Annotated in this window: 183 protein-coding genes, 2 tRNA genes, 5 pseudogenes, 2 riboswitches and 1 other annotated feature (2 of these 193 only partly in view); of the genes and pseudogenes, 93 read left to right on the forward strand and 97 right to left on the reverse strand. The window is 42.0% G+C overall.

Going from position 1 to position 230,686, the window contains the following annotated elements; all coding sequences use genetic code 11:
- The 3 genes from J5X94_RS06455 to J5X94_RS06465 form a co-directional block, all read left to right on the forward strand.
- Positions 1–851: the 3' portion of a dienelactone hydrolase family protein gene (locus J5X94_RS06455; RefSeq protein WP_210540668.1), read on the forward strand. The gene continues 91 nt to the left of window position 1, outside the view; only the last 851 of its 942 coding nucleotides appear in the window; the start codon falls outside the window, past its left edge; the stop codon is at positions 849–851.
- A 146-nt stretch (positions 852–997) separates the two neighbouring features.
- Positions 998–1,744, forward strand: a complete 747-nt coding sequence (locus J5X94_RS06460; protein WP_210540669.1) for a hypothetical protein — start codon at positions 998–1,000, stop codon at positions 1,742–1,744.
- Between the two features lie 356 nt (positions 1,745–2,100).
- Complete coding sequence (locus J5X94_RS06465) at positions 2,101–2,847, forward strand: hypothetical protein (protein ID WP_210540670.1); 747 nt, start codon at positions 2,101–2,103, stop codon at positions 2,845–2,847.
- Between the two features lie 88 nt (positions 2,848–2,935).
- On the opposite strand, the gene J5X94_RS06470 is transcribed toward J5X94_RS06465, so the two are convergent.
- The 4 genes from J5X94_RS06470 to J5X94_RS06485 form a co-directional block, all read right to left on the reverse strand.
- A complete protein-coding gene (locus J5X94_RS06470; protein WP_210540671.1) occupies positions 2,936–3,448 on the reverse strand; it encodes an Rrf2 family transcriptional regulator in 513 nt (170 codons plus the stop codon).
- Positions 3,449–3,561: 113 nt separating this feature from the next.
- Positions 3,562–4,815, reverse strand: a complete 1,254-nt coding sequence (locus tag J5X94_RS06475; protein ID WP_210540672.1) for an NnrS family protein — start codon at positions 4,813–4,815, stop codon at positions 3,562–3,564.
- A gap of 199 nt (positions 4,816–5,014) precedes the next feature.
- Positions 5,015–5,452 (reverse strand): DUF3429 domain-containing protein, encoded by a 438-nt coding sequence (locus J5X94_RS06480; RefSeq protein ID WP_210540673.1) that lies wholly within the window; start codon positions 5,450–5,452, stop codon positions 5,015–5,017.
- Between the two features lie 69 nt (positions 5,453–5,521).
- Positions 5,522–6,916 carry a DASH family cryptochrome gene (locus J5X94_RS06485; protein ID WP_210540674.1) on the reverse strand — a complete coding sequence of 465 codons (1,395 nt, stop codon included), beginning with the start codon at positions 6,914–6,916 and terminating at the stop codon, positions 5,522–5,524.
- Positions 6,917–7,394: 478 nt separating this feature from the next.
- On the opposite strand from J5X94_RS06485, the gene J5X94_RS06490 reads away from it, so the two are divergent.
- Positions 7,395–7,643, forward strand: coding sequence for a hypothetical protein (locus J5X94_RS06490; protein ID WP_010201084.1), 249 nt, complete (start codon positions 7,395–7,397; stop codon positions 7,641–7,643).
- A gap of 123 nt (positions 7,644–7,766) precedes the next feature.
- Here the strand turns inward: J5X94_RS06490 and J5X94_RS06495 are convergent, their stop codons facing one another.
- The gene (locus tag J5X94_RS06495) at positions 7,767–9,251 is read right to left on the reverse strand and encodes an aldehyde dehydrogenase family protein (RefSeq protein WP_210540675.1); all 1,485 of its coding nucleotides are present in this window, start codon (positions 9,249–9,251) and stop codon (positions 7,767–7,769) included.
- 377 nt (positions 9,252–9,628) lie between these two features.
- On the opposite strand from J5X94_RS06495, the gene J5X94_RS06500 reads away from it, so the two are divergent.
- The 7 genes from J5X94_RS06500 (at position 9,629) to J5X94_RS06530 (ending at position 17,851) form a co-directional block, all read left to right on the forward strand.
- Positions 9,629–10,231 (forward strand): TetR/AcrR family transcriptional regulator, encoded by a 603-nt coding sequence (locus J5X94_RS06500; protein ID WP_189584752.1) that lies wholly within the window; start codon positions 9,629–9,631, stop codon positions 10,229–10,231.
- A gap of 272 nt (positions 10,232–10,503) precedes the next feature.
- Positions 10,504–11,715, forward strand: a complete 1,212-nt coding sequence (locus tag J5X94_RS06505; RefSeq protein WP_189584749.1) for an iron-containing alcohol dehydrogenase — start codon at positions 10,504–10,506, stop codon at positions 11,713–11,715.
- A 319-nt stretch (positions 11,716–12,034) separates the two neighbouring features.
- Entirely contained in the window at positions 12,035–13,084 is a 1,050-nt protein-coding gene (locus J5X94_RS06510) for an NADP-dependent oxidoreductase (RefSeq protein ID WP_210540676.1), read from the forward strand.
- Positions 13,085–13,258: 174 nt separating this feature from the next.
- Entirely contained in the window at positions 13,259–13,936 is a 678-nt protein-coding gene (locus J5X94_RS06515; RefSeq protein ID WP_010201076.1) for a type 1 glutamine amidotransferase domain-containing protein, read from the forward strand.
- A 30-nt stretch (positions 13,937–13,966) separates the two neighbouring features.
- Positions 13,967–14,602, forward strand: coding sequence for a glutathione S-transferase family protein (locus J5X94_RS06520; RefSeq protein ID WP_210540677.1), 636 nt, complete (start codon positions 13,967–13,969; stop codon positions 14,600–14,602).
- A 193-nt stretch (positions 14,603–14,795) separates the two neighbouring features.
- A complete protein-coding gene (locus J5X94_RS06525; protein WP_210540678.1) occupies positions 14,796–16,484 on the forward strand; it encodes an MFS transporter in 1,689 nt (562 codons plus the stop codon).
- An 89-nt stretch (positions 16,485–16,573) separates the two neighbouring features.
- Entirely contained in the window at positions 16,574–17,851 is a 1,278-nt protein-coding gene (locus J5X94_RS06530) for an HlyD family secretion protein (protein WP_210540679.1), read from the forward strand.
- Between the two features lie 144 nt (positions 17,852–17,995).
- Here the strand turns inward: J5X94_RS06530 and pdxH are convergent, their stop codons facing one another.
- The 5 genes from pdxH to cysS form a co-directional block, all read right to left on the reverse strand.
- The gene (gene pdxH, locus J5X94_RS06535; RefSeq protein ID WP_210540831.1) at positions 17,996–18,649 is read right to left on the reverse strand and encodes a pyridoxamine 5'-phosphate oxidase; all 654 of its coding nucleotides are present in this window, start codon (positions 18,647–18,649) and stop codon (positions 17,996–17,998) included.
- Between the two features lie 238 nt (positions 18,650–18,887).
- A complete protein-coding gene (gene glmM, locus J5X94_RS06540; RefSeq protein WP_210540680.1) occupies positions 18,888–20,255 on the reverse strand; it encodes a phosphoglucosamine mutase in 1,368 nt (455 codons plus the stop codon).
- 196 nt (positions 20,256–20,451) lie between these two features.
- Positions 20,452–21,924, reverse strand: a complete 1,473-nt coding sequence (gene guaB, locus J5X94_RS06545) for an IMP dehydrogenase (RefSeq protein WP_210540681.1) — start codon at positions 21,922–21,924, stop codon at positions 20,452–20,454.
- Between the two features lie 407 nt (positions 21,925–22,331).
- Positions 22,332–24,326 carry a mechanosensitive ion channel family protein gene (locus tag J5X94_RS06550; RefSeq protein ID WP_210540682.1) on the reverse strand — a complete coding sequence of 665 codons (1,995 nt, stop codon included), beginning with the start codon at positions 24,324–24,326 and terminating at the stop codon, positions 22,332–22,334.
- Between the two features lie 312 nt (positions 24,327–24,638).
- Positions 24,639–26,099 (reverse strand): cysteine--tRNA ligase, encoded by a 1,461-nt coding sequence (cysS, locus tag J5X94_RS06555; RefSeq protein WP_210540683.1) that lies wholly within the window; start codon positions 26,097–26,099, stop codon positions 24,639–24,641.
- A gap of 239 nt (positions 26,100–26,338) precedes the next feature.
- On the opposite strand from cysS, the gene J5X94_RS06560 reads away from it, so the two are divergent.
- A complete protein-coding gene (locus J5X94_RS06560) occupies positions 26,339–26,980 on the forward strand; it encodes a cob(I)yrinic acid a,c-diamide adenosyltransferase (RefSeq protein ID WP_194619959.1) in 642 nt (213 codons plus the stop codon).
- 147 nt (positions 26,981–27,127) lie between these two features.
- Here the strand turns inward: J5X94_RS06560 and J5X94_RS06565 are convergent, their stop codons facing one another.
- The gene (locus J5X94_RS06565; protein ID WP_210540684.1) at positions 27,128–28,099 is read right to left on the reverse strand and encodes a hypothetical protein; all 972 of its coding nucleotides are present in this window, start codon (positions 28,097–28,099) and stop codon (positions 27,128–27,130) included.
- Positions 28,100–28,525: 426 nt separating this feature from the next.
- Between J5X94_RS06565 and J5X94_RS06570 the strand changes: the two genes are divergently transcribed.
- From J5X94_RS06570 to J5X94_RS06600, 7 genes are all read left to right on the forward strand, one after another.
- Positions 28,526–29,254: a glycerophosphodiester phosphodiesterase gene (locus J5X94_RS06570; RefSeq protein WP_210540685.1), complete on the forward strand. Its 729-nt coding sequence runs from the start codon at positions 28,526–28,528 to the stop codon at positions 29,252–29,254.
- Positions 29,255–29,704: 450 nt separating this feature from the next.
- Positions 29,705–30,883 (forward strand): acyl-CoA desaturase, encoded by a 1,179-nt coding sequence (locus J5X94_RS06575; RefSeq protein WP_189585261.1) that lies wholly within the window; start codon positions 29,705–29,707, stop codon positions 30,881–30,883.
- Between the two features lie 276 nt (positions 30,884–31,159).
- On the forward strand, positions 31,160–32,626 hold the full coding sequence (locus tag J5X94_RS06580; protein ID WP_210540686.1) for a protein adenylyltransferase SelO: 1,467 nt from the start codon (positions 31,160–31,162) through the stop codon (positions 32,624–32,626).
- Positions 32,627–32,978: 352 nt separating this feature from the next.
- On the forward strand, positions 32,979–35,303 hold the full coding sequence (locus J5X94_RS06585; RefSeq protein WP_210540687.1) for an NADP-dependent malic enzyme: 2,325 nt from the start codon (positions 32,979–32,981) through the stop codon (positions 35,301–35,303).
- 163 nt (positions 35,304–35,466) lie between these two features.
- The gene (locus J5X94_RS06590) at positions 35,467–36,669 is read left to right on the forward strand and encodes a tRNA nucleotidyltransferase (protein ID WP_210540688.1); all 1,203 of its coding nucleotides are present in this window, start codon (positions 35,467–35,469) and stop codon (positions 36,667–36,669) included.
- Between the two features lie 33 nt (positions 36,670–36,702).
- A complete protein-coding gene (locus J5X94_RS06595) occupies positions 36,703–37,509 on the forward strand; it encodes a pteridine reductase (protein WP_210540689.1) in 807 nt (268 codons plus the stop codon).
- Positions 37,510–37,592: 83 nt separating this feature from the next.
- A tRNA-Ile gene (locus J5X94_RS06600) sits at positions 37,593–37,669 on the forward strand.
- Positions 37,670–37,785: 116 nt separating this feature from the next.
- Here J5X94_RS06600 and J5X94_RS06605 read toward each other — a convergent pair.
- Positions 37,786–37,947 (reverse strand): annotated as a pseudogene (locus tag J5X94_RS06605) (IS1595 family transposase); the annotation flags it as partial.
- Between the two features lie 80 nt (positions 37,948–38,027).
- Entirely contained in the window at positions 38,028–38,459 is a 432-nt protein-coding gene (locus J5X94_RS06610) for an Lrp/AsnC family transcriptional regulator (protein WP_110923720.1), read from the reverse strand.
- Positions 38,460–38,627: 168 nt separating this feature from the next.
- Here J5X94_RS06610 and J5X94_RS06615 point away from each other — a divergent pair, with 168 nt between their 5' ends.
- The 3 genes from J5X94_RS06615 to J5X94_RS06625 all read left to right on the forward strand — a co-directional run bounded on the left by J5X94_RS06615 (position 38,628) and on the right by J5X94_RS06625 (position 42,443).
- Complete coding sequence (locus J5X94_RS06615; protein WP_210540690.1) at positions 38,628–39,734, forward strand: ornithine cyclodeaminase; 1,107 nt, start codon at positions 38,628–38,630, stop codon at positions 39,732–39,734.
- A 249-nt stretch (positions 39,735–39,983) separates the two neighbouring features.
- The gene (locus tag J5X94_RS06620) at positions 39,984–40,943 is read left to right on the forward strand and encodes an arginase (RefSeq protein WP_149492222.1); all 960 of its coding nucleotides are present in this window, start codon (positions 39,984–39,986) and stop codon (positions 40,941–40,943) included.
- Positions 40,944–41,039: 96 nt separating this feature from the next.
- Complete coding sequence (locus J5X94_RS06625; RefSeq protein WP_210540691.1) at positions 41,040–42,443, forward strand: YjiH family protein; 1,404 nt, start codon at positions 41,040–41,042, stop codon at positions 42,441–42,443.
- A 396-nt stretch (positions 42,444–42,839) separates the two neighbouring features.
- Here the strand turns inward: J5X94_RS06625 and J5X94_RS06630 are convergent, their stop codons facing one another.
- On the reverse strand, positions 42,840–44,522 hold the full coding sequence (locus J5X94_RS06630) for an NAD-dependent malic enzyme (RefSeq protein WP_189584705.1): 1,683 nt from the start codon (positions 44,520–44,522) through the stop codon (positions 42,840–42,842).
- A gap of 160 nt (positions 44,523–44,682) precedes the next feature.
- Between J5X94_RS06630 and J5X94_RS13905 the strand changes: the two are divergent.
- Positions 44,683–44,948, forward strand: a pseudogene (locus tag J5X94_RS13905) (IS3 family transposase); the annotation flags it as partial.
- Positions 44,949–45,209: 261 nt separating this feature from the next.
- On the opposite strand, the gene J5X94_RS06640 reads toward J5X94_RS13905, so the two are convergent.
- The 6 genes from J5X94_RS06640 to J5X94_RS06665 form a co-directional block, all read right to left on the reverse strand.
- The gene (locus tag J5X94_RS06640) at positions 45,210–46,241 is read right to left on the reverse strand and encodes a hypothetical protein (protein ID WP_210540692.1); all 1,032 of its coding nucleotides are present in this window, start codon (positions 46,239–46,241) and stop codon (positions 45,210–45,212) included.
- Positions 46,242–46,375: 134 nt separating this feature from the next.
- A complete protein-coding gene (locus J5X94_RS06645) occupies positions 46,376–46,846 on the reverse strand; it encodes an acyl-CoA thioesterase (RefSeq protein WP_010199738.1) in 471 nt (156 codons plus the stop codon).
- A gap of 121 nt (positions 46,847–46,967) precedes the next feature.
- On the reverse strand, positions 46,968–48,689 hold the full coding sequence (locus tag J5X94_RS06650) for a fatty acid--CoA ligase (protein ID WP_210540693.1): 1,722 nt from the start codon (positions 48,687–48,689) through the stop codon (positions 46,968–46,970).
- Between the two features lie 119 nt (positions 48,690–48,808).
- Positions 48,809–50,011: a 3-oxoadipyl-CoA thiolase gene (locus J5X94_RS06655; protein ID WP_210540694.1), complete on the reverse strand. Its 1,203-nt coding sequence runs from the start codon at positions 50,009–50,011 to the stop codon at positions 48,809–48,811.
- A gap of 69 nt (positions 50,012–50,080) precedes the next feature.
- Positions 50,081–51,694, reverse strand: a complete 1,614-nt coding sequence (locus tag J5X94_RS06660; protein ID WP_210540695.1) for a 3-hydroxyacyl-CoA dehydrogenase — start codon at positions 51,692–51,694, stop codon at positions 50,081–50,083.
- Between the two features lie 143 nt (positions 51,695–51,837).
- Positions 51,838–52,614, reverse strand: coding sequence for an enoyl-CoA hydratase (locus J5X94_RS06665; protein WP_210540696.1), 777 nt, complete (start codon positions 52,612–52,614; stop codon positions 51,838–51,840).
- A 315-nt stretch (positions 52,615–52,929) separates the two neighbouring features.
- On the opposite strand from J5X94_RS06665, the gene J5X94_RS06670 reads away from it, so the two are divergent.
- The 3 genes from J5X94_RS06670 (at position 52,930) to J5X94_RS06680 (ending at position 56,557) form a co-directional block, all read left to right on the forward strand.
- On the forward strand, positions 52,930–54,084 hold the full coding sequence (locus J5X94_RS06670; RefSeq protein WP_210540697.1) for an acyl-CoA dehydrogenase family protein: 1,155 nt from the start codon (positions 52,930–52,932) through the stop codon (positions 54,082–54,084).
- A gap of 147 nt (positions 54,085–54,231) precedes the next feature.
- Positions 54,232–55,497 carry an MFS transporter gene (locus J5X94_RS06675; RefSeq protein ID WP_210540698.1) on the forward strand — a complete coding sequence of 422 codons (1,266 nt, stop codon included), beginning with the start codon at positions 54,232–54,234 and terminating at the stop codon, positions 55,495–55,497.
- A gap of 214 nt (positions 55,498–55,711) precedes the next feature.
- Positions 55,712–56,557, forward strand: a complete 846-nt coding sequence (locus J5X94_RS06680; RefSeq protein WP_010199717.1) for an IclR family transcriptional regulator — start codon at positions 55,712–55,714, stop codon at positions 56,555–56,557.
- A gap of 144 nt (positions 56,558–56,701) precedes the next feature.
- Here J5X94_RS06680 and J5X94_RS06685 read toward each other — a convergent pair whose 3' ends face one another.
- The 8 genes from J5X94_RS06685 to speB form a co-directional block, all read right to left on the reverse strand.
- Positions 56,702–58,213 carry an aldehyde dehydrogenase family protein gene (locus J5X94_RS06685; RefSeq protein ID WP_228293183.1) on the reverse strand — a complete coding sequence of 504 codons (1,512 nt, stop codon included), beginning with the start codon at positions 58,211–58,213 and terminating at the stop codon, positions 56,702–56,704.
- Positions 58,214–58,280: 67 nt separating this feature from the next.
- Positions 58,281–59,687: a YjiH family protein gene (locus tag J5X94_RS06690; protein ID WP_010199713.1), complete on the reverse strand. Its 1,407-nt coding sequence runs from the start codon at positions 59,685–59,687 to the stop codon at positions 58,281–58,283.
- The gene (gene dld / locus J5X94_RS06695; RefSeq protein WP_210540699.1) at positions 59,668–61,482 is read right to left on the reverse strand and encodes a D-lactate dehydrogenase; all 1,815 of its coding nucleotides are present in this window, start codon (positions 61,480–61,482) and stop codon (positions 59,668–59,670) included. The genes J5X94_RS06690 and dld overlap by 20 nt, the downstream gene beginning before the upstream one ends.
- Before the next feature lie 53 nt (positions 61,483–61,535).
- Complete coding sequence (locus J5X94_RS06700; RefSeq protein ID WP_210540700.1) at positions 61,536–63,269, reverse strand: 5-guanidino-2-oxopentanoate decarboxylase; 1,734 nt, start codon at positions 63,267–63,269, stop codon at positions 61,536–61,538.
- 92 nt (positions 63,270–63,361) lie between these two features.
- Positions 63,362–64,105: an MBL fold metallo-hydrolase gene (locus tag J5X94_RS06705; RefSeq protein WP_210540701.1), complete on the reverse strand. Its 744-nt coding sequence runs from the start codon at positions 64,103–64,105 to the stop codon at positions 63,362–63,364.
- Positions 64,102–64,902: a carbon-nitrogen hydrolase family protein gene (locus J5X94_RS06710; protein ID WP_210540702.1), complete on the reverse strand. Its 801-nt coding sequence runs from the start codon at positions 64,900–64,902 to the stop codon at positions 64,102–64,104. Before J5X94_RS06710 ends, J5X94_RS06705 begins: the two co-directional genes overlap by 4 nt.
- Positions 64,899–66,245: a purine-cytosine permease family protein gene (locus J5X94_RS06715; RefSeq protein WP_210540703.1), complete on the reverse strand. Its 1,347-nt coding sequence runs from the start codon at positions 66,243–66,245 to the stop codon at positions 64,899–64,901. Before J5X94_RS06715 ends, J5X94_RS06710 begins: the two co-directional genes overlap by 4 nt.
- 172 nt (positions 66,246–66,417) lie before the next feature.
- On the reverse strand, positions 66,418–67,386 hold the full coding sequence (gene speB, locus J5X94_RS06720) for an agmatinase (RefSeq protein ID WP_010199708.1): 969 nt from the start codon (positions 67,384–67,386) through the stop codon (positions 66,418–66,420).
- A gap of 247 nt (positions 67,387–67,633) precedes the next feature.
- On the opposite strand from speB, the gene J5X94_RS06725 reads away from it, so the two are divergent.
- Positions 67,634–68,554, forward strand: a complete 921-nt coding sequence (locus tag J5X94_RS06725; RefSeq protein WP_210540704.1) for a LysR family transcriptional regulator — start codon at positions 67,634–67,636, stop codon at positions 68,552–68,554.
- Between the two features lie 177 nt (positions 68,555–68,731).
- Here J5X94_RS06725 and J5X94_RS06730 read toward each other — a convergent pair whose 3' ends face one another.
- The 3 genes from J5X94_RS06730 to J5X94_RS06740 form a co-directional block, all read right to left on the reverse strand.
- Positions 68,732–70,516: a potassium/proton antiporter gene (locus J5X94_RS06730; protein ID WP_210540705.1), complete on the reverse strand. Its 1,785-nt coding sequence runs from the start codon at positions 70,514–70,516 to the stop codon at positions 68,732–68,734.
- 286 nt (positions 70,517–70,802) lie between these two features.
- Positions 70,803–71,138: a GlpM family protein gene (locus J5X94_RS06735; protein ID WP_240215896.1), complete on the reverse strand. Its 336-nt coding sequence runs from the start codon at positions 71,136–71,138 to the stop codon at positions 70,803–70,805.
- Between the two features lie 194 nt (positions 71,139–71,332).
- Positions 71,333–73,003: an alpha-keto acid decarboxylase family protein gene (locus J5X94_RS06740; RefSeq protein ID WP_210540706.1), complete on the reverse strand. Its 1,671-nt coding sequence runs from the start codon at positions 73,001–73,003 to the stop codon at positions 71,333–71,335.
- A 252-nt stretch (positions 73,004–73,255) separates the two neighbouring features.
- Between J5X94_RS06740 and J5X94_RS06745 the strand changes: the two genes are divergently transcribed.
- Positions 73,256–73,330 (forward strand) — tRNA-Gly (locus J5X94_RS06745).
- A gap of 474 nt (positions 73,331–73,804) precedes the next feature.
- Here the strand turns inward: J5X94_RS06745 and J5X94_RS06750 are convergent.
- On the reverse strand, positions 73,805–73,972 hold the full coding sequence (locus J5X94_RS06750) for a helix-turn-helix domain-containing protein (protein WP_240990752.1): 168 nt from the start codon (positions 73,970–73,972) through the stop codon (positions 73,805–73,807).
- Positions 73,973–74,160: 188 nt separating this feature from the next.
- On the opposite strand from J5X94_RS06750, the gene J5X94_RS06755 reads away from it, so the two are divergent.
- Genes J5X94_RS06755 through J5X94_RS06770 form a run of 4 tightly spaced genes read left to right on the forward strand, consistent with a single transcriptional unit; the run spans position 74,161 to position 76,268 of the window.
- Positions 74,161–74,376 (forward strand): hypothetical protein, encoded by a 216-nt coding sequence (locus tag J5X94_RS06755; RefSeq protein WP_021815097.1) that lies wholly within the window; start codon positions 74,161–74,163, stop codon positions 74,374–74,376.
- A gap of 26 nt (positions 74,377–74,402) precedes the next feature.
- The gene (locus tag J5X94_RS06760) at positions 74,403–75,647 is read left to right on the forward strand and encodes an Arm DNA-binding domain-containing protein (protein ID WP_210540707.1); all 1,245 of its coding nucleotides are present in this window, start codon (positions 74,403–74,405) and stop codon (positions 75,645–75,647) included.
- Positions 75,644–75,937 (forward strand): hypothetical protein, encoded by a 294-nt coding sequence (locus tag J5X94_RS06765; protein ID WP_198326527.1) that lies wholly within the window; start codon positions 75,644–75,646, stop codon positions 75,935–75,937. Before J5X94_RS06760 ends, J5X94_RS06765 begins: the two co-directional genes overlap by 4 nt.
- A 10-nt stretch (positions 75,938–75,947) precedes the next feature.
- Positions 75,948–76,268: a hypothetical protein gene (locus J5X94_RS06770; protein ID WP_228293184.1), complete on the forward strand. Its 321-nt coding sequence runs from the start codon at positions 75,948–75,950 to the stop codon at positions 76,266–76,268.
- Positions 76,269–76,349: 81 nt separating this feature from the next.
- Here J5X94_RS06770 and J5X94_RS06775 read toward each other — a convergent pair whose 3' ends face one another.
- The 12 genes and pseudogenes from J5X94_RS06775 to J5X94_RS13910 form a co-directional block, all read right to left on the reverse strand.
- On the reverse strand, positions 76,350–76,976 hold the full coding sequence (locus J5X94_RS06775; protein WP_210540708.1) for a hypothetical protein: 627 nt from the start codon (positions 76,974–76,976) through the stop codon (positions 76,350–76,352).
- Between the two features lie 95 nt (positions 76,977–77,071).
- The gene (locus J5X94_RS06780) at positions 77,072–78,103 is read right to left on the reverse strand and encodes a PD-(D/E)XK nuclease family protein (RefSeq protein ID WP_210540709.1); all 1,032 of its coding nucleotides are present in this window, start codon (positions 78,101–78,103) and stop codon (positions 77,072–77,074) included.
- Between the two features lie 634 nt (positions 78,104–78,737).
- Positions 78,738–79,067: a hypothetical protein gene (locus tag J5X94_RS06785; protein WP_210540710.1), complete on the reverse strand. Its 330-nt coding sequence runs from the start codon at positions 79,065–79,067 to the stop codon at positions 78,738–78,740.
- Positions 79,025–80,002, reverse strand: a complete 978-nt coding sequence (locus J5X94_RS06790) for a PD-(D/E)XK nuclease family protein (protein WP_210540711.1) — start codon at positions 80,000–80,002, stop codon at positions 79,025–79,027. Before J5X94_RS06790 ends, J5X94_RS06785 begins: the two co-directional genes overlap by 43 nt.
- Positions 80,003–80,038: 36 nt before the next feature.
- The gene (locus J5X94_RS06795; RefSeq protein WP_210540712.1) at positions 80,039–80,491 is read right to left on the reverse strand and encodes a DUF1810 domain-containing protein; all 453 of its coding nucleotides are present in this window, start codon (positions 80,489–80,491) and stop codon (positions 80,039–80,041) included.
- Positions 80,492–80,582: 91 nt separating this feature from the next.
- Positions 80,583–81,257 (reverse strand): hypothetical protein, encoded by a 675-nt coding sequence (locus J5X94_RS06800; protein WP_210540713.1) that lies wholly within the window; start codon positions 81,255–81,257, stop codon positions 80,583–80,585.
- A 27-nt stretch (positions 81,258–81,284) separates the two neighbouring features.
- Positions 81,285–82,376 (reverse strand): helix-turn-helix transcriptional regulator, encoded by a 1,092-nt coding sequence (locus J5X94_RS06805; protein ID WP_210540714.1) that lies wholly within the window; start codon positions 82,374–82,376, stop codon positions 81,285–81,287.
- 17 nt (positions 82,377–82,393) lie between these two features.
- Positions 82,394–83,560, reverse strand: coding sequence for a PD-(D/E)XK nuclease family protein (locus J5X94_RS06810; protein WP_210540715.1), 1,167 nt, complete (start codon positions 83,558–83,560; stop codon positions 82,394–82,396).
- Positions 83,561–83,655: 95 nt separating this feature from the next.
- Entirely contained in the window at positions 83,656–84,513 is an 858-nt protein-coding gene (locus tag J5X94_RS06815; protein ID WP_210540716.1) for a PP2C family protein-serine/threonine phosphatase, read from the reverse strand.
- A gap of 184 nt (positions 84,514–84,697) precedes the next feature.
- Entirely contained in the window at positions 84,698–85,219 is a 522-nt protein-coding gene (locus J5X94_RS06820) for a hypothetical protein (protein WP_210540717.1), read from the reverse strand.
- A 97-nt stretch (positions 85,220–85,316) separates the two neighbouring features.
- Complete coding sequence (locus tag J5X94_RS06825; RefSeq protein ID WP_210540718.1) at positions 85,317–86,336, reverse strand: WG repeat-containing protein; 1,020 nt, start codon at positions 86,334–86,336, stop codon at positions 85,317–85,319.
- Positions 86,337–86,795: 459 nt separating this feature from the next.
- Positions 86,796–87,322, reverse strand: a pseudogene (locus J5X94_RS13910) (transposase); the annotation flags it as partial.
- Positions 86,931–87,047 (reverse strand) — a sequence feature (AL1L pseudoknot). It overlaps the preceding pseudogene by 117 nt.
- Positions 87,323–87,764: 442 nt before the next feature.
- Between J5X94_RS13910 and J5X94_RS06830 the strand changes: the two are divergent.
- From J5X94_RS06830 to J5X94_RS06850, 5 genes are all read left to right on the forward strand, one after another.
- Positions 87,765–89,927: a DEAD/DEAH box helicase family protein gene (locus J5X94_RS06830; RefSeq protein ID WP_210540719.1), complete on the forward strand. Its 2,163-nt coding sequence runs from the start codon at positions 87,765–87,767 to the stop codon at positions 89,925–89,927.
- Between the two features lie 2 nt (positions 89,928–89,929).
- On the forward strand, positions 89,930–90,139 hold the full coding sequence (locus J5X94_RS06835; protein ID WP_210540720.1) for a hypothetical protein: 210 nt from the start codon (positions 89,930–89,932) through the stop codon (positions 90,137–90,139).
- Positions 90,140–90,152: 13 nt separating this feature from the next.
- The gene (locus J5X94_RS06840) at positions 90,153–92,249 is read left to right on the forward strand and encodes a hypothetical protein (RefSeq protein WP_210540721.1); all 2,097 of its coding nucleotides are present in this window, start codon (positions 90,153–90,155) and stop codon (positions 92,247–92,249) included.
- A gap of 1 nt (position 92,250) precedes the next feature.
- Complete coding sequence (locus J5X94_RS06845; protein ID WP_210540722.1) at positions 92,251–92,682, forward strand: hypothetical protein; 432 nt, start codon at positions 92,251–92,253, stop codon at positions 92,680–92,682.
- A 433-nt stretch (positions 92,683–93,115) separates the two neighbouring features.
- Complete coding sequence (locus J5X94_RS06850; protein ID WP_210540723.1) at positions 93,116–95,527, forward strand: DUF262 domain-containing protein; 2,412 nt, start codon at positions 93,116–93,118, stop codon at positions 95,525–95,527.
- 13 nt (positions 95,528–95,540) lie between these two features.
- On the opposite strand, the gene J5X94_RS06855 is transcribed toward J5X94_RS06850, so the two are convergent.
- From J5X94_RS06855 to J5X94_RS06865, 3 genes are all read right to left on the reverse strand, one after another.
- Positions 95,541–96,377 (reverse strand): phosphoadenosine phosphosulfate reductase family protein, encoded by an 837-nt coding sequence (locus tag J5X94_RS06855; protein ID WP_210540724.1) that lies wholly within the window; start codon positions 96,375–96,377, stop codon positions 95,541–95,543.
- Positions 96,378–99,743, reverse strand: a complete 3,366-nt coding sequence (locus tag J5X94_RS06860; protein ID WP_210540725.1) for an AAA family ATPase — start codon at positions 99,741–99,743, stop codon at positions 96,378–96,380. It abuts the gene before it with no gap.
- A gap of 64 nt (positions 99,744–99,807) precedes the next feature.
- Entirely contained in the window at positions 99,808–100,824 is a 1,017-nt protein-coding gene (locus J5X94_RS06865) for a DUF4007 family protein (RefSeq protein WP_210540726.1), read from the reverse strand.
- A 164-nt stretch (positions 100,825–100,988) separates the two neighbouring features.
- On the opposite strand from J5X94_RS06865, the gene J5X94_RS06870 reads away from it, so the two are divergent.
- Complete coding sequence (locus J5X94_RS06870; RefSeq protein WP_210540727.1) at positions 100,989–102,137, forward strand: cysteine desulfurase family protein; 1,149 nt, start codon at positions 100,989–100,991, stop codon at positions 102,135–102,137.
- A gap of 161 nt (positions 102,138–102,298) precedes the next feature.
- On the opposite strand, the pseudogene J5X94_RS06875 reads toward J5X94_RS06870, so the two are convergent.
- Both J5X94_RS06875 and J5X94_RS06880 read right to left on the reverse strand, forming a co-directional pair.
- Positions 102,299–102,493 (reverse strand): annotated as a pseudogene (locus J5X94_RS06875) (IS256 family transposase); the annotation flags it as partial.
- A gap of 101 nt (positions 102,494–102,594) precedes the next feature.
- Positions 102,595–103,101 carry a DNA/RNA helicase domain-containing protein gene (locus tag J5X94_RS06880; RefSeq protein WP_210540834.1) on the reverse strand — a complete coding sequence of 169 codons (507 nt, stop codon included), beginning with the start codon at positions 103,099–103,101 and terminating at the stop codon, positions 102,595–102,597.
- An 11-nt stretch (positions 103,102–103,112) separates the two neighbouring features.
- Here J5X94_RS06880 and J5X94_RS06885 point away from each other — a divergent pair.
- Positions 103,113–104,278, forward strand: a pseudogene (locus tag J5X94_RS06885) (IS3 family transposase).
- A gap of 209 nt (positions 104,279–104,487) precedes the next feature.
- On the opposite strand, the gene J5X94_RS06890 reads toward J5X94_RS06885, so the two are convergent.
- From J5X94_RS06890 to J5X94_RS06900, 3 genes are all read right to left on the reverse strand, one after another.
- Positions 104,488–105,843, reverse strand: coding sequence for a phospholipase D-like domain-containing protein (locus J5X94_RS06890; RefSeq protein WP_210540728.1), 1,356 nt, complete (start codon positions 105,841–105,843; stop codon positions 104,488–104,490).
- Positions 105,844–105,870: 27 nt separating this feature from the next.
- The gene (locus J5X94_RS06895; protein WP_210540729.1) at positions 105,871–107,505 is read right to left on the reverse strand and encodes a leucine-rich repeat domain-containing protein; all 1,635 of its coding nucleotides are present in this window, start codon (positions 107,503–107,505) and stop codon (positions 105,871–105,873) included.
- Between the two features lie 139 nt (positions 107,506–107,644).
- Positions 107,645–107,839 (reverse strand): type I restriction-modification system subunit M N-terminal domain-containing protein, encoded by a 195-nt coding sequence (locus J5X94_RS06900; RefSeq protein WP_210540730.1) that lies wholly within the window; start codon positions 107,837–107,839, stop codon positions 107,645–107,647.
- Positions 107,840–108,384: 545 nt separating this feature from the next.
- On the opposite strand from J5X94_RS06900, the gene J5X94_RS06905 reads away from it, so the two are divergent.
- The 3 genes from J5X94_RS06905 to J5X94_RS06915 all read left to right on the forward strand — a co-directional run bounded on the left by J5X94_RS06905 (position 108,385) and on the right by J5X94_RS06915 (position 116,117).
- Positions 108,385–109,185 (forward strand): alpha/beta fold hydrolase, encoded by an 801-nt coding sequence (locus tag J5X94_RS06905; protein WP_210540731.1) that lies wholly within the window; start codon positions 108,385–108,387, stop codon positions 109,183–109,185.
- Between the two features lie 1,100 nt (positions 109,186–110,285).
- On the forward strand, positions 110,286–112,661 hold the full coding sequence (locus J5X94_RS06910) for a hypothetical protein (protein ID WP_210540732.1): 2,376 nt from the start codon (positions 110,286–110,288) through the stop codon (positions 112,659–112,661).
- Between the two features lie 6 nt (positions 112,662–112,667).
- The gene (locus J5X94_RS06915) at positions 112,668–116,117 is read left to right on the forward strand and encodes a tyrosine-type recombinase/integrase (RefSeq protein ID WP_194364087.1); all 3,450 of its coding nucleotides are present in this window, start codon (positions 112,668–112,670) and stop codon (positions 116,115–116,117) included.
- A 556-nt stretch (positions 116,118–116,673) separates the two neighbouring features.
- Here J5X94_RS06915 and J5X94_RS06920 read toward each other — a convergent pair.
- Entirely contained in the window at positions 116,674–117,726 is a 1,053-nt protein-coding gene (locus J5X94_RS06920; protein WP_210540733.1) for a TRAP transporter substrate-binding protein, read from the reverse strand.
- Between the two features lie 523 nt (positions 117,727–118,249).
- Here J5X94_RS06920 and J5X94_RS06925 point away from each other — a divergent pair.
- Positions 118,250–118,561: a DUF1244 domain-containing protein gene (locus tag J5X94_RS06925; protein WP_210540734.1), complete on the forward strand. Its 312-nt coding sequence runs from the start codon at positions 118,250–118,252 to the stop codon at positions 118,559–118,561.
- A gap of 75 nt (positions 118,562–118,636) precedes the next feature.
- On the opposite strand, the gene J5X94_RS06930 is transcribed toward J5X94_RS06925, so the two are convergent.
- Complete coding sequence (locus J5X94_RS06930; RefSeq protein WP_210540735.1) at positions 118,637–119,080, reverse strand: SRPBCC family protein; 444 nt, start codon at positions 119,078–119,080, stop codon at positions 118,637–118,639.
- 101 nt (positions 119,081–119,181) lie between these two features.
- A complete protein-coding gene (gene rluF, locus J5X94_RS06935; RefSeq protein ID WP_210540736.1) occupies positions 119,182–120,186 on the reverse strand; it encodes a 23S rRNA pseudouridine(2604) synthase RluF in 1,005 nt (334 codons plus the stop codon).
- 303 nt (positions 120,187–120,489) lie between these two features.
- Here rluF and J5X94_RS06940 point away from each other — a divergent pair, with 303 nt between their 5' ends.
- Both J5X94_RS06940 and J5X94_RS06945 read left to right on the forward strand, forming a co-directional pair.
- Complete coding sequence (locus J5X94_RS06940) at positions 120,490–122,292, forward strand: FMN-binding glutamate synthase family protein (RefSeq protein WP_210540737.1); 1,803 nt, start codon at positions 120,490–120,492, stop codon at positions 122,290–122,292.
- An 83-nt stretch (positions 122,293–122,375) separates the two neighbouring features.
- Positions 122,376–123,197, forward strand: coding sequence for a phosphodiester glycosidase family protein (locus tag J5X94_RS06945; protein WP_189584622.1), 822 nt, complete (start codon positions 122,376–122,378; stop codon positions 123,195–123,197).
- A gap of 275 nt (positions 123,198–123,472) precedes the next feature.
- Here J5X94_RS06945 and J5X94_RS06950 read toward each other — a convergent pair whose 3' ends face one another.
- From J5X94_RS06950 to J5X94_RS06970, 5 genes are all read right to left on the reverse strand, one after another.
- Entirely contained in the window at positions 123,473–124,669 is a 1,197-nt protein-coding gene (locus J5X94_RS06950; protein ID WP_210540738.1) for a globin domain-containing protein, read from the reverse strand.
- A 304-nt stretch (positions 124,670–124,973) separates the two neighbouring features.
- Positions 124,974–126,197 (reverse strand): vWA domain-containing protein, encoded by a 1,224-nt coding sequence (locus J5X94_RS06955; RefSeq protein WP_210540739.1) that lies wholly within the window; start codon positions 126,195–126,197, stop codon positions 124,974–124,976.
- Positions 126,198–126,291: 94 nt separating this feature from the next.
- On the reverse strand, positions 126,292–127,155 hold the full coding sequence (locus J5X94_RS06960) for an AAA family ATPase (protein WP_087813734.1): 864 nt from the start codon (positions 127,153–127,155) through the stop codon (positions 126,292–126,294).
- A gap of 488 nt (positions 127,156–127,643) precedes the next feature.
- Positions 127,644–128,288 carry a hypothetical protein gene (locus tag J5X94_RS06965; RefSeq protein ID WP_210540740.1) on the reverse strand — a complete coding sequence of 215 codons (645 nt, stop codon included), beginning with the start codon at positions 128,286–128,288 and terminating at the stop codon, positions 127,644–127,646.
- Positions 128,289–128,595: 307 nt separating this feature from the next.
- The gene (locus J5X94_RS06970; protein WP_010199666.1) at positions 128,596–128,916 is read right to left on the reverse strand and encodes a YcgL domain-containing protein; all 321 of its coding nucleotides are present in this window, start codon (positions 128,914–128,916) and stop codon (positions 128,596–128,598) included.
- 237 nt (positions 128,917–129,153) lie between these two features.
- A riboswitch (glycine riboswitch) is annotated at positions 129,154–129,325 on the forward strand.
- 54 nt (positions 129,326–129,379) lie between these two features.
- A riboswitch (glycine riboswitch) is annotated at positions 129,380–129,538 on the forward strand.
- A gap of 168 nt (positions 129,539–129,706) precedes the next feature.
- Here J5X94_RS06970 and gcvT point away from each other — a divergent pair.
- The 5 genes from gcvT to J5X94_RS06995 all read left to right on the forward strand — a co-directional run bounded on the left by gcvT (position 129,707) and on the right by J5X94_RS06995 (position 136,254).
- Positions 129,707–130,879, forward strand: a complete 1,173-nt coding sequence (gene gcvT, locus J5X94_RS06975; protein WP_210540741.1) for a glycine cleavage system aminomethyltransferase GcvT — start codon at positions 129,707–129,709, stop codon at positions 130,877–130,879.
- Between the two features lie 69 nt (positions 130,880–130,948).
- Positions 130,949–131,329 carry a glycine cleavage system protein GcvH gene (gene gcvH / locus J5X94_RS06980; protein WP_189584604.1) on the forward strand — a complete coding sequence of 127 codons (381 nt, stop codon included), beginning with the start codon at positions 130,949–130,951 and terminating at the stop codon, positions 131,327–131,329.
- 312 nt (positions 131,330–131,641) lie between these two features.
- Positions 131,642–132,400, forward strand: a complete 759-nt coding sequence (locus tag J5X94_RS06985) for a nitroreductase family protein (RefSeq protein WP_189584601.1) — start codon at positions 131,642–131,644, stop codon at positions 132,398–132,400.
- A 62-nt stretch (positions 132,401–132,462) separates the two neighbouring features.
- A complete protein-coding gene (gene gcvP / locus J5X94_RS06990) occupies positions 132,463–135,360 on the forward strand; it encodes an aminomethyl-transferring glycine dehydrogenase (protein ID WP_210540742.1) in 2,898 nt (965 codons plus the stop codon).
- Positions 135,361–135,564: 204 nt separating this feature from the next.
- The gene (locus J5X94_RS06995) at positions 135,565–136,254 is read left to right on the forward strand and encodes an esterase/lipase family protein (RefSeq protein WP_210540743.1); all 690 of its coding nucleotides are present in this window, start codon (positions 135,565–135,567) and stop codon (positions 136,252–136,254) included.
- Here the strand turns inward: J5X94_RS06995 and J5X94_RS07000 are convergent.
- From J5X94_RS07000 to J5X94_RS07015, 4 genes are all read right to left on the reverse strand, one after another.
- Positions 136,244–137,560: a ribonuclease D gene (locus J5X94_RS07000; RefSeq protein WP_210540744.1), complete on the reverse strand. Its 1,317-nt coding sequence runs from the start codon at positions 137,558–137,560 to the stop codon at positions 136,244–136,246. The two genes, J5X94_RS06995 and J5X94_RS07000, sit on opposite strands and share 11 nt — an antisense overlap.
- A 308-nt stretch (positions 137,561–137,868) precedes the next feature.
- On the reverse strand, positions 137,869–138,462 hold the full coding sequence (gene recR / locus J5X94_RS07005) for a recombination mediator RecR (RefSeq protein ID WP_189584576.1): 594 nt from the start codon (positions 138,460–138,462) through the stop codon (positions 137,869–137,871).
- A 237-nt stretch (positions 138,463–138,699) separates the two neighbouring features.
- A complete protein-coding gene (locus J5X94_RS07010) occupies positions 138,700–139,029 on the reverse strand; it encodes a YbaB/EbfC family nucleoid-associated protein (protein ID WP_189584573.1) in 330 nt (109 codons plus the stop codon).
- 109 nt (positions 139,030–139,138) lie between these two features.
- The gene (locus J5X94_RS07015; protein WP_210540745.1) at positions 139,139–140,413 is read right to left on the reverse strand and encodes an O-succinylhomoserine sulfhydrylase; all 1,275 of its coding nucleotides are present in this window, start codon (positions 140,411–140,413) and stop codon (positions 139,139–139,141) included.
- Between the two features lie 707 nt (positions 140,414–141,120).
- On the opposite strand from J5X94_RS07015, the gene J5X94_RS07020 reads away from it, so the two are divergent.
- The 3 genes from J5X94_RS07020 (at position 141,121) to dusA (ending at position 145,374) form a co-directional block, all read left to right on the forward strand.
- Entirely contained in the window at positions 141,121–142,764 is a 1,644-nt protein-coding gene (locus J5X94_RS07020; RefSeq protein WP_210540746.1) for a phospholipase D family protein, read from the forward strand.
- 225 nt (positions 142,765–142,989) lie between these two features.
- Positions 142,990–144,294, forward strand: a complete 1,305-nt coding sequence (locus J5X94_RS07025; RefSeq protein ID WP_210540747.1) for an MFS transporter — start codon at positions 142,990–142,992, stop codon at positions 144,292–144,294.
- Between the two features lie 108 nt (positions 144,295–144,402).
- Positions 144,403–145,374: a tRNA dihydrouridine(20/20a) synthase DusA gene (gene dusA / locus J5X94_RS07030; protein WP_210540748.1), complete on the forward strand. Its 972-nt coding sequence runs from the start codon at positions 144,403–144,405 to the stop codon at positions 145,372–145,374.
- A gap of 202 nt (positions 145,375–145,576) precedes the next feature.
- On the opposite strand, the gene J5X94_RS07035 is transcribed toward dusA, so the two are convergent.
- From J5X94_RS07035 to J5X94_RS07050, 4 genes are all read right to left on the reverse strand, one after another.
- Positions 145,577–146,368: a CPBP family intramembrane glutamic endopeptidase gene (locus J5X94_RS07035; protein WP_228293185.1), complete on the reverse strand. Its 792-nt coding sequence runs from the start codon at positions 146,366–146,368 to the stop codon at positions 145,577–145,579.
- Between the two features lie 91 nt (positions 146,369–146,459).
- A complete protein-coding gene (locus tag J5X94_RS07040; RefSeq protein WP_010199629.1) occupies positions 146,460–147,350 on the reverse strand; it encodes an alpha/beta fold hydrolase in 891 nt (296 codons plus the stop codon).
- Positions 147,351–147,593: 243 nt separating this feature from the next.
- Positions 147,594–148,649 (reverse strand): signal peptide peptidase SppA, encoded by a 1,056-nt coding sequence (sppA, locus tag J5X94_RS07045; RefSeq protein ID WP_210540749.1) that lies wholly within the window; start codon positions 148,647–148,649, stop codon positions 147,594–147,596.
- 250 nt (positions 148,650–148,899) lie between these two features.
- The gene (locus J5X94_RS07050) at positions 148,900–151,926 is read right to left on the reverse strand and encodes a ComEC/Rec2 family competence protein (RefSeq protein ID WP_210540750.1); all 3,027 of its coding nucleotides are present in this window, start codon (positions 151,924–151,926) and stop codon (positions 148,900–148,902) included.
- A 305-nt stretch (positions 151,927–152,231) separates the two neighbouring features.
- On the opposite strand from J5X94_RS07050, the gene J5X94_RS07055 reads away from it, so the two are divergent.
- Positions 152,232–152,807, forward strand: a complete 576-nt coding sequence (locus J5X94_RS07055; protein ID WP_037033357.1) for a DUF2062 domain-containing protein — start codon at positions 152,232–152,234, stop codon at positions 152,805–152,807.
- A gap of 36 nt (positions 152,808–152,843) precedes the next feature.
- On the opposite strand, the gene J5X94_RS07060 is transcribed toward J5X94_RS07055, so the two are convergent.
- The 3 genes from J5X94_RS07060 to J5X94_RS07070 all read right to left on the reverse strand — a co-directional run bounded on the left by J5X94_RS07060 (position 152,844) and on the right by J5X94_RS07070 (position 155,572).
- Positions 152,844–153,152 carry a hypothetical protein gene (locus J5X94_RS07060; protein WP_010199620.1) on the reverse strand — a complete coding sequence of 103 codons (309 nt, stop codon included), beginning with the start codon at positions 153,150–153,152 and terminating at the stop codon, positions 152,844–152,846.
- A gap of 388 nt (positions 153,153–153,540) precedes the next feature.
- Positions 153,541–154,221: a lipoprotein-releasing ABC transporter ATP-binding protein LolD gene (gene lolD / locus J5X94_RS07065; protein WP_010199619.1), complete on the reverse strand. Its 681-nt coding sequence runs from the start codon at positions 154,219–154,221 to the stop codon at positions 153,541–153,543.
- 115 nt (positions 154,222–154,336) lie between these two features.
- Positions 154,337–155,572, reverse strand: coding sequence for a lipoprotein-releasing ABC transporter permease subunit (locus tag J5X94_RS07070; protein WP_010199617.1), 1,236 nt, complete (start codon positions 155,570–155,572; stop codon positions 154,337–154,339).
- A gap of 447 nt (positions 155,573–156,019) precedes the next feature.
- Here J5X94_RS07070 and J5X94_RS07075 point away from each other — a divergent pair, with 447 nt between their 5' ends.
- Entirely contained in the window at positions 156,020–157,000 is a 981-nt protein-coding gene (locus J5X94_RS07075) for a hypothetical protein (protein WP_201591448.1), read from the forward strand.
- 159 nt (positions 157,001–157,159) lie between these two features.
- On the opposite strand, the gene J5X94_RS07080 is transcribed toward J5X94_RS07075, so the two are convergent.
- Positions 157,160–157,549, reverse strand: coding sequence for a hypothetical protein (locus J5X94_RS07080; protein WP_010199611.1), 390 nt, complete (start codon positions 157,547–157,549; stop codon positions 157,160–157,162).
- 863 nt (positions 157,550–158,412) lie between these two features.
- Between J5X94_RS07080 and ccoN the strand changes: the two genes are divergently transcribed.
- From ccoN to J5X94_RS07110, 6 genes are all read left to right on the forward strand, one after another.
- Positions 158,413–159,882: a cytochrome-c oxidase, cbb3-type subunit I gene (gene ccoN / locus J5X94_RS07085; protein WP_210540751.1), complete on the forward strand. Its 1,470-nt coding sequence runs from the start codon at positions 158,413–158,415 to the stop codon at positions 159,880–159,882.
- Between the two features lie 9 nt (positions 159,883–159,891).
- Complete coding sequence (gene ccoO, locus J5X94_RS07090) at positions 159,892–160,530, forward strand: cytochrome-c oxidase, cbb3-type subunit II (RefSeq protein WP_010199607.1); 639 nt, start codon at positions 159,892–159,894, stop codon at positions 160,528–160,530.
- On the forward strand, positions 160,530–160,712 hold the full coding sequence (locus J5X94_RS07095; RefSeq protein WP_010199605.1) for a CcoQ/FixQ family Cbb3-type cytochrome c oxidase assembly chaperone: 183 nt from the start codon (positions 160,530–160,532) through the stop codon (positions 160,710–160,712). Before ccoO ends, J5X94_RS07095 begins: the two co-directional genes overlap by 1 nt.
- The gene (gene ccoP, locus J5X94_RS07100) at positions 160,709–161,857 is read left to right on the forward strand and encodes a cytochrome-c oxidase, cbb3-type subunit III (RefSeq protein ID WP_010199602.1); all 1,149 of its coding nucleotides are present in this window, start codon (positions 160,709–160,711) and stop codon (positions 161,855–161,857) included. The genes J5X94_RS07095 and ccoP overlap by 4 nt, the downstream gene beginning before the upstream one ends.
- Before the next feature lie 488 nt (positions 161,858–162,345).
- Complete coding sequence (gene ccoG / locus J5X94_RS07105; RefSeq protein ID WP_189584539.1) at positions 162,346–163,755, forward strand: cytochrome c oxidase accessory protein CcoG; 1,410 nt, start codon at positions 162,346–162,348, stop codon at positions 163,753–163,755.
- A gap of 175 nt (positions 163,756–163,930) precedes the next feature.
- A complete protein-coding gene (locus J5X94_RS07110; RefSeq protein ID WP_010199599.1) occupies positions 163,931–164,512 on the forward strand; it encodes a FixH family protein in 582 nt (193 codons plus the stop codon).
- 262 nt (positions 164,513–164,774) lie between these two features.
- On the opposite strand, the gene ttcA is transcribed toward J5X94_RS07110, so the two are convergent.
- Positions 164,775–165,902 (reverse strand): tRNA 2-thiocytidine(32) synthetase TtcA, encoded by a 1,128-nt coding sequence (ttcA, locus tag J5X94_RS07115; protein ID WP_210540752.1) that lies wholly within the window; start codon positions 165,900–165,902, stop codon positions 164,775–164,777.
- A gap of 291 nt (positions 165,903–166,193) precedes the next feature.
- On the opposite strand from ttcA, the gene queC reads away from it, so the two are divergent.
- The 12 genes from queC to J5X94_RS07175 all read left to right on the forward strand — a co-directional run bounded on the left by queC (position 166,194) and on the right by J5X94_RS07175 (position 179,962).
- Entirely contained in the window at positions 166,194–166,910 is a 717-nt protein-coding gene (gene queC, locus J5X94_RS07120) for a 7-cyano-7-deazaguanine synthase QueC (protein ID WP_210540836.1), read from the forward strand.
- 229 nt (positions 166,911–167,139) lie between these two features.
- Positions 167,140–167,469, forward strand: a complete 330-nt coding sequence (locus tag J5X94_RS07125; protein ID WP_010199594.1) for a hypothetical protein — start codon at positions 167,140–167,142, stop codon at positions 167,467–167,469.
- A gap of 158 nt (positions 167,470–167,627) precedes the next feature.
- Positions 167,628–168,125 carry a peroxiredoxin gene (locus J5X94_RS07130; RefSeq protein ID WP_210540753.1) on the forward strand — a complete coding sequence of 166 codons (498 nt, stop codon included), beginning with the start codon at positions 167,628–167,630 and terminating at the stop codon, positions 168,123–168,125.
- A gap of 132 nt (positions 168,126–168,257) precedes the next feature.
- Positions 168,258–169,754 (forward strand): dihydrolipoyl dehydrogenase, encoded by a 1,497-nt coding sequence (locus J5X94_RS07135; protein ID WP_210540754.1) that lies wholly within the window; start codon positions 168,258–168,260, stop codon positions 169,752–169,754.
- A gap of 151 nt (positions 169,755–169,905) precedes the next feature.
- Positions 169,906–171,093 carry a mechanosensitive ion channel family protein gene (locus tag J5X94_RS07140; RefSeq protein ID WP_228293187.1) on the forward strand — a complete coding sequence of 396 codons (1,188 nt, stop codon included), beginning with the start codon at positions 169,906–169,908 and terminating at the stop codon, positions 171,091–171,093.
- A gap of 400 nt (positions 171,094–171,493) precedes the next feature.
- Entirely contained in the window at positions 171,494–172,021 is a 528-nt protein-coding gene (locus J5X94_RS07145; RefSeq protein ID WP_210540756.1) for a peroxiredoxin, read from the forward strand.
- 597 nt (positions 172,022–172,618) lie between these two features.
- On the forward strand, positions 172,619–174,961 hold the full coding sequence (gene rlmKL, locus J5X94_RS07150; protein WP_210540757.1) for a bifunctional 23S rRNA (guanine(2069)-N(7))-methyltransferase RlmK/23S rRNA (guanine(2445)-N(2))-methyltransferase RlmL: 2,343 nt from the start codon (positions 172,619–172,621) through the stop codon (positions 174,959–174,961).
- Between the two features lie 254 nt (positions 174,962–175,215).
- The gene (locus J5X94_RS07155) at positions 175,216–175,791 is read left to right on the forward strand and encodes a TerD family protein (protein ID WP_189584499.1); all 576 of its coding nucleotides are present in this window, start codon (positions 175,216–175,218) and stop codon (positions 175,789–175,791) included.
- Between the two features lie 294 nt (positions 175,792–176,085).
- On the forward strand, positions 176,086–177,153 hold the full coding sequence (locus J5X94_RS07160; protein WP_189584496.1) for a DUF475 domain-containing protein: 1,068 nt from the start codon (positions 176,086–176,088) through the stop codon (positions 177,151–177,153).
- A 480-nt stretch (positions 177,154–177,633) separates the two neighbouring features.
- Positions 177,634–178,209: a TerD family protein gene (locus J5X94_RS07165; RefSeq protein WP_189584493.1), complete on the forward strand. Its 576-nt coding sequence runs from the start codon at positions 177,634–177,636 to the stop codon at positions 178,207–178,209.
- A 222-nt stretch (positions 178,210–178,431) separates the two neighbouring features.
- The gene (locus J5X94_RS07170; RefSeq protein ID WP_189584490.1) at positions 178,432–179,184 is read left to right on the forward strand and encodes a TIGR00266 family protein; all 753 of its coding nucleotides are present in this window, start codon (positions 178,432–178,434) and stop codon (positions 179,182–179,184) included.
- Between the two features lie 169 nt (positions 179,185–179,353).
- Positions 179,354–179,962, forward strand: coding sequence for a TerD family protein (locus J5X94_RS07175; RefSeq protein WP_010199561.1), 609 nt, complete (start codon positions 179,354–179,356; stop codon positions 179,960–179,962).
- A 139-nt stretch (positions 179,963–180,101) separates the two neighbouring features.
- Here J5X94_RS07175 and J5X94_RS07180 read toward each other — a convergent pair whose 3' ends face one another.
- Complete coding sequence (locus J5X94_RS07180) at positions 180,102–181,406, reverse strand: TerD family protein (RefSeq protein WP_210540758.1); 1,305 nt, start codon at positions 181,404–181,406, stop codon at positions 180,102–180,104.
- 804 nt (positions 181,407–182,210) lie between these two features.
- On the opposite strand from J5X94_RS07180, the gene J5X94_RS07185 reads away from it, so the two are divergent.
- On the forward strand, positions 182,211–183,353 hold the full coding sequence (locus J5X94_RS07185; RefSeq protein ID WP_210540759.1) for an ATP-grasp domain-containing protein: 1,143 nt from the start codon (positions 182,211–182,213) through the stop codon (positions 183,351–183,353).
- Positions 183,354–183,589: 236 nt separating this feature from the next.
- Here the strand turns inward: J5X94_RS07185 and J5X94_RS07190 are convergent, their stop codons facing one another.
- Together J5X94_RS07190 and J5X94_RS07195 are read right to left on the reverse strand one after the other, a co-directional pair.
- Positions 183,590–184,330: an MHYT domain-containing protein gene (locus J5X94_RS07190; protein WP_210540760.1), complete on the reverse strand. Its 741-nt coding sequence runs from the start codon at positions 184,328–184,330 to the stop codon at positions 183,590–183,592.
- A 121-nt stretch (positions 184,331–184,451) separates the two neighbouring features.
- On the reverse strand, positions 184,452–185,159 hold the full coding sequence (locus tag J5X94_RS07195; RefSeq protein WP_189584478.1) for a hypothetical protein: 708 nt from the start codon (positions 185,157–185,159) through the stop codon (positions 184,452–184,454).
- 885 nt (positions 185,160–186,044) lie between these two features.
- On the opposite strand from J5X94_RS07195, the gene J5X94_RS07200 reads away from it, so the two are divergent.
- From J5X94_RS07200 to J5X94_RS07220, 5 genes are all read left to right on the forward strand, one after another.
- Positions 186,045–187,277: a S1 family peptidase gene (locus tag J5X94_RS07200; protein WP_210540761.1), complete on the forward strand. Its 1,233-nt coding sequence runs from the start codon at positions 186,045–186,047 to the stop codon at positions 187,275–187,277.
- 65 nt (positions 187,278–187,342) lie between these two features.
- Positions 187,343–188,683 (forward strand): phosphoribosyltransferase domain-containing protein, encoded by a 1,341-nt coding sequence (locus tag J5X94_RS07205; protein WP_210540762.1) that lies wholly within the window; start codon positions 187,343–187,345, stop codon positions 188,681–188,683.
- 42 nt (positions 188,684–188,725) lie between these two features.
- The gene (locus J5X94_RS07210; RefSeq protein ID WP_210540763.1) at positions 188,726–189,550 is read left to right on the forward strand and encodes an HAD hydrolase family protein; all 825 of its coding nucleotides are present in this window, start codon (positions 188,726–188,728) and stop codon (positions 189,548–189,550) included.
- 32 nt (positions 189,551–189,582) lie between these two features.
- A complete protein-coding gene (locus J5X94_RS07215) occupies positions 189,583–190,794 on the forward strand; it encodes a cysteine protease StiP domain-containing protein (RefSeq protein WP_210540764.1) in 1,212 nt (403 codons plus the stop codon).
- 69 nt (positions 190,795–190,863) lie between these two features.
- Entirely contained in the window at positions 190,864–191,955 is a 1,092-nt protein-coding gene (locus J5X94_RS07220) for an HpcH/HpaI aldolase/citrate lyase family protein (RefSeq protein ID WP_210540765.1), read from the forward strand.
- A gap of 112 nt (positions 191,956–192,067) precedes the next feature.
- Here the strand turns inward: J5X94_RS07220 and J5X94_RS07225 are convergent, their stop codons facing one another.
- Positions 192,068–192,880 (reverse strand): alpha/beta fold hydrolase, encoded by an 813-nt coding sequence (locus J5X94_RS07225; RefSeq protein WP_194620091.1) that lies wholly within the window; start codon positions 192,878–192,880, stop codon positions 192,068–192,070.
- Positions 192,881–193,249: 369 nt separating this feature from the next.
- Between J5X94_RS07225 and J5X94_RS07230 the strand changes: the two genes are divergently transcribed.
- Complete coding sequence (locus J5X94_RS07230) at positions 193,250–194,047, forward strand: enoyl-CoA hydratase/isomerase family protein (RefSeq protein WP_210540766.1); 798 nt, start codon at positions 193,250–193,252, stop codon at positions 194,045–194,047.
- Positions 194,048–194,166: 119 nt separating this feature from the next.
- Here J5X94_RS07230 and J5X94_RS07235 read toward each other — a convergent pair whose 3' ends face one another.
- From J5X94_RS07235 to acnB, 3 genes are all read right to left on the reverse strand, one after another.
- On the reverse strand, positions 194,167–194,610 hold the full coding sequence (locus tag J5X94_RS07235) for a PACE efflux transporter (RefSeq protein ID WP_194620095.1): 444 nt from the start codon (positions 194,608–194,610) through the stop codon (positions 194,167–194,169).
- A 230-nt stretch (positions 194,611–194,840) separates the two neighbouring features.
- Positions 194,841–195,596: a hypothetical protein gene (locus J5X94_RS07240; RefSeq protein ID WP_210540767.1), complete on the reverse strand. Its 756-nt coding sequence runs from the start codon at positions 195,594–195,596 to the stop codon at positions 194,841–194,843.
- Between the two features lie 189 nt (positions 195,597–195,785).
- The gene (gene acnB, locus J5X94_RS07245; protein WP_210540768.1) at positions 195,786–198,389 is read right to left on the reverse strand and encodes a bifunctional aconitate hydratase 2/2-methylisocitrate dehydratase; all 2,604 of its coding nucleotides are present in this window, start codon (positions 198,387–198,389) and stop codon (positions 195,786–195,788) included.
- A 368-nt stretch (positions 198,390–198,757) separates the two neighbouring features.
- Between acnB and lipA the strand changes: the two genes are divergently transcribed.
- The gene (gene lipA / locus J5X94_RS07250; RefSeq protein WP_189584448.1) at positions 198,758–199,804 is read left to right on the forward strand and encodes a lipoyl synthase; all 1,047 of its coding nucleotides are present in this window, start codon (positions 198,758–198,760) and stop codon (positions 199,802–199,804) included.
- A gap of 144 nt (positions 199,805–199,948) precedes the next feature.
- Here the strand turns inward: lipA and J5X94_RS07255 are convergent, their stop codons facing one another.
- Genes J5X94_RS07255 through J5X94_RS07265 form a run of 3 tightly spaced genes read right to left on the reverse strand, consistent with a single transcriptional unit; the run spans position 199,949 to position 203,511 of the window.
- A complete protein-coding gene (locus J5X94_RS07255) occupies positions 199,949–201,952 on the reverse strand; it encodes a TRAP transporter permease (RefSeq protein ID WP_210540837.1) in 2,004 nt (667 codons plus the stop codon).
- Between the two features lie 10 nt (positions 201,953–201,962).
- A complete protein-coding gene (locus J5X94_RS07260; protein WP_210540769.1) occupies positions 201,963–202,508 on the reverse strand; it encodes a DUF1850 domain-containing protein in 546 nt (181 codons plus the stop codon).
- On the reverse strand, positions 202,486–203,511 hold the full coding sequence (locus tag J5X94_RS07265; RefSeq protein ID WP_201591607.1) for a TAXI family TRAP transporter solute-binding subunit: 1,026 nt from the start codon (positions 203,509–203,511) through the stop codon (positions 202,486–202,488). Before J5X94_RS07265 ends, J5X94_RS07260 begins: the two co-directional genes overlap by 23 nt.
- A 486-nt stretch (positions 203,512–203,997) precedes the next feature.
- Between J5X94_RS07265 and J5X94_RS07270 the strand changes: the two genes are divergently transcribed.
- Positions 203,998–204,471, forward strand: coding sequence for a GFA family protein (locus J5X94_RS07270; protein ID WP_210540770.1), 474 nt, complete (start codon positions 203,998–204,000; stop codon positions 204,469–204,471).
- A gap of 141 nt (positions 204,472–204,612) precedes the next feature.
- Positions 204,613–205,506: an S-methyl-5'-thioadenosine phosphorylase gene (gene mtnP / locus J5X94_RS07275; protein ID WP_210540771.1), complete on the forward strand. Its 894-nt coding sequence runs from the start codon at positions 204,613–204,615 to the stop codon at positions 205,504–205,506.
- Positions 205,507–205,818: 312 nt separating this feature from the next.
- Here mtnP and J5X94_RS07280 read toward each other — a convergent pair whose 3' ends face one another.
- The 6 genes from J5X94_RS07280 to J5X94_RS07305 form a co-directional block, all read right to left on the reverse strand.
- Positions 205,819–206,862, reverse strand: coding sequence for a methyltransferase domain-containing protein (locus tag J5X94_RS07280; RefSeq protein ID WP_201591626.1), 1,044 nt, complete (start codon positions 206,860–206,862; stop codon positions 205,819–205,821).
- 98 nt (positions 206,863–206,960) lie between these two features.
- Positions 206,961–207,608 (reverse strand): TIGR04282 family arsenosugar biosynthesis glycosyltransferase, encoded by a 648-nt coding sequence (locus tag J5X94_RS07285; protein ID WP_210540772.1) that lies wholly within the window; start codon positions 207,606–207,608, stop codon positions 206,961–206,963.
- A 17-nt stretch (positions 207,609–207,625) separates the two neighbouring features.
- Entirely contained in the window at positions 207,626–208,339 is a 714-nt protein-coding gene (locus J5X94_RS07290; protein ID WP_210540773.1) for a TIGR04283 family arsenosugar biosynthesis glycosyltransferase, read from the reverse strand.
- Between the two features lie 14 nt (positions 208,340–208,353).
- Positions 208,354–209,199, reverse strand: coding sequence for a DUF547 domain-containing protein (locus tag J5X94_RS07295; RefSeq protein ID WP_201591655.1), 846 nt, complete (start codon positions 209,197–209,199; stop codon positions 208,354–208,356).
- Between the two features lie 12 nt (positions 209,200–209,211).
- The gene (arsS, locus tag J5X94_RS07300) at positions 209,212–210,210 is read right to left on the reverse strand and encodes an arsenosugar biosynthesis radical SAM (seleno)protein ArsS (protein WP_201591673.1); all 999 of its coding nucleotides are present in this window, start codon (positions 210,208–210,210) and stop codon (positions 209,212–209,214) included.
- A gap of 270 nt (positions 210,211–210,480) precedes the next feature.
- Positions 210,481–211,596: an FAD-dependent oxidoreductase gene (locus tag J5X94_RS07305; RefSeq protein WP_210540774.1), complete on the reverse strand. Its 1,116-nt coding sequence runs from the start codon at positions 211,594–211,596 to the stop codon at positions 210,481–210,483.
- 302 nt (positions 211,597–211,898) lie between these two features.
- Between J5X94_RS07305 and J5X94_RS07310 the strand changes: the two genes are divergently transcribed.
- From J5X94_RS07310 to J5X94_RS07335, 6 genes are all read left to right on the forward strand, one after another.
- On the forward strand, positions 211,899–212,840 hold the full coding sequence (locus J5X94_RS07310; RefSeq protein WP_201591679.1) for an alpha/beta fold hydrolase: 942 nt from the start codon (positions 211,899–211,901) through the stop codon (positions 212,838–212,840).
- 165 nt (positions 212,841–213,005) lie between these two features.
- Entirely contained in the window at positions 213,006–213,827 is an 822-nt protein-coding gene (dapD, locus tag J5X94_RS07315; RefSeq protein WP_010199491.1) for a 2,3,4,5-tetrahydropyridine-2,6-dicarboxylate N-succinyltransferase, read from the forward strand.
- Positions 213,828–214,053: 226 nt separating this feature from the next.
- On the forward strand, positions 214,054–214,785 hold the full coding sequence (queE, locus tag J5X94_RS07320) for a 7-carboxy-7-deazaguanine synthase QueE (protein ID WP_194620113.1): 732 nt from the start codon (positions 214,054–214,056) through the stop codon (positions 214,783–214,785).
- Between the two features lie 349 nt (positions 214,786–215,134).
- The gene (locus J5X94_RS07325) at positions 215,135–216,271 is read left to right on the forward strand and encodes a multidrug resistance efflux transporter family protein (protein ID WP_210540775.1); all 1,137 of its coding nucleotides are present in this window, start codon (positions 215,135–215,137) and stop codon (positions 216,269–216,271) included.
- Positions 216,272–216,285: 14 nt separating this feature from the next.
- Complete coding sequence (locus J5X94_RS07330) at positions 216,286–216,921, forward strand: trimeric intracellular cation channel family protein (RefSeq protein ID WP_210540776.1); 636 nt, start codon at positions 216,286–216,288, stop codon at positions 216,919–216,921.
- Positions 216,922–217,010: 89 nt separating this feature from the next.
- Positions 217,011–217,676, forward strand: coding sequence for a trimeric intracellular cation channel family protein (locus J5X94_RS07335; RefSeq protein WP_010199481.1), 666 nt, complete (start codon positions 217,011–217,013; stop codon positions 217,674–217,676).
- 265 nt (positions 217,677–217,941) lie between these two features.
- Here J5X94_RS07335 and recJ read toward each other — a convergent pair whose 3' ends face one another.
- Complete coding sequence (recJ, locus tag J5X94_RS07340; RefSeq protein WP_210540777.1) at positions 217,942–219,753, reverse strand: single-stranded-DNA-specific exonuclease RecJ; 1,812 nt, start codon at positions 219,751–219,753, stop codon at positions 217,942–217,944.
- A gap of 324 nt (positions 219,754–220,077) precedes the next feature.
- On the opposite strand from recJ, the gene J5X94_RS07345 reads away from it, so the two are divergent.
- The 4 genes from J5X94_RS07345 (at position 220,078) to J5X94_RS07360 (ending at position 223,523) form a co-directional block, all read left to right on the forward strand.
- Complete coding sequence (locus J5X94_RS07345) at positions 220,078–220,593, forward strand: hypothetical protein (protein WP_010199475.1); 516 nt, start codon at positions 220,078–220,080, stop codon at positions 220,591–220,593.
- Positions 220,594–220,909: 316 nt separating this feature from the next.
- Positions 220,910–221,143 carry a hypothetical protein gene (locus tag J5X94_RS07350; RefSeq protein WP_210540778.1) on the forward strand — a complete coding sequence of 78 codons (234 nt, stop codon included), beginning with the start codon at positions 220,910–220,912 and terminating at the stop codon, positions 221,141–221,143.
- Between the two features lie 180 nt (positions 221,144–221,323).
- The gene (locus tag J5X94_RS07355; RefSeq protein ID WP_201591689.1) at positions 221,324–221,713 is read left to right on the forward strand and encodes a hypothetical protein; all 390 of its coding nucleotides are present in this window, start codon (positions 221,324–221,326) and stop codon (positions 221,711–221,713) included.
- Between the two features lie 148 nt (positions 221,714–221,861).
- Complete coding sequence (locus J5X94_RS07360) at positions 221,862–223,523, forward strand: alkaline phosphatase D family protein (protein WP_210540779.1); 1,662 nt, start codon at positions 221,862–221,864, stop codon at positions 223,521–223,523.
- Between the two features lie 159 nt (positions 223,524–223,682).
- Here J5X94_RS07360 and J5X94_RS07365 read toward each other — a convergent pair whose 3' ends face one another.
- From J5X94_RS07365 to J5X94_RS07395, 7 genes are all read right to left on the reverse strand, one after another.
- Entirely contained in the window at positions 223,683–224,060 is a 378-nt protein-coding gene (locus J5X94_RS07365; protein WP_189584386.1) for a hypothetical protein, read from the reverse strand.
- A gap of 1,004 nt (positions 224,061–225,064) precedes the next feature.
- Positions 225,065–226,093 carry a sialidase family protein gene (locus J5X94_RS07370; RefSeq protein ID WP_210540780.1) on the reverse strand — a complete coding sequence of 343 codons (1,029 nt, stop codon included), beginning with the start codon at positions 226,091–226,093 and terminating at the stop codon, positions 225,065–225,067.
- Positions 226,094–227,180: 1,087 nt separating this feature from the next.
- Positions 227,181–229,352: a DUF927 domain-containing protein gene (locus J5X94_RS07375; RefSeq protein ID WP_210540781.1), complete on the reverse strand. Its 2,172-nt coding sequence runs from the start codon at positions 229,350–229,352 to the stop codon at positions 227,181–227,183.
- 101 nt (positions 229,353–229,453) lie between these two features.
- Positions 229,454–229,690, reverse strand: a complete 237-nt coding sequence (locus J5X94_RS07380; protein ID WP_210540782.1) for a hypothetical protein — start codon at positions 229,688–229,690, stop codon at positions 229,454–229,456.
- Between the two features lie 106 nt (positions 229,691–229,796).
- The gene (locus J5X94_RS07385; RefSeq protein ID WP_210540783.1) at positions 229,797–229,973 is read right to left on the reverse strand and encodes a hypothetical protein; all 177 of its coding nucleotides are present in this window, start codon (positions 229,971–229,973) and stop codon (positions 229,797–229,799) included.
- Positions 229,966–230,502 carry a hypothetical protein gene (locus J5X94_RS07390; RefSeq protein ID WP_210540784.1) on the reverse strand — a complete coding sequence of 179 codons (537 nt, stop codon included), beginning with the start codon at positions 230,500–230,502 and terminating at the stop codon, positions 229,966–229,968. The genes J5X94_RS07385 and J5X94_RS07390 overlap by 8 nt, the downstream gene beginning before the upstream one ends.
- Positions 230,489–230,686 carry the end of a KilA-N domain-containing protein gene (locus J5X94_RS07395; RefSeq protein WP_210540785.1) on the reverse strand. The gene runs 564 nt beyond the window's last position, so the window shows 198 of its 762 coding nt (coding positions 565–762); its start codon lies beyond the right edge, outside the window; its stop codon occupies positions 230,489–230,491. The genes J5X94_RS07390 and J5X94_RS07395 overlap by 14 nt, the downstream gene beginning before the upstream one ends.

The raw sequence follows: 230,686 nt of genomic DNA on the forward strand, positions 1-230,686 counted from the left end.
AAACCACGACTATTTCAGCAAACGAAGCATTACCCACAGTGCCAACATTACCCACAGTGCCATCAGACTGTATTGCTGATAGCGCAATCACGGCAGCTGCTCTGTCAGATACTCGTGATAACGGCCCCTTCTCTGTCAGTACCAAACACGTTGCGCGCCAATCAGCAAAGGGCTTCGGTGGTGGCACGATTCACTACCCGACCGATGCTATCGGTTGCGGCTTGTTAGGTGCTATCGCTGTGGTTCCGGGTTACGTGTCTTACGAGGCTGCTATCAAATGGTGGGGACCGCGTTTGGCTTCTTGGGGATTCGTCGTTATCACTATCGATACCAACTCTATCTATGACGATCCGAATAGTAGAGCGACCCAATTGAATGCCGCACTAGACCACATAATCGCTGATGATACCGTTGGCAATAAGATAGATCCTAAGCGATTGGGCGCTATCGGCTGGTCTATGGGCGGTGGCGGTGCGCTTAAGCTAGCAAAGGAGCGCAGCACAGTACGAGCCATTATGCCACTCGCACCCTATCATGACAAAAGCTATGGCGAGGTAAAGACACCAACTTTAGTCATCGCCTGCGAGCGTGACCGTATTGCCACCAATGAGAAATATACCAATGTTTTTTATCATAATGCCACCGGCCCCAAGATGAAAATTGAGGTGGACAATGGCAGTCATTTTTGTCCAACCTACCGCTTTAACGAGATACTGCTGAGTAAGCCTGGTATCGCGTGGATGCAGCGCTATATCAATAATGACACACGCTTCGATAAATTTTTATGTGCCAACGAAAACTACAGCAAGAACCCTCGTATCTCTGCTTATGATTATAAAGACTGTTCGTAAAGCGGTGTATAGGAATGGTGACATTTGCTTTAATTACTCCTTTATTTGCGTACTATTATGACTTAAGAAAACTTAATATGGCTTAAGAAAATTTAAATTTAGCGATGACTCTTAAATTGGCTATGACTTAAAGGAGACTGTCTACAATGAAAGACCAGATACATGATTTGGGTGCAGGTTTTTGGAATATTCGCGGCTCGTTCGTGAGACAAGGCATGATTGATATAGGCAATCAATCAGCATTGGTAAAATTATCCTCTGGAAAGTTTGTGCTGCTGGACAGTTATACCCTCACTGGGGAGGTCCGCGCGCAGGTAATGGCGCTGACCAACAATGGGCAGGACATAGAAGCGGTACTCAATGTGCATCCTTTTCATACGGTGCACTGTGCGCGAGTAGCAAAAGACTTTCCACATGCTCTATTTTATGGCAGTGCACGTCACCATAAGGAAGTGCCAGAAGTGAATTGGAGTGCAGATTACGTTGAAAGTGCAGCGGTCGCCGAGCGTTATCCTGAGCTTAAATTTTCACTGCCAAAAGGCATTCACTATATTGCTCCTGATGACTCTGTACATTCGAGCTCGCTCTTGGTATTTCATCCTGCCAGCCAAGGTCTATATGTCGACGATACCATCGAGACGCCACCTTCGAAGCGATTTAATGCGGTACAAGCAAGTATAAACTTACATGCTACAACCATAAAAGCACTCAAAGATGAGCCAAATGCTGGCAAAGATTATTGTGATTGGGCCATCAACTTGGCGCATGACTGGCGTGACGTGCGTAACTTTTGTAGTGCACATTCAGGTTTGGTAGTGTTTGAAGAAGGTGAATTTGAAGCAGCGCTATTAGCAACTATTGACAGCGCCCGTCCTGAGCTTGAGAAGGCTTGAATGACTTAAACAAATCCAAGAAACAATAATAAATAACAAGCGTAAAAAAGCTATCAACATCAAAAAATTCTGAAAAAATATGGGTGGTTCATCACAATTTGTCTTGAACTTATGGTGTCGATGGAATATTGCCCTTTCTGACATCCTTTTTATAACAGACTTTACGCCTGTCATACGTCATTATCCATATCTTGGTATTTATAGTTGCTTATATTTAGTGGCTTAAACTTAGTGACTTATATTTAGTGACCTATATTTAATTGCTTACATTTAGTGATCTACTATTTTTATAGTCACCCATAACTACCCTATTAAATTGCTACACCTCATCATTGATCAATTAAGGAACAATATTTATGACAGACAAAATTATAGATTTAGGCTCAGGATTTTGGAACATACGCGGAAGCTTTCGCATAGGTGGAGTGCTAAATATCGGCACTCAGTGCTCACTGGTCAAGCTGGCATCGGGACGCTTTATATTTTTGGACAGTTACGCCTTGACGGGTGACGTTCGAGATGAAGTTATGGCACTCACCAATAATGGTCAAGATGTCGAAGCGATACTTAACGTTCATCCTTTCCACACGGTAAGCTGTGCACAAATGGCAAAAGACTTTCCGCAAGCAACATTCTATGGCAGCAGCCGTCATCATAAGGAAGTGCCAGAGATTAAGTGGGCAGAGGATTTGGTTGAGAGCGAAGCGGTGGCACAGCGCTACCCTGAATTAAAATTTTCGTTATCTGAAGGTGTCCACTATATCTCGCCTAACGAGATGATCCATGCAGGTTCTTTATTGGCTTATCACCCTGCCAGCCAGAGCTTACACGTTGATGACACTTTTATGAGTCCCCCAATGAAATTACTAGAGGCAGTATTACCTGAGCTGATATTGCACCCTACTACCAAAAAAGCACTCAAAGATGAGCCAAATGCTGGTGCACAGTATTGTGACTGGGCGACCAACTTGGCACACGAATGGCGCGAGGTACGCAATTTCTGTGCAGCGCATTCTTATCTGGTTCGATTTAAAGAAGGTGAGTTTGAAAAAACACTGCTAAAAGCCATTGATAAAGCACGTCCAAAGCTAGAAAAAGCATAGCTTGTACCGTATTTTGACCGACGTATTTTGTGAAAAAAAGGGCTGCCATTTTGGTAGCCCTTTTTTAGGTTTTGAGGTGGCTACAACCTTATCTAAATAACAAGGTCGCCAGCTCATCCTCATTATTGATGATATCTGCCAACGTATAACGCTCAAGCACGGTAATAAAAGCAGTGAGCGCTTCAAAAAACACCCCTTTTAATTGGCAGACTGGACTAATTACACAGCTCACAGTAGGCGTCGGTGCTGATTCCGCTATCAAGGTGATGGGTAAGCCTGTTGAATGAGGTTTTGTCTCGGTATTGGGCAACTGCGCGGCAAAACATTCTACCAACGCAAAATCTGGTTCGATTTGTTTGATCAATACGCCCAAATTGATATCTTTAGGCGCACGTGCCAATCGTATGCCACCGTTTTTGCCACGCACACTCTCTATATAACCGAGCTGGCCCAGCTGATGAATAATCTTGGTCAAATGACTTTTGGAAATACCATAACTATCAGCAATATCGCTAATATTAGCCAATAATGATGGATCGGGTCTCACAGCCAAATAAATCAATGAGCGTAGCGCATAATCACTATAATTGGTCAGTCGCATGTACTTGCGCTCCTATTTTTTATAAATTTTATATATTAAGCTCGACAAATTAAGTCGCATTTTTGGTAAAAACATTTAGACATAGCATTTGAAAACAGTATCGTTAGCACGCTTTAACCAAATAAACTATTAGGCCGAGGACGTGCCAGCATTGGCAGATAACTGATGCAAAATAGCACAAAACAAGCAATCCAGGCACTTTGCGCCATCATAATCCATACTAAGTAATGACTCATATCTACCAATGGTAGTAACACACGGCTGATAAATACTAAGACCATCAAACCGTACATAACGCTTACCGTTTTTGGCGGTTGATGAATACTGCGACCTGTATGTCCCAGAGATACTCTAGTCATCATTGCTAACGTCATCATACCAACACCAGCAATCGCCAGTCCATGCATAGCGATGCTGTGCGGATAACCGAGCCAAGGCTGTAGTGCATACAATAAGAAACTCAAACACATACCTAAAAACGCAATATACAGCGACCAAAGTAATGGTTTTTGCCAAATACCATGATGATACCACCCTATCAGACGAACGATATTAATCACTGCTACACCGAGCGCGGTAACCGTCAGCAGATACTTGTTTGGATAAAATACATCACTAATAAAGAAAGCGAAGAAAAACACTAAGCTTGCAATATCTTGTGTCTTACTATTACGTAGTTTAATGGGCTCTGACGTTTCCATATCTATACCCATGTTAAGACCACGTTCGATAAAAAATGGCACTACGCGGCGGCCAATCGTCAGCACCAACCCGATAATCAAATAAAACCCAAAATAAATACCTATTTTGGTTGTGTTCATATCAGCATTAATAATGCCCCAATAGCAAAGTCCGTTGCCAAAGGTCAGCAGTGCCAATTTTGCCAAGATACCTATTTGCTTGTATTGCTTAACTTGCCATACTGCTCGACATATTACATATGCCATCGAGGCGACAAATACCATATCGAAAACGGCTGCTATATATAGCCACGATATACTATCACCTATGAGCGTTATGCCAAGCCCAAAACCCAACCAGCTCAGACGTGCCAGTAACCAACAGATAAAGATACCTAGCAGCTTATGGCCATGCGGCATCATTACTCCTGTCCATGTCTGGACCGCGGTTAGCAAGAACCCGGCTACTACTGTCAAGGCGTAACCATACACCATTTCATGGCCATGCCAATACAGCGGGTTCAAAATCTGTGCATCGATATCGGTGTGACCAGTGAACACAAATGCCCATAGCAGCATCGTTACTACGGCAAATAGCGCAGCAGCACTGAAAAATATGCGAAAGCTTAAATTAAGGATAGGATGCGGAGAGCTTGGTGGTTTGCTAGGTAACTTGATAGAGTGCATAGCCATCTTCTTAGAGGAATATAGATGGCTTTGATTATAACATTCATTTTAAATGAACTTTATAAATCTTTAGTCTAACTATCAAACACTTTACTCACCAAAGTGCGGCGCCTACGGGAATCTCTGAGATCAACATCTCAATTATAAAAACCAAGAAAGCAGAATGGCTGTTCTTTAGCTATGACTTAGTTAATATCACTTACAACTGTAATGCCGCGATGACTAACGATATAACCACTATCGCCGTGACATACTGCCTAACTTTAAAGTAAGCATGACTGATAATCTGCGCTCGATGCAGACTATAATCGATAACTAGCAGGCTTATAAAACCAATCACTAATAGCCAAATAAAACTACTGGTTGATAAGATTAAAAAACCAAGCCAAAGGCCAAGCGCAATGACATTGCTATACAGTGGAAGCCTAACTGCCCACTTATTGTCATCAGCCAAGCTCAAATGATTACCCCAATGCGCGCCTGCCATAAACGATGCAATCACTAGGCCATAAGCACTCAATATATTGGCTACTGAGCCAAGTATAGGCACGGTAACAACGTCTATCATCAGCAAAAATGCACAGGCTATAAATGGAATCGTACCTGCAAAAGTTAAATAAGGACTGGGCTTTTTCATCGTTTAAACCTATCTTATGATTAGTCTAATAATAGTTGTCACCTGTTGAGTGGAAGTTTTCAACATACATTAATTGCTCTTTTGAGTGTTGCCTTGCCACTGGCGAATAAACTCACCGTTTGGATCGTATTGCTGGGTTTGTTTGCCGAGATTAAACTGTCGGCATCCTCTTGGGTCAGTCCCAACACCAGCTAAGTACTGCCAATTTCCCCAATTACTGCCGACATCATAATCAATAAGATGTTGCTCAAAGTAAGTCGCGCCGTAACGCCAATCAAGCCCTAGCTCATGGATAAAGCAGCTAGCAACCAGTTGTCGCCCTCGATTCGACATATAACCTGTCGTACTCAATTGATTCATGCAAGCGTTGACGATAGGATACGGTGTTGTACCGTTTTTCCATTGTGCTAACAGATTTTCGTCCAATTGGATTGAAGGCGCGTGCTGACTGATGCCTTTAAACCAAAATAACTTTCGCTGATGGGTGACAGCATACCAGTAGAAATACTCACGCCACAGCATCTCAAACCATATCCAGTAGGTAGAATCATTTGCGATGATATCGCGCTCATAACTGCGCAGACGATTCAATATCGTGTTTACAGACAGTGAGCCGTTTGCAAGCCAAGCAGAGAACTTCGTAGAATGTGTCCACTCATCTAGCGCGTTTCGTGTGGTTTTATAAGTGCTCGGCGCATCAGAATCAAAATAGGTATGTAAGTGCTTGAGGCCATTTAACTCACCACCTCTAAAACTGGATAGCTGCTGTGATGGCTTATCATGCCCTGCCTCATTAGACAACTGAGATTCAAAAAAGTACTCGTCCCTACTCTGCATATTTTCAGGCAATGGAGCAAGTGATTCTGGCGTTAGATAAATAGCTATATCTTTTTCTGCATGCAGCAAATCATAATCAGTTTCTATTTGTTTACGAAACTGCGTAAAACTTTTGGGCAGGCTCTCTAGCGGTAACTCGTCAAACAAAGTCGCTGTTGTCTGGATATGCCAATGTATCTCGGGATGCTTCACCTGTATAAGGTCATATACTTTGTTTTGATTATAATCTGCCGTCTGACTGATGCAGATATCTGTCACTTGTTGCTGCTCTATTAGATCACTCAACTGAGTAAAGACGTCCAATGCTTCTTCGCCTTTCTGTAAATACAGCAACCTATTACCACGCTGTATCAGTGACGCATTTAAATCAGCCAAGCTCTCATGTAGAAACTGCTGGCGGGCTTGACCAATAGCGTCATAACGATAGGCATCGTAATGGTCTTTACTATCTAATATATCTGTCAACGATGACGCATAAACTAGCAATAATTTGCCTTTAGTGGATATTTCAGACGCTTTTAATAAAGTGGCATTATCCGCCACTCTCAAGTCATTATGAAATAGTACCAATGTGACATTGTTGTTCTCTGAGTTGTTCTCTGAGTTGTTCGCTGATTGATTTGACATACCCTATCCTTCTGGCTGTTTAGCGCTTATTTTAGTCTTTAACCTTGAAATATCGTATACAGTGTAGAACATACTTAGGGCGTGTTGAACATTCGACCATGGCTCTGACAGAGACTATTTTTTAGACAGTTCGACGTTAAAAATAGTAAGTTTAGTCATTCTAAGCGTGTATCTTTAACAATGAAATGGCACAAAATAGTTCTGTCTCTTTGAGCTGATGCTAAAACTGCCCCCCAGATCTATATAAGCAGTGCGTTGTAAACCTAGTTAAGGCATGAGCATTACCGTCGTTTTACGCCTTGTCTGAAACAGTTTTAGCATCAGCAGTGCCTATTTGTGAATGTTCAACACGCCCTGGCATTCAACTTTGATGCTAATCTAATACTTGTAAGGCAATGCGCTCAGCCCCAGAAACCACTTATAAGCATTGACTCTCATATGTCTGACTGCTTAAATGGCTTACCTCTAGGAGAACACCATGACTCAAAATAATACTACGACTGAAGAAAATAAATCAGATGAAAAGCGTAAACTTATTAATCGATTTTTGATGAGACTGACAAAAGAGCAGCCTCAAATGTATTACGCGACCACCTCTGAGATATCGCGGAGTATTCATACGATGATAAAAGAACATACCAATCGCTTGTCGGTAGAAGAACAAGCACTGGTAAGACGCATGACTATTGAAGAGATTGAAGGATTACTGGGCTTTCATGCTAGATAAGAGATTGACTAACTTTCAAATACATCATTCTCAGTAAGCTGCCAAATATCACAAAAAAAGACCGCTATCAAAGCGGTCTTTTTTATTAGCTATAAGCTAGATTTAATAGCTAACTTAAGACAATTAGAACGGATATTCACGTGGCTCATTTTGCATTGAGATCCAATGTGTTCTAGTGAATTCTTCTAGTACCCACTCGCCATTGAAGCGACCGATACCTGAGTTTTTCTCACCACCGAATGGCGTATTGCTTTCATCATTGACCGAGATGTCATTGATGTGGGTCATGCCAGCTCTGATACCGCGAGCGAAACGCAGACCTTTTTGCATATCAGCAGTGAACACCGCACTAGACAGACCGTACATAGAATCATTGGCGATCGATAGTGCATCGTCTTCGTCTTTAGCACGAATGATACCGACCAGTGGTCCAAACACTTCATTACGTGATAGATCCATTTCGCGAGTGACTTCGGTAAAGATGTGCGGTGGTACGACTTGGCCTTCAATCTCGCCACTTAGTATCATTTTTGCGCCTTCTTCCTGCGCTTTAGCGATTTTTTCTTTGAGCGATTTGACTTGTTTTTCGTTGATGATTGGGCCAACAGCGGTGTCTTGCTTATTAGGGTCTCCAACGTTCAATGTTTTGACATGCGCTAAGAAACGCGCTACGAAATCATCATATATCTCGTCTTCTACGATGACTCTGTTAATCGCGATACAGATTTGACCTTGATGCAAGAATTTACCAAAGGCAGCCGCTTTTACTGCTTGTTCGATATCAGCATCTTTTAGTACGACGAACGGACTGTTACCGCCAAGCTCAAGCGCCACTTGTTTAATGTACTCACCGCCGTTCGCTAACTCACCGATATGTTTACCCACTGAGGTCGAACCTGTAAACGACACTAGGCTTGGCGCTTTGTGTTCAACGATTGCATCGCCTATCTCGCTACCTGAGCCGACCACTACGTTTAATAGACCTTTTGGCAGACCTGCTTCTTCAAATACTTTGGCCAATAGCAAACCACCTGTCACTGGCGTATCGCTAGCAGGCTTGAGTACCACTGCGTTACCAAGCGCTAGGGCTGGTGCGATAGAGCGCTGAGTCAAATGTAGCGGAAAGTTCCATGGGCTAATAACTGCTACGACACCGATAGGCTCACGATAAATAAAGTTTTCTTTACCAGGCGTGTTCGATGGACGAATCTCACCATGTACACGGTTAGGGAACGTCGCTGCTTCAAGGGTAATCGCACGCGTCGCACTGAATTCGACCATCGCTTTAATACGTGTGCTGCCCGACTCTTTGATTAGCCAATCAACGATTTCTTCTTGGCGCTGATCCAGTATGTTGACCACTTTATATAACACTGCGGCTCGCGTTGCAGGCGTTTGCTTAGCCCATGCTTCTTGAGTTTGGCTCGCAGCATCGTATGCTTCATTAAGCTGATCCTTGGTCGCTTGCTGAATTTCTACGAGCGTATCGCCATTATAGGGATTGGTATTAGTATTGCTGCTGTCGTCCTTACCTGTTTGCCATTCACCAGCGATGAACTGCAAATGGAAGTCAGTATATGCACTGGTAGTTGTATTGTTGGTTGACATAATTAGCCTTATTTTTGGTTTGTTGTGCTGAATATTTATTTTCGATTATTTGAATAAAATTATTAAGTCGGAGATATCTCAATTAAAAGCATATCTTATAAGTAGTAAGTGTGAAGTTATGGTTAAACAATTAGTTAAAAGCCATCAGTTAGAATAAAGACGCTGTGATAACGGATAACAACAAAACCTACCTTGCTAGACGACTGGTCTAATGCTACCATAGCTATCAATAAAACAAGACTACTTTGTCAGTAAATATTGTTGATAAAACGTAACACCTATAAATATATCCTATTACAATACGCTATCAACATGACGTTCAAATGAACGCTGACTACCTTATATAAATACTGCTATTAAAGGAGAACATCCTACCTATGTCTAACATAACAGACACTACTACACCCGATACCAAAGCTCATTTACTTGCGACTGGCTACCAATTAATAGCCAAAAAAGGCTTTACCGCTGTTGGTATCAAGCAAATATTGGATACCGCAGGGGTGCCCAAAGGCTCGTTTTATCATTATTTTGCCTCAAAGGAAGCCTTTGGTGAGTCGATTATCAGTCACTATTTTGTCAATTATAAGAATCGTCTAGAAGCGATCGGCGGGCAAGATGTGAGTGCGCAGCAAAAACTGTATAACTATTTTCAGAATTGGTACGACACCCAACAGAATGGCTGTGACCACGAGAAATGCTTGGTCGTCAAGCTCAGCGCCGAGGTGGCAGACATGTCAGAGACGATGCGTGAGGCGTTAAATGCTGGCTATCAGCAGACTGTCACTTGGCTAGCCACACAAATAAAAGCGGGCTGGGTCGATGGGTCTGTACCACAGCCTGACAATATCGCTGCTGAGAGTATGGCTAAGCGCTGGTATTTTGCATGGCTCGGAGCCAGCTTAATCGCTAAGACCAGTCAAACCAATACGCCGCTTGCGGAAGTCTGGCAAATGACGACTTCGCAAATGGGGCGCTAACGGCCGTTACCTATTCTCAGTCGCTGGTCTGAATCACCACTCTCAATCCCTAGGTGTTTTCAATGAAAAGCACCTTAAGTGAAAAGTACCTTAATAGTAAATAACAGTTCATTGGATTCATATCATTTGCTTTACGATACTTTTGTAATTATTTACAGAAAACACTAGACGACCGGTCTAATTAATGTACAATGCCTGCAGATGTTTAAAACAAGCATCACGAATTTTAGCTTTTAATTTCAGACATACACTCTACAACTTTTAGGAAAATTATGAATAACTTTCAATATTACAACCCAGTACGTATCGTTTTTGGTGAAGGTCAAATCGAGCAATTATCAGATCTAGTTCCTACTGATGCCCGTGTTCTTATTACTTATGGTGGCGGTTCAGCACAGCGCACTGGTACATTAGACGAAGTAAAAGATGCTTTGTCTGCGAGCGGAAACCGTACTGTCTTTGAGTTTGGTGGTATTGAGCCAAATCCAGAATTTGTCACACTATTAAAAGCTGCTGACATGGTTAACGAGCACAATATTGATTTCTTATTAGCAGTCGGTGGCGGTTCGGTCATTGATGGCAGTAAGTTTGTGGCGCTTGTGGCTTCATTAACAGAAGAAGACGGTACTGTCTCACGCGATCAAGCATGGGATGCCTTGACAAGCTATTGCAGAAATATCGACTCTGCCGTTGATCTAGGTGCAGTCTTAACGATTCCAGCGACTGGTTCAGAGATGAACTCTGGCGGCGTTGTCAACTATAGCGAACGCCAAGCAAAACTACCGTTTGGTAACCCACTTGCCTTCCCTAAGTTCTCAATCTTAGATCCTACTAAGACATTGACTTTGCCTGAGCGTCAGGTAATGAACGGCGTTGCCGATGCTTTCGTCCATGTGATGGAGCAATACTTAACGTATCCAGTCAATGCAAAAGTGCAAGATGCCTTTGCTGAGAGCTTGTTGAAAATTCTGATTGAAGAAGGTCCAGCAGTCAAAAAAGACCCAGAAAACATGGAAACGCGTAAAAACATCATGTGGACAGCGACCATGGCACTGAATGGTCTGATTGGTACTGGTGTGCCACAGGATTGGACGACGCATATGGTTGGTCATGAATTGACTTCATTGCACGCCATCGATCATGCACGTACATTAACCATCGTTTTACCATCAGTGATGCGCGAGCTAAAAGAAAGCAAAAAAGAGAAATTGCTTCAATATGCACGTAACGTATGGAACCTCACCGATACTGACCAAGATGATGACACCATCATTGAGACAGCGATTGTCAACACTGAAAACTTCTTCCGCGAGCTTGGCTTGCCAGTAAGCTTAGAAGATGTTGATTTAGACAATGCTGCCATTGATCCTATTATCAAACAACTTGAAGCTCACAACATGGTCAAGCTGGGTGAGCACGGCAAAAACGATCTTGACGTATCACGTCGTATCTTGGACCGTGCGGTTACTAGCAAGGCTTCGTAACCAACGAATACAGCAAACAAATGCGATGTTAGGTTAAATAGTATTTGTTTGTGATTGTCTTCCTTAAAGTGACACTATCCAAAATGATATTGTCATGAAAACAAAAGTATCGTCAAAATAAAATTATCATGAAAATAACAGTAACTATTCAACAGTGAGTAGTTACTGCCCTCTTAATCAGTAATTATTTTTCAATCAGTAACTAGCCAATAACTATTAAAAAACGGCTATGCAATACCCAATGATTAAACAGTTAACTTTCTAAGTATTAGTCATTAACTGACAATCAACACTCAATAAATAAAAAAGGAGCTTTACTATGAGCTTTGAAAAACAACAAAACCAACAAAAAAATCGTCAAATCAAACTGGCTAGTCGTCCTACTGGTGAGCCAAAAGCTGAAAATTTTGACATGGCTACTAGCGACATCCCAACACCCAATAACAGTGAGATGCTACTGCGTACGGTCTATCTATCATTAGACCCATATATGCGCGGACGTATGAGCGATGCCAAAAGCTACGCTGACCCCTTAGAAGTTGGTGATGTCATTATGGGCGGCACAGTCGCTCAAGTCGTTGAATCCAATGTCGATGGTTTCTCTAAAGGCGATTTAGTGGTCTCAAATTCAGGCTGGCAGGACTACAGTGTCAGCGATGGCGAAGGTGTGCTTAAACTAGACAAAAACATGTCAAACCCTTCTTACGGCTTAGGCGTGTTAGGTATGCCAGGCTTTACTGGTTATATGGGTTTGACCGATATCGGCAAACCACAAAAAGGCGAAACTTTGGTTGTCGCGGCTGCCACTGGACCTGTCGGTGCAACGGTCGGTCAAGTGGGTAATCAATATGGTCTGCGCACTGTCGGTGTCGCAGGCGGCAAAGAAAAATGTGATTTTGCGGTCAACGAGCTTGGCTTTGATGTCTGTATCGATCACAAAGCCGATGACTTCGCTGAGCAACTAAAAGCAGCATGTCCAGATGGTATCGACATCTATTACGAAAACGTTGGCGGTAAAGTGTTCGATGCAGTATTACCACTATTGAACGCGCATGCCCGTATCCCAGTATGTGGTCTAGTATCACAATATAACGCCACTGACTTACCTGACGGCAAAGACCGCTTGAGTATGCTAATGGGTCAAGTATTGGCCAACCGTTTAACCGTCAAAGGCTTCATCATCTTTGAAGAGTATGGCGATCACTTCCCAGAATTTTTAGAAACCATGAGCAAATGGGTAGAATCAGGTGATGTCAAAACCAAAGAGTATATTGCTGATGGCTTGGATGACGCACCGAATGCCTTCGTTGACATGCTCAATGGTGATAACTTTGGTAAGACCGTCGTAAAAGTATCTGATGTCGAATAAATTGGTTAGATAACGAGTTAACAACATAATTTGTTAAGACAACCACTGAAAATGACATCTTAACCATGAATACTATTGGCAGTCATTGCTATTATTGACTAAGTACGATTAGTTAAAGATGGCTGCTAACCATCAATCATTTAAAAACAACGTTAATAATAAATAAGGATAATCATGAATATTTTAATGGTACTAACTTCACACGATAAATTGGGCGATACTGGTAAGAAAACAGGTTTTTGGCTAGAAGAGTTTGCCGCACCTTACTATGCTTTTCTTGATGCTGGCGCCAATGTCACGATCGCCTCTCCTGCTGGTGGTCAGCCACCACTAGATCCTAGTAGCGACACACCAGATGCGCAAACCAAAGATACCACCCGTTTTAAAGATGATAAAGACGCTCAAGAGCATTTAGCCAACACCAAAAAACTGGCTGATATGAAAGCAGAAGACTTTGATTCAGTCTTTTACCCTGGTGGTCACGGCCCATTGTGGGATTTGGCAGTTGATGAAAACTCTATCAATCTGATCGAGACCTTTGTAAAACAAGATAAGCCTGTTGCTTTTGTTTGTCACTCTCCTGCCGCGCTTAAAAACGTCAAAGTTGATGGTGAGTACCTAGTGAAAGGCAAAACCGTTACTGGTTTTACCAATTCAGAAGAAGACGCAGTTGGCCTTACGGATGTAGTGCCTTTCTTAGTAGAAGATGCGCTTAAAGCCAATGGCGGTAATTACGAAAAAGCGGCTGATTGGGAATCGTTTGTGGTAGAAGACGGCTTGTTAATCACAGGTCAAAACCCAGCATCGTCAGAAGAAGCAGCTAAGCGTCTAATGGCAAAGCTTAACGGTTGATCCAATTAACAAAGTAAAAAGGCTACTATTATGATTCGTTTACACCATCTCAACCAATCACGGTCGCTACGTACTTTATGGCTTTTAGAAGAGCTTGGCGTCCCTTATGAGATCGTCAGTCATCAGCGCGATGCTAAAACGCATCTGGCACCTGATAGCTTAAAAGCTGTGCATCCTCTTGGTAAATCACCGGTCATTGAAATGGATGGTGAAATATACTCGGAGTCAGGGGCCATTACTGAGCTATTGATCGAACGCTTTGCGCCAGATCGTCTACGCCCTGCTCCTGATAGCGCCGATTATGGGCATTATCTACAATGGATTGACTTTGCCGAAAGCTCGCTGATGTTGCCATTGATGCTTGAATTGTTTACCAAAAAAGCAGGTATCAACGACAATGAGTTTTTGAACGGTTATATAGAGATAGAAAAAACCAGACTGTTCAAATATCTAGACACCTCAGTTGAGGGTAAGTCGTTTATTGTGGGTGATAAATTGAGCGGTGCTGATTTTATGCTGTCGTTTGACTTGATCATTCTTGCTCAACGTCAAAAACTAGACGCTTATCCACATATTAAACAATATGCGGATAAGCTGGCCCGTCTTGATAGCTATCAACGTGCGATGAATCTTGAAGCTGAGCATGACGAGTCAAAGCAAGCGTAAACACGCTTCATAATAAATGCTCAATAAAAAATATGATAAAATAGCCCAAGTCTATCTTGGGCTATTTTTGTGGTTTTATTCCATTAATAACTGTACTAAGATCAGTTACTGACACGCGCAGCTAACGCCGCCAATCATAGGGGAGCTGTACCATGTCCTTACTCTATTCATTCACACAAATCATCATACGACCATGAGTAACGAATACCAGTTTAAGCCCCACGAACAACCAATGATGGTGGGCTCTCCAGCCAATCCTGACCATCCTGCACGCCGTAAAGTGTTTTATTTGCTGATTGGAATTTTCGTTGGTCTCACAGCCAGCTTCCAAAATGGTCTACTTGTCGCAAATCTCACTCAAATTCAAGGCCAACTGGGATTAACGCCCGCCGAAGGGGGTTGGATATCTGTCAGCTACAATATGACCAATGCCTGTATTACCGTTCTACTGTACAAAATTCGCCAACAATTTGGCATGTCACTGTTTAGTAAAATCACCCTATTTTTTCTGTTAGCCGCCACGAGTCTACAGTGGCTGATCAGTAGTCACTTATTAGATACGCCTAACATTGGCATCGAGCCCTATTACCTAGAGATTGTCGCAAGGGGACTTAGCGGTATGGTGGCCAGTGGCATGACCATATTGGGCTTATTTTATTGCTTGCAAGGTATGCCAACTGTCAAACGTACTAGTGGCCTCATATTGGGCTTTGGCTTGGTACAGTTCGGTATTCCATTATCCCGCATCATCTCGCCCTACCTCACCATCGATGGTCAGCTTGAAAACTTGTTTTTATTCCAATTTGGTTTGGCGCTGATTTGCTTTGGACTGATTAACATCTTAGAGCTACCACCAGGTAATACAGAAAAAGTGTTTGAGAAACTCGATTTTCTCAGCTTTGGGTTTTTTGCGAGCGGTCTGGCTGCATTAGCGGTCATTTTGGTGCAAGGTAGGATTTTATGGTGGACGACGCCTTGGCTTGTCTATCCACTGCTGATTGCCATTGTTGGAATCAGCATCGCCTTATGGATCGAAACGCATCGAAAAAACCCAATGCTGCAAGTTCGCTGGATGCGTAGTCGCAATATTATCGCTTTTATGATTACGGGCGCTGTCATGCGAATTTTGCTATCTGAGCAAAATGTCGGTGCGGCAGGATTACTTGCCAACTTAGGCTATGGTAACGATCAGCTCATTACTTTTTATGCGGTCATATTGGCTGCCAGTGTGTTGGCTTTGGTGATTAGTATTTTTAGCACCAATCCGATGGATTTACGCCGACCCGTTATTTTTGCAGTGGCATTGATTGCATTAGGCTCTTGGATGGATGTGGGTGTGTCTATTAATTCTGCACCCTATATGTTTTATCTCAGCCAATTTTTGATTGCATTTGCTGCGGTGTATTTTATGGGACCTCTGGTTTTTGAAGGATTTTTGCGTGCGATTGCCAGTGGTCCTGCCTATATTATTAGTTTTTCCGTTATTTTTGGTATTTCACAAACGGTGGGCGGCTTGGCAGGTGCAGCGGCAATCCAGGCATTTACAACTATTCGTACGCAAGTGCATTATGCCGATATGGTCAGTTCACTGAATTTGGGGGATCCTGCATTCAGCGCTCAAATTGCCGGTACTCGTAGTGTATTGTCAAACCAAACGACGGACGCAGCGCAAGCGAATGTAGCTGCAATAAGCCAAGTATTACAAGGTATTCAGCGCCAGGCAACGGTCTCCGCTTATGGTGATTTGTTTTTTATCATGGCTATTCTGTCAACTGTGGCTACTGCTATGTTATTACTCAATTATTTTTACTATCGTTATCACAAACGCAATCCTCTGGCCAAAGAGCTTGCTGTTATTGCAAAAATGCGTGAACCAAAATAATGCCTTTTATTGCATGAGTGATTTTTCACTCTATTGATTTAGCGCCACACCATTTAAGTACTTGCTAATTAAACATTTAGGAGCGCGTCATGAGCCAAGAGAAACCCAGTGAACTGAATCAAACACCTCAGACGTCAACTGATGCTCCCATAACAGACGCACGTATTGCGTCAAATACCGATACCAATCAGGCCGAAAATCCTACAATAGAGCAAACGGATACCTCTGAGGCAAATCCAGCTACTGACATACAAAAAGGCTCATGTGATGAGACGCCTATGCCACCAAAAGAACCTATCGCAGCGGCTACTGGCTGGTCGCCAAAGAAAAAATCCTATCTGAATTTAGGATTATTGGTTGTAATGATTGTCATTGGTGTGGCATTGATTTTATATGCATGGAAGCTGCCACCCTTCACGCCTACTGTGCAGCAAACCAACAATGCCTTTGTAAAAGGACAAACCACCATTATTAGCCCGCAAGTATCTGGCTACGTCACCGAAGTAGCCGTACAGGATTTTGCCAACGTAAAAGCGGGTGACTTACTAGTGAAAATTGATGATCGTAGCTTCCGTCAACAGCTTGAGCAAGCGCAGGCCAATATAGAAGTGGCCGTCACTAATCGCTCTAGTAACACTCAAGATACTCAATCAAGCCAAGCACAAATTGAAGCACGTGAAGCCGATTTATATAGTGCCAAAGTAAGTGTTGAAAGTGCTCGTGAAGATGTCAATCGATATCAAGGTTTGGATGCTATCGGCGCAGTATCAAAGGCAGAAGTTGCTCATACAAAAGCACAACTTGCGCAAGCACAGGCAGGCGTCCAGCAAGCTGAAGCTAACTTACAAGCAGCTCGTGAAAACCGCAAAAAAACCAGTGGCAGCCGCTCCTCTTTGGACGCGAACATAAAAAATGCTGAAGCAGGTCTCAAGCAAGCACAAATTAATGTAGACAATACCATCATCACCGCGCCTGAAGCGGGACAGTTGAGTCAGGTCAGTGTCAAAGAAGGTCAATACGTTAGTGCTGGCACCCAGCTGATGTATATCGTTCCTAAAGGCGTTTGGATTATCGCGAATTTTAAGGAAACGCAAGTCGCTAATATGGCAGTTGGTGAACCTGCAATCATCCATGTTGACGCGCTTGGTGGTGCCAAATTCCACGGGCGTGTCAGCAATATCTCACCAGCGACTGGTAGTGAATTTAGCGCAGGCGCGGCAAACCCTGCGACTGGCAACTATATTAAAATTGCCCAGCGTATCCCCGTGCGTATTGACTTAGACCAAAATCAGGCTGAGCTTGCTCAATTACGCCCTGGTATGTCGGTCTCTGTCGATGTAGATACTAATATTAAAGCGAAAAGCTAGATTAAAGCGAAAAACTGGGGCATATTAAGTACGCCTCTGCATAAAAAACCCCTTTAAATACCAGCACAAATGGATTTAAAGGGGTTTTTGTTTGGTGTTAAAACAAGCTGACATCTATCAGCCTTACACCTATTAATTTAACGTCTAAGGTAATAAGCGCTTAGTTGTCCAACCTGCATTGTCCTCGTTGCTATCTTGGGTGTACACAATACGGTCATGCATGCGGTTGGCACGACCTTGCCAAAATTCAATCTCATTGATCGTAATCTCATAGCCACCCCAAAACGCTGGTGTTGGCACTTGGCTGTTTTTGGGATAATCAGCTTGTAGCTGGTCAAAGGTCTGTTCCATAACTTCTCGGTTAGCAACTTCACCGCTTTGTGGTTGGCTGACCCATGCGCCTACTTGACTATCGTGTGGACGCTTTTGGAAGTACGTAGCTGACTTGTTGGCATCTATTTTAGCAATGCTACCGCTGATACGGACTTGCCGCTCAAGCTCATGCCAAAAGAACAGCACTTCTGCATTGGGGTTTTCAGCGATATCTTGACCTTTAGCACTTTCATAGTTGGTATAAAACACCACACCAGTCTCAGTAATCTCACGCATTAATACAATACGCACACTGGGTTTATTATCTGCCCCGCAAGTAGCAAGACTCATCGCATAAGGCTCTTGCACTTTTTGCTCGGTCGCATCGCTAATCCAACCTTTTAATAGTTCAAATGGTGATGTAGGAATCGACTGCTGGTCAAGAGCGCCTTTTTCGTACGATAAACGTTGATCGGTAAAGTCCATGCTCATAACTATTCCTTGATTGCGTTATATTATTAAGCCCTTTTTAATGACCTATTTATCGAGATTATTAAGGCGTGTCTTCATTTCAAAATGGTGATAAAAATGAGATAAATTGCCGTCAAACAAGGAAAATAGCGCAGATAATATCGGGATATTAACCAGCTATTTGACGATGTTTGGCAAGATTTAGCCATTTTTAGCTCATTCAGATGACTATCGAGTGAATTGAAGACACGCCCTAGCCCAATACTGCCTTAATCTGCTCAGCCAAATCATTGGCCATCACATCACACTCTATCTCATCATCTGACTCGACCATCACTCGAATCATCGGCTCAGTGCCCGATTGACGAATCAACAGACGACCACGACCCTCTAGAGTAGCACGTGCTTTATCAAAAGCGGCGACTAACTCTTTATGCTCAAAAGGATCTTGCATGGTAGATAAGCGTACATTGACCAGCTTCTGTGGCAATACTTCAAAGCCTTCTGTAAGGTCACTTAGGGCTTTATTTTGCGCTTGCATAACGGCCAATACTTGTAAACTCGCAATGATCGCATCGCCCGTACGGCTCTTGTCTAAGCATAGTATATGGCCAGATGGTTCGCCACCTAGTATCCAGTCGTGAGCGGCAAGCTCTTGCATGACATAACGATCGCCTACTTTTGCACGAGTAAAGGCAATACCTGCCTCCTTCAATGCCAACTCTAGACCCATGTTAGTCATGAGCGTACCAACCACTCCTACCGCAGGCGTTTTGCCTTGGGTGGCAAGCACGTATAAAATGCCATCGCCATCGACCAGTTTACCCATCTCATCGACCATCACGATACGATCACCGTCACCATCTAAGGCAATACCGACATCCGCTTCGTACTCAAGTACGGCTTTTTGCAAGCTCTCTGGATGGGTCGAGCCGCAGTCAGCATTGATATTGATACCGTCTGGCGTATTATTGATAGCAATCACGTTGGCACCGAGCTCACGCATGACTCTTGGAGCAACGCTATAGCCTGCGCCATTGGCACAATCGACAACGATAGTTAGGTGAGCTAAGTCGTACTGATAAGGGAAGCTGCCTTTACAGAATTCAATATAGCGACCTTTAGCATCATTAATTCGGTTATTTTTACCCAATTGTGCTGGATCAAGAATAGGCATGAGCACATCGCTGCCATTAGAGTCGCTCATAATGGCTTTTAATTTGTCATTAATTGCCGTTTGCATCTCATCGGTCAGCTTTTTACCATCAGCTGAAAAAAACTTAATGCCGTTGTCATAGTATGGATTATGAGATGCTGAGATAACGACGCCTGCATCTGCATGAAAGCTGCGAGTTAAGTGAGCGATAGCTGGCGTTGGTAATGGGCCAAGCATGTTTACATCGACCCCTGCTGCGTTAAAACCGGCCTGTAGCGCCCCTTCGATCACATAGCCTGAGAGACGAGTGTCTTTACCAATAACCACGCTCGGCTTACGGCTAGGATTGTCATTGTTTTCTATGAGCACCAGTCCAGTCACATAACCTAACTTTAGAATAAAATCAGGGGTGATCGGTAACTCACCAAATTTTCCGCGAATACCATCAGTGCCAAAGTAGCTCATTACAAATGTTCCTCAAGTCTAAAAATGAAACGCCAGACGTACGCGCAGGCAAGACAATAGTTATTATAATCTATTGGTGTATTTTACAAAAAAAACAGCCAACAATGACGGGGCATTGTTGACTGTTTGTATCCTGATGTCACTGTCATGCTGTCTGTCAGTGACTATCGACGTTCTTAGGACTACAGTGTTTTAATTAATCCACTCGATAGTTCGGTGCTTCTTTGGTGATTTGCACATCATGCACATGCGACTCTTTCATACCCGCAGACGTCACCTTGATGAACTGTGGTTTGGTACGCATATCTTCGATAGTCGCACAGCCAGTATAGCCCATTGATGAACGTAAACCGCCTACCAATTGATTGACAATACCTGCTACTGGTCCTTTATAAGGAACGCGACCTTCGATGCCTTCTGGAACCAGTTTTTCTACGCCATCTTTGGCATCTTGGAAATAACGATCTGATGAGCCATTCTGACCTGACATCGCACCTAAGCTACCCATACCGCGATATGCTTTATAATAACGACCTTGGAACAGCTCAACTTCGCCTGGGGCTTCTTCAGTACCGGCCATTAATGAGCCGACCATGATACAAGAAGCACCAGCTGCGATGGCTTTTGCCATGTCACCTGAGAAGCGAATACCACCATCAGCAATCAATGGGATACTGTCTTTCAGGGCGCTGGCCACATTATCAATGGCCGAGATTTGTGGTACACCAATACCTGCGATAATACGTGTGGTACAAATAGAGCCAGGACCGATACCTACTTTTACCGCATCAGCGCCCGCATCACGTAACGCTAGAGCTGCATCACCAGTAGCGATGTTGCCACCGATAACTTGCACATGAGGGAAATTTTTCTTGATCCAAGAGACTTTTTCAATCACGCCCTTTGAATGACCATGTGCCGTATCGACCACGATAATATCGACATCAGCTGCAATCAATGCTTCAACGCGCGCTTGCGTATCTGCACCCGTACCGACAGCAGCGCCGACACGTAAGCGGCCTTGCTCATCTTTACAAGCATTTGGGTTGTTTTCAGCTTTGGCAAAATCATTGACCGTAATCAGACCGCGCAGACGAAAGTCTTCATCAATCACGATCACTTTTTCGATACGGTGCTCATGCAGCAATTTTTTGATATTTTCGTTGCTTTCACCTTCTTGCACGGTGACCAGCTGCTCTTTTGGCGTCATGATATAGCTAACTGGTAACGACAGATTGGTCTCAAAACGCCAGTCACGATGTGTGACGATACCGACGACTTTATCCGTGCCCTTTTCTACCACAGGTACACCTGAGATATTGTTGTTTTGGGTCAGTCTTAATAATTCACCAATCGTCATTTCAGGATGCACAGTGATAGGATCGACTACCGTCCCTGCTTCGAATTTTTTGACGCGGCGTACTTGTGTGGCCTGCTTATCGATATCCATGCTCTTATGCAAGATACCCAAACCACCCAGCTGTGCCATGGTGATAGCCATTTCAGATTCGGTGACGGTATCCATAGCAGCCGAGATTAACGGCAGATTCAGTGTGATATTTTTGGTCAAACGCGTGGACAGATCGGCAGATTTTGGCAAGATTTCAGAGTAGGCTGGTAACAATAAAACGTCATCAAAGGTGAAGGCTTCATCGACAATTCGTAACATACAGACCCCTAGTGGTGGTTATTTTGATGGGTGGGATTTTCGCATTAAGACAATCAATCAAGATCACCATTATGACTTTACGACGTTCAACCCTTATTTGTTAAAGGCTTTGAATCATAGAGCTTTAGATAATAAGCAATGTACCAGTCGTTATTTATAATCAAACATTATTCGTCATCAAATAAGAACGCTAGAAAACTGCTATTGATTTATCAGTGGTAAGAAAACGCAAATACTGCGCGGCCTTATCTTTAATCGCTCAGTTATCCCTTAAAAATAACGCCATATTATAACAAATAAGCAAGCAAATCGCATGCTATATTTGTCAGTGGGTTTTACCCAAAGCTGTCTATCGATAGTGACGCTGTACATTCAATTTTTTTAAGCACTAAACGAATAGACATTGACTACTTTTGTCTCAATACAAGGTGCTCAGCTGGTAAATAATGCTTTTGTTCACGGTACAAATAATCAAGCATCTGCTCACGTATCTCACAGGCCAGTGTCCACGCTTCTACAGGGCCTATCGCTGAAACAGCGCCGCGCAGTTGAATGGTCTTTTCAGTCACCTCAACGACAAATATTTCAGGCTCAGTCTTGTTGTCCCAAAGCTTGTTGTCTTTCACCACCGAAATAAACTGCTGCCGAATGGCGTCAATATCTGCGCCATAATCGATATATAAGAACACAGGACAGGTCTGATGCACCTCTGTATGCGACCAGTTCTCTACCATTTCGGTGATCAATTCGCGCATCGGCACGATTAATCGACGTTCATCCCATGTTTTTAGTACCGCATAAGTGTAACGCAGGTCTTCAACGGTACTAAAGTTGCCATCCATTATCACACTGTCGCCAATTCGTACGGGCTGGGTCACTGCTACCTGTACTCCAGCAATGATGTTACCCAGTATTGGTTGAGCAGCGATACCAATGACCACGCCAGCAATGCCAGCCGAAGTCACTAAGGTTTTGCCAAAGCCTTCCATGTTGGCAAACTCACTCAGACCTATCCAAATACTGCCCAACACCATGACAAATACGAAGACGCGGCGAAATATCGATACATAAGTTCGACGACGGCGCACTTTGTCAAACTGCTCCTCTCCTAGGTTTTCAATCTGCATATCTTGATAGCGGTTGGCAAAAAAGTTGATAACACGTATACCTAGCCACATGGCGCTAAAGACCAATCCAATCCAAATAATCGGACGTATAGAGGAAGCGACTGCATCCAGGTAAGGAAAGCCACCCGACACCAAAGTAAATACCGATGAGAAGCTGATGGTAAAGGTTAGCGGTACTGTCAGCTTATTGACCAAATCTTCCACGCTATTATGGTGGAGCGTACTCAGCCGATTGCCGGCTTTATCTTTGACATACCAATTGAGAAGCTTGCCAGCACCTTTACTGAGTAACCAGCCCACTCCCATGGTAAAAGAGAAGAAAACAAGTAATGCTAAAAACTCCCAGATGGCGATACTAAATAACTGTAATTTTGTCCACGCCGGTAAATAACGCTCAAACTTTGCAGGATGATATTGCTCATAGAGGTTATCAATATTACCAACCGTTTGGGCAGAAAATATCCAAAAAGGTGCACTATCATCAATGCGCACACGCTCTAAATGTATGGGTACACGGCGCTCACGATAATCAATGTAACCAAGCTGAATAGAGCGTCTAGGAATGCCTTGAATACTGTTCGTGCTACCAAGCGGTGGCTCAATCAAACCGTCAGGGCGATCTGGCAATTCATCAAAAACATAGAGCTTTTTTTCAATCAACAAAAAATCAAGTTGTTTGGCCAGATCTATCGCCCGACTACGCTGCAATTTACCATCAATCAAATTCATATTGAGCGCATAAGCGGCCAAATCATATTGCTGCTTCATGACGGCTGACTGAAAAAACTCTAAGGTGGCAAGCGGCGTGGATAAATTCGGTGGTTCAGCGAGAGGTGGCAATCCTGCATTTAGTTTGTTTAAAGAATAATAGCTTTCGTTATAATCGCCAGTGAGACCTGTATCTCCTTGCATTACGCCTGCTTGCTGCACTGCATCCTTGTCTAAAGGATTGACAACTTCATCTGCAATCTCCGAGACACTAATGCCTTCTTTTTTGATCTGTTCAATTTTCTGTGCCGTGTAATCCGCCAAGTTGTCTGGCTTCGCAAGCACAGTATTTAGTGCATTACTTTGATTTTCGACGGCCGTATCGTGGTTGGTAGCCGCTGTCGCAGGAAGATAAAACACACTACATACCATGACCAGCATGCTGAGTAAAAGTGTCAGTCTACTATGATGGCGCACAGCACTGCCACCAACATCATAAATAGCGTTAGGTCTATCATTGACGTTGTTAACGTGTGTAGTGTCTAGAGAATGTAGGAAATTTTGCATAAGAAAAATCTTGGCCTCAGTATATTCTTAACCTAATGCAGTCTACAAAAAAAGCCAGCACAATGCTGACTTAATTTATTAGGGCGTGTCCTCATTTTAAAAATGAGGATAAAAGTGAGGTAAATGGCAGTCAAACAAGGAAAATAGCGCAGATAATATCGATATATTACCTAGCTAATTGACGATGTTTGGCAAGATTTAACCACTTTTAGCCCATTTAGATCGCTATCGGTTCAATTGAGGACACGCCCTAGTTAACGTATTTTATGGTTGATAGCATCTATGTTGAGCAAAGCACTATTAAGCACAGCATTAGGCACGGCGCCAAGTCGTACCAGCACGGCTATCTTCAAGCTCAATGCCTGTCGCTTTTAATTGCTCACGCACCTCATCGGCACGCGCAAAATCTTTATTGGCTTTAGCCTCTGCTCGCTCAATGATTAGACCATCAATAACCGCATCAGTTAACCCGTCATCTGCTTGATCACCGACGACTGCTTGTAAGAACTGTGATACTGGTTGCTGTAGTACATTTAATACCTGTGCCAAGGCTTTGAGCTGCTGCGCCCATTGCCAAACACTCGCCACGTCTTCGGCTTTGATGGCTTTATTGATATCACGGGCCAGCCCAAACAACACGCTAATGGCCGTCGAGCTATTAAAATCATCATTCATGGCTTTAATGAAGTCTTGCCCAGCAGCGCTACTGTAAGCGTCATTTATTAAAGCCTCATTGATTACCAATGCTTCACCTTTTTGCTGTTCAGCCAGCTTTAAGGTATTGTATAATCTGCTTAGGCTATTATGAGCTTCTTCTAAGGCACTATCAGAGAAATTCACCTGACTGCGGTAATGGCTGGATAATAAGAAAAAGCGCAACGTTTCAGGATGGAAGTGCGCAATGACATCACGAATGGTGGAAAAGTTATCCAATGACTTAGACATTTTTTCGCCATCGACATTAATAAAACCAACATGCATCCAATTACGTGCATACTCACAGCCAGTCGCTGCTTCAGACTGCGCAATCTCGTTTTCATGATGCGGGAACTGTAAATCATGACCACCGCCATGAATATCAAAAGTATTGCCCAAGCACTTAGTCGACATCGCCGAACATTCAATATGCCAGCCTGGACGCCCTTGACCCCATGGTGACGCCCATTGCGGCTCATCAGGTTTTGCAGCTTTCCATAATACAAAGTCAAACGGATTGCGCTTATCGTTCTCGACATCAACGCGCGAGCCTGCTTGCATATCATCAAGATTGCGCTTGGACAATTTGCCATAGTCAGCAAAACTATCGACGGCATAATAGACATCGCCATTGTCGCCAGCATACGCATAGTCACCAGTGACCAATGTCTCAATCATTTGCTGCATCTCGTCGATGTGGTCAGTTGCCCGTGGCTCGGCATCAGGTGTCAAGCAGCCAAGCGCAGAGAAATCTTCGTGCATCGCTTTAATAAAACGCTCAGTCAATACACCAATCTCTTCGCCATTTTCGGCAGCGCGCGTGATAATTTTGTCGTCGATATCGGTGATATTACGCACATAGTTGACGTCATAGCCCAGTTGCGTCAGCCAGCGTACTGCCATATCAAAGCCAATCATCATGCGTGCATGACCAATATGACAATAATCATAAACAGTCATGCCACATACATACATACCTACTTGCCCGGCTTTGAGTGGTACAAACTGACGTTTACCGCCAGTCAGTGAATCATAAATGGCAAGCTGAGACATCGCATCGGCAAGAGGTGTGGTCATGGTATAAAAGCCTTTTAATTAGAACAAGATAGATAAATTGAGATGACGATAAAATATGAGTACCGTACTATTAGCCACTAACTGCGACTAATGAGATGATAAATTTAAAAGTTACCGCTTTATAAAAAATAATCACTTTATAAAACTTAACCCATTATCTTAGCGAAATCAGCCGGAAAATACTACAATGAGCGCACAACTAACCCTATTCAATGATAAAAACCGTTAAGGATGTAGAAATGGCCAATCGCTTGAGCAAAATATATACACGCACCGGAGATGATGGCAGCACCGGTATGGCAGATGGCAGCCGCGTGAGTAAAGCCGACAACCTATTTAGCGTGATGGGTGATATCGATGAGCTCAACTCACACATCGGTCTGGTACGCGCGCACTTGGCACAAGCTGCCCATAATAATGAAAACGCAAACCAACAGCAGTTGCCTGAACGCTTACAGCAGCAAAAAGAATTAGACTTTGCTCAAGCCTTAGTCATTATTCAGCATTTATTATTTAATATCGGTGGCGAGTTGGCCATGCCAGAATATGAAGGTGTCAATGCCACTCATATCGAATGGTTGGAGCAACAAATTGACGCGATGAACACGACCTTACCACCGTTAAAAGACTTTATTCTACCGACAGGCTCACTATTGGTCAGTCAGCTGCATATAGCGCGTACCGTTTGTCGCCGTGCTGAGCGCCAAGCGGTACTCTTACAGCAACAACGTCCACCAGCCATTCGCGGTACTGCGATTAGCTTTATAAATCGCTTGTCTGATTGGTTATTCGTCGCGGCGCGTTTTTGCACCGATCCTGCCCAAGTCTCTGAAGTGCTGTGGGACAGTCAAGTCTTGCAAAATTTCACCAATGATAAATAATCACTCATAACACAGCACAGCACAGCACAGCGATATGAGGCTATATGCCACTCTATCGATAAGCCAATAGATCATACAGAAAAGCCCGCAGCGTAAAAGTTGCGGGCTTTTTTAAGATGCTATTAGCAACTGCTTCGTCTTGACGACTTAATATGTAGCGCTATCATCTTCGACGATGACCATATCAATGCTGTCATCATTAGGCACTAACTTTGGCGTTGTTTGTGTTGCTGGCTTTTTGGCATCAGAACTTGACGCGGCGGCTTGGTTGTTTTCTGTAGCGCTACTCTGACTGTTGCTGCTTGGATTATTAATGGTCGGCGGCGTAGCAGGCTCTACTGGACGAACAGGGGCGGTTGGCGTCACTATCCTTGGCTGACGGGTTGGCGCTGATTGATCGTTGTTATTGTTCTGTGCAGCGTCACGGCGACTTTCAGCCTGTTGAGCGGCACGTTGGGCGCGCTGCTCATCAACCGCTGACTTAAACACCGAGCCTGCCATCACATCTGCCACGACAGTCAGTAGTGCCGGTTGTCCAGCAATACGGGTACGAACTTGACCACCTTGAATACCGACGACATACGTAAAAGCGTCGTCAACGAGCATATTATTATTGATACGAATATTGTTTTGCGCTAATCGAGACTGCAAGCTTGGTTGGTTACCAGCTGCTTGTACTTGACTTGCTTGATATAAGTCTTCGCTTGGCAAAGTCATACTAACGCTTGCCTGACAAGTCGTCATACCATTGTTATTGGCTTCTTGTAAGATTGCAGCATTTTGCACATCGATAATAATGCCATTGATTTTGTCAGTGACAGCACCACCGTTTAGACTGATTTCTGCCTCATTGGCATAATTGGCAGCCAACGTTTGGGCTTGCTGATTGAGCGTGTTTTTCAGCGTGGATTTCAAGCGATCTTGTACCAGCGGATCATCACAACTGACGGCAGGAGCGATTACGTTATCGTCAGTCACTGGTTGATCTGCCGTTGCTGCTGTCGTTTCAGCGCTATCGTCCTTATCTGAGCGATCACAACCTGTCACGGCCAAACCACATATCAGACTAATACCCGCAACGTGCTGCCATTTGATCCACTTGCTTTTTGCTACGCTCATACTCAATTTACTCCCAATTTACTAATGCTTACCGCCTGCGATGGACGGTATTTGACATTCAGATCGCAACATTTGCCGCGATAGATTTGAAAATCAGATTATTATACGGTGTTTGAATAGGATGGTCATTAGTGTAACTCCCTACTGTACAAATAATGTCCAACATTGTACCCAAAAGCCGCGTTTGGTTGCAAAAACATAACAAATACATACTTATATCATCAGTACAGAATTTTTAATGAGAATTAAGCAGTAGCAAAAGATGATTAAAAACCTTCTTTGCAGTATCTATTAAACACACACTTATTTTTTATATTGCTACTCTCTAAGGCAACGCCTGAGCAAAAACTATTTTGCAAATTTCGTTAGATTCTGTTGGTTGGACGCTATATCATTACTCGTAAAAATAGCCGACAGTTCCTCATTATGATAAATCTTAACAACACGCTTTTGCTCGGTCATCGCGGTGCACGCGGTGAAGAAGTCGAGAACACCTCGGCAGGTTTTGAGCATGCACAGCATTTACAAGCACGAGGTTTAGCGGGGGTTGAGTTTGATGTTCAGCTAAGTGCTGATGGACAATTGGTTGTGTTCCATGACGATAACTTAGAACGCATGTGTGGTCAGCAATCGCATATCGACCAGTTAACGCTCGCTGAGATTAAACGCTATCGGCAGTATGGATATCCAGTCATGACTTTAGCGTGCGGTTATGATGTACTGACCAATTTTCGCTATATCGAGCTTGAGATAAAAACCCATGAGCGCACCAATTACACGCAGTTGGTAAACGCGCTAGCATGCAACCTCATTGACACACCACTTGCCAGCTTACCTATTGTCCTTACTAGCTTTGATGTCGAGCTGCATGCTCGCTTACAACGTCATCCGCTATTGATGCATACCCCACGCGGCTTGCTTATTCGCACACCTGACGCCTTGGCAACGGCGCCCAATACCGCATTGCAACTGGGCTGTAGTCGACTGGGTATCCACTACCCGCTCCTAACCCAGTCTGTCATCAAAAACAGTCATCGTTATGGTTTACCTGTTAGTGCGTGGACGGTTAACGACATCGATACCATTAAATCACTAATAATGTGGCAGGTTGATGTAATTATTACGGATTTTCCAACCCACCTATTGGTACACTAACGGCCCGACACCCCTCTTGAAAAAACCTCACACCCCCTACATATCTATCGTGCTACTTACACTTTTACGCTATGCCTGATAAGTCACCGGTTATTTACAGCAATGAATACTATAATTGATACAAGTTATTGTTATTTAGCAATATTTTTATAGTGTATAAGTGTTCACTTTACTTGGTTTTTAAGGTACTATGGTGTCTTAAATTAATACCGTTAGGGATATTATATGATTGCAAAAAAAGCACTTGGCTTACCGCTTAAAGGCTTACGTTTCGCTATCAAATCTGGCGACACGCTTGTAAAAACTGCCAGCACTCAAGTAACGCGTTTTAAAACTCGTTTTGACGAAAAAAAGGCGCAAGCTGCTTTTGATGAGCAACCTGTAGCAAAACGCAACTATGCGACAGATTCTGCAAAAACTGACGTTTCTACAGAAGAGCAAAGCATTGATATGCGTGAGTTTGAGTTCACAAAAGCGCCGATCAACTGGATTCCAGCGACTATCTTGGTAGCCACACCAATTGCTGCCGCCATTATTACGCCATGGTATTTATTTACGCATGACGTGAGCGCGCCTGTTTGGGGCGTATTTGGTGCCTTTATGGTATGGACGGGTATGAGCATCACAACTGGTTACCATCGTCTATTGGCGCATCGTGCTTATAAAGCGCATCCGATTGTCAAAAACTTCTTGTTGCTTGGCTCAACCCTAGCGGTGCAAGGCTCTGCGTTTGACTGGGTGTCTGGTCATCGTACTCACCATCGCCATGTAGACGATCGTTTGGATGATCCATATTCAGCAAAGCGTGGGTTTTGGTTCAGCCATATTGGTTGGATGCTACGTAACTACCCTAGCGGCAAGTTTGACTATAAGAATATCCCTGACTTGACCAAAGACAGAACGTTGCAGATTCAGCATAAATACTACGGTCTATGGGTCGTTGCCTTGAACGTTGGTATGGTCGCTGCTATTGGTTGGTTATTGGGTGATGTCTGGGGTACGCTGGTTATAGCTGGTTTGCTACGCTTAGTATTGACGCATCACTTTACGTTCTTTATCAACTCGCTATGCCATATGTTTGGTAGCCGTCCTTATACAGATACTAATACGGCCCGTGATAACTTCTTCTTGGCCATATTTACGTGGGGTGAGGGTTATCATAACTATCATCACTTCTTCCAATATGACTATCGTAATGGCGTGAAATGGTGGCAGTATGATCCAACAAAATGGTTGATTGTAGGTTTATCGAAGCTTGGTCTGACAACAGATCTACGTACAGTCGATGACACGACCATCAAGCATGCTGAAGTGCAAATGCAATTTAAGGCAGCACAACAGAAAATTGATACAGCAACCGTTGGCGGCATTGATCTACCTCATGCAATGAAGAGCTTCCAAGATCGTATTAAGTTTGAATTTGATGCGTTTACCCAGACAGTAGAAGAATGGCAGGCACTAAAAGCCAAGACTATTGAGATGAAAAAGACAGAGTTTGCGGATCGCTTGCATGAAGCTGAAGATATACTGAAAAATGACTATGCCAAGATTGAACAAAAAATCCTTGAGCATAATAGCAATTTAAAGACGGCATTTCGCTCTATTGGTCATAACGCCAAAGCGGCTTAAACGTTAACAGTAATCTGACTTTTCTATTTTGACTTTTTTCCTTCCCTTTATCTGTAATAGATAGAGGGATTTTTTTATCTAACGTTTATTCACAGCACTTGTTTATGAGATTTATAAAATCCGACAGGATTCATTAGACAGTCTTGAGAGGCGCAGATTACAAGAGATGGACAGAGTGAAACGCTGCAATGGTAAGGCTATGCTATAGTAAGCAAGTCACTAAAATAAGTCACTTAATTTATAATTCGATTATATCATTCGATGGGAAAGCCTTGCATGCGCTATCAAAACACCTACGTCAATCTAGACACACGTCTTTATCATAAACAGCCTCCTACGCCACTAGACAATCCACGGATTGGTCACTTCAATATGCAGGTGGCACAGCAATTGGGCTGGGCAGACGATGAGGACTTAATGGCACGCTGGGTTGAGATACTCGGTGGTCAATACCTGCCAGCAGATTTTGAACCGTTAGCCATGGCTTATGCGGGTCATCAGTTCGGGCAATGGGCTGGTCAATTGGGTGATGGGCGCGGCTTACTCATGGCACAAGTGCTCGATAATAACGACCAACCACTAGACTTACATCTTAAAGGTATCGGCCTGACGCCTTATTCGCGGATGGGCGATGGACGCGCGGTGTTACGCAGTACCATTCGCGAGTATTTATGTGGTCACGCCCTCACCCAGCTTGGTATTCCTTCGTCCAATGCCTTGGGCTTTGTGGTCTCAGATACTCGGGTACGCCGTGAGCGTATAGAAGCAGGTGCGGCATTGATGCGCGTGGCTGACAGTCATATTCGATTGGGTCATGTCGAGTGGATTGCCAGCTTTGCTCCTGATTTACTTAGTGAGTTCACTGGCTATATGATTGATACTTACTATCCAGAGTGCCGCGATAGCGAAACACCAGTATTGGCGTTTTTGACCGCAGTGGTTGAGCGTACCGCACGGATGATTGCCGACTGGCAGCTGATTGGCTTTGCTCATGGCGTGATGAATACAGATAACTTATCTATCACGGGCAGTACCTTGGACTTTGGGCCGTTTGGCTTTATGGAGCGATTCAATCCGGCATGGATTAACAATCACTCAGACCATACTGGGCGTTACGCTTATCAGAATCAGCCCGCTATCGGACATTGGAATCTAAATACTTGGCTACCACATTTCATGCGCTTAGAAGGAGTAACACGTGAAACGCTGGCTGACTGTCTGGCACCTTACGAGGCGACCTTTATGCAGCACTATCAGCAAGGGCTATGCCGTAAGCTCGGTCTGCCGCATGAAAAAGAAAGCTTAATGCTGGCCTTTGAGTGGCTCACTTTTCTCGAAGATAATTTACTCGACTATACCAATAGCTTTCGGGCGTTATTGGCTCTCGTAGCGCCAAACGATTATCCTTATGAGCAGCAACTACTGTCTACCATGATGGCAGAGCTCAACGACGAAGCAAATAAAGTTTGGCAAGACTGGTCAGCACGTTATCTGGCGCAATTACAGCCCTTGTCTATGGAACAAGCGTTCAATGACATGCAAGCGAACAATCCTGCTTATGTATTGCGTAACAGCATGGCTCAGCGTGCCATTACCGCCGCTGAACAAGGTCAATTCGAGGAAGTTAATCGTGTATTCGAGCTACTTGCCAATCCTTATGATGTCCAAGCTATCGCTACCGATTTAGATAGTGCGCCGCCTGCACCTCACGCACCGCAAATGCCCATTAGCTGCTCGTCTTAATACATCTACTGTTCGATAGTATTTTAAAACATTATAAAATTAAGGTTGATATTTGGCTCTGTTCTTTGGCATTATCAACCAGCTAAATAATGAATATCATTTTATTATACTGTTCGGACAATTCACGGCTATTGACTAGGCGCGAATTGTCAATAGTGCTAGAATAACTATTTTGCAAAATTGCTTTTTTCGCTGCAATCTAAGCGCCAATCATTACCTTTTTATCGATCATTACCTTTTTTAGTGTAACTGTGCCCTCTTCTTATCATATCTTATGGTTTTTTGAGGGTTCGGCGTTAGTTTTTTATCACCATTTAATCTATTCCAATTTATTCCAACCATGGCAATTATTATGAATGACGATATCACTTTGAATACGGATAACCCTAATACGGAAAAAGAGCAGTTTGAACAAGCTGCCCTCCATTACCATGAGTTTCCAAGACCAGGTAAAATCTCAGTTACCCCTATCAAGCAATTGGCCAACCAACGCGACCTAGCACTTGCCTACTCTCCAGGTGTTGCTGTACCGTGTCTTGAAATTCAAAGAGACCCAGCGTTAGCAGCCAAATATACAGCGCGTAGCAACTTGGTCGGTGTCATCACCAATGGTACTGCCGTACTAGGTTTAGGTAATATCGGCCCGTTGGCGTCAAAACCAGTGATGGAAGGTAAAGGGGTTCTGTTCAAAAAGTTTGCGGGTATTGATGTTTTTGATATTGAAATTGCCCAAAACGATCCAGACAAATTCATTGAAGCCGTCGCTTCTCTTGAGCCGACGTTTGGTGGTATCAACCTAGAAGACATCAAAGCACCAGAATGCTTCAAAATCGAACGTGAATTGCGTAAGCGCATGAACATTCCCGTATTCCATGACGATCAACATGGCACCTCAATCATTGTTGCCGCAGCCATGCTAAACGCTCTGTTGATTACTGGCAAAAAAATTGAAGAGATTAAAATTGTTTGTTCAGGCGCAGGCGCAGCAGCCATTTCTTGCTTAGATATCATTTGCGCCCTTGGTGTTAATAAGAACAACATTATTGTTTCAGATTCACGCGGTATTATCAGTACCAGCCGTGAAAACCTTGACGAAACCAAACAGCGCTATGCTCGTGATATCACGGCTACTTCTATCGAAGAAGTCATGGACGATGTCGATATGTTCCTAGGTCTATCAATGCCAGGCACACTATCAGAAGATATGGTACGCCGTATGGCAAAAGACCCTATCGTCTTTGCACTTGCCAACCCAACACCAGAAATTATGCCCGAATTGGCTCATGCGGTACGTCCAGACGTCATCATGGCAACTGGTCGCTCAGACTATCCAAACCAAGTAAATAACGCGCTATGCTTCCCGTACATCTTCCGCGGTGCATTGGATGTTGGTGCGACAACTGTCAACGAAGAGATGAAAGTCGCTTGCGTAAAAGCAATCGCTGCAATGGCACATGTTGAAGCTACTCCAACTACCAGCGCTAGAAACATCGAAAAGATGCAGAGTTTTGGTCGTGACTACTTAATCCCAGGCCCTCTAGAGCCAAATCTAATCATTGAGATCGCCTCTGCTGTTGCAAAAGCAGCAATGGATTCAGGCGTTGCCACACTACCTATCGATGACATGCAAGCATATCGTCAGCGTCTGTCTGAGTTTGTTTATAACTCAGCGTTTGTGATGAAGCCAATTTTTACTCGTGCTAAAGCTGATCCAAAACGTATTGTGTATTGTGAAGGTGAAGACAACAATATCTTGCTCGCTGTACAAGTCGTCGTTGATGAGAAGCTAGCACAACCTATCTTGGTTGGTCGCCCTTCAGTTATCGAAGCCAATATCAAAAAACTGGGTCTACGTCTAAAAGATGGCGAGAATATTACCATCGTCAACGTTGATGACGATCCTCGCTACAAAGACTACTGGCAGGGCTACTACGAGAAGAACAAACGCCGCGGTGTAAGCATTGAGCTTGCTCGTCGTGATGTTCGCCGTAAGACGACTCTGATTGGTTCTTTGCTAGTCGAAAATGGTGCGGCAGATGGCATGGTATGTGGTACATTTGGCCATTATCAATTGCATCTAAAATACGTTGAAAGCGTCATTGGTAAAAAAGAAGGTATGAACGACTTTTATGCGATGAATGCCGTATTGATGCAAGATCGTAATATCTTTATCGCTGATACTTATGTTCATGAAGACCCAACGGCTGAGCAATTGGCTGAAATGACGGTCTTGGCAACTGATCAGTTACGTCGTTTTGGTATCACGCCACGTGTCGCGCTAGTGTCTCATTCTAACTTTGGTGCTTCAAATCGTGCCAGCGCTGTCAAAATGCGTAAGGTTCATGAGCTACTAACCAATATGAATGTCGACTTTGAGTTTGAAGGCGAAATGCAAGGTGACGCCGCGCTGAATGAGCATATCCGTCTAAACGACATGCCATCAAGTCCGTTAAAAGGTGCAGCAAACTTGCTCATCTTGCCAACACTTGATGCATCAAACATCGCTTTCAACCTGCTTAAAACCGCAACTGGCAGTGCTTCTATTGGCCCTATCCTATTAGGTACCAATAAGCCAGTACATATTTTGACGCCATCAGCGACAGCACGTGGTATCGTCAACATGACTGCACTGACCGTTACTGAAGCTCAGGATTTAGAGAACGAAGCTCAGAAATAGCTCAACGATAGTATGAGTGTGTTATTAGCATCATCACTGTAATTTATTTATGGAGATGGTCTGCTATACTAAAACCAGTCAGTGCTTTATTAAAAGCGCTGACTGGTTTTTTTGTCAATCACCCTTTCACTAGTGTCAATTAAGTCGATAAATAGGAACTATTATGCAAGTTTATCTCGTCGGCGGCGCAGTACGTGATCGATTGCTAGATCGTCCTATTAAAGACAAAGACTTCGTCGTCGTTGGCGCTACTGTAGCAGAGATGATTGCTGCTGGATTTCAACAAGTGGGCGCAGATTTCCCTGTGTTTTTGCATCCGACCAGTCATGAAGAGTATGCGCTAGCACGTACCGAACGCAAGCAAGGACGAGGCTATCAGGGCTTTAGTGTCCATGCCAGCCCTGAAGTGACGCTGTTGGAAGATTTGCAACGACGCGACTTAACCGTCAATGCCATGGCAATCGAAGTCACGAGCCTCACTGACGACACTCCTATCAGTGGCGAAGTAGTCGATTATTATGGTGGACTGAGTGACATAAAAAGCAAAACCCTACGCCATGTCGCCAGCGCTTTTAACGAAGATCCATTACGGGTGCTTAGAACGGCGCGCTTTTATGGGCGTTATTATGACTTAGGCTTTACGATTGCTGATGAGACCTTGGCATTAATGCGCCAGTTGGTCAGCTCGGGCGAACTGTCACATTTGAGTAGTGAGCGCATTTGGCAAGAATCGAGCCGCGCAATGATGCAGGTCTCTCCTCAGGTATACTGGCAGCAGCTGTTCGAAATAGATGCTTTAACAGAATACTTTGCGCCCTTACATCAGATGTGGAGCGCTAATGGTCACATACGAGAGACGGTACAGACCGCGCTGTATTTCGCGGGTCAAATGCAATTAAATCTATCACAACGCTGGGCGTTATTACTGTCCAGTCTTAATCCAGCGTTATTTGATTTAACACCCAGTGAAACGATGCCTGCCACAAAAGCTATTACTGAAATAGGCAATGCCGCCAAAGTACCAAAGGCTCAAACTCAGTTTGCGACTTTATTCGTGCAGCAAGGCGAAAAATTAAAGCGTATAAATGGGCTTAGCGCGAGTGAAAAAATAGACCTTATCCAAGCCTGTAGTGCCCATAAAGAGCCTGATAAGCTCTCGCAACTGCTAGTGACCAGCCACGTGTTACAGCTCGCCTCTCAGCACCGTGAGATGATGCTAGCCTTAGGCAGCTTCCATGCTATCGGTGTCAAAGATATCGAATCAGACCTCAAAGGTCCAGCGATTGGTGCGGCATTGCGACAAGCCAGAATTGAACACTTACAAGCGCACGATATGTCTTTAACACCCTCTGAAAAGATGGCTTAAAAATCACTCTCAAATGTCTACTAAAACTTAACTATGAATCAAAAAATTAACACCTCTCTAGCAGAAAACACCGTTGCACCAGTGATGCTCGTGACTGGCAGTGCTAAGCGTATCGGTGCCGCCATTATCACAGCCGCACACCGTCAAGGCTACCGTGTCATTATCCATTGTCATCATAGTGAGCAAGAAGCCAATGCCCTAGCCGATGAGCTCAATGAAAATCGAGCCGATAGTGCCGTGGTAATCGTCGCTGATTTGGCAATCGTTAATGACAGCTCGGCTCTTAGCCAGTTCATCCAAAATATTATAGAAAGTTTTGGTCAGCTCGATGTGCTGGTACATAATGCGTCACGGTTTTATCCAAGTGCGCTTGGTAGTATCGAAAAAGCACAATGGGACGAATTGTTTTTGACCAATGCAAAAGCGCCCTTACTATTAAGCCAAGCGTTATATCCGTATCTGAAAGCACGGCAAGGTTGCATCATTAGCCTACTCGATATCCATGCGCACAATAAACCATTCAGCACTTATACCGTCTACAATATGGCAAAGGCCGCTCACCGGATGATGGTGCAATCTCTCGCACTCGATATGGCACCTGATGTGCGCGTCAATGGTGTTGCCCCTGGGGTAAATATTTTACCTGAGACTGATAGCGACCAAGCGCTTGATAATGAGCAACAACACAGCATTATCGACTCTATTCCTATGCAAAGAATAGGCAAACCAGCTGACATTGCCTATTGCGTGCTCTATTTAGCTGGCGCAAGTTATGTGACTGGCGAGATTATTGCGGTTGATGGCGGGCGTAGTTTGACGTTGGCTGGTGGCAGTTATTAACAAGTCATCAAATACTCTGCGCTACTTGTTAACTTTTACTTGAAAAATTCAAAAAATAAGGTATCATTGTCCGTCTAGCGTTAGGGCCCATAGCTCAGTTGGTTAGAGCAGAGGACTCATAATCCTTTGGTCGTAGGTTCAAGTCCTACTGGGCCCACCAAATTCAAACCCTTACAGTCATTGACTTGTAAGGGTTTTTTATTGTCTAAAATTCAGAAAAATATAATATATAGTCAGTTCAATATAAAATCGATACAGCCCATGTCAGATAACCGTTTATCTAGGGTCTACCCTAGATAAATGGTTCATTTCCTTTTTAACCCACCTTTTTAGCTGATGTAATTGACGTTTTGGATTACTGTCGTTAAAACGCCTCTCACATTCCTTTAAAAATAGATGGAAATGCTCTTTTGGTATGCCATTATATTTACGCATATGTCACTTGGCTTGGTTCCTTCAACAGTGCTGAACGTATTCTTCTAGATAGTTCTGAACATATTTGTCTGAATATAATTACCTTACAAACTCGAAAGCAAAACACTGGTTTCGCTATTGAGAATGCCGTCAATTTCTCTTACTTGACGCAGTACTTCATCAAACTCTCTCAAGCTTGTCGTGTGTATCTCTCCTACCAAGTCCCATGCCCCATTGGTCGTATGTAGCTTAATCAGCTGCGGGATACCCCGCAGTTTCCTAATCACTTGTGACGTAGACTTTCCTGTTACTTCAATCATCATCATCGCTTTGACAGTTTCTTTATCTAGTGCCTCATGCACTCGAATCGTAAATCCTAAAATAGCGCCGTTATGCATCAGTCTATCCAATCTATTTTGGACAGTGGCACGAGAGACTTTGAGTTTTTTAGCAAGGTTTGAGATGGTTGCTCGACCATCTTGTCGAAGTTCAGATATCAGTTCGCTATCTAAAGAATCATAAGTGTAATACGCCATAAAAACGCTTCCTTCATTGAATTTTGACATTATGATAAGTAACACCTAACAATATGTCAAAAATAGGTCCATATTTAATAACTTATTGACATTTTAACTGACAATTATAGTTGGTAGGATATTAATTGTCGGTTCAATAAACAATATTCATGAAAAGGAACAGCATTAATGTCTAAATTTATCGTATCACCCAAGGAAGGCGTGCCATTCGTTAGTGTACAAGCGATGGCTAAAATGATTCATGATTATGGCGTTGAGCAATGTATTACAGATCTAGTGGATGCTTTAGAGCAAGATTTTCTTCGTTGGGATCAATTTGAAAAATCTTCTCGCTTTGCTTCGCATTCCAAAGACGGTGTCATCGAGTTGATGCCAGTAAGCGATGGAGAGATGTTTGCTTGCAAATATGTCAATGGTCATCCAATCAATACCAAACGAAACTTGCAGACCGTAGCGGCGATGGGTATATTGTCTGACGTCGAAAATGGCTATCCTATTTTGCTGACAGAGATGTGTATCCTGACGGCATTGCGTACGGCTGCCACATCAGCTATGTTGGCCAAACATTGCGCGCCAAAAGGCGTTACAAAACTGGCGTTAATAGGAAACGGCGCTCAGTCTGAATTTCAAGCATTGGGTATGAAAGCCATCATGGGTATTTCTGAAGTTCGTTTGTATGATGTTGATCCAGCGGCCTCGCAGAAAACGGCTGATAACCTTTCAGACTCAGGTTTGAAAGTGATTGTTTGTCGCACGTTAGAAGAAGCTGTTTTAGGTGCAGAGATCATTACTACCTGTACGGCTGACAAAACCAATGCCACTATTTTACGAGACGATATAATAAAAAAAGGTGTTTATATCAATGCGATAGGCGGTGATTGTCCTGGTAAGACAGAGCTGGATAAAAATATATTAATGCGCGCAGATCATGTGATTGTGGAGTTTGAGCCTCAGACACGCATTGAGGGGGAAATCCAAAATCTATCAAGCGACTTCCCTGTTACTGAGTTTCATCGCATCCTCAAAGGTGAAGTGCAAGCTCGAACGTCAGATGATGATCTAGTCGTGTTCGATGGCGTTGGGTTTGCATCAGAAGACTTTACAGCTTTGGTATTTTTGCGTGATTTGATCAAAAAGCAGGGAGGGTATGAGATTTTAGATATGATCCCTCAGCAAGCTGACCCTAAAAACCTATATTCAGTAGTGAAAGAACATAGCAAAGATCGCAGCATAGTGACGAATGAAGCTGAATCGGTGGCTGCGGCCATGTCGTAAGTGATTAATACAATCGCTATTGATACAACAGTAATTAGCACAAAAAAATGATAAGCACTTCTCATTTTGTGTAGCGTTTAAAATCTGCATCATTTTTTTAAATTTTATCTATATTTAGCAAGGCTCTTGGATAGTTATGGATATGTTTATTGTTTTAAATATATCTACTAATTTTCAAGAGCTTTAATATATAAAAACGAATTTAATTTAACTGATGTAAAAATTATTTTATTTAATAGAGACAAAATCATGACTGATATGATGAAAAATATAAGAATAGTAGAAGTTTATTCAGATATCGCAGGATATAAAAAAGGCGCCTCTCTAGGCATTGATGCATTAAAAGCGTCATCAAAAGAGCTTAATGCAGATTATTTTGAAAAATTGCAATTCGACAGTATTGAGGATGATAGCAACAGTGAAGGGGAATCACAATTTGCGCATGCAAAATATGCTGATGTGATTGAACCGATTATCTCTAAGTTAGCACATAAGATAAAAGATATAAGAAATGAGAATAAATTCCCAATTGTCTTAGCTGGAGATCATTCTAGCTGCGCAGGAACAATGCATGGCCTAAAAATGGCGCATCCTGATGCTGAAATTGGTGTGGTCTATATAGACGCACACGCTGATTTTCATTCACCATACACCAGTGGATCAGGAAATATGCATGGTATGCCTTTGGCGATGGCTTGTGCCATTGACAATCTAGAATGCCAGCGCAATGAGCTTTCTGAAAAAGAAAAAGAGTATTGGGAAAAATTAAAGTTCATGGCATCAAGCGAACCCTCAATCAAGCCAGAAAATGTGGTCTTTTGTGCCGTTAGAGATTATCAAGAAGAAGAGATGGATTTAATTAGAAGACACAAGATCCCTTTATATAGCGTTGCTGAAATCACTCAAAAAGGCATCAGTTCCACAGTAGAGGAAATTTTCAAAAAATTAGAATACTGTGATCATATTTATGTCTCATTTGATGTTGATAGCGTTGACCCTTTGTATGTGCCAGGAACCGGTACGCCTGCAATGAATGGCCTGTCATACGAACAAGCCATGCAACTTAATATAGAGCTAATCAAGAATAAGAAAGTATGCTGTTGGGAAATGGCAGAAATCAATCCTTTGTATAATAATTCAAAAGATGACTCGACCAGAATATTTAAAATTTTAGAAAAAGTGACGCAGTCCCTTTTAAAGAATTACTAATATTAAATATTAAAATGAGTTAAAGCATCTAGCCTAAATATATTGATTGCGAATATTTTTAGGCTAGTTAAAAAATGGACTGCGAGTAACAATAATATGGACATTATTAAATCTAGTTCTTCAAGTCAAGATGTTAGCAGTATCAATATCAAACAATTTTTAAAATTCTTTATACCCTCTATAATAGGTTTGATGCTCTTTGTATTTCCAATTCCCTATGTAGATGGTAAATTTGTATCATATGCAGAAGGGTTTACCATTCCTATCTCTGTGTTAAAGGATTATATACAAGGGTATATGGGTGACCTTTTGCCATTGTTTGTTGTAATCTCTATTATGATTACACTGTGTTGTACGCTATATACTAAAATCATGAAGCCTTCATTGATTTTGAATAATGCATTTTTAAACAACTTACTGAACGTCACAACCCCTTGGCTTATTATTAGAATGCTTGGTGCGTTTTTTGTTGTCGTTACCTATTTTAAATTTGGGTTTGAGGCAATATATTCAGATAATATTGGCGGCTTAATATTATATGAATTAATGCCAATACTTTTTATTGTATTTTTCTTAGCTGGATTATTGCTGCCACTACTACTTGATTTTGGCTTATTAGAGTTTTTTGGTGTTTTATTAAGTAAAGTAATGAGACCTCTATTTGGTTTACCAGGTAGGTCATCTGTCGATTGTCTAACCTCATGGTTGGGTGATGGCACTATTGGTGTATTATTGACTGATAAACAATTGGAAGGCGGGTTTTATACCAAAAAAGAAGCAGCCGTTATTGCGACAAGCTTTTCAGCAGTATCGATTACATTCTGTTTGGTTGTCATCTCTCAGGTTAAGCTAGAAAGCTACTTTCTCAATATGATTGGAGTGGTTGCTTTATGCGGGATCGTTTGTGCCTTGATAGTACCAAGGTTATTGCCTTTATCTAGAATTGAAGATACGTATGTAGTAGAAAATAGTGATAGAGATCATGAAACTATCCCTGAAGGAAAAACGTTATTTACGCACAGTTTGCATAAAGCCGTTCACAGAGCAGAGAAGAGTCCAAGTTTTTCTACCTTCTTAAAGGATGGATTAAAGAATATTTTAGATATGTGGATCGGAATATTACCCGTCGTTATGGCAATCGGGACTATGGGCTTAATCGTTGCAGAAGAAACCCCTATATTTGATTATCTAGGTATGCCGTTTATCCCATTCTTAGAGTTATTGAATATACCTTTTGCGGTAGAAATGTCAAAAACCATTATGGTAGGTTTTGCCGATATGTTCTTGCCTGCGATTATCGGGTCTTCAATAGAATCAGAGTTAACTCGGTTTGTCATCGCTTGCTTGTCAGTTTCTCAATTGATCTATATGTCTGAAGTAGGCGGATTAATTTTAGGCACAAAAATTCCAGTGAGCTTTTTTCAGTTGTTAATCATCTTTCTATTAAGAACTATTATCTCACTACCGATTATTGCATTATGTGCTCATATGATTTTTTAATAATATTAAATTGCAATTTTTGCTTCGCAAGAGGATTTTCTGAAAGCCTGATACACTGATTCTGAACAAAAGATCAGCAGCAAAAAACCACCTTGACAGGTGGTTTTTTATTGCTGGTATCAATCTACTCACAAGATTGTCGGTTTGCAAAACCAACTACCCTCTCCGACATAATAGGCTCATCAACTGCCTTTTTTCATTTAGTATTTTACTTAGGTGATGTGCTTAATATAGTCAAAATACCCCAAAAACGCTACGATACTGCTGATATCAATTTTTTGTAGCCTCTGTCTGCACAGGCACAGCAAGCAAGAAAAATTGATGTCAGCAGCGCATGATGTATCGATTTTACTTTTCACTGACTATATTAGGATTTGTTATATCTAATTTATAAAACTAAAAAGAAGTACGACGATAGTTGCGGTATTTAGGCAACCAAAAATTGGCTTTTAATTGACGTTCTAAGTTCTCTGCCGTGACAGGTAGTGCCAGTTTATCTTCAATCGCTTGTCGTGCGACTGCATAGGCTATTTTTTCACTGATCTCTCTAATGACTCTAATGGGCGGTAATATTGCACCTGGTGCTTTTTCATACTCCATTGATATATCGGCAAGTGCTTGGCTTGCCGCCATTAGCATATTATCGCTGATACCCGTCGCACGTGATGCTAAGACACCTAGACCAATACCGGGGAAAATATAGCTGTTATTACACTGCGACACTTCGAAAGTCTGTCCTTCAAAAGTAGTATGAGGAAAAGGACTTCCGGTTGCCACGATTGCCTTACCACGACTCCAGTTTGTTACTTCTTGCGGTGTCGCTTCAACACGAGATGTTGGGTTTGAAAGCGGTAATACAATCGGATGCTCAGTATTCACACATAAAGCTTCGATTACCTCTTGGGTGAACAGACCTTTTTGTCCACTGACGCCAAATAGTACCGTTATTTTTGCTTGCTTCACCACTTGCGCCAAACCAAGCTTTTTACTTTTATCCCAACTTGCAATAGCCGATTCTTTTTGTACTAACGGTTCTTGGAATTTTTGTAGCTCTGTCATGCCATCAGTAAGCAAGCCATAACGGTCCACCATAAATACTTGGCTGCGAGCCTGCGCCTCCGTCAACCCTTCACGTTGCATTTGGCGAATAATATGCTCAGCAATACCGCAACCAGCAGATCCTGCGCCTAAAAACGCAATATTCTGTTGGCTAAGCTTTTGACCTTTATTCAAGCACGCTGCAATCAAGGTACCGACTGAAACAGCAGCAGTGCCCTGAATGTCATCATTAAAGCAGCATAATTGGTCACGATATTTATTCAATAATGGTGTCGCATTCTCTTGGGCAAAATCTTCAAATTGTAATAATGCCTCAGGCCAGCGGCGCTTAACGGCTTGAATAAATAAGTCTACAAACTCATTATATTCATCACCCGAGATGCGTGGATTTCTCCAGCCCATATACATAGGGTCGTCAAGCAATTGCTGATTATTGGTGCCGACATCTAACAAAATTGGTAGGCAATAAGCGGGGCTAATACCACCACAAGCCGTATATAACGACAATTTACCAATGGGAATACCCATACCGCCAATGCCTTGATCCCCTAGGCCTAATATACGTTCACCATCAGTGACAACGATTACCTTCACGTTTTGTTTGGTGGCATTTTGCAGCATGTCATCGATTTTATGACGCTCAGGATAAGAGACAAACAAACCACGTTTGCGGCGATAAATCTGAGAGAATTTTTCACATGCTTGGCCAACGGTTGGTGTATATATGAGCGGCATGACTTCTTCAATATGCTGCTCAATCAAATGATGAAATAAAGTTTCATTAGTATCTTGAATATTACGCAGATAAATATGCTTATCCATATCATTAGTGAATGAACGCAGTTGATGATAAGCGCGTAATGACTGCTCTTCAATCGTCTCAATGTTATGAGGCAGTAGGCCTGTTAAATTAAAGCTATCGCGCTCTTCTGATGAAAAAGCGCTACCCTTATTTAGTAAAGGGGTTTCCAATAATGCAGGGCCTGCAAAGGGAATATATAACGGACGTTTGGTTTGCATAATAAAATCTTCTTGTTAGAGGCGTATGAGTGAAAAAATTAATGGGTTAAATATTTTACTTATTCATTAAATTCACAGTCATTATTTACATTTATTGAGCGATGCTGAAAAAATCATGGCAGTAAATTTGGTCAACCAACCACTCGACGATAAGTGTATCATGACCAAGAAAATACAGAGCGATAATACGGAATTCAAAGTAGAATCGGGCAAAAGATAGCAGATAATAATGCTAATTCTATTGCAACTGCTCAGCAATTAGGAAAAGCGATGCAAAAGCTACCTAATTGGCAGAACAAAACCAATCAAGGCAAGCTTGTCGCCACAGAATCCTATTATACTGGAGTTGTGGCAGCTCTTGAAGGAATCAAGCAACTCAAACGCCAATTAAAAATAGCTGAAGAAGAACGAGAGATATTAAATAAAGAAGGATGAAGCGAGGCACGGCTTTGTCTCTACATAAGATGAAAGCTGTGCTCGCATTGGAATTCAGAAGGGTTTGGGCTTTAAAGCACCAAGGCAGAGGTGGTTTGCTTATTATCTCTCAACATATTACAGTCAAAATATCCCAAAAACGCGACGATACTGCTGATATCAATTTTTTGTAGCCTCTGTCTGCACAGCAAGCAAGTAATATTGATATCATCAGTGCGCGATGTATCCATATTACTTTTCACTGACTATAATTTAGAAGTTATATTTGGCCATTACTTCAACTTGCTGACCTTTTTTTACCTGTGATAGCGTTTTGTCGCTACGATCTCTCCACTCGATACCAATGTCTAGATCTGGTAGATACTCATAGACAAGGTTGATACTTTTTACATTTACAGAAGTATCTGCTTCATCATCCACCATAATTTCACCATAGCGCATATTGCTCATCAGTTTTTCTGTGAACTTGTGCCTGTAACCGATCGTGTAGCCCGTCTGCGAGACAAGCTTACCGTCTTCCGCATCGCAATCTAAATCGCCCGTCGTGCCAAGGGCTCTTCCCACACAGACGGTAGAATAGACGCCCATCCCTTTACCGTTATACACGCTCGCATGTAGCGAGTCATTGCCCAGTTTTAGTTTACCTGCCAAAGAGACACCGACGCCTATATCCGAATCGTCTCTATTTTTGGCCTCACGAGCAGTGACCGCCACGTTATAGCTAAGATCAGATATATTATTCTTGTAGCTAGCTACCATATCAGGCAGATTAGCTTCGTCATAAACAGGGTCTTGAGCGGTAAAACGAAATCCTTTATGAGTGTAGTGCACCGTCAAATCTGGACGAATATCAGCGCCGCCACCAGAGATGGTTCCCAGTCCCGTTCCCCGAAAGTCAAGCTGATCAGTCAAAAGTGGATAGACCGCTAAGAACTGACCATTCCACGTCTTACCGACGGTCAAATCATCGACCTGAACATAAGCATGGCGGAGCCGCAAGTCTGAACCACCATTTGCGGCATTACCATAAAAGTCGCCTTCAATAAAACCCGTTAGCTTTTTGTCCTCTACGTTCTTCGTGGTTTTAACATTAATCCGAGATTGTCGTCCACTTCCTTTGAACTCAGACTCCCCTTCATCGGGAGAATAAAATATGCCTTCCGCTTTAACATAACCACCGATGCTTAAAGTGGTATCTCCATTGGTGACAAGGTCTATCGCTTGTGCCTGTACGCATGCTCCAAGAACAGCCAAACCAAAAGACAACTTTTTGATATAAAGCATAACCTACACATTCCTTGTGTTGTTTTAAAATCCATTTAAGTTAATTTAAATTCATTAAAATCTCTGCTGCTACCGTGCTTTTAATACCATAACTATCAGCGCCACCTTTTTGTGTAAAACCCATGCAGCCTATTTTAGTTAAAACTTTCAAAAGCAGTAATCGCGGCTTTTTTAGTGTCATCGATATTTTTCTTTTTTCCACTGGTTTTATCAAGATATACCAGCACGGACTCACCCTTAGCAACGATGGTATTTAACACCGTACTATAATAGGTATATTCATGAATCAGACTGGCATTGCCAATTTTCTTGACTCGAACTCCAATCCATAAGGTATCGGGGTGAGTCACGGGTTTGAAGTATTGACAGGATGATGCTGCCATGACGGAAAAAGTATTTTCATTAAATAGATTCAATTGACTGTTGTAGTAAATACGAGCGTTTTGGGCATAAGTGTAATAGACCACATTATTGACGTGACCAAAAGCATCCATATCGCCCCACGCTACTTGTTGAGAGTAGATAACCGCGAAGCCATGCATGGGATGGTTTTTGTCTTTATCCAGCACCTCTTGGATTTCCGGTAATATCGCTAAAGCTTTCATAGTTTTCTCGTCTCGTCATGCCAGTGAACGTACATGTTATTGACACATACGTTAAAATTTTCAGTAAGCTCAAATGTTTTTTTTGCAATTATCTTTTGCAGTCATCGATGGAATTTTTGGATTAAATGAGTTTTTCTGCGCACATTATCCGCATTCTTTTCTTATCGAGCTTACCCACACTGGTTCTTGGCATTTCTGCTAAAAACTTGATTTCGCTTGGCACGCCATACTTTGGTAAATGGCCTTTCTCTACCGCTTGATGACCTAAGGCTAAAATATCATCCGCTTTGGTATCGACATATTCAGGTTTCAAAACGACTAACGCTAAAGGACATTCGCCCCATCTTTCATGTGGCACGCCAATGACGGCAACATCAGCGACGCTGGGATGGAAGGATAAAATAGTCTCGACCTCAAGCGAAGATACCCACTCACCACCAGACTTAATCACATCCTTAAGCCGATCCGTAATGCTTAGCGTGCCGTCAGCAGTAATACAGGCAATATCTTGGGTATGCATCCAGCCACCACGCCATAACTCATTGCCAGCATCTGGGTTTTTAAAATAACTCTGAGTCAGCCAAGGCGATCGAATGACCAACTCCCCTGTCGACTCGCCATCCATTGGTAAAGCTTTGCCGTTTTCATCCCAAATTTCCATTGAGACGAGCATAATTGGTGAGCCAGATAAACAACGATAATTGAGCTGATCCTTCATTTCCATCGAGTCCGTTTTATCATCGAACACCGCTCTCGATAACACGGGACAAGACTCTGACATCCCAAATCCCGACATAAACTCAATACCGCTTTCAATGGCTGCTTTGGCCAAACCTTCATTCAACTTTGAGCCACCGAGTAACAACTTCAGACCCTCAAACTTACGTCCTCGTGCTGCCATCTCTTTTAATAGCATCTGCAAAATTGCTGGAACGCCATGTGAAAGCGTGACTTTGTGCTGCTCGATTAAATCCACTAACGTGGGAGCTAGATAGCGCCCCGGATACACTTGCTTAAGCCCTATCATGGTTGCCCCATACGGCCAGCACCAAGCATGCACATGGAATAATGGCGTCATTGGCATGTACACATCATTGTAGCGCGCGCCTTGACCTTCGGCATTTAGCGCAGATGCTAACGTACTTGCCAGCGTCTGCAATACAATCTGTCGATGGGTAAAGAAAACCCCCTTTGGATCGCCCGTCGTGCCACTGGTATAAAATGTGGTGGCGATGGTATTTTCATCGAAATCTGGAAAGTCAAACGCATCGCTGGCCGCCGCTAGCATGGCTTCATATTCACCTTCGACATAATCTGGCATGCTAGCTTGCTCAGTTTTTGTATCGTTCTTTGTATCGTCTTCGCCATACTCAGCATCATCAAAGCCAGTATCATCGAGCCAAACAATTTTCTCGATAGAAGGGGCTTCATGACGATAATTTTTAGCCATTGGCTCAAATTCAGCATTTAGTAACAAGGCTTTTGGTTTGGCGTGGTTGATGGTATACAGCACTTTATCTTCAGCTAGGCGTACATTGACCGTTTGCAAAATCATGCCAGACATCGGCACAGCAAAATACGCTTCAAGGTAACGATGACTGTCCCAATCCATAACGGCCACCACATCGCCTGCTTGCAAACCCATGTTTTTAAGTACGTTTGCCAAGCGATTAACGCGCTTAAAAAATTCAGCATAGGTATAAGTGACCTTATCGGCATAACTAATGGTTTGATCCGTAGAGGCAATTTTTGCACGGTTTAGCAGCTGCTTGATAATCAAAGGAAAACCATACGCTTCTTGAGCTTGTTGGTAATCCTCATGTTGGTTAAGTATAGAAGTCATTATTGTCGTCCTTGATAATAAAATAGTATGGCGAGGGCATATAGTTGATTCAATTTAAAAGAAGGGCAAGGCAAGCGAGGTTAACGCTGTCACTCTTTTATAGTGGATTAACGAAAGAATTAAACTCGTTCTATCACCATGGCAAGCCCCTGCCCAATGCCAATGCATAAGCTGACCACTGCGTATTTTTCGCCCGTGCGCTGTAGCTCTCGTGCCGTACTTAATGCAAGTCTTGCCCCTGATGCACCAAGCGGGTGTCCGACGGCAATCGCACCGCCATTGGGGTTAACGCGCTTGTCATCAAAGTCAATTTCTAGACCTTTTAGACAGCCAAGTACTTGTGAGGCAAATGCTTCATTAATCTCAATGATGGACATATCATCAAGGGTCAAATCAGCACGTTTCAATGCCAGTTTGATGGCCTCAACAGGTCCTACGCCCATAATATTTGGCTCAACACCCATGGCGCCAGATGAGAGAATCTTAGCAATAGGCTTAAAACCTAACTTTTCTTCTGCTTGCTTTGAGCCAATAATGAGCGCAGCTGCACCATCATTGATACCTGACGCATTACCTGCTGTGACCACACCTTCACTATTTAAAGGTTTAAGTTTTTGCAGTGCTTCCACAGTAGATGTGGCGCGAGGATGCTCATCTTCTGTTATCGCCTTTTCGGGTAATTTTCTACCTTGCGATACCATAATTGGCGTTATTTCATTGTCAAAGAAACCCGCTTGTTTGGCGGTTTGATATTTAGCTTGTGAGGCTGCTGCGAATTTATCAGCTTGCTCGCGAGTGATACCATATTTGCGAGCGACGTTATCACCCGTTTGCGGCATGCTGTCGCTGCCAAATTCTTTAGTCAAAAGAGGATTCGGGAAACGGCTGCCAATGGTCGTATCAAATACTTTAAATTCACGACTAAAAGGCGTTTCGGTCTTAGCAAACACAAAGGGCGCGCGGGTCATTGACTCAACGCCACCTGCTAAAAATATATCCCCTTCGTTACAAGTGATACTACGAGCGGCATCGATGACGGTAGACAGACCTGAGGCACATAAACGGTTGACAGTTTGACCGGGGGTTTTTACATCTAGTCCTGCTAGCAATGCGGCATTACGGGCGATATTTCGTGAATCTTCACCCGCTTGGTTGGTGTTACCGATTAGCACTTCGTCAAAAATATCGTTAGGCAGTTGGTGCTTTTCGACCAAAGCTTTCATCACTGTCGCAATCATGTCATCAGGACGTACGGTGGCTAGTGCGCCTCCATGGCGACCAAAAGGGCTTCTTAATCCGTCATAAATATAGGCGTCTAACATAACTGTTCCTTGTTGTGTTTTAAGGGTGTATTTGATTGAAATATATGGTTTATTAAATTGGCCTAGCTCTTAGCGTTGATGATTGCTCTGTTGAGTAAATAATGAGATGCCTAACTTGGCACGGCGCTGTAACCATGGGCTTGGACGGTAACGCGGATCACCTGTTAACCCATAAATACGCTCTAAGATAAGTAAAATACGTTCGGCACCAAGCTCGTCCCCCCATGAGATAGGACCATACGGATAACCCAATCCAAGCTTAACGGCATTGTCGATATCTTCAGGAGAAGCAATACCTTGCATCGCAATATCACAGCCTAAATTAATCACCATAGCAACGACTCGCTGCGCCACAAAGCCCGTGCTTTCGGCAATTAGCGTGGCATCGACAGCAACCTCTGAGTCCTCATCTGAGCTTTTACCGAGCTTATTATTTCTACCAAATAGGGCATAAGCTTGCACCACAAAATTATCCTCTGTGACGATACTTGGCATGAGAGTACGATGCTTGGATAAGTCAGTCAGCATATCAATGGCGACCGCTTGTTTAGGATTGACTTGATAGCGAATAGCAGCGTTGGTGGTATCTTCGCCATAAATTGCCAGTAATATTAAACTGTCAGAATTTGGCTGATCATTATCGTCGATAATAATATTGCTAGCGTTTAGATGGTCAATCAGCTGTTTTTTATCTTCTGCTAAATCTGCGCCAATCCAAACTGAGAGGTTTGAGGTATCAGCATCAGCCCCTTTTTGAGAAAACTTATCTTTAGAAACTGATGCTTCAAACGATGATTGTTTAGACGTATTTGATGTCACTTTTTGACCGTTTTTGTACTGGTAGAAGCCTTCGCCAACTTTACGACCAAGCTTGTTACCCGTTAGCATTTGACGAGTTAAAGGATGGGGACGATAGCGAGGCTCAAAGTAATATTGGTTATAAATCGACTCCATAACCGGATGAGAGACATCGATACCAGTAAGATCAAGCAGCTCGAATGGCCCCATGCGAAAGCTAGCGCCTTCACGTAAAATACGGTCGATGTCCTCAAAACTAGCGATCCCTTCGCCTAATATCTTTAATGCCTCTGTACCAAAAGCTCTACCGCCATGATTGACAATAAATCCTGGGGTATCTTTTGCGACGACTCCTAAATGCCCCATACGTTTGGCTAGAGTTGTAAGCGTTTCTACTACTGAAAGTTTGGTAGAAATGCCCGGAATCACTTCAACGATTTTCATTAAGGGTACTGGGTTAAAAAAGTGAAATCCTGCCACGCGCTCTGGGTGCTCGCAATCGGAGGCTATCGCCGTCACCGCTAGCGATGAAGTGTTGGTTGCCAAAATCGTCTCGGCAGGGACAATGCTTTCTAACTGTTTAAAAAGCTGTTTTTTTATGTCTAAATTTTCAATGATTGCTTCAATAACGACATCGACATCGGCAATTTTGGCTATATCTTCAATCACGGTTAGATTCGATAAAGTAGACTGTAGCTGCTCATCAGTAAACTTACCTTTAGCCGCTAGTTTCTGTAACATAGCTTGAAGCGATTGACGTCCCTGCTCAGCAGCGCCTGCTTTGGCATCAAATAACAGCACTTTAATGCCTGCTTGGGCGGCGATTTGAGCAATACCCATACCCATAATACCGGTGCCAACAATGGCCAATGATTTAACAGTCATAATAATCCTTTATATGGTCTTGTTAATTTATATGCTCTTATTGAATAGTCTCGTTTTCAAAGTATATGTGCTGTTTCTTTCTATGCTTTAAGAAATTTACGCTTTGAGAAGTCTATGTTTCGAAAGGTCTATGCTTTGACAAGCTACTGACCTTTATAATTCGCGTCACGTTTTTCTAGAAAGGCTTTCGCGCCTTCTTTTTGATCTTCGGTATCAAATAAAATTTGAAAGGCTTTACGCTCCAAAGCCAACGCAGCTTGTAGCGGCATATCCACCCCAAGATTGGCGACTTCTTTAATTTGGGTTAAAGCAATCGGCGAATAACCTGCGAGTTGTTCAGCAATCTCGATGGCACGATTAATAGTCGCCTCATCCTCGACCACTTCAGAGACCAGCCCCATTTGATCCGCAGTTTCAGCACTTATCATGTCGCCTGTTAGTATCAGCTTCATGGCTTTATGTTTGCCAATCACGCGAAACAAACGCTGCGTACCCCCTGCTCCGGGCATCAGTCCGATTTTGATTTCTGGTTGTCCAAACTTAGCAGACTTGCCAGCAACGATGATGTCGGCATGCATAGCAAGCTCACAGCCACCGCCAAGCGCATAGCCATTTACCGCTGCGATAATCGGCTTGCGACAATTGGTGATGGCATCCCAATAACGCTCGCTGTGGCGTAAATACACATCGACTGTTTTGGCAGTTAAGAAATCATTGATGTCAGCACCGGCCGCAAACACCTTATCACCACCCGTCAGCACGATAGCTTTGGTCTTTGGGTCATCGTTTAATTTGATGAAAATCTCTGCCATTTTTTCGCGTAATTCAGTGTTCAAAGCATTGCGAACCTTGGGACGATTGAGTGTTATCAGGCTCACGCCATTGTCTAACGTTTCACAAATGATGATTTGCTCTTCCATGATGCTGTCCTTTAAGTAATGTCTTTAGGTAAACCGCCACCCTTAAAACAGACTAATAATTATGATTATTAATACCGCATAGCGATATTAAGTACCAATATATACTGTTTATTTTCTTTTGTGAAGAGTAAAAGCCAGTTAAATTGATAAATAAACAGACCGTTAATACCTCGTCTCTTTTATAAATACCGCATTGCGGTTTTTTAAACCAAAAGTATTGTAATCCAATAAATTATCGATTATGCTGTTTATTCAAATTAATTATGAAGCCCTCATCAATCAATATTAGACGTCATCTAAACAAGGAAGAATCACATGATTAGAGATAAGGAAGTACTCGACCATATCGTCCAAACCATTCGTCAATTTGTGAATAACCAACTGATCCCAAAAGAAGACTGGGTGGCAGAAAATGACCGTCTGCCAGAAGATATCATCAGTCAAATGCGTGAGTTGGGTCTATTTGGACTGACCATTCCCGAGGAGTACGGCGGGCTTGGCGTTACGATGGAAGAAGAGGTCACATTGGCATTTGAATTAGGGCGCACCTCACCTGCTTTTCGCTCATTAATAGGCACTAATAACGGTATTGGTTCCTCTGGCCTTGTCATCGATGGTACTGAAGCGCAAAAACAAAAATATCTACCAAGGCTCGCCAGTGGTGAAATCATCGGCTCATTTTGTTTGACCGAACCTGAGTCAGGCTCCGATGCGGCATCGCTGCGAACCACTGCAATCAGAGACGGCGATACTTACGTACTCAACGGCACTAAGCGTTATATCACCAATGCCCCTCAAGCCGGTATCTTTACCGTCATGGCACGCACTGATCCCGAAAACAAAAGGTCTGGTGGTATTTCAGCATTCATCGTTGAGAGCGATACTCCTGGTATTACGCTTGGTAAAATCGACAAAAAAATGGGTCAAAAAGGCGCACATACTTGTGATGTCATTTTTGATAACTGCGTCGTACCTGCTGATGCTTTGATTGGTGGTGTAGAAGGCGTAGGTTTCAAAACTGCCATGAAGGTTCTGGATAAAGGCCGCTTACATATCGCTGCAGCGAGTACAGGCGCAGCCACTCGCATGTTAGATGACGCGCTACGCTATGCCGTCGAGCGTAAACAATTTGGTCAACCCATTGCCAATTTTCAGCTGATTCAAGCGATGCTTGCTGACTCAAAAGCAGAGATTTATGCGGCCAAATCGATGGTATTAGATGCTTCACGCTTGCGCGATGATGGCAAAGATGTCGTTACCGAGTCGTCATGTGCCAAGATGTTTGCCACCGAAATGTGTGGCCGTGTTGCTGATAGAGCCGTGCAAATTCATGGCGGTGCTGGTTATATTGCCGATTATGGCATTGAACGTTTTTATCGTGATGTGCGCTTATATCGTTTGTATGAAGGCACGACCCAAATCCAGCAGATCATTATTGCCCGCAATATGATTAAAGAAGTTAGCGAGTAGTTGTCATTTATTTGAATGCTATTTATTTGATTATTAAAAGGTATTTACATGATCAAAGCATATCGAGGTATTTGCTAGGACGCAGATACCTGGTTTATGTCGCTGTTACCATAAAATTTCTTTCTCACAACAATAAGGATATAAATTGTGAAAAGTGCCGCTATAACGTCAAATCCAAGCTCAAATTCTACCCAAAAGCAACCTTGGAAATTGGCCTTCTTTTTTTGTTTTCTAGTACTGTTATGTGATGGGGCTGATATTGGGATTCTCGCCTTTACTCTGTCAAGTCTCAAGCAAGAATTTGGGTTGACCAATATACAAGCTGGCGCTTTGGGCAGTTGGTCATTATTTGGCATGGCAATCGGTGGATTTTTCGGTGGTTGGGCCTGTGATCGTTTTGGCCGAGTACGTGTTATCGTGATTGCGACAGCGATGTTCTCTGTATTATCTGGTTTCAGTGGCTTTGTACAGAGCTACGAGCAGTTTATAGCATTACGGTTCACTGCTTGTTTGGGTCTTGGCAGTTTATATATTGCCACTAACACCCTGATGTCTGAAATGGTACCTACCAAACATCGAACGACGGTACTCGCAGCGCTAATGACAGGTTTTACCTTGGGGTCTTTAGTGATCACGAGCATTTCAGCTTGGATTATTCCCGTCTATGGTTGGCGCACCTTATATCTCTTAACGTTCCTACCTATCATTCTCTCGATATCGATGTATTTTCTTATCCCTGAACCACAGTCTTGGAAAGAGGCTCGTGCCCTCAAACTTAGCGGCGCGAAAAATTCACTCACAAAACCTGAAAATCCTTATAAAGCCATATTTGAAAACCCCAAACATCGCATTATGTTCATTTTATGGTCGATGAGCTCAGGGCTTCTATTGTTTGGTTATTTTGGCGTAAGCAACTGGCTACCGTCTTATCTAGAAACTGAACTGGGTATCAAATTTAAGGAGATGGCCCTATATATGGCAGGTACTTACTTGACGATGATGTTTGCTAAAGTCGTGGCAGGTTTAGTGGCTGATAGAATTGGTCGAAAAATAGTATTTGCCTTCGGTACTATGGGCACAGCGCTATTCATTCCAGTGTTAGTCTATATGCATACCCCAGAAAACATCGGTTGGTTGATGATAACCTTTGGTTTCTTATATGGCATCCCTTATGCTATTAATGCCACCTACTTGACGGAAAGCTTTCCTACCGCTATTCGAGGTACGGCTATTGGCGGTGCGTTCAATATCGGACGACTGGGCTCAGTTATTGCACCGGTTGCCATTGGTTATATGGCCATGCAAAACTCTATCGGCGCAGGTCTTTTACTTATGGCAGGCGCGTATTTCTTATGTGGCCTTATTCCAACGTTGTTCATCAAAGAACAGCAATATGATCCACAAAAGGCGTGATACTATTAAATACATATATACTGCATAGCGAAATCCTTTATATTTATAATAGCTGATATTTATAATAGCTATGTTAATAGTTTCAATGTACATTAATAGAGTGTTATTAAAAGCAACAAACTACTATCAGCGTACGACTATTGGCTTACAAGGTACTAAAAGTAGTGAATTTTATGCTATTTAAATTAACGTAATTGAGAGCAATAAATCTTATATGACAACTAATATCCTTGATGATGAAGACTCTAATAAATCAACACACATTGAGCTGTTAGAGCCGATTAGTGACATGAGAGATAAAAACGATAGGCAGTTTATTACCGCTTTGGCACGCGGCTTAGAGCTGCTGCGTTGTTTTACGCCGCAGCGCCCTTATTTGGGTAATCAAGACTTAAGTCAATTGACTGGGCTGCCTAAAGGGACGATCACGCGGCTGACTTATACCTTAGTCAAGTTAGGATATCTAAAGCAATCGACCAACAGTAGTAAATATCAGCTTTCTGCCGGTGTGTTGGGGTTTGGCTATACGATGATGGCGAATATCTCTATCAACAATTTAGTCACCCCGTATATGGAAGAACTGGCAGATTATGCCAATAGTGCGGTCGCTATGGCAACCCGTGACCGCCTGAGGATGGTATATCTAAACGTCGTGCAAGGGTCTGGCACGACGACCATGCGACGTAATGTCGGCTCATATCTACCCATTCATTTGAGCTCGATGGGACGCGCATGTTTGGCCAGTATGCCCGCTGCTGAGCAAGAATTTATCCTTGATGCCATCCGTAGCAAGTATAAAGATGATTGGCTGAAAATTAGACGCGGACTGGATAAAGCCTTTAGAGATTATGACGACTATGGGTATTGCTTTTCGATTAGTGAATGGCAAAAAGACGTCAACGCTGTCGCTACCGCCATCATGCATCCGACTGAGGGCTTACTGACTTTTAATTGCGGCGCACCCAGTTTTGTTCTTAGTCGTACTAAACTAGAAGAAGACATTGCCCCTCGGTTACTTCATATGAAGAATAACATCGAGAGTAATATTTATATCAGCTAAGGCGGATGACCCGTTAGCGTGGCAAAAATTGAAAACTCAATCGTACTACTGTCGTTCATTATCCAAAGTTACCCATTAAAAAACCCCTTTAAAATTTAAAGGGGTTTTTATTTGATAGTTGAGAAAATCGAAATTTAGACATATTCAGTCAGATAACAATACATGCTTGCTCTTTTGGTAAGCGGACAGACCGCCCCCACCTAACTCACGGCCGATGCCGCTTTGCTTAAAGCCGCCCCACCCTGACTCAGGCAGCACGATTTGTTGTTCGTTGATCCAAACATGACCCGCTTCAATCTGTAATGCCATCGCCAATGCGACCTTTTCATCAGTACTGACAATGGTCGCTGCCAACGCATATTTGCTGTCGTTAGCCAAACTAATGGCTTCTGCATCGTCTTTGAAGGTTTTGCTAACCAATACTGGTCCGAACACTTCTTCGAGCCACAATTGGCTGGTTACAGGAACATCGATATAAATAGTGGGCGCGGCAAAATACCCTTGACTAGCTGATATTTCTCCACCAGTCAGGCAAGTAAGGTTTTCGGCAGTCGCAATATCACAGTATTTTTTTACTTGCTTAAGCTGCTGCTCGCTGACCATTGGACCCATCTGAGTGCCTGTATCAAAACCATCACCAACTTGCATGCTTGCGGTTTTCACTTTCAACGCTTCAAATAAAGTCGGTGCGATATCTTCATGAACAAGCAATCTAGAGGTCGCTGAACATATTTGACCAGCATTGGTAAATACACCGCCAATGATAAGGTCACAAGCGTAGTCGATATCGGCATCCGCGCGCACCACAATAGCAGACTTGCCACCAAGCTCAAGACTGATGTCTTTGATGCTCTTTGCCGCTTGGGTCATTACCTTTTCACCCACCACATTACTACCAGTAAAAGAGACTTTATCAATCAGCGGATGACTGGTCATGGCAGCACCAACTTGGGCAGCACCGGGCAAAATATTAACCACGCCTTTTGGCAGCTCGATACTAGACAATATATTGCCCAGCATCAATTCTGGCAATAAGGTCACTTCAGAAGGCTTTAATACCACTGTACAGCCTGCTGCTAGCGCTGGCGCCAACTTCCAAGAGGTCGTCACCATTGGAAAATTCCAAGGTACAATCAGTGCACACACGCCAACGGGCGCAAAAGTCTTTAGCAGACGAATGCCTGATTCATTCGTGGGTACTTCCGACCACGTCTCTTGATCTGTTATCAGATTGGCATAATAGCGATAACAAGCGATGGCGTCACCGACGTCTATTTTTGCTTCCTCAACGGGCTTACCATTGTTTAAAACAGACAATCCCACTAACTTATCAAATTGCTGCTCCATAGCGTCAGCAATCGCATGCAAATAATGCGCACGCACGCTTACTGGGGTTTGCGACCAATTTGCATAGGCAGCAGAGGCAGCATTGACCGCTGTTTCTACATGGGCACTGGTACATAAGCGCGTCATTGCTAACACCTCACCAGTGTTTGGGTCATATAAATTCTGCGTATCAGTGTCTTTGCTATCAACCGATGATGCTTCGATAGCAGTCCATTTACCATTAATATAGGCCGCATTTAATACCACTTCATTTTGCATTGTCTCTTTTGCAATTTGTCTGGTTATATCAGTAGTATTTGTCGTTTCCATGATGGTATGTCCTCTCTCATTGTTTATTCGTAGCGTATTTATTGATAATGATTACGGGGTCTTCTGATTAATACAGGAGATGCGCTACTGAGGTAATAATCACTAGGCTAATCAAAGTACGGAGGATGAAAATCATGAACAGCTCTAGAACATTAAGCTTAATGTTTGATTTCAAAATCAGCGCACCCACTTCAGACATATAAATAATCTGCGTAATAGAGCATGCCCCAACGATGAATCGTGTCATTTCGCTCTCAATACTCTTACCGACTAACGCTGGTAAGTACATATCAGCAAAGCCCATAATCATGGCAGGCGCCGCTTCTGCCGCTTCTGGAATTTGTAACAATTCAAGCAAAGGCACGAGGGGCGCAGATATCCAGTTAAATACTGGCGTGTACTCTGCCAGCCCTAGACCAATGGTGCCGATAGCAAAAATAACAGGAATCAGACCAAAGTAAATATCAAATAGATTCTTTAGGCTGTGTTTGAACACACTTGCCAGACTTGGCATAGAATACGCACGCGTCACAGCACGATTTAGCGCCCACTGCGGCATACTATACTGAGTAGGAATCTCTTCATCTAGCATACATTTGCCAGAATGATAGGTGTCCGCTTTCAGTGATAATGGCGGGATACGTGGCATGATAATGGCTGCTATAAAACCAGTCAACGCGATGGTCAGATAAAAGAAGACAAAGTTATTGTCTACGCCAATTGTTTTCGCTACGACATAAGTAAAAGCGATTGAGGTTACCGAAAAAGTTGTAGCAATAACCGCCGCTTCACGCTGGCTATAATAACTTTTGTCATACTCTTGCATGGTCACTAGCAAGCCGATAGAGGCCGCGCCAAACCAAGAAGACATCGCATCTACTGCTGAGCGTCCAGGTAGTTTAAATAGTTTGATAAAGACTTTGCTGGCTAACGTTCCCAAAAACTCCATCAAACCAAAATCCGTTAAGAACGGCAAGGATAAGATAGCGAAGAAAAATAAAGGAATCAAAATCGGAATCAAATCTTCAAAAATAACGCCGCCAGTATTACGGTTAATAATAAACTCGGGGCCTACTTGTAAAAATATCATCCAGATAAATACTGCGCCCAAAAAACGGGCGCCAAACCACAGCCACTCAACATCGAAGAGCTTCTTTATCATAGAGTCTTCGTGCAAGGTAGGTCGTAACAGCTTGACTGCGAGTGCGCCAACAAAAGAGATGGTAACGATCGCCAGTGCCACGTAAGCCACATAACCGCCTATCCAACCTTGTAGTGCATCGGTCAATACGCCCAATAAAATAGTAACCTTGCCATCCCATTGAAAGGGAATGATAAATAGCGCGATACCAAGGGCTGAAAATAAAAGAAATTTCCACAATGACGCTCGCCATTGCTCGCCCTGTGGTGTTTTTGGATCGACAGCATTATTACCTAAGACTGGCTGCTGTGACTTACTGATATGACTCGTCATTTAATTCCTCCATGATAGGCGACGACCGCCAATTTTTCCATTTTGCTGTCTGACCAATACCTGGGTTTAGCGAATTGGTCGGATCTAGTTTTTTATAAAAATTATGTAGTGCAGATTTTGCGGTATAGACATGTCCCACGTTGTGCTCAGCAGGGTACTCTATACGACGTCGATCATAAAACGCCAATAGGTCATCCTTGAATTTTTTTGCATCCACTTCAGGGTATAACAGATAGTCTTGATGCATGACATGACAGAAAAAATGCCCCAAATAAAAGGTTTTACTTACCTGCTTTTGTAAGTTAGTAGGTAGCACCTCATCCCAATCTACGGCATTTCTTGGTAAGGCAATATCAGTCGCTAATAGCTCGCCAAACTTTGTGTGGTTAAGATTGTGATAACGAAACATGGCAGCGGTTGCCGCACTGCGAAACACCAATAATGCTTGGGATTCTTCAGCTGCACAAAGATGTACGACGCCTTGATGCTGCTGCATATGGGACTGTAGAAATGCTTGAGCAGCGGCAATATGCTGATTACTAGCCTTAGCACTGTGATTATCATTATAATCGTCACTATCACTGGCATTCGCGACTTTTATGATCAAATGATAACGGTAAGAGAGCGCTTGCGTGCTTAAAGGCGCAGGCAATGACGGTGGTATGAAGACACCAGTCATTTGTAGCACCCGATCTGGTAAAGTCTGAGGCAGTCGCCATTTATCCAAATAATAGCCAATTCTGGCTTGTAACCGATACAACGCGCCTATCTTACTGGCTGGCAGTTTGCGCATACTTAAACAAGTATCGCGTCCATAGCGCATGGTTATATCGTTATAATTTTTGTGCATGTATTCTGCCAAAACAGGCAGGTTCAGCTCGCTTTTTAACCACTGCTGCCTGAGTGTGGTCAAGGTATCAGCATCATTGGTCGAGATATAAAACGTCTGCTCTTGCGCTGGTTTGGCAAATGTCGCGACTCGAACTGCAAAGACGATGACTTTTCCTGCTGAACCAGAGGCTTCATACAATCCATTAGGGTCATTGTTAAATCTGGCAGGTGTGTCTGCCTCGCAATCACGCACTTTGTGTTGGTAATGCTGGTTTGTACAGGACTTACTGTTGGCACTCTCTGGATTTTTATTGAACGTGCCAGCTTGTAGGTTTCCAAGCATCTCTTCTGGATCGACACCTAAATCAATGCCTAAGTGATTGATTAATTCAAACTCACCCATAGCATTACGTTTGGCAAATAGTGACATCTCGGTATACGCCGGACCACGCTGCACCAACATACCGCCAGAGCTGTTGCAAATGCCACCAATCACCGAAGCACCAACACAACTAGAGCCCAGCACTGAATGCGGCTCACGCCCCAAAGGTGCAAGCTTGTATTCTAATTGCTGAAGGGTCGCCGCTGGCAAGGCAACAAGCTCTGCTGCGTCATTGAGCAGATGAACACCGCCCAATAGTTGCGTAGAAATAACAATGACTGGTCGATCATACTTCCCATACGGCGTGGAGCCTCCGGTCAACCCTGTGTTAGCAGCCTGAGCGATAATGATCACATCAGATGTGGCACAGAGGTTAATGACGCGCCATAGCGCCACAAGAGAATGTGGGGTCACCACTGCCAAGATAGCATCTGTGATAGCAGCAATCGCCCCTTGTATATACGACTGCTGCTGACTCGGCTTGGTCAATACATTGGGCGCGCCAGCAACGGCTGCTAAGTCTGCTAACAAACTCGCCTGCGACGCATTCCAACTATTAGACGAGTGGTTAGCATTTAGCATTGCAGACATTTTTCCTTGAGTGACTAGCCTTTAGTACCGTTAAGTCATTACCATCAGCTAAAACAGATAAAGTCCTTGCCTATCTCAGTCAGAAAATCATCGGCTTCATCAACTTCATAAATGAAAGGCTGCTTGCCGTTGATGTCCTTTTGCAAGGCGTCTAGCAGTTGCTGCTTATCGGTAATTCTGCGATAACCTGCACCAAATCCTGCGGCTAATGGCTCAAAATGTGGCGTCTTAATATTGACCCCAATCAGTGGTAGACCACCCTCCTCCATATAACGACGAATCTCGCCATAGCCTTGGTTGTTCCACAGCAGCACAATTAATGGTAGCTCAAGCTCGGCAGCGCAGATGAGTTCTGCAATGGTAAATTGAATACCGCCATCGCCAATAAGACTAATAACTGGCGATTTTGAGCCAATCATGGCACCTATCGCGGCAGGCAAACCGTAACCTAGCGTGCCAAACCCAGTCGACGAGTTAAACCATTTTCGGGTTGCTAATGCTTCAAAACCAAGATTGCCACTATAGACAGGCTGCGTTGAATCTCCAACAAATATGACGTCTTTTACTTCATCTCGAATCAGCTGAAGTAGCGCATTTTGACCAGCAAAGTCTGGGGTCATTTCTGCTAACAATGCCTGTTTTGCCTCGGCGACTCGTGACACCGCTTTATGATTCAACGCTTGGTTTTCTAAACGTGTGCAAAGGCCACTTATAGCCATTTGCGCATCGGATAATACGGCGATATCCGCTCTAAAAGGACGCTGCAATTGCTGAGCATCGCAATCGATACGAATCAGCTTACCGTTGATTTTAAACTCGCCATTAAAAAACACATCATAATCAGTCTCACCAAGTTCAGTACCAATCGCCAATACCAGATCGGCTTCAGTAATAACGGCTCGACCTGCTGCTAATGATTGATTGCTGCCTAAGCTCAACGGATGAGCGGGTGGTAGCAAACCTTTGGCATTGATGGTCAAAAATGTCGGCGCATCGATCAGCTCTGCCAGTTTTTGCGCATCTTGATTGACATCGACGCAGCCACCACCATAAAGCAATACTGGGTTTTTTGCGGTTTTAAGAGACTCGATAATTAAATCAAGCTGTGCAGGATTGGGCAGCGGTCTCATTACTCGAGGCAGCGTTGAGCTATTCGCATCAGTTTGGCTGGTTGCCGGACTATTCAAGTAAGGCGTTAAATCAGGCGGCTTGGCGACATGGCTGGCATCAGCGGTGATCACATCGATTGGCAGCTGGATATGCACTGGCCCCGGACGTGCACCATTGAACAAGGCAAAAGCTTCTGCGATGACCTTGGGTAGCGACTCAGGCTTCCAGATGGTCTTGCTCGTGAGTGCCACCTTGCTGACCATACCTTGCTGATCATGCAATTCATGCAAGTGCCCTTCACCGCTGCCCGTATCTGCCACTTTATTGACACTAGAGATCACCAGCATCGGTATAGAATCCGCCAATGCTTGTGCCATGGCAGTCATAATATTGGTCATGCCAGGGCCGGTGATGATAAAGCAAACGCCAATCTTGCCCGAAGCGCGGTAATAGCCGTCAGCCATAAACCCAGCGCCTTGTTCATGACGCGGCGTCACATGGCGGATATTGGTGTTTGGCAGACCACGATATAGCTCGACCGTGTGCACACCGGGTATGCCAAATACGGTCTCTACGCCATAGTATTCTAACCACTGTACCAACAGCTCACCGCATGTCAGAGATGGGGTTGCAGGTAATGAAGAAGACGTTTGCGTCAATTGGGTCATGAGTCAGTTATCCTAAAAAATGTAATAAGTATTAAGTTAAGCTTTTTATATTGGCTAGCTGTTTGTTTTAAATAGTTATTAAATGCTACAAATCACAATTTATGGTGCCGTAACCAATCATCAATCATGATATTTAACCGTTTGCCTGAAAAACTGGGAAAATGACCACCGTGTACAACACGTACAGGCAGTGCATTTAGGCGGCGCATACTCTTAGCATAATCAGACATATTGCTATGCCATGTATCTTCGATCAATGGGCCGTCATAAATAAGATCACCAGAAATCAGAGTCTCGCTAGCTGATTCCCACAAGGCAATACCACCTGGGGAGTGACCGGGTGTATGAATCACTTCAAATTGACGATTGCCCAAATCAATCATGTCACCGTCTTCAAGTTGCATTATTTTCGCTGGTGCAGCAATTTTATAGCCGCAATGAGCATAAGGCTCAGGAGGTAACGCATCAAACATCTCATCGTTGACGAACATATCAGCTAAAGTACGTGCGTTATCTGGCTCAGCGAGAATATGGGCTTCAGCAGAATGTACGTGACAGCAGTCAAATTCACTTGCCGCGCCAATATGATCAAAATGAGTATGACTGGCAACACCAACGATATCGCGATCAGCAAGCAAAGCAACGTGGCGGCGCAATGGTACAGCCCCTAATCCAAAATCGACTAATAAATCGCGCTCACTACCCCGTACGTGCCATAGATTACAGCGAAAAAACGGCTTGATCCACGGCTCATCGATGAGCGTAATGCCATCGCTAAGTGTTGTTGTTCGATACCAGTTTTCTGGTTTGATACGTGGTAATGACTGTTCACTCATGAGTTCGCTCCATTAAAGGCATGATTGTCTTTAAGAACACGCAGGTCTTTAAGATAATCTTGGTGCGTGCGACTATCATCAATGCAAGCGAGATCAATATCTACTATCAAGGTGCCAGCCGCTAAGCCAAGTCGGCCGAGCACCTCACCATCCGGACCAGCGACGATACTATTCCCACAGTAATGAAGCGTTTCTTCTACACCTGATCGGTTAATACAAGCAACAAAACATTGATTGTCCATTGCTCGCGCGCGTATTTGTAGTACCTGCCGCTCTGCATTCGGCAACATATTTGCCGTCGGTGACAGTATGATTTCTGCCCCTGCTTGTGCCAGCTCTCTTGCCACTTCTGGAAACTCATTGTCATAGCAAATCATCAATCCTAATTTTCCGAATCGAGTATCAACCACACAAGATTGCTTACCTGCGACAAAGAACTCATTTTCGCGGCCCCATAAATGCCGCTTATGATAAGTGGCAAGGTGCTGACCGTTATCATCTAACAATACGGCAGAGTTGCTAAACTCACCATCAGCACCCTGCTCAGCAAAGCCAAATAGCAAGTGCAAATTATATTTATCAGCAAGCGTGGCTACTTCGGTCACGATTGAGCCATCAGCAGGTTCCGCTAGGCTATCAAGCCGCTCAAAGATGTTGTAGCCTGTGAATGCCAGCTCTGGCAGTGCCAATAAGTCTACTTTGGCCTCTGCTGCTAGGCGACATAATGACTCCAATGCTTTTAAGTTAGCAGCAGGTTCAGCCCATAAAGGATTTGTTTGAGCAATCATCAATCTCATAATGAAGGCTCCTTTTGAGCAGAAGTAATGGCATCACTAGGACGAGTAAATAAAGTAGCACCTAACCAGTAAAGTCCGCCAGTGATGATAAAGACAGGTAACGAGGCACCAAAAGAAGGAGGAGAGATCAAAGTCCAGTAAGCTGCAAGAGCAGCACCAATTAAATAAGCCGCGATAGCAATCTTTGCCGTAGGACGGCCCAATTGTTTAGTAGAATCAAGCAGTTTTGCCGTATAACCTTCTTGACCCACAAGGTAATAATCAACAATCATGACTGAGAATGCTGGGATGAACAATGCACCAACGATTAACAAGAAGTTTTGGAACTGATCTAAAATACCAGGAATCAGTGCACCAAAAATAGTGACTAAGCCAATGATAAGTGCAGGTTTCCAAAAGCTCATGTTAGGCGCTATGTTCATGCATGATAGTGTTGCGCTATAGACTGCCATCACATTGGTTGTCATGACTGAGAAGAAAATAACCAGTGCAGCTGGTAAACCAAAACCGAATTCAGCAAGCAAACGAGTCGGATCGTAAGTCTGCTCCATGCCATTTAGGATAGAAAGCCCTGAAATTGTCGCACCCAAACCCATCGCAACGATAGCAGCCACGATATAACCAAAATAAGTGCCCCATACTGCAATTTTTGAGGTCTTGCAATTGCGATTGTAATCGGCTGCCGAAGACATCCAAGAAAATGCAGTGGCGATGACAATATCAAAAGCGATACCTAACGTAATACCATTACGCGACTCAACTGGCATCTCAAATAGTGTAGAAACATCATAGTGCTGATTTAACTGATATAGCACCACGACCGTAAGACCTGCCATTGCTAATGCTGCCCAGCGCTCGACAAGCTCAATACCAAGGTGACCACGTAATACAATCAATACCACGACTGTCTCACACAGAATGACAAATAGTGGCAGATTGCTATAGCCTGTTGTGGCTTCAACGGCATAGTTAAGGCTCATGCCAGCGAGCAAAGCCTGAATACAGCTCCACGCGATGAGCACGCCCATGTTTACCAATGAAATTAACTGACTACCCAATGGCCCATAAGCTCTACGTGTGAGCGCCATCGATGGTAAACCAGTGCGCTGACCCATTAGACCAACTAAGAGTAACGGAATGGCACCGATCAATGAGCCGATGAGTACCGTCGTTATAGCAGTAGTAAACCGCAAATCAGGTACCAACAGCATCCCAGTTAAAATAGTCGTGACGACTATATTGGCACCAAACCACAGCGCAAACGTACCAATCGAACCTAAACTGTGTCCAGCCTCATTTGGAGAGAGCGTATCTTGACCAAAAAATGAATAGGGTTTGCTCATTGCGGTCTTCCTTAACCAAATTATATTAATACCAGCAACTCAAATACACTGGTGACGATGCCGTTATCCGCTCATATACCGTATTGGGATAGCTACCCTATACGCCAAATTTAGCTAATAAGAGATTGTTAATGATCCATTCTTTTATGATTATTATGATGAGACACAGCTATTAGTAAACAGCTTTGACCTTATCGTCATAGCGCACACCCGGTAGGATACATAGCATCTCAAACAATAAGTTCGCTGCCAGTACTGAGGTGTTACCGAATGGGTCATACGGCGGTGACACTTCTACTAAATCGCCACCGACTACTTCCAGTCCGCGCATACCGCGAATGATTTCTATGGCTTGAGTTGAGGTCAGACCACCGATTTCAGCAGTACCCGTACCCGGTGCAAACGCTGGATCAATACCATCGATATCGAAACTTAAATAGACAGGTCCATCGCCTAGCTTTTCACGCACTTCTGCCATGAGCGGTGTTAGCGACTTGTACCAGCATTCCTCAGCAGGTACAACGCGAAAGCCTTGCTGGGTTGACCAATCAAACTCTTCCGCACTATAACCAGTACCACGCAGACCGATTTGTACTACACGGTTGCCATCGATTAAGTTTTCTTCGACAGCACGGCGAAATGGGGTGCCATGAGCAATTTTTTCGCCAAACATATCATCATTGATATCTGCATGCGCATCGATATGCACCATACCGACAGGGCCATGTTTTTTGGCAAGCGCACGCAAAATAGGCAATGCAATGGTGTGATCGCCGCCTAGTGTTAGTGGAATCGCGCCATGTTTGACGACTTTTTCTGTATAGAATTTTTCGATGATATCAACGCTTTTTAACAGGTTGAAAGTATTGATAGGTACATCGCCAATATCAGCAACTTGTAAAGACTCAAAAGGCGCAGCACGAGTGGCCACATTGTAGGGACGAATCATGCGTGATTCATCGCGTATCTGTCTTGGTCCCAATCTAGCACCACTACGGTTTGATGCACCGATGTCCAAAGGTACACCAACGAAAGCCACATCCAATCCTTCTGCATCAGCCTGAGTCGGCAGGCGCATCATAGAAGCAAAGCCGCCAAATCTTGGCATGTCGTTGCCGCTTAATGGTTGATTGAATTTCATAAATCACATCCTTGTTTTAGTGTGTCGGTATAGCCAATTTGTTATATGTCACTTTTTATATGACTCTGACAATACCTAAATAATTGAATACAAACCATGGTAAAATTTAGAAGTAAACTTCTGATTTTTCGTAGTAAGTTAGATTTAACCGTTATTATCAGAAGTTTGATGTGAATTTTATGCTAAAAAAGTGATGAATAGAAAATTCATTTTGATAAACATCACAAGTGCTGAGGGATAATTACTGATGCTAGATGAATTGATAAAAATAGACATCAAAACCTTGCGTAGCTTTATGGCAATTGTAGAGTGTCAGGGCGTGACAGCCGCCCAGTCGCGCTTGAATGTGACGACCTCTGTCATTAGTGGTCATTTGACCCATTTAGAAGACCGCTTAGGCATGACGCTCTGTCATCGTGGACGCGCGGGTTTTAAGCTCACAGAAGATGGCGCAGCAGTATATGAAGCCTGCTTGAGTTTTACCGAAGCAGTTGCCAGCTTTCAACATCAACTGCACTACATTCGTCAATTAGACTCCGTGCATGGCGGTCATATTCGACTTTGTCTTATTGATCAGATGCCGACGTTTTTTTATGATGCCTTGCGCCAATGCTTAGCTGCTAGCTATCGTGACAATCCCCTTATCCACTTTTCTATCGATGTGCAAAGCCCTGAAAGCATGCTAGAGAAGCTGCTAAGCAACGAGAGTGATATTGGTGTGGGTTATTTTGGCAGTTTTCCACCGCTACTAACGTTCCAGCCAGCATTTATTGAGAAGCAGGTAGTTTGCTGTGGGCGCGAGCATCGATTGTTTTATGAGTCAGAAGGGCTAACTTTTGAGGATTTGGAACAAAACTATCCATGGATAAAACGAGGCTATATTACTGATTTGAGTATCAATCATGTGCGCCCAAAAACTTTGAGTGCCACCACTTACCATATGGAGGCGACCGCGCAGCTGATTTTGGCAGGTCATCATGTTGGTTACCTGCCTAATGACTTAGCCAAACGTTATGAAGAGATGGGACTGATGAAAGTACTACTGCCCACCGAGGCCAGTTACGAGGTCAAGCATCATTGGGCTTACCGAGAAAACTTGCACAAACAGGTCGCTGATTTTTTAAGTCAAATGATGCGTCTATTATCAAAAAGCTCGCCAAAGCTGTAAATGAATAAGGCGTGGCCTAATACGAGCCAGTTTAAATCATGGCTCATCACCAGCAACGATAAATGGCTATATCGCTATAGTCGGTTCAATTTAAAAGTGGTATAAGGCAACCAAGTGTAGATGTATACTTAATACCTCAAGCGAGGTTAACGCTGTAACGCTTTTATAGTGGATTGACTATATTGGTTGCTCCTGACGCTTTAAGCCAATGGTTCTTAGCTTGCCTTTATCATCCATTTCTTTGATGACCAATGACCATTTATCATTAATAGCGACGGTATCTCCTGAGACCAGTGCTGTACCTAGATTTCCTGTCACATATTCAGCGACCGTTTGTTCCCACATGCTTTTTGGGCTGTCATTAGGATCAGACTGTAGGCTGTCTACCAGTGATTCAGATTGCATCATAGCCGTAAAGAAGGGTAAATCTCCAAGCTTGACGCTAGGTGATAGTAGCCAGTCGCCATAAAAATCATCGATGACTTTACGATCCAATGTCGTATCATTGAAAATTTTAGCGATTTTTCTGGCATGATCGCCGCGCATGGCGTACCAAACACTGTCACCAAATTTCAGCTTCGTGTCTTCGTCAACGACCACGATTCTCTGCCTACGTACCAGCGCAAACACACTAATCTCATCAGAGCTAATGCGTTTAGAGATATCCATCGGATGACGACCAATCGCAAATGCCCCTGATTGAACTTCGAATTCATACAAAGTAATACTTGCCTTATCCGATACCCAAACCTCATGCTCCTCTTTTGGATCATCATTGGTCGGAATCCGCACCTTAAACAAATTGGCCATGATAGGAATGGTTGTACCTTGCAAAATCAAGGACAAAACCACGACCCCAAAGGCAATATCAAACAGCATAAAGGCGTTATCTATCCCTGCCATAACAGGCAATATCGCAAGGGTAATAGGCACTGCTCCGCGCAAGCCAACCCAAGAGATAAAGCCTATCTCTCTGTCTTTAAACTTAAAAGGTTTAACGCTGGTATAGACGGCGATAGGACGGGCAACGAAGATCATAAAGGCGGCAATCGCGACTGAATAATGCCAGACATTGATGACGTTTGATGGGGTGACCAATAGTCCTAACACTACGAAAAGCACCGCTTGTGATAACCAAGCAAAGCTGTCCATCACTCGCATCACATGCTCGGTGGAGCGTACCTTGTGATTGCCAATCATCACACCCGTGAGATAAACCGCTAAAAATCCACTACCGCCAATTAGATTGGTCGCGGCAAAGACGGACAAGCCAGCAGATAGTATCAAAATAGCATACATGCCTTCTGCTAAATGTATCTTGGGCAATAATCGGGATAGCAAATAACCGAATAGCAAGCCCATCCCTAGCCCAAAGCTCAACTGCTGGAACAGTAATATCAAAAAGCCAAATACTGTCTGTCCCGCTGGATCAACATTTAGAGCGATAAGACCCGTCACCAATAAAATAGCCAAGGGATCGTTGGCACCAGACTCTAATTCGAGTGTGGCTTGAACGCGATCATTGAGCTTGACACCGCCATTACGCAATAGTGAAAATACCGCTGCCGCATCGGTTGAGCCAACGATAGCTGCCATCAATAGCCCAAAGCGCCAATCGACATCGAGTAGCCAAGTCACGAATACGCCCAGTATCATGACAGTAGCGAGGACACCCCAAGTAGCGAGTGTAACGGCAGGCTTAAGACCAACCCGAAACGATTTAAAAGAGGTGCGCAAACCACCATCTAACAAGATACAGGCTAAGGCTGCTTGCCCAACGAAATTGGCAATACCATATTGAGAAAACTCAATACCTAAAATACCCTGCTCACCTGCCAACATCCCTACCATCAAAAACAACAGCAATAATGGAACGCCCAAACGCGCGGATAACGTACTGGCCATGATACTGGCAAAAATTAGTAATGCCCCTACAAGGTATAGGATATTTAAGGTATCCATCTTTTTTAAGCCCTATTTTTATCAATGGTGATGAATCAAGTTGGTGCGAAAGTATTACAATTTAATTTTTTATCTTTACCAGTAGACGCCACATCTGAATATTAAAAATATCATTAAGAATAACATCTACTATCATTTCTACAAAAACTATCTATAAAGATTTTTACTAATACTTGCTCTCATTTTAGTCATGATGATACAAGTGAGTTTGATGACATGTCCTCAGCCCTATAAATATAGTTGAAACTGTTTGGCATACTATCTTAGATGCTCTTTCCAATACTGACTAAGCCTGAATGTATTGCCAAGTAAGGACTAAAATTGCTGCCGCTATTGTCCAAGCGACAACGCCGAGCAGTAGTGCCTTATATAAACTGATATAGCTGATGCTAAAGAACACCACAAAGGTATAAATAAGGTGCGGAATGACACCAAGCATACTAAATATCAATGCGACCCTTAAATCAGCAGGACTACGCTCAGTACCGACGATGAAGTGACTGATTAATGTAAAAGTGGGGAAAAGTGGCGCAAGTGCCGCCAAATAAAAAAATCGAGTTTGCGCAAATAATTGAATTGCCAGTACCATTAAAGCGCCAATAAGCATTTTTAACCAAATCACGACGGGATCATCTCCTGTTGAATGCTAAGGGCTGAACATAGCCCAATCCACCATGATACTAAAGTCTGCAAAGCGATATAAGAGGAACAATAGCTTAATTGACTTACATCATAAAAAGGCTCAAAAAAACCCCACCTAGCAATGCTGCTAAATGGGGCTATGACTGATAATTGTTGATGCTATTTGCGAACTAATTAATCATTCTTTGGCTTCAGCGCGGCACTGATATCTGCAAGTAATGGCGGGATATCATGCTTGTCCGCGATCACCTCGATCATCACTAATTTATCCGTGGTAGCAGCGGCCTTGTCGAGGGCAGATTTTAGCTCACCTGCCGTTTCTACTTTGAGTATGAGACTGTTCTCTTTGTTGGCACCAAAGGCTTGTGGCATGATCTGCCAATCACATTTAGGAATATCATTGTAGTATTGGTTTTCGCCATGAATCGCACGCTCCACGGTATAGCCATCGTTGTTAATTAAGACGATGACTGGATTGATACGCTCCTGAATCATGACTGCCAGTTCTTGAATAGTCAACAATGCTGAGCCATCACCGATTAATAGAACACTACGCTTGTTTGGCGAGGCAATAGCAGCACCTAAGCTGGCTGGCAATGTGTAGCCAATTGATCCCCACATCGGTTGCCCATAAGAGGTCACCCCTTCCGGCAGACGCACATCACTGATACCAAAATAGGCCGTTCCTTGTTCTGAAAAAACCAAATTATTATGATCTAAGCGCGCAGCGATGATATGCCACAGATCGTCTTGGCGGATAGCCTCATCATCTTTGCCATTTTGTTCATGAGGATTAACCGGCTCACAGAAAGATTTTGGTACGATATTGATGCCAGAGGTCATCACTTCATGTAACGCTTGCAGCGCATCTTTTAGCGCAATCGGTGCAAAGTTTTGACCGCTGATAGAAGCCCGCTCATAATGCAAGTCTACTACGGCATCTTCATTAATATCTTGGCTAAAACCTGCGGTGGTGGTGTCGGTATACTGCACTCCTACTTTGATCAGGCATTCGCAGTTTTCTACCGCGTCTTTGACCACAGGACGCGAAGCAACACCTGCATAGGTGCCTGCCCAGCGATCGCTGTTTTCATCAAGTAGCGTTTTGCCCCAAGACAGCGTGGTATAAGGAATATCGGTATCAGCGATAAGTGCTTTGAGCTGATTTTGCAGACCCAAACGATGCACCATCAAATCTGCCATGAGCGTCGTGGTTTTATTGGGTAAAAATTCTATCAGCGCTTGTTTAAAGTCTGCTAACGCCGCTTGGCTAGTAATGTCTTCCTCACTATCGATAAGTTTGGTCGTTGGCGGATAAATTGGCGTTTTTGCTACATCTGGTGATAGTAATAAATAGCCTGGGCGATGCTTTTTGAGAATCAAGCGAATCACGCGGTCAATCTCTGAGGCAGCATTTTCAGGCGTAATTTGCGCCCGTGCTACCGTAACCGGTTCTACCATTTTAATAAAATGATTGAACACGCCATCACCAAGTGAGTGATGGATGCGACGCTTTGAATCTTGTAATGCTGTACTTGGCGCGCCTACGATATGGAGCACTGGCGCATACTCCGCAAACGAGCCTGCGGTGGCATTGATAGCGGACAGCTCACCCACTCCAAAGGTCGTCACCATCGCCGCAAACCCACGCTCACGTGCATAGCCATCTGCTGCGTAACCAGCATTTAACTCATTGGTATTACCTACCCAGCGTAATTTATCTGAGGCAAGTACATTATCTAAAAACGTGAGATTAAAATCACCCGGTACGCCAAATACCTCTGACGCACCTGCTTCTGCGACACGATCAAACAAATAATCAGCGATGGTATATTGTTGACTCATACTACTTATCCTTAAGTGTTATGTTTATTAATCATAAATATGATGAAAGTAATTATAAAACTGCATTCCAGCCTATTTATAGAAAGCAAAGCTTTTGGAATATAGATTATAACAATCTGTTATAACATAGATAGACGATGCGATAATATGCCAATTTACTATCTTTTGCTTTTTTTCATACTAGCTGTTGACACACCAAAAAAACTGCGTATAATACGCCATCATCAACTGACGATAGTTAATTGATAATTAGCGGGAATAGCTCAGTGGTAGAGCATAACCTTGCCAAGGTTGGGGTCGAGAGTTCGAATCTCTTTTCCCGCTCCAAATATTTAAAAAGCCTCACTTAACAGTGAGGCTTTTTTTTGTCCAATTTTTAAGGCCTGTAGAAGATATTCCGAAATATCTTTTCTAATTCAGTTAAGTCTAGCTACTCAATCAAAAAGCCCATTTTCGGTGCGGTGCCCATTTGGTGCCCAAACCGTGCCCTGCCCTAAAACTGCATATGCGTATCTGACCACAACCTAGCTATTTTTGGTTCAAAAATCATCATGACACCTAACCTAGTAAATTTGGCCCTATGCTAATTTTTGAACCCAACCTCAATTCAGCAAAAAACGTGTTTCTCAGATGCTTAGTTTTTGGAAATACGTTTCAAATTTATAGTATTTATTACTGGTCTTCACTTAAAAAGCGATGACTACAACCTAACAATAAAAAATTTATTAAGCCTCGTAAGCATCTTTTGGCTCTAGTAAACCTTTAGCTAGAAATTTCCTATCAACTATAGCGATAGTTAATTTACTCTTCTAAAGAGTCGTCCTCACCAAGTTCATCTGGAACGTATTTCAAAATATCCCCTGGCGTTACTTCTAATACATTACATAGCTTGCTCAAAGTATCGAACTCAATTCTAGTCGTATCATCGTTATAGATCCTATGCAGCGTCGATTTACTGATATCTGTCATTCTCACTAAATCTGCCACACGCAACCTTCTTTCTGCCAAAAGAACAGGTAAGTTACATGAAATCACAATAAATTCCTTATTGGTAAGTAAAAAGTACTTGCCAATGACTACTTTTCTGATAATATAGTACTCGTTGGCAACAACAAAGTGTTTATTAAAAACTATTTAATACTGACTGGAGAACTATTATGTCACAGACTTATCTCACTACTCAAGAATTAGCCGATCGTATCAAATACGATGCACGTACTATCCGTAACCAACTTAAGGACACTGTTTTGATTGAAAACATCCATTACATTCGTCCTTTTGGCGGTCGCAAGATTTTGTACGTTTGGGAGCGTATCGAAGAGGATATGTGCAAGCCGGTTATGAGTGCCATCAACGGTATGGCTTTACAGTAAGTTTTATTTAAACAAGGAGTCAAATAATGGCGTCAATAAGATCGAGACGTGGCAAGCTATTCGTAGATTTTCGATATATGAATATGCGTTGCCGTGAGACGACTAATCTCACAGACACTCCAGCTAATCGAAAGAAGCTGGCTAAAATTATCGAAAAAATAGAAGCAGAAATTACCCTAGGCATCTTCGACTATGCTGCTTACTTCCCAAAGAGTGAACGAGCGCAGGAGATGACGGCACTGGCTGATAGAGCCGAATCTTGTATCAGTCGCAATCCGACCTTTAAGGAGTTTTCGGAAACGTTTTTTGAGGAGAAAAAGATTGAATGGCGGCCGAGCTACCGGCAAAAGATACAGATTATTTTGGAAAAGTATTTGTTACCTGAATTTGGTGGTAAAGCGGTACATGCCATAAAAAAATCAGACTTGCTGACCTTCCGTAGCTCCCTCGCCAAAGTTCGTTACGGTAAAGATGGTCAGTCAAGTCTGTCAGTAGCACGAATCAATCAGATTATGATACTACTTCGTATGATACTAGAAGAAGCATCAGATCGCCATGAGTTTGAGATGCCTTATAAAAATATTAAGAATCTTAAACAAGCTCGTCCGGATGTGAATCCTTTTACACTTTCTGAGGTATGGCTGATTTTAAAGCATGTCCGTGCTGATTATAGACCCTACTATACTATCCGCTTTTTTACCGGGATGCGTACCAGTGAAATAGACGGGCTGAAATGGGAATGCATTAACTTTGATCGCTGGGAAATCAGTATCAGAGGTGCATTAGTAAACGGTGAGATGGGTCCAACGAAGACATTAGGCTCACAACGTGATATTGCTATGTCACAGTTAGTATATGACGCCCTACTGGAGCAGAAGGTACGCACCTATGGCAAGTCAGAGTTCGTGTTTTGCAATTCACAGGGCAATCCGATGGAGTACCGTAATGTGAATAGACGGGTATGGAAACCCACACTTGCCTTACTCGGTTTGAAACACAGGCGTGCTTATCAGACTCGGCATACAGCAGCGACGCTTTGGCTCGCTGCTGGTGAGAATCCTGAGTGGATAGCTCGTCAGATGGGTCACAGTAGTACGGAGATGCTGTTTCGTGTGTATAGCCGTTATGTGCCTGATATCACCCGTCAAGATGGCTCAGCAATGGATAACTTGCTACTGGCGAGCAAGGAGAAGTTAACCAGCGCATCGAATAGCTCTGACACTGAAGCACTAATCACGAATGCAAAAACTGACAAGGAGACGTCACAATGAAAATTATCAATTATGAGCAGCTGTTTGGTGAGTTTAAACGGGATGGTGCAATCAGTGAAAATGCGAATGAGATTGCTAATGCATTGATGCGTGAGTTGTATGTTTCATCGGGTCATAACCTCGCTCGCTTCTTGGGAGTGAAGCACTGCTTTAATAACGATATGGCGATGCGTGTGTGGGTGCAGAAACGCTTGGATGCTCAAGATGGGTACTTTGTAGAAGATATGACCAGTCAGCTTCAAAGCGAGCTTCATGAGCTACTACCGCACTCTGACTATGGCAGCTACTGAGGAGAGTATTATGAGTGTCAAACTTCAACCCAATATGACGCAGAGTCCATACGATATCAAAATATGTGAGGGTTACTGGGCATATGATAATCAGAGCGGCTTTATTAAACATGTGAAAACGCTTTGTGAGAAGTATGAGGTAAGTCCTCAGGTATTCTTTGAGACAGTTGCTCAGTGTTATGCCTACTTAGACGATGTTGTATGTGAATACTGCGGCTATGCTTGTCCAATTGAAGTACCTGCTGATATTCCTTATATGCGTGCCAAAAATAGTTGGTTATGCACAATATGTGAGCATGCTTTATGGCGGACAGATCAAGCAAATAAATGAGCATTAATCATCCAAAAAGCCAGACAGCTTTGAGCTGTCTGGCTTTTTATTTATAGTCCTTGCTTAAGTAAAGCCGAAGGCTTAGTAATCTTCAGCATATATCGCTCTTAAACGAAAAGATTCATGTTCATCACTAATACTGGTGCAGTAGTACGTATATAATTCATCAGCTATAACGTTTTTTGCAATAAATGCCACTATATAAGAAATAGTATCTAGTGGGGGGCTTTCGCTACTCTCCATACCTAGCAACAGCCCTTTGATATTAAGGTTTTTAGGGAACTGACCAACCAACTCATTAGCTGCATTTTTTATCATATCTGTTTCAAATGCATTTGCTATATGAGTTTGAATAAATTTATATGATTTTTCTCGTTTGAATAAGTTTTTGATATCGTTAACATCTATACCTATTAAGCCACGTGGACTAATATCTAATAATTTAACCACTTGATTTACGTCTTCAGGCTGACATTTAACAATACCCTCTATGATATCTAAGCACTTAAACTCATTATCATCTATTTGCAAACCTACTAGGAAATAAGCCCCTGACTTCTTTTTTAGCTCTTTTAACGCCTTCTCATCCCAGTTATCACTAGTGATAAAACAGCCGATAAAAGACAAAGGGTAGGAATCCATATTTGGTCGATATAAAAGAGCATTAGATATATCATCTATATACGAGTCGTCAAGCTGGTACTTCATAGTCATACTCTCTGGTAACGTATTACTGCATTGACTGTTAGAGGTATAAAATCTAGGCCATCATTTAAATATTATTGACAGCTAATTTATTATAGCTATTGACTTATTTGACTCTGATACTGATTTATCGTATAGCTAATATATTTTTGCAAGTTTTCCATTAGCGTCTCTATCTTTCGAAAATCAACTGAACTATCATTATTAAGGTTGAAAACATCAGTACTTAGTATGGCAAAAGTCATATGCTTGCCTGAACCAAACTTTTTAGGCTTAATAACTTCAAAATCGAAGTTAGGTGCTTGGGCTACAAACAACTTATAAAACTCATTTCTAATCTTTCTACGACCATTTTTACTGGGAACAGAAACTTTAAAGCAAATTTTATCTTGTTCTAGTAGTAAGTAAACATCAACATCATTCACTCTATGTTTGAATGCCCAAAAGCCCATAAAGCCTCCTGACTTATTAGCCACATATTTCCAGTTCCCTTCTCCTAAATATGACTGTAGATATTGAAAAAAACCTATCCATGCACGTTTTCCCCATTCTGCCACTGGTTGGGACTCAAATTTTTGTACTGCACTTTCAATAGACTGAATGTAATCATAAAAATTAGTATATATATCACTGTATTTTAATACTTCATTTTGTTCATTATCGAAGATGTCTAATAAGTCTTTTCTGACAACAGGATAAAAACCATCTTTTATAACTTTTTTATAACTACTCTGATCATGAGTCTGCAAATAAATAGGGATAATATTATCTTCTTCAAATGTTTGAGAGTGTCCGTTAAGTATAAATTTCTTGTATCGAGTCAACTGCTCGGAATGCTGAACACTACCTACTTTATCTTCGATTAATATACAGTAAGTATCATTAAGGACACATAAGATATCGATATTACTCACCTGACGTTGCACTACTATACTGTCAATACTGGTTGGTAGAGTTTTACCAGCTTTATCGAAGAGTAATGCTAAAACACTAATTGCAACTTTATTCAGAGCTTTATGTTTATCATCTCCTGTTTTATAATCTTTCTTCGCCCAAGAAAGAAACCAACATATAAATGCATCTTGTGACAGCTCAGAGGTAGCAAATTTAAACAAATTAGGTGTTGCCATAGTTGTTCCTTAATTACATTACAAAAATATGATTAATATCAATCAGTAACAGTAGTTATTTATTTGGTCATAAATCATCGATAAGCAAAAATACATCCGTCTGCTATCTTTCGTAAACTGCCATCCCATTTTTTAAACGCTCGAGAGTAACTGTCCTTATTTCCAATGGGTCAATAACAACAGACAACTGTGACATAATCACTAACCAACCTTGCAGATGATTAGTATTAGCAACGGTAGCACAGACTTGATTCCAAATTTTGTCGATAGCAATAATCTTCTAATCAACTAATAATTAGTGCTCATATGAATACTGACGGGCAGACTTTTTAATCTTTAAAATCAGCTTTATATGGCTGTCGTTAGTTGGCTATAACTTACCCAATTTGCATAAACTCTCTAATGAAAAAGCATATAGCCCTACCTAATCAAGTATTAGCTTATCTATTGCCCTAACCTCGGTAATATGATTTATCAAAAAATTACGATGAGCTTCTAACTGAACTGACCCAAGATTGTCTTACTCTCTCAGGATTTTGAGACTCCAACAAGCCTGAGGCAGTTCACTCTAGCGTTGTTTCTGACTTTACTACTTAGCTCTAATGTATAAATGACTTCGTTGATTGTTAAAGAATTATTTAGTTAATAATCCATTATCATTTAACACTTTATAGTACCAATCAAGCTCTGCAATAATTTTACATGCCATTTCTTCATTATGGATTTGTTCCCATGGCTCAGTTTTAGACCACCAATCATGTGGTTCAAAATTATACCAAGCACACCAATAACCTCCTTTTTCTTTGTCTTCTTCTGCTTTTATGTTTTCACTAGCAAGACTATGACCATCTTTACACTGAGTTAGGATTTTTTCATAATATTCATAGTCTGGCTTTACATCATCATTAGCTATAAAAATACCTAAATAAGGAAAGTTGAAACCGTACCTCCAAAACCTAAACAAAACTCTAAAGCACTTTCTTTAATATTAAAAATGATTTGCTCTTCTTTCTTGATACCTTTTAGATTGGTTTTAATCATTGAATAAGGTTTGTTTCCTTTTGTAATGATAGTCGTAAGATCGTGTTGTAACTTCTCAATAAGTTGCTTTTTCATGTCATGAGTACTTAAAGCTATTTTTAATGCACTAGCTATATTTTCTTGACTAGATAGCATCGTATTTAATACAGACTTCGCTTCATTCATATCTTCTATTCCCATAAACTGTTTTTGAATAAACTTAGTTGGCTGTGCAATAAATTCACTCACACTATGATTTTGGCATTCTACTTGACACGCTTTGAGCCAACCAATCAGATCGCTAAATCTAAGATGACTATATTGATTACTGGTTTTCCAATCTTCTAAGGTTTTAGTGTCAACACTATATTCACTTGGTACGTCATTATCTTCGTTTAGATAAACAAGATGCCACAGCTTGTGTTTCCTATTTTTAAGTTCAGTAGCATAATCTTTCATCTGGTCAAGTTGATCTGCTGCATAAGGTTTGTTTTCGATACAAATACCGTAGCTGTTATTACCCACCTGACATCTTAAGTAAATATCCATACGACGCTGGGTGTTACTTTTTCCCGTTATTTCTTCAAGAAAAACCTCTGTTTTCTCAAGATTGTTAAGAAAAACCTGCCAGTTATCATTTTTATATATAATAGGCAAACAATGCTCAATAAATAACCTTAAAAAGCTTTCCTGTTGAGCATGACTGCCATTTGGATCAAGTAGAGCTGCCAAAATACGACTAAGCCCTAATTCATCAGTACTGATATAATCAAAAGCACTGAAGTCCGGAGACAGTTGACGGCTATAGAGTGCTTGCGCAGTCTCTAAAGCGTTAATCTTTTGGCTCACATCACTTATCAAACTTTGCACGGTACTCATACTCATCTATCCTCTTAAAATCTCACTCGGTTTTATTTACTTATATTGCTGGTCATTGATTTGCTTTAACATCTTGATAGTGTTTATATCGTAACTGCCCGCATAAAACTGATATAAAAGCTGCTCAAATACACACTTATTACCAGCGGCAAAGGCAAACAACGTTAGCGAAGATTGCAGCTTCAGATTATCTGGTGAACCAAAGATATCTAAAGCACTTTTATCAGGATGCAACAGCAATAATTCAGCGCACTCTATTAACCGTGCTCCAAGCACCTCGTGCTGCAAATACGTTTTTGCTTGCTCCAGACTCTCTATTGCAAAGCGTCGAGCTCTTACACTGTGCCCTAGCCCTTTCACTTGTGGAAAGATAAACCACATCCAATGCGTGCGCTTACGACCTTTGGTCAGCTCTTCAATCACTTGTGGATAGATAGTGTTTTGGGCTTGGATAAAATCATCAAACAAATCTTTATCTATTGTTGTCATTTTTTACACTCCTTGCGATTTAAGTAATGAACGTTTGCCTACCTGCCATATTCAAAACGTAGCTCAAACTATATTTGTATTTAATGCTAGGCTAATCAGCGACATATATCGCTCCCATCCAATAATAGTCAGGTTTATCGATCGTTCTATTACCATAAAACACTTCTGAATCGTCAGCAATTCGGTTTTCAACCGCAGTTGTGATACTAAAAAACTCATAAAGAGATAGCTTATGATCGCTTTCAATATCAAGCATCATATACTGAGTACTAAGACCTTCAGGAATTTGATTGAGCAGATGATTAACGGTACTCTTTATTTGTTCTGAATCTGGTATGTCCGTTGCCCTAGCCTGTATAAAATTGGCAGGCTTTTCAGCCCCGCAAGATTTTTTGATGTCATTAACATCTATACCAACCTTATCACGATCAGATAATACTGATTCAAACACGGTTTTTACCTGCCCGACTTCATCAGCTTTGCAAACAATAATACCGTCTATAACCTCGAACCTATCAATGTGCTTATCCGTGGTTTGTAGCGCAAACAATGTGCAACCGACTTGTTGTTGTAAATCTAGCAATGATTGTTCATCCCAACCATCTTCGATAACAATAAACCCAACCTCAGATAAGAGGTAGTTTTCTACCTGCGGCTTATACAGCGTAGTGAAGACTACTGGACTTGCCTGAAACGCATCATTACCTTCTTTTTTAATGTCGTTTTTTAAAGTCTGTTTATCTTCAAAAATACTATCTGCTGTCATACTCGGTTCCTCGTTAAAGTGAAATCGTTAATTACGGTTATAAAGCTGCATCCCACTTTCTAGACGCTCAAGAATAACTGCCTTTAGCTCTAATGGTTCAATGACGACCGACAATTGCGACATACTTACCAGCCAATCTTGCAAACGAGTCGTATTAGCAACTGTAGCGCTGACTTGATTCCAAGTGTCATCGATAATAGTAATTTGCTGACCTATCGATAAGGGACGCTCATAAAGATGCTGACAGGCATATGTCTGTACTTTTAAAATCAGTTTAATCTGGGTATCGTCGGTCGGCTCTAACCTACCCAGTTCATGCAAACTCTTTAACGAAAAAGCATCTCGCCCTACCCAGTCAGGTATTGGCTTATTTATGACGCTAGCTTGGGTAATACGGTTAACTGCAAAATTGCGATGCGCTTTTAACAACTCCTTATCATCGATATGATCGTTTACTGGATAAAAGCCTGTTAGATACATCATGTTATCGATAAATACCAAACCGCACGGATAGATCAACTTTTCACTAGCATTATCGTCCCACTTTTTTTGATAACGAATATGAAGTTGCCTGTTCTCTAACAAGGCTTTATGAATGCTGGTAAGTACCTCACTATCAAGGGTTGGCGCTTGTACGATGCTTGGCAAAGTTATCAGATGCAGCTGCCACTGTCCTAATGAGCTATTGGCGAAAACGTACTGATCTTGACGTTTAATTTGCGATAGCTTAGCAGATATGATCTGCTGCATAGAGACTGGCAAATAGTTAGCGGTGTAATTACTGAGCATCTCCCAAAAAAATACGGTTTGCTCGCTGACAACATCGATACTAAAGCTTGGCTCAATATAGAAGCGTGCGGTTTGACCGTTGATGTTTTGCTCCCACGCTGGCACTCTGACTAGAGCATCATTATGAAAAATATTATCGAAAATATTTTTTAAGCTGGTCAAATCGTTCTCTAAATTTTTTCGCTCGCTGGCGAAGCAATCAGGATTATCACCATAGGCGCTCATCAGCTCGGTAAGCGAGACAGCTTTAGCTTTATCACGCGGTAGACGTTGATAGAGGATAAACAAGCGTTCTGATTTGGTGTAGCTGGCGATAGGATGATTTGGCATTGTTAAATCGCTTATTTTTAGTTCAATAATTGGTGATTCAACTGATGCTTATCCGCCTCGTAATCGTTTAGAATCGCCATTAATTTAACAATTCTTTCTGATACCTTTTTTATTTCAAAGTCGTTGTACTTCCACATAAACCTCCAAGTATTGCTCCCATCAGATTTGTTCTCGTAGGTCTTAATATTAATTTCGCACTGTTTCAATAAACTATCTACTTGGTCCTTAAAAATTCCATTTTCGTTAAAAAAATCTATATGAATCGTAAAATTCATTTCGTTAGCTTCGTAATTCCTAATACAGAACACCACACATGAAGATGAGTTTTCCCATCTTTCGTTATAGAATCGAATATACGGTTCATAATAATTCCATTTATCAATTTTTGTTTTACCAGAAAAACCTTGCAAACTATTTCTTAAATCAATGTTTATCTTCGCAGCTATTTTAGGAATAATATCCTTATAGAGATATTCACTTAACTTAAAGTAGTCATTTATATTTTTCGTCAAAAACTCAATCTCATCTTCACTTATTTCACCCACGTTATCTAACTCCTTTAAATGTAATAAAAACTCTCTAGCGAACAGACCCCACTTGTTATAGGGGTTATCTAATAACGCCTTTGATAAATGCGGTTCAATAGCTTCTACTAAATTTTGATAAGAAATGCCGTGCCAACCATTATTCTTAATGACATCATCAATTCTACCGTCAAGACAAAGCACTATTTGGACTAAGTTCTTGTCTCGCTCATCTTCTTTTTTATTGTCTGTAATACGTTGCCTACCATAGCTGGTGTAGTCATCAAACGGATTATTTTGCTCATGATAAATCTTACACTCGACTATGATTAAGGCGTCTTTCGTTTCGATTAACAAGTCGATGCGATTGCCTTTGGCGGTTGATACTTCAGTCTCTACATTTTCCAAGCTGCCAAGGGTAGCCATCTTGTTTTTGTTTTCTAATAAATATTTTAGCCCTTTAAAAAAGCAATCTCCTAAATTATGAGCTTTAGCTGTGTCTAGAAAGAAGCTGAGCAGTTCCGTCGTTGGGTTTTCAAAGTGACCACGAGCACCGACATCGAATAGCGTGAGCTCTTTGGTTACAATATCTAGCTGTTTAAACTTATCGATCAGTGCTTTAAAGCTCTTTAGATTAGATACGCTTGCTAAATCAGTCATTTATTTTCCTTAAGATGAATGGGTCTTCAGTAAAGCTAACAGGTTAAATAGCCAAATAAGCGCCGAATTTGTAGAATTAGTACGGTTTAACAATCTCAATCAAAACGAAGTAAAATTGCTGTGCCATTATCATAAGCATTGCCATCGGAGTCATAAACTTGGCTCTTAAGAGTGATAAGCCAATCTTGTAAACCAGTTTCAGCACTGACAAGTTGCCATTCGTGACTCGGTACTAAATCGTGGATACCATCCGTACAAACCAATATACAGTCGCCGCTATTAATATTAACCGTACAAGAGCTGCCTTCTGATGCTTCACTGCTTAGATAACTTTCGTCAGCCGTCAATGCAAAGCACTCAGTAATGCTATACAGACTCCCTGCCATCCCTTCTCTGTTATAGTCAGCGAATTTCCTTTGGCGACCTTGCTCTTTTGCCCGTTGGTCAATAATTTCGTTCAATAGATTATGATCTCGAGTCAGGCACTGCCATTGTGATGCATCTTTAGGCAGTCGATAAACGCGACTTTCACCCACATGCATTATCGTTGCCTTTATGGTTCCATCACCATTTAACTCTCCAATAACCATCGCGAGGGTTGCCGCCGCACCATGACGCTTAGCTGAATGCTTGGTTTGATTAATCAGCTGATGAATATCATCTGAAGTAATACTCTTCTGATTACCCCATAACCGCCTAATTGCTTTTACCACCGCCTTTGAGCAGTGCTGTGAGTGATTGGAGCTTGCCACACCATCAGACACTGCCAAGCAAGATGGTGCTGCAACTGGTGTCACTGCCATTACACCTAAGTCTTCTTGGTACCAATTATCTAAAAAGAAAAAAGCATCCTGCTGTAGGTTATTACTGGCATTACCTTGAAAGGTAATTACGCAAGCTTGTGCGATCGAAGGAGTATCTTTTGAAGAACAATGATTAATAGAAGCAGTCATGATGGTAAGCCTATATGTTTATCATAAAAGCCAGTATAGCGGACAACCTGTAAATTTATTTTCTAGGTTAAGATATAAAATTATCTAAACGGTATATGAGTAGCACAGAGTTGCTTTCTATAAATAAAAAGGTGATGAACGTTTCGCCCATCACCTCTTATGCACTATTTTAGAACAATAAACCTTAGTACTCTCTCATCATGTCTTTTTGAGCTTTATCGTATTTAAAGCAAAAAGGTTGATCTACATAGCTGTCAGACATTCTATAAGCATCGATATCACCAGAAAAACAAAAGCGGTTAGATTTGATACTAAAATCAAAATCAATCGTATCACCTTTCTTGTTAACAATTATTGGCTTACCATTTGATCCAGTTGCCGCTGATAATGAATAACCAAAAGGCACTACTGTCTTCTTAGCAGGGTCAATCACGACTAAGCGATAAGGTTTTTTGTTGACGTACCCTGTGATATTGGTGTCAAAGATATAGATAATCTGATTACCATTGAAGTTAGGCTTACGTTCTTTCATAACGGTTGCATAGCTTTTCAAACGACTGTCTGTGCAAAATTTCTCGTCCTCATAATCAAAATCACACTCAACCACTGTGACACCATATTTCGTTTTAGGTGCTGCATTAGCCGTAGAGGATAGACCTAAGATAATTATCGATGCTGCTAATAGCATGCTTGTCTTTTTGAACATGAGATTTTTCCTATAAATTTAAATAAATTAAGTACTTCTCACATGGCTCACTTTTAGATCTCAGTAAATATGCATCTTTGATGATATATTTTAGAAGTTACTGATCGTTTTGCGGATAGCGTTCTTGATCTATCTCACTCCAATCTGTATAGGTTTTTTTGGAGAGCACTTTGCCTTGGTGGTCTAGCGTATAGCGCGTGATACTGTCATAGCCCTCATCATAAGCATTAGCACCTTTGGTATTTAGGTTATAAACATCGAGCTTTCCATTTTCATAGCGGCCGCCATCGACATCTACCGCATCCCCCATTGGTTCTATATAAGCCATGTCATATTTTGGTGAAACAATGACCTTACCTGTTTTATCGATGACGCCCCATTTACCACTTCTATAATCTCCAATCTTGACAGCAGACAATCCTTCTGAAAACTCCATTGCCTCATCCCATTTGGCTGCTATCACGGTTTTGCCAGTGGTATCCACAAAGCCTGTTTTGCTATATTCATCACCCAATGTAGACGTGTTATATCTGGCCAACCCTTCTGAATAGTCATCTAGCCAATTAAATTTAAATGGCACGACTGTTTTACCTGTTTTATCAATTGCTCCAAATTTATCGTCCTTACTGACCACTGCCAGCCCATCATTGAAATCACCAGCACTCTGATATAAGTAAGGTATGGTCATTTTCCCTGACTTATTCATATAGCCATATTTACCGTCTTTATATGCGGCTACCATACCTTCTTGGAAATCTCGAAAATCAATGTAATATTCACCAGTCATCGGTGCTTGATGCTCAACAGGTATGACTAATTTGCCCGTTTCGTTAATATAGCCTTGCCAGTACAGATAGTCTTCGTAGTCCTCACCGCCGTCATAGCCTTTGACCATACCCATTTTCATGATTGCGACACGAGCCATGCCTTCAGAGAAGCCACCGCAGCTATCATATTTTGCAGGTACGATGACTTTTCCTCTGTCATCTTGGTAGCCACACTGAGGTTGCTCAGTATTCTCCAACTCAAAGGCTTGTAAGCCAGCGGTTGCACTACCTGTGCCAAATGCTGCACATAGACCCAATATCATCGCCGCTTTTCTATTGTTTTTTTTCATTTCAATCTCATCGTAAGGTATAAACACTATTTGTAATCCACAGATATATCTTTAAAAAACAGCCAATAGATATTGCTAAATTTAATAAACAATAGTAGTCAACTTTATTTTAATAATCAATATATATGTTATGCGATATAGTAATTTTAAATAGTCTCGAAGAATCTAAAGGCACAAAAAAGGACACAACGTTATCGTTGTGTCCTTTTTTGTGCCTTGTGAGGATTTACTATGGCTTCACTACGACTTAAGAGAAAACTTTATTTAGATAAATGTCATTTGCGAACCTAAAGTCACCGTATAAATTTTGATGCTTCTCACTATTAGACATTAAATAGGTATTTAGACTGTAGGATTATTCGTAGCTTTATCACTAAAATCATTATTAGCATTTGGCTTAATATAACGCGGCATTTTTTGTCCAGTTTCTTTAGCAACAGCATGTAGCATCTGTTCAATCCAACCGACAATAGCGCAGGCGAATACATCAATGATAAAAGTAGCATAGACCCAGCCGCCAGTCGTTTTGATATAAGTAAAATCTGCAACTCACAGCTGATTAGGACGATGGGCTTTAACATGATAGTACGTTGACGGTGTAATCGGTAGTCTTCGGCAGATAAGCTCGATCCCATAACTACATCTATAGTCATCAATAAACTGAACCATTATCTGGGTAGGCGGTCGAGCTCCGCTTGGGCAAAAAAAGCGGCAGCCTTACGTATAATTTCGTTAGCTTGCTTAAGCTCTTTATTCTTGCATTAAAGCTTTTTGATGCGCTCTTTGTCACTTTGAGCCTGCACTGAGGCGGGAATGGTTTGATCAATATACTTTTTATGCCATGATCGAAGGGTCTCAGGCGTACAGCCAATCTTTGATGCTATGGCTTAAATAGCTAACTATGTGGAGGGTTAGTCGCCTGCCGCTTCTATCAGCATACGAACGGCGCGCTCTCCAATCTCAGGAGTGTAAGTTTGTCTCTTCATTGTCATATTCTCTCAGAATGTTGAATATTCGACAACCCCGGAGCGGTTTAGTTTAATTACTATCGTTAAACTAGACAATTAAAAGCTTTCAAGTTTAGGTCTACGGGATGTACGGCAGGGGGCATTTTTGTGGGTGACACTGTTTACACACTACTAATGAGCGAAATATCATAGTTTATGAGCTGATTAATTCAACTTATGACGACAATTATCTTGATAAACACTGCATTTTAGAGTATAAACTTTTGATTGCTTATAAAATATAAAACTAATTATTGTTAGAGCGTGTATCTGCTTGCATATCAATTATTGCAAGCTCAAATGTTGCTGAAAAATTAAGTGCTAGTGTTATAGTAACTGGGTAACTTTTGATATAAATATAAAACAATAGATTATTTTTGACGAAACAGCTAGTCAGTATATAGTTTATGGAATAGCTTCTATGATATCGCTAAAAACAGCTATTTTTAATCCATTTGAGCATAATTTGGACAAAGAATTATTTTTACCTGTTATAAAGAATGCAGTCGGTTATGATTGTATGATAGGTTATTTTAATAGCTCTTCCTTTCGAGCCATAGCCCGGTCACTTCTTTACTACTTGCAGTCAGATGTTAATCATCAGATGCGCTTAATTGTCAGTCCGAATTTATCGAAAGAAGATATTAATACCCTTATCAATTTGTATGAAGGTAATGTATATCACGAGGATATAACTGAATTTATTTTGAATCAAGATAACTTAAGCCAATCGACCTTTCATGCTCTGGCTTATCTTATTAAGTTAGATAAGATTCAGCTTAAAATTGCCCTACCAGAATCAGGACTGTTTCATGTTAAGTGCTGGTTAATTCCTCAAAGTGACGGTAGTGAAATAATAGTTCAAGGATCAAGTAATCATACTGAAAGTGGCCTAGTCAGAAACTTTGAATATTTAAGCGTTGATTCTACGTTGAAGAGTAAGCAGTCATTGCATATCTGTCAAAAATTGCGCCAAGACTTTGATCTATTGTGGGAGAATAATTATCCCAACATTACTTGTGGCAACTTAAGCTTAGATGTATTGCGAGCTTTATTGCTCCAATTTTCATCTACCCAAGTCTCCGCCAAATATACTATACAACATTTGACAAATGCGTTACGCCAAGCCCTTAAGCAGCAACAGGAATCCGAATGTATGCAAACTGAGGATTATACCTCAAACCTCAAGAGCCTTTTATCAGACTATAGGCCTGATACACTGTCTACTCCTGCTTGGCTAGACTATCGTACAGGTGATTATGCTCATCAAGGAGAAGCAATAGACGCTTGGTTTGCGAATGACAATAAGGGCATACTGTCTATAGCAACGGGCGGGGGCAAAACACTGACCTCATTAACTACCGCTACCCTACTAAGTAAATCCTTAAAAAATCTATTAGTCGTTATTGCTGTTCCTACAAAAGCGTTAATGGCTCAATGGGAAAGTGAAGTGGCATTATTTGGCTCAAAAGCTGTGAACCTTAATAACATTAACGGCTCTAAAAATAAGTTAAGCACAATTGATCGGACTTGCAAGAATCTCAAATTTAACTCATCTCATGTTGAAGTTTTGATTATCAGCCATAATGCTCTTAAATCCGAATTAATGTCTAAAATTGAGAAGTACTCAAGTTCGTTTAGTACATTACTAATTGCAGACGAGGTTCATAACCTTGGTAGTACTGGTTTTATAGAAAATCCGCCAGATTTTTTTGATTTTAAGATCGGTCTTTCAGCAACACCGATACGCCAATATGATGAAGAAGGTTCTGAATTTTTATTACAGTACTTTGGTGATGTGGTTTATGATTTTCCACTTGATAAAGCGATTGGTAAATGCCTTGTTCCATTTGATTATTATGCTCATATTATTAACCTAACGGCAGAAGAAGAAGATAATTTTTACGAGTTAACCCAGAAAATAAGACGGCTGTCTTTTGCAGTCAATGCTAGTAAAGATAGTATCGAATTTCAAAATTGGTCAAGGCTTTGTATCAAACGACGTAAAATTATTGAAACTGCAGAAAACAAGATATTCAGCTTTGAGCGATGTCTTCCCTCTAAAGGCTCTGATATTACAAATACTTTAGTCTTTTGTAGTGATAAACAACCAGAGCAACTTGAACTTATAAACGATATTTTAAATAAAAAACATGTTAATTTTCATCAGATTACCAGTCATGAAACCGCTAATAACACTACTTTAAAGCAAATTATTGATGAATATAATCAAGGTAGAATACAAGTATTAACTTCTAAGCGGGTATTAGATGAGGGGTTTAACGTACCGCAAACGCAGACTGCCTACATTCTTGCTAGCAATACTACTAAAAAACAGTGGACACAACGACTTGGGCGAGTATTAAGAAAAGATAAGGGTAAAAGCGAGGCTAGTATTCATGATTTTATTGTCATGCCCTCTATATCTAATGCTGTTATGGATGATGATTTTAAAAACCTATTAAAATCTGAAGCCACACGTATACAGTTTTTTCTTCAATTTTCAAAAAATGGCACAGAACAAAACGGTGCTGTCGAACTTCTTGGTAAGATTGGAGATTTATTACAAGGAAAAAGGAGATAACTATGTCTATTTCATCACGAAAAATTAATACCATGATAGAAGATGAGTTTTTAGCAAAAGACTATGGGGCTGAAAATAGCAAATTACTTATTAATCTTTCAAAAACTATTTATGCTATGGAAGCAAGTATTGCAGGTCAAAGTAACCAGAAAAAAATTGAAGAAATTCGAGCTAAAATTGATGCAAAATCAGATGACTTTATTGTTAAGTGAGTAAGAGATAGCCATGAAACTGATAAGAGCCGATATTAAAAACTTTCGTTTGTTGAAGGATCTGCAGTTAGATTTTTCAACACAAGCAGACAAGCCATTAACCATCATTCGTGCCGCTAATGAGTCAGGAAAAACAACATGTCAGTACGCTCTTATGTGGGGTATTTGGGGTGAAGAAGGATTGCCCGATAAGTATCAGAACTTCAATATTATTTCCTTTAGCGAACTTGATACGAATCAAGCAGTACCTGAGGTTACCATAGAGTTTGAAACAGAGGCTAAAGAAGATGAGCCCCACAAACGCTATCGTTTAATCAGAAAGTATATCCCTGCATCAAACCCTCCTATTGATGACCTCACCATTTTTGAAATAAAAGCCACTGGCGCTATACCACTATACGACGCTCAGAAAACACAGCTGATTCAAAACATTTTACCTGAAACTCTAAAGGATGTTTATTTCACTGACGGGGACAGAGCATTATCATTTATTGAAGCGAGCTCTAGTGCGGGAGTAAAAAAAAGACGTGTTGAGAATGCGATTAAATCATTATTATCGTTAGACATCTTAACTGATACTATTCGCCATATAAATACAGTTTCCAGTAAATTTGAGTTGGAAGTAGATAATCGCGATTACGCAAAAGAGTTTGAATTAATTAACAATCATATTATATCGTACAATGAAGATATTGCAGAGCAAACCGAACGTTTACAAGGTTTAGAATCAAAGAAAACCAACTTAGAACAAGGCAAAAAAACAGTTAATGCCAAAATAGAAGAAATTATTAGACAAGGTGATAAAAACAAGCTTATTGGAGAAAGAAAAAGCATACAAAGAGAGCTTGAAAATCTTATTAGAACAGAAGCTGAATCGTTAAAGATTATGCGAGATAATGTTCAAAACGAAAATGTTTCGCTTGGTCTATTAAAAGATGATTTTAATAAAGCTAAGTCCTATTTAGCAGATTTAAAAGATAAAAAACAATTACCTAAAGCTAACGTACCCATCTTAGAAGAGTTACTAGATAAACCAAAATGCTTTTGTGGCTCTAGCCTTGATGACCATACAGATGAAGGTAGGATACACCGCCATCATATCCAAGTTGCCATTAAAGATAGTGAAGAAGCTGATAGAAAGACTGAATTAGCAACAAGCTTACACTTTGCGATCTACCGCAGTGATACTAATAAAGCAATTGAACTGTGGAAGGATAAATATAGTTCATCTTCGCAACAATATTATAATCTAAGTAAGCTCATTAATGACAAACAGTTCAAGCTTAATGAAAAAGAAGAAGAGATTGCTCAGGTTCAAGACGATGGATTAGATATCTTTCGTACTCAACTGCGTGAATATGAGAACAAATTGATGGGAACTGTCTCTGATATTAGTGAGGCTAATACAATCATAAGTACAAATCAACAAAGACTAGAAAGTAGCGAGCGAGAAAAGCAAAGAGTTCAGAAAAAACTAAATAAGAATGATAAGTCTACTAATAAAATTGAATTATCTAAAACCTTGAAAAGCGGCTTTGAAAGCATTCTAAATAAATTAAAAGGACAAGAGGTTGAAAAAGTCAGTCAAGAGATGAACCGCATCTTTTTAGATATGGTTGGGTCTTCTGCTGATAGTAATGACTTTTCATCCATTACCAAAGCTGAACTAAGCCCCAATTATGAAATCTTAGTTTATGGTATGAATGGTCAGAAAATCAATCCGGATCAAGATTTGAATGGTGCTTCTAGGCGTGCTATCACACTTGCATTTATTTTGGCACTAACCAAAATTTCACAAGTTGAAGCTCCTAATGTTATTGACACACCGCTTGGCATGATGTCAGGTTATGTAAAACAGTCTGTATTAAGACAAATGGTGAAAGAAGGCGCTCAAGTTATCTTATTTTTGACTCATGATGAGATTCATGGCGTTGAGCCTTTAATTGATAGATATGCTGGCGCTGTTTATACCTTAACTAATCCTGCTCATTATCCTAAAATATTAAAGAATAAACCTCCCACAGGGAATGGCAGTATCTTACGCTGTGATTGTAATCATCATGAGTCATGCTCAGTCTGTGAAAGAAATAACTATTTAGAGGAAGCCTAGTATGTCAATGCGAAACCCTTTTGAAAGCTATCAAATTGCCATACCTAGCAAATACTCAGATAAAGTAAAGCAATTTTGTAAGCAATCTAGCTCACAAACTAGCCCACAATACACACCTTTTAATCGCCAAGTTGATTTTTGGTATTTTGCTTTTCTCTATGCTACTAAAGAAGATTTACCACCTGACCATTTAACAGATACGTCTAATATTACTGCCGCTAGCATTTTAGATGATTATCATATTAATCATATCCAAACCGCCTATTTAGCTAAGAACCTAGATATTGAAAGTCTAACAGACAGTAGAAAGATATTTAATTACGCTGCTGACATGGCAAATGCAGGTATCCCGCATGTCATTCAATTATTGAGTGATGATGAAGACACGCCTTTGGATAATTTGTTTTTCTACTTAGAACAAAATATGAAGTAAACATACATTAGGGCGTGTCTTCAATTCATTCGATAGTCCTCTAAATGGGCTAAAAATAGCTAAGTCTTGCCAAACATCGTCAAATAGCTGATTAATACCCCAATATTATCTGCGCTATTTTTCTTATTTGACGGCAGTTTATCTAATTTTTATCACCATTTTTGAAATGAAGACACACCCTATTAAATGGTGTTTTAAAAAACATGCTAGCGATAAAAGTCAGTAGGGAATCTATGCTAATTTCTCTGATTTTACAGGGCTCTCAAGACTTCAATAATTGTTCAAATTTTAATCAGCATACTTTTCGATACGCCACCGTATATTTAAGTTATATATGAGGCTTGACGGGACAACAACTAAATCTAAGTATAATAATATGTACACTCGCTAATCACAATTATCGATATAAATAAGACCTATATAAGGAACAAGTATGTCAGTAGATCCAAAAAATATATTCGAAGCAATAACCAAACCAGTATCAGAGCTATTATCTGATAGAGGGCTTGGTCTATATATACCCTCTTACCAGCGCCCTTATAGTTGGGACAAAGAAAAAGTAAATAGATTAATTGAAGATATAAGTCATGGCTTTAAATTGCTTTTAAACTCTGAGGATAGTTTCACTTTTTTAGGAACAGTAATTACCATTCATGATCATAAGCATGTGACTGTCCAACCTATTGTTAGACAAGATGTGCCTAGTAAAGTACTTACAGTAATTGATGGTCAGCAGCGTATGACAACACTATTGCTTCTGTGCATGGCACTACATAATGAGCTCTCTGTTGTACATCAAAAATATATAAAATATAAGAATAAAATCGAAAAAATTATTGTTGAAAATCAAGGTAGCTTAGATTTTGGAGAAGAGAAAAATAAGGAGCTTCAAAATTTCCGGAATGCTTTTGAATGGCTTGATGGGCAAACTCGACAAGTAATAGAAGCACTTTCAAGTACATTCTACGAAAAGTATCCCTATGGTGAAACACCACTTTATCCAAGAATGATTAGATCTTTAGACGATCAATGGTCTAAAAGTGCCAAATCTCGCAAATACTACTCTTCGATAGCTAATCTAATAGCAACATATATAGAGCAGATTGAAGGTGAAGAGTACAAACCTATTCACTTTAAGCCTACAAAGCGGTCAGATAAAAATATTGAAGGTGAAGAAGCCTTAGTCGATAGATTTAATCAACTCAAAAGTTTGCTTGGAAAATTAGGCACAAGTAATGATGAAGAGATTCAAGAAGTTCCAACTAATGAAGAAATTTACAATTCAGAAACACTTCAGTTAGGTTTACTAAATCATGTCGCTCCTATTGATAGCATTAAAGATGTAAGTGAGGATTATAGAAAGCAATTTGATGAACTCTCTCTCCTAATGTTTTATGCGAACTATGTTTTAAACCGTGTCGTAGTAACAGTTGTTCAAGGTAAAAATGAAGATTATGCATTCACTATCTTCGAGTCACTTAATACAACTGGAGAGCCTTTAACTGCATTTGAAACATTTAAGCCTCGTGTTGTTGGTTCGGTTGATTTAGAAAACTATGAAAAGTCAGAAGAAAAAGCTTTGATGGATGAAATATCAAACTACCTTAGTCAATACTCTGCTGGCAAAGACCTGCAAAAGGAAACGATGGCTCTATTGATTGATTTCTTTGGTGCTTATGAAGGTATAAAGGTTCCTCGTAGGTTAGCGGATCAACGTTCTGCTCTGAAACTAGGCTTTGAAACAGCTCAGGAAGACGAGAATCCAAAAAAGGAGAAGTTAAGATTTATACAGACTATGCGAGACGCGGCTAATTTTAGACATTATTTTTGGGATGCAACTAGCTTTAATGATATTCATAAATTCATTGGTAATTTAGAGCTCTCTAGTAAGTCAAAACTATGTTTAACCTTTTTGAGTGATCTAAAACACACTATTGTTATTCCTATACTAACTAACTTTTTCACTCAAATTACTGAAGCTAAGACTATAGAAGAAAAACAAGCAAGATTGCATGATTTTGAAGAAGCTCTTCAAGCAATTGTTGCGTTTAGTGTTTTATGGCGTGCTTCAAGAAACGGAACTGGAGGTATTGACAATCAATACCGAGAATTGTTGAATACAACTGGTATGCCATCAGGTCTACCTCCTATATCTAGAAAACATCTAAAAGACGACATTATCAATATTGATTTATTTAAGAAGGAAATGAAGTCACGCTTAATTGATTCAGATCGCAAAGGTTCGTTAGAAAACAAAAAAGGCTTCATTAATAAAGCTATTGAATTACCTGTTTACAATATAAATAAGAAGGTAGCCAAATTCTTACTACTTGCAGCCCATCATAATGCCGTAGAAGACCCTTTAAACCCTGGACTTCTTGTTAAGGGTAAAGAAGCATTAAATTCATGCTTAACATCGGATATGTACAACGATGAGAGAAACTTATCCTTAGAACATGTTGCTCCTCAAACATATACTAATGGATGGGATCAAAATATTTATGCTAGAAACACTCTTGTTCACACTTTAGGTAACTTAATATTAGTATCATCTACGTTAAATTCCTCTTTAAGTAATAGAGTATGGAACGAAAAACGCAACCTTTACCGTGCCGTTGGAGCTAGAACTGAGGAAGAAGCAAAACAAATTCTTATAGATTCACAGAGGAATCAGAATTTCGATTTCCGTAATAGCACGAAAGATGTCATTGAAGCTCAAAGCTACATGCCTAACTTAGTTGCATTAAGTAAAATGGAAGCACCGTGGACTGCAGAATGGATAGAAAAACGTTCACAGCATTTATACTCATTAGTCTGGGAAGAACTGATGCCATGGCTCAGTTAACTGAAACAACTTATTACTTATGACACATCACACACATTTTACCTTGGCCATAGATATCATCCATATCTAATTCAGGCTCACCATCAGGTCTAAGCGGATTAACTTTAATCCGCTTTTTCATCTTTGAAATTCGCTTTTTATGATCAGCTTTAATCTCAGCAATACGCTCAGGACGACTGAGCTGCTCCAATGATTCACGCTCAGACCATGTAAATGGCGTTTGGTTAGCTAAAGCTTCTTTCTCATAAGCCATAGCTTCTTTAAAAGCTTCAGGATGACGCTCTAGGAGCCCTACCCACTCTATCTTACGCTGGAAGAAACAGAAAGTGCACCCACTGCGTGTACGCCACTCATAATATGATGGCAACCCTACTCCAGAATTTTCTAAAATATCCATGACGCCCGGCTTATCTATACCGTCCTCTCTAAAGGGCAGTTTAATAACAAGCTTTTCGTCACTAGAATCATAACCAGTACGGTAAGGCTCATCAGCACGGATAGCAACGTATGAGTGCACCTCATAGCCATCATCTAAGAAGCCTTGAACCCAGTCCTGAAAAGGCTTTAGCTTCATTTTAATGGTGCACCAACGTGCCTGCGGTGAAGGCAAATAGTCATTATGCTGAGTTAGCCAGAAATCAAAATCTCTATCAGGGTTGATATGTTGAACAGGCTTACCTAGATACCCCTCTAAATAAGAAAGATACTCGTAAACCTCATCTAACTCTTTACCAGTATCGGTGAAGAAATATTCAATCTCTAACTCTGGGTAATGATCACGCATATAGATAGCTAATGCAGCGCTGTCTTTACCGCCTGAGATACCCAGTACATGTTTAATTTTTGACATTTAAGACTCTTCCTTTTCAACACACTTTTCATCACTGAGAGACTCTAAAAGCTTAGCAATCACAGCAATTCTATCGTTCATATCAAGCGCGCTAATTTCTAAAGCTTGATTAATCTGCTGTACTTGTTGCCTGATAGATTCGGCATTCTTCGATGTTATATGAGCCTCTCTTACTAAGCTTGTCGTGGCATTTGGAGACTTAGTAATAACGCCTACTTTCTGTCTATCTGGACTGGCATTCACATCAGCGTTGACTTCTGCTTCCAAAAACTGAAAGCCATATGTAGCGATACGCTGCTGGGCTTTAGTAATGTCCTGGTCAATCCATTTTTTAGAAGGCTTATTACCTGCTAATAAACTGATTAAGCTTTCAGCATCATTCATAGAGCCATCGTACTTAACAAGTCTGGCTATGAATGAATCTAATAAATAATCACCTGATTTGCCAAACAGTGCCTCAGAGCGTTGATTAATTTCAGTATAAGGGTTAACACTGTCTTCTTTTATCTTGAGATAGTTTTGAAGGTTCATATTGATATCAGAAACCAAATCCGGATAAACCTTATCTAGCTCTTGTAAGCCATCAATAATTTTAGCTACCTTTGCATCATCATCATCTGCTGCACTAAAGAACTTCGGTAAGTCATCAAAAAGCAGTTGATTAGGGTCATTTGCTTTTTTCAGAATATCACGCAGTTGCATGGTTTTAGGTGATAAGTTGCTGGTACGCTGTATCCATGGATGCATGCTAAAGAATATACTTACTAAGGCTTGCGCAATAGGTAAGGGTTCGTCCTCAATTTTGGTATTTAGACGTGCACCAAACGCTTCTTGTAGTCTATCTCGTAAAACGTGAATCCATGATTGTACGCCCTCCAAAAAAGACACTTCTCTCACACCCACATCAGCTGGCACTTTAATTAAATACTCAGCCAACAAATACTGAACTGAAGGCTTATATTCACCATTGATATAACTAGCTAAATCACTATGGCGCGATAGTATGTAAGCAATATATAAAATTTCATGAAGTCCAGCCTTAACACCATAAGGAGGGGCTTCCCAAGCTTCATATATCTCTTTAGCGGTAACCAGATCACCTTTAGCCTCAGCAATGATACTATCTGCACACTTCCAGATAGCTTCTAACTGTACATCATCAGGCTTAGAAAAATAATAGTTACCGTCGCTATCCACTTTATGTAAACCATTTTTGACAATAACTGATTCATATACGCCTTTTTCAGGTGGGTACTTCTCCATTCCTAGGCTTGGCTCTTCACTACGTTCAATCATACGTTTAAGCAATTCACGGATTGCACCTTTAGCGCTAGGTGACGGCTTATTACGATTGACTAGCTCATTATTGCAGATGAAGTTTTGAGTAACTTGCTCATCAGCGATGGTTGATGCAAGTGCTGATAATTTAAATCGGTTCAGCTGGCTTTCAGGGTTTGATAAATGATTGCTATACCATTTTGACGCATTCAAACTCTTATCAAGCAGTCTATTCAACGCGTCTTCAATTTCAACCAGACGTCCCTCAGTTTCCTGACGCGCAATCTTATCGTTCAGCAGTCTCTCTTCATTTTTTAAGATATTACTCAGGGCAATTTTATCTTTTAACATATCAATGATAGTCGTATGACTATCCAAGACCGCGACAACCAAATTACTGAACTCATTAGAGCTGTCTATTTTTTTGCAAATCTCTGTTGCCAGTAATACTTCTTCATCGTTCTTAGGTATCAGCAGACAGAAGTATCCGACTAACGACGCATTGATACTATCTTGCAGGCCTGAAAGTACTTCTTCTAATGCATCAGTAACTGGAAGTAGTTTCACTTCCATCCAACGGAGGCTACCGGTAATTTGATAATGCTTTTTTGCAACGATAGGCTCAAACTGTTCCAGTTTCTCAAATGGTAATGATTCAAGATCCTGAATCTGTTCTCTCATCGCATCGTTTAAGTTGAAATCGCTACCTTCACTAAGCACATAGGATTGTTTAAATTTACTGTAAAATATAACCGAAGCTGACTCTAATGACTTTATAAACTCACCCAGCTGCTCTTCATCCACGCCTAGTAGTGTCATTAACAGATCAGGATTTGCATGCACTCCCGTTCCATCTGCAAAAATACTAATGAGAGCTATTATTTTAATTAACTTAACTGCAGACTCATCATCAATTCCTTCATAACGATTAACTGCCGTTTGAGACAGCAACCACTGTTTACTGTACTCAGAAGCAATGATGGCATTATTTAAATTGCTATCCAGATAATCCCAAAACTGATGTGGCTGAAATAAAGCAAACTTACCAAGTGTCGTATTCTTTAAATAATAACCAAATCCATTTGGTTCAGACGACATTAAGAAAGAGAAAATACTACGCTGGTTTTGCCCAAAGTTCTTTTGAGACAATTTACACAATAAAATTGCCACAAGCGGATGTAGAGGAAAGACGTCGCTTAGTAGTTGGGTTAAGCTCTCTACATTGGTTTGGCGAGAGTTAGCAATATTAGTAACTAAAGACTGGATTTGGGTGGTGAAGTCATCGCTATTTTTGTATCTTTGTAGCTGCTCACCATTTATATTGATGACTTGACCAATTAAATAAATCTGCTCGTCAACTGATAGAGTAATAGCGAAATCGTCAAACCTTCCTTGAATTTTCATCCATTCATTGTGCGTTTTATCAGTCGCTTGACGTGCATAAGCGGTAAAGGATTGATGTAACATACCAACTAAAATTATTCTTCCATCGGTTCTACTTACAAATTCAGCAAGTTGCTGGAGAAAATAAATATCATCTGGACGATGGCTTTTAGCAGCACCATCAAAGACCTTACCTAGCTCATCAATGAAGATTATAAGGTGTTGCTCTTTAGTAATATAGCTTTCCAATGCCTCTAGAATATCTTTAGCACTCGCACTTGATTCTAAATTTAATGCATCTATAAACAGCTGCTCTGGCGCTATCGTCTGACCTGTTAGGTTAAGCGTTTTCCATTGTTGGTTTTTAGAGTTAAAGTATTTAACAATAGCAGCCTTATTTTTTTCACTTAACTTAGAAGATGCTATTTCAACGATTTCTTTATCGTCACTTACTAAGCCCTGTAAAAATAAAGCTAAACTAGATTTCCCAGATCCAAAAGGACCTGTCCAAGTAAATGCTGTTCGTCCACCCTTTATATTATCAATCATATTGATTAGGATTTGTTCATAGGACGCAGTACAGTAAAAATTACTAATAGGTCCTTTATCGTTGCTATCAGCATGGATGTTTATAGAGCGTTGAAAATATTGATTACGCTCAATGTGGTCTTTAAGGTATTTATCTGTATTAGGAATAGTATTCATGACTATTTATAACTCTTTAATTAATTTATTAAAAATATGGTAATTAAATATTCTTCAGTAAGTCTTAATGGCTATAATCTTCTTTTCGCATATTCTCTACACACTGCTCAAAAATAGCATTCAAATTGCTGCCATCAGTTATTTGGAATTGGCGAATCCCAGCAGACTGAGTCCAAGTTAAAAAGTAGTTAGAATCCTGTAGTTGCTCCGCATAATCTATAATCGCATCTTCATCTAACATGAATACACGCCCTGGCGAACATTCGTCATAAGTACACATCTCTAGCGACAAGGTATCAGCTGCACCATTATGAATTCGCCAACAGTTTATTAAGCCGTAAACGAAAACATGCAGCGTTAAAGAGTTCTTCTCACCTCGTAGTGCTCTAATGTTTTGCTTATTAACACGGGTCAATAGCCCAAGCTCTACTAGCGGACCTTCTAATATATTTTCAAAATCATCAGTCGCTTTACGAGTTTTCGTTGTGTAATTTTGAATCAAGCATTCAATATCTTTTTTTATTGTTGAATCTGAAGGAGCCGATAAGCCGTGGTCTTTAAAAAACTCTTTTAATAAGCGAGCAAATTCTTCGCGGCTTAACTCTGACTTCGTATTGATATTGAAGAGCCAGTAATAGGTCATTAAATTAGGGTTTGTGACGAGGCATAAATGCAATAGCCAAATGGTCGAAGGCGATTCTAGATAAGGATCCAAACCATGATCAGCAAAAATATTTTCAGCATTATAAAAAGAATTGAGTTGTTTAGTTGCGTTTACATTACCGTCTTTCGAAATTTCATCAATTATCGTAGTAGGCTGTGTATTATAATAAGCGCTGTTATCTCTGATAATCATAGCCGTATGTGTTGACCAAAACCGCATAGCATTCAACATATTTTTACCAACACCAAAATCAGCAATAGCGGTATTTTGAGAGAAGACGTTTTCGATCTCTTCAGATTCCGGCTGTATTGCAATTTGATCATGAACTTTTTTTAACCAGCCATATCTCAGTGGGAAGGTATCATGGCCTGAAAGAGTTGGTTTTATATTATCTATCAAAGATGCAAAGTAACGCATAAATTTCAATCAATCCATATAATTTATAATAAACTTGTATAGTTGCTTTCTGCATTGGAACAACTCTCCAATGCAGAAGTATATCATGTTACTATCTTTATGTAATGAGATTCTCTTTTTTTCACCCTAAAAACTATCCTATACAAATAAATAATGAAAATTTTATGAAAAACATATATTTAGATTACAATTCACATACCCCTTGCGACACGTCAGTTATTAAAGCTATGCAGGACATATGGTCTCAGCCTGGAAACCCTCATTCAGACGGACACTTTTTTGGCTGGAACAAACAAACATTAGTCAGTGATAGCCTCACAAAATTAGCTGATATATATGACTGCTTTGAGGAAGAACTGTTAATTACTTCAGGAGCTACTGAAGCGAATAACTTAGCTATCTATTCAGGCATCCCTATTGCCGAAAAAACGAACCCACAAGCAGACACCGTCCTAACCAGTCACTTAGAACATAAATCTGTCTTAAACCCACTAGAGATAGCTGCTAGTAAATATGGTCTAAAACTGCTTTATGTGGACATCACATTGGAAGGTATTATCGACTTACAAGATTTGCAGACCAAACTTGAGCAGAATAATGTCCTATGGGTTTCTTGCACGATGACCAATGGTGTTATAGGAACAAGCCAGCCTATCTATCAAGTTGCTGAGCTATGTCAGCGCTACGATACAATGTTACATGTAGATGCCTCACAAGCAGGTTATCTTGATATTTCTTGTCATGACTTAGAAGTGGATTTCCTGACACTATCAGCTCATAAAATATATGGTCCATCAGGTATTGGTCTATTGTACTCAAAACACTTACAACACCCTGAATTTATACCTATGATCTCTGGTGGTGGTCAGCAGGATGGTTTGCGTGCTGGTACATTGCCTGTACCACTGGTTGTTGGATTCGCTGAAGCAGCTAAGGTGCTAGATGAGATTAAAGAATCTGAAGCTTTACGATTAAGAGACCTAAGAAATACATTACTAAATGGTTTGACTCAAGCTCTTGCAATCACAGTGTTTGGTGACTTGGATGGTCGCCATCCTGGTAGCTTATACTTAGCGATTGAAAATGTCGATAGTATGCAACTTCTGAACAACCTACAACCACACCTCGCTTTTTCGCTTGGCTCCGCTTGCGACGGTTTGAGTCGTGAATACTCACCTATTATGAAGGCAATGGGTGTTCCAAAAGATGTCGCTGAATGTACATTCCGAATTTGTGTTGGAAGAATGACTACAATTGAAGAGGTTAACTCGGCAATAGAGATGATAGTAGCTGAAGTTAAGAAATTAAAATGACTTTAGCTGAGGTTAGATTTATATATTATTTGGCTCGAAATCTTATTACTGACCCATGCTATAAAATCTGTAGACTTAAAGAGGTTTTATGGCGTGTTGAACATTCAAGGTTTTAACCAGAGATAAGCACGAGTCCATCACAGATTCTGTGTAACTGCTATTTAGATTAAATGCTTACTGATACGATCATCAAACATAATCATAAAACGATTAAGAGCAGCCGTCCAGTTACGAATTGGCATCGACCATTTTTTGGATGCTTGCTGGGTGGCTAAATACACCACCTTGAAAGCTGCCTGATCAGAGGGGAACACCTTACGCTTATTCACCGCCGTACGAATCACACTGTTTAGCGACCCAGCAGGCATTTAATCTAAAGGGCAGTTACACAGAATTCGGGATGGTCTCGTAATACGTAATACGTAATACGTAATACTGTAAATATATAGCTCCAACGCTAGTCAATAAAACTCTGAAAGTATTCCCGAAGATTTTCATCGTAACAGTAAATATAGGTTCCCTTTATCCCTCTATACATAATAGTTTTATAGATATTGATAATATAATCATGTAGTTGATCATCCGTAATCCCTACTCTACCATTTCTATCATAATAATTACCTTTAACGACTTCGATTTTTTGAAGTTCTTTATTATAGATAATATCACTTCCAAATATTATTCCTGCGTAGTTAAGATCATAGCCTTGCGTGGTGTGAATGCAGCCCATTTCAGTCATATCTGTCGTTGAATTAACCCAGTCTTTATTGGTTCTATTCCAATATAACTCTACCCCATCGATTTCAGCATCAGGCTCAGTGCCTTTTCTGGACACCCATTCCCATGAGTAGCCTGAAATAACTCTACATAAACCAAACTTATTTTCCTTGATCTTAAGCGCCTTAATAAATGAGCTATGCTGAAGAAACCGTACAAATAAACTTGGTAAACTAAGCGTATTAATCGGAGTTTATCATGGTCAAGAAAATCAGAACCTATAGTGAAGAATTCAAAGCCGAAGCCGTCAAGAAGATATCAGATAATAACGGCAATATTTCAGCGACCGCAAAGCAGCTTGGCATCGCCATGCAGACCTTATCTAATTGGAATAATAAAGCCAATCAAGGCAAGCTTATCGGCACAGAACAATATGATCCTGATCTTGTGACGGCTCATCAGGAAATAAAGCAGCTCAAACGACAGCTTAAAGTAGCCGAAGAGGAACGAGAGATATTAAAAAAGGCGACGGCGTACTTTGAAAAGCACAGTTAGTCAGGTACGCCTTTATCAAAGATAACCAGCACTTCTTTAGCATCACCACTATGTGCCGCGTGCTAAGTGTTAAGCAATCAAGTCATTACGACTGGCTGAGTCGTGATATCAGTGACCAACAGATACATCGTAATCAGTCTGAGCTAATGGTTAGGGCCGCTCACAGTGAAACTCGTGAGCGCTATGGTGTTGAGCGACTGCATGCAAAGCTCATAGAGCAAGGCCATGACATTAGCTTGTACATGGTCAGACGTATCAAAGAAGAACATGGCATCAAATGCCGTCGCCACAAACGCTTTAAAATCACTACGGACTCAAACCATAATAAAATGGTTTATCCAAACGTGTTGGATCAGCAGTTCGATGCTAAGCGTTCTAATGAGTCTTGGGTCAGTGACATCACCTATATCTGGACAAATGAGGGTTGGCTGTACTTGGCAGGCGTTAAAGACTTATACACTAAAGAGATGGTCGGCTATGCCATCAACAAACGTATGACCGCTGATCTAGTATGCAAAGCATTGAACATGGCCATCAAGAATAAACGTCCAAGCCAAGGGCTGATTGTACATTCAGATAGAGGCAGTCAGTACTGTAGCCATGCCTACCACAAGATTATCAAACAGCATCAGTTTACAGGCTCGATGAGTGGTAAGGGCAACTGCTTTGATAACGCTCCGATAGAAAGCTTCTGGGGCGTGTTGAAGAATGAGCTGGTATATCACCAAGACTATAAAACAAGGTTTGTAGCGATCAGCGATATCATTGGCTATATTGAGCTGTACTACAACCAAACGAGGATTCAAAAAAGTTTAGGCTATAAATCGCCAAGACAGGTGTGGTTTGATTTTTATCGTCAAGCTGCGTAACTAAAATTTCCCAAGTTTATGTGTACGGATTTGACGGCAGGGGTCAGTACCAGTAGTCATGTCTATAGTCCTTGTAGTTGTGGATAAAAGAAAAAATTGAGTATTTCCCAAACTTTAAATAAGTGTTGCTATAAACTAATTTCAGTTACACAGAATTTGGGATGGTCTCAAGCAGTTACACATTTTTTAGGAAACTCCCAGAGATATACTTAATTTACTGCTTTTAACCTTTCAATTCCCGCTATCAGCTGTTGTTTTTTCATATCAAAATAGCTTCCCCAGTCTTCGATTGCCATGATTGACTGATAATCTGAACTATTTTTGATTGATAAAATAGACTCTTCTGCTTTATCCAACTTATATCTTAATGACTTAACTAACGTATTTAACTGCTCTTTCTCATTAACTGTTTCAGAGCGTGGTTTGAACATACTTTCTTTTAGCTCTAATTTTATTCTTTTTACAGCTTTTAAATCATTTGCATTATAAGCTTCATTAAGCTGTATAAATATTTCTTGAGCTATATCCTTCATATCCTCACTCACACGATCAGGATGACAGATTTGGCTTGCTTGTCTATAAACCTTTTTAATAGTTTTTTTATCTTCATCATTAAGGTTATTAAAAACGACTCCTTCTTGTTTCTCTACCTGCTGTTTATATCTTTTTTCATTCTCAAGTTCTTTTGCAAAAGATTCTGGGTTATCTTTGGCTCTCTGTTTACGCAAATGTATAAGCTCGAGCATGTAGTCTTTTAACTCTTGAGTGTGAAGGCTATAAAACTCAGTAAGTGTCTTTTCTAACTCAATCTTTTCATCATCGTAAGCTTTAAGTTGATGTTCGAGCTGACGGATTTCTAACTTTAGTGCACTTATGTTTACATCCTCATAAACAATTAATGAGTTATTGTTAGAAACAAACTCTTCAATAATTTCAGCTGCTCGGCTGAAATTACCTTTATCGATAGCTTGTGTAATATTATTTATACTTGAATTAGACTTATACTCTTTGAGTTTTTCATTTTCTCTTCGAATATCGTCTTCATCTTCTAAAATAATATAGTTTTTTAGAATCTCAGCTCGCTTAACAATTTTCTGGATAGGTATTTCTAGTGTTATTAATTCATCTTCATGGTAATAGTTACTACATATTTTTTTAAACTGTTCGATAAACTGCTCTGCTAAAAAAGTATCGCCTTTTGTTATAACAATACTTTCATGATTTCTTTCAGCTTTATAACTCCAGTTGTACGATCCATTTATTACAGTATCTCCATCTATTACACAGAATTTATTATGCATCAGATCTCTATCGCCATCTCCAATAAGGTAGGCAGCTGAATTTTTAATTCTTAGTCGTGTATGATCCACATGGGAGTTTGTATTGATATGATCATTAGAGAGCATGAGCTGTACATGAATTCCGTCTTGGGCTTTTTCTAGCAATACATCAAATAAACTCCTATTAGTGAACCAGGCAACAGCAATGTATATACTACTCTGAGCTGTTTTAAGTTCTTTCTCAATACGCTTACTAATACTTTCAAAAACTGCTTCCGTTTGCATTTTAACTCTCACCAATTTGGGTAGTTATTAATTTCCAACCTTAAAACTCATCTCGACCTCCCATGGAATATTATTACCATATAAGGAAAGTTTGTTGAGCTTTTTAAGCCTTTTTATTTCTTTAGGCAATGAGTAAAGCTTGTTGTAACTAAGATCAAGCTCTTCAAGGTTATGCAGTTGATAAATAAAAAAAGTTATACTACTCATTTCATTACTGGAAATATCCAATTTTTTAAGGTTGATGAGGTTAGTTAAAACGGAGGGGAATGAATAGAATTTATTGTCACTTAACAATAGTGTCTCTAATGAATTCAACCAATAAAAGCTGAAAGGCAAGTCCCTAATTTTATTGATAGAAAGATTTAATATCTTCATTTCTCTGAGATTTTCTATAGATTCACTAATCTTTTCAATATCATTATTTCTTGCATCTAAGTATCGAAGACTTCTTAAGCCTCCAATACTAGATGGTAATTCAGATATAAAATTATTTCCAATATGCAGGATTTCTAAGTTAGAGAGCATTTTTAGACTACTTGGTAACTCAAAAAGAAATGCGGACTTTGCGCTTAACTCTATTAGATTAGTCAAGTTGCCTATACTCTCTGGCAAATACCCTATTTTATTGTAACCTATAAAAAGAACCTCTAAATTGGTCAACTTACCAATCTTGCTTGGAATCGACTCTAACTTATTATCCTCTAGTCTAAGCTTCTGTAATTTATAAAGTTCAAACAAACCATCAGGAAGCTGTTTAATGCTGTTTGATCTAGCAAAAAATACTTCTAAACTCTGAAGACTGCCTATACTCTCAGGTAAAACTTTGATTTTATTATTAGAAACACTCAGACCAACAAGATTTTTAAGGTTACCTAGCTCTTCAGGCAATTCAGCAATGTCATTAATTTGAACATCAAGTTTTCTAATTTTTTCTAGTTCAAACAATTCAATTGGCAAGGTTTTTATTTTATTTTGACAAACAATCAATTTTTCTAAGTTGATAAGCTGATTTATATTTTTTGGAATATTAGCTACTTCATTTTTAGCCAAATCTAGTTTCTGAAGACTTGCCAAATTTAGGATGACCTCTGGAACTTCTACGAAACTATTGTCCTTAAGCTGCAATGATTCTAATTTTTGTAGCTTAGAGAAGCTCTGTGGCAACTTAGCAAGATTGTTATTTGATAGATCTAGACTGACTAAGTTGGTCAGATCTCCAATGCCTTTAGGTAAACAATCGAGACTATAATTAAGAGTAAGCTCCCTAAGACTAACCAAGGCCTCTACACTTTCTAAAAAATCTTCAGCATTAAACCCATTAACAGCTAGTTTTTCTAGATTCACTAGGTAGGATAGCTCTACTGGCAAAGACCCATGAACTCCTATAGATTTAGATTCATCTTCTACGTCTTGATCTACAATCAACTCTAACTCAGTTAAGTTCAATAATCTCTGAGCATCACGAGGAATGCTAGCTTGAGGAATAGCAAAATCATCAGCCCATCTCCAGATAGTCTGCATCCACTCTTCGTTATCGATCAAACTCGAGATATCAAGAAGAGAGTCTGTAAACGCAATTAAGTTTCCACTATTTACAATAATCAGAGCGTTACTACTATTAGATTGTACAATAGCATGATTATTATTTTGTTGTTCAGCCATGCCATAACTCCCTACTCTACTCTTCTTAAACTGCTCAGCCTAGTAGAATATCTCTGTATATACCTCATCACGATCGATATTCTGGCAAATAAAACACGTTCTCTTTGGTGTATGCCTGCACCAAGTCAATGTACTTCTCTTAGCCTGTTTCTATCAGCTCATGCTTGCGCTTCTCGAAAGTATCACTGATAAACTTTAAGAAGATAAGACTTAAGACGATGTGCTTATATTCTAATGACTCAACGCTACCACGTAGTTTATTGGTTGCATCCCTTAAGGACTTTTCAAAGCGAACTTCTTTTTTATCGTTCTTTTTAGTGGTTGTTTTTGCCATGTCTTAAGGTTTTCTATCTTTTGATATTCAATCATGCAACGAATGAATGATTAACCATAAAAGAAAGGGATTTACTTGATGATAACAATTTTAGCGAGATTATGCTTTTAAGCAAGCTTATCTACCAACTAATTTTTGAGGTGATGTGACCCCTGCCGTCAAATCCGTACAGTTAAACTTGGGAGATTTTAGTTACGTAGCCTGACGATAATAATCAAACCACACTTGTCTTGGCATTTTATAGCTAAAACTCTTCTGCATTCTATTCCCACTTCGAGTATTCTGAGAGAATATGAAAAGCCTGGGGCGTTTCATACTGTCAAATCAACTTATATTGAAATCAAACAGCACTATAATGTTAAGTATCTGCACGCATATCTGAGAGCTAAAAATTATCGTATTAATAAACTATCTAGCAACCGATACGCTCACAATTCATCGCTTTCAATGCCTCAGGAATTCTGATAAAAGGATTAAGGTAAATATCATGCTCTGTTCATTATAAGAGTCATAAAGATCAACAGTGTTTACACAAGGAAAAGATCATGCCAGATATTAACGTGAATGGAACTACCCTGTTTTATAACGATGAAGGTCCTAAAAACGCTCCAGTGTTAGTACTAAGTCACTCGCTGTTTTTTGATCATAAAATGTTCGCGCATCAAATACAACATCTATCTAAAACCATTAGAATTGTGAGCTATGATGATCGGGATCAAGGGCAAAGTGCCCGATCAGAATTGAAAAGCATTGATATGGATACTCATACCAACGATGCTATAGCATTAATTGAGGAACTCGATCTAGAACCTTGCTTTTTTGCTGGCAATTCTATGGGCGGGTTTATTGCGCTACGTTTAGCCGCTCGCCGCCCAGATTTGCTAAAGGGTTGTATTGTACTTGGGTCTAGCGGAGAGCTTGAATACAAACTGGCCGATTTTTCGCCTTTGGTTGAAGGCTTAGGTGCGCAAGGTACTGAGCCATTTATCGATACGCTCATGTACATCATGTTTGGCGACGACTATTTAGCAGACGACACTCGAGCAAGTGAGCGTGAGTACTGGCGTGATTATATGCTAAAACTAGGACCGGACATCGCGCGCAGTGCTAATGGCGTTATTCATCGCACTGGCATATTGGATGAGCTTAAAGGGTGCAAAGTACCTACGCTAGTATTGGCAGGCGAACAGGATCATGAGTATGAAGTACCTCTGTCAGAAAATATTACTAAAACATTAGCGAATGGCCAGATGTTCGTAATTCCAAAAGCAGGACACTCGGTAGCGCTTGAGCAACCAGAAGTCGTTAATAGATATATTGCAGATTTTATTTCAGCCCACTCATAATGCTATCAATCATGCTTAATCGGTAAGGCTTCTAGGTTTTGATTCAGTGTTTCTATAAGTACAGAACAATAATAAGAAGTAAGTACTATATACCATTTCTTATTATTGTTTGACAGCTTTAGCTCTGAAAGCTGCACTATATGTTCTGCTTTTCTTAGTCATGATAAACTCCTCATCGAGTCGTTAGTTTAACAAGTTGAACTCTACGGTTTCTTCAGCATAGCTCAATTAGAAATAAGCTTATTTTTCCGGATAGTATTTATGCATTATTTTTTTGCAATCACAAAGATGACTCAGTTTTTTATGCTGTAACGTTACGCAGTCAATATGAATCTCAGCTTAAACATATGAGACATGTGCTATCTAATTACTCTAGTCACTATTTAACTTTATCTGCTCCAATATGTATGAAGTTGCCACGCTTATGCTGGAAGCCTTTTTGAAAGAGATACATTGACTATTAAATTTTAAAGACTTTAATTATAAAAACTTACTTATACCGTACCCTTGCGCTAATTACTGGGTGTGTATCTTGAAGCATTACCAAATAATGGATTATAAAGTGAAATTAAAACAATACTCACTCAGTTATATCTCAGAGCAGTTTATTACTTACCATGACGAGTTTAAACAACTTTACATTCTAACTTATGAGATCTTATCAAAACTAGAAGATGATTTTCTTGAGATAGAGATTGAAAGAGCACTAGCAGCTACTACATTTGTTACAATCATAGACAAAAACTTCATCTTCTTAAATAACTATATTTTAGCAACCTTTTGTAAGAGACACATACAGCAAGCTACAGATAAGCAATTACATTGCATCTACGTTAACAACAACGAATTCCCTGAATTTCATAGGCTGGAAACTATTTTTTATGAACTTATTAACTTTATCAATAGAGCCATTCGTAGCCAAGAAAATCTAAATTATTATAGAGTACATAAAGATTTGATAAAGATTTTGACCACAGAACAATGTCAGTATTTGTTTAATATCAATAGCTACTCTATCTTGCTATTTTGCAGACACATGAATATCCATGAAAAGACATACGATAACGCACGAAATAAGTCAAAAAATAGCGAGAAATATAATGCCTGATGATGGTAGTCAAATCGTTCTATTGACTAATGACCAGCTTATTGAACAAGTTGATTTTTTAAGCGTTGAAGATGAATATAACTACAGTGAGGACTGGATAGCCTCACTAAAGGAAATTGCCACTTCAATTAATTTAAGCATTCAACGACGATCGCCACCTTTAATACAGCAATTAATAGCTATAAAAAATGGTTTACTTTTTCAAGAAGAAGTCGGTAAAAAGACGCTTAATGCATTACCTCCGATTCTACAACCACTTTTCTTGTTAGCTAACTTAAGTGATGATGAGCACAAAGAAATAATATGGTTGTGCATATCCATTCACACGTATTTATTATTATCACATCACAAAAAAGCAAAGACGCATTTAAAGAATATAATTAACCGATTCAAATTACCCGTATTTTCCAACTCTAAGAACAATCGATGGATTTGGGAGATATTACCAAAACTTGACGATCTAGAAGGGTTATCAAATACAGTAGACTTCATCTATTTATTCTTTGTAGGACAATTGAGAATAGTAGCGTACGAACAAGAAGTACGAAAAGAGCTACTAACAAACACTGAGGAAAGTGAAGCAACAGTCAAATTTCGCAGTACGAAATTTAAACAGCTTGATGCGATTGTTAAATGCTTTGAGCAAGCCTACTATCCTAATAAGAAAATTACTCGCCAGCGTAAAAAGAAAGATAAATATTTAGATCCTTTTAAAAGCGAAGCCACCGAACAGTTAGCTGATTTTGTGGATGGTTCAACTTGGGTAGGGAATAGTTATTGGAATCAAAATAAATATGATATTGAAAGCGATGCGCCACATTTATACTATCAGTATCCTGCAATATTAAATTTTGATTATGAACTGTATTCACCAAACTCCAGAAAACCTAGAAATATTGAAGAGTACATGGATACCTTAGAACGTCCACTAATTGTCAGTTTAGATTTACCTGATAAGAAAGTTCGTTACATGCAACCCTTACAAAGAATAGAGAAAAACGTTCATCACAGCTATATTAGTCAGCGAGAGTTAGAGCTTAACTCTAATGTCAGAACGCTTTCTGTAGCAGGCTTAAAACAGGTTTTTGGCAGATTAGCGATAGATTCACATCGACACGACTATAAACACAATAAAGCCTCTTTAATCTTACTTTTATCAATGATGACAGCTGTTCCTGTAGAGTTTTTGATAACAACTGGTTTCATTGCAGATTCTGGGTTATTCACTGTTTTAGAAAATACTGCATATTTGCAGTATCAGCTACAAATCACTGATCGTAAGCAGGGTTATGATGAAAGTATTCATGAAAATCAAAAAAGCATCATCCGCCTACCTATGCCAATGGGGTTAATAAAATTTCTTTCTCATGCAAGAAACTTACCAAATAAAGAGGACATTCTAGAATATATCCACACTATAAAAGAAGAGATAGATCTGCCTTATCTATCAGTAGTACGTATTGAAACCGCTTTACATATTATTTTACACAGATATATTCATGGTAGTAATCAACATATTGCCGATCTGATTTGTCGAATACCAGCCTCTCTTGCACCTTCTACCTACTACAGCAGTCATAGTAACGAATTTCTTATTAAGCATTATCATCAAGCGATAGAGCTACTTAACTATGACAATCAATTAGACGATAGTTTTATTAACCAGCCCAGCACCCGAACAGATTTTACTACCGGCTCTGGGTTTGCATTGACATTAGAATACGTCAATATTTTTTTACAGAATTTATCGGGGTGGGTTGATGATGACGACAATAGAGAGGAGCACTTCAACAGGTATAGCGCTCTCATTTGGATCCAATTTTGTTTGCTGACTGGTACTCGTCCAAATAATGGACTGACTAATGTTAAAGATATTGACTTAGAGGTAGGTTGGTATGAAGTTGCAGATAAACCTAATAAGGTGGCCAAAAACCATCGGCTAATCCCATTGTGCCCTACTCTTTTGGCAATTTTAAAACAATACCAATTATTTCTTATCGATTATCAGCCTTATGCGACTGCCAAGGTCGATAAACTTATTCATCAGATTACACAAGAAAAAGATGAGTTAACCCTGCTTAATATGCTATCAGATAGTTACGATGAACTTATTAAAATTAAGCGAAGCCATATCTCAAAATTATTATCAGATTACATGCCTTTTGAGGACTCTTATTGGACACGGCACTTCTTACGTACCCAACTTGAAAAACTTAACGTCTCAATGATCTTGATCAACACAGTGATTGGTCATGAGAAAAACCGACAAGAGGCATTGGGTCAATTCTCATCAGTAAACAAGCAACAAATCTGGCGAGTGCGTGATACTTTAGAGAAGATCGCACAACAAATGAATTTAAGAATGTGATAGCAAATGAAGCCATTAAAAAATAAATCAAATAACGACAGCCACAGGTCGCGCAAAGAATTAGCAAAGCCGCATCAAACTAAGAGACCTAAACCTAAGAAAAAAGGTAGGACTCGTGATATAACAAAACAGCCCATTAATCCGTCAATCATAAATAAAGATATTTTTCCACCTAAAATCATTGCTGGGTTTACCGAACGAAAAGGCGATAAAAGCATATTGAGCGTAAATCAAAGTGACGTATCAATATGCTTTTATCAAAAGTATGAATTGCTGAATATATTTCAAACTTTATGGGACGACATCCAAAAACAAGCGTTCCAACACTTTCAAGATCTAGTCAATCAAACGAACGTAGATAAAAAATTTTACGACTACAAGATACTTTCAACAGAGAAATACAAAAAGATCTACCTAGAAAGACACCCCAAGCCAACTGATGATAATAAACTAAAGCAATGGGAAGTAGATTATGCTGATTATTTAGAGCAATTAGCATTAATCACATACCCACTTGATGAACAGTACTTCGAAGGTTTTTTAAAACAAGCAAAAAAACTGATACATCAAGTCTGTTCTAAAATTTATACTTCAATGGCTCAATTTCGCTATGCTTGGGAGGTTTTGACTAAATTTGTTAGCTACTACAACACGTTTTATATGCAATCAGAGTATCACTACCCCTTACCTAGCGAGCCTGTTCTAGTAAAGGAAAATCCACTCTCAATTGATGAAAACTGGGTAAAAAATGGCAAACTTTTTAATGAAATAACTAAAGCAGTGATGGCAGACTGGGCGGCGGCAAGTAAAGATCAAAATCAGTCCTTAGCGTCGCTTGTGTTTTCACTAATAGCTTTTGGCGGAATTAACGATAAAGAACTACTGGCTGCTTTAGTCAATACTCTGTTAGATCAACCAGTCTTAACTGCTTTCAATGATCATCATGTCATTGTTTCTGTACGTTACCCTACAAAAAATTATGGTAATGAAAGAGTGGAGTCTCCTAATGTAAAAAAGAGTTCTTTATACATTACTCAGCAAGTCTCTCTAGACGTCATCAGCCAATGCTGGTTGTACCGATGTAGAAAATTTAACGATATTTTCAAGGTTAGGACAAGCACAGATATTGAAAGATTACTAAGGAATCATTTAAGTGAGGTTTTGCAAGTATCTAAAAACAAGGTTCCTTCTCTACCATGGTGGCTAAGTCATGCAAGTTATCATTGGGAAATGATGCCCAATGTCTTTGTTGATCAAGCACTAATAGGAGTTGCACAAGGCAAGCGTAAAACCACAGGTCTACTCACAGATGATTTTTCCACCTTGATAAATAAAGAGTATAAAACTAACAAACCATCTTTATCAGTCGAGGCACCTCTATCCAAAGTCAGCAAAAATACCGTAAGGTATGCTGAGCTGGCCGAAGTCCGCAAGATAGATATCGTTAAACGTATTTATAAAGAATTAGACAATCATTACAGCACTCGTCAACAAAAAGAAAGAATCAAAGACAACGAATATGATATCAACTACTCTTTAACGAACATGTTAAATGAAGAACGTGATATTGCTGAAAATATTTTAATAAAGTTTGTATTATCTAGATCTAATGCAACGCCTCGTCCCAAAAAAGAAACTATTCAAGGCTATTTGAGCTCGGTAGCTTATGAATGGCTTTATTTCCTATCAGGACAGCCTTTAAATACTTATAGTAGTGAGGATTTTGAAGAATGCTACGAAGAGATTTTAGAGCATAAAGCTGTCTATCGTAATAACAAAGACATTCAATATTCAGCAAAGCTGCTGCAGCGTCTACATGACATAGGGGTTAAGTACTATCATTTCCCTAAAGTAAGTATTAAAGAAGCTCAAACACAAAGAGTGGTACGTAGCGAATGGATTTCACCACTAGCGTATCAAGCAATCCTATTAAACATACCAAAGCTTGTTGATCCACTCGAAGTAGATATGTACAAGCTACTGTTTGTTCTAGCATATCGTACAGGCATGCGGAAGAAAGAATTGCTTGGATTGAGGTATGCAGATATTGAGGGATTCACCCTTGGCGAACCGTCGCTAGTTATTCGTCCAAATATTTACCGCAGCACAAAAACTCAAGGTAGTATTCGCCGAGTAGCAGCCTTTTCATTACTATCTGATGAGGAACTGAATTTCTTTAATCGATACGTACAACTAAATAAGCTCAACAAAACAGATTATATATTTAGTCCTTCATACGATAAATACCCAATTGATGATGCAGAACCTCTTGCAGTACTGAGAAAAATATTGAGCTTACTCGAAGCAAAGGACCATACATTTCACGCATTTAGACATACAGCAATTACCAATTTATCACTGATTTTGAATGCTGACGATCAGCTTGTGAAAACATTAACTGGTTACAGTGATCAACATATTGCCAAGATCAAAATTGGGCTGTTGGGAGTTAATCATGATGCTCAAGATAAATGGTATGCCATTTCAGGAATAGCTGGGCATGTGTCTCCTAACCGAAGCTTTGAGTATTATATTCATTCAGCAATGCTTATGACTACATACGCTATTGCCAATACAGAAATGCAATTAGATTACGTTATCTTTAAAAATATTACTGATATTAGTAAAGACAGGCTCAAGTCCAATAGTATTCCAATTATCAATAACAAGATATCTATCTCCGATACTCGCAAGTTGACAAAAAAACTAACCTTAAATCAAAGTCGAGATATTCCAGTGAATCTTGCTATTGATATTGCTGATCGGTTCAAGGAAAGTGATGTGTTCACTACTAACATGGCAGATGATAGAGTTCACCGCTATGGCATCAATCAACTAATCAAATTCTTACAGCTGCTAGAGGAAAGTGGCGATATCAAACTATCGTCAAACCATTCATTTATAAAGTTAGAAGATGGGCAGATATTTGCCAAACGCGCTGAGCAAATAGCCCATATTACTACTAGCCAGGGGAAGTGTCGCTTCATTGAAACAACTGATCAACGACAACCAAAGAGTATTAAAAGTAGAGAAAGTTATGAGCTGCTACCATTCATATTAAAGTCAGTTTGGAGCTTACGTGATCAGCAACATGCAGATTACCTGTGGTTTCTACAGATAGTTAGACAAAAAATCACTATTAATAATGCTTATCTTTCATTTCCAGTAAAAGATATAGAAGAATTTCTAAGGTTTGCACAGATCAGTGTGAGGCTTTTACCTGCACAGTCGTGGATGATTGCAGGTAATAAACATGTAAAAGCGGCTCTTAACGATATCTATAGAACTACTGATAAAAAACCAGAGACCTCAAAAATTATTTTCAAGCCTTATAACTCTAGCACTATCAGATTTGGCATTTGTATTACTAACGAACAGGCATCAAATGGTAAAGAATTTTCTGGCTTGCTAAAGTTTTTAGTACACCTTTTTATGATAGTGGATGATGAAGTCTGATAAATATTCCATAAGAAAATACGGTAGATATACAGCCATATGATACTCAATTGGACGGACATGCATTTGCATAATAATGATCATTTAAATATATCTCGATGCATTTAAGGCCAGAAACGGCAAGTAAAAAATCAAAGATTCACTGCTTCTTAGGGAAAATACTAATCAAGTCATCAAATATAACTAATATTGCAGTAGATTTCGCTTACCCATCGAGTAGGGGTAAGTGGTCAAAAGACCCTAATATTAGGGTGACCATGTTCAGATTAAAAAATACGTTTACTTAATCCACCCCTAAAGGTATAATTTATTATCTATCTTGAAGACCTTATATATAAAGATATGCAGGTTAATGTAGTATTGCATATCTCAATAAAAATCGAGTGGTCAACATTGCCAAGGTTGGGGTCGAGAGTTCGAATCTCTTTTCCCGCTCCAAATATGGCTTGAAAAAGCACTAAAAGCCTCACTCCTTAAATAGGTAGTGAGGCTTTTTTTTGTCCAATTTTCAGGGTTTGTACAAGACTTGATGACACGTCCTAATATTAAAAAATAATTAGACCTTACAGGCCACACTAGCAGCTTTTGCTTTTTCATAGACACTTTCAGCATCGAGTCCTAATGCGCTTACATCGTCTAAGTATTTTTGTGTTCCTTTTAGCAGAGGTCCTTTCCAATCTGGATCATTAAGTGGATCTGGAATATCAATGATCTCATCACCTCTATCTTTAGCAGCTTGCAAACCTAATAAATCAGTTCTATCCCACATCTCACCAACTTTCTTAGTAAGAGCCATACCTGAGTTATCATCAATGACCTTTTTTAAATCATCAGGCAAACTTTCATATTTATCTTTATTCATAGTCATCATCAGAGCAGAACTATAAAATGGGATATTGGTATGATATTTGGTTAACTCATCAAGCTTGAAAGTTGTGATCGCCTCCCATGGAAAGCTCAATCCATCAACCACACCGCGCTGTAGAGACGTATATATATCATTGGCAGGTAAACCCACAGGAGAGGCACCCATACTTTCGATAATATCACCTGCTACAGCAGATGGCCTGCGGATACGCATCCCTTTCATATCTTCGGGAGTTCGAATAAGCTTATCAGCACTATGTAATGTACCAGGGCCGGTAGCGAACATAAAAAGGAGATGTGAATCTTCATATTCGCTAGATATAGTGCCATTTTCATAAAGGGTTTGCAGCATACAACCTGTCTGTGTTGATGAATTAGACAAACCGGGAAGCTCTGCAATCTGGGTCAGTGGAAAGCGACCACTAGTATAACCCTGTACTTGAGAACCGATGTCAATCGTTCCCTTTACTGTGGATTCATAAGCGGTATCTGCTTTACTGAGTGTTGCCGATGGATATACCTCAACCTTAAGACGACCATTAGAATCTTCTCCAATTTTTTTGGCCCATGGCTCAAAGATTTCTTTATTAACATCAGCAGTGGCGGGATAAAAATGGGAGAAACGTAGAACGGTAACTTCTTGATTTGAGGCAACTTCGCTACTGTTATCAGATTGGTCAGAACAACCAAAAAGGCTAATAGCTGCTAGTGCACCTATCGAAAAAAAAGGTGCTAATTTCATTATCAATTCCTTTTGATAGCAATTATTTTTTTGACATTTGATTGATATTAAGACTTAATTAATCTGCCTCAATAGACATAAGCACTTTAAATTAAACGCTAATTAACATTCAAAACGCTACTTAAAATTAACAGCTAAAATGATAACAGTCAAATCATTTAACGACGATTATCTAGAAGTGATGATATAGCCGATACTAAGTAAAATGGGTATATGACATTACGATGCATGACTGGCAAAAAAATTTCCTTGTTTGCCGTACATATGCAGACAGAGACTACAAAAAAAATATTCATGAATTCAAAGAAGAAACTTAGCTCACGATTGACCAACGAGCAGATAGGAATGAAGCGTGGTTTAATATTAGGATATAAAATATTTTAAACTGGTAAACCCTACTATAATAAGTTTGCCAAGTTTACGGATAGACTTTTTTAATATAGATCATGACAGGTTGCGCAATATTTACATCGTTAGTATCATCTCAGTTTTGAAACGATTCAATTACAATTAGGAAAATATCATGGCAAAATTAGAATCAAACATCGAATTAGAAGCAGCGGCATTTCGTCGCTTACTAGCTCATTTAGACGAGCGTAAAGATGTACAAAATATCGAACTGATGAACCTTGCCGACTTTTGTCGTAACTGTTTATCCAAATGGTATAAAGCTGCTGGTGAAGAGCGTGGTATTGAAATCGAATACGAGGATGCGCGCGAGCTTATTTATGGGATGCCTTATGCTAAGTGGAAAGAAAAGTATCAACAGAAAGCAACGCCAGAGCAGTTAGCACGTTTTAACGAGATTGAAGCTGCTAAGAAAAAATCGGATTAAAACTAACAGTGATAGCTCAAATAAAATAAGCCACCACTAGATAGTTATATCAAAAAACCCAACATTGCCGCTAGATTAGCGGCTTTCTATAGATTTGAGTATGCTGCTAAACCCTATGGTTCCTTGTTTCTGCATTTGACGGTCAAATAGGCGACCGATTAATGGCAATGGTACCGTCAATCGACCCTCAGATACCCAAGTCACATGTGTGGTGCCATCGCCCAAGTCTTTTAAATCAATGATGCCTTTATCATGTTGCATTTTTATAGGTCTAGCTTTTTCGATTTGGTATTGCATATGAGTAGGACGCTCAAACGCCGTAATTCGCTCCCAAAACTTAACAGGTCCCGTTTGAATGCTACGTAAAGCCCCAACGCCATTGCGCTCCTCGTCACCTTCAGCCACTAGCTTAGCAACCCCCACAGCTTTAAATGAGCCATAACTGGCATGGTCACTCAGTGCTTCAAACACCTCATCAATCGGTTTTTTGACAATGCGTTCTACTTTTATTTTAAACATAATATTATCCCGTTAAGATCAAAGTTGAAATTATTTAGCTTACTGACATTTAAAACATGAATAAAGCAGTCGCACGTCAAAAACTTATGATCGCGAAACTACTACCGCTTAGACCCTCGGCCTTTTGAAGGACGCCTGCCATTTGTCGCAGGTTTGCCATTGCCTCCAGACTTACCATTACCCCCTGACGGCTTACCACGACCAGCAGGACGCCCATCCCTACCTTTAGAACCCGCTGGTTTTCTAGCATCATCCTTGGAGTATTTTTTATTTCCCTTTGCCGCACCCGTTGGTTTTGAAGACGACTTTGCTTTTGACGAGTCATCGGCACGAGGGTTTTTTCGTGGTGCATTACGAGATTTCTTAGCCGGTTTACTGTCTTGCGAAGAAGAGTCTTCTACAGATTTAAGTAAAACAGACAACTCTTTTGGGGTTAAGTCTCGCCAGTCTCCAACGGGCGTACCCTTAAGACTGACATTCATAATCCGCGTACGCTCAAGCTTCACGACTTCATAGCCAAAATGCTCACACATACGGCGAATTTGACGGTTTAGACCTTGAACTAACGTGATGTTGAATACGTTGGGCGCTACTTTAGTTACTGGGCATTTTTTCGTCATTTTGCCAAGCATCGGCACACCGCCTGCCAAACCCTCAATAACACTATCGGTTAACGGCTTATTGACCGTGACCAGATACTCTTTTTCATGGTTATTACCAGCACGTAGCACCTTATTGACCAGATCGCCATTATTGGTCAAAAAGATTAACCCTTGGGAATCTTTGTCCAAACGTCCAATCGGGAAAATACGCAAACTATGTCGCACAAAATCGACAATATTATTTTTCTCGGAGCTTTCTGTGGTGCTCACAATGCCCACTGGCTTATTCAAGACAATAAAAACAAAGTCATCGGGCTCTCGTGGCTCAATCAACTGCCCGTTAACTTTTACCGCATCTCCAGCAACCACTTGCGCGCCTACTTGAGCACGCTTGCCATTGACGTACACATTACCTTGCTCAATAAAGCGGTCAGCGTCGCGCCTAGAGCAAATGCCGCTTTCGCTGATGTATTTATTTAAACGAGTCGAGGAAGCGTTAAACATAAAGCACCGTTTTACCTGATAAGAAGCCTTTTTTACTAAGAAAAAAGCCTAAATTGAATGGATCGTCAACAACGAAATAGCTCACATTATATAGGAAATTCAATGTCCCTTTGAGGAGAGATGGGTAAGAACCTATAAACATATCCAGAATCGTATAAATCGAAGCGGCTGACTCAATACAGCCAACGTTAGCACACCGTTACTCAATAATCATTAAGCCATGATATTATTGGCGTATGATATACACGATAAATTTGAGCATCTTATCTATACTATATTTAACCATTACTATTGAGCCTCGTTATGCCCCAATCTCGTACCAATCTAAACCCTGAACCCAAAACCAACTCACCTTATTTAGTCGGTGTGCTGTTACGTTACAGCACTTTTGCCGCTGCTGTCTTGCTGTTTTTAGCAGGGCTATTATTGATGAATTGGTGGCTGATTATTCTTGGCGGGTTTGGGGTATGTTTGGGGATTTATGACGTTATACAGTCAAAGCATGCCATCTTGAGAAACTATCCAGTGGCTGGGCATATCCGCTACGTACTTGAAGACTTCCGCCCTGAGATTCGTCAGTATTTGTTAGAAAACGATAAAGAGCAAGTACCGTTTTCACGCCAGCAGCGTGCCTTGGTTTATCAACGTGCCAAGAACGTTAGTGATACCAATGCTTTTGGCACACTAGACAATCTCTACACCCATGGTAAAGAATGGTTTTTACAATCCGCCATCAGCCAGCCTTTAGAAAACCAAGACTTTCGCATTATGGTAGGCGGTGAGCGTTGTCAGCAGCCGCATGATATGTCGGTATTTAATATCTCGGCGATGAGTTTCGGCAGTCTATCAGCAAACGCTATCATGGCGCTTAATCAAGGCGCGAAAATAGGCGGCTTTACCCATGACACCGGTGAAGGTGCCATCAGTCCTTATCATCGCAAGTTCGGTGGCGATTTGATTTGGGAGCTAGGTACAGGTTACTTTGGTTGCCGCGATGAAAACGGTGATTTTAGTCCGCAATCCTTTGCCGAAAAAGCCGTCGATCCACAAGTAAAAATGATTGAGATTAAGCTATCTCAAGGCGCAAAGCCTGGTAAAGGTGGCGTCTTACCATCCAGCAAAATCACTCAAGAAATCGCTGATACACGTCAAGTGCCGATGGGGCAAGACTGCGTTTCACCCTCTTCGCATACGGCATTTAGCACGCCGCGTGAATTAGTCGCATTTTGGCAGCAGCTGCGTGAATTGTCTGGTGGCAAGCCGGTTGGCTTTAAGCTATGTATTGGTCAACCTTGGCAGTTTATGGCCATCGTCAAAGCCATGATAGAGACGGACAATTATCCTGATTTTATCGTTATCGATGGCGCAGAAGGTGGTACGGGTGCCGCCCCTGTCGAGTTTATGGACAATGTTGGTATGCCAATGGTCGAAGGGTTTTTATTGGTACACAATACCTTGGTCGGTGCAGGCATCCGCGATAAAATCAAACTTGGCGTGAGCGGTAAAATCGTCTCTGGCTTCGATATTGCCCGTATGATTGCGTTGGGCGCAGACTGGTGTAATTCAGCGCGTGGCTTTATGTTTGCCGTTGGCTGTATTCAATCACGCTCGTGTCATACCAACACTTGCCCGACTGGCGTTGCCACCCAAGACCAGTATCGTCAAAAGGCGTTGGATGTGCCGAGCAAAGCTGAGCGTGTTGCAAGCTTCCATAAAAACACCCTAAAATCGCTTGCCAGTATCGTGGGTGCGGTCGGCTTGCAACACCCAAGCCAATTACAACCTTATCATATCGCGCGACGTCTCGATGACGGGCAGATAAAGCTATTATCGAAATTCTTTTATTTTACTGATAGAGGTGCCCTGCTCAATAGTAGCGCCCGCGCGGACGTGTTCAATCAGATGTGGGTAATGGCGAACTCTGATAGCTTCTTAGCTAATGATGATGCCCTCATTGCTTATAATAAAGACTCACGAGATAAAGGTAGAGAAACCACCACATCAGCGGAACAGAGTCTTGGGAACTTTGCGAGTATCAGTGGCGGTGGGCAGTTAATCGGCAACGTCAACAATACTTTTCGTGAATTTCCACCTAGCAATGACTGAAAATAGTATTGAAAAATAGTGATGAGTATTTCACCATTCATGAGCGTTTATATTTTACTCTTTATCAAAAAGACAGATGATTGATGCCAAGTTCCGTTTTCACCTTACCACACACTCTACTGACAGCAGCGCTTATTACGTTAAGCGTCAGTGCTTGCCAGCCCATCACCAAACAAGATTCTGATAGTAATACAGGAATTTGGTCATGCCAGACGCAAAACTCACCGTTTACTTACAGCGTCTGTCGTGTTGATGCTGATGCGTTAAATAGCGAACGCTCTTCTCTACAGCTGTTTTGGCAGCCCTCCGATAGCAGTCAGCCGCTACTAACCTTTGACAATTTATTAGCGACATTACCAAGCAATCAATCGCTTAGCTTTGCCATGAATGCAGGTATGTATAACGAAAATTATGCACCGATTGGCTATACCGTCATCGACGGTAAAGAGATTCGCGCGTTAAATACCAAAGAAGGTGGCGGCAATTTTCATTTACTGCCAAATGGTGTTCTGTGGTGGGATAAAGCTGGTAAAGTACAAATCACTGAAAGCAATGCTTTAAATGAGCAGCTTAAAAATGATGAGGCAGAGCCTAGGTATGCCACTCAATCAGGTCCTATGCTGGTCATCGATAACGAGATACACCCGCAATTTAATCCTGATAGCACCTCACTCAAGATTCGTAATGGCGCAGGTATTTGTGACGACGGTAGCATACAGTTTGTTAATAGTGATGAGCCTGTGACGTTTTATCAATTTGCATCGTTGTTTAAGAATGACTTAAGCTGTCCAAACGCGCTATTTTTAGATGGCGGGATTGCGTCAGCATTATATGCGCCCAGCATTGATAAGCACGACAAAAAAGAGATGGGCGTGATGATTGGACTGGTTGAAAGTAAAGATTAATTTGCCTTTATATTTCAAAGTTAATATCTAATCAACTGCCTGCCCTCATATAGTTATGTCAATATAAAAGAGATACAGCAGGGCTGGTACAAATTTTTCTCGCTTGCTGTGCCTACGCCAGCAGAGGCTACGAAAAATTTGTACCAGTCATGCAGCATAGTGTCCTGTATGCATCTTATTTAGTATCGACTATAGTATGTGGCATAAAAAGCACTTGAGACGACTTTGTCATCCAAGTGCTTTTTTTATTACTAGCAACAGTCAATAGCTAAAAACTAGCCGCCCAGACTCATCTTGGGACCAAACGGTTCGTAATGGACACTATCGACACCGTGATCTAACGTCACTAGCCCATCGATCATACTTTCCATAAATGGCATCGAGCCACAGACATAAATATCAGCAGGCTCAGGCAAGGTAGCAAGCCATGCCTCATCTAATAATTGTCCCGACTCAAAATAGAAGACATGCTTTTCTACAGTCTCAGCCTTTTTTAATAGCTTATTTACTTCGGTATTAAAAGCATGATGCGCTTCACTTTGGCAAGCATAAACCCAGATAATAGGACGTTTTGGATTGGCTAATACTTGTGCTTCTAACATAGATAGCACAGGGGTTACACCAACACCCGCACTCATCAATACCAGCGGAATCTCATTTTGCTGTACCAAATCTTGATTGAGTGCAAAGTCGCCCGATGGTGCCGATAATAGAACCGTGTCACCCACTTCTAATTGGTCGTGCATATAGTTAGAGACCAAACCATGATGCTCGTTACGGTTGTCACGTCTGATTGCAAACTGAATGCCTGCATCGGTACTAGCGGAATACAAAGAGTAATGACGTAACGCAACATGGTCACTGTCTTTTGGGTCTGTTTTCACCGTGATGTACTGACCCGCGGTTAAAGTCAATTTGCTCAGGTCAATATCTTGATTGCTGTCGGCATTATCATTGACTGGCACAACTGTAAAAGCAGCAATATCCGTAGCGGCTGCTATCTTTTTAGTCACTGTAAAAGGCGCAAAATCCTGCCACATCGCCTCTTCATACATGCCATGTTCAATCTGAATAAATACTGAGGCAATCTCATCATAAGCTTCTGTCCAAGCATCGATGATATCGTCATTGGCAGCCTCTCCCAATACTTCCTTGATTGCACCGATTAAGTGCTTACCAACGATAGGATAATGCTCAGGCAAAATTTGTAAAGCACGATGCTTGTGGCTGATTTGGGTGACTTGTGGCAATAACGTCGCCAATTTATCCAAGTGCTTAGCAGCGGCTAACACGGTCGTCGCCAGAGCCGTCTGTTGACGGCCCAATTTTTGATTGGTTTCGTTAAATATGTCCAACAGCTCGGGGTGCTCTTCAAACATGTTTTTATAAAATACCGTGGTAATTGCCGTTCCATGCTCTTCAAGGACGGGAACAGTTGCGGTGACGATTTCTAACGTTTTTGATGAGGCCATGTTATTTCTCTTAGTCATTAACTACATTGATAAACGGAGATGTGAAAAATAAAACACTCAAACTGGCCATGATGATTGGAGCTTTTTACAGTCGTCATCAAGCTTTTCAGCTTAGCCAATCAGAATAATTATATAACATTCATTTAAAATGAATGTTATCACACTTTACTTAGCATACCAACGCTATGTTGCTACAAAGTCTATTTACTTTGACAAAAAAGCAGCCTTTATGCTGTCATAACGGCTGCTATTATCCAAAAACATGGGAATCAACAGGTTTTATAAGTTGGTGCAAACGCCAAAATTACCGCGCTAAATAATTGGTCATCTCTTCTACACCATGTAACGTCATCGGATACATCTTATGATCCACTAATTTTTTGATCTCAACGATGGTTTGCGTATATTGCCAATAAGAGGGTGCTTCAGGGTTGAGCCAAGCGACTTTATCAAAATGATCAAGTACCCGCTTGAGCCAAACAATACCCGCCTCATTATTCATATACTCTACGCTACCGCCTACTGTCATCAGCTCATATGGCGACATTGAAGCATCACCGACGAAGATAACGCGATACTCGCGACCGTATTTGTTGAGCAGCTCATACGTTGGCATCGGCGCACTGTGGCGACGATCATTGTCCTTCCAGACATAGTCATACAGACAGTTATGAAAGTAAAAAAACTCTAAGGTTTTAAATTCATTTCTGGCCGCCGAAAACAGCTTTTCTAGAGCTTCGACATGAATATCCATACTGCCGCCAACATCAAACAGCATCAATACTTTGACGCGATTGCGACGCTCCGCTTGCATATGGATATCGAGCACGCCTTTTTTAGCGGTGCGTTTGATAGTCTCATGAATGTCTAGCTCATCCGCGCTACCAGTACGAGCAAACTGGCGCAAGTTGCGCAGTGCCATCTGAATCTGACGGGTACCAAGCTGGCTGTCGTCATCGAGATTGCGATATTTACGCTGCTCCCAGACTTTAGCCGCGCTACGCTTACGTGACTCACCGCCGACGCGCACCCCTTCTGGATGGTCACCATAGGCACCAAATGGTGACGTACCGCCAGTGCCAACCCATTTACTGCCACCCTGATGACGCTCTTTTTGCTCTTTAAGGCGTTCTTCCAAAGCTTTCATCAGCTCCTCTAACGAGCCATACTTTTTCAGCAATCGGCGCTGCTCTTCGGTTAGGTTTTTTGGGTCTAATTTTAAGTCAAGCCACTCTTTAGGAATGTCCGTCAATTTAGACAATAGCTCATCCATATCTAGACTGTCGACACCTTCGAAATAATCTGCCATTGCCCGATCAAACTTATCAAAATGGCGCTCGTCTTTGACCATGCACAATCGAATCAACCGATACATATCTTCGCGACTGGCAAAGGTAGTCAATGCCGAATCTTCAGGATGCGGGTGCATCATCAGCCCTTTATCTAGCGCAGCATTTAGATCAAGCAGCTCGCGCGTACTGACTGGCACACCGTAAGTACGTAAGGTATAGAACAATTTGATAAACATAAGAGTCGCATCGCTTATTGGCTGATATGGTGACGAATGAAGCCGTCTTATTAACTTCAATCATGAGCTTTAATCATGACAAATGGTCTGTTGCTTAACGACGCATCATATTAGCAAAGCGTTGCAACAAGCTCACATCGGCTTCATTTTTGAGCAGCGCACCATATAACGGCGGAATAGATTTTTCACCGCGTAAGTTTTCTTCCAACTCTGCTTGTGCCATATCATCAGCCAGTAGCAAAGTTAACCAATCAACCAACTCAGACGTTGATGGCGGCTTTTTAAGCCCTTGAACATTACGCAGTTTATAAAAAATATCGAGCGCATCATTGACCAGCTTTTCTTGGATATCAGGGAAATGCACGTCAATGATTTGACGCATGGTCTCTTCTTCTGGGAAGTCAATATAATGGAAGAAACAACGACGCAAAAAGGCATCAGGCAGCTCTTTTTCATTGTTCGAGGTGATGATAACCACTGGACGCTGTGCCGCGGTAATGGTCTCACCTGTCTCATAGACATAAAAAGACATTTTGTCCAGCTCATGTAGCAAGTCATTTGGGAACTCGATATCGGCTTTATCAATTTCATCAATCAATAGCACACTACGCTCTTTACTGGTAAAGGCCTCCCATAGCTTACCGGGCTTGATATAGTTGCCAATCTCATACACCTTGTCATCACCCAACTGCGAATCACGTAAGCGCGAGACCGCATCATATTCGTACAGACCTTGCTCAGCCTTGGTGGTTGATTTGATATGCCACGTAATCAGCGGCATACCCAAACTCTCAGCCACTTCTTCTGCCAGTAACGTCTTACCAGTACCCGGCTCACCTTTAATCAGGAGCGGCTTTTGTAACGTCATCGCTGCGTTAACCGCCAGCTGCAAATCGTCAGTGGCTATATAGTTTTGCGTACCGGTAAAGCTTTTCTTTGTTTTATCAGTCGTGGTCATAATCAAGTCTCAGTTATTGTTATATAGTCATTCCACTATAAAAGTATTACAGCGTTAATCTCGCTTGAAGTATTACATATACATCTACACTCGGTTGCCTTGTACTACTTTTAAATTAAATCGACTATAGATTAAGGCTATCAAGAGCCATAAAGGGTATAAAAGCAATCGATGGCAAATAAATAATCATTTAGATTAGCACAGCATGATTGATTGCCAAAATACTCATGCGTTCGCAATTGCTAATAAACAATATATATAGGAAGCGCCTTTTGACTATTTATCATCGCAGTCATAAAACGTTTTTTCATAAAAAAAGACACGCATGGTGTCTTTTTTTATTCATAATACTTTTTATCTATTCATAATACTTTTATCTATTAACAGTGTCTTTTATTCATAGCGGCTTTGATCGTACTTATCATAAGCCTAAAGCAAAGACCCGGTCGCCTCTAGCAAAATTTTGATATCAGTTTTCTGGTATCACTTTACCGCTTATCAAGCTTTTCAGCATTGGGTTGCTTAGCTAAGCTGCTGTCTTTTTTTAAGCTAATATCTGCTTTAGGATTAGCCGCTAAAGGCGTTTTATTAGACTGCTCAGCGACAGTAGGCGGATCCATCAAAGTCGCGTTTTCTGTCAAATAACTGCCCGTCGTCAGCTGCATGGTCGCTTGCGTATCTTCTGCGGTACGACTGCGCGCTTTGTCTAGACTTGACTCAAACGCACCGCGAATAAGCTGCCAAACAAAGCCAATAAACAAGCCTGATACCAAGACAACCAATATCGGTAACATGTTGGTAATCGCGCCAGCTGTGTCTTTCATCATAATCGCATAGACCACAGAAATACTGGCCGGTGCAATCACACTTGGGTCGCTAAGGGCAGTGCCAGGTGCCAATAACACGGCAAACAACATCATCCAACTCATACCACCCAACGGTCGCGGCAGCATACGAGCGACCAACAACCACAATACCAACACAATAACGACACCACCAAGATACGCATACATTGGTAAGTCTGCGGGTGGCACGTCTTTTACCAGCTGTCCCCACCAAATAGCAATCTCACCGAGAATATCGCTAATGGCTTCCAGCGGTAAGCTGTTTATAATACCTTTTAACCAGTCCATGCGTGTGTAGTTACCTGCGTTTATAAATTGTGCGTCGCGTTGTTGCGCTTAATGATAGACAGTGTACTATTTCAACGAACCATAATATCGAATATATTATCGTCAAAAGCACTTAAGACATAAGCACTTGAAACACGACCTTTTGCCTCGCCACGTATTTTTTGTCTTGTCACTCATATAGCCTGCTAGTTTATCATGACTTTCTATCAAAATGCATGAGCGCAAATGTGTCGTAAACTTTTTCTTAGTGGCTTTCATTTAACATATCAAAGAGATAGCTATCAAGAAAATTTTTCAAAGAAACGTATCAATCGTAAATGTTGTCTTGTGCCTCGCGCGCACGTAATTCCGCTTGGCGGCGCATAACGTCTTGCGGTGGCATTTGTACAAAATACCCTTGCGACTGTAATTTTGCGAGCACCTCTTCTTTATCAACACGTGCAAGCGTTGGCGTGGTTGCCAAATCCAGATGCATCACAAATTTACTGCGACCTAAGCTTGCGCGGAAGTCTTTTGGTAGCACACCCAGCCAGTCCTTAATCTCGTCAGTATCATCAGGATAATCAGGGCGGGCAATATAGACATACATGCCGTCATGTTTAGAAAATTTATAAATATCACAATGCATAAAAACCACCTGTCAGAAACTATAGGCGTAGGTTAGCATAATTTAGCCAAATTTCAGTAGTTGCTTTACGTTTTGATATAAGCAACCGCTCTAAGACTGAGACGATAAAACAGCAATAAAGGTACTCGGTTTATCGCGGAAGTGCCTAATTATCCTCACAAACAGACACTTTTGCCGAAATTATCCATTTTAATGGTGTTGATGACTTGTAAAAGCGCCCTGAACCTTTCATAATAAAAGCGTTTTTCAGGAGAGAGTTTGTGAGCATAGTTATACTATAATATATGGTTATAACATAAAAAATATCGTATCAAACCGCATTGGTCATACGACGTATATAATTGCTACACGACCACCGAAGGCGCATCCACCCTGCCAATCGCTCAGGTAAAAGGACTGAAAAACGCATGTCACGACTGTTTCGCTGTCTGCCGTCAATCGCGTAGCACATCCAAACATAGGGCATAACAAATCTGGAGAGCGGTAAGAACGGACGACGTCTTACCCACCGAAGGGGAGAAAATGCGACATCATTTGATTTGATTTTTTGAAGCTTATGCTTTAGAAACTAACAGTGATGGTTCGTGTTGAAAATCTCAGGTTACAGGACAGATAGGGCTTTTGCTTAAACTGACGTTCAGCGTCTGTTTGGCTGGCGGCTTTATCTTTTTTTTCTGTGCTACCCTTGGCTGCAATGCTTGCACCCTGCAACGTTGCTTCTCGCTACTATGATACTGCGCATCGCTCATTACTCTACCGAGTATGACTAATGTACACATAAGGATTTGTTATGACCGACTCTCAAAACACCAATACCTCAGCCCCTAAACGCACGCCCCTTTACCAGTCTCACGTTGATAGTGAAGGCAAGTTAGTGGATTTTTCTGGTTGGGAATTGCCGATTCATTATGGTTCACAAATCGAAGAGCACGAAGCGGTACGTACTGACGCCGGTATGTTTGATGTCTCACATATGGTTGTCGCAGATATTAAAGGCACTGACACTAAGGCATGGCTACAAAAACTGCTCGCTAATGATGTCAATAAACTCAAGACTGCTGGCAAAGCGCTGTATTCTGGCATGCTAAACGAGCAAGGCAGCGTTATCGATGATTTGATCGTTTATCTTATGAATGCAGATGAAACCGAATATCGTATTGTCTCAAACGCCGCCACTCGCGATAAAGATATGGCGCAGTTCAATAAAGTCGCAGAAGGTTTTGACATCACCATCACTGAGCGTCCAGAGCTTGCTATGCTGGCAGTTCAAGGGCCACATGCGGTCGAAAAACTGGCACAAGCCAAACCAAGCTGGGCAGAAACGTTAGCTGAACTCAAACCTTTCGTCGGTGCTGACTTGACTGATATCGAAGGTGCTGATTGGTTCGTGGCTCGTACTGGTTACACTGGTGAGGACGGTGTCGAAGTGATTATGCATGGTGATGATGCACCAGCGTTCTTTGAGCTATTAAAAGCCAACGGTGTAAAACCAGCGGGTCTTGGCGCTCGTGATACCTTGCGTATGGAAGCGGGCATGAACCTCTATGGTCACGATATGGACGAAACCATTAGTCCTTACGAATGTAATATGGGCTGGACGCTCGCGCTAAAAGATGAGCGCGACTTCGTTGGTCGTGCAGCGTTGGTTAGCAAACGCCAGCAGTCAAAAGACGACAATACGGCCATGAAGCAAGTGGGTCTCCTATTGACGACGCGCGGTGTGTTGCGTGAAGGCATGACGGTCACCATCAATCAAGGCTCAGACAATGAGCAGACTGGCACTATTACCAGTGGTACATTCTCCCCTAGTCTAAAAAACTCGATTGCGATTGCCCGTGTTCCTGCCAGCGTATCAGAGGATGATAATGTCCAAGTTGATCTACGCGGCAAAGGCAAGTTCGTTGATGTACGCGTTCTCAAGTTACCGTTTGTCCGTAATGGCAAGCAGCAGTTTGACTCATAGGCATTATAAACTCTATTATTAGCTTTCACTTTTTTTGTTAACCATCCTCTATCACTTAGGAGAGAGACCATGAGTAATATCCCAGCAGAACTAAAATACATTGCCAGCCACGAATGGCTACGTCTAGAAGACGACGGTACAATCACTGTCGGTATCACAGACCATGCTCAAGACTTGCTTGGTGACGTGGTGTTTGTTGAACTTCCTGACGTGGGTGACATCATCGCTGTTGATGACGAAATCTCAGTCGTTGAGTCGGTAAAAGCCGCCTCTGACGTTTATGCCCCGATCTCAGGTGAAGTGGTTGAGATTAATGAAGCGCTAGAAGACGATCCAGAAATCATCAACTCTGACCCATATGGCGAAGGTTGGTTCTTTAGAATGAAGCCTGACAACATCGCTGACTACGAAGCACTAATGACGGCTGATGAGTACGAAAACGATCTATAGTCCAAGCTTTCTTTTGTAATCAATATTTAGCTTATATTCGCTAGTCATTTATATTCGCTAGTCATATGACGTGAAAACATGACAGATACTGGTGCTAACTGGTATCTGTACGCTTTATTTTAGACGCACTTATCATTTCAAAATATTCAGCAACTGTGCTAAATACGCATACTGCCATGAAAGATCGTTACTCAATGTTATTACCCCATACGCTCGTTAATGTATTTGCCTTATCTATTTGACTTGGTCTATAAAAAATCTGCCATCGGTAATAAGCAAATTAATCACTTAATCCCCAGCATGGATCCTAATATGACTTCCAACTCTGATAACAACGACAACATTGCCACACCCGAACACACACCGCAGTTGCAAGCGTTTCGTGAGGTGGTCGAGTCACGTCGTTCAGTCCGTCGTTTTACTGACACGCCGATACCTGACGATGTGTTAGCAGATTGTCTGCGTTTGGCCATGCTAGCGCCGAACTCAAGCAATCTACAGCCGTGGGAATTTTATGTGATTGATAATGCTGATAAACGCAAACGTACCGTCAAAAACTGCATGAATCAAAACGCAGCAAAAACAGCAGCGCGCTTGATCGCAGTTGTCGCCCGTACTGACATTTGGCACGACCACGCCCAGCAGATCTTACGTGAGTATCCTGAGACGCCAGTACCGAAGAAAGTTAAAGACTATTATACCAAAGTCGTTGCCATGGACTTTTTACGTGGACCTGCCAACGTCGTATCAGCGGCTAAATGGAGCGCAACTCAAGTCGTCAGACGGGTAAAAGGGCCTATTAAATCGCCTTACTATACCTTTGAAGACACCAAAAACTGGGCGACCAACAATACTGCACTTGCTGCCGAAAATCTTATGCTAGCACTACGCGCGCACGGCTTTGATAGCTGTCCGATGGGCGGTTTCGACGAGCCTGCCATGAAGCGCTTGTTAGGCTTAAGCAATGATCAGCACATTATCATGATGATTGGTGCTGGCGAACGCGCCGACAATGGCATTTACAACAGCCAGTTCCGCTTTGATCAAAAGCAATTTGTACATTACGTTTAATGCATCGCCATATTACTCTATTTAAATAAACCCTTTTATTACTCCCTTAACCAAGGATTGTCATGACTATTTCTCAAAACCCGACGTTTGATACCTTTCAAGGTTTATTCAACGAAGCTGAATTTGTCTATCGTCATTTAGGCTCAAATGAGACCAAACAAGCTGATTTGCTCAGCAAAATTGGTTATAAAGACATGGCGAGTTTTATCAATGATACGGTGCCTGAGCCCGTACGCTTGCACAAAGACTTAGATTTGCCATTGGCAATGAGTGAGCATGCAGCGTTGGCTAAATTGCGCGCCATGGCAGATAATATCACCGTTAATAAAAGCTACATCGGCCAAGGCTATTCGCCTGTGCGTATGCCTGCGGTCATTCAGCGTAATGTCCTTGAAAATCCAGGTTGGTATACGGCTTATACGCCTTATCAAGCTGAAATCGCCCAAGGTCGTCTAGAAGCTTTGCTTAACTTCCAGCAAGTTTGTATCGATTTAACGGGTCTAGAAATGGCTGGCGCATCGTTACTTGACGAAGCAACGGCAGCCGCTGAAGCCATGGCGATGTCTAAGCGGGTAAGCAAAAGCAAATCAACGCAGTTTTTCGTTGATGATCGCGTCTATCCACAAACGTTAGACGTTATCAATACTCGTGCTAAGTACTTTGGTTGGGAAATCGTCGTTGGTGATTTTGAAACCGCCAAATCTGGTGATTATTTTGGTGCGCTATTCCAATACGTCGGTGTCGAAGGCGATGTTAAAGACCTAACTGACGTTATCGCTGCGGTTAAGAAAAACAAAACGTACGTCAGCGTCGTCAGCGACATCATGAGCTTGGTATTATTAAAATCACCAGCAGATATGGGCGCAGACGTCGCTTTGGGTAGCACCCAGCGCTTTGGTATTCCAATGGGCTTTGGTGGTCCTCATGCCGCCTACTTTGCATTCTCTGATAAAGCCAAACGCTCAGCACCTGGTCGTATCATTGGTGTCTCAAAAGATTCGCAAGGTAATACCGCCCTACGTATGGCATTACAAACCCGCGAGCAGCATATCCGCCGCGAAAAAGCCAACTCAAACATCTGTACGTCACAAGTATTGCTGGCTAACCTCGCTGGTATGTATGCCGTTTATCATGGTCCAGGTGGCGTAAAACGTATTGCCACTCGTATCCATGCTTTTGCCACAGCGTTTGCTAATGTCATTACAGAAGCCAACGATAGCAGTCTAAGCGTAGTACATGATCAGTTCTTTGATACCGTCGTTGTCGATTGCGGTTCAGAAAAACTGGCGACGCAAATTTTTGCAAATGCCGATAATGTTGGTTATAACTTATGGCGTCTAGATGATAACAAACTGGGTGTCGCTTTTAGTGAAATCAGCGACCAACATGACTTTACGGTGTTGACCCAGCTATTCGTTAGTAAATCACATGACTTGCCTGAGACTGCCAGCCTGTCACTTGATAGCGCGCATTTGCGTACCGATGACATCTTAACCCATCCAGTATTTAACTCGCATCATACCGAGCATGAGATGCTGCGCTATTTAAAATCGCTTGAAGACAAAGATTTGGCGATGAACCGCAGTATGATTTCATTGGGTAGCTGTACCATGAAACTCAATGCAACCAGTGAAATGCTACCGATTACGTGGCCTGAGTTTGCCAATGTGCATCCTTTTGCACCGCGCGATCAAGTCACCGGCTACATTGCGATGATTGACAGTCTGCAAGATCAACTTAAAGCCATCACTGGTTTTGACGATGTATCGATGCAGCCAAACTCTGGTGCTTCAGGTGAATATGCTGGTTTGCTAGCGATTCGCCGCTATCATGAATCATTGGGCGAGACCAATCGTGATGTTTGCCTCATCCCAATGTCAGCGCATGGTACCAATCCTGCGACTGCCATGATGATGGGTATGAAAGTCGTCGTGGTTAAAACCGATGAAAACGGTAACGTCGACATCGAAGATTTGACCGCTAAATGTGAAGAGCATAGCGAGCACCTAGGTGCCTTGATGATCACCTACCCGTCGACGCATGGTGTGTTCGAAGAAGGCATCCGTCATATTTGTGACTTGATTCATAAGCATGGCGGCCAAGTCTATATGGATGGCGCGAATATGAATGCGCAGGTCGGCATGATGCAGCCTGCGGATGTTGGTGCAGATGTATTACACATGAACTTGCACAAAACCTTCTGTATCCCACATGGCGGCGGCGGTCCTGGCATGGGTCCTATCGGTATGAAGGCACATTTAGCACCATTTATGGCCAACCATACCTTAAGCCCTGTGCATAATGCGCAAAAAGACTGTTCAGCTGTATCGGCAGCGCCTTATGGCTCAGCCAGCATCTTGCCGATCTCGTGGATGTATATTGCCATGATGGGCCGTGATGGTTTGCTTAAAGCCACTGAACTGGCGCTGTTAAATGCCAACTACGTCGCCGCGCAGCTAAAAGATCACTACCCTGTTTTATACGCTGGTAAAAACGGCCGCGTCGCGCACGAATGTATCATCGATATTCGTCCATTAAAGGATGAAACTGGTATCAGCGAAAGCGATATTGCCAAGCGCTTAATGGATTATGGTTTCCATTCACCAACCATGAGCTTCCCAGTTTCAGGTACGTTGATGATTGAGCCAACTGAGTCTGAATCTAAAGAAGAGTTAGATCGTTTTATCAGTGCGCTAAAATCTATCAAAGCTGAAGCGATGAAAGCCAAAGCAGGCGAAGACAATTGGACGTTAGAAGACAATCCACTGGTCAATGCACCGCACACCGCTTCTATGATCACCAGCAGCGAGTGGACGCATCCATACAGCCGTGATGTTGCCGCATTCCCATTGCCTTATGTACGCGCTCATAAATTCTGGCCAAGCGTCGCTCGTATCGATGATGCTTATGGTGATAAGAATCTGATGTGTTCGTGCCCAAGTATCGAAAACTATCTGTAATCGAAGTCTCCGATAAGTCATAAGTAGCTTTTTATAGAAAAACAAACCTCCAAGTCAGTAGCTGATTTGGAGGTTTTTATTTTGCTTACTTTTTATCTATCAAATTAACAGGTAACATTATTAATGGATAAGTGATAAATAAAGGCTTATACCGATAACAAAATATTTATCTTAAATCTTTGAAGCAATGACTTGGATCTTACTATGCAACAAAAAAACCGCGTTATTCTGATTCATGGTCTGCATCAAACCACTTGGATCATGCGACCACTGGCAAAGCGCCTGCAAGCAGCAGGATTTGATACCCATCAGTATGGCTACCGCAGTATGCGTGATGGCATCAAAACCAATAGCGCAGGCCTCAATACTTGGCTAGAAAAGCATCATCAGCCTGATCAGCCGATAGATTTGGTCGGTCATAGTTTGGGTGGTTTGATTATTCGTGATTTCGTCACTCAGTATCCCAAGTGGCAAATTGGGCGTTGCGTGACGCTAGGAACACCGCACGTAGGGAGTGTTTGTGCAGATTATATCTGGCGCTTAAGCCCCGCTGTAGTAGGACGCTCATATGTCGATGCTTTAGATGGAACAGTCCCACCATTACCAGCACATATTACCTTGGGCGTGATTGCGGGAAATCGTCCGTATGGATTGGGGCAGCTGTTTTTACAGTATCATAACCGTAAACTGCGTAAAGCAGACAATATGCCATCAGCAGAACATCTGCTACACGATGGCACAGTATATATAGAAGAAACCAAAATAGAGGCAGCCACTGATCATATTGTTTTACCAGTTTCGCATACTGGGATGCTGGTCGATAAAGGTGTCACCACACAAGTGATATGTTTTTTACAACATGGACAGTTTGAGCATAAAAAACTTAAACATTGATACCCATACCCTGCTGCAACTCGGTTTTATGCTTGTTAATCACTGGTATCAAAGTCTGCGTCACCCACTCATTGCGCCAGCCTTTTAAGCCTTCTGGTAGCTCGCTTAGGTTTTTATCAAACGCAATCACTTCATACAGCTGCCCTAGCCATTTTTTGCGCATCAATACATTAGCAGGTACACCAATAGCTTCTGCTTGCTCATCAATCGCTTGTTGCACGGCTTTTGACAGCACTTTATTTTTTGAGCGATACGGCGGCAATAGACAGTCTGGATATTCAGCAGGATGCAGGTTTTTTGCCTCTTTTATTACCTTAAGCAGCTCTTCGCCGTATAGGCGCAACATACTGCGATGCATCGTGGTTTTGTGCGCAAGCTCTCGCATATTGCTCGGTTTTTCAGTGATAATCTCACGTACGGCTTGTTTTTTAATCACAAAAGTACGCGGCTGATTGGTCGAACGCGCCAGCTCTTCTCGCCACGTAGCCACTCCTTTGAGTATTGCCATTTGCTGCGAATTATAGCGATAATCAGCCATCGTTAGGTACATCGCTTCGTCTTCAACATGCTGGGCATCGTACAAATCGCTGGCATAAAGCTGGCAATCCGCCCATACATATTCAAACAGTTCTTGCTTTTTTAGCTCGTATTCAAGGCTCAAGTAAAGCGCTGGCAAGAAGCGTACATCATCAATCGCATATTGCTCTTGCTCATCTGAGAGCGGACGCTGTAGCCAATCTGATTGGCTTTGTTCTTTATCGATATGCATATCTAACTGGTCATCAAGCGCCTGCTGATAGCCCATTTGCAGCTGTCCCGTCAAATAAGACAACGCAATTTGCGTATCAAAAATATTGGTCAACGGCGGGCAACCAGACAATAGATAAAAAATCCCTAAATCTTCACCACAAGCATGCCAAATCGCCACGTCAACTTCGCTAAGCGCTTGCCAAAAATCACCCAGTTGCAACTGCGGAGCATCTAGTAAATAGATGTGATTGCCTGTATTTAGCTGTACCAGTGCCAAGCGCGGGTAATAAGTATCGCGCTTGATAAACTCGGTATCTAATGCCACTCGTCCGCAAATCGCCAATGCATCGATAACTTCAGCCAAACCATCTTGCTCACGCACCCACGTGATGGCAACTTCATCCGCAATATCCAATAATGCATCGATATTTGGTTCAGGCGGCACAGCTGCTGACGCTATTTCAGTATCAACTGATTGCTTTGATGAATCGACAATAGCAGCAGCGTTGTCTGCAAGGTTTGATTGGGTGGCAGCGGTTGGAACATGGTTAGACACGGGCAGATACCTGCATAAATAGGGGGAAAGAAAACGCCAAACTGCGTTTTAATAAAAGAAAAACGAGAAAAATAGTGGCAATTAAACAATTATAACAAGTTCATAAAATAAAATGGGCAAGATTTGGGTTTTGTAAAGAACTTATAAAATTGCTAGAGATAATATAGTCAGGTCAATATAAAAAAGAGACAGCGTGACTGGTATAAATTTTTCGTAGCCTCTGTCTGCGTAGGCACAGCAAGCAAGAAAAGTTTGTGCCAGTCACGCATCATAATGTCGTGTACCCATTTTATTTAGTATCAACTATACTATAAGAAAGAGCGATTTTGCATCGCTTGTCCAAGGGTCATACTATCAAGGTATTCCAGCTCGCCACCCATCGGTACGCCTTGCGCCAAACGTGTGACTTTATTGACATGACGACTGACCGCTTCGCTGATAAAGTGTGCGGTGGTCTGCCCTTCGACGGTTGTACCAGTCGCTAGTATTAACTCTTCAACAGGCTCTTGCTTAACCCGCCAGACCAGCTGATCGATGTTTAAGTCGTCGGCACTAATCCCATCAATCGGTGATAAATGACCACCTAAAACAAAGTAGCGTCCACGATAACCTGCCGTTTGCTCGATAGCCATCACATCTGCCGCCGTTTCGACCACGCATAATAGGCCATCATCACGCCTTGGATCTTGACACAGCGGACAAACGGCCTCATCACTAAAGCTGTGACAACGCTGGCATTCGACGATATCACGCATCGCCTCATCAAGTGCTTGGGCGAGTGCCATGCCTTGTGGGCGCTTTTTGGTAAGCAAATGCAGCGCCATACGTTGGGCACTTTTTTGACCCACACCCGGCAAAATACGCAGCTGTTTGACCAGCTGATCAAATTTGGCTGTCAGCAAAGCATCTTCCTTTATTTAACTTAATTTATAAACCGTAGCTATAAAAATGGGGTCGTATCGTGTCGATAACAACCCCATTTTCTATATGATCATAGTCAGATAACATATAATTAGCTAAATATAAAGCCAGTCGTATATCGATACCAAAAACTTGAGATAACGAGGAAGACGAGTGCAAGCGCTACCCTTAGTAGGCTTAGCGAGTCTGACAAAGTTAGCTTATTTTTGGGATAGATATTAGAACATGCCTTGCATACCAGGTGGTAAACCCATACCTGAGGTCGCGCCAGCCATCGTTTCTTCGTATAACTCATCCGCTTGACGCACTGCGTCATTGATAGCAGCAGCGATTAAGTCTTCGATCATATCTGGCTCATCTTCAAGCAAACTTGGATCAATGGTCAAACGCTTAACCACATGGCGACCCGTCATGGTAACTTTTACCAGACCACTACCCGCTTCTGCGTGAACTTCTTTGTTGCCTAGCTCTTTTTTAGCATTTTCAACGTTTGCTTCGACTTTCTTTTGCATCGTTTGTGCTTGTTGCATCAATGCTTGAATATTCATAATTGCCTCTTTGTCTTTTATAGTAATGAGTAATATAGTAATGAGTAATTTTTATTAACGTAAATCATAACGTAAAGTTTATGCGTTAACGGTGATTATACCGTTATCTTTACAAACTGTCTAAACCACGCGCCAAATCTTTAATGATATCTTCTACATTTTCCAAGCCGACCGACAGACGAATCAGACCATCTTTGACGCCTGCTTCTGCCCTCGCCTCAGCGGTCAAGCGAAAGTGGGTAGTCGTCGCTGGATGGGTAATCGTGGTTTTGGCATCGCCCAAATTATTAGTAATAGAAACCATTTGCGTTGAGTCTATCACATGCCATGCAGCGGCTTTTGAATCAAGGCTAGCAGATGGTTTGACTTCAAAACCCATGATAGCACCATAACCACCTTTCATATGATGTTGACGCGTCGCCAGTTCATGAGCGGGATGATCGCTCAACCCTGAGAAATGCACGGTACTGACATTGGGGTGATTGACCAAGAAATCCGCCACTTGATTGGCATTTTGACAGTGCGCTTGCATGCGCAATTTCAGTGTCTCAAGCCCTTTGGTAAAAACCCACGCATTAAACGGACTCATGCTAATACCGCCTGAGCGTACCACGGTAAACGCTTCTTGCATGAGCGCATCGCTACCAACCAAGGCACCGCCTAATACTCGACCCTGACCATCCAAATACTTAGTTGCAGAATGAATCACCACATCAGCACCCAAGTCGAGTGGACGCTGCAAGGCTGGCGTGGCAAAGCAATTATCTACCACCAATAAGATGTCATTGGCTTTGCACAGCTTACTTAAATACTCAATATCACAAATCTGCGCCAATGGATTGCTAGGGCTTTCGCAATAAATAACCTTGGTATTCGGCTGAACCGCTTTTGCCCAAGCGTCATTGTCGAAGCAATCAACGTAGCTGACCTCGACGTCAAACTTGGCCATATAATTATTGAATAGACCAATGGATGAACCAAACAGCTGATTGGCAGCCAGCAGATGATCGCCTGCTTTTAGGTACGCCAAGCACATGGTCAAAATCGCACCCATACCCGAAGCTGTCGCAACAGCGCGCTCACCATTTTCAAGCGCTGCCAAACGACGCTCAAAGGTACGTACGCTCGGATTGGTATGCCGAGAGTAAACGTTACCCGTCTTATCTCCGTTAAAATGAGCGGCGGCATCTGCCGCTGAGGTATAAACATACGAGCTGGTAGTAAAGATAGCCTCTGAGTGCTCACCTTCATCCGTACGATGTTGCCCTGCTCGTACAGCGATGGTCTGCATACCATAATCAAGCCCTAAATCTAGGGCGTCGTTACGCCAGTTTGGATCTAACTTACTCACCTTGCTCTCATTCTGCGTTTGCGACTGACTCATAAATCTTCCGTTACTTTTGTTAGTAGTAAAATGTGTTAGTAGTAAAATGTGTTAGTAGTAAAACGATTAGTAATAGAATGGCTGCTTGTTTTTAGGGTCTGTTGAACATTCAAATGTGGCACTGGCGGTGGCTATTTTTTAGACAATACGCAGTGAAATTTTTGACGCCTAGTCATTCTAGGTTAGACAATTTCGCCATGTATTGGCAAAAAATAGTCCCGCCCCGAAGGGCTGATGCTAAAATCGCACCAAACGTTGTTATAAACCTAGCTAAGGTCTCGACATTATCGTCGGTTTACGCCTAGTTTGATGCGATTTTAGCGATCAGCAGTCCTAATATTTGAATGTTCAACAGACCCTAATTATGGATACCATTTGTCAGCGTTATCATAGCATGTCAACTTATTCCAAACATCTGGTTTCAGAGCCCTACTAAACATTATTTTTGAATACGTCTTGATATAACCACCAAGTCTATAATCAGAATAAAACGCGAGCTTAGTCAAGCGCATAAACTAAAAAAATAACGTATTTATAATAGGCAGATAGGACGACAGCTGCTAAGCTTAGCGACCATTTAGGCTTTGTCCTACGCTTTGTCTCGAGTGTTGTTTTTATAAGCATTATAATCAGCGCTATTATTTGAAAATAAACGAAAATACTCAGCAAACTTTCAATAAATCAAGGCTTATTAGGGTTAATCAGTTATGTTGATGCTAAATATAGAACCAAGCAGTTTATCGCTGAGCCTAACACTCGGGTTGACCTTAGGACTGAGTGGATGTCAGATTTTGCCCGAACAGCCCCATTTGCCTGAAAGCCAAGCCTTGTCAGCGCGAGTGAATGCTTTATATCAGCAAGAAAGCAACCAACAGCCTAAACAAATTGCAGCGACTGACACCAGTAATATCGATTTGGTGTCCGCTATCAGTGCACAGAATGACATTCACCCTGATTTGTCAGGCTATCACCCGATAGTGACTGGGGCAAATGCCTTTGCCGCGCGCAGTATCTTGACAGATATGGCCACACGTAACATCGATGCACAGTATTATATTTGGCATAATGACCAAGCCGGTCAACTACTGTTAAAAGACCTCTGGGATGCAGCTGAACGCGGCGTTATCGTGCGCTTGTTGCTCGATGATTTTAATAATAGCGCGAAGTTCGATCAGCATTTATTACGTTTTGCCAGCCACCCAAACATTGCGGTGCGCATTATTAATCCGTTGATGCATCGTAAATTTCAAACCTTGAACTTTGTCACAGGATTGCCGCGTATCAATCGGCGTATGCATAATAAAAGCATGACCTTTGACAAGCAAATCACCATCATTGGTGGTCGTAATATTGGTAACGAATACCTGAGTAATGATCAGAGCAGTCAATTTGCGGATTTGGATGTGTTACTTATTGGTAAAGTCGTCGCAGATATCGACAACAGTTTTGCCAGTTACTGGTCATCACCTTTATCATTTGATATCGAAACGTTGGCAAAATTTGATGATGATGTGACACCTGATTTTCTATCCGCATTGGATAAGCTCGGTCTCGACGAAGACAATAACGAAGGCAGCAGTTTGACGGTCTATAAAGCGGCGATCAAAGACTCTACTATAGACAGTGATCTGATCAATAAACGGGTACCCTTTCGTTGGACAGATATGCAGTTTTTGAGTGATGATGTCGGTAAACTGAGCAAAACGGTTCCTACTGACACCAATTTGGTACATCAGCTACGCACTTTGCTCGGTAGCCCAACCAAAAAGCTGACTATCATCTCTTCTTATTTCGTGCCGACTAAAGATGGTGTCGATACCTTGGTCAAGCTGGCCAAATCTGGTGTTGATATTAAGATTTTGACCAATTCATTTGATGCGACGGACGTCACTGCCGTTCACTCTGGCTATAGTCAATGGCGACCCAACTTGCTTCGCTCAGGCGTCAAAATATACGAGCTAAAATCAACGGCTGCCGAAGAAGAACGTGAAAACAAGCTGTGGCGAGCACGTAGTCAATCATCGACCAGCTTACATGCCAAGACTTTTGCCGTGGATGATTATCAAGTCTTTATTGGCTCATACAATGTCGATCCGCGCTCTGCCAATATCAATACCGAAATGGGTGTCATTATTAACGATGAGGAACTAGCAAGCCAGCTGCACGGTGCACTCAGCGATGATTTGTTAAATCAAGCTTATGAAGTCAAGTTGCTAGAGAGCGGCGCTTTGCAATGGCATACCATGGAAGATGGTAAAAAAGTGATTTATAATTCGGAGCCACGCGTTGATATGAGTGATCACATTTGGCTCACCATCATGTCATGGTTACCAATCGACTGGCTGCTATAAAGACGTAAGACCTTTTACTCACTGACCCTTAAAATTTCAGGATTTCGGATTTAGTTTCTGTTAAATCAAACCCCTGCAACCAAAATTACTAACACAAAATACCCAAACCTACTGTTTCGGCAAATCATTATCTATCTACGTTGATTTGCCGGTTTTTATGATGAGCGGTTATCCAAACGATGACCGTCTTAATGACCACTTTACTCTGTGGATGCGTGATCTATTATGCCGTCTCGTTCTCAATATGCGTTAATGTCTGCTAGAGACAAAAATGTAGTGCTGTTTATTAGCTTTACCAGCGCTGTAGTGTTTTTTGATTTTTTGATTTATTTGTACATGGCAGATATCATCTCGGCTGCATTTTTTCCTGCGAACACCAACCCTCAAGTTGCTAAACTACAAGGGCTGGGGCTTTTTGCTGTTGGTTATTTGGCACGTCCAATTGGTGGTATCCTCTTTGGTCGATACGGCGATATAAAAGGTCGAAAGCCCATATTGTTGCTAAGCCTGATAGTAACCGCTGCAAGTTTGTTGGCGATGGCGTGTCTGCCCACTTATGCACAGTGGGGATGGATTGCGCCCGCTTTATTTATTTTCCTAAGGCTTATACAGGGTATGGCATATGGCCTTTATGTCCCCTTGGCATGGGTTTTTGTGGCAGAGCATGTACCGCGGCAGTATTTATCAGTAGCCTGTAGCTATGTCACTGCCAGCTTTTTAGTGGGTGTGCTATTTTCAAATGCATTCTTTATGTGGCTTTCTACCTTTATGACGACGGATCAGTTGACTGATTATGGATGGCGTTTGCCATTCTTAATTGCCGCTGTATTAAGCTTTTTGCCATTATTGATGTGGCGACTCGTTGGAGAGACACCATTCTTTCTTGCACTGGACAAGTCAAAAATTGGCACTAGCGCGAGCGAACCATTTACCATACTTTTTAAACATTGTAAGCATTCTATATTTGTTGGTATGGTACTGACGTTGGTCATTTCTAGCATTACCTCTGTTGTCATTCTACTGCTACCAGACTTAATAGAGATAAACTTTGTTTTAGATAGTGACCTATTTGGGTTTTCTCATAGTTTGGCCATCATATTTATGATTTTTGGCTGCATATTTTATGGCATGGTGTCTAACCATGAGAACTTTGGTAAAATTTTAGTTGTTGGTTCTGTTCTACTCATTGCTCAAATGCTGGCCTTCTTTTACCATTTGCAGGCAGGTGGTGATTACATATTAATCATGTATGCGCTATTAGGCTTCTGCGCTGGCATCGTCGGTATGGTACCTGCTATCCTTGTGCAATTGTTTCCGACCAATGTGCGCCTCACAGGAATGGCTTTTTGCTATAATATTACCTACGGTATCGTGGGCGTATTAGTACCTTTCGGTCTAGGCTATGCCACTACGCTAATAAGCTTCTCACCAGCACTATACATTACGTTTATCGGCTTTATTGGTATTATCATGGGGCTTTATTTTTATAATCTGCCTGAATACAAAAAAATTGACCATGTGATCTCGTAAATAGCTGACCAATATCCACATCAAGATTGAAACTAAGGTGCAATGGTATGTCTCATCCATTGCACCTTATCCATTTATTTAAGACACAAATATTAAGGCTTAATACCCATGGTTGATATGACCAATAAACGACTGTCCGTTGCCCCGATGATTGATTGGACAACGACAGATTATCGTTATTTTGCACGGCTGTTTAATCCGCACACGTATCTATACACCGAGATGATCAGTACTGGTGCGCTCATACATGGCAATCGAGCTCGGCATTTGCGCTTTGATACACTTGAGCACCCACTTGTCCTGCAACTTGGCGGTGCAGATATTGGTGAGATGACCCAGTGTGCTGAATTCGCTCAGCAGCATGGCTATGATGAAGTCAATATCAATGTTGGTTGCCCATCAGATCGGGTACAGCATAATAAAATTGGTGCTTGTCTCATGGCCGAGCCAAACACTGTCGCCGATTTAGTCAAACATATGCAAGCGGCTGTCGATATCCCAGTGACGGTTAAACACCGCATTGGTATCGATGATTTTGACAGTTATGAGTTCATGGCAGATTTTGTGCAGAAAGTCGCTGCTGCAGGTTGTAGCCGTTTTATCGTTCATGCCCGTACTGCGTGGCTAAAGGGTCTTAGTCCCAAGCAAAATCGCGACATTCCGCCACTGCGCTATGAAGATGTGTATCGTCTCAAACAAGACTTTCCACAACTCGATATCGAGATAAACGGCGGTATTGAGACAGTTGCAGATATTCAAGCGCACTTACAGCATATAGACGGTGTGATGATTGGCCGCGCGTTTTATCACAACCCTTATCTACTGGCAGAAGCCAACAGTTTATGGGGTGAGCCAGCACCTAAGCGCTCAGATATATTGGCGCAGCTTTATCCTTATCTAGAAGAAAAAGTCGCCAAAGGCGAAGCACTACCCACGATGACGCGTCATTATTTAGGATTGTTTCAAGGGCTGACAGGTGCTCGAAAATGGCGTCAATCATTGAGTGGCAAACCCAAGCTGACCATAGAGGATATTAAGCAAGCAGCGTCTGAGGTCTTGGCGTTAAACCCTGATGCGTAGCTTTCTTTGATTAAACAGACGCTTGATTAAACAGATTTTGATTAGGCCGTGTCCTTATTTTAAAAATGGCGATAAAAATGAGATAAGTTGCCGTTAAACAAAGAAAATAGCGCAGATAATAGTCAGCTATTTGACACCGTTTGGCAAGATTTAGCCATTTTTAACCCATTTAGATGACCATCGATTGAATTGAGGACATGCCCTAAGCTGTTTGCGCTAAATACTGCCACATCGCTGCGCCATTATTCACAATATGGAGCAGCATTGGTAGTAGCAGCGAGCCAGACTTTACACGTGCGTAGCAAAATATCAATGCCAACACCACGATAGTGCTGATTTCATAAACGCCATATTGCAAATGAATCACCGCAAATATCAAACTGGTGATGATACTGGCAATGATCGCCCCACGCTGCTCTTGACTTGGTGAGACGACGAATTGCTCAGCAATGGCCGACCATAATATGCCGCGAAAGACCAGCTCTTCGTATAATGGCGCAACGATCACCATCGCAAACACCAGTAGCCACACTGAGCTGACTGACTGGTACAGCGGGTCTACAAATACCAATGGTGATTTATCGAGCCAGTAAGTCAATGCCTGACTGCCAATCATAAATATCAATAGCAAGCCCAGCATGCCGATGCCAACCGTTACTGAAAACGATTTGAGCGCTAGATACTGTTGCCAATTACCACCTCTTAATTGAATCAGCATAACGATGAGGGCGACTAGCAAGACACCGCCAATCATGATCGACACACTCACGACCGTACCATTACTACTGCCAAAGAAAAATACATCAGCCACGCTTGAGCTTTTAGCTGCTGGTAATAACAGCTTGCCTGCAACATATACCCCTAACAATTGACTGATAAAAAATGATATGACCATTCCTACGGTCATTGAAAATGCACCGAAGCGTGAAAATAACGGCGAACGTTCGGGCGCATTTATAGACGGGTCATTGGTGGTACTAGGTTGGTTTGGCATAAGGCGGTGACTCAAAAAAATAAACGAGCAATGCTCCTGACAGCTTCATATAGTTATTCATATAAGCCGTTAAATAAGTAGCGAGCATCACTCATGTTGGGAGTTGTTGCTTGATTAAATCCAATACTTGCCGTGACACAGACTCTGGATGCTCAAGCGGGAACATATGACCACCCGCATGGGTTGCATAAGGAATATTGAGTCGGGATTTGATTTGCTGCGGGAAGCGGCGTTTCAGAAAGATACTGTCTTGACCAATAATCAATGTGACAGGTACTTTGGGCCCTCGATTTGGTGCCAGCCAATACCAAGAAGGATTGGTACGGAACACAGCGACTTCACTGGCTTTAGGAATAGCCAATGTTACCTTGCCATCCGCACGCTCATGCAAGCCATGCTCGATATATCCTTGAAAACTACGCTCATCAAAGTTTTTAAAAAAACCTTTATGCCGCATTTTTTCATACGCGTCGGCGCGGCTGTCCCACACATCGCGGCGATGCTTAGACACGCCAGCTGGTGACAGCTTGTCCATCAAACGATTATTCATAAGAGGCAATCTGTCTGCTGTCTTTGCCAAATGCCACAAAAAACTGACTTTGCCATAAATCCAAGGCGGATCCATTAATACCGCCTGAGCAAAATGCTGAGGCGCACGGTACAGCGCCTGTAACGTACACATAGCACCCAGCGAGTGCCCAACAGCCACGACTTGCGAGATGCCATGCTTCTCACAGGTGCTTTTTACACTGTCGATAATTTGTTGAGTCAGTCGACGCCAATGATCATCCACTGGATAATCAGGCGTATTGCCTAACATCGGGATATATTCAATGGTAAAAAACTCTGCTAAATGCTCAAAAAACGGCTGATAAACGGCACTTGGCATCCCATTGGCATGGGCAAAATGTATAACGGGCTTATTGGTTTTTTTGGAGACAGGTAGCGCTGCAAAGGTCTGCAAATTTATTTCATCTCTCATAACAGGCTCTCGTGGGATGGTTTATGTTATATATTATTTTTAATGATTGAACCTTATAGCATTCTTAAGCTAAATATCACCAATATAGCAAAATTGATAGCTATCGCGATATTGATAGCGACTTAGTCTTAAAGGTTTAGTCTTAAATAAGATATTTATTTAGCATTACATACAATTGAGGCTGAGCATAATTACATGCCCAGCCTCAACAATCATACACAGTATATCTAAAACATTAAACGCTTAACGCATCTTTACGTTACCTTCTTCTTGTGGTAAAAAACCATCAAGACTAACGCTAGAGCCAATGCCTGCACCCAGTTGCACGGCAAAACGATCCATAAACATTTGGAACGGATCAGTTGGGCTATAGCTAATCACAGTATCAAGATCTAGTTGCTTACTCAGGCTTGTGATACTACCTGTCTTGTCTGCCAAACCTAGCTCAATCGACTGCTCGCCTGTCCAAAATAATCCTGAGAACAGTTTGTTTTGCTCAGGGTTTTTCAAGCGGTCACCGCGACCTTCTTTTACAGCATTAATAAAATGCTTATGCGTATTTGCCAGTACTTTTTCGACATGATTTTCTTCATAATCAGTCAATGGGCGTGACAAGCTTAGAATGTCTTTGTACTCACCAGCCGTAATAGTACGATCTTCTACACCGACCTTGTCCATCAAACCTTTGACATTGTAGCTTGGCATAATGACACCGATAGAGCCAACCAAACTTGATGGATTGACATAAATCTCATCTGCCGCAGAAGCGATGTAATAAGCACCTGAAGCACCAATATCACCAATAACAGCATAAAGCTTTTTATCTGGGTACTCTTTGCGCAACTCCCTCATAGTCTGCCAGATTTCATCAGACTGTACAGGTGAGCCACCAGGTGAGTTGATATCTAATGCCACCGCTTTGGAATTACTATTCGCAAAAGCATCTCTCAAAGCTTCATTGACATCATAAGCATTGGCAACATCGTCATTACTGATGACGCCTTGCAGCTCAACCACGGCCAAATGCGGCGCGCTGGTATCGACTGCATCCATACCCGTTGGCGAACTACTACACCCACGACCAAGGGTCAAAAATATCAATAAGATATAACCAAAGGTCAATAATTTAAAGAAAATACTCCAGCGACGAGCGCGGCGCTGCTCAACCACACTAGCCAATAAGGTGTTTTCAATCAGGCGCCATTCTTGTCCGCTTGGCTGGCTTGACTGTGGCATCTGTGTTGGCTGATTTGCCGAATTGTCAGAACGTTTGTTAGGGTCTGGTGGCCAGTTGGGCATATAACTTCCTAAGTCAGAAACAGTCTAAAACGATAAAAGAGATGATATAGAAAATAAATACAGTGAGAAATCAAATTTTCTCACTGTAGGGGTCATCTATATTAATAGAGTACTAAGTATGGTGCTATTTCGGTTATGGTTCAAGAGTGTAACCGTGAAATATCACCATATTATAACGCTGCTACGGTTAAGATGATTTTTAGAATGTATTGTCAAAATAAGATGTCGCGTCCAAATATTATTCTAAGACTCAATGAGCATTCAGAGACAGTGCTGCCTCAAGTGCATTATCATCATAAGTAATGACCTCATTGATACGCTGGCGCTTAATATCATCGGTCGCTAGGTGTGAGGCGCTGTGCCCAAGCCAAGTATGATGACCATAGGCTCTATTATCAAATGGTTCAGCTTGGCAGAGCAGTGACCACAGTTGCCAAACGCGCTGATGGGTATCGGCATCAACAACGATACGTGATGGCAAAGACTGAGCTTGCATAGTAAGTTCTTGGTTATTTGGTTGCGTATTTTTTGCTGTAGAGGGAATTGCCGTTAGTAGTTGAGAGGTGGCCAGCGGTGAATTGAGTGGATCAGCTGCATTATACTGCACTATTTGTATCGGCAACCTGCTATCGATGGCAATTGTACAGTCCCACACACTGGCATCATCTATCTTACTCCAGCCCGTCATTGCTTGTAATGATAAATCCCCGTTGGGGAGCTGCCATGAGTCATTTTGCTCACAGCTTTTAGGGCTGATATACGTTTTGGTAGTGACATGCGCTGCATTGTTAGCATTGTTAGATTCGTTTGCTTCTTTATAAAGTTTTTCTCGCTCAAACCAACGATCACTACGCCCTGCTTGCCAATACTGGCTGGTCGGTAGGCGCTGACTTATTCTGGCAACGGTCATCGGCAACAACTCTGAGGCGTTAGGTTTAAATGTATTGCTGGCATCGTTAGTCGTGAGCGTATCGGTCAATCCTACACTGCTGGTCTGTACTACGAGCCCTTCTAAGCGTTTAATCGATAAGGTGCGTAATTGCTGCTCTAATATCGCGGACAGCTTCTCTGCCGTCAAGGTGCTTGGCATGGTACGTGTCGCACTAGGCCTGTGGTCTGCCAAAAACAACCAACTCACGCTTCCCTTCGCGGACTGCGCCTTATTATCCTTAACCCCAACCTCGTTATCCATTATAGGGTATTGCAGCACCGCCGCGCTTATATAGTGATCTCCAGTGGGTAATATATATAAAGTTGGTGACGTGGCTAATGACTGCTGGTTGGCATATACCGTCATCATTAATAGCGTCAAAGGCGGTAATGCCAGCCAACGACTGATAAGTCCACGTGGTAATAACCAAGGCAACATCGCCAGCAATACCATCAGTAATATCGCCATATTCACTGGCGTATACAGCCACGCCTCTGACAGCGCTGGCAATGATGTTAACCACGTAATCAAATCATGTAAATTACTGATGATTGCGCTGACCAACACCGAGATGCTATCAGCAAGCGCAGGCCATAATAAGTAGCAAAGCCCAGCTAGTAGATTGAGCGGTACGATAACCCAGCCAAATAAACCAATGGCAAATAAATTGATGACTAGACCCCATAGTGAAGCTTTGCCAAACAATAACAACGTAATGGGTAGCAACGAGATAAATAACCAGAACTGCAACTTAAAGACACGTTTGCCTGTGAGCCATACTTTTATAAGTAAAATACGGCTATATTTAATATCATGCTGAGAGAGAGGTTTCTCTGATTGTGATAACACTGAGTTATTTTGCGACTGTGAAGCACTATCGTATTTTAGCAACAGCGCCACAGCGATAAAGGACAACCAATAACCAGCTTGCCAGAGCACATAAGGATCAAACCATGCCATCAAGACTGCCAGCGCTAACAATACTCGCATCGTACTAATGGGCAGTAAGGTCAATCGTACTAGACCTATTGCCAATAACATCCATGCAGTACGAGCAGCGGGTACATCGAAACCAGTGAATAGCGCATAAATAAAAGCAGCACTGATCATCACCCACCAGCGCACTTGCCAGCGTGGTATGTGCCGATATAAGGCTGGATACAGACGATTGAGCAAGAATACAACTGCCCCTGCCAGCATAATCGCTAAAAACAACACATGAGTGCCCGAGATAGCCAGCAAATGTGAAATACCAGCCAATTGATACAGATCTTTGGTATCGCGATTGATTAAGCTGCGATCGCCTGTGAGCAAACTTAGAGTCACCGCTTTTGCTTGCTGCGTGGCTGTAGTTTGTCCCGCCCACTCTTGATAAAAATGCTGTCGCAATTGCCAACGCCCTTGGTCAATCTGAGTACGAAAACGCTTAAGATAGGAGCGAGAAGCAGCTTCCAATACAGACGACTCATCGAGCGCAAAAGACGACGTACTGGTCGTCACTATATTTGCCACCCCATCGATATGACGACCTCGCAACCAGCGATAACTGTCAAACCCGGAGGGATTATTGAGAGCTTGCTCAGAGGTAGCAAGCGGTGCGAGCGTTAACGTCATAAACAGCTGATCACCCGGTCGCAGCTGATTTAGATCAGCGACCTGAGCGCTTTTAGAGCCTTTTTTTGGATAAGCATTGAGTAGCACTCGATATTCAATATTGCTATCACTACTTTCGTTTGAAGTATCATTAAAGAAATTATTGCCTAGGCTATTTTCTATACTCGTGAAGTAATTGACCTTAGCACTATCTAATTCTTGAGCCGTCAACTCAGAAATTAGGGGCGATATATGACTGACGGTAGCGACTTGTCGATAACCGCTATTGGTGACACCATCATAAACGCTATCACTAATACCCTCGATAGTGACCAAAGCCTGTACACGCATAGACTCAGTAATTTTGGTCGCTTCAGCCTGCTGATAACCCATCAAGGCTTGCAATGCGCTACCCATCACCAGCCCCATAGCCAGCATCACTATCAGCAAATAATTAATAATACGAATGGGAAATTTAGAGGAAGAAGAAAAATATTTAGACGTGTCTTGAGAAAAAGAAGGTTGAGAAGGTTGGTGTTTAGAAGAAAGCTTTTGGACGTTTACCAAGTTATTAGACAACGTTTGACGCTGATTAATGGCTATCAAGACAATAGCAATGATGACTAATAATAGCGGCCAACTGTTAGCGTTATGCAGCTCTATTAATGAGTTGATTGGTATCGCCAGACTATCCGCGACTGCCAAAACGCCCATCATAACGATAATCACCAGACTACCAAGTAACCAGTACACCAGCGCTCCTTGCTTAATGAGCTGACTGTTTAAATACAGTCAATTTTAACGGATTATTATTGCTCACAAAAATGGGTGCGAATATGTCGTTTCACTCTAGCAATGACGACTATCTCGTTGGTCAAGCGATAGCATTTATTTTAGTATTGCCCTATACTGATGAGAGGTATTACAATAATAATTATTCGACACTATTACCCTTTTTTTCTGATACTATTCCCACCCGTATTTTATTCCTAATATCTCTTTATATCAGCCCATCAATATGATTGAGCCTGCGGTTGATAACGATTAAAGGCGATACTGTGCCCCAAAAACGTCTTAAAGACTTGCTGCCCACACCAGAGAAAATTCTAGAAAGCCGCATTTTGAAATTATTTGCACCGCATTTGGCTGATCCGCGTTTATGGCATTTTAACCGGCACAGCTTAAATAAAGCGGTCTATATCGGTGTACTCAGTGCATTTTTTCCGCTACCCGGACAGATGCTATTGGCATTAATTGGCTCGCTAATTTTTCGTGCCAATGTCCCTATGGCGCTTGGTTTGACGTGGATCACCAACCCCGTCACTAGCCTGCCTATCTTTTACGCAGGTTACTACATCGGTGCCAAGATTATTGATGTGCCGATGATCAGTTTACGACTTATCGGCAGGATGATTGCTGACTTTAGCTTGTGGGTACTATCTGATGGCGCCAACCCCTTTATCACTTATCACGGTACTGTTTCATTAACCGCGTTTTGTGTGGGAAGCGCCATACTCGCCATTATTACCAGCATCATTTGCGGATTGGCATTTAAGGCTATTTGGCGTTATAAAACCGTGTCAAGCTGGCAAAAACGTCAGCACACCGTTCAAGAGAAACCGCCTAAACGATAATCTGCAACCTCAACACATACGGCTCATTGAATCCAATTACTCGTCTTCTTTGTCTTTTTCTATCGCTGCTAGGACATTGTCTGTAAAGCTGCTATCCATCACAAAGATATCGACCACTTTTTCGTCTTTGAGCAGCGTATAGCGTTTACCAGTGGCGCTATCCTGCGCTTTTAAATCGTAATCAACACCTGCCAGCGTAATAGAATCAAAAACTGAAGTAAGTAGTTCGATCTGTGCATCTTTGTCGACGGTGTCAAACAACGTTGGATCAATATACGGCTTCAATGGCTCATTGCCTTCTTCGGCACTGCCAAAAGCAGCGATTGGATCTTCATCTTCATTCATTGTCATTATCCTTGTTCTATTAAATAAGGCTACTACAGCCGATTCTATATAAAAAAATACATCAGGTATATTGTTAGGATTACTCTGTCTGCACTACTCTTTACTGCATCCAATTATACTCAGCAAACTATAGTTGGCAACCTATTTTTTATACTCTACTTTATGATATTTCTTCTAAAGCGTGTCATCATTTTAAGTAAAGTAATAAAAATAAGCCCCATTGTAGCCAAACAAGAAAAACAGCGAAGATAATATCGAGGTATTAACTGGATATTATCTTCGCTGTTTGGCAAAACTTAGCCATTGTTAGCTTATCTATATGACTGTTGATTGAATTGAGAACATACCTTAATACTTAAATACTTAGGATATTTCATACTTAAGCCATTTAGTATTGTTCCCAATGACCATTACGCAGTAACAGCTGACGATCCGCCAATGCCGCCAAGTTACGGTCATGCGTCACCATCAGTAGTGCCGTTTGCATGGTACTTTGCAGCTCTGATAGTAAGCCAAAAACGCTTTGCGCATTGTCATAATCCAAGTTGCCCGTTGGCTCATCTGCCAATATGAGCGAAGGTTTGGTGACGAGTGCACGAGCAATGGCCACTCGTTGACGCTCACCGCCTGATAGCTCGCCAGGTCTATGCGCCAAACGATGCTCTAGACCAACGCTCTCTAATATCGCTATTGCTTGATCTCTCGCCTCAGTCGTTGATACTTTTGGGCGTAGCAGCAATGGCATCGCGACGTTTTCAATCGCTGTGAACTCTGCCAATAGATGATGGAATTGATAAATAAACCCTAAGTGCTTGTTGCGCATCGCACCGCGTTCGGTTTCATTCATACTGTTTAATAGCTGACCATGCAACCAGACTTCACCACTGGTTGGCGTATCCAGTCCACCCAGCAAATGCAGCAAGGTGCTTTTGCCCGAGCCGCTAGTACCAACGATAGCGATGCGCTCACCCGCGTGGACGGTCAAATCCAAGCCTGTCAATACTTGGGTACTGACCGCACCTTCATCATATATCTTATTAATATTGGTCGCCTTTAGAATGGCAGACATAGCGCTTCCTTTATTTTATTTATACCGATATTCATGATTTTTTAAACCTGACTAAACATTCTAACCTTGAGCGAGCAAGCAAATCCGCGGCTCAATCCCTCGCTTACGGCTTTAACTATTCATAGCGCAGTGTTTGTGCAGGCTGAATTTTAGCCGCTCGGCGTGCTGGATAAATCGTGGCCAAAAAGCTCAATACGAACGATGCACCAGTAATCAATACCACGTCCGTCAAGCGCAGCTGTGATGGTAGGTAATTGACAAAGTAAGCATCAAAAAGATTGAGACCGAAGGCTTGATTAATAAAGCCTAGAATATCGCTAACCGTGAGCGCAAATATAACGCCCAGTATCGTACCCGCAATCGTACCGATGACGCCGATGACCACGCCTTGTACCATAAATACTTGGGTAATCAGACGAGGTGACGCGCCAAAGGTTTTGAGAATCGCAATGTCTGCTTTTTTATCCGTGACCAGCATCACCAAACTTGAGACAATATTAAATGCTGCCACTAGAATGATTAAGAACAGTAGCAATCCTACCATGGCTTTTTCCATTTGGATCGCCCCAAATAGATTGCCATGCGTTTGCGTCCAGTCATTCGGATAGAGTCGATCAGGGGCAATAGCAGCCGCTTTTTGAGCAGCAATGGGCGCGGTAAAGATATCATTTAGCTTCATACGGATACCTTGAGCACCAGCTGGCAGGCGTAACAATTTGCCAGCATCACTCATCGGAATAAAGGCCATGAGGCTGTCCACTTCTGGACTGATACTAAAAATACCCGTGAGGGTAAAACGCTTAAAGCGCGGTATCACACCAGCAGGTGATGGCGATGCTTCTGGCAACACCAAAGTCACCTTATCACCGATACTTAAGCCCAGTGATTGCACCATCTCTTCACCCAGTACAATACTAAAATCACCAGCTTGCAGCGTGTCGATACTGCCTTCAGTCATATGATCGTTGATGATCGAGACATTTTTTTCGTACTGAGGATCGACGCCAGTGACCATAATGCCTGCTACTTGGCCATTCGACGTCAGCATGCCTTGTAATTGAATGAAGGGTGCCACAGCAGCCACTTCTGGATCTTCTTTGATACGATCTGCCAATTGTTCCCAATCGCCAATCACCTCACTTGAGATGACCGTTGCTTGCGGCACCATGCCCAAAATACGGGTTTTTAGCTCGCGGTCAAAACCATTCATGACCGATAGTACCGTAATCAATACGGCAACCCCAAGGGTCAAACCTATCATCGAGATCAGCGATATAAAGGAAATAAAACCATTACTACGCTCTGCTCGGGTGTATCGTAAGCCGATAAATAACGCTAAAGGACGAAACATATTCAAACTCTTTATCTTATCTACGTGCGACTTTTATATGCGCCAAAACGAGCAGCGACAAACGCCTTATATATGGCGTCTGCCATACCAACATATAAATCGAACACAAAAATAGGGTTTAAAATAGGCCAGATTTGGCCATCAAAAGGGAGCTAGTTTGACACAATTTGGCAGATATGTGCCAGTCATTAGCAAAAACTGCGCGTATTTTTTAATAAAAATAGGGTTTTGTTATTATTTTTTATGAGGGGCTTGCTATTACTTGCGTCTATACCTATATATTGTATGCTAAGGACAATTGTCACTAACCCCTCATTGTTGTTTGCTGACCCTGTGCTGCTGACATTGCTGGCTATCATAGACCAATGATTGTAAATATTGGATGCTAGATAAGCAATCACAGCGTTAGGTCTAAACTTCATCGCTGACTTAAGTTTGAGTATTTTCATGACCATTAATTATCAGTATAAAAACATCCAATCTCCTACCAAAATCACATTATCCGACGAGCAAGCTGCGGGTCATGCCGATCATTGGCGTATTTTAACCGATGACATGAGTCAGGATGTGCCAGAGTGGCTACAAAAAATGATCGAAAAGGCGGCCATGCCCAAAGGTCTTAACCCCAACGTCAGCGCCAAAGACAGTTGTTTGTTGTTGTCTGAAGATCAGCCTTGTCACATCAACCAAGTACTGGCAATGAAAGACGGCAAACCAGAACGTTTTATCAACGCCTACCCTTGTGTTGACAGTCCTTATGGGCTGCATTGCAAAATCGAACGTATCATCGCCAATGACAACTCGCACGACGCAGTACTGCGCCTACGTACGGCTGATGGCAGTATTATTTATGCCTTTGACCAGCTTTATACCGCCAATCGCCACTTATACCAACGCGACAGTTCGTATTTTGCGAATTTCAGTGCTTGGGCGCATGAAATTAAGCTGAGCGAACAGCAAGAAGTCATTATGGTAGAAGATCAAGAAGCCATCCGCTATCACCGCGCGTTTAATGACATCGTCGCTGCCAATGATGGTCAGATACCAGACGATCTACAAGAGCAGATCAAAGAATGGAAGCCTGAAACTAAAGAACAAATGGCTCCTGTAGAGATTAACTTGGGTCATATGTGTGCGTATCTGTTCGGTGATACTTTGGGACAAGAAGACGAAGCATGGTGCCAAGGTCAAGTGCTTGGCAAGCAAGAAACTCTCTTTAATGGCAAATCAATTATCTTGTTTGATGTGGTAATACTACGTGAGCAAGATGCCGATCCATTCGTGGTACGTATTGGCGCGCTCAATACAGTAGAGACCGCTTCTATCAAAGTACATGACTACATTCAGGCAAATGTTTGGCTACAAGCCGCCATTTACAAAGAAAATCAAAAGTCACAAGACGCGACGGCGCAATCAAAAGCCAGCTAAGGAATTTAACAACTATCCTTAACTATACGTCATAGTGACAGTCATCGATCATAAAAAAATCCCCTAACATAGAATTAGGGGATTTTTTTATGGTCGGTGTGAATAAGATTGATCAAAACTAACCGATTGGGAGAATCTAGAAAATACAGGCTTAAGCCGTTAAGCCATCGTCGTCATTGATTTGATACGCTTGTATAATTCTTTTTGCTCAGCACTTGGACGCGCAGTCTGTACCGCCATCAGTTGTGACATGTCACCTTCGACACGAATTTTGCCACCCATAAACGCACCCATAATTTCATTAGTGTCGAAATCAGTGATGATAGATTGCAAGATACTACGGTCAAGCAAGAGTGTGGTGGTCGCATTATCATTCAAGCCGCGATGCAACAAGCCATCAGCAAAGTTGGCTTCGATGTCTTTGTCCGTGTCGGACACTTTTAGGTTAATAATCATATTAGCCAGCGCTGGCGGCAAATTTAGCTCACCGGCTTCACTACCTAACTTCTCAACGTCATCGAACCATGCATCTGTCAAAAAAACTGCCATCTTATTATCCTTAATGAATGGGGTACTGGGTTCACCTTATGGATTAACGCCGCCCAATTGTGTCCAAATGATTAAACTCGTTATTTTGTCATTGTTGTCATAACAATGGATAGGAAATCTACTATCGATATTCTTCAGCCTCATTATAAGGGGCGATTTGATGATAAGTAAAACCTATTTATAAGGCTAATGTTGCCATTGTTACAAAAATTTCTCTAGAGTTTGTCCTTGTACCCTGCAATTCGTATCATTTAACCCTCTAGAATAGTCTTGAAATTGGGTATAAAATAGGCTCCTAGCATAACTACAAAGAGTTGCCTGCCTAGATTTTTACCAAAGAGTTTGTATTTTGCCGCATAGTTCTGATGATATTTGATTAGGATTGCGTTACAATACCCTTAAACAGAGTCGGGAGTTTTAACTAAACATTACGTTAATCTGTTTTTTTGTCAGCCGCCGCTAGCATACATCAATGGTCAATAATATTTTATTACCAGATGGATACCAGTATCTATCTTCGTTAGTGCTGTTATTTTCAGTAATAATTAAGATAAATCCTTAACATCACTAGATGTTTGATGCTTATATACGGTGCCACTCCTTATTCCCCTTGACGAGTTATTAACAATCCTACTATCAACTGGTTGTAAGCGAGATATTTTTCTAGCGCTTCCCCCTTCCTCTTTGCATCAGTAGATACCGAGTGGAAGCTTAGCTTGATAGTTAATAACCTTAAGATGATAAATGAGTCAAAAAACAGCATGTACCGCAGTCACTATTTGCTTGCATCAATTTATTTGATACATATAGCGCGGAGAGTTAGTTAATTCTGTTGATAATTCGGGCTGTAAAGGAATCATCCAATGAGTTTACAAAACACAGCAGTTGACCGTGAGTACGAAATTACTGTCGTAAGATTTTTTACGATAATGGCCGTTGTATGGGGCATCGTCGGCATGAGTCTTGGCGTGTTCATTGCTTCACAGTTAGCATGGCCAGCACTCAACTTTGACATCCCATGGCTGACCTTTAGCCGTCTAAGACCGCTACATACCAATGCGGTTATTTTTGCGTTCGGTGGCTCTGCCCTGTTCGCAACGTCTTACTACATCGTCCAGCGTACCTGTAAGACACGCTTGTTCGCACCGTATTTGGCTTGGTTTACCTTTTGGGGTTGGCAGGCTGTTATCGTTTCTGCTGTCATTACATTACCGCTAGGTTTGACCTCGAGTAAAGAATACGCTGAGCTTGAGTGGCCCATCGACATATTGATTGCGTTGGTGTGGATATCTTATGCCATTGTTTTCTTCGGAACACTCATCAAACGCAAAACCTCACATATCTATGTGGCTAACTGGTTCTTTGCCGCTTTTATTATTACGATTGCGTTACTACACATCGTAAATAGCATGGCGATTCCGGTTAGTGCGTTTAAATCTTACTCGTTATTTGGCGGTGCAACCGATGCCATGGTGCAGTGGTGGTACGGACATAACGCGGTCGGTTTTTACTTGACGGCAGCTTTCCTTGGGATGATGTATTACTTTGTCCCAGTACAGATTGGTCGTCCTATTTATTCGTATCGTTTGTCTATTGTTCACTTTTGGGCGTTGATTGCGTCTTATATGTGGGCTGGCGGTCACCATTTGCATTATTCGGCGCTTCCTGATTGGACGCAGTCATTGGCAATGGTGTTCTCCATTATCTTATTCGCGCCTTCTTGGGGTGGTATGATTAATGGTGTCTTGACGCTATCTGGTAGTTGGGATAAGTTACGTACCGATCCGATCATTCGCTTTATGATTGTGGCACTGTCATTCTATGCCATGTCGACATTCGAAGGCCCAATGATGTCTATCAAAACCGTTAATGCGCTATCGCATAATACGGATTGGACAATTGGTCACGTACACTCAGGTGCGCTTGGCTGGGTGGGCATGATTACTATTGGTTCGCTATATGTACTGTTGCCTCGTATTTATAATAAGCCAAAAATGTACTCTATCAGCTTAATCACCACGCATTTCTGGCTAGCGACGGCAGGGACTATCTTTTACATCGTATCAATGTGGATCTCAGGTATTGGCCAAGGCATGATGTGGCTGGCTACTAACCCAGATGGTACTTTGGTATATAGCTTCGTTGATACGGTTGAGTTCTCACATTTCCCATATATTGGTCGTGCTTTTGGTGGCTTCTTATATGTGTCGGGCATGTTTGTGATGGCATATAACGTTTATAAAACACTTAAGATGCCTGAAGGTAAGCCTGTAGATGTTGCTGATCCTACGGATCACGAATCTAGTGTCAATACCTCGACAGCTAAAGTATAAGGAGCGATCATGGCTGGTACACCGCATGAAATTATTGAAAAAAATACAGGCTTGTTGGTCATCGGTATCGTTATTGCGATTAGTTTTGCAACGTTAGTTGAAATCGTACCGCTGATTTATGATAACAAGGGTCCAGAAGAAGGTGGCGTGAACGCCCCACTACCTTCTATGGAGCCATGGACTGCGCTTGAATTTGAAGGTCGTGATATTTATATTCGTGAAGGTTGTCACGTCTGTCACACGCAGATGGTTCGCCCACTGCGTGCTGAAGTTGAACGTTATGGACCGTATTCACGTGCCGCTGAATCAACATGGGATCATCCATTCTTATGGGGTTCAAAACGTACAGGGCCTGACCTAGCACGTGTTGGTGGACGCTATTCGGAAGATTGGCAAAAGCAACATCTCATTGCGCCACGGTCACTAGTACCTGAGTCAGTGATGCCAGGTTTCCCTTGGCTTGCGACTAACGAAGTCAACGGTACGAACGTACAAGCGAAAATGCGTCTATTCCGCGATCGTTTTGGCGTACCTTACACTGAAGAAGATATTGAAGGTGCTCCTGATGCTGTGCTTGGTGCCACTGAGCTTGATGCTTTAGTCGCCTACCTTCAGCAGTTAGGCACCGCAATGGAAGGACAGCGCTAATGGGTATTGGTGAATTACAAACAATTGCGACCGTCTCTGCCTTTGTTGCCTTCGTAGGCGTTGCATGGTGGGCGTATTCGCCAAAAAACAAAAAACGCTTCGAAGAAGATGCACAACTTGCGCTTGATGACGAGGATATAAAGTCTCTGTCTGAAGAGCAGCGCAATAAGGATAAACGATGACATTTTTTTGGAGTTCTTGGATCACGCTATTCAGTTTCGGCTGCTGGCTTTTCATTCTTGGCGTTCTACTGTTTGTATTAAAATACAAGCCAGACGTCGAGGAAGACGGTACCACTGGTCATGAATATGATGGTATCCGAGAATACGACAAACCACTCCCTAAATGGTGGTTGGTGATATTTTTTGGCTCAATCGTTTGGGGTGTCGCTTACTGGGTATTTTTCCCAGCAATGTTCCCAGCACACTGGGAAGGCATCGCCACCGTAGAAGTCGATGGCGAAACCGTACCATGGACCTCTAAGAACGAGCTATTCAGTGAGCTTGAAAGCAATAATAAAATCTTTACCGATAATTTTGAGCAAAGCATCTTGGTAAAAGCAGATGCAGCGGGCGCGACTGCAACATTGGGTACACTTAATGAATTGCAAGCAACCATGCGTCGTAGTGAGACACCACCTGCAGATTTGCAAACACAAATTGACGGAAAAATTGCTGAGCTTGCCCCTTATATTGAAAAGCTTTCTGAAAATCCGAACGCCCTAAAAGTCGGTAGCCGTTTGTTCTTACAGAACTGTTCGGTATGTCATGGCTCTAATGCGAAAGGTGCAACAGGCTACCCTAACCTAACTGATAATGATTGGTTATATGGCGGCGAAGCACAAAATATTTTGACCACGCTACACAATGGCCGCGTTGGTGGTATGCCAGCATGGCGCGATCAGATCGGTGAAGACGGTGTGCGTGCAGCATCAGAATATGTATTATCGTTGTCGTCAAATAACGGTAGTAAAAGCAACGGCAAACTTGATCAGACATTGGTTGCTCAAGGTTCAGCTATCTTCCAACAAAATTGTGCGTTATGCCATGATAAAGATGGCAAAGGTATGATTTCAGCGGGTGCGCCAAACTTAACTGATACCATTTGGTTATATGGCGGCGAGCGCGAAACGGTACGTAATACTTTACGTTACGGACGCGCAGGTGTGATGCCGCAGTGGGAAACGAAGCTAGGTAATGAGCGTATTATGCTACTTGCTGCTTATATTTACTCTTTGTCAGACAAGCCAGCTAAGGCCACTCAAGCCCTACCTGTTACTGCTACTGCGCCAAAAGCAGCAGCACCGGCAGCAGCTACCGTTAACTAAGACTACTCTAGTCAGTCGTTATAGGATAAATGGATAAGATCGAAAAAAGGGAGAACTGTTATTGCAGTTCTCCCTTTTGTTTGGCAATTTGGCTGAAGATTTTAGTTTAAGCGCTTTCATGTCTTTGTCATGATACTTATTTACTCTGCGAAGCCTGCTGTGTAGGCGACTCGACGGTAACCAGTCGGTCAATATAATTTGGATACAATGATTGTTTTTGAGCATTATTACCCCATTTATAGTAGGGATAATGCTAAAATAGCACGATTTAAAAACCACGAATCGATCGCCATTTTTAGTATGAATGGTTCAATCGTAATTGGCTATTTACAATCGCTCATTTGGTAGCAGGGTCCGCTGTTTTTACAGTGATTATCCCACTCAGCTACTTACTGACATTGATAACATCGCACATCCCGACATCTTTTTATTATAGGTGTTTGTTCATCATGCCAGCAGACTGATTCTTTTTTTAAAGAGGCACGTTTATGTCAGCACCACAACCCAATAAAATCCCTGTACAGCAGATTGATCTTGATGCCACCAAGCATCGTATTCATCCTCGATTTATCACGGGTTTTTATCAAAATATCCGCGTCGTTAGTATGTATGCGTTTTTGGCGCTGTTTTTGCTACTGCCATGGCTGCGTTATAATGATAGGCAGGCAATATGGTTTGATGTACCCTCGCAGCATTACTATATTTTTGGCATGACTTTTTTGACTCAGGATTTTTATTTCATTGCCGCCTTTGCGCTGATTGCCGCTTTTACCTTATTTATGGTAACGGTATACGCTGGTCGGGTATGGTGCGGCTATGCGTGTCCCCAAACGATCTGGACGCATCTCTATCAGTATGTTGAAAAATGGGTGATTGGTGACCGTAATAAGCGCATGAAGTTCGATAAAGAACCGATGAGTGCAAAAAAAGCCTTTAAACGTGGTTTGGTATATTTTATTTGGTTTGTTTTTTCAATGATTACGGCGACTACATTCGTAAGCTACGTCTCCGGCACTGATAGCTTATATCATAGTTGGCAGATGATAGGCGTTATACCTTTCCCTGATTGGCCTACGTGGATTTGGGTATCTGTCTTTATCTTTGCTTTTTCTACCTATGTGAATGCTGGCTACATGCGTGAGCAGATGTGTGTTCAAATCTGTCCTTACGGGCGCTTCCAAAGCGTTATGTTTGATAAAGATACGCTGATTGTTTCCTATGATTATGAGCGCGGTGAGCCACGGGGCGCGCGTAAAAAAGGGACCAATCCGGAACATTTAGGCGACTGTATCGAATGTCAGATGTGTGTGCAAGTATGCCCTACTGGTATCGATATTCGTGATGGTTTACAAGTGGCCTGTATTCAATGTGCCGCGTGCGTCGATGCCTGTAATGAAGTCATGGATAAAGTGGGTTATCCCCGTGGCTTGATTCGCTATACGACAGAACGGCAACTGGCAGAAAAAGAGAAAAGCCGAGTATTTCGCCCACGGTTTTTTGCCTATTTAGCGCTACTGACCGTGCTTTGCGGTGGTGTCGTTTATGCCTTGACCGATCGTGTCCCCTTAGAGATTGATATTCGCCGTGACCGTAATCAGTTGTCATCGATCAATACTCAAGGCATGATTGAAAACAGCTATATCGTTAAGCTGACCAATAAAACACAAGAGCCGCATATCTATAAGATAACCCTTGCCCCGCAAGAAGGTCTGAGTTTGGAATTGCGTTTTAATGATGTACCATTAGAAGCAGGTGAAAGCTTTGATATGCCCGTCAGTATTTATGGTGATCCTGATGTCATTGAATCTGGTCAAACGCTTGTTACCTTAAATGTGAACAGCAATGATGGTCAGTACATGGTCAGTAAGCAAAACGTCTTTACCACCCAAGGTCAGTAAACGCTTGCGTGTGGCAAGTGTAGACTCATATATTTCACCCGTTAGTCATTGACGAGCGGGTTATAAATTATCACTAAACTGACAGCCGTTAGCCGTCAATTTATCCGTCGATACCACTGTATAGATATCCGATAACTGGATATCTATAAACAGCTATTTGATTAATAGGTATTTTATGTCTACTCCAGCACCAAATTTTAAGCACCAAGATAGCCAGCCATGGTATAAAAACTATATGGTGGTTATCTTTGTGATTGGCATGCCAGCCTTTGTGGTGATTGCTTGCCTCTGGTTTGTTTATTACTCCTATCAGATCCGTGACAGTGTGGTTCGTGACGATTGGTATATGGATGGCAAGACGCTTTATCATGATGTGTCCCGTGACAAGCTGACTTATGACTTAGACCTGCATGGCGAGATGCAGTTTGCCGATGACGGTAATATTGTGTTTTATTTGAATTATCCTGAGCAAAGCTTACAATCGGGCAAATTACTTAATGGCACCCCGCTTACTTATCCTGATAAATTAGATTTATCAATCTCCCATGCGACCGACATCAAAAAAGATCGTGATGTGGTGCTACAGCATCAAGAAGGTAATAAATATAGCGCTAAGGTAGATATTGACCCCGTAAAAGCCAAGTACTATTTGCAAGTGAGCAATGAAGGCAAAGATGATTGGCGTATGCAAGATGTGGCAAAATTGCCACGTTCAAAGGTTAGTTTTGATCCGCTACCAGTATTTGCTGAGAGTTAACTTATATAAATATAGACTTCGTAGATTCAGCGAATAATCAATTCACTAAGACATAAAAAACCAGCCATGAATAAGCTGGTTTTTTTTGGCTATTATTTGGCTATAGTGAGTGAAAAGTGATATCGAACCATCACGCACTGCTGATATCCATTTTTCTTGCTTGCTTTGCCTGCGCAGACAGAGGCGACAAAAAATTAATATCAGCAAAATTTAGCCATTTTTAGCCCATTTAGATATTCATCGATTGAATTGAGGACACGCCCTAGATAACAGGATTAATTGTTGGAATCTTCTGTGTGGGTCGACTGCTTTCTATCGTTTTATCTGACTGTTGCTTACTGGCAAACTTTGGATTAAAAGTTTGCGTTTGTGGCGCTATTGGTAAGCCAATTTCAGCCAAGCTATCGGTCTGCCCTGCCTGAATATTATCCCCTTCAAACAAACGCTCATTGTCATCACGATCAAGACTTAACCCTTCAAAGTCAAACAATTCACGGTCTGCTAATTGCGACGGTGCCACGTTTTGCATGGCCTTAAAGATAGAGGCCAAACGCTGTGGATGAGCATCGTCCCATTCGCGTAGCATGTCATTAATGATGGCGCGCTGTAGATTGGTTTGGCTGCCACACAAGTTACATGGAATAATCGGGAATTCTTTCAATTTTGCGTATTCAATGATGTCTTTCTCTTCGACATAGGCCAATGGGCGAATAAGCATGTTTTGCTTATCATCGCTGAGCAGTTTCGGTGGCATAGACTTGAGCGTACCGCCATGAAATAAGTTCAAAAAGAACGTGGCCAACATATCATCGCGGTGATGACCAAGAGCAATTTTGGTCGCGCCAATTTGTTTTGCAAAACCATATAATGAGCCACGACGCAAACGCGAACATGCCGAACAATAAGTCTTACCTTCTGGCACCACGCTTTTGACGATACTATAAGTATCCTTTTCTAAAATATAGTGGGCAATGCCCTGCTCGTTTAGATACGCTGGCAAAATATCCTCAGGATAACCTGGCTGCTTTTGATCCAAATTAACCGCGACGATATCAAAATTAATCGGTGCAATACGTTTTAGCAGCAATAAAATATCCAATAAGGTATAGCTGTCTTTGCCCCCTGAAACACAGACCATCACCACGTCACCCTCTTCGATCATATTAAAATCACGAATCGCCCAAGATACTTGTCTACGCAGTTTCTTCTGTAGCTTGCGAAACTGTGCTGATTGAGTAGGTGATAACGTTTCAGCAATCAAATCATCCTCAGCGGCATCATCATACTCCATACTATCAGTCTCTAAAGTATAGTCTGCCCTACCTGCATCAGCAGACGTCTCATCAAACTCTGGCGTAATTTTTGGTGTAAACAAGGTCGCTGCAGTCATAAGTTACTCAATATCTTTACAAGGGTGATTTTGCTATACAGCAAACTGCTATCACAGTGCTGTCATACATGATGGGCAAGCGTTAACACTGATGCTTTAAAAGCAGCAATTATAACAAAATTTGCTCACAGTTTGAAAAGAGGACATTAAATAACGGCTGCATGGTTATGTAACGGTTGGATTTTTGCTAAAATAACCGTTTTTCGTAAACCAATAATAGATACCATTATGACTAATGTTACTTCGCAAAGCACCTCCAATAATCAAGCCTCCGATACTGATTTAAATGCTCTGCATAAAAGCCAAAATGCCGTTGTGCTATTGTCGGGCGGGCTTGATTCGGTGACTTGTTTGTATTGGGCCAAGGCACGTTATGCGTCGGTGACTGCAGTCAGCTTCAACTATGGTCAACGCCATAATAGTGAGCTTGTCGCCGCAAAAAATATCGCCGAAACGGCAGCGGTCAACCATCGCATTATCGATATTGATATCGCTCAGCTTGGTGGCTCATCATTGACGGATCACAGTATGATGGTTCCTGATGGGGATGCGGAGAAGTTCCCTAATAAAAAACGTGATGAGATTGATAACGATGCCATCCCAAACACCTATGTACCGGCTCGTAATACCATATTTTTATCTTATGCCTTAGCCGTCGCTGAAGTGACCGACGCCAACCATATCGTTATTGGCGTCAGCTCAGTCGATTATTCAGGTTATCCAGATTGTCGTCCTGAATACATTGCCGCTTTTGAGCACATGGCAAACTTGGCGACAAAAGCGGGCGTTACAGGCCATCATTTATCCATTCAGACGCCATTACAGCAGCTGTCAAAAGCAAAAACCATCGAGCTTGGGCTGTCATTGGGTGTCCATTATGGTCAGACGATTTCTTGCTATCAAGCCGACGCAAATGGTCTTGCCTGCGGCGTTTGCGATAGCTGTACCTTGCGTCGTCAAGGATTCGCCCAAGCAGGCATCGCTGATCCTACTCATTATCAACCTTAATGGTTTAAGTACTCATAGCGACAGACAGTATAACTAAACATTAGCGAAACATTCGCTTGCATTAACACAGCACGCCGCCGTTGTATTTTAATTGCGATACTTGCTATGGTATGGACGATTCTCTCTGTCATCAGATAGACAACCGATAGAGAAATACCCTTATTTACCTCAGTAATTTAATTTTTGAGTAAAAATCTACAAAATTGACGCTACCTTTGAGAGGATGTTTATGAAGTTTTTGCCAGTATTACCCCTAGCCTTAGCGGCTCTTTTTGCCATACCACAGGCCAATGCTACCGATATCGAGCAAGACAATATTAATACCTGTGTGAACGGGGCTGTCAAATATAAAGTTGCTGATAAAAATAACGCGACCAAACTGTGCAATTGCACCATTGGCGTTCGTAGCAACATGACGATCGGTCAAATGTGGGAAATTGAAAGCTACGCCCAAGACAAGAAAGACCCGTCAGGCCTATCTTACGTGAAGGAAATGCAAAAAGACTTGCAGCAATGCACCGTCGGCTTAGATCTAAAGAAACCACAAAAACCGGCGTAATTGATAAAAGGTTCAACACAAAAAAGACTGGTCATTACCAGTCTTTTTTGTTGCCAATGAATAAGTGAAGTGTAAAACTGAGTATTTATTTCTGCTAATCTGCCTATAATAAGACCACCATAATTTAAACAAACATTAAAATGACTAAGGACTTTACCATGGCTAAACCAACCACAGAAACTATTGCCCTGCCCGACTTTCCAGTGACGATGGTGCGTGAGCTCGATGGTCACTTTATTCATGATGACATTGACCTAAAAGACTTGGTTGCGCATACCGACAAAGGACTGATCCTTTATTTTTATCCAAAAGACAGCACTCCAGGCTGCACCACACAAGCGACAGAGTTCACGGCGCGTCTTAGTGAGTTTGATGATTTGGGCTATGATATTGTCGGGGTCTCCCGTGATAGTGTCGAATCTCATGAAAAGTTTATCGCGAAATATGATCTACAGATTCCACTTATCAGTGATAGCGACGAAAAACTATGCCAGTACTTTGAGGTCATAAAAGAAAAAAACATGTACGGTAAGATAACGCTAGGTCTGGTACGCTCAGCTTTCGTATTCGATAAAGACGGCAATCTCACGCATGCGCAGCGCAATCTACGCGCCAAAGATTATACTGAGCGTTTACTGACGATATTAGCGCCATAACTTTTATTATGGTTATTGGCACTAATTATTGGTCATAAAATAGCGTTTATTGAGTCGCTGAGCCCAAACGATTAAAAGCCAACGTCTTATCAGTCACTCACATCCTATAAAATATAACTACTTGAGAACAATATGAAAAACCAGTCCGACACCGCTGTCGATAGCACAAACCATCAAGTCACCCGTAAAGTCTCTGTTGCCATCATTGGGGCAGGTACAGCAGGACAAAACGCTTTTCGCCAAGCCAGTAAAATCAAAGACGATGTCGTCATTATTAACGAAGGCTTTTGGACGACGACTTGTGTCACTGTAGGCTGTATGCCTAGCAAACTATTGATCGCAGCGGCTGACCGTGCACATGATGCCAACCATTCTGCTGAATTCGGTATTCATGCGACTGCCCAGATAGATGGCAAGCGAGTTATGGAGCGTGTGCGCGATGAGCGCAGTCATTTCGAAAGCTATCTCGAAGAGCAAGTAGATAGCTGGCCTGATCACAAAAAAATAGCGGGTCACGCTCATATCAATAAACAAGGTCTGATTGAGGTCAATGACGAGGTGATTGAAGCAGAAAAAATCATCGTGGCCACAGGTAGCTCGCCCTTTACTCCAGAAGGTTGGGCGGACAAGCTTGGTGATACCTTGCTCACCTCTGATACCGTTTTTGAGCTGCCAGACTTACCAAAATCTATGGCGGTCGTTGGTGCAGGTGCCATTGGCTTGGAGCTTGCCCAAGCATTTAATCGTTTGGGTGTGGATGTGACATTATTTAATCGTGTCAAAAAGGTGGCTGGACTGAAAGATCCAGACATTAGCAATAAGGCCATCGACTGCTTAAGCCGCGAGCTGACGATGCACTTAGGTAGTAAAATTAACAATGTCGGTGTACAAACAACTGAAGGCAATAAAGGTTCATTCGCTTTTATTGACTATGAAGACAGCGCAGGTGAGACACAGCAGTGGCAAGGGGAATACGTACTGGTCGCGACAGGTCGCCGTAACAATATTGACGAGCTAGGTGTTGAAAACCTAGGCGTTGTACTCGATGAAAAAAATCGCCCAAAAGATCTGAGCAAGAAAACCGGTCAAATCGGTGATTTGAATGTCTTTATCGTTGGCGATGCCAATGCCAATATTCCACTGCTACACGTGGCCAGCGATGAAGGTTTTAGTGCAGGTAATATGGTCTGTGACAATAAAGACGCCGCCTACATCCGTCCACCAGCAGTGCCCTTTTCTATCGTGTTTTGTTCGCCCCAAATCGTTAATGTCGGTATGTCTCTACCAGAAATACAACAAGATCCAGAATTGGAGTATGTCATTGGTCGCGTCAGTTTTGATAACCAAGGTCGCAGTCGTGTGATGGGTGTCAATTGTGGTCTGTTGCATATCTATGGATGCAAAAAAACCGATAGAATCTTAGGCGCTAGCATGGTAGGTCCTGATGCCGAGTATATCGGTCATATACTCGCTATGGCGATTACCAATGACTTGAGTATCAAAGCCATGCTCGACACTCCTTTCTATCATCCAACGATACTAGAAGGTTTGCGTACCGCGCTACGTGATGTCCAGTATAAGATGGAGATACCTTTCCAATCTCAAGACACACAAAAAGATAACTCTTAATGGATACCTAAGCCACACTTTCCAAGAAGTAAGGGCTTAGTCTCAATCACCACTCATGTTATGTTTGATTGCTTTGATAACTTGAGGTAGTTTATAGCCAAGCATCTCGTGTACAAAACTTTGTACAAACACACCCTGCATGGACGAAAAAATGCCAATCGCCAGTGTTACCGACTTTTTTAAAGAGATTATTCGTGACCTGCATACTAGCCTTTATCTCGCTTTGGGCGGCTCTATAGATGAAGAGTCATTCGATTGGACATCGCAAGCAGTAGAGTTGGTTAGCACTGGTATCAAAATCCTAATACTGCTTGCGGTATTGGGGTTTTGTTATTGGTTGGCTATTTATATTGTCAAAAAAAGCAAATCCCGCATTCGACTGAATGAGCGCCGTGCCAAAATCGTCCGCTCCGTTTTGCGTTATATCTGGATAGTTACCAGCTTGATTGCCATTATGAGCCAAATTTACTTTGAGCCAGAGACTATCAAGGCCACTGCAAAAGCCAGTACATGGGCGGGTATTTATTACGTACTTTGGACGTCATCTGGACAGATTATTCACAGAGTGCTACAACATTATGGTCTCAATGCTTCTATAGAGCAGCTGCTTCAAAACATCTTGTCAGTGCTGCTATTGGTACTCGGACTTGCCAGCGTCATGGCGCAATTTGGTTTTGATATTGTCTCATTGGTCGCAGGTTTAGGGATTGTAGGCTTGGCAGTCGGTTTTGCTGCCCAATCAACGCTGGCTAACTTCATTGCGGGTATCACCATTTTGCTCGAACAATCTTTTCAGGTTGGCGACTGGATTCATATCAATGACAATGAAGGTCGTGTCGTACTCATTGCATTACGCACCACCCATATTTTGACTCGAGATAACATCACCGTCATTATTCCCAACTCTAACGTTGCCTCCTCCGAAGTGACCAACTTAACCTCCAAGAACTTTATTCGATTTGATATTCGTGTGCGTATCGCTTTTGAAGATGATGTCGACACTGCTCGCAAGGAAATTTTGCAAGTCCTTGCTGATACTGAAGTGGTGCTCAATCGTCCTGAAAGCTCAGCTACCGTGGATGAAATTGGTGAGTACGGAGTGTTTTTTATCGTGCGTTTTTGGGTCAAGCCTGCCGCTGTCGCACGCATGCCCAAAATCAAGGAAGGTCTAAAAGAGGATATTAAGCGTGCCTTTGATGCCGTCAATATTTCAACCCCTTACCCGCATATGCGCCTACTGATGCCAAAAGACGTCGATTATCCTATCGCCACCAAACCCTTTGCGACCACAACGCAGGTCGTATCAGAAAAACGGCCGCTAACCAAAGATAATAAATAACGTTTATTAAGGAATGCCCCTAATCTGGAAAAGTAAATTCAAAAATCTTAAGCGACAGAGACTACTTCAAACATGGTTCTCTATGATATGGCCAAAGTAGCTAGCGTAGCTTGTAAGGTCTAAAAAAAGCTCATATATTTTGATAGCTTATATAGTCAGTCCAATATGAAAAAGATACAGCGGGACTGGGATGAATTTTTGCAGCCTCTGTCGGCATAGGTACAGCAAGCCAGAAAAATTTATAACAGTTTCGCGTTATTAAATAACTTATCCATTTTATTTAGTATTAACTATATATTGAATATAAGCCTAAAAATTTGCTTATGGATTACTATAACTATTATCATATAAATGCAGCATTTTAAAAACAAAAAGACAATAACCCAAATCGGAGTAAATAATGATTACCCATGTACCTGATGTGACTTTCAAAACTCGTGTTCGTGATGAATCTATTGGAGGAGATAACCCATTCACATGGTATGACCTAACCACAGATGAGTTATTTGCCAATAAAAAAGTGGTTGTGTTCTCACTACCAGGTGCCTTTACGCCAACTTGTTCGACCAGCCACCTCCCTCGTTATGAAGAGCTGTATCCTGAATTTAAGGCGTTAGGCGTAGATGAAATCGTTTGTATTTCTGTCAATGATGCCTTTGTCATGTATCAGTGGGGCCTAAAGCAAAACCGCGAAAACGTTTTTTTGCTGCCTGATGGCAATGGTGAGTTCACTCGTAAAATGGGCATGCTGGTTGATAAGAGTAATCTTGGTTTTGGTATGCGCTCATGGCGTTATTCGATGCTTATCGACAACAAAGCCATCAAAAAAGTGTTTAAGGAACCTGATTTTGGCGACAACTGCCCAATAGATCCATTTGAAGTATCAGATGCAGACACCATGTTAGATTATTTGAAAAGTAATGCTTAATTACAAGACTTAACCACATTGACTCTTGACTGGTATTATCAGGCGTCGATAAATTCTTAAGTACTGAGGCTCGAATACTGAGGCTCAAATACTGTCGAACTGCCAAACTGCATAGTCCTTGAACATAAGGGCTACGCAGTTTTTTTATGTTTTTTACAAGAACCTCTATCACTGAGCGGTGTTATTTTCCTCATTTGACTGCAATTTATCTCATTTGTATTACCATACTAAAATGAGCACACGCCCTAGATTAAAAACCAATAATGCGCCATTTTTTTAATCTGACGCTATAGCCAAAATATCCTAAAAATGTGACGGTATTGCTGATATTAATTTTTTGTAGCCTCTATCTGCGCAGGCACAGCAAGTAAGAAAAATGGATATCAGCATTGCGTGGTGTATCTGTACTATTTTTCACTCACTATAGATAGCAGTAGTTTTAATAACACCTTAACGCCAAAATTTTAAACGCCGTCTTTTAATCAAAGCCACTTAAACCATCCATAGCGTAATTATGGTAAAATTGACGGTTAAACATCTTATCTTATGATGTGCCTTATTTATCATTACTTATCAATTTAGCCCACAGGTATCCGTATGACCGAAACAACCGCGCCAGCCCTTGCCGCCGCATCTTCACCAGCGTTGTCAGAAGCACTTTCACCAGCGATCTCAGCAGAGTTGTCACTTGAGCTGATTATCACTTGTGCCGATGGGCTTGAGGCACCACTACAGACTGAGCTGACGAGTTTTGGTATTGCAAGCGATATCAAAAGTACGGGGCGTCTGACCGTTACGGGTACGTTGCGTGACTTATATACTATATGCCTATGGTCTCGGGTAGCGTCACGGGTATTGATGTTAATCAAACGCAGAAACATTAATGCTGAGTATGATGTGGCCGAGCAGCTTTATGGTTTGGCAAAATCGGTCAATTGGACGGAGCAATTCAACTTAGAACAAACCTTTGCCATCCGTCTGTCCGTCGATAAACGCGTCGCCGTCAGTCAACAGTTTGCGATGCTACGTATCAAAGATGCCATTGCTGATACGTTTAATGAAGTTTATGACAGTCGCCCTAACGTTGATAGCAAACATCCAGATTTTGCTATTTTTGCGACGGTCAATGACAAGCAAGCTGAACTGTATTTAGATTTGTCAGGCACCAGTTTGCATCGCCGTGGCTATCGCGTGGCGATGACCGAAGCACCATTAAAAGAAAACTTAGCAGCAGCTTTGCTTTATAGCGCAGGCTGGCATAAGAAAAATGAGGCTGGCGACGCGCCTTTCTATAATGCCTTAGTCGATCCAATGTGTGGCTCTGGCACCTTTATCATTGAAGCGCTACTCATGCATTGTGATTATGCGGTGGGTATCGACAAAGCCGCCAATCAATTTGGTTTTTACCAATGGCAGCATCATGACGAGACGCTATGGCAGCAGATGATTGATGATGCCCAGACACGTTTTCGTGAAGGCTTAGCCATTGCTAATGAGCAGCCAGACACCCTACCGCTAATCTTGGGTTTTGATGCCGATAGTGGCGCGATTATCGCTACAGAAAAGAACCTAATTGCCGCTGGTCTACAAGACTTGCTACCGTTACTCGACATTGAAACCCGCGCCCTTGACCAGCTAAGCAGCGTGCTAAAGCCGTTGGTCGATGATGGTCGATTGAGCAACCCTCTAATTATCACCAACCCACCTTATGGCGAGCGTTTGGGTGATGAAGAGATGATTAAGCCCTTGTATCAAGCGATTGGGCTTATATTGCAAGACAGCTTTGCCGGTAGTGGTGTCGATCCGATGCTTGGTATACTGGCCTCTCATGTCGAGCAAGTCGATATCTTACCGATTAAAGAACCAAAAACCTTACGCTGTCATAATGGTGCCATTACCGTTTATTTCCGCTATGGCAAGTTGATTGCAGGGCAAACAGGTAATCTTGTGAGCCGTTTTGAAAAGCGTGAGATTGAAGTAGAAGACGGTCAAGACTTTATCAATCGCCTGCAAAAAAATCTTGCCAAACTCAAGAAACTGGCTAAAAAAGACAATGTGAGTAATGTGCGTGTCTACGATGCCGATTTGCCTGACTTTAAGGTCGCTATCGACTTATATGGTGACTATGCGCACGTGCAAGAATATGCACCACCAAAGACTATTCCACCTGAGACCGCCAAAAAACGCTTTAATCTAGCTTTGATGGGTATCCGCGAAGTATTCGATATTAATCGCGAACAAATCTTTATCAAAACTCGGGCACGCCAGTCTGGTAATGATCAGTATAGTAAGCAGAACACCACAGAAAAGCGCGGCAAGTTTCATGTTGCTCGCGAAGATGGCGCGTATTTCTACGTCAACTTTACCGATTATCTCGATACCGGTTTGTTTATTGACCATCGTAATATGCGCGCGCGGATTAAAGACAGCAGTCGTAATAAATCAGTATTGAATTTATTTGCTTATACCTGTACCGCAAGTGTACATGCGGCATTGGCTGGCGCGAAAAAAGTCACCAGCGTTGACTTGTCACAGAACTATCTCGATTGGGGCAAGCAAAACTTTGTGCTCAACGGTTTGGACGTCAGCCGCAATAAATATCAATTCGTTGCTGCCGATATTTTTGAGTGGATTAAGGAAAATACCGAGCAATTCGATATCATCTTCATTGATCCACCGACCTTTTCAAACTCGAAAAAGTTCCAAGGTACTTTTGATGTGCAGCGTGATCATGCCGCTATTATTAACCGCGCGATGAACCGCTTGACCGCTGATGGCGTCTTATACTTCTCAAACAACTTTACCCGTTTTGAGCTCGATGAGCAATTAATCGAGCGCTATGACATCGTTGATATCACACAAAAAACCATTGGCTTCGATTTTAATATCAAAAAACCCATTCATCAGAGTTTTGAGATTCGTCACCGTCAAAGCCTATAATCAAGCGCTTATCGATACAAGATTGCTAGACAAATAGAGAAATTCATCTCAGCAGTCTAGCTTCTCAAAATTTGGGTTTTTTGCCCAATGACGATGAAACACAATAATGACCCAATCAGCTTTGATTGGGTCATTTTTTGTTGTTATGATAGAGCATTACTAGGCGATGGTCTTGCACCAATTTTGGTTCAACATCGCTTTTATTTTTATTATTTCATACCAAAAATTTTTACGCTAACAACAAGGACAATCTCATGGCATTATCACTTAATAAAGGCGGTAATTTATCGCTAACCAAAACTGACCCAAATTTAACCAAGCTACTTATCGGTCTTGGCTGGGATGAGCGTGCTACTTCTGGTGCCGAGTTCGACCTTGATGCCAGCGTATTTTTATTAAACACTGCTGGCAAAGTGCGCGGCGATCATGACTTTATCTTTTACAACCAGCTCAAATCTGACAATGGCGCGGTTGAGCATACTGGTGACAACCGTACTGGCGAAGGTGATGGTGATGATGAAGTCGTCAAAGTAAACCTAACCCAAGTACCTGCCGATGTCGATAAAATCGTCGTCACTGTCACCATTCACGATGCGGCAGCTCGCAGCCAAAACTTTGGGCAAGTAGCCAACGCTTTCATCCGTGTCGTCAATGAAGATACTGGCACCGAAGTGGTACGTTTTGATTTGGCAGAAGACTACTCTGTTGAGACCGCAATGGTATTTGGTGAAGTCTATCGTCATAACGGCGAATGGAAATTCCGCGCCGTTGGTCAAGGCTATTCTGGCGGCTTGCAAGCCATGTGCCAGCAATACGGCGTCGATATCTAAACCCGTGTTTAGATGATATCATTATCACAATTGGGGTGATAAGCACTGCTAAAACTAGCATTCAAAGTACCTTTATTAGTTAGCTATGCTAAGTAGCTTTGTAGAGTTCTGAATAAGCTAATGAATAACGTACTTTTAGTTGCAAAATAGCCACAATTATTGATAGCTAAACGACCAATAATGCTTTATGTTTCGTTTAGAATTATGCATAAAAAAGTGGTTAGCGATAACCGCTTTTTTGTGCTGTGTCTATAATAGACAACCTTAGCTTTACGCAACTAGACAGGATGTGTCATGAGACATTTTTATTTAGACTTTATCTTCACGGCCATTGCCTTAGCGGTCGCGGCATGGTGGGGATATTCGCATGGCGGTATGGGTGGTATGATTTCCACTCTCTCGATTACTGCTATTTTGGCCGTTATGGAAATCTCGTTGTCTTTTGATAACGCAGTGGTCAATGCCTCAGTCCTAAAGGGCTGGGACGAATTTTGGAAAAAGATATTTTTAACGGTTGGTATTTTAATCGCCGTATTTGGTATGCGCTTGGTATTCCCCATTGTCATCGTCGCGGTTACCGCTGACCTTGGTATGATGCAAGTTATAGATTTGGCATTGAATGATCCTAAAGAATACTCAGCAAGACTAATGGCACATCATGCTGAAATTTCAGCATTTGGTGGTATTTTCTTACTACTGGTCTTCTTAAACTTTATATTCGATGAAAAAGAAGTGCATTGGTTTGACTGGCTTGAGAGCCGTCTTGCGAAGCTAGGCAAAGTGGATGCCATGAGCGTCTTCGTTGCGCTTATTGTCTTGATGATTTCAGTATCTTGGGCCACCGCTGAACAAGCTTCTGCCGTTTTGATTGCGGGTGTTTGGGGTATCTTAGTTTACCTTGGCGTACAGGTAGTCTCTGGTATGCTTGAAGGTGATCTGGAAGAAGATCTAGAAAACGGAGAAAATGGCTCGGGCGCTGCGGCGACCAGCGCGATTATGAAAGGCGGTATTATTGGCTTCTTGTACTTAGAAGTCCTTGATGCTTCTTTCAGTTTCGATGGCGTAATTGGCGCATTTGCAATTACCAATGACGTTATTGTTATTATGCTCGGTCTTGCAATCGGTGCAATGTTCGTGCGTTCGATGACGATTTTCTTAGTCGATAAAGGCACGCTTGATGAGTTTGTCTATCTTGAGCATGGTGCGCATTACGCCATCGGTGCTTTAGCCATTATCATGCTGTTATCGGTGAAGTTTCATGTACCAGAAATTATCACTGGTCTTATCGGTATTGCCTTTATTGGTTGGGCGTTTGTGGCCTCACTCAATTATCGCAAACAAGAAGCAAAATCTCTCAACTGATAAACAGTGAGTTTGAAGCGTAGTAAGCATCAAACATAATACGTTTTGTTTAGCATAATACGTTTTAATGACAGGTTATATCAAGATGTTGGTATAACCTGTTTTCGTTTATGAGCATTTTTTATTTACGGCATGCAACTTTTACAAAGTTTTTCAGCTGCTTATTATCTGAGCCTTTAGCCAACTTCTGAAGACTCATAAAATACTTTGCGATAACAATATCTTAACCACTGTTACTAGGTTTGTTAAAAAGTATCAGAGTTGCAGCACTGATATGTCCCTTAGTAATCATCTGGTAAGCGCACAAAATACGCCTTGCTTAGTGAGCAAACGCTTAGTATAGTAAAACGTAATGATATGCAGGGTATGGCATACAGGTAGTTTTTTTATGATTTACCCACATATATCAGTCACTGCATAATTTTAGTTCATTTATTTCACAACCCAATCCACTTAATTATTAATCTAAAGGATATCTATATGGCTATTAGCTTAACAAAAGGCGGCAACGTAAACTTATCAAAAGAAGCACCAGGTTTGACCAATATCACGGTCGGTCTTGGCTGGGATCCACGCGCCACTGACGGTCAAGAATTTGACTTGGATGCGATTGGCTTCTTGGTCAATGAAGCAGGTAAGGTTCGTAACGACCAAGATTTTATCTTCTTCAATAACTTAAAATCAGACAATGGCGCGGTTGAGCATACTGGCGATAACCGCACTGGTGAAGGCGATGGCGATGATGAAAAAATCAAAATCAACCTTGCTAGTATCCCTGCTGATGTCAGCAAAGTTGCTATTTGTGCCATCATTTATGAAGGTCAAAGCCGTAACCAAAACTTCGGTCAAGTAGGCGAAGCCTATATCCGTGTCGTAAACGACAATGGCGATACTGAAATCGCTCGTTATGACCTATCAGAAGATGGTAGCACTGAAACTGCGATGATCTTTGGCGAGTTGTATCGTCACAGCGGTGATTGGAAATTCCGCGCCGTTGGTCAAGGCTTCAGCGGTGGTCTTGGACCATTAGCCGGCTCTTATGGCGTCAACGTTTAGACGTTTATTAATAGCAACGTTAATCACTCAAACAGTTAATAGCGGCAGTCAGACACCTGATTGTCGGCTATCTACATAAGCCATCAAGTGTGCCCTTTTAAAGCATTTGATGGCTTTAAATTTAATAGCGTCTCTAAAATCAATCAAGTTAACGATTTAGAATCACAGATGTCGCATTAAAAAAGCATATTTCAACTGTATTAGAATAAGGATTTACACCCCATGGCCGCAACGTTTAGCTTAATCGGTACCATTGAGCCTTTTTTACATTGCAATCTCAAAAAAGGCGACTCGATCTATTGTGAAGCCAATGCGATGGTCATGATGGAATCCAATCTTGAGCTTAAAGGTAAGTTGCAAGGTGGCCTCATGCAATCATTGATGCGCCGTTTTGCGAACGATGAATCATTGTTTCAGCAGCAGATTGAAGCGGTGAATGGTGAAGGCGATTGTTTGCTTGCGCCAACCTTAGATGGTGATATGCAAATCATTGATGTCGGTAATCAGCAATATACCTTGAGCGATGGCGCTTTCGTCGCTGCACAAACGGGTGTCGATATCAGAGCCAATATTCAGCGTAACCTTGGCGGCGCAGTGTTTGGTGATACTGGTGGCTTTATGGTTATGCAGACGCAAGGTCAAGGTCAGGTCGTGGTATCTGGCTTTGGCTCGTTGTTTGAGATTGATGTCACCCCAGAAAAAGACGTCATCATCGATAATGGTCATGTAGTCTGTTGGGACTCGAATCTTGAGTACAAGCTGTCGGTCTCAACCAGCAAGAAGAAAGGTATCATGAGCAGCATCATAAATTCAGTCACTAGTGGCGAAGGCATGGTGTTGAACTTCTCAGGCAATGGTAAAGTCATTATCTGCTCACGCAATCGTGACAGCTATCAAGGCTGGCTACAAAGCATCTTGGGCAGTAGCTCCGGAGGTCGTGGCGGCGGTGGTGGTTTTTTAGATAATATTTTATAGCTTAGTTTTTCAAGACAATTTTTCAAGACAATTTATCACCCACAATTATTATAATATCATGTACAAAAATTTGATTAGTAAGGAAAATGAGTGCAAGTACTACGCCTTGTAGACTAAGCGAGTTTGACACAGCTAATCGTAATTTTGAGAGTGATATAAGGATTTTATCATGGCAGTTAGTTTACAAAAGGGACAAAAAATATCCCTAAGCAAAGAAGCCGGCGGCGATCTGACTCAAGTAAAATTGGGTCTAGGTTGGGACGTAGCACAAGGACCGCAAGAGAAAAAAGGTGGCTTCTTAGGCAAATTATTTGGCGGCGGTAGCGGCGGCGATTCTATCGATTTGGATGCTTCGTGCATCATGTTCGATAGCAACAAGCAGGCAGTCGATGCCATTTGGTTCAGCCAGCTCAAATCAAAAGATGGCAGCATTGTACATACAGGCGACAACCGTACTGGCGATGGCGATGGCGATGACGAAGTTATCAACGTCGATCTTTCAAGAATCCCTGCTAATGTCGTCTCGCTGGTATTTACCGTCAATAGCTTTACTGGACAGACGTTTGAAACAGTAGAAAACGCCTTTTGCCGTATTGTGAACGCCAATAATAACCAAGAGGTCGCACGCTATAACCTATCAGCGCAAGGCAGTCATACAGCGATGGTGATGGCAAAAGTCTATCGCCATAATAATGAATGGAAAATGCATGCCATTGGCGAAACCGCTTCAGGTCGTACTTTCCATGATTTGATGCCTGCTATTACGCCACATGCTTAATGGCTTATAAAGTCTAAATAGTTTTTGCTCGTAGCGCTTGAAAATCAGCATTTTAAAACGTTAACGCTCAAAAGCAATCAGCCCGTCTATTGATAATAGACGGGCTGATTTTTTGTATTAAGGGGTGCTATTCAAGCACTTACTTACTACCACGTTTCCAGCTAAAGCCCCAATTAAAGGCTTTATCCATTTCTTGATGGCCTTTAAAGTACTGGTTAATACGTTCAACGTTGATACTGCCTTGTTGATTGACCAAACGCGCAATGGCACACATTGGCAAGTTGCCTGTGCCTTCTGTTAAGCGCGTCTCAATCGGCGACTGATCGGGCACATGAATGGTCACTACCCCATCCGTTTTTGCCCAGTTCGGCGCACCTTCGTAGATGAAGGCAAAGATAAATACTTCCTCAATTTGCGACCACTGCTGACCATTGATATCGAGCCACTCACCGCCACTCACTTGTCCTGTCCTATCGTCGGCGCGCAGACAAACGTAAGGTGCTGATTGCAAACTGCCAAAGCGATTACCTAAGGCTTGAATCAGGGTTTTTTCGCCATTTTTTAGATGAATCATTGCCCCTACGTCAAGGTCAATACCGCCCGCTTTATGCTGCTTGAACAGATCACCCAACAAGCCTTTTTTCGGTGCTTGCTTATCCATATCTGGACGTTGGTTCCAGTTTAGGTTGACAGAGATTTTGCCAAAGTCATCGCGCTTCTTAAGGTTGATACTGGATTGGTTTTTGGTTAAGGTGATTTTGCTTAAATTGATCGAAGGGCTGGCTGGAATCGGTGGCGGCGTACTTGCTTGAGAGGCACTGCCCGCCTTTTGCGTATTGATTGGACGTTGAGTATTGATAGGTTGAGATTGACCCTGTGACTGGTTTTGATTTTGAGCCTGATTGCTATTTTGAGATGAGGACTGAGCTGGTGCTTCGTCGGCAATTTCAACGCCGAAATGCTCAGACAACGGCTTCAGACCGCCTTCAAAACCTTGGGCAATAAAGCGAAACTTCCAGCTGCCCTGCCGACGATAGCATTCTGCAAGGATAATGGCTTTTTCATTACGCCCAGCACTACTAAGCTGACAAGTCATCAGCACTTGACTGCCTTGTAATACTTGGATATCAACATCACCGATTTGCGCCAAGGCTTGCGCGCTAGAAAATGCCAAGGCAATTTTATCAATATTCGTCGGTTGCGCTGCTAAATTAATATCAAAAAATCCGTCACTATCGTGACCTCGGAAGCTGACATTGCCGTCATCACTACGCGTCTGCCCATAAAATATCATATCGCCATCACCGCGCACTTTACCGTCAGTGGTCAGACGATAAGCAGCACAATCGATGGCATTTTGACTTAAAATGCGAATACTAATATTGTCCGTCGGTAGTGGCGCATTGGCACCAGCAATCAGTTTTTGAGGTTGGTTCTGGCTCATCATATGTCCTTTGAGTTATTTATTATATTAGGGCGTGTTGAACATTCAACCATGGCACTGACAGAGACTATTTTTTAGACAGTTCGACGTTAAAAACAGTAAGTTTAGTTATTCTAAGCGTCTTTTTTTAACAATGAAGTGGCAAAAAATAGTCCTGTCTCCCTCTGTTGATATTAGAGCTGATGCTAAAACTGCCCCATACTGCGTTGTAAACCTAGTTAAGGCATTAGCATTACCGTCGTTTTACGCCTTGTTTGGAGCAGTTTTAGCGATCAGCAGTGCCTATTTGTGAATATTCAACACGCCCTAGTGTTTTTTATGTTCACTATCGTCGTATAGTAGCATGGATAATGTCAGATTTTTAATCAGCACACTAAGGCGTGCTCTCAATTCAATCGATCGTTATTTAAATGGGTTAAATCTTGCCAAACAATGTCAAACAATTTTAGAATCGCTACAAGGCGACCGACCGCAGATAGTACACTGAGTACATCTAGGACGGATAACACCGTAGCGGTTTAAAAGTGCTCTGACTATAGCTGACTAATATCTCGATATCATCTGCGTTATTTTCCTTGCCTGACTGCAACCTATCTCATTTTTATCGCCATTTTTTAAATGAGGACACGCCCTAGAGCGTAGCATTTCTATATAATAGACTTTGCTATAAATGACGGCGCAGCGTGGCTTTTTTGGCAACGGATGAGTATTGACCATCTTGATAAGAAACGTGCGACAATCACACCCGGTTATCTAATACCTATAACACTTACCTATAACATTGATAATGATGCTGAGAGAATTATGAGTAACCTTGCTAACGATAGCCTTTCTATGACCCCCGTTGCCGCTTGGTTGGCAGAAGGTCAGTCTAGCCAGCGTGATATGTTAGCCAGCCTGCAAGCCCTAAAAGCACAAGCGCAATCGCCCTTTAATGTTATAGCGTCACACCGCCATGACAGACCTGAAATTTTTGAGTTTGCCGACAGCACATATATTGAGCCATCCAAAACCCTACTCGACAGTGATGAGCAAATCATACCTGAACCCGTCACACCGCGCTGGCAATTTGTCTTAGAGCAAGCCAAACAACACAACGTAAAAGTATTGCTGACTGGTCGTAATGGTATCGACTATGAAGCGCAGCGTGAGGCATTTAGTGCTGCTGGCATTCGATTATTGACAGGAGCAACCAGCGTCGCAGCATTAGAGTGTATCGATGATAAATTTGCCTTTATGCAGCAGTGCCATGCCCATAACATTCCGGTGGCAGACGCTTGGCGCTTTGACAATACTGCTGAGCTTGAAGCTTTACTTAGCGAGCATGGTCATCAGCCTTTATGCGTCAAACCGGTCACTGGTATTTTTGCACAAGGCTTTTGGCGGCTGGATCTGGCCAAAGACGATGGCGAGCATTACGATAGCTTTGAGCATTTATACTTTACCGAAGAGAAAAAAATCAATACCGCGCAGTTTGTGAATGCCTATACTCATAGCCAAATGGTACATGAGCGCCCTATTCCGATGCTGCTGATGCCTTACTTATCAGGGCAAGAGTATTCTATCGATGTTGTCTGTGAATATGGTGAAGTATTGGCAGCCGTTACTCGTCATAAAACTGGCAAAATCCAGCATGTCGGCTACGAGCAGGACGTTATGGATGTGGTGATTCCATTAATTAAAGCCTTTGGTTGCGATGGTATCGTCAGCGTACAGACCAAGGCAGATGATGACGGTCAACACCGTGTCCTTGAGATTAACAGTCGTCCTTCTGGCGGCATCGGTTATACAGTGCATAGCGGTATCGATCTCACACAAGTCGGATTTGCTTATTGGCTAGGATTAACGGCAAAGCCACAGTTAGAGGACATTGCTCAAAAAATTAAGCCTTGCCAGGTGCGCTCGCTGATGATGAGCGTCAAAATTGAAGAGACAGACGCTGAGTAACTTGCTAAGTGAGGATATAGTCATTCCACTATAAAAGTATTACAGCGTTAACCTCGCTTGAAGTATCACATATACATCTACACTCGGTTGCCTTGTACTACTTTTAAGTTGAATCGACTATAAGCCTCATTGATAATCGAGATCGTCAAGCACAAAAAAGGTTTTTAGATAGCAATCTAAAAACCTTTTTTTACTGTTTACATCGTACATTAACGATGAAAAACAACGGCTGAGAATTACTCGCCAAATACTAGCGTTGCTTTCTTAGGGGCATTCTTAGATGCAAGAACCCATAACAAGCTCAATACGATCGCTGAGCCAATAAAAATAATGATCGCTGAAGAGATTGCACTATCATGCGTATAACTCATAGACATCATATGGTTAGTAGCATCCATCTCCATAGCCGCCATACCAGTATAGTGCATACCACAAACGGCAAGACCCATAATGAACGCACTACCGAAGCGCTGTAAGGTACCGCGTAGGTTAAATGCCAACCATAATGCCGCGATAGCAGCTACAATGGCAATAACCACTGAGATGATCAGAAGTGGAGTATTGTATGACATCGTAGCTTCCATCTGCATTGAAGCCATACCAGTATAGTGCATGGCTGCAACGCCAAGTCCAGTCAAGACACCACCGCCAATCAACTTACTCATGCTAGACGCACCGCGCCCTACGATCATGATACCAATAGCCACAAAACCAACCGCAAGCAGCATCGAAACAATTGTCATGCCCAGATTATAGGTAACTGGCATTTTCATATCGACTGCCATCATACCAATATAATGCATTGACCAAATAGCACCACCAATGGCAATCGAAGATAGCGCGACCCAAAAATATAGGTCTGATCCTGGCTTAGCAGATGGCACTCGAATGGCAAGATTTAGACCCACATAAGAGCCGAACACTGCGATGGCATATGAAACCAACACCAAAAGCAGGTTATATTCAACTTCAATCATTTTTTCGCCTTTTGTATTTAATGAGAATTGAGCCTTTTAGCGTAGACTTGAATAAGCCCTTATACGCCATGCGCTCACTATTGTTTTATATAGACATTGAGTCGTCTATGATTCATTTTGTTTACCCGATGGTAAATTCACAAATATTGGTACTACCAGCACCGCAGCTGGTTTCCTCAACTTGGACTGTCTCTATAGCAGGATTACTCGCCAAAAATCCTTCGATATAACCGATGACAAAATGACATCCTGAATGATTGCTGTCTGATGACTTACAGAATGGACATTTAATTAAAGAAACCACGTTATTCTTCGCTTTGACCTTACAAAACCCTTTCAAGGCTGGTACGAGTTCTCGGCTGATTGTCGTTGGCATTTTTAGCGGACTACCAAGTGAATAATCACGTTGATAAATACCACCGCCAACCTTTCGTCCTAACTGATGCAGTGCAGTAGCACGCTGATCGCTAGGCAAGCTGGCCTCGTATTGGCTGACGATATCTGTTATTTTGGGGTATTGAGCACCAATAGCGGCTAACGTCGTTTTTTCATCCTCGCCTGTTTGCACAGGTGCTGATGAGGAAATATCTTCTTCATCAATTTCGAGTTTAAACAAGGTACAACCATCAATAGAGGACAAGTCGTCGATCAAATCCGCTTGCGTCTTAGCGCCTATACTTCTCGCAATCACATGAATGATGTTGCCACCACTGCCTGATGATTCTTGTCTCTGGGAGACGAGCTGATAACCTGCTTTGATAAGTGGTGAAATAACATTAACCAAACGAATGCGTTCAGAAGACGTCTCTAATGCACAAGAAAATTTCAAAAGTCATTCCTTTTCTAAAATACTGCTAAGCTTTTATACCAAACCATTTGTATAAATCAGACAGCGAGCTTCTATCTCGTTAACTGTTATGTCGTATAAATATGATGGGAAGGCAATATGTAAAATTCTTTTCTAACTATGCGATTAAACATAGAGTGACTAAACCGTCTTACTTGTAATAACTGCTAGATTTATAGGCATAGTTATCAAACACAGCATTACTCGCAGCTATGCAATTCTTAGCTTTTTGTATATTTAAAAATAAAAAGTGAGCGCTAAAATAAGACAGGAACGGTGGTCTCAGATACGGGGTTACTTTTGAAATCTCTTTACGAGCAGTAGGCTACAGTAAGGTTTCTAAACAGTAATGAATTTTTATCGCATTATCACGATATTCTTATGGTCTAGCAATACTTTACAAGCCATTGTCCGATAGGTGGTGACATTATCCGATAGATGGCTCAAGGCATAATACAGAATATAAGTTTACTAATTTATAGATATCTCATTTCTTTAAAGCCATGATTTAGATAAGGTTTTACTCAACTCAATAGAGTTTCTATCGAATCATATTAAAACCATGTGACGTTATTAATAGATTTTCTGTAGCTTCTATCATTCTTATTAATAGCGAAAGCTTGTCAGCAAAACATTGTGACGAGTACACGTTTTTTACTTTAAACTGATGCTATGCTTTTCACTTACTATTTACCTCATAGCATATTAATTTTTCTTTACCCCATAGCATATTCATTTTTCTAAAATCACTGATATAACATCTGAGTTAAATTCTTAGCATAGCTAAATATGGTTTCTATCGCAGTCATACGAATAAAGCCTCCGCGCGAGTACGACTACACGAAAATATCAATTAGGATACATACGATGACAGCACAGACCACATTAGTGTTAGGCGCAAACACAGTGATCACTCAAGAACGCTGTACTGTTGAATTTACGACCTCAGATTCGCTTAGGTTTGGGCAGCAACTTGGACTATTATGGCTACCTCTAAATGAGCAGCGCAAAGCGGTCTGTAGTCCCGCCTATTTGCACGAGCCTAAAGACTGGGCAAAGCTGGACAATAGCGATACGCCACGCGAATGGCAGCTTGATTTACCTGACTTATTTGATGTGCAAGGGGTTAGCTTCTTACAACTAATCGCTTATACTTATCAAGAGCCAACACTTAATTTACCCGCTGTCGAATTACACAAGGTAAGTTTGACGTTAAACGGTGGCGCTATTCACTATGATTTCCTAGCAAGCGAGCGCCATGTCAAAGCCGCAATCGTGTTTGAGATTTATAAACGCAATGGGCAGTTTAAATGTCGAGCGCTCGGTGAAAGCTCGACCCAAGGACTGGCAAGCCTTGAGCAAAGAGTGCAAGTCAGTCTCGATATTCGTCCGCCAAATACTCATGCACTCATTCAAGAGGCACAGCAGCAGCAGCGTGGTTCTCCCAATAGTGACACTCGCACGCCTCGCCAAGTCCAAGCTGGTGAAACATGGACAGGTACGGCTTTTGCGATTGATGAGTATCACCTGCTGACTTGTTATCATGTCATTGAATCGGCGGCGATGATTGGTGTACGCCAGCAGGGTCAGCCTGACCGTGAGGCGCAAGTGGTACTCAGTGATATCGGTAGCGATTCAGCCATTATTAGAGTGAGCGACCCTTTACCTTGCCACCTGCCATTGGCGCAGCAGTGTTCGGATATTTTGGGCGAGACTATCACCACTTTGGGCTTCCCGCTATCAGGACTGAGTAGTCAACTACAAGTCACGCAGGGCTGTATTTCAGGACTAACAGGCTTAAGCGATGACATTCGTTACATGCAATTTACCGCACCAATTCAGCCCGGCTCTAGTGGCAGTCCACTGTTACTGCCAACAGGCGAGGTCATCGGCATGGTGACTGCCAGCCTCGTCCATGAACATGCACAAAATATGAACTATGCGGTAAAATTTCAGTTATTATCTGCCCTACTTGCGAGCGCTGGTATCAGTTTGGATAGCGCTGCTCACGGATCTAACGCCACAACTGCTCCACTGACTACCCCGCAACTCAGTAAACAAAGTCGCGGGGCGCTTTGGCTGGTGGGCTGTCAAGGTTAAAATATCTAAAAAAATCAAGTTAATATAAAAATAGCCACTTCAACAGAGTGTGTTAAGGAATATGAATGTCAAACAAGCAACAAAGTACCACCATCGCGCTACCACGCGGTACGCTTGATCTCACTTATCAAACGAATATGGTCGTGAGTAACCTTGATTCAGAAAAAGGCGATAGCTATCAATTAAAAGACTTGCTTGGCTTTGCTCAGCGCATTAATCCCAAACGTGCATTTTTATTTGTCTCAAAAGTGCTAGGTCGCCATATTCCAGTCGCGCCCAGTACCATGCGACATGCTTTTACGGATTTGGCAAACCTAGTGCCTAATGAATTGCCAACGCCAATTTTGGTCATTGGTATGGCAGAGACCGCTGTCGGTCTATCTGCTAGTGTCCATCAAGCATTACAAACGCGCTATCCTCAAGCGCTACTATTGAACTCTACTCGTCATGCGCAACATGATGAAAATAGTGATCCTAATGGTGCCAACTCTTTACTGACGACTTTTTGTGAAGACCACAGTCATGCCAGCCAGCATTTGATTTATCAAAGCTCTGATAAGGTCACTCAAGAGCAGTTACTGGCCAGTAAAACGCTGATTATGGTCGATGATGAGGCATCAACGGGTAATACATGCGTCAATGTCGTCACTGCCTTACGCAATGCAGGGCTGACACAATTAAAGCAAGTACATCTCACCACTTTGGTGGATTGGTCATTGGATCAAAAAAACACGAACAAGCAGACAGAGGACACCAAGCCTGCGCGTATGGCGGATCGTTTGACAGGTATTGAGTTTCATCGTCATCACTTACTGTCTGGCGCATGGCAATGGACAGATGCACCCAATCCTGAACCCATCACGATGCCATCGGTCGATACCACCGCAGCTGGTAGTCAAGCGCTTGGTCATACAGGCAACTGGGGGCGTTTTCCAACGCTAGACAGTACAGAGGGGTTTGATAAGTATCTTTCAAGTTTTCAGGCTGCATTTGCACGCTTTAATGACCAAGAAAGCTTTAATGATCAAGAAGGTTTTAATGATCAAAAAAGCTTTGATGTTACTCAGTTGCCAAAAAGAATCTTGGTATTGGGTAGCAATGAGTTTGTTTGGTTACCGTTTTTATTGGCGGAATGGCTTGAGGCAGCGGCTCAGAAGCCAGATTCAGACACAGGTGCTATCGTTAACTTTAGTGCGTTGACCCGCTCACCGATTGCGCTTGGTGGTGCGATTACGACGATGCTGAGCTTTGGCGATAATTATGGGCTTGGTATGACCAACTTTGCTTATAACGTTGAGCCTAGTGATTGGGACTTGATCGTATTGTGTGTGGAAACCTCAAGCAATAGTGTTGATGACCTGTGGCAAAATTTAGATAATGTACTGGTGGTGAGTCCTACGCTGTAAGTTATTCAATGATTTTCAAACCCATGATTTACGGACGTTTCTATGACTACGCCATTTTTCCAAGCCAACCCCGACATTATTAAACCTTACACACTTATGGATTTGGACGATACCTTATTTCAAACCCAGCGTAAAATCGACGCATGGGATTTGCCCACTACTGAACCTGAAAATTTGGTCTGCGCCACGGTCAATAAGCAAGGCGAACCGTTAAGCTTTATGAGTCAGCGCCAAGCCTCGCTCTTTAATTGGCTATTGGCTAGTACCGAATTGATAGTAGTGACGGCACGTGACCGTGATGAAATCAAACGTGTTAAATTGCCTTTTTACAGTTGGCAAGTCTTAACTCATGGCGCGATTATTTTAACGGCTGAGGGTGAGTTGTTAAGCGCATGGCAGCAATACATGCATGAGCAGCTTGCACCATTACAAGGCAAACTAAAGCAGTTGACTGACTTGATTGGTAATCATAATCAAGAAGACGTTGGGGCTAATAATGGCTTAAAACTTACCCCACATAGCGATGTTTTTATTGACAGTGAACTCACTATTTATTTGGCGATTAAACACGCGCAAAAAGATCATCAAGCATTAGCCGATTTAGCCAAGCAGCTACCCACACTCATACCAAATTTTGATCAAGATTTTTATGTCCATGTGAATGCCAATAACTTAGCGATACTGCCGCATGCGGTTCACAAGCGCCATGCAGTACAGTTTTTATTAGAGAATCATTTAGACAGCCAGCGCCCCAGTTTTGGTTTTGGTGATAGCTTAGCCGACTTGCCTTTTCTACAGCTATTGGACTGGTACGGTATGCCCAACCATGGTCAGCTACATGACCATCTTAGTTCTCAACAATTATAACAACAGCAGCTTATACGAGTAAAAAACTTTCTATGACTAACCTTTATATTCAAAAACTAGAGAAATACGGCTCAGGCAGCTATCTTGCCAGCGATGTGACCGTGCTCCTCGATATTGTCGATAAAGACGCGGTCGCTAATGTACCTGTTAGCCAAAAAGAAGCGCTGATCCAAAGTGGGCAACGGCACTATTCAGACATGCTGACCTTAGAGGCCGCGCCAACTGCGATGCACGAGCAGCTATATTCTCAGGCACTAACGCAAGGCACGACGAGGACTGCGACTGATATTGCCAACTTGGCTTACACATTGCACAATACTTTTGAGCAAGCGGTTAACGCTGAACGCCCATTAGTATTGGTCAGCTTGGTGCGAGCTGGTTTGCCGATTGGGGTATTATTGCAGCGTGCTTTAACAGATATCGATAGCAGCTACACATTGCCATGTGTGCATTATGGCATCAGCATCATTCGAGATCGCGGGCTTGATCCAGTCGCTTTGCAAATGCTGCTGGATGCTTATCCAAACAGTCCGATAGTATTCGTCGATGGCTGGACAGGAAAAGGTGCCATTTATCAAGAATTGGCGCGGAGTCTTGAAGCCTTTAGCGACCCTAGTCATGCACATTTTGCCAATATTTTTCATCAAAGCACTTTTGGTCAAGATACTTTTGATCAAGGCACTGTCAATAACACTACCGTCATACCCCTCTTAACACTTGCTGATCCCGCTGGCGTTGCTTGGCTGTCGGCTAGTGAAGAAGATTGGTTGATACCATCGGGACTGCTAAACAGTACCGTCTCGGGTTTGATTTCACGTAGCTTGTATACCGAGCCGCAATCAGGTCTCCATCGCAGCGTCTTTTATGATAATTTGGTCGCGGTAGATCACAGCTTAGCATTTATCAATCATATTGATGCGGCACGGCGTTCATTGAGCACGCCTCCACAGTGCTTGCCAACTTACCAGCAGCCGCGCTACCAAACTGCTGAATTAATCAATAAGCTAGCAGCGGACTACGCTATCACCAATCGTAACCGTATTAAGCCAACGATTGCGGAGGCAACACGGGCGATATTGCGCCGTGACCCTGAGCGCATCCTATTAGCCACTGCTGAGCATCCTGATACTGTATTGTTGCGACATTTATGTGCGCAGCGAAATATCAATATCAGTGTATTAGGTGATAAAATACTACCCTATCAAGCCATCACTCTTATCAAGCAGCGTAGCAAAGACAGTTGAATCAACGATATAAGCTGTCTGTTATGACCATGTATAACCACTCATTTATCACTATTTACGATGCCAATTATGTCAAACAACGAATCAAACCTTTATAACTATACTCAGTCTTATGCGCATCTCATCACTGAACGGCATGCGATGGTCAAGCCCAGTACTCATCATCCATATCAGCTGGGTGCAAGCCTTTATATGCCTGCTACTCGCCAAGATATCTGGCAAGTCATTAAGCGTGATAAATTACCAACGATTAATAGCATTATTATCTGCCTAGAAGATGCCGTTAGTCACAGTGATGTCGAGCTGGCACTGACACGACTGCAAACCCTGCTCAATACTTGGGCGATACACGTCGATAGTATCAATGATCCATCAAGAGAATCTGGCATTCAATCAGAGCAGCAATCAGAACAGCAGTCAGAGCAAAAAAACCAGCATCCGACGCGCCCACTGGTCTTTATACGCCCGCGCAATCCGATGATGTTGCAACAACTGGCAGACTATACTCATATAGATCTTATCGACGGCTTCGTCATGCCCAAAGTCGATATGTATAGCTTATCCGACTGGCGGATGGCCTGTCAGAATCTCAGCATCGATCAGTTGCTCATGCCAACGCTTGAGACCGCGGCCCTATTTAACCCGCATCACAATCAAGAACTGGCCATTGGTTTTAAAGAAGCCTTTAGCCAGCCAGTCTTTGCGCTACGTATCGGCGGCAATGACTTGTTTGCCGCGCTGCGCTTGCGTCGTCCTAAGAACAGTATTGTCTATGACACCCCTATCGGTACTCTTGTTTATCAGCTGCTTGGCTGCTTTGTGCCGCATGGCTTTTACCTCACTGCGCCGGTCTTTGAGTACTTAGATCAGCCAACGCTGTTTATGCAAGAGCTGACCCGAGATGTCAGCTTGGGCTTAGTCGGCAAAACAGTCATTCATCCTAGCCAAATCGCTTTAGTCCAGCAGGCCTACTGTGTGCCGATGAGCACGTTAGATGAGGCGCAAGCCATATTGCATAGCGAAGCCAAAGCGGTGTTTAAATACAACAACACTATGCTAGAGCCTGCCACGCATCGTGCATGGGCGACCGAAATCGTCAATCGTGCCGACGTATTCGGCACCATCAATGATGGTCATAGTGACTATGCATCGCGACTGTAGCTCTAGCTACACATCACGCCTAGAGCTCTAGCTTAGTTAGAATTAAAATCAAAGACGCCGTTATCAAATCAATGATAACGGCGTCTTTATTATTATGAGTTAGCAGTATTTATCATACACAGCTCGTCAAAAAATGACTCAGCACTTTATTCACCTGTTCAGGCTCTTCTACCGTTGAAGTATGTCCAGAGCCTTTTATTATCGCAAGCTTAGAGCCATCGATGGCAAAATGCATACGCTCAGCTTTGTCGTAAGGAGTAGCGACATCCTCATCACCAACGATGATTAAAGTAGGCGTCGTGATGCTATCGAGTTGATCATAGACAGCGTCACGTTCGATGACTCCCATCGTGGCTTTGACGACGCCACCTTTGCGATTACCGTTGAGCATCGCCAACCATTCTTTTTGATCGGTTTTACGGGCTTTGTCTGTCAAAAAAGTGCTGCCAAACATAATAGGCATGACTTTTTTACTCACCCTTTTCATACCCAACCAGCGAATAGCCGTAATAAGCTTTTTGTAGCCAGGAATATTATCAGGGTCTTCAGCATCAGCCGAAGTATCTATTAGGGTCAATGAGTTTAACAGCTCTGGTTTTTTGATAGCGATGCGTTGTCCAACGAAGCCGCCCATCGATAGACCGACATAATGACAGCTGTCTATATCGAGTGCTGCTAGTAGACCAATAGCATCATCTGCCAAGGTGTCCATGTCATAGCCATCTTTGGTAATTTGCGACTGACCTTGTCCGCGAAAGTCAAAAGCGATGCAGCGATAGCTGTCCTGAAAGTGCTCGACTTGTTTGTCATAGATTCTAGTGTTCCAAAGTAGCCCATGAGCAAAGACCATGACTGGTTTTTGCGTATCGTTTGGGGCGCTATCTTCGTAATAGATATTGGCGTTATTGATTTTTATCTTTGGCATAACAACTTCCTTGTGTAATCGATTAAAAAATTAATGTTCAACAGACCCTAAGCGTATGACTGTCTTTTCTTTTTAGCCCTGTCTTTCTAACACTTTACTTTTTCCACTGTTCTTTTAGCATAATTCACCAGCCACTCAGTTAACAGTCTTATTTTTGAATGGGCCGTTTTTATCGGGGCCTCCTAAGGAATTAGCACAGCGAGATAAATTAAACCATACTATCGATTTGTCCTAAGCGCCCACAAAACCTGCTTTTATAATCATAGCAAGCTGCTATAGTAATCAATAGTGAATTATTTGTTACAAAACCTGCTCAGCTTCTATTTTAAATCCTCTATTACCCAGCTAATTTAACTAAGGAAAGCCAAGATGTCACCATCTCTAGTCGAGTATCAAAGCGAAAATCATATCGCTACCATCACCATGAACGATCCTAAGACCCTGAATGCCTTTAGCACGCCATTAAAAAACGCAATGATAGATGCGCTTGACAAAGCGGATAAAGACGCAGACGTACGCGTGATTGTGCTACAAGGGTCAAATAATAATTTTTCTAGTGGTGGTCATATCGGTGAAATGCTAGAGAACGGTATGGAGTCTGAGGCATTAGTCGCAAAGCTTGATTTTATGCTACGTGAAGTCGCTGAAGTGAGTTTAAAGCTGCGTAATATTCACAAGCCAATTATTGCTAAATTGGAAGGTGCGGTCGCTGGTGCGGGCATGAATCTGGCACTAACTTGCGATTTCCGTATCGCCGCTGACAATGCAAAATTCGTCCAAGCCTTTGTCAATATCGGTCTGATTCCAGATGCTGGTGGTATTTATCTACTAAATCAATTAATCGGTGCTGCCAAGACCACTGAGCTGGTGATGCTAGGTGATAAGCTCAAAGCAGACGATGTGGCACGTTTAGACTTAGTAAATAGTGTCGTCAGCGCAGATGAATTAGACGCAAGCGTGCAGGCTCTTGCCACTCGTTTGAGTCAATTACCGGGTAAAGCATTGGCGTCAATGAAGCATATGATTAATGTTCACGCTTTTTCTGGTCTCAATGAAGCGCTTGATATGGAAGTTGAACAACAAAATACGATGGCAGTCACCGATGACTTTAAAGAAGGCATTACCGCTTTTATGGAAAAGCGCAAGCCAGTTTATCAGGGAAAATAACTGGGTAATAGGCTGTTCAATTTGGCGGCTGAACCTATTCTTAACCAGATAATTCACTATCCATAGCATCAAAAAAAGGGCTGCCAATATGGTAGCCCTTTTTTCGTTTATGTCTGTGGTTAAGAAGCAGATGCTGACTTATAGTGATAAGGTAAGGTAAATACCTTGTCAAAGATAAAGGTAAACACAAAATTATAAATCAAGAAAAATACGAGTAAAGCGGCTTCCATTATAAATGCTTGGAGCAAACCAACCTGATACCAAAACATATATAACGGCAAACAGATCAAAACCAAACCGATTTCAAATATCAATGCATGGACACTACGAATCAGCAGCGTGCGCTCTGCTATCTGCCTGCGCTCCTCCCAAGTCTCAAAAGCCGTGTTGTATACAAAGTTCCAAATGATTGCAGCCAGAGATACCATCATCGCGACGGGTAGAGAGTCTGCTGCATCGCTATTGCTTAGTTTCATCAATACAAAGGTGGAGGAAATAATTGCGATAATCTCAAACACAATCACGTAGACGATACGACGTTTGAGTGGGGATAAAGTAATCAACCAAGACTCCAAAGCACCTAAGTGCATATCAAAGTATCGGTCCGTCCCGAGAGAAAAAAGATAGATTGAGTGCAGAGCCACGGTTTCCGCCTGCCCCTTTATTATACAGAAGATAACTGGAAAAATCAGCCAGTACACTTATCGTAGTAAGAGACTCAATAAAGCACTTTGAAGTGTAAAAAATTTATATAAATCCTATCTAGAGAAATACCTAATATTTTATAGATAGATCATTCCTTACTTTCTTCAGAATAAATCTCTTTAACTTTTCTTACAAGAAAATCCTTAGTAGCTTGATACAAAATACTTATCAATGTATAGCACATAAATATGATAATAGGACCCATAAGTATCAATATTAGATTCTGACCATCTATACCAAAAAAACTTCCAATTTTATTTTTAGATACAGCGTTAAAAAAGTTTAAAATTAATAGTAAAACGAATAGTAAAAATAATAATATGCTTTTTATAGACTCAGGCTCTTTATAAACTTTAATGTTGCTGATTCCTCTAACTCTAGCAGAAATTTCTAAGCCTCCCCTATAATCACTTAGAAGGATATTCAGAGTAAAGCTGTCATTTGGATTAAGTAATAGTGGCTGAATTTTGACGCTGTTTTGCATTTTCGAAATAACTATATCTAAGTCTTTCGGATTTTTCTCTAACACTTCACACGTCAAAATATTTGTATTACTACCGAGTTTTATATTAATTGGTCTAGCAAAATCCTCTATTGAAATAGGTTGATTACCACTATTAATAAGCCCAATTGATACTAAATGTACATTTTCAACAAGCTTATCTTCATAATATATTTTAATTTTATTTTGAACCTCACTTTTAACTCCAACTAACTGTGTATTTGAAACAACTTCATAAGCTAGTTTCTTTTTACTTTTTTGCAGGAAATAGATAATGAGTGGTACAGTAATAGCAGCTATTACTGCTAAAAATCCTAATAATATTTCTATCGAAAAATTCATTTTAATTCCTACAATAGTTTTATTTCTCGATTATACATATATTTTAAGAGTTTTGAATACAGACGTATGTCTATTGCGACAACTCCTGTCGTGATTATAGTTGAATGTATTATTGATATTGAAAACAAAAAACCCCGCATCATGACGATACGGGGTTTTTTATAGATATCTTAACGTTTTTATTAACAACTAAGTCAACTGAGCAACGTTAATTTTATCAGCTTCTTCAGTATAATCAGTCATACGGTCGAAGTTCATGTACTGATACACTTCCTCGCCCATGCTATCAAGCATGCCAGCATACTGCTGATATTCGTCGTTCGTTGGCAATTTACCAAGTACCGCTGCGACTGCTGCAAGCTCTGCAGAAGCTAGGTATACGTTAGCGCCTTGACCTAGACGGTTCGGGAAGTTACGAGTTGAGGTCGATACCGCAGTAGACTTCGGTGCGATACGTGCTTGGTTACCCATACATAGTGAACAACCTGGCATCTCAGTACGAGCGCCGGCTTGAGCGTAGATGTTGTAATAGCCTTCTTCCATCAATTGACGCGCATCCATCTTCGTTGGTGGCGCAATCCATAGACGAGTTTTTAAGCTACCTGCTGGTACATCTTGTAGCAGTTTACCAGCGGCACGGAAATGACCGATGTTGGTCATACATGAACCAATGAATACTTCATCAATGGTATCACCAGCGACGTCAGCTAATGTCTTAGCATCATCTGGATCATTCGGGCAGCAAAGAATTGGCTCTTTAATCGTGCTCATATCGATAGTCATATCGATCGTGTACTCAGCATCGTCATCAGCACGCATCAGGCTTGGGTTAGCCAACCATTCTTGCATCTGCTCAACACGACGGCTGATCGTACGCGCATCGCCATAGCCTTCTGAGATCATCCATTTAAGTAGCGTGATGTTTGAGTTTAGGTACTCAGTCACTGACGCTTCAGATAGAGTAATCGTACAACCAGCAGCACTACGCTCAGCTGAGGCATCAGATAGCTCAAACGCCTGCTCAGCAGTCAAGTCTTCTAGACCTTCGATTTCAAGAATACGGCCGTTGAACTCGTTGATTTTACCTTTCTTGTCGACAGTCAATAGACCTTCTTTGATGGCTTGATAAGGAATCGCATGCACTAAGTCACGTAGCGTGATACCAGGCTGACGTTCGCCAACGAAGCGTACACGGACAGACTCAGGCATATCAAGTGGCATAACACCAGTCGCTGCTGCGAATGCAACCAGACCAGAACCCGCTGGGAACGAGATACCCATTGGGAAACGCGTATGTGAATCACCACCAGTACCAACGGTATCTGGAAGTAGCATACGGTTCAACCATGAGTGGATAATACCATCGCCCGGACGTAAGCTTACGCCGCCACGGTTCATGATGAAGTCAGGTAGTGTGTGCTGAGTCTCAACGTCAACTGGCTTTGGATAAGCAGCTGTATGGCAGAATGACTGCATCACTAGATCCGCTTGGAAACCTAGGCAAGCCAAATCTTTTAGCTCATCACGCGTCATTGGACCAGTGGTATCCTGACTTCCTACGGTAGTCATTTTAGGCTCACAGTACATGCCAGGACGTACGCCCTCTAGACCACAAGCTTTACCAACCATTTTTTGCGCTAAGGTGAAGCCTTTACCAGTATCCACTGGCTCTTCTGGCTTAGCAAAGATGTCTGAATGACCAAGACCCATATATTCACGAGCACGGTTGGTCAAACCACGACCAACGATCAATGGAATACGGCCGCCAGCGCGAACTTCATCAAGCAAAGTTGGTGAGTTTAGCTTGAACGTAGACAATACTTCATCAGAGTCATGCTTAGTGATTTTGCCTTCGTACGGATAGATGTCAAATACATCACCCATGTTTAGGTTATCAACATTCACTTTTTCGATTGGCAATGCGCCAGAATCTTCCATGGTGTTAAAGAAGATAGGCGCGATATTGTTACCGAGTACTAGACCGCCACCACGTTTATTTGGCACGTTAGGGATATCATCACCCATTAACCATAATACTGAGTTGGTTGCAGACTTACGGCTAGAACCTGTACCGACGACATCACCAACATAAGCCAATTGATGGCCTATTTTTTTCAGCTCTTCGATTTGCTTCATCGGGCCAACAACGCCTTCGTCATCAGCATTGATGCCGTCACGAGAGTTTTTGTGCATGGCTAGTGAATGCAATGGGATGTCTGGACGACTCCATGCATCTTGCGCAGGTGACAAGTCATCGGTATTCGTTTCGCCAGTTACTTTGAACGTTGTATAAGTGGTCTTTTCTGGTACGGCAGCACGGTTCAAGAACCATTCAGCGTCAGCCCAAGATTGAACAACTTCTTTTGCGATGGTATTGCCAGCTTCTGCTTTTTCAGTCACGTCATTGAACGCATCAAATACTAGCAACGTCTTTTTCAATGCTTCAGCTGCGTCTTGTGCAACTTCTTTATCATCTAATGCAGCAACCAATGGCTGCACGTTGTAACCACCTTGCATGGTGCCTAGAATTTCAACGGCTTTTTGCTTGGTGATAAGCGGTGAAGATGTTTCACCTTTAAGGATCGCCGCTAAAAATGCCGCTTTAACGTAAGCCGCTTGGTCAACACCAGCAGGAATACGGTTTTCTAGCAAGTTCATCAAGAACGCATCTTCGCCTGCAGGTGGCGTTTTTAAAAGTTCAACCAACTCTGCTACTTGTTTTTCGTTCAGTGGTAGCGGAACCGTTCCTAGCTCAGCACGTTCTTCGACATGTTTACGATAAGCTTCTAACACAATAGTCGTCCTCGTTAGTTGGGAATTAGCACAATACGTGGGTAGTCAGCATGACAGCCTGCGCCTATGTACCAAATGGAATAATTATCCCCGCTAATATAGCTTAAAATGGGCAAAATGTTAACCAGCAAAGCGGTTTCCCGCCTCCATAGTCAATATTTATTAAAAAAATATAAGGTATTTTTATACGGTTACTTGGCCTGTTTCAATGCTGAAAAATCAATAACAGTATTATAAAACGGTTGGATGAAATTTAGACTGAGATTTGCTATAATCCCTATACGAATTTTACGACCTATTCTTAGAAAATAATAAACAAAACCCTTATCCTACAAAGGTTTAGGATTATCAGGGTTTAGGATAAGACTATGAGCTCATTAGCCGTACAAACACACGTTCCTGCTGCCAAAGCTAAACCTAAAAAAGCAGTTCAGGGAGAAAAACTACGTGGCTACGATAAAGTTGCACGTATCCCAATTAAAGTGATCCCGACCATCGAGGCGAAGAAAAAGCCAGATTGGATTCGGGTCAAAATGTCATCACCTGCTGAAGTGGCTCGCATCAAAGCAACGCTACGTGAGCAAAAGCTCTATACCGTCTGTGAAGAAGCGGCTTGTCCAAACTTACCACAGTGCTTCGCTGATGGTACGGCCACCTTTATGATTATGGGTGATATCTGTACCCGTCGCTGTCCATTCTGTGATGTCGGACATGGTCGCCCTAACAATCTCGATGCCGACGAACCTCGTCATACGGCTGAGACGATCTTAGGTCTAAAACTGAAGTATGCGGTTATTACCTCAGTCGATCGCGATGATTTAAAAGATGGCGGTGCCGCTCATTTTGTTGAAGTGCTTAATGAAGCCAGAGCGCTCAGCCCAAATTGCTTGATTGAGATATTGGTTCCTGATTTCCGTGGTCGTATGGAAGTGGCATTAGACTTGCTAACTGAAACGCCGCCAGATGTCTTTAACCACAATATCGAAACCGTGCCACGCCTATATAAAGCGTTCCGTCCGGGTTCTGATTATCAGCATTCCTTAGACTTGCTCAAGCTGTATAAAGAGCGTCGTCCGGACATCGCTACCAAATGTGGCTTTATGGTCGGCCTTGGTGAAACTGAAGAAGAGATTTATGCACTACTTGATGATCTAAAAGCCCATGACGTAGACATGATTACGGTTGGTCAGTATCTACAGCCTAGTAAAAATCATGCGCCCGTTGATCGTTATGTTCATCCAGATGAGTTCCAACGCTATATGGACTACGGCAAAAAAATTGGCTTCTTTAGCATTTGGGCAGGCCCAATGGTACGCTCAAGCTATTTTGCAGATCGTCAATACTATGGCGAAGATTGCCCTGCACCAATTCGCAGCAAAAAAGCATTAGAAGCTGAAGGCAAACTTGGCTGCTAATTTAGCAATAAAGTGATGTGAGAATAGTCGCTAAGATAATTGCTAAGACATCTCCTAAGAATAGAAAAAGGGTGAATAACAGATTTGTTATTCACCCTTTTTTTGTGACTTTAATAAACTTGTAAAGCCTTCAAAGCCAACGCTTTAAACAGTTAAAGTTGGTGTTGGCTTTCCGTTCGTTTTTATATTCAACATAGCAATACCAAGGACAATAATCCCACCTGCGATACCAGTGGTAATCTCAGGATAAATCAATAGTAAAGCACCAATAGCCAAGATGATACGAGTCAGTGTATTCATACCGCCTCTGAAGTATCCTTCGAGTGCCGAGCTTAACGCGATGACACCCGTCACTGAAGTCACTACCACCGTGATGATATCGATAATAGGCGGCAGTGGGAAATCTTTAGCCGTAACTGCCAGACCCGTTGGATCTATCATCAACATCGTTGGATTGTAGATAAACATAAACGGCACGATGAATCCAGCCAAAGCTAATTTTAGCGACAAGAATCCTGTTTTCATCGGATCGCCACCGGATATACCCGCACCAGCAAAGGCTGCCAGACATACAGGCGGTGTGATATTGGCAAAGATACCAAAGTAGAAAACAAACATATGCGCTGATAAAATCGGAATATCAAAGCCAGCTAGTGCAGGAGCTGCCATCGTCGCGGTAATGATATAAGCAGGAATAGACGGTAGCCCCATGCCTAAGACCATTGAGGCAAGCATCGTTAAAATAAGTGTAAAGAATAATGACCCTGCGCCTAGCGTTACGATAGATGACGTCATGACCGTACCAAAGCTGGTCAAACTCACGACCCCGATGATAATACCGACGACCGCACAAGCAGCCATCACGGCAAGCGATTGGCGAGCGCCATCTTCTAATGCCCCCAAAATGTCGGACAAGCCCATTCTAGTCTCTTTTCGCAGCATACTGACTACAACCGTAAAACCAATGGTATAAGCAGCTGCATAACCGACAGGGACATTTCTGATTAATAAGAAAACCAAAAAGACAATCGGTAATAGCATATGACCGCGCGCTTTTAGCACCTCTTTTACCGCTGGCAAGTTTTCTTTAGCAATGCCTTTTAAGTCACGACGTCCAGCGCGAAAATGCACCTGCGCAATGACGCCCAAGTAATACAAAATCGCTGGTAGTAATGCTGCCAACGCAATCGTACTATAAGGTAAGCCTGTGGTCTCTGCCATAATGAACGCACTCGCGCCCATAATCGGTGGCAATATCTGCCCGCCAACAGAGGCACTCGCCTCAACTGCACCAGCGAAATCTTTGTGGTAGCCAACCTTTTTCATCAACGGAATGGTAAAGGCACCAGTACTGACCACGTTCGATAACGCAGAGCCATTAATACTGCCCATAAAACCACTAGAGATGACCGCTACTTTTGCAGGCCCACCCTTTTTGTGACCAGCGATGGCCAGCGCCAAATCATTAAATAACTGTCCCATTCCTGAGCGTGCTAAGAACGCACCAAAGAGAATGAACAAGAAAATAAAAGTAACCGACGCACCAATCGCAACCGAATATAAGCCTTCCGTTTTTAGAAACAATTGACCAAAGATATCACCCATGTCATAAGGACGAGTTAATAATCTATCAGGCATAAAGTCCAAATGACTGACAAACGGATACGCCAAAAATATCCCTGCTAATATCGGCAAAATCCAACCAGTGATTCGGCGACTGCCTTCTAGTACACAGACCACGGTAATCAGTGAAAATATCACATCGACCTGATTTGCCATACCGCCACGCGAGGTCACAATGTCTTGATACTCATAAATCAGATAGCCCATGCCAGATAAAGACAGCGCAAACCAAATCCAGTCATACCATGCCACACTTTTTCGGCTACTTTTTTTGCTAGCAGGAAAAATCAAGAATATTAATGCAAAACCCACACCCACGTGTACAGAGCGTTGTAGCAATGCTGGCATCGGATTAAAAGTAATATATAAGTGAAAAAGGGAATAGAGTATACAAATTCCAGCGATGAGATACTTCACTGGTCCTTGGGTGATATGACGCGTGATTGACTCTCGGTCATATTTTTCCAATACCGCTTTGTTGATCGCATCTGCCTCAGCATCTTTGTCAACATCAGCGTCTGGCATGGTAGTTACGCTACCGTGATCCGTCACTTGGGAGTTCATGACACAAGTCCTTTTTAAATCTATCAATTAAACCATACGTCTTAGGCATGATCACCACTTCAGAATAGTCCGGCACCATCTGGTGAATCAAAACACGGTGGTCGCCATAATCAATCTCGCCTTTGGTCAGTCTGGATACGATCCAATTTAGGTTAGGGAGCTTTTCATTGATTTGATAACCCAGATAGCCAGGTTTTTGTATGGGAGCAAGCGCTTCGGTTGAGGGTGTACCTGCGCCAAAGGCTTCAAAATACGTGGTGGTCAGCAGCAAGCCATCGCTCTCACGTTGGTATTGCTCCTCCCACCATTGCTTTTCTACAGAATGTATCCAGCGTAGCTGAAAATCAGGCTCGACGAAGTAACACACCTTATCGCCAGACCCCTCTAACCCTTTGATCCGCACTTCGACCACAGGCTGGAGAACAAAGCCCATCCATAGCGTAAAAAAAACCAGCGCGGCAATAAATGCTGCGCCAGTTGATAGCCATAATGAATTATTTGGCTGCTTGTTCGTCATAGTACTTTTTAGCGCCAGGATGGATTGGGGCGACCATGCCTTCACGGGCAGTCTCTAAGCTGATATCATTTGCCGCTTGGTGTGCTGTTTTTAGACCTTCCAAGTTCTCAAATAATGTTTTGGTTAACTTATAACCATCAGCTTCAGATAGATCAGAGCTAACCAACAAAGCATTCATGATTGCTGCGGTTGGAATGGCAGTTTCGTTGCCATACGTGCCAGCAGGAATCTCAAAGGTTTTGAAGTAAGGCTTGGTCGCAATGATTTCTTTTAGCTTGTCTTGGTTGATGGTAATCAATTGCAAGTCTAAGCCCTGCTCTAGCTCCATTAATGAAGAGTTTGGTAGGCCACTGCTAAAGAAAGCCGCTTCAATTTTACCTGCTTTCATACCATCAGCCGCTTCAGAAAAGCCCAAATAATCGACCGTGACATCATCATACGTGATGCCAAACCCTTCTAATAAAGTTCGCGCATTTACTTCCGTTCCAGAGCCTTGATCGCCTACAGCGATGCGCTTGCCACGTAAGTCTTCAATACTTTTGATGCCGGATTTTTTGGTGGTGACGATTTGCACCACATTAGGGTACAAGACGGCAATCTGTTGAATGTTAGCGATCGGCTTATCAAAGTTATTTTTACCTTCGACTGCGTCCGTGACCACATCACTGAGCGCCAATACCATATCGACTTTACCTTGGGTCAATAGATTGACGTTTTCGACTGATGCGCCCGTGGTTTGTGTCTTTGAATTGACCCCAAAGGTTTTGACATAGATTTCGGACAATGACGTCCCAATGATGTTATAAGGACCAGATGCCCCGCCTGTGGCGATGGTAAGAAATTTGGTATCTAGCTTATCGGCGGCAGTAGCATCAGCAGTGGCAGCACTATCTGTTTCCGTACTGTCAGTGCTTTCTGAGCTTGGCGATGAGCATGCGGTTAGGCCTAGAGTGGCACTTAACATCGCTGATAAAAATAACGGAGATTTTGTAAATTTGAGCATTGCATTCATCCTTGAAATAATCAGTTTAATACATCTAACGGCATCAACATTTAAATGTTAATGCGTTACAGACCTGTAATAGTATAGTAATTTCTGTCATAAATAAACCGTAGCCTACCTTCTCTCAAAACCTTACAAATAAAGCGTTTTGAGTCAAAAATAGTAATTTGTCTAATTGATAGGCATTTAGAATGTTCTGCCATGCGGAACAAAGTTTCATTAGTTAAACTATTTAAACAAAAATTAGACCGAGTGTAAACCTTTATCATTACCCAAACAGAAATAAGGGTATTTGTGATTACCTTCAATAATACTTATAGTGCAGTCAATCCTATACAAATTGGACAAGGGGTCAGTCTACTATCTGTAGTACTTTCACACGCCTTTATTGTATCTAAATCATCTTGAACCGACTATAGTAAGCTAAGATAGTGCTATGTTTTGAGTATGATAAATAATAACAACTTTGTTGATAAGGATTGACCAATGAGCAGCGAATTTATACCACAGGAAGGCTCTTGCTCCTGTTCTAGCAACACCTATACTATCAATAATAAACCCATTGGCCGCTTTATCTGCCACTGTACTATTTGCCAAGAATTCACTGGCCAAGCGTATAATGATGTGACGATTTTACTCAAATCGGATGTGAGTAAGTTAAACCTGATTAGAACCAAATTCCGCCGTTGGAAACTTCCGCCAAATATTAGCCGCGGGCTGTGTACGCGCTGCAATAAACCCAGTATAGAAACAGCAGTGGGCGGAAACCTCATATTAATACCCACGACAAATCTCCCTAATGTCGCCGCGCTACCTGAACCTAGCATGCACCTATTTTATAATCGCCGAGTCCAAGATATGGATGATGACTTGCCCAAGTGCAATGGCTTTGTACAAAGTCAGGCGATGACAGTTAAAGCGCTTGCTCAAGGTATGTATAAGAGAATCACTAAACGTTAGTGGCTATATTTAGAATGTAAAACCCTTTCTAAGAACACATTTACCAAGACCTTTGTTATTGCCTATATTTTGAGGAAAAAGCGAGTAATACCAGCTTTTACAACTTTTACAACTTTTACTAGCTATCATTTGGAACCTGATATGACTTCAATTGCAGTAGAAAACACGCAAAAATACTCTGCCGACATTGCTATCATTGGCGGCAGTGGTCTCTATCAAATGCAATCACTCACCAATAAACGCAATATCACCATACAGACGCCTTATGGTAGCCCTTCTGATGATATTGTCCTTGGTGAATTAGAGGGTGTGACGGTTGCTTTTTTGACACGGCATGGTCAAGGTCATAAACTCATCCCGTCCGAAGTTCCTTATCGCGCCAATATTTATGCACTAAAAACATTAGGCGTGCGCTATATCGTATCAGTATCCGCAGTCGGTTCTTTGCAAGAGCATATTGAGCCGCTAGATATGGTCGTACCCGATCAAATGATTGACATGACCAAGCAGCGAGTCAGTACGTTTTTTGGTGAAGGCGCAGTCGCTCATGTATCGATGGCAGATCCACTATGTCCTGCCCTAGCAGATATCCTAAAGCGAGCTTACGACAAAGCAGATATTTTTGAGGGAGCATGTCACTCACAGGCAACTTATGTCTGTATCGAAGGGCCACAGTTCTCAACTCGTGCAGAGTCCCAGTGGTATCGGCAAATGCAGGCAGGTATTATCGGCATGACCAATATGCCAGAAGCCAAACTGGCACGTGAAGCCAGCATTGCTTATGCTACGTTGGCCTTGGTGACAGATTTTGATTGTTGGCATCCTACCGAAGAAGCAGTCAGTGCAGATTACGCCATAAAAAACCTGATGAAAAATGCTGAAAATGCTCAGAAAGTGATTAAGGAAGCGGTCGCTCTGATTGCCGCTGAACTGCCAGATTCAATCGCACATAATGCCTTAGCCCAAGCACTGGTAACGCCTGTGAACGTGATGGACGAGCAGACCAAAACCAGACTTGCTGCATTACTGTACTAAATATTTAAAAGTGTATCGATAGATGCTTGTCTGAAATAATGACAGACAGCAAAGTGTTAAATTTCCATACACATACAAACATGCACATACAAAAAGGCCATTAACTTGAATTAATGGCCTTTTTTAGGATTTTAGCTCGTATATTTGCAACGTACGCTAACTATAGTCAAAGTATCCTAAAAACGCTACGGTATTGCTGATATCAATTTTTTGTAGCCTCTGTCTGCGCAGGCACAGTAAGCAAGAAAAATTGATATCAGCAGTACGTCATGTATCGATATTACTTTTCACTGACTATACACAGCTTTGACACTAACAACAGCCGCCCAGCTCAGATGCTAGCGTTACAGACTGATTAAATGGCATTAGCTCGCCGCAACCTGCAAAAATACCGTAGTGGCGACTGTCATCACCGATAAATTCAAAATGCGGTGCAAAGCGAGATTCTTGTAGCATTCGAAACGTATTGCCACAGACAGGGAATACTCGACCAGCCTCAATAGCATGGTGCTTATCGAGATCAAAACGATGAGGTGACTGTTCAATAGATCCTTTGTATATCACTGCTTGTCCATGATCTTCGCAGGCGTCTTCAAGCGCGGCAATTTTAAACAAACGATAAGTAGCAGAGAAAAACTGAATGTCACCGATTTTAGCCGCCAATGCGGGATCAGTAATCTCAAGTGGGCGATCCTCGACCAGACGCGGGTCTAAAAATCCTGCGCCTCTTGCCAAACGGCTAAAGTCCTTCCAGTACAAGGCACCACTCAAACACTCTCCATAAAGGACAGGATCGTCGATTAGGTGTTGCGGGATACGGCGATCAGCATAGACGTCAGAAAAATAAAACTCTCCACCGGGCTTAAGTAAACGCTGCACACTGGCCATCACTGCGGCTTTATCAGTGGATAAATTGATGACGCAATTTGAGACGATAATATCAAAGCTATTATCTGCTAACGCTAGCTCATCTAACTTTTCAAGATAGCCTTTTATAAAAGTCACATTATCATAGCCGAACTTGTCGACATGATAGTCTTGATGCTGTTTTGCGATTGCCAATTGCTCATCGGTCATATCAACACCGACTACATGCCCCGTCTCGCCAACCAATTGCGCTAGTGCGTAGACATCGCGGCCCGAACCACTTCCTAAGTCTAAAATGCGGCAGCCTTCAAGTAACGCCGGACAAACCAATCCGCAACCATAATAACGACTCAAGACGTCATCATGGATATTAGCCAGCAGCGGTTTGAGCCATTCAGGCATATTACTAATATCGCAACACGCCGAGGTCTTTAAATCAGCAGTGCTTTGTAGCTGTTTACCATAATAATCCTGAACCACGTCCTGCATAACAATGTCCTTATTGAATGTACAATCCAGTTGAAAGTCTTAGTGATGACTTTGATAAATATAGCCGCACTATTTTAGCCAATTTATTAAAACGCTTATCAGCTGTCATCGACCTTGATATTGACGTGAGAATCCAGCCAGCCATTTGGCAAATACTGCAAATCTTCAGGCTCATCAATATCATGTAAAGGTGATAATAGTGCGAGTGTCCAACCTAATGTTGCAAAGCGCTGCCTAGTCACTGCAGCCACGCTAGCCGTACTCCAGCTGATATTTGAAAAAAGACTTTTATCCGCTTGTTTAAATCCGAGCAACACATAACCACCATCTGATGCAGGAATCATGACCGCATCATGCTGATCTAGCTGCTGTGCTGCTAGTTGAATACGCGCTGCCGTGAGGCTAGGACAATCCGTACCAATTAATAAAACCTTTTCAAAACGTTGCAATACTCGCTGACTGGCTCCCAGCATACGAAAGCCCAAGTCACCCTCCACTTGCGCTGACCATTGGAGTGAGTCAGGCAAATCAAGCGCTTGCCAGCAAGGATCAGTTGGCGCAGGACTAACACATAGCTCAACCGTAAAACCAGTAGCGACGGCCTGTTCTATGCTATGCAGCAGCAGTTGCCGTGCCATTTGCGCGGCACCTTCAATACCAAGCGCTGGTTGCAAACGGGTCTTTGCCATACCCTGTGCGGGAAATTTGGCAAAAAGAATGATGCAAGTTTGTGATTTTTGATTCATGGTAAGCGTTTATTCTTTTATTTATAATAGCGCGCTTTAATATTATCAGCCGACACGCCGCGCCAATAATCAAAACGTAAATGCCACATTAAGACAATCGTCCGCCAAGTGCCATATTGTTGCCAGCGTCTGGCCGAGGTGATGACTTTACTTTTCAAACATGCAGGTTTGGCGACACCTTTTAGCTGCTTGCATAACTCGACATCTTCCATCAGCGACTGTTTAGGATAACCACCGATTTGTTCGAAAAGCTTACGCTTGATAAAAATAGCTTGGTCACCCGTAGCGATTCCGCTCAATCGTGAGCGCCAGTTAATCATACGACTTACTAACCAAAGCATCGGCTGACGGCTATTCAGCTGCACATCGAAACGACCCCATTCTGAGTGTTTTATAGCGGTGGTTACTTCTGCAATAGCTTGGATTGGCAGTTGCGTATCTGCATGTAAAAATAGCAAGATATCGCCAATTGCTAATGCTGCACCTGCATTCATTTGCTGCGCACGCCCTGCTCTGGACTCAATCATTTGCCAATCAATTTTACGACAATTATCGAGCGTTAACTCTTTAATAAAACTTTGCATTATGCCGATAGAGTCATCGTTTGAGCCGCCATCGACCAAGATAGCTTGCTGCGGTATGGGATTTAGGCTATCTATATTTGCAAACAGATGAGGCAAATTATCTGCCTCATTGAGTACTGGAATAATGATAGAAACCGTCGCTGTCATAGTTGGCCGTATTCTTACTTTTTATTCAAATTCCAATTGTAATCGGTATAGCCAATCTTCGTTTTACCTGCTTTTAGATCAGCCGTTTGCGATTTATCAAGACTTAAAGACGAGCTATAGCGAGCTAAAAATCCTTCTAAATCTTTGGTGCCGCGCCAATTAGACTCAAAGTCTTCTTTATACCATTTAAAAATTGGCGATACCTCAAGTGTGCCTCCTTTGAGACGATTGCGGCTGCTATCGGCTAAGAACTTACTGGTTACTTGCTCTAATTGCTTATCCAACTTGCTGCCTGTAAAAGCATCATCTAACAAGGCTGGACAGCCAATGCTAGCACAGTTCACCGCAAAGTGAATACGTGGTTCATTGTAGCGTTTGGAGCCACGGATTAGATTGTGTTCGATGTCATCGAGCGAGCGCTTTTTGCCTAGTAGCGTGACAAAATCTTGTTTCCATGGCGAGCCAAATATCCCACCGATATCTTTAATCGACTTAATGCTAGGATATTTGGTCAACACTAGCTCTACCGTACCTGCGTTATAGACATTGATCAAAAATGCCAATTGCTCGTCTTTGCTCCAGCGATTGAATTCTGACTGGCTGACTTTGCTAGTGGCCGCCATATAGCTATCAAGCTTGCTCTTGTCCGCTTTCATGCCATTATAATTAACGACAGAGGCTTTACCACCATTGGTCATAGTGACGTTTTTGTTGAGTAAGCTGTCCCAAGTGCTATGATTGAAATCAGCATAACTGGCGACACTGGCCAATAATATAGAAGTGGCCACTGCCGTTTTGATCATTAAACGACTGCTTGAAAAACTGCTTGTGCTCTTACTGATGCTATCAAAAATATTCATGAGTAACTCCGTTTAAATCGATGAGGTGTTTTCTATCGTCTGGTCTGCTGTCTCTTCTTCTAGCGCGCCACCGCAACTACTCCCCTGTCCTGCTGTGCAACCATAACAATGGTCAGCAATAGCGATGACGTCACCAGAAGGGTTTTGAGTCAGCAAATCGCTTAGGTGCTGACGCGACTTATTGGGTACAGGAATCTCTAACTGCTGATTGAAGTCGCAATCGAACAATTCACCCAACCAGTTGACACTGATGGTCGAGCGGCACATGACTTCCGCTAAGTTGGCAGCCACGTAATTTTCTTTGAGCAAATCCATATACGGGTGGAATTGGTTTTTGGCCAACAGCACCGCGCCAAAACGCTGAATCGGCATATTGGTCAAAGCGAACAACTGATTAAACTCAATCTCGAAATGTTCTTTTAGCTCGCGCTTATAGTCCGCTTCAAGCTGCTGTTGATTGGGCGGCAGCGTGGCACCTTGTGGGTTATAGACCAAATTCAATGTCAAATCTGAATCAGGCTTGCCATAACCTAAGGCATTGAGCTTTTGCAGTCCCAATATACTGTCATCAAACGCGCCCTTACCCCGCTGTTTGTCTACATTTTCTAAGGAATAACACGGTAAGGATGCCACTACTTCAACTTGATTGTCTGCTAAAAACTGCGCCATATCCTCATACCCATCTTCCATGAGGATAGTCAGATTACAGCGGTCTATTACTTTGACACCTAAGGCGCGAGCCGCCTTTACCAAATACTTAAAGTCCTCATGCATCTCAGGCGCACCGCCCGTCAAATCGAGCGTATCAATATTTTGCGCTTGCAGCACTTTGGGTATCATCTCAACCAGCTCACGTGACATCATCTCTGTCCGGTAAGGACTGGCAGCCACGTGGCAATGGACGCAAGACATATTGCATAAGTAGCCCATATTGACTTGTAATATCGTCAGTTGACGGCGTTTGATAGCGGGAAAATCGGTAAATTCGAGTAGTTCAATGGTAGATTTCATAAATTATTGAATCCATTCAGTAGCATTTTATTAGCAGATTAAGTCAGTTTTGACTCAGTCTCAGTAGTCATACAAACTCATTGATAATGAAAAATCTTGAGTATCATCATTAAACCACAATAGAAATCATAGCTATTATTGACAAGTTGCTAATCAATTTATGCTTTCTTTCCAGTTTAACTAATCAATGATACCGTATTATGTCCCTAGTATTTCTATTAAAAAGGAAATATCATGGTCAAATGTAAATTATAAAGCGGGTCAACAGGGTTATTTTGCATTTATAAAGCGCTTGTCGATTTGTCGCTTCAGGTACCAAACCCAGCGACCTTGTACGCTAAATCTGCCCCAACTGCCGATAGCGTATTTATCGCCGCAAGACAATAAATATAGCGTACGTGTTTTGGGCTGATACTTCTGCATAGGCTCACCTCTCAGATATGCTAGCAAATTATCAGCTTCTATAGCACCGCCATGTACCGCATGAACTCCCGAATGTGCCATGTCTTCATCTACTCGCGTTGCTACATCGCCGACAGCAAACACATTCGGATGGGAGATGCTCTGTTGCAGGGCATTGACAGCGATAAAACCATTATCAATGGTTTGCAAGTCAGTAGCGGCTGTCCATGCCGACCCCATCACGCCAGTCGCAGCGATAACCGCATCCATCGTTAACGAATCAGTAGCGGTTGACAGCTGACCATCACGATAATCTGTTGCTCGCTCCTGAACCATCCTAATGCCATGGCGATATAGCTGCTTCATAACACGCTGCTGAAAACGCGGATTAAATCCCGATAAAAAATGCTTACCGCACACCAGTGTCACTTGATGGTTAGTATTGATTTGCTGTAGCGCGACTTGAGCAGCCATGACCAACTCTATCCCTGCCGCTCCAGCACCAATGATAGCCAGTTGATACTTTTTAGATTGTCGAGCATCCGTCAGAATCTGCTGCCAATGTGTGATAAATTCTGATAATGGCCTAATAGCAATAACGCTACTCGTCTCAGCATTATGTGACCAGCGCATATCGGTATCTGCACCGGTGTTTAATGACAATACATCATAGCTATAATGCCTATCGTCAGTGGTCATGACTTGCTGAGATTTAGCGTCTACTGCTGTGATTGGCTGCTGAATAAAGCGCACACCTGCTTGAGAGCAGAGTGACTTTATATCGATACGGATATTATCTAAAGTATAGTGTCCCGCCATCCAACCAGGCAACATACCAGAGTAAACAAACTGCGGCTGTGCGCTGATTAATGTGATATCTAATTTGATGGAAGGTGTCATACAGCGTCGACGCAACAAGCCAATATGCGCATGACCAGCACCTGCCAACAGCAGTTTTTTTACAGGCATTTTTTTTGTGGGCATCTCATCGCTCAGTGTCTTTGATAGTTTTTGAATGGTTTGGCAATAGAAATTAAAACATAAGTTAAAAGCATTTAAAGCAAGACTATTGTACGATAACGACGATTCAGTAAATAATATTGACCTACTAAGGCTTTGTGATTAAATTGGTGGCAGCAATCATCTATCGTGATAATACAACCTGACTGACGGCTTATTCTCTAGCAAAGCCATATTGACAATACGTTTAGCGCTCGTCGTTAAACACTTAAAAACCATAAAAACAGTTTGTTTTTATCCTCTAACCATGCAAGGATTCTACGCTTATGAGTAATTCTGACCAGATCACCTCCTCTGATAATACCCACTATCTGCATCATACCTTCTTTGAGCCGCGCGATAGCGACAAAAAGATTACAGCCACGCTACTGATCGTCCATGGCATGTCAGAGCATAGCGGTCGCTATGCGGACTTTGCCCAGTTTTTGGCTGATAATGGTATTGCAGTAGCAACTTACGATCAGCTTGGTCATGGTCAAACGGTAAAAACACACGCTGATTTGGGGTTTTTTGGCAGCGAGCATCCGGTGCAGTCATTGTTAAAAGACGTCATCGTTATGGCTGATAGCTTAAAGGCTCGTCATCCTCATGTGCCGCACTTTGTCATGGGACACTCTATGGGCTCATTTATTGTTCGTAATGTCCTCAAACATCATGCTCAAGACTTTGCCGGTGCTATCTTGATGGGCACTGCTGATGCCAACCCGTTGACCAAAGTACTACTACCAATCAATAAACTATTGGCAAAAGCTGCACCAAGAAAGCCAAACGCCGTATTTGCCAAGGTAATGAACAAGGTACTTAACAGCAAGCTTAATAACCGTACTTCTGATTCACAGTTTGCTTGGATCAGTGAAAACCCAGCCAATATCGCCGCTTATGAAGCCGATCCACTCACGGGTTTTGACTTTACCAATAATGGTTTTATGACGTTGTTTACCTTGATGGCAACTAGCTTGCATAAAGGCTGGGCCACGACAATTGCCAAAGACTTTCCGATGCTTTTTGCCAGTGGAAAAAGCGACCCCATCGGTGACATGGGCAGCGGCATTCGCAATATTGTCAGCCGCCTAAAGAAACAAAATTTTAATAACGTGAGTGTAAAGCTCTATCCAAACATGCGCCATGAGCCCCTACATGAGCAGGCTAATAAAGTGGTCTATCACGATATCTTAGAATGGATAGACGATAATAGCTCAACGGTCTAGACGGCATTATTTATTATAAGCAATGACCATTACGCCCAACTTATTTGCTAAAAGCTGCCAAATTAGCGACAATGTGGCAGGCAATATTTTTAGTCGATTCTTTACGATATAGTTAACGATAAAATCTTTTTATTTACCTTTCATCCATCTTAGGAATTTTTATCCATGTCATTACAACAAACCATCGAACAAGCCTTTGAAAACCGCAATGAATACAGCCCAAGCACTATGCCACAAGACGTACGTGATGCCATCAATCAAGTCCTTGAGCAACTAGACAACGGTAGCTTGCGCGTTGCCGAAAAGAAAGATGGCGAATGGGTCGTCAATCAGTGGGCAAAAAAAGCGGTATTACTATCATTCCGCTTAAACGACAACTACGTTCAAGCAGCTGGCGAGCATGTACAGTTTTATGACAAAGTACCAACTAAATTTGCTAACTGGACTGAAGCACAGTTTAAAGAAGCAGGCGTACGCGTTGTACCACCGGCAGTCGCTCGTAAAGGCTCATTCATCGCGGCAGGCGCAGTATTGATGCCGTCGTATGTCAACATCGGCGCATATGTCGATCAAGGCGCGATGGTCGATACGTGGGCAACCGTGGGTTCATGTGCCCAAATCGGTAAAAACGTGCATCTATCAGGCGGCGTTGGTATCGGCGGTGTATTGGAGCCATTACAAGCGAATCCAACGATCATCGAAGACAACTGCTTTATCGGTGCGCGTTCTGAAATTGTTGAAGGCGTCATCGTCGAAGAAGGCTCAGTCATCTCGATGGGTGTGTTTATCGGTCAGTCAACGCGCATCTATGATCGCGAGACTGGCGAGATTCATCGCGGCCGTGTACCAGCAGGTTCTGTTGTCGTACCGGGTAGCTTACCGTCAGAAGATGGCACACACAGCTTGTACGCTGCTATCATCGTGAAAAAAGTAGATGCGCAAACTCGTGCAAAAACATCAGTAAATGAGCTATTACGCTTAGCCTAAATATCTAGCACGTACCATTAGTTGTTAAATAATATTGTTTTATATAAAGATGCTGGAGGATGACTCCAGCATCTTTTTTGCAGCTTAATATAAGGTGTTACGTTATAATCCTTTGTTGGTTTGGCTTTATGCAAACATAAAAACACCCACACAACCATCTGCCTTTTTTATTACGATTGATAAGTGCCTGATCGCCTTATCAACCTTTAACTGTATTTGACATATTATGAGTGAATCACCATTACGCACCGCCGCTATTCCTGTCACTGATCCTGAAGCAGGATTACGTCTGACTGAAATTTTTTACTCTTTGCAAGGTGAGGCGATAACGTCAGGCTTGCCGACGATATTTGTGCGTCTAACTGGCTGCCCGCTGCGCTGTGTCTATTGTGATACCGAATATGCCTTTACGGGCGGCGAACGTCAGTCGCTAGAGACCATTATAGAAACTATCAAAGGTTATCCTTGCAAGCGTATTTGTCTGACAGGCGGCGAGCCATTAGCGCAGCCGAATGCCATTGAATTGATGAAACGTTTGCTGAGCGATGGTTATGAGATATCCCTTGAAACCGCAGGCGCGCTCACGGTAGAAAACGTACCAACAGCGGTCAGCAAGGTGATGGATCTTAAAACGCCAAGCTCAGGCGAGGTCGATAAAAACTTATGGTCAAATTTGGACCATCTTACTCAGCATGACCAAATCAAGTTTGTCATCATGAACCGTAAAGATTACGACTGGGCGCAAGCTATGCTAATCGAGCATAAGCTAAATGAATTGGTCGGAACCGTTTGGTTTTCTCCGATGTTTAACGTCGCCGATGATATCGATGAACAGTTCAGCCCTGACGTACCTGTGTTAGCACGAGAACTTGCTGAATGGATGCTGGCTGATGCCTTGCCTGTCCGCTTTCAATTACAATTGCACAAAATCATTTGGGCAGATGCTAAAGGTAAATAGAAAAGCACATAAAAAAGCAGGTAAAAATTACTAGGGTCTGTTGAACATTCAAATGTGGTACTGGCAGTGGCTATTTTTTAGACAATACGCAGTGAAATTTTTGACGCCTAGTTATTCTAGGGTAGACAGTTTCGCCATGTATTGGCAAAAAATAGTCCTGCCCTGAAAGGCTGATGCTAAAATCACCCCAAACGTTGTTGTAAACCTAACTAAGGTCTCGACATTATCGTCAGTTTACGCCTGATTTGATAAAAGGTTTGGAGCAATTTTAGCGATCAGCAGTCCTAATATTTGAATGTTCAACAGACCCTAAACGAACGGACATATAGCCAACGGTAAGGATACAGGGATGGTCAAACTCATTTTACTCGGCTTGTTGGCAGGTGCATTCTTTAGTTCCACTTTTATTTTAAACGAGCTGATGAGTGATGCAGGCGGTCACTGGTTTTGGTCAGCCAGTCTCCGCTATGTCTTTATGTGGTTGATTATCACCGCTATTATTGTCATGCAGCATGGTTTTGGTCGTATCAAAGCGCTAATGAGAATTTTTCTACAGCATTGGGGTTTTTGGTGCGTGACTGGCAGTATCGGGTTCGGGCTATTTTATACGGGTATTTGCTATGCCGCCGACCATGTCGCCGGTTGGGTGGTAGCAGCTACCTTTATGTTTACCGTCGTGACTAGCCTGCTCGTCTTACTGGCATTTGGCCAACGTTTTGATAAAAAATTCATCGTCTATGCCGTTATTGTCTTTATAGGTGTGGTACTGGTCAATGTCAGCGAAGGCTTGCACGCGGCAGCCATAGTCGATGCTGATGCCGTCCCCATGTCTGATATGCTGCTCTATGGCGCATTACCTGCTCTCATCGCCGCTTTTAGCTATCCCATTGGCAATCAATTGATTTGGCAAGCGTCTCATAATGCTCGCCAGCGTAATACTCATCTACAAGAAGCAGCGGCGTTAAAGGCTCAACGAGACAATCTCAATCATAATGAGCCACTCATATCTGAAGCCTATGATTTACCAGCTGCCACATATGATGCTACCGATATCGATAATGCATATAAAGGTAAGACGGCAACATCACCCTTACAAAACCTAATTGCTCGCATTCCCTCTATCGAAACCACGTTGCTGCAAAATGCCTTTAATAAAGTATGGCTAATGACGCTCGGGAGTTTGCCCTTTTGGATGTTTTTAGGCATTATAGTGCGCCCTGATCAACCGCAAGTCTCACAAATATTTAATACGTTGCTCGTTGCTCTATTGGCGGGTGTGGCAGCGACCACCATATTTTTGTATGCACGTGAGCAAGCGGTTACCTCAAGTGAGGTTGCGGGCGTTGATTCTACTCAAGCCAGCGAGGTGATATTTGCCTTGATAGGCGGTATATTATTGCTCAACAACGAGATACCTTCCACATTGGGGTTGGTCGGTATTGGGCTGATTATGTTGGGACTGGTACTATTTGCCAAAGATGGGTGAGACCAAATAACGCTATGATGAATAATTTTATTTTTCCTGATATTCTGCTGTATTTACTCGATATGGTTGGTGTGATTGCTTGTGCTATCGCCGGTACTTTGCTCGCCCAACATAAAGGCTTCGATATTGCTGGTTGCATCTTAGTTTCGATGGTCAATGCCATTGGCGGTGGTACGCTACGCGATATGGCGCTAGATCGCCATCCGCTATTTTGGATGACCGACCTTACCTATGTGATTGTCATCACCGTCACCTCCCTTATCCTACAGATATTTTTTCATCTGTATCACAAGATTGATAACGCCCTCAAACTCTTTGATGCCATTGGACTAGCCGCCTTTAGCGTTATTGGTTTTAAAATAGCATTGACCCAAGATATGTCGCCCGTGATTGCCATTATGATGGGTGTTTGGACAGCCATTATTGGCGGTATGCTACGTGATATTATTTGTAATGAGATACCGCTGGTGCTCCAGCGCGAGATTTATATCTCTGCTAGTATTGTAGGCTCGGTCACTTATTTGCTGCTTGACAGTTTGGGTATGGATGCCGGATTGAATGAATTTGTTATGCTGGGCGTTATCTTTGCAGTGCGAATGTTAGCGTTGCGCTTTGATTGGCACCTGCCTTCTATTCGCTTGGTTAAATAAGACGGATTTGGATTGTTTAAAAAGCAACCTCTCTTATATTCGCTTATAATGCTTAGCCAATCATCATAAAAACTTACTGAGATTCGCACATGTTGGCTATCGCATTGGACCCTACGGTACTGATCACGACGTTCGACCCGCGTTCTTTGCTCTACTTGTTTGACATGATCGGCATTGTGGCTTGTAGTATCTCAGGGACTATCTTAGCAAAACATAAAAAATTTGACGTTTTTGGCTGCTTGTTGGTATCAATCGTGACCGCTATCGGCGGCGGCACCGTTCGTGATGTAATTTTGGATCGTCATCCACTGTTTTGGATGGTAGATATGAGCTACTTGACCGTCATCACCTTCTGCTCATTAGCGACACAAATATTTTTTCGTCCTAATTCAAGACGCGTCGATAGATTTCTCAAGCTCTCCGATACCATTGGTCTGTCAGCCTTTACCTTGATTGGTATCAAGGTTGCCGATAGCATGGGCGCCAATGTGCCCGTGGCCTTATTGCTTGGGGTGATTACCATTATTGTCGGCGGCATCATCCGCGATATGATTTGCAATGAGATTCCGCTGGTGCTACAGCAAGAGATTTATATCACCGCAGCCTTAACAGGCGGCATTCTATACTTTGCCCTGCACAATTTAGGCGTAGCGGATTGGATTGCTGACATCTCTGCCATGACTACGATTTTTACGTTAAGAATGCTCGCCATTCGCTACGATTGGCAATTCCCTGCTCTTGAATGGAAGTATTAAACCCTAGGGCGTGTCTTCAATTCACTCGATAGTCATCTAAATGGGCTAAAAATGGCTAAATCTTGCCAAACATCGTCAAATAGCTTGTTAATATCCCGATATTATCTACGCTATTTTTCTTGTTTGACGGCAATTTATCTCATTTTTATCGCCATTTCTGAAATGAAGACACGCCCTACAATGCCAATATTAAAAAAGCGTCAACCTTAAACACAGTTGACGCCTTATTATTGTCTTTTCGTAGTCTTAGAATAAGGTAACATCCTTATTCACTAAGGACTGCTAAGTCCCTTATCATCAGTTGCAGACTTTGTTTGCCATTCCATTCATTAATATCCAATTGAAATAACACGTGCACTTTTTCGGCACGATAGTCCCATGCCTCGCTATCGAAGTTAAAATGAATCGCTTCAATCGGATACTGCACATCAGGATAACGCAGTGATAGTTTAAGGTGCTTGTCTTTTAATACCTTAAAGCTTAATACTTCGAATATCCCATCAAATATCGGCGGTGCAAAGCCATGACCCCAAATACTGGCATTGGCCAAATGCTCAGCGAACCATAAGCCAAAGTCGCCTGCCTGCAACGCTCCATCAGTGAACTTCTGCTCTGCAAATACGTCATCCTCCATCTCTGCCATGACGTCATTAAACGCTGTGGCAAATGCCTCAAAGTTACGACGCTTCAAGGTTAGCCCGGCAGCCATCGCATGACCACCAAAATGGCTAATTAAGTCAGGATGGCGCTCAGCAACTTGTTCAATCGCATCACGAATGTGCACGCCAGCGATAGACCGCGCCGAGCCTTTAATGGCATCGTCGTCACCTGTACGCTCTGTATCTGCTGGTGCAAAAACGATACTGGGCAAATAATGACTTTCTTTTAAACGTCCAGCGACGATACCGATAACACCTTGATGCCAGTCATCTTGATATAAGATAATGCTGCGATCTTGATTATTAACAGCCTGTCTCTCAGTTTTATTCTGAGTAATAGTATCGCTGCTTTCGTCAGCATCATTATCGTTATTAGTAGCAGCTAATGCTTGTACGATGCTATCCGCTTGCGCGCGCATCTCACCTTCTACGTGACGACGGGTACGGTTTAGCTGCTCAAGCTCTTGCGCCAAGCGCTGCGCCGTACTCCAGTCTTCGGTCAATAGACACTCGATACCGATGCGCATATTGTCCATACGTCCGGCAGCATTGATACGAGGTCCTAATACAAAACCAAAATCTTGCGCCTGCATCTTCTTAGGATCACGACCTGCTTGTTCAAGCAATGCCAATATACCCAAACAGCAGCGTCCTTGCTGGATAGCCGCTAGACCATGATGCACTAGGATGCGATTGTTTTTATCCAGCACACCAACGTCAGCAATCGTCCCAAGCGCCACCAAATCCAAATACTGACTGACTTGCACGGTAGATTTATCGGCTTCACGGCGCAGCTTAGCTAAGCGTCCGAGCACATAAAATGCCACGCCGACCCCTACGAGCGCTTTGCTGATAAAGTTGCAATCGAGCTGGTTGGGATTGACCACCGCTTCAGCAGGTGGTGTCTCTTTGGTCGTCAGATGATGATCCGTAATGATCACAGTGATGCCATCGGCTTGCGCACGTGCCACGCCTTCATGACTTGATATACCGTTGTCTACCGTGACAATCAACTCTGGCTGATACGTCTTAATGCCTAATTCGACAATCTCTGGCGTCAAACCATAGCCGTATTTAAAGCGATCTGGTACTAGGAAGTCGACAACTGCGCCCATTTTCGTGAGTGCACGCATCATCAGCGCGGTACTGGTCGCGCCATCACAGTCAAAATCGCCCACGATAAGGATACGCTGACCGTCATCGATAGCCACGTCTAATAGACGCACTGCTTCTGTGACGCCGTGCAGCATCTCTGCGGGCAACAGACCTGACAATCCGGTCTCAAGCTCATCGGGCTGGGTAATACCGCGAGCTGCATATAAGCGAGCGAGCGTTAATGATTGGGCAGCAAGTGGTTGCAACGCGGTGGGCAACTCGTCGATGCGAGTGCTGGTATAACGGGGGGTTAAATTTAGCATGAGGCTATTCTACTGGCTTTAGCAGAGGGTCACAATGGTAATTTATAATGCCTCGGTATATCGTTTTTTATTGCATTACATTGCAATAAATCATACTTTACTGCCTGCATAAAACAAGTTATCCATGCTTACCTGCCTAGCGCACATAACTGCGCATTTACAAAAACGGTGCATAGTGACCGTATTTTTCTGCATTTTGCTACAAAGCAATGATTGTATGCCTATTATAAATCCATAAAATAGTAACCAACTGAGAGACTTGCTATCTATTGAGACTTTTAATCTGATTTTTTTATTTTAACTATTTATTTATAAGGATGCGTTATGAAAACCACACCAACCGCTGAAAAACTACCAAATACCATCGATCCTAGCTTAGATTTGGAAACAGTCAAAAAAGAGTGCCAAAAGCTGGTCAAAAAACGCGCCAAATATTCTGCCGGTGTCGCCATCATTCCTGTGCCATTTTTTGATGTCGCTGTGGATGCGGGCATGCTTACCCAACTATTACCAGAAATCAGTGAACGCTTTGGCTTGATTGAAGGACGTCAATCAGCAGTTGACCTAGAGTCACGCGCGATTCATTGGGGCGCTCTAAAAGATCGTACTGTCGATTTTGCAGGATTAATGGCGACGCGCGGTATCGTCAAAAAGACCGTACAAGGCTTCGGCGGTCGTATCGCTGCCAAGCAAGTGACGAAATTCATCCCGTTAGGTGGCCAAATGGTTGCTGCTACGATGGGCTATATGATTTTCAAAAAAATCGCGAATGATCATATCGAAGAGTGTTATAAATTGGCAAAAGACATTCAGCAAAAGCAACACGGTAAGAATGTCTAACTCTGTTAAACAATAGAGAATAACTCTATAAAGCAAAACCAGCTAAGACGTATTGTCTTAGCTGGTTTTTTTGTGCTTAGCTACGCATATGCATATATAGGTTTAATTTCTCAATTTAATGACAGCCTTTTTCATAATACATTTCTAACTCAGAATACTCTATATCACTAATTATAATAATGTTATCTGCATAAGGACGATACTTTCTAAACTAACTTTTATAGTGGATTTACTACATAAATACTCCATGTAAATTCCATCTCTCTTATCTATAAAACTCGTTAAAGTAAGATGAATTTTATACATAGATTATTACATGCCACATTTTAGAATAGATGGTTATGAGTTCACGTCAACATTGATTCTGCTGTTGGGTTGCATCATGCTTTTCATCGCCAGTATTTCTGCAGCATTTAATGATAGTTTTGATGAATTTTCGTATAAACACATCACTATCTGGTTATTTATCGTGGGTAGTTTACTGATGATTATTGGATACATTGGTTATAAAGCCTATGCGTATTATCATCCTTATGCATGGCTGGATTAACAGAGTGAATCCTCTAAAATCAGATACGGTATAGTTGATGGTGTCATTAACAGGTTTTGCTGATAAAATACGATCTACTTGTAGAAAACACGTTTCGCCTAGCAAATATCCATTGCTACCAATGTCAGTTTTTATCAAACAGACACTTTAAAACCAATCAAGACATTAAAGGACTATCCCATGAAAAAAATCTTAATCTCAACGGCTATGCTTGCTACTTTTGCCCTAGCGGGTTGCACAACGACTGACGGTATGAATACTAATGCTGGCACTGCGATTGGCACAGCAAATAATATCGGTATGAACGTATTTAAAGCAGCGGTTGATAATCAGTGCCGTAGTCAGATTGAAAATCAAAGCGCTTGGCGCATTGCCAGTGTAGCCATGACTGACACGCAAGAAGAAGCCATAAAAAGCAATGTCTGTGGCTGTGTCAGTGAGCAAGCCCCGCAGCAAGTGACCCTTGTTGAATTGGGTAATGCAGCGATAGACACACAGTATCGCACACAGTTGGTAACCAGAGTCGTCGCCAAATCTCTACAAACGTGTTATGCAAGTTTCACCAAATAAACTTTTAATAAGTAGCCAAATACATTTTTGACAATGTATTTTCGACATTGATATTAATATTGATACAAGCTGGGTTAGCGATTGCTTAACCCAGCCTACTCGTATAAATTAGGTGTAAATGAAATTCACTTTATATCAAGGATGATAGATGAAAAGACGTGAGTTTATAAAACTAGGCGGTCAGGTGACCGTAGCAGGTACTTTGTTGACCCAGCTAAGTGCTTGCTCATCAGACGATGACTCCACCAATTCGAATACCTTAGATAAGGTAGACGATTTAGGTTATCAAGGTGCAGCACCTTTCGTACACGGTATCGCCAGCGGTGACCCTTTGCATGATCGAGTGATACTGTGGACACGAATCACCAATGACGGCAGTATCAGTGCCACTAGCATTCCAGTCGGATATGTCATCGCGACAGATCCAGAGCTCAAAAACATTGTCGCTAGCGGCAGAGCATTAGCCACCTCAGAGTCTGACTTTACGGTTAAAGTCGACCCAAAACTTCCCCAACCTAATACCACTTACTATTACGCTTTTGAAGCTTTAGGCTATACATCCCCTATCGGTCGCACGCGCACGATACCCAATGCAGACTTGCCAGCCAGCGAAGTAGATCGCGTGCGCTTAGCAGTGGTTTCCTGCTCTAATTATGGCTATGGATACTTTAATGGCTATGCAGATATCTCTAAACAAGCAGATATATCAGCCGTATTGCATTTAGGTGACTATATTTATGAGTATCCAGAGGGGTTTTATCGCGATCAATCCTTAATAGAAGAGCGTCCGATAGACCCAAAGAATGAAATCATTAGCTTAGAAGATTATCGTCGTCGCTACGCCTGCTATCGCACTGATATTGACTTACAAGAATGTCATCGCCAACATCCCTTTATTGCTGTTTGGGACGATCATGAGATCGCAGACAACTCATGGAAGGGTGGCGCTAGGTTCCATACTGACAGTAAAGGCAGCTATATAGAGCGCAAAATGTCAGCGGTTCGCGCCTATCACGAGTGGATGCCTATCCGTGACGATAGTAGCAACGAGCTCGACAGTCAGCTGCGGATTTATCGACGCTTTGAGTTTGGTAAGTTGTTTGATCTAAATATGCTAGACACGCGTATATTTGGCCGTGAAAAGCTAGATGCGGCAGCCAGTAATGAGCCTGAGCGTCAACTGCTAGGACTTGAGCAAGAAAACTGGCTCTATCTAAATATGCTAGAGGGAAAGCGCCGCGATGCGACATGGCAAATACTGGGACAACAAGTCATTTTAGCGCCGTTCAAAGGTGCATCTGCGACCAACTCTGGAGATATTTGGAATGGCTACGCCAGTGCGCGCGATCGTCTGCTCAATTTTATTGAAGACAACAATATCGATAACACCGTCGTGCTGACTGGCGATTACCATGCTTCCTTCGCTTTTGATGTCTGTAAAAACCCATTTGATGCTAGCAGCTACAACCCAAATACTGGTGCAGGGTCGCTGGCTGTCGAGTTCGTTTGCCCTGCTCTGACGTCCCTTGCCTTCCCTGAAAATAACAATGGACCAGAGGCTAATCCCCATCAGAAGTTTAACAATCAAACCGATCATGGATATATGCTACTCGATATCACCGAGCAGGCCTGCCAATGCGACTGGTATTATACGGATACACTGACTGAGCGCGATGACAGCACTCGCTTTGCCAAAGGGCTGTACACCCAGACGAAGACCAATCACTTGGTTGAAGGCAGTCAATCTCGTCCTATCACCAACGTCTCTGCTTTAGCTGCTGCAAATAAAGCCGTCGGGATGAAAATATAAGTATCGTTAAGTGCTACAGATATCTAAAGCATTAAAGTAATGTTCGTTGAGAATACAAAACAACAAAAAGGGTGCGTTATAAATAACGCACCCTTTTTATTGCTGAGCCTTTGTACCATCCACTCCTCTCAGCTTAGAACTTTGGCTTAGAACTTTGGCTTAGAACTTGTTTTTGTCAACTGGACTCTGTGACAGAGCTGCTGCAAAAGGCAGTATTTTACTGCGACTAAAATACTTAGAAGAGCCATCGATAATCTTGTCTACTTCTTTGATCAAATCATTAATAACGTCATCATAAACACCATGATATAGTTCGGTTTCGAATGCCGTAAAGGGATGCTTACGCGATGCCGAGCTGACCTCTGTCACGCCTTGCTTACTATAAAAAATATCGACTCGACCATCACTGTTGAGTACACAATTTAATAATCCGTCCTCCAGCTCCATCTCTACTCGCTCAGGCATAAAAATATAATCGTCTACATTGATGAGTTTTTTTTCTACTTCTCTTTTAAAAAATGATTTGATATCAAACATGGATATATCCCTGACCTCAATTATAATATACGTTAGCACGCCTGACTTTATGACCATCACTCAGCATTCATTTGCATGCTTGGTAGGTCGTGCTTTGTTAATGTATCCTATAAGATAGAGGGCTATTTTTTAAGACAGGAAATGTAAAACTGCGTGTGCGGTTGGTAATAGTGAGACGGTACATAGATTTAAAACCTGAGCCAGCATAAAAAATGTCCATTACATCGAATCAACTAAACTCCTCCAAGTAACTATTGTCTATAGTTGATATGGTTAAGCTTATATAAGCTAACCAGGAAAGCTAATAACAAAAAATTGCCATAAAAAAAGTCAGCCACCTAAGTGACTGACTTCATTTAAAATATTTGGTGGAGAGGTCGGAAACTAAACTATAGTTATAAGTATTTGATAATAAAACATATTAATATTTTTAAAATAGACGATACCAACCATAATACCAACAATCGTTTTTTATTTTTCTGTTATTCAGTGCCTACCTTATCAACTAAAGATTATTTTGTAATTGATTGTATTATTAAAGTTCTGCTGAAAGTGCTAGCAACTTAGAAATATTATTTCTTACTTGCAAATTTCTTGCATGGGGTTAAATCGCTCTAAACACTATAGCTATGTTTGGGTGCCTATGTAATGCCTACACGATGGGCACCATGCCCACCAGTACCGATAACCGCCATAGTTACATTGAGTCTTTAATAGCTCGATGTTATAGCGGTATACCTTGAGCTCATTGCCATGCTGTGGGCTTTGTAGCTGTTACGGTAGGCTTTAATGCTTAGATGTATATAGTCGCTCAATGTGCGCATGGTCGCTATCTCTAAATGTTATCTAAATCATTAGGTGATTTTACTTTGTCCTATCTTAGCTTAATTATTTCGTGCTCTTTTTATGGACATCAAAAACTATCTCAAACTTGCCAAGGTTAGAATAACTTGTGTATCAATTTATACTCACTTTCACGACAATCTTGCTTTTTCTATTCCTTTTCACAAGTTATTAATATCAACAGTGCAGCTATTAATTGATGGCTTACCCTTTGTTGTCTTGCGTGCATACCATACGATAAATATCTTTCCTCTGCCCAAATCAACCACAAAAGGCTGACCACCATCAGTACTATAAATTGGGCTTACTCTTTTTCTAATTGACCATGTTTTGCCATTGTCTGTACTTCTAAAGATGGTTATACCTGTCGTATCGTTGCCATAAACTATATCGCCTGATCCACCTGCGTAACCTGATTTGCCTGTTCGATCACCTGTGATTAGAATCATCGATCCATCATCTAGTTTAGTCAAATTTGGTTGACGGCCATTGATAAGCTTAGGGTCTAAAGCTGTAGGAATTGACCACGTATTACCATTATTGGTAGAAATTGAGCTATAAAGATTATTATTCTTGCCCTTATCTTCACGAATATAAGCAATCCAGTTGTTTGAATGTGTGTTGACAATGTCAGCCTCACTAAACTGCCTACCTGCTGTCGCGGGAGCTATGACACTCTTAAATCTCCATGTAATACCACCATCTAATGACTCAAGCAACGCGGTTTGCCAAGTTTTAGCGTTATAACCAGTACGATAGAGCCTAGCCCCTGCATTCTTAGGTGTTGACCAGATAGAATACCCATCAGCTTTACTCGTAGTTGTTGCTTTAACTAAACCTGCATTTTTTCTCAAGTTCCAAACTTTCAAATCAACCGATTTCCCCTCGCTTAGTAAATCAGCTATTAGGCTAAAATCATAAGTTTGGTCGTCATTGATAAAAAAATCTTTGAGTCTAAATGTATCACCGCCGTCATCTGATCTAAACATAACCTGTTTATCTGATTTTGCGTGCGCAGTACCAGTGCTAAAAATACCGACAATACTGTTGCCTATTTTGGTTGCGTAAGGAAATGCATCGTAATTCTCGTTGTAGATAATTTTACTGCGATAGCTATTTGAGCCTAAGTGTGACGCATCATTAAAACTTACGCACAAATCTTGATTTTTTTCATCTGCTAAAACTGTCATTGATGAAAACCCAAGAAATAGTACTATTAGCAACTTACTTAGCAAGATAACACCTCATTGTTTAAGCGATAGAATATTTTATCATCTACTGTTGAAAGCATATTGTTTATAATTGATATCGCTTACTTATTTCATGCTCTTTTTATGGACTCGCAAAAAGTCCCATTTTATGGACTCCAAGTATTATTTTAATTACCCTCTAAGATGTCCGAAAACTAGCCAGCATTGGTATAAGCTGCACCTGTGTGCGTACTGTGCCCATAACCCTAACGTGTGTAATAACCTCCCTCGTTACTTGTCGCAAAACTACCCCTTTTTATGGACTCTAAAAACTCCTTTGTACGTGCGCGTACTGTTCGCAAAAGTCCCTTGTAATTAGTGCTTGCTTCGCGCGTGTGCGTACTGTTCCATAAACTCTTTTTTAACCCTGCTTACGATGTCCGAAAATTGCCCCTTTTATGGACTCCGAAAACTAAATAACCCCAAACTTAGGGGTATCTATTCCAGCATTACGCGGTGTGTGATTTGGTTTTGAATGTGAGGTTTTATGAGGTTTTACTATGTGAGGGTTCAGGTTTTATTAGGTTCTCAATGTTAGCATTTGTCAGCAATAACAGGTTTTGACAGGTTCTAGCCTTGTGGTGATCTTGGGGTAGTCAGTGCTGACAATGTTAACAAATGACAACATGCAAGGTGGTGCAAATTGATTTTGAATGTACGGTTTTGACAGGTTCACTACTTCGTATTTTCATTTTGAATGTTGGGTTTTGTCAGGTTCTAAGATGTCCGAAAACCTAGGGGAAACCTTAGGGTATCTTTACACTATAAAAAAGGTTTGTCTGTCTAATGAGCACCAATTATTTAATTTTAAACCTTAACATTTATTAACATGCTGCCAGTGCTCAAACTGATCTCACGATAAACATTTATAAACATCAAGCACAAAAAAAGGCAGACGCTAAACGCCCACCTTAGATTATTTTTGTCTGCATCTACTTTTTTGCTTGGGACACTTGGGACAACGCCCGTACTTACTGGCTTTCAGCTGTCCCAGCCCTTTTTTAGCCTTTGGGACACTTAGGACAGATTAACAAATTGAGCTATTTTGTCCCAGCTGTCCCAGTGGTGTTTTAACGCTTGGGACAGGTTCTAGCCCTTGCGGTGTATGGTTTGTCCCAGTTGTCCCAGTGCTTTTTGTAGTTTCACAACTTAATATCTCACTTTTGACCGCATAAACACGTTGACGGTTCTTTTTGAATGGTAAAGGCACTTTGCACGTTTTACGGTCATTCTCAGTCACATTCATGAAGTTAGCTTCATCTAACACTTGTAATACTTTGCTTTTGTTAAATGGTGAACAGACTTCATCAAAGGTACTGGTAGAGAAATAGTATTCCCCTGTGTCGTAATTGTGATAGCCAACACGGTTATTGATTTTAGGTTCAAAGTCTTGGTATGTGTGAATATGGCAAGGCTGAAAACGACTTGATCCGTGCTGTTCAATAAATGCTTTGATATGATCTATGATTTGGCGTTGTTCATGTTCACCATCACGCCCGTAGTTATCAAGCCAATTATCTAAGCACGTCATCACGGCTGTTGTTGCTTGTCCTGTTTGCCACCCTGTTATACCTGCCTGTGTTGCCAGCTCACCAGCTGCGCTTACGATAGCGAACCGTTTAGCCACTCTATGCGCTTGTGCTGTCAGGTCGCTATACTTACTCATAAAGTCACTGACAAGCTGCCCAGCGTTGGTGGTGATCGCTGCCTTGTCATTGGTGATATGTTCTAGCCATGCAATGCCAGCTGATCCATAGTAAGCGTGTGACAGCTCTTTGATCCTATCGGCTTGTGCTTCGCTTGTTTTTGCCAGTACCAAACTATCAAAGGTCTTTAACCCTTTGCCAGCATCAGCGTCTATATGCGCGACTCGAACCTCAATACCTGCATTGGTTTTTTGCCCTGCTTGCGCCATGAAGTTTTGTAGTGACTCCTCACCATTGGATAAAAAGATAATGCGCCATGTCTTAGCAATGCGATTGTGCCCTGTGGTAGTGCTTCTACCTTTACCTTGACCATTAGCCAGCATGTAAACGGTTTTACCTACTATTTTGGGATCACATTCGCTGATCTCATCAAGTGGTAAAAAACTGTCGTTGTGTTCACTTGCTGTGCCCTCTAGCGCGTTGTCAGTGCTGCGCCATGTCTTAACATACCTGTCAGGGTTACCCCATACACTAGCAGCCAATTTAAGCGATAATGACTTGCCCATGCTTGATGAGCCTAAGAGGTGGAAACCGCCCCCGTCATATTCTAATAGTTCCAGTAATTGACCAGCGAACGCGCAAGCAATAGAGAAAACAAAACGGCTTTGTTCGGCTAGTGGTTTGCATAAGTTATCACGCCACTGGGCTAGTTCCCCTTGCTGGGCTAGTGTGCTGTTAATGCTGTTTGCAGACTGATAGACAATAAGCTGCTTACCATCGCTGCCTATGGCTCTGTCAGGTAATATATATTGCTTATCGTGCCAGCCCAACTTATCCACGCATAACGCCCGTTTGTGAATAGGGTAGTTTTGAATATAGGTATCTAAGTAATTGCGCTGCTTGCCATTGGTGGTAATGTTCAAGCCTTGACTAGCAAGCTCTTTGCGGTATTCCCTTGCATCACCTTGCAGTAGTGATAGCGGCATTGACCACGTATGCAATACACCATCATCGTCACGCCATTGCAATAACCGCCCCCATGTACCGCTGCTTGTGTCCCGTGTCTTAGCGATAACCTCTATCGGTGAACAAACAAACGCCTTAGACTTAAAAATAATGTTTGTCGGGTCATCATCGTTGTACTTCACAAAAAACAACCCATCGTGATAGAGCTCAAAACGCCCATCACTATAGATCATTGGTTCATTCAGCTGTGGATCATCGCGCCATTCAGGATAGTAGGCAGTATCTTGTAAATTGATTAGCTGGGTGTCACTGTCTGCCAGTATCGCTTCATAGCTATCATTTTGTAGCATGGTGACGATATGAGCCACCGTAACCAATGCTTGCGCCTTTACACCTGCCAATAGGTTTATCAAGCCCTTATCATCAAGTGTCATAGGTACAGTTACTTGTGATCCACTGCTCCAGTGCTGCACCATCTTTTTAAGGCATTGTTTTGTTTTTTGAGGGCTAATGATGATCGTCTTATCACTGCCAATCAGGTGCATATAAACATCAATACCGCTATCAAGGTCATTAAAGGCTATCACCTCATTAGCTTTGTTTGGCTCACCAATGACGATAGCGCCATAACCTGTAGGATCAATGACAAGGGGTTTTGCTTTGCTGTTTGGTGTGTAGAATACCGCGCCTACTGTATCGTGTTGGCTGTGGGTTCGGTTTTGCCAATTTGTTCACCATAATATATAGTAGTGTTGTCTGTAGAAAATAGCAGCCGTTCAGGTTCTACCATGCTGCATAACTTGGTTAGAAATAGATCTCCTGCCAGCTGTTCCTCTGTAGCTGGCTTGCAACCTTGTAAGAGAGTATGAGCGCCCATGTTGTCCGCATGGGCTTTTTCATGACTGTTTGTTGGTGTGGTGGTCATTTATTACCCCCTGCTTTTGACTGGTTAGGCTTGCGCTGCTCTCTGTACTTCTTGTAGTAGCTTTTGCGCTTGGCGTGTTTACGGCTCTGCTTTGATGGGTAGGTTCTCACTGGCTGCCCTCCTTGCCGTAACAAGTCATTACTAGGGTTTCGATAACCTCACGCTGTATTAAGGGTGTGACAATAGACAAGCCGTCATCATGCGAGCCGTTAAAGGCTTGATGCGCTAGTTTGCTGTTGGTAGTGGTTTGAGTGTTTGAGGTAGTACGAATTGAATTAGGCATGATGATGCCCTCCTTGCGTTGTTTTTTGAGTATGTGTCACGCTATACGGTAAAAGTATAGGGTGACGGGTCTTACTCTCGGTCACGCAAGCAACCGCCCTGCATATTCGCCCAAAGGCTATTTTATTTTGCAGCGTCAACCCGTCATAGTCTGCTAGCAAGTAATTTGCTATAGATATGATGGTTTGCCCCCTTGATGCGCTCAGGTGCGCTTGTGGGGCAGTGTCTGTCTGTTTGGTTGAGGATTGAGAGTCCATACCAATGACAGGCACAAAAAAAGCCAAAGGTTTACGGATTGGCTGTCCGCTTGCGTGTTTTTTTAAGAGATCTATATAGTAACCATTGTTGGTATTTGTTGCAATCTGTTTTGCTTGTACTGGCTGGCAAGTGATTAACGATATAAACAAGCCAATGATTGCCACCCATGCAATAAAGGTAATAAATCTCAATAGTAAGCCAATTTTACCTACCTGTTTGCGATTGTGTGCCCCGTGGTGGGCTTTTAGATTGGTTCTGTTATCGTTGGTCATTTCGTACGTCCTCCACGTTGAAAAGGCTGGGCTGCATCTGCTTTAAGGTACTATTAATATTTTTCTGTATTTGTGGCTTGATCTGTTTACCACCAACGCAAAGGAAACGCCCTGCGCTAGTGAGTCCATCATCAACTACCTTTAAATCATGGCATAAGTCATTGAGTCGCTGGCTAAGTTGTTT

It is taken from the genome of Psychrobacter sp. K31L, from assembly GCF_017942195.1.
Classification (GTDB): domain Bacteria; phylum Pseudomonadota; class Gammaproteobacteria; order Pseudomonadales; family Moraxellaceae; genus Psychrobacter; species Psychrobacter glaciei.

Excerpts from the sequence above, each read along its gene's own strand:
- J5X94_RS06485 (WP_210540674.1), bottom strand. The coding sequence starts at position 6,916 with ATGTCAAATCAATCAGCGAACAACTCAGAGAACAACTCAGAGAACAAC.
- J5X94_RS07335 (WP_010199481.1), top strand. The coding sequence starts at position 217,011 with ATGTTGGCTATCGCATTGGACCCTACGGTACTGATCACGACGTTCGAC.
- J5X94_RS07370 (WP_210540780.1), bottom strand. The coding sequence starts at position 226,093 with ATGACAGTTTTAGCAGATGAAAAAAATCAAGATTTGTGCGTAAGTTTT.
- mtnP (WP_210540771.1), top strand. The coding sequence starts at position 204,613 with ATGACTTCAATTGCAGTAGAAAACACGCAAAAATACTCTGCCGACATT.
- J5X94_RS06825 (WP_210540718.1), bottom strand. The coding sequence starts at position 86,336 with ATGAAAAAAAACAATAGAAAAGCGGCGATGATATTGGGTCTATGTGCA.
- J5X94_RS07345 (WP_010199475.1), top strand. The coding sequence starts at position 220,078 with ATGAAAACCACACCAACCGCTGAAAAACTACCAAATACCATCGATCCT.
- J5X94_RS06585 (WP_210540687.1), top strand. The coding sequence starts at position 32,979 with ATGAATGACGATATCACTTTGAATACGGATAACCCTAATACGGAAAAA.
- J5X94_RS06575 (WP_189585261.1), top strand. The coding sequence starts at position 29,705 with ATGCGTGAGTTTGAGTTCACAAAAGCGCCGATCAACTGGATTCCAGCG.
- J5X94_RS07285 (WP_210540772.1), bottom strand. The coding sequence starts at position 207,608 with ATGAATCAAAAATCACAAACTTGCATCATTCTTTTTGCCAAATTTCCC.
- J5X94_RS06955 (WP_210540739.1), bottom strand. The coding sequence starts at position 126,197 with ATGTTTATCAAATTGTTCTATACCTTACGTACTTACGGTGTGCCAGTC.
- J5X94_RS06630 (WP_189584705.1), bottom strand. The coding sequence starts at position 44,522 with ATGCAAACCAAACGTCCGTTATATATTCCCTTTGCAGGCCCTGCATTA.
- J5X94_RS06945 (WP_189584622.1), top strand. The coding sequence starts at position 122,376 with ATGCCAAGTTCCGTTTTCACCTTACCACACACTCTACTGACAGCAGCG.
- J5X94_RS07035 (WP_228293185.1), bottom strand. The coding sequence starts at position 146,368 with ATGCCAAACCAACCTAGTACCACCAATGACCCGTCTATAAATGCGCCC.
- J5X94_RS07270 (WP_210540770.1), top strand. The coding sequence starts at position 203,998 with ATGAGCAGCGAATTTATACCACAGGAAGGCTCTTGCTCCTGTTCTAGC.
- J5X94_RS06810 (WP_210540715.1), bottom strand. The coding sequence starts at position 83,560 with ATGACTGATTTAGCAAGCGTATCTAATCTAAAGAGCTTTAAAGCACTG.
- J5X94_RS06870 (WP_210540727.1), top strand. The coding sequence starts at position 100,989 with ATGAAAAACATATATTTAGATTACAATTCACATACCCCTTGCGACACG.
- ccoN (WP_210540751.1), top strand. The coding sequence starts at position 158,413 with ATGAGTTTACAAAACACAGCAGTTGACCGTGAGTACGAAATTACTGTC.
- J5X94_RS07200 (WP_210540761.1), top strand. The coding sequence starts at position 186,045 with ATGACAGCACAGACCACATTAGTGTTAGGCGCAAACACAGTGATCACT.
- J5X94_RS07175 (WP_010199561.1), top strand. The coding sequence starts at position 179,354 with ATGGCAGTTAGTTTACAAAAGGGACAAAAAATATCCCTAAGCAAAGAA.
- guaB (WP_210540681.1), bottom strand. The coding sequence starts at position 21,924 with ATGTTACGAATTGTCGATGAAGCCTTCACCTTTGATGACGTTTTATTG.
- J5X94_RS06780 (WP_210540709.1), bottom strand. The coding sequence starts at position 78,103 with ATGGCAACACCTAATTTGTTTAAATTTGCTACCTCTGAGCTGTCACAA.
- J5X94_RS07365 (WP_189584386.1), bottom strand. The coding sequence starts at position 224,060 with ATGTTTGATATCAAATCATTTTTTAAAAGAGAAGTAGAAAAAAAACTC.
- J5X94_RS07210 (WP_210540763.1), top strand. The coding sequence starts at position 188,726 with ATGACTACGCCATTTTTCCAAGCCAACCCCGACATTATTAAACCTTAC.
- J5X94_RS06505 (WP_189584749.1), top strand. The coding sequence starts at position 10,504 with ATGAATAACTTTCAATATTACAACCCAGTACGTATCGTTTTTGGTGAA.
- J5X94_RS06490 (WP_010201084.1), top strand. The coding sequence starts at position 7,395 with ATGACTCAAAATAATACTACGACTGAAGAAAATAAATCAGATGAAAAG.
- dapD (WP_010199491.1), top strand. The coding sequence starts at position 213,006 with ATGTCATTACAACAAACCATCGAACAAGCCTTTGAAAACCGCAATGAA.
- J5X94_RS07290 (WP_210540773.1), bottom strand. The coding sequence starts at position 208,339 with ATGACAGCGACGGTTTCTATCATTATTCCAGTACTCAATGAGGCAGAT.
- J5X94_RS06845 (WP_210540722.1), top strand. The coding sequence starts at position 92,251 with ATGTCAATGCGAAACCCTTTTGAAAGCTATCAAATTGCCATACCTAGC.
- J5X94_RS06670 (WP_210540697.1), top strand. The coding sequence starts at position 52,930 with ATGATTAGAGATAAGGAAGTACTCGACCATATCGTCCAAACCATTCGT.
- J5X94_RS06680 (WP_010199717.1), top strand. The coding sequence starts at position 55,712 with ATGACAACTAATATCCTTGATGATGAAGACTCTAATAAATCAACACAC.
- J5X94_RS06625 (WP_210540691.1), top strand. The coding sequence starts at position 41,040 with ATGGACATTATTAAATCTAGTTCTTCAAGTCAAGATGTTAGCAGTATC.
- rluF (WP_210540736.1), bottom strand. The coding sequence starts at position 120,186 with ATGTTTAACGCTTCCTCGACTCGTTTAAATAAATACATCAGCGAAAGC.
- J5X94_RS07185 (WP_210540759.1), top strand. The coding sequence starts at position 182,211 with ATGAGTAACCTTGCTAACGATAGCCTTTCTATGACCCCCGTTGCCGCT.
- J5X94_RS06765 (WP_198326527.1), top strand. The coding sequence starts at position 75,644 with ATGAAAATTATCAATTATGAGCAGCTGTTTGGTGAGTTTAAACGGGAT.
- J5X94_RS07140 (WP_228293187.1), top strand. The coding sequence starts at position 169,906 with ATGCCAATCGCCAGTGTTACCGACTTTTTTAAAGAGATTATTCGTGAC.
- J5X94_RS06865 (WP_210540726.1), bottom strand. The coding sequence starts at position 100,824 with ATGCGTTACTTTGCATCTTTGATAGATAATATAAAACCAACTCTTTCA.
- J5X94_RS06900 (WP_210540730.1), bottom strand. The coding sequence starts at position 107,839 with ATGGCAAAAACAACCACTAAAAAGAACGATAAAAAAGAAGTTCGCTTT.
- J5X94_RS06770 (WP_228293184.1), top strand. The coding sequence starts at position 75,948 with ATGAGTGTCAAACTTCAACCCAATATGACGCAGAGTCCATACGATATC.
- J5X94_RS07325 (WP_210540775.1), top strand. The coding sequence starts at position 215,135 with ATGGTCAAACTCATTTTACTCGGCTTGTTGGCAGGTGCATTCTTTAGT.
- J5X94_RS06740 (WP_210540706.1), bottom strand. The coding sequence starts at position 73,003 with ATGAGTCAACAATATACCATCGCTGATTATTTGTTTGATCGTGTCGCA.
- J5X94_RS06965 (WP_210540740.1), bottom strand. The coding sequence starts at position 128,288 with ATGGACTGGTTAAAAGGTATTATAAACAGCTTACCGCTGGAAGCCATT.
- J5X94_RS06995 (WP_210540743.1), top strand. The coding sequence starts at position 135,565 with ATGCAACAAAAAAACCGCGTTATTCTGATTCATGGTCTGCATCAAACC.
- rlmKL (WP_210540757.1), top strand. The coding sequence starts at position 172,619 with ATGACCGAAACAACCGCGCCAGCCCTTGCCGCCGCATCTTCACCAGCG.
- J5X94_RS06855 (WP_210540724.1), bottom strand. The coding sequence starts at position 96,377 with ATGTCAAAAATTAAACATGTACTGGGTATCTCAGGCGGTAAAGACAGC.
- arsS (WP_201591673.1), bottom strand. The coding sequence starts at position 210,210 with ATGAAATCTACCATTGAACTACTCGAATTTACCGATTTTCCCGCTATC.
- J5X94_RS06655 (WP_210540694.1), bottom strand. The coding sequence starts at position 50,011 with ATGTTAGACGCCTATATTTATGACGGATTAAGAAGCCCTTTTGGTCGC.
- J5X94_RS06715 (WP_210540703.1), bottom strand. The coding sequence starts at position 66,245 with ATGAGCAAACCCTATTCATTTTTTGGTCAAGATACGCTCTCTCCAAAT.
- queE (WP_194620113.1), top strand. The coding sequence starts at position 214,054 with ATGAGTGAATCACCATTACGCACCGCCGCTATTCCTGTCACTGATCCT.
- J5X94_RS06665 (WP_210540696.1), bottom strand. The coding sequence starts at position 52,614 with ATGGAAGAGCAAATCATCATTTGTGAAACGTTAGACAATGGCGTGAGC.
- gcvP (WP_210540742.1), top strand. The coding sequence starts at position 132,463 with ATGACTATTTCTCAAAACCCGACGTTTGATACCTTTCAAGGTTTATTC.
- J5X94_RS06905 (WP_210540731.1), top strand. The coding sequence starts at position 108,385 with ATGCCAGATATTAACGTGAATGGAACTACCCTGTTTTATAACGATGAA.
- glmM (WP_210540680.1), bottom strand. The coding sequence starts at position 20,255 with ATGAGCTACTTTGGCACTGATGGTATTCGCGGAAAATTTGGTGAGTTA.
- J5X94_RS07255 (WP_210540837.1), bottom strand. The coding sequence starts at position 201,952 with ATGCCAGACGCTGATGTTGACAAAGATGCTGAGGCAGATGCGATCAAC.
- lipA (WP_189584448.1), top strand. The coding sequence starts at position 198,758 with ATGAGCTCATTAGCCGTACAAACACACGTTCCTGCTGCCAAAGCTAAA.
- J5X94_RS07295 (WP_201591655.1), bottom strand. The coding sequence starts at position 209,199 with ATGAATATTTTTGATAGCATCAGTAAGAGCACAAGCAGTTTTTCAAGC.
- J5X94_RS06550 (WP_210540682.1), bottom strand. The coding sequence starts at position 24,326 with ATGCAAAATTTCCTACATTCTCTAGACACTACACACGTTAACAACGTC.
- J5X94_RS06930 (WP_210540735.1), bottom strand. The coding sequence starts at position 119,080 with ATGTTTAAAATAAAAGTAGAACGCATTGTCAAAAAACCGATTGATGAG.
- J5X94_RS06690 (WP_010199713.1), bottom strand. The coding sequence starts at position 59,687 with ATGACGAGTCATATCAGTAAGTCACAGCAGCCAGTCTTAGGTAATAAT.
- J5X94_RS06475 (WP_210540672.1), bottom strand. The coding sequence starts at position 4,815 with ATGCACTCTATCAAGTTACCTAGCAAACCACCAAGCTCTCCGCATCCT.
- J5X94_RS07130 (WP_210540753.1), top strand. The coding sequence starts at position 167,628 with ATGGCTAAACCAACCACAGAAACTATTGCCCTGCCCGACTTTCCAGTG.
- J5X94_RS06970 (WP_010199666.1), bottom strand. The coding sequence starts at position 128,916 with ATGCATTGTGATATTTATAAATTTTCTAAACATGACGGCATGTATGTC.
- J5X94_RS07260 (WP_210540769.1), bottom strand. The coding sequence starts at position 202,508 with ATGACGAACAAGCAGCCAAATAATTCATTATGGCTATCAACTGGCGCA.
- J5X94_RS06565 (WP_210540684.1), bottom strand. The coding sequence starts at position 28,099 with ATGAGCGTAGCAAAAAGCAAGTGGATCAAATGGCAGCACGTTGCGGGT.
- J5X94_RS07180 (WP_210540758.1), bottom strand. The coding sequence starts at position 181,406 with ATGAGCCAGAACCAACCTCAAAAACTGATTGCTGGTGCCAATGCGCCA.
- J5X94_RS06660 (WP_210540695.1), bottom strand. The coding sequence starts at position 51,694 with ATGACTGTTAAATCATTGGCCATTGTTGGCACCGGTATTATGGGTATG.
- sppA (WP_210540749.1), bottom strand. The coding sequence starts at position 148,649 with ATGCCCAACTGGCCACCAGACCCTAACAAACGTTCTGACAATTCGGCA.
- J5X94_RS06525 (WP_210540678.1), top strand. The coding sequence starts at position 14,796 with ATGAGTAACGAATACCAGTTTAAGCCCCACGAACAACCAATGATGGTG.
- J5X94_RS07215 (WP_210540764.1), top strand. The coding sequence starts at position 189,583 with ATGACTAACCTTTATATTCAAAAACTAGAGAAATACGGCTCAGGCAGC.
- lolD (WP_010199619.1), bottom strand. The coding sequence starts at position 154,221 with ATGTCTGCCATTCTAAAGGCGACCAATATTAATAAGATATATGATGAA.
- J5X94_RS07095 (WP_010199605.1), top strand. The coding sequence starts at position 160,530 with ATGGGTATTGGTGAATTACAAACAATTGCGACCGTCTCTGCCTTTGTT.
- J5X94_RS06985 (WP_189584601.1), top strand. The coding sequence starts at position 131,642 with ATGACTTCCAACTCTGATAACAACGACAACATTGCCACACCCGAACAC.
- pdxH (WP_210540831.1), bottom strand. The coding sequence starts at position 18,649 with ATGGACTTTACCGATCAACGTTTATCGTACGAAAAAGGCGCTCTTGAC.
- J5X94_RS07330 (WP_210540776.1), top strand. The coding sequence starts at position 216,286 with ATGATGAATAATTTTATTTTTCCTGATATTCTGCTGTATTTACTCGAT.
- J5X94_RS07110 (WP_010199599.1), top strand. The coding sequence starts at position 163,931 with ATGTCTACTCCAGCACCAAATTTTAAGCACCAAGATAGCCAGCCATGG.
- J5X94_RS06500 (WP_189584752.1), top strand. The coding sequence starts at position 9,629 with ATGTCTAACATAACAGACACTACTACACCCGATACCAAAGCTCATTTA.
- speB (WP_010199708.1), bottom strand. The coding sequence starts at position 67,386 with ATGAAATTCAATCAACCATTAAGCGGCAACGACATGCCAAGATTTGGC.
- J5X94_RS07125 (WP_010199594.1), top strand. The coding sequence starts at position 167,140 with ATGAAGTTTTTGCCAGTATTACCCCTAGCCTTAGCGGCTCTTTTTGCC.
- J5X94_RS07160 (WP_189584496.1), top strand. The coding sequence starts at position 176,086 with ATGAGACATTTTTATTTAGACTTTATCTTCACGGCCATTGCCTTAGCG.
- J5X94_RS07205 (WP_210540762.1), top strand. The coding sequence starts at position 187,343 with ATGTCAAACAAGCAACAAAGTACCACCATCGCGCTACCACGCGGTACG.
- J5X94_RS07305 (WP_210540774.1), bottom strand. The coding sequence starts at position 211,596 with ATGCCCACAAAAAAAATGCCTGTAAAAAAACTGCTGTTGGCAGGTGCT.
- J5X94_RS07230 (WP_210540766.1), top strand. The coding sequence starts at position 193,250 with ATGTCACCATCTCTAGTCGAGTATCAAAGCGAAAATCATATCGCTACC.
- J5X94_RS07015 (WP_210540745.1), bottom strand. The coding sequence starts at position 140,413 with ATGAGTCAGTCGCAAACGCAGAATGAGAGCAAGGTGAGTAAGTTAGAT.
- J5X94_RS06790 (WP_210540711.1), bottom strand. The coding sequence starts at position 80,002 with ATGAGTACCGTGCAAAGTTTGATAAGTGATGTGAGCCAAAAGATTAAC.
- J5X94_RS06815 (WP_210540716.1), bottom strand. The coding sequence starts at position 84,513 with ATGACTGCTTCTATTAATCATTGTTCTTCAAAAGATACTCCTTCGATC.
- J5X94_RS06805 (WP_210540714.1), bottom strand. The coding sequence starts at position 82,376 with ATGCCAAATCATCCTATCGCCAGCTACACCAAATCAGAACGCTTGTTT.
- J5X94_RS06495 (WP_210540675.1), bottom strand. The coding sequence starts at position 9,251 with ATGTCAACCAACAATACAACTACCAGTGCATATACTGACTTCCATTTG.
- J5X94_RS06730 (WP_210540705.1), bottom strand. The coding sequence starts at position 70,516 with ATGGATACCTTAAATATCCTATACCTTGTAGGGGCATTACTAATTTTT.
- J5X94_RS06840 (WP_210540721.1), top strand. The coding sequence starts at position 90,153 with ATGAAACTGATAAGAGCCGATATTAAAAACTTTCGTTTGTTGAAGGAT.
- J5X94_RS06710 (WP_210540702.1), bottom strand. The coding sequence starts at position 64,902 with ATGAGATTGATGATTGCTCAAACAAATCCTTTATGGGCTGAACCTGCT.
- J5X94_RS06640 (WP_210540692.1), bottom strand. The coding sequence starts at position 46,241 with ATGCTTTATATCAAAAAGTTGTCTTTTGGTTTGGCTGTTCTTGGAGCA.
- J5X94_RS06820 (WP_210540717.1), bottom strand. The coding sequence starts at position 85,219 with ATGTTCAAAAAGACAAGCATGCTATTAGCAGCATCGATAATTATCTTA.
- J5X94_RS06570 (WP_210540685.1), top strand. The coding sequence starts at position 28,526 with ATGATAAATCTTAACAACACGCTTTTGCTCGGTCATCGCGGTGCACGC.
- J5X94_RS06530 (WP_210540679.1), top strand. The coding sequence starts at position 16,574 with ATGAGCCAAGAGAAACCCAGTGAACTGAATCAAACACCTCAGACGTCA.
- J5X94_RS07350 (WP_210540778.1), top strand. The coding sequence starts at position 220,910 with ATGCCACATTTTAGAATAGATGGTTATGAGTTCACGTCAACATTGATT.
- J5X94_RS06595 (WP_210540689.1), top strand. The coding sequence starts at position 36,703 with ATGAATCAAAAAATTAACACCTCTCTAGCAGAAAACACCGTTGCACCA.
- J5X94_RS07225 (WP_194620091.1), bottom strand. The coding sequence starts at position 192,880 with ATGCCAAAGATAAAAATCAATAACGCCAATATCTATTACGAAGATAGC.
- J5X94_RS07075 (WP_201591448.1), top strand. The coding sequence starts at position 156,020 with ATGACCATTAATTATCAGTATAAAAACATCCAATCTCCTACCAAAATC.
- J5X94_RS06650 (WP_210540693.1), bottom strand. The coding sequence starts at position 48,689 with ATGACTTCTATACTTAACCAACATGAGGATTACCAACAAGCTCAAGAA.
- J5X94_RS07040 (WP_010199629.1), bottom strand. The coding sequence starts at position 147,350 with ATGAGAGATGAAATAAATTTGCAGACCTTTGCAGCGCTACCTGTCTCC.
- J5X94_RS07220 (WP_210540765.1), top strand. The coding sequence starts at position 190,864 with ATGTCAAACAACGAATCAAACCTTTATAACTATACTCAGTCTTATGCG.
- J5X94_RS07020 (WP_210540746.1), top strand. The coding sequence starts at position 141,121 with ATGTTGATGCTAAATATAGAACCAAGCAGTTTATCGCTGAGCCTAACA.
- J5X94_RS06750 (WP_240990752.1), bottom strand. The coding sequence starts at position 73,972 with ATGACAGATATCAGTAAATCGACGCTGCATAGGATCTATAACGATGAT.
- ccoG (WP_189584539.1), top strand. The coding sequence starts at position 162,346 with ATGTCAGCACCACAACCCAATAAAATCCCTGTACAGCAGATTGATCTT.
- J5X94_RS07135 (WP_210540754.1), top strand. The coding sequence starts at position 168,258 with ATGAAAAACCAGTCCGACACCGCTGTCGATAGCACAAACCATCAAGTC.
- J5X94_RS06480 (WP_210540673.1), bottom strand. The coding sequence starts at position 5,452 with ATGAAAAAGCCCAGTCCTTATTTAACTTTTGCAGGTACGATTCCATTT.
- J5X94_RS06580 (WP_210540686.1), top strand. The coding sequence starts at position 31,160 with ATGCGCTATCAAAACACCTACGTCAATCTAGACACACGTCTTTATCAT.
- J5X94_RS06915 (WP_194364087.1), top strand. The coding sequence starts at position 112,668 with ATGAAGCCATTAAAAAATAAATCAAATAACGACAGCCACAGGTCGCGC.
- recJ (WP_210540777.1), bottom strand. The coding sequence starts at position 219,753 with ATGCTAAATTTAACCCCCCGTTATACCAGCACTCGCATCGACGAGTTG.
- J5X94_RS06830 (WP_210540719.1), top strand. The coding sequence starts at position 87,765 with ATGATATCGCTAAAAACAGCTATTTTTAATCCATTTGAGCATAATTTG.
- J5X94_RS06615 (WP_210540690.1), top strand. The coding sequence starts at position 38,628 with ATGTCTAAATTTATCGTATCACCCAAGGAAGGCGTGCCATTCGTTAGT.
- J5X94_RS06590 (WP_210540688.1), top strand. The coding sequence starts at position 35,467 with ATGCAAGTTTATCTCGTCGGCGGCGCAGTACGTGATCGATTGCTAGAT.
- J5X94_RS07010 (WP_189584573.1), bottom strand. The coding sequence starts at position 139,029 with ATGAATATTCAAGCATTGATGCAACAAGCACAAACGATGCAAAAGAAA.
- J5X94_RS06510 (WP_210540676.1), top strand. The coding sequence starts at position 12,035 with ATGAGCTTTGAAAAACAACAAAACCAACAAAAAAATCGTCAAATCAAA.
- dusA (WP_210540748.1), top strand. The coding sequence starts at position 144,403 with ATGGTTGATATGACCAATAAACGACTGTCCGTTGCCCCGATGATTGAT.
- J5X94_RS07155 (WP_189584499.1), top strand. The coding sequence starts at position 175,216 with ATGGCATTATCACTTAATAAAGGCGGTAATTTATCGCTAACCAAAACT.
- J5X94_RS07080 (WP_010199611.1), bottom strand. The coding sequence starts at position 157,549 with ATGGCAGTTTTTTTGACAGATGCATGGTTCGATGACGTTGAGAAGTTA.
- J5X94_RS07385 (WP_210540783.1), bottom strand. The coding sequence starts at position 229,973 with ATGCCTAATTCAATTCGTACTACCTCAAACACTCAAACCACTACCAAC.
- J5X94_RS07310 (WP_201591679.1), top strand. The coding sequence starts at position 211,899 with ATGAGTAATTCTGACCAGATCACCTCCTCTGATAATACCCACTATCTG.
- gcvT (WP_210540741.1), top strand. The coding sequence starts at position 129,707 with ATGACCGACTCTCAAAACACCAATACCTCAGCCCCTAAACGCACGCCC.
- J5X94_RS06760 (WP_210540707.1), top strand. The coding sequence starts at position 74,403 with ATGGCGTCAATAAGATCGAGACGTGGCAAGCTATTCGTAGATTTTCGA.
- J5X94_RS06560 (WP_194619959.1), top strand. The coding sequence starts at position 26,339 with ATGGCCAATCGCTTGAGCAAAATATATACACGCACCGGAGATGATGGC.
- J5X94_RS07170 (WP_189584490.1), top strand. The coding sequence starts at position 178,432 with ATGGCCGCAACGTTTAGCTTAATCGGTACCATTGAGCCTTTTTTACAT.
- J5X94_RS06700 (WP_210540700.1), bottom strand. The coding sequence starts at position 63,269 with ATGACCCAATTGACGCAAACGTCTTCTTCATTACCTGCAACCCCATCT.
- J5X94_RS06940 (WP_210540737.1), top strand. The coding sequence starts at position 120,490 with ATGCCCCAATCTCGTACCAATCTAAACCCTGAACCCAAAACCAACTCA.
- J5X94_RS07145 (WP_210540756.1), top strand. The coding sequence starts at position 171,494 with ATGATTACCCATGTACCTGATGTGACTTTCAAAACTCGTGTTCGTGAT.
- J5X94_RS07390 (WP_210540784.1), bottom strand. The coding sequence starts at position 230,502 with ATGACCAACGATAACAGAACCAATCTAAAAGCCCACCACGGGGCACAC.
- J5X94_RS07060 (WP_010199620.1), bottom strand. The coding sequence starts at position 153,152 with ATGAATGAAGATGAAGATCCAATCGCTGCTTTTGGCAGTGCCGAAGAA.
- J5X94_RS06705 (WP_210540701.1), bottom strand. The coding sequence starts at position 64,105 with ATGAGTGAACAGTCATTACCACGTATCAAACCAGAAAACTGGTATCGA.
- J5X94_RS07025 (WP_210540747.1), top strand. The coding sequence starts at position 142,990 with ATGCCGTCTCGTTCTCAATATGCGTTAATGTCTGCTAGAGACAAAAAT.
- J5X94_RS06755 (WP_021815097.1), top strand. The coding sequence starts at position 74,161 with ATGTCACAGACTTATCTCACTACTCAAGAATTAGCCGATCGTATCAAA.
- J5X94_RS06775 (WP_210540708.1), bottom strand. The coding sequence starts at position 76,976 with ATGAAGTACCAGCTTGACGACTCGTATATAGATGATATATCTAATGCT.
- J5X94_RS07165 (WP_189584493.1), top strand. The coding sequence starts at position 177,634 with ATGGCTATTAGCTTAACAAAAGGCGGCAACGTAAACTTATCAAAAGAA.
- J5X94_RS06910 (WP_210540732.1), top strand. The coding sequence starts at position 110,286 with ATGCCTGATGATGGTAGTCAAATCGTTCTATTGACTAATGACCAGCTT.
- J5X94_RS06685 (WP_228293183.1), bottom strand. The coding sequence starts at position 58,213 with ATGGAAACGACAAATACTACTGATATAACCAGACAAATTGCAAAAGAG.
- ccoO (WP_010199607.1), top strand. The coding sequence starts at position 159,892 with ATGGCTGGTACACCGCATGAAATTATTGAAAAAAATACAGGCTTGTTG.
- J5X94_RS07265 (WP_201591607.1), bottom strand. The coding sequence starts at position 203,511 with ATGCTCAAATTTACAAAATCTCCGTTATTTTTATCAGCGATGTTAAGT.
- J5X94_RS06860 (WP_210540725.1), bottom strand. The coding sequence starts at position 99,743 with ATGAATACTATTCCTAATACAGATAAATACCTTAAAGACCACATTGAG.
- dld (WP_210540699.1), bottom strand. The coding sequence starts at position 61,482 with ATGCTAAATGCTAACCACTCGTCTAATAGTTGGAATGCGTCGCAGGCG.
- J5X94_RS07355 (WP_201591689.1), top strand. The coding sequence starts at position 221,324 with ATGAAAAAAATCTTAATCTCAACGGCTATGCTTGCTACTTTTGCCCTA.
- J5X94_RS06835 (WP_210540720.1), top strand. The coding sequence starts at position 89,930 with ATGTCTATTTCATCACGAAAAATTAATACCATGATAGAAGATGAGTTT.
- J5X94_RS06890 (WP_210540728.1), bottom strand. The coding sequence starts at position 105,843 with ATGCAAACGGAAGCAGTTTTTGAAAGTATTAGTAAGCGTATTGAGAAA.
- J5X94_RS07380 (WP_210540782.1), bottom strand. The coding sequence starts at position 229,690 with ATGACCACCACACCAACAAACAGTCATGAAAAAGCCCATGCGGACAAC.
- ttcA (WP_210540752.1), bottom strand. The coding sequence starts at position 165,902 with ATGACTGCAGCGACCTTGTTTACACCAAAAATTACGCCAGAGTTTGAT.
- J5X94_RS06850 (WP_210540723.1), top strand. The coding sequence starts at position 93,116 with ATGTCAGTAGATCCAAAAAATATATTCGAAGCAATAACCAAACCAGTA.
- J5X94_RS06925 (WP_210540734.1), top strand. The coding sequence starts at position 118,250 with ATGGCAAAATTAGAATCAAACATCGAATTAGAAGCAGCGGCATTTCGT.
- gcvH (WP_189584604.1), top strand. The coding sequence starts at position 130,949 with ATGAGTAATATCCCAGCAGAACTAAAATACATTGCCAGCCACGAATGG.
- J5X94_RS06645 (WP_010199738.1), bottom strand. The coding sequence starts at position 46,846 with ATGAAAGCTTTAGCGATATTACCGGAAATCCAAGAGGTGCTGGATAAA.
- J5X94_RS07280 (WP_201591626.1), bottom strand. The coding sequence starts at position 206,862 with ATGCAGGACGTGGTTCAGGATTATTATGGTAAACAGCTACAAAGCACT.
- J5X94_RS06725 (WP_210540704.1), top strand. The coding sequence starts at position 67,634 with ATGCTAGATGAATTGATAAAAATAGACATCAAAACCTTGCGTAGCTTT.
- ccoP (WP_010199602.1), top strand. The coding sequence starts at position 160,709 with ATGACATTTTTTTGGAGTTCTTGGATCACGCTATTCAGTTTCGGCTGC.
- J5X94_RS07240 (WP_210540767.1), bottom strand. The coding sequence starts at position 195,596 with ATGAATTTTTCGATAGAAATATTATTAGGATTTTTAGCAGTAATAGCT.
- J5X94_RS07360 (WP_210540779.1), top strand. The coding sequence starts at position 221,862 with ATGAAAAGACGTGAGTTTATAAAACTAGGCGGTCAGGTGACCGTAGCA.
- J5X94_RS06795 (WP_210540712.1), bottom strand. The coding sequence starts at position 80,491 with ATGACAACAATAGATAAAGATTTGTTTGATGATTTTATCCAAGCCCAA.
- J5X94_RS06920 (WP_210540733.1), bottom strand. The coding sequence starts at position 117,726 with ATGAAATTAGCACCTTTTTTTTCGATAGGTGCACTAGCAGCTATTAGC.
- J5X94_RS06895 (WP_210540729.1), bottom strand. The coding sequence starts at position 107,505 with ATGGCTGAACAACAAAATAATAATCATGCTATTGTACAATCTAATAGT.
- J5X94_RS06470 (WP_210540671.1), bottom strand. The coding sequence starts at position 3,448 with ATGCGACTGACCAATTATAGTGATTATGCGCTACGCTCATTGATTTAT.
- J5X94_RS06610 (WP_110923720.1), bottom strand. The coding sequence starts at position 38,459 with ATGGCGTATTACACTTATGATTCTTTAGATAGCGAACTGATATCTGAA.
- J5X94_RS06515 (WP_010201076.1), top strand. The coding sequence starts at position 13,259 with ATGAATATTTTAATGGTACTAACTTCACACGATAAATTGGGCGATACT.
- J5X94_RS07190 (WP_210540760.1), bottom strand. The coding sequence starts at position 184,330 with ATGATTGAAGTTGAATATAACCTGCTTTTGGTGTTGGTTTCATATGCC.
- J5X94_RS06520 (WP_210540677.1), top strand. The coding sequence starts at position 13,967 with ATGATTCGTTTACACCATCTCAACCAATCACGGTCGCTACGTACTTTA.
- cysS (WP_210540683.1), bottom strand. The coding sequence starts at position 26,099 with ATGACCACACCTCTTGCCGATGCGATGTCTCAGCTTGCCATTTATGAT.
- J5X94_RS06950 (WP_210540738.1), bottom strand. The coding sequence starts at position 124,669 with ATGGCCTCATCAAAAACGTTAGAAATCGTCACCGCAACTGTTCCCGTC.
- J5X94_RS06620 (WP_149492222.1), top strand. The coding sequence starts at position 39,984 with ATGACTGATATGATGAAAAATATAAGAATAGTAGAAGTTTATTCAGAT.
- J5X94_RS07070 (WP_010199617.1), bottom strand. The coding sequence starts at position 155,572 with ATGTTTCGTCCTTTAGCGTTATTTATCGGCTTACGATACACCCGAGCA.
- J5X94_RS06465 (WP_210540670.1), top strand. The coding sequence starts at position 2,101 with ATGACAGACAAAATTATAGATTTAGGCTCAGGATTTTGGAACATACGC.
- J5X94_RS06460 (WP_210540669.1), top strand. The coding sequence starts at position 998 with ATGAAAGACCAGATACATGATTTGGGTGCAGGTTTTTGGAATATTCGC.
- J5X94_RS06960 (WP_087813734.1), bottom strand. The coding sequence starts at position 127,155 with ATGACCACGACTGATAAAACAAAGAAAAGCTTTACCGGTACGCAAAAC.
- J5X94_RS06800 (WP_210540713.1), bottom strand. The coding sequence starts at position 81,257 with ATGACAGCAGATAGTATTTTTGAAGATAAACAGACTTTAAAAAACGAC.